Annotated in this window: 184 protein-coding genes, 3 tRNA genes, 2 pseudogenes and 1 riboswitch (1 of these 190 running past the window's edge); of the genes and pseudogenes, 81 read left to right on the top strand and 108 right to left on the bottom strand. The window is 28.8% G+C overall.

Translation table 11 applies throughout. The features are described 5' to 3' along the window. Nucleotides 1–174 precede the first annotated feature (174 nt). Entirely contained in the window at nt 175–1,113 is a 939-nt protein-coding gene (locus LN42_RS11015; RefSeq protein WP_014297563.1) for a GAF domain-containing protein, read from the bottom strand. Nucleotides 1,114–1,242: 129 nt separating this feature from the next. Here LN42_RS11015 and LN42_RS10840 point away from each other — a divergent pair, with 129 nt between their 5' ends. Further along, nucleotides 1,243–2,013, top strand: coding sequence for a Rossmann-like domain-containing protein (locus LN42_RS10840; RefSeq protein ID WP_014297562.1), 771 nt, complete (start codon nt 1,243–1,245; stop codon nt 2,011–2,013). Here LN42_RS10840 and LN42_RS10835 read toward each other — a convergent pair. Further along, the gene (locus tag LN42_RS10835; protein WP_014297561.1) at nt 2,005–2,661 is read right to left on the bottom strand and encodes an HAD family hydrolase; all 657 of its coding nucleotides are present in this window, start codon (nt 2,659–2,661) and stop codon (nt 2,005–2,007) included. The two genes, LN42_RS10840 and LN42_RS10835, sit on opposite strands and share 9 nt — an antisense overlap. Nucleotides 2,662–2,822: 161 nt before the next feature. Here LN42_RS10835 and LN42_RS10830 point away from each other — a divergent pair, with 161 nt between their 5' ends. From LN42_RS10830 to LN42_RS10820, 3 genes are read left to right on the top strand one after another with little or no spacing between them, the layout of a single operon-like run. Next, entirely contained in the window at nt 2,823–4,031 is a 1,209-nt protein-coding gene (locus LN42_RS10830; protein ID WP_041639183.1) for a 2,3-bisphosphoglycerate-independent phosphoglycerate mutase, read from the top strand. After that, the gene (locus tag LN42_RS10825) at nt 4,031–5,329 is read left to right on the top strand and encodes a ComEC/Rec2 family competence protein (protein WP_014297559.1); all 1,299 of its coding nucleotides are present in this window, start codon (nt 4,031–4,033) and stop codon (nt 5,327–5,329) included. Before LN42_RS10830 ends, LN42_RS10825 begins: the two co-directional genes overlap by 1 nt. Beyond that, nucleotides 5,329–5,883, top strand: coding sequence for a thymidine kinase (locus LN42_RS10820; protein ID WP_014297558.1), 555 nt, complete (start codon nt 5,329–5,331; stop codon nt 5,881–5,883). The genes LN42_RS10825 and LN42_RS10820 overlap by 1 nt, the downstream gene beginning before the upstream one ends. Before the next feature lie 348 nt (nt 5,884–6,231). On the opposite strand, the gene LN42_RS10815 is transcribed toward LN42_RS10820, so the two are convergent. The 3 genes from LN42_RS10815 to LN42_RS10805 all read right to left on the bottom strand — a co-directional run bounded on the left by LN42_RS10815 (nt 6,232) and on the right by LN42_RS10805 (nt 8,441). After that, nucleotides 6,232–7,188: an ABC transporter permease gene (locus LN42_RS10815; RefSeq protein ID WP_014297557.1), complete on the bottom strand. Its 957-nt coding sequence runs from the start codon at nt 7,186–7,188 to the stop codon at nt 6,232–6,234. Then, nucleotides 7,160–7,816, bottom strand: a complete 657-nt coding sequence (locus LN42_RS10810; protein ID WP_014297556.1) for an ABC transporter ATP-binding protein — start codon at nt 7,814–7,816, stop codon at nt 7,160–7,162. Before LN42_RS10810 ends, LN42_RS10815 begins: the two co-directional genes overlap by 29 nt. 76 nt (nt 7,817–7,892) lie before the next feature. Next, the gene (locus tag LN42_RS10805) at nt 7,893–8,441 is read right to left on the bottom strand and encodes a hypothetical protein (RefSeq protein WP_014297555.1); all 549 of its coding nucleotides are present in this window, start codon (nt 8,439–8,441) and stop codon (nt 7,893–7,895) included. A gap of 1,497 nt (nt 8,442–9,938) precedes the next feature. Between LN42_RS10805 and LN42_RS10795 the strand changes: the two are divergent. Then, nucleotides 9,939–10,382: pseudogene (locus tag LN42_RS10795) on the top strand (hypothetical protein); the annotation flags it as partial. A 102-nt stretch (nt 10,383–10,484) separates the two neighbouring features. On the opposite strand, the gene LN42_RS10790 reads toward LN42_RS10795, so the two are convergent. The 5 genes from LN42_RS10790 to LN42_RS10770 all read right to left on the bottom strand — a co-directional run bounded on the left by LN42_RS10790 (nt 10,485) and on the right by LN42_RS10770 (nt 14,332). Then, nucleotides 10,485–11,411, bottom strand: a complete 927-nt coding sequence (locus tag LN42_RS10790) for a magnesium transporter CorA family protein (protein ID WP_014297553.1) — start codon at nt 11,409–11,411, stop codon at nt 10,485–10,487. 141 nt (nt 11,412–11,552) lie between these two features. Beyond that, complete coding sequence (locus LN42_RS10785) at nt 11,553–12,377, bottom strand: metal ABC transporter permease (RefSeq protein ID WP_014297552.1); 825 nt, start codon at nt 12,375–12,377, stop codon at nt 11,553–11,555. Then, nucleotides 12,370–13,116, bottom strand: a complete 747-nt coding sequence (locus tag LN42_RS10780; RefSeq protein ID WP_014297551.1) for a metal ABC transporter ATP-binding protein — start codon at nt 13,114–13,116, stop codon at nt 12,370–12,372. The genes LN42_RS10785 and LN42_RS10780 overlap by 8 nt, the downstream gene beginning before the upstream one ends. Continuing rightward, nucleotides 13,113–13,496, bottom strand: coding sequence for a Fur family transcriptional regulator (locus LN42_RS10775; protein ID WP_014297550.1), 384 nt, complete (start codon nt 13,494–13,496; stop codon nt 13,113–13,115). The genes LN42_RS10780 and LN42_RS10775 overlap by 4 nt, the downstream gene beginning before the upstream one ends. Before the next feature lie 5 nt (nt 13,497–13,501). Further along, complete coding sequence (locus tag LN42_RS10770; protein ID WP_014297549.1) at nt 13,502–14,332, bottom strand: metal ABC transporter substrate-binding protein; 831 nt, start codon at nt 14,330–14,332, stop codon at nt 13,502–13,504. A 154-nt stretch (nt 14,333–14,486) separates the two neighbouring features. Between LN42_RS10770 and LN42_RS10765 the strand changes: the two genes are divergently transcribed. Both LN42_RS10765 and LN42_RS10760 read left to right on the top strand, forming a co-directional pair. Then, a complete protein-coding gene (locus LN42_RS10765; protein WP_014297548.1) occupies nt 14,487–15,998 on the top strand; it encodes a YifB family Mg chelatase-like AAA ATPase in 1,512 nt (503 codons plus the stop codon). Then, nucleotides 15,982–17,106, top strand: a complete 1,125-nt coding sequence (locus LN42_RS10760) for a GNAT family N-acetyltransferase (protein WP_014297547.1) — start codon at nt 15,982–15,984, stop codon at nt 17,104–17,106. The genes LN42_RS10765 and LN42_RS10760 overlap by 17 nt, the downstream gene beginning before the upstream one ends. 22 nt (nt 17,107–17,128) lie before the next feature. On the opposite strand, the gene LN42_RS10755 is transcribed toward LN42_RS10760, so the two are convergent. From LN42_RS10755 to LN42_RS10730, 6 genes are read right to left on the bottom strand one after another with little or no spacing between them, the layout of a single operon-like run. Then, nucleotides 17,129–18,109, bottom strand: a complete 981-nt coding sequence (locus tag LN42_RS10755) for a LacI family DNA-binding transcriptional regulator (RefSeq protein WP_014297546.1) — start codon at nt 18,107–18,109, stop codon at nt 17,129–17,131. A 14-nt stretch (nt 18,110–18,123) separates the two neighbouring features. After that, complete coding sequence (gene mggS, locus LN42_RS10750) at nt 18,124–19,422, bottom strand: mannosylglucosylglycerate synthase (RefSeq protein ID WP_014297545.1); 1,299 nt, start codon at nt 19,420–19,422, stop codon at nt 18,124–18,126. A gap of 4 nt (nt 19,423–19,426) precedes the next feature. Then, nucleotides 19,427–20,518: an ABC transporter ATP-binding protein gene (locus LN42_RS10745; protein ID WP_014297544.1), complete on the bottom strand. Its 1,092-nt coding sequence runs from the start codon at nt 20,516–20,518 to the stop codon at nt 19,427–19,429. Nucleotides 20,519–20,544: 26 nt separating this feature from the next. Further along, nucleotides 20,545–21,852: a carbohydrate ABC transporter permease gene (locus LN42_RS10740; RefSeq protein WP_014297543.1), complete on the bottom strand. Its 1,308-nt coding sequence runs from the start codon at nt 21,850–21,852 to the stop codon at nt 20,545–20,547. Then, nucleotides 21,853–22,725, bottom strand: coding sequence for a carbohydrate ABC transporter permease (locus tag LN42_RS10735; protein ID WP_014297542.1), 873 nt, complete (start codon nt 22,723–22,725; stop codon nt 21,853–21,855). It abuts the gene before it with no gap. Nucleotides 22,726–22,785: 60 nt separating this feature from the next. Then, a complete protein-coding gene (locus LN42_RS10730; RefSeq protein ID WP_014297541.1) occupies nt 22,786–23,997 on the bottom strand; it encodes an ABC transporter substrate-binding protein in 1,212 nt (403 codons plus the stop codon). A 219-nt stretch (nt 23,998–24,216) separates the two neighbouring features. On the opposite strand from LN42_RS10730, the gene LN42_RS10725 reads away from it, so the two are divergent. Next, entirely contained in the window at nt 24,217–24,927 is a 711-nt protein-coding gene (locus LN42_RS10725) for a hypothetical protein (RefSeq protein ID WP_014297540.1), read from the top strand. A 26-nt stretch (nt 24,928–24,953) separates the two neighbouring features. Beyond that, nucleotides 24,954–25,928, top strand: a complete 975-nt coding sequence (locus tag LN42_RS10720; protein ID WP_075780782.1) for a dipeptidase — start codon at nt 24,954–24,956, stop codon at nt 25,926–25,928. A 246-nt stretch (nt 25,929–26,174) separates the two neighbouring features. On the opposite strand, the gene LN42_RS10715 is transcribed toward LN42_RS10720, so the two are convergent. The 9 genes from LN42_RS10715 to LN42_RS10675 form a co-directional block, all read right to left on the bottom strand. After that, on the bottom strand, nt 26,175–26,531 hold the full coding sequence (locus LN42_RS10715; RefSeq protein ID WP_014297538.1) for a hypothetical protein: 357 nt from the start codon (nt 26,529–26,531) through the stop codon (nt 26,175–26,177). 94 nt (nt 26,532–26,625) lie between these two features. Next, a complete protein-coding gene (locus LN42_RS10710) occupies nt 26,626–27,120 on the bottom strand; it encodes a hypothetical protein (RefSeq protein ID WP_014297537.1) in 495 nt (164 codons plus the stop codon). Nucleotides 27,121–27,283: 163 nt separating this feature from the next. Further along, a complete protein-coding gene (locus LN42_RS10705) occupies nt 27,284–28,027 on the bottom strand; it encodes an ABC transporter permease (protein WP_014297536.1) in 744 nt (247 codons plus the stop codon). Continuing rightward, entirely contained in the window at nt 28,020–28,865 is an 846-nt protein-coding gene (locus LN42_RS10700; RefSeq protein ID WP_075780781.1) for an ABC transporter ATP-binding protein, read from the bottom strand. The genes LN42_RS10705 and LN42_RS10700 overlap by 8 nt, the downstream gene beginning before the upstream one ends. A 17-nt stretch (nt 28,866–28,882) precedes the next feature. Then, nucleotides 28,883–30,163: a hypothetical protein gene (locus LN42_RS10695; RefSeq protein ID WP_014297534.1), complete on the bottom strand. Its 1,281-nt coding sequence runs from the start codon at nt 30,161–30,163 to the stop codon at nt 28,883–28,885. A gap of 181 nt (nt 30,164–30,344) precedes the next feature. Next, nucleotides 30,345–30,656: a hypothetical protein gene (locus LN42_RS10690; RefSeq protein ID WP_014297533.1), complete on the bottom strand. Its 312-nt coding sequence runs from the start codon at nt 30,654–30,656 to the stop codon at nt 30,345–30,347. A 30-nt stretch (nt 30,657–30,686) separates the two neighbouring features. Further along, the gene (locus LN42_RS10685) at nt 30,687–31,973 is read right to left on the bottom strand and encodes a hypothetical protein (RefSeq protein ID WP_014297532.1); all 1,287 of its coding nucleotides are present in this window, start codon (nt 31,971–31,973) and stop codon (nt 30,687–30,689) included. Nucleotides 31,974–32,312: 339 nt separating this feature from the next. Next, nucleotides 32,313–33,209, bottom strand: a complete 897-nt coding sequence (locus tag LN42_RS10680) for an ABC transporter transmembrane domain-containing protein (RefSeq protein ID WP_075780780.1) — start codon at nt 33,207–33,209, stop codon at nt 32,313–32,315. 24 nt (nt 33,210–33,233) lie between these two features. Next, nucleotides 33,234–34,160: an ABC transporter ATP-binding protein gene (locus tag LN42_RS10675; protein WP_075780779.1), complete on the bottom strand. Its 927-nt coding sequence runs from the start codon at nt 34,158–34,160 to the stop codon at nt 33,234–33,236. Between the two features lie 591 nt (nt 34,161–34,751). Between LN42_RS10675 and LN42_RS10670 the strand changes: the two genes are divergently transcribed. After that, nucleotides 34,752–36,191: a hypothetical protein gene (locus tag LN42_RS10670; protein ID WP_075780778.1), complete on the top strand. Its 1,440-nt coding sequence runs from the start codon at nt 34,752–34,754 to the stop codon at nt 36,189–36,191. A gap of 108 nt (nt 36,192–36,299) precedes the next feature. Here LN42_RS10670 and LN42_RS10665 read toward each other — a convergent pair whose 3' ends face one another. The 6 genes from LN42_RS10665 to aroH form a co-directional block, all read right to left on the bottom strand. Beyond that, on the bottom strand, nt 36,300–37,442 hold the full coding sequence (locus tag LN42_RS10665) for an ATP-binding protein (RefSeq protein WP_014297527.1): 1,143 nt from the start codon (nt 37,440–37,442) through the stop codon (nt 36,300–36,302). Nucleotides 37,443–37,635: 193 nt separating this feature from the next. After that, complete coding sequence (locus LN42_RS10660) at nt 37,636–38,208, bottom strand: TetR/AcrR family transcriptional regulator (protein WP_014297526.1); 573 nt, start codon at nt 38,206–38,208, stop codon at nt 37,636–37,638. Between the two features lies 1 nt (nt 38,209). Next, the gene (locus tag LN42_RS10655; protein WP_014297525.1) at nt 38,210–38,659 is read right to left on the bottom strand and encodes a flavodoxin domain-containing protein; all 450 of its coding nucleotides are present in this window, start codon (nt 38,657–38,659) and stop codon (nt 38,210–38,212) included. 2 nt (nt 38,660–38,661) lie between these two features. Then, complete coding sequence (locus LN42_RS10650) at nt 38,662–41,211, bottom strand: RND family transporter (RefSeq protein ID WP_075780777.1); 2,550 nt, start codon at nt 41,209–41,211, stop codon at nt 38,662–38,664. Nucleotides 41,212–41,337: 126 nt separating this feature from the next. Next, nucleotides 41,338–42,999 (bottom strand): hydroxylamine reductase, encoded by a 1,662-nt coding sequence (gene hcp, locus LN42_RS10645; protein ID WP_075780827.1) that lies wholly within the window; start codon nt 42,997–42,999, stop codon nt 41,338–41,340. Nucleotides 43,000–43,174: 175 nt separating this feature from the next. Continuing rightward, a complete protein-coding gene (gene aroH / locus LN42_RS10640; RefSeq protein ID WP_075780776.1) occupies nt 43,175–43,519 on the bottom strand; it encodes a chorismate mutase in 345 nt (114 codons plus the stop codon). A 44-nt stretch (nt 43,520–43,563) separates the two neighbouring features. On the opposite strand from aroH, the gene LN42_RS10635 reads away from it, so the two are divergent. Next, the gene (locus tag LN42_RS10635) at nt 43,564–44,733 is read left to right on the top strand and encodes a hypothetical protein (protein WP_014297521.1); all 1,170 of its coding nucleotides are present in this window, start codon (nt 43,564–43,566) and stop codon (nt 44,731–44,733) included. Here the strand turns inward: LN42_RS10635 and LN42_RS10630 are convergent. The 4 genes from LN42_RS10630 to LN42_RS11205 form a co-directional block, all read right to left on the bottom strand. Then, complete coding sequence (locus LN42_RS10630; RefSeq protein ID WP_014297520.1) at nt 44,730–45,476, bottom strand: TIGR03915 family putative DNA repair protein; 747 nt, start codon at nt 45,474–45,476, stop codon at nt 44,730–44,732. The two genes, LN42_RS10635 and LN42_RS10630, sit on opposite strands and share 4 nt — an antisense overlap. A 4-nt stretch (nt 45,477–45,480) precedes the next feature. Beyond that, nucleotides 45,481–46,734: a putative DNA modification/repair radical SAM protein gene (locus tag LN42_RS10625; protein ID WP_014297519.1), complete on the bottom strand. Its 1,254-nt coding sequence runs from the start codon at nt 46,732–46,734 to the stop codon at nt 45,481–45,483. Between the two features lie 122 nt (nt 46,735–46,856). Further along, on the bottom strand, nt 46,857–47,513 hold the full coding sequence (locus LN42_RS10620; protein WP_014297518.1) for a DUF2202 domain-containing protein: 657 nt from the start codon (nt 47,511–47,513) through the stop codon (nt 46,857–46,859). 12 nt (nt 47,514–47,525) lie between these two features. After that, on the bottom strand, nt 47,526–47,801 hold the full coding sequence (locus tag LN42_RS11205) for an SHOCT domain-containing protein (protein WP_014297517.1): 276 nt from the start codon (nt 47,799–47,801) through the stop codon (nt 47,526–47,528). A 178-nt stretch (nt 47,802–47,979) separates the two neighbouring features. Between LN42_RS11205 and LN42_RS10610 the strand changes: the two genes are divergently transcribed. The 4 genes from LN42_RS10610 (at nt 47,980) to LN42_RS10595 (ending at nt 51,925) form a co-directional block, all read left to right on the top strand. Next, nucleotides 47,980–49,068: a PfkB family carbohydrate kinase gene (locus LN42_RS10610; protein ID WP_014297516.1), complete on the top strand. Its 1,089-nt coding sequence runs from the start codon at nt 47,980–47,982 to the stop codon at nt 49,066–49,068. Beyond that, the gene (locus LN42_RS10605; protein ID WP_014297515.1) at nt 49,065–49,973 is read left to right on the top strand and encodes a pseudouridine-5'-phosphate glycosidase; all 909 of its coding nucleotides are present in this window, start codon (nt 49,065–49,067) and stop codon (nt 49,971–49,973) included. Before LN42_RS10610 ends, LN42_RS10605 begins: the two co-directional genes overlap by 4 nt. Before the next feature lie 216 nt (nt 49,974–50,189). Beyond that, nucleotides 50,190–51,449 (top strand): MFS transporter, encoded by a 1,260-nt coding sequence (locus LN42_RS10600; protein ID WP_014297514.1) that lies wholly within the window; start codon nt 50,190–50,192, stop codon nt 51,447–51,449. Nucleotides 51,450–51,562: 113 nt separating this feature from the next. Beyond that, nucleotides 51,563–51,925: a NifB/NifX family molybdenum-iron cluster-binding protein gene (locus tag LN42_RS10595; protein WP_014297513.1), complete on the top strand. Its 363-nt coding sequence runs from the start codon at nt 51,563–51,565 to the stop codon at nt 51,923–51,925. Between the two features lie 26 nt (nt 51,926–51,951). Here the strand turns inward: LN42_RS10595 and LN42_RS10590 are convergent, their stop codons facing one another. The 5 genes from LN42_RS10590 to LN42_RS10570 are packed head-to-tail and all read right to left on the bottom strand — an operon-like array spanning nt 51,952 to nt 56,787. Beyond that, nucleotides 51,952–52,836: a glycosidase gene (locus tag LN42_RS10590; RefSeq protein ID WP_014297512.1), complete on the bottom strand. Its 885-nt coding sequence runs from the start codon at nt 52,834–52,836 to the stop codon at nt 51,952–51,954. Nucleotides 52,837–52,846: 10 nt separating this feature from the next. Continuing rightward, nucleotides 52,847–53,665 (bottom strand): carbohydrate ABC transporter permease, encoded by an 819-nt coding sequence (locus LN42_RS10585; protein WP_014297511.1) that lies wholly within the window; start codon nt 53,663–53,665, stop codon nt 52,847–52,849. Continuing rightward, nucleotides 53,662–54,540, bottom strand: a complete 879-nt coding sequence (locus LN42_RS10580; protein ID WP_014297510.1) for a carbohydrate ABC transporter permease — start codon at nt 54,538–54,540, stop codon at nt 53,662–53,664. The genes LN42_RS10585 and LN42_RS10580 overlap by 4 nt, the downstream gene beginning before the upstream one ends. 4 nt (nt 54,541–54,544) lie before the next feature. Next, on the bottom strand, nt 54,545–55,795 hold the full coding sequence (locus tag LN42_RS10575; RefSeq protein ID WP_014297509.1) for an ABC transporter substrate-binding protein: 1,251 nt from the start codon (nt 55,793–55,795) through the stop codon (nt 54,545–54,547). After that, nucleotides 55,795–56,787 carry a LacI family DNA-binding transcriptional regulator gene (locus LN42_RS10570; protein WP_014297508.1) on the bottom strand — a complete coding sequence of 331 codons (993 nt, stop codon included), beginning with the start codon at nt 56,785–56,787 and terminating at the stop codon, nt 55,795–55,797. The genes LN42_RS10575 and LN42_RS10570 overlap by 1 nt, the downstream gene beginning before the upstream one ends. 415 nt (nt 56,788–57,202) lie before the next feature. Between LN42_RS10570 and LN42_RS10565 the strand changes: the two genes are divergently transcribed. Both LN42_RS10565 and LN42_RS10560 read left to right on the top strand, forming a co-directional pair. Further along, complete coding sequence (locus LN42_RS10565; protein ID WP_014297507.1) at nt 57,203–58,549, top strand: hypothetical protein; 1,347 nt, start codon at nt 57,203–57,205, stop codon at nt 58,547–58,549. A 51-nt stretch (nt 58,550–58,600) separates the two neighbouring features. Continuing rightward, nucleotides 58,601–60,793: a hypothetical protein gene (locus LN42_RS10560; protein WP_014297506.1), complete on the top strand. Its 2,193-nt coding sequence runs from the start codon at nt 58,601–58,603 to the stop codon at nt 60,791–60,793. Here LN42_RS10560 and LN42_RS10555 read toward each other — a convergent pair whose 3' ends face one another. Further along, on the bottom strand, nt 60,794–61,099 hold the full coding sequence (locus LN42_RS10555; protein ID WP_014297505.1) for an AzlD domain-containing protein: 306 nt from the start codon (nt 61,097–61,099) through the stop codon (nt 60,794–60,796). After that, entirely contained in the window at nt 61,092–61,760 is a 669-nt protein-coding gene (locus tag LN42_RS10550) for an AzlC family ABC transporter permease (RefSeq protein WP_014297504.1), read from the bottom strand. The genes LN42_RS10555 and LN42_RS10550 overlap by 8 nt, the downstream gene beginning before the upstream one ends. A 257-nt stretch (nt 61,761–62,017) precedes the next feature. Between LN42_RS10550 and LN42_RS10545 the strand changes: the two genes are divergently transcribed. The 15 genes from LN42_RS10545 to LN42_RS10475 all read left to right on the top strand — a co-directional run bounded on the left by LN42_RS10545 (nt 62,018) and on the right by LN42_RS10475 (nt 76,031). After that, nucleotides 62,018–63,022: a LacI family DNA-binding transcriptional regulator gene (locus LN42_RS10545; RefSeq protein WP_014297503.1), complete on the top strand. Its 1,005-nt coding sequence runs from the start codon at nt 62,018–62,020 to the stop codon at nt 63,020–63,022. 37 nt (nt 63,023–63,059) lie between these two features. After that, complete coding sequence (locus LN42_RS10540; RefSeq protein WP_014297502.1) at nt 63,060–64,310, top strand: ABC transporter substrate-binding protein; 1,251 nt, start codon at nt 63,060–63,062, stop codon at nt 64,308–64,310. A gap of 49 nt (nt 64,311–64,359) precedes the next feature. Next, nucleotides 64,360–65,286: a carbohydrate ABC transporter permease gene (locus LN42_RS10535; RefSeq protein ID WP_014297501.1), complete on the top strand. Its 927-nt coding sequence runs from the start codon at nt 64,360–64,362 to the stop codon at nt 65,284–65,286. Between the two features lies 1 nt (nt 65,287). Then, nucleotides 65,288–66,103, top strand: a complete 816-nt coding sequence (locus LN42_RS10530; protein WP_014297500.1) for a carbohydrate ABC transporter permease — start codon at nt 65,288–65,290, stop codon at nt 66,101–66,103. Between the two features lie 14 nt (nt 66,104–66,117). Then, nucleotides 66,118–67,704, top strand: coding sequence for a glycoside hydrolase family 36 protein (locus tag LN42_RS10525; protein ID WP_014297499.1), 1,587 nt, complete (start codon nt 66,118–66,120; stop codon nt 67,702–67,704). Next, nucleotides 67,697–68,659: a galactose-1-phosphate uridylyltransferase gene (galT, locus tag LN42_RS10520; RefSeq protein ID WP_014297498.1), complete on the top strand. Its 963-nt coding sequence runs from the start codon at nt 67,697–67,699 to the stop codon at nt 68,657–68,659. The genes LN42_RS10525 and galT overlap by 8 nt, the downstream gene beginning before the upstream one ends. Beyond that, entirely contained in the window at nt 68,655–69,710 is a 1,056-nt protein-coding gene (locus LN42_RS10515) for a galactokinase (protein WP_041639164.1), read from the top strand. Before galT ends, LN42_RS10515 begins: the two co-directional genes overlap by 5 nt. Continuing rightward, the gene (locus LN42_RS10510; protein WP_014297496.1) at nt 69,710–70,594 is read left to right on the top strand and encodes a hypothetical protein; all 885 of its coding nucleotides are present in this window, start codon (nt 69,710–69,712) and stop codon (nt 70,592–70,594) included. The genes LN42_RS10515 and LN42_RS10510 overlap by 1 nt, the downstream gene beginning before the upstream one ends. 92 nt (nt 70,595–70,686) lie before the next feature. Further along, complete coding sequence (locus LN42_RS10505) at nt 70,687–72,402, top strand: M3 family oligoendopeptidase (protein WP_014297495.1); 1,716 nt, start codon at nt 70,687–70,689, stop codon at nt 72,400–72,402. Nucleotides 72,403–72,460: 58 nt separating this feature from the next. Further along, complete coding sequence (locus tag LN42_RS10500; RefSeq protein ID WP_075780775.1) at nt 72,461–73,609, top strand: sugar MFS transporter; 1,149 nt, start codon at nt 72,461–72,463, stop codon at nt 73,607–73,609. Between the two features lie 95 nt (nt 73,610–73,704). Continuing rightward, the gene (locus tag LN42_RS10495) at nt 73,705–74,406 is read left to right on the top strand and encodes an MBL fold metallo-hydrolase (RefSeq protein ID WP_014297493.1); all 702 of its coding nucleotides are present in this window, start codon (nt 73,705–73,707) and stop codon (nt 74,404–74,406) included. 128 nt (nt 74,407–74,534) lie between these two features. Continuing rightward, nucleotides 74,535–75,062, top strand: a complete 528-nt coding sequence (locus LN42_RS10490) for a hypothetical protein (RefSeq protein ID WP_014297492.1) — start codon at nt 74,535–74,537, stop codon at nt 75,060–75,062. An 11-nt stretch (nt 75,063–75,073) separates the two neighbouring features. Next, a complete protein-coding gene (locus LN42_RS10485) occupies nt 75,074–75,475 on the top strand; it encodes a DUF2089 domain-containing protein (RefSeq protein WP_014297491.1) in 402 nt (133 codons plus the stop codon). Nucleotides 75,476–75,479: 4 nt separating this feature from the next. Next, nucleotides 75,480–75,857: a hypothetical protein gene (locus LN42_RS10480; protein WP_075780774.1), complete on the top strand. Its 378-nt coding sequence runs from the start codon at nt 75,480–75,482 to the stop codon at nt 75,855–75,857. Nucleotides 75,858–75,942: 85 nt separating this feature from the next. Beyond that, nucleotides 75,943–76,031 (top strand) — tRNA-Leu (locus tag LN42_RS10475). 73 nt (nt 76,032–76,104) lie between these two features. On the opposite strand, the gene LN42_RS10470 is transcribed toward LN42_RS10475, so the two are convergent. Next, nucleotides 76,105–77,646 carry an ATP-binding protein gene (locus LN42_RS10470; protein ID WP_014297489.1) on the bottom strand — a complete coding sequence of 514 codons (1,542 nt, stop codon included), beginning with the start codon at nt 77,644–77,646 and terminating at the stop codon, nt 76,105–76,107. Between the two features lie 264 nt (nt 77,647–77,910). Here LN42_RS10470 and LN42_RS10465 point away from each other — a divergent pair, with 264 nt between their 5' ends. Together LN42_RS10465 and LN42_RS10460 are read left to right on the top strand one after the other, a co-directional pair. After that, nucleotides 77,911–78,873 (top strand): D-glycerate dehydrogenase, encoded by a 963-nt coding sequence (locus LN42_RS10465; protein ID WP_014297488.1) that lies wholly within the window; start codon nt 77,911–77,913, stop codon nt 78,871–78,873. Further along, complete coding sequence (locus LN42_RS10460) at nt 78,863–79,516, top strand: endonuclease III domain-containing protein (protein WP_014297487.1); 654 nt, start codon at nt 78,863–78,865, stop codon at nt 79,514–79,516. The genes LN42_RS10465 and LN42_RS10460 overlap by 11 nt, the downstream gene beginning before the upstream one ends. Nucleotides 79,517–79,532: 16 nt before the next feature. Here LN42_RS10460 and LN42_RS10455 read toward each other — a convergent pair whose 3' ends face one another. Further along, nucleotides 79,533–80,351, bottom strand: a complete 819-nt coding sequence (locus LN42_RS10455; protein WP_014297486.1) for a M55 family metallopeptidase — start codon at nt 80,349–80,351, stop codon at nt 79,533–79,535. Between the two features lie 109 nt (nt 80,352–80,460). Between LN42_RS10455 and LN42_RS10450 the strand changes: the two genes are divergently transcribed. Together LN42_RS10450 and LN42_RS10445 are read left to right on the top strand one after the other, a co-directional pair. After that, on the top strand, nt 80,461–81,306 hold the full coding sequence (locus LN42_RS10450) for a DMT family transporter (RefSeq protein WP_014297485.1): 846 nt from the start codon (nt 80,461–80,463) through the stop codon (nt 81,304–81,306). Then, nucleotides 81,303–82,259 (top strand): MJ1477/TM1410 family putative glycoside hydrolase, encoded by a 957-nt coding sequence (locus LN42_RS10445; protein WP_014297484.1) that lies wholly within the window; start codon nt 81,303–81,305, stop codon nt 82,257–82,259. Before LN42_RS10450 ends, LN42_RS10445 begins: the two co-directional genes overlap by 4 nt. A 117-nt stretch (nt 82,260–82,376) precedes the next feature. Here LN42_RS10445 and LN42_RS10440 read toward each other — a convergent pair whose 3' ends face one another. Beyond that, on the bottom strand, nt 82,377–84,605 hold the full coding sequence (locus LN42_RS10440; RefSeq protein WP_014297483.1) for a hypothetical protein: 2,229 nt from the start codon (nt 84,603–84,605) through the stop codon (nt 82,377–82,379). Between the two features lie 301 nt (nt 84,606–84,906). Between LN42_RS10440 and LN42_RS11010 the strand changes: the two genes are divergently transcribed. Genes LN42_RS11010 through LN42_RS10430 form a run of 3 tightly spaced genes read left to right on the top strand, consistent with a single transcriptional unit; the run spans nt 84,907 to nt 87,789 of the window. Continuing rightward, entirely contained in the window at nt 84,907–85,083 is a 177-nt protein-coding gene (locus LN42_RS11010) for a hypothetical protein (protein ID WP_014297482.1), read from the top strand. Nucleotides 85,084–85,130: 47 nt separating this feature from the next. Next, on the top strand, nt 85,131–85,859 hold the full coding sequence (locus LN42_RS10435) for a metallophosphoesterase (RefSeq protein ID WP_014297481.1): 729 nt from the start codon (nt 85,131–85,133) through the stop codon (nt 85,857–85,859). Nucleotides 85,860–85,878: 19 nt separating this feature from the next. Then, entirely contained in the window at nt 85,879–87,789 is a 1,911-nt protein-coding gene (locus tag LN42_RS10430; protein WP_014297480.1) for a BMP family ABC transporter substrate-binding protein, read from the top strand. Nucleotides 87,790–87,843: 54 nt separating this feature from the next. Here LN42_RS10430 and LN42_RS10425 read toward each other — a convergent pair whose 3' ends face one another. Genes LN42_RS10425 through LN42_RS10415 form a run of 3 tightly spaced genes read right to left on the bottom strand, consistent with a single transcriptional unit; the run spans nt 87,844 to nt 92,973 of the window. Beyond that, complete coding sequence (locus LN42_RS10425) at nt 87,844–89,442, bottom strand: hypothetical protein (RefSeq protein ID WP_014297479.1); 1,599 nt, start codon at nt 89,440–89,442, stop codon at nt 87,844–87,846. Between the two features lie 34 nt (nt 89,443–89,476). After that, nucleotides 89,477–90,244, bottom strand: a complete 768-nt coding sequence (locus tag LN42_RS10420; RefSeq protein WP_014297478.1) for an outer membrane lipoprotein-sorting protein — start codon at nt 90,242–90,244, stop codon at nt 89,477–89,479. Continuing rightward, nucleotides 90,241–92,973: an RND family transporter gene (locus LN42_RS10415; protein ID WP_014297477.1), complete on the bottom strand. Its 2,733-nt coding sequence runs from the start codon at nt 92,971–92,973 to the stop codon at nt 90,241–90,243. The genes LN42_RS10420 and LN42_RS10415 overlap by 4 nt, the downstream gene beginning before the upstream one ends. Before the next feature lie 166 nt (nt 92,974–93,139). On the opposite strand from LN42_RS10415, the gene LN42_RS10410 reads away from it, so the two are divergent. Further along, nucleotides 93,140–93,889: a transposase gene (locus LN42_RS10410; RefSeq protein WP_014297476.1), complete on the top strand. Its 750-nt coding sequence runs from the start codon at nt 93,140–93,142 to the stop codon at nt 93,887–93,889. 32 nt (nt 93,890–93,921) lie between these two features. On the opposite strand, the gene LN42_RS10405 is transcribed toward LN42_RS10410, so the two are convergent. Together LN42_RS10405 and LN42_RS11080 are read right to left on the bottom strand one after the other, a co-directional pair. After that, complete coding sequence (locus LN42_RS10405; RefSeq protein WP_014297475.1) at nt 93,922–95,262, bottom strand: NCS2 family permease; 1,341 nt, start codon at nt 95,260–95,262, stop codon at nt 93,922–93,924. A gap of 164 nt (nt 95,263–95,426) precedes the next feature. Continuing rightward, nucleotides 95,427–95,528: riboswitch (purine riboswitch) on the bottom strand. Nucleotides 95,529–95,536: 8 nt separating this feature from the next. Beyond that, nucleotides 95,537–97,246, bottom strand: coding sequence for an HD-GYP domain-containing protein (locus LN42_RS11080; protein ID WP_014297474.1), 1,710 nt, complete (start codon nt 97,244–97,246; stop codon nt 95,537–95,539). Nucleotides 97,247–97,471: 225 nt separating this feature from the next. On the opposite strand from LN42_RS11080, the gene LN42_RS10395 reads away from it, so the two are divergent. The 8 genes from LN42_RS10395 (at nt 97,472) to LN42_RS10360 (ending at nt 106,944) form a co-directional block, all read left to right on the top strand. Further along, on the top strand, nt 97,472–98,566 hold the full coding sequence (locus LN42_RS10395; protein WP_014297473.1) for a CheR family methyltransferase: 1,095 nt from the start codon (nt 97,472–97,474) through the stop codon (nt 98,564–98,566). A 10-nt stretch (nt 98,567–98,576) separates the two neighbouring features. Then, nucleotides 98,577–99,320 (top strand): hypothetical protein, encoded by a 744-nt coding sequence (locus LN42_RS10390; RefSeq protein ID WP_014297472.1) that lies wholly within the window; start codon nt 98,577–98,579, stop codon nt 99,318–99,320. 5 nt (nt 99,321–99,325) lie between these two features. Next, nucleotides 99,326–101,083 carry a response regulator gene (locus tag LN42_RS10385; protein ID WP_014297471.1) on the top strand — a complete coding sequence of 586 codons (1,758 nt, stop codon included), beginning with the start codon at nt 99,326–99,328 and terminating at the stop codon, nt 101,081–101,083. Continuing rightward, nucleotides 101,084–101,629: a chemotaxis protein CheB gene (locus LN42_RS10380; RefSeq protein WP_014297470.1), complete on the top strand. Its 546-nt coding sequence runs from the start codon at nt 101,084–101,086 to the stop codon at nt 101,627–101,629. Nucleotides 101,630–101,633: 4 nt separating this feature from the next. Then, entirely contained in the window at nt 101,634–103,034 is a 1,401-nt protein-coding gene (locus LN42_RS10375; protein WP_014297469.1) for a diguanylate cyclase, read from the top strand. Between the two features lie 2 nt (nt 103,035–103,036). Further along, nucleotides 103,037–104,326: a methyl-accepting chemotaxis protein gene (locus LN42_RS10370; RefSeq protein ID WP_014297468.1), complete on the top strand. Its 1,290-nt coding sequence runs from the start codon at nt 103,037–103,039 to the stop codon at nt 104,324–104,326. 125 nt (nt 104,327–104,451) lie between these two features. Further along, a complete protein-coding gene (locus tag LN42_RS10365) occupies nt 104,452–106,113 on the top strand; it encodes a formate--tetrahydrofolate ligase (protein WP_014297467.1) in 1,662 nt (553 codons plus the stop codon). Between the two features lie 18 nt (nt 106,114–106,131). After that, nucleotides 106,132–106,944, top strand: a complete 813-nt coding sequence (locus tag LN42_RS10360) for a bifunctional 5,10-methylenetetrahydrofolate dehydrogenase/5,10-methenyltetrahydrofolate cyclohydrolase (RefSeq protein WP_014297466.1) — start codon at nt 106,132–106,134, stop codon at nt 106,942–106,944. 30 nt (nt 106,945–106,974) lie between these two features. Here LN42_RS10360 and LN42_RS10355 read toward each other — a convergent pair whose 3' ends face one another. After that, a complete protein-coding gene (locus LN42_RS10355; protein WP_014297465.1) occupies nt 106,975–108,240 on the bottom strand; it encodes a hypothetical protein in 1,266 nt (421 codons plus the stop codon). Between the two features lies 1 nt (nt 108,241). Then, on the bottom strand, nt 108,242–111,379 hold the full coding sequence (locus tag LN42_RS10350) for a hypothetical protein (protein WP_014297464.1): 3,138 nt from the start codon (nt 111,377–111,379) through the stop codon (nt 108,242–108,244). Nucleotides 111,380–111,543: 164 nt separating this feature from the next. Between LN42_RS10350 and LN42_RS10345 the strand changes: the two genes are divergently transcribed. Both LN42_RS10345 and LN42_RS10340 read left to right on the top strand, forming a co-directional pair. Further along, complete coding sequence (locus LN42_RS10345; RefSeq protein WP_014297463.1) at nt 111,544–114,132, top strand: ATP-binding protein; 2,589 nt, start codon at nt 111,544–111,546, stop codon at nt 114,130–114,132. Further along, entirely contained in the window at nt 114,129–114,485 is a 357-nt protein-coding gene (locus LN42_RS10340; protein ID WP_014297462.1) for a response regulator, read from the top strand. The genes LN42_RS10345 and LN42_RS10340 overlap by 4 nt, the downstream gene beginning before the upstream one ends. Before the next feature lie 29 nt (nt 114,486–114,514). On the opposite strand, the gene glmM is transcribed toward LN42_RS10340, so the two are convergent. After that, nucleotides 114,515–115,831, bottom strand: coding sequence for a phosphoglucosamine mutase (gene glmM / locus LN42_RS10335; protein ID WP_014297461.1), 1,317 nt, complete (start codon nt 115,829–115,831; stop codon nt 114,515–114,517). 113 nt (nt 115,832–115,944) lie between these two features. Between glmM and LN42_RS10330 the strand changes: the two genes are divergently transcribed. Beyond that, nucleotides 115,945–117,432, top strand: a complete 1,488-nt coding sequence (locus LN42_RS10330; RefSeq protein ID WP_014297460.1) for a carboxypeptidase M32 — start codon at nt 115,945–115,947, stop codon at nt 117,430–117,432. 39 nt (nt 117,433–117,471) lie between these two features. Here the strand turns inward: LN42_RS10330 and fliD are convergent, their stop codons facing one another. The 9 genes from fliD to rsmH all read right to left on the bottom strand — a co-directional run bounded on the left by fliD (nt 117,472) and on the right by rsmH (nt 129,604). After that, entirely contained in the window at nt 117,472–119,340 is a 1,869-nt protein-coding gene (fliD, locus tag LN42_RS10325; protein ID WP_014297459.1) for a flagellar filament capping protein FliD, read from the bottom strand. Nucleotides 119,341–119,358: 18 nt separating this feature from the next. After that, a complete protein-coding gene (locus LN42_RS10320; RefSeq protein ID WP_014297458.1) occupies nt 119,359–119,751 on the bottom strand; it encodes a flagellar protein FlaG in 393 nt (130 codons plus the stop codon). A gap of 82 nt (nt 119,752–119,833) precedes the next feature. After that, nucleotides 119,834–120,661, bottom strand: a complete 828-nt coding sequence (locus LN42_RS10315; protein WP_014297457.1) for a PHP domain-containing protein — start codon at nt 120,659–120,661, stop codon at nt 119,834–119,836. 2 nt (nt 120,662–120,663) lie between these two features. Continuing rightward, entirely contained in the window at nt 120,664–124,665 is a 4,002-nt protein-coding gene (locus LN42_RS10310) for a diguanylate cyclase (protein ID WP_014297456.1), read from the bottom strand. 20 nt (nt 124,666–124,685) lie between these two features. Continuing rightward, entirely contained in the window at nt 124,686–125,774 is a 1,089-nt protein-coding gene (locus LN42_RS10305; protein WP_014297455.1) for an HD family hydrolase, read from the bottom strand. A 4-nt stretch (nt 125,775–125,778) separates the two neighbouring features. Continuing rightward, the gene (locus LN42_RS10300; RefSeq protein WP_014297454.1) at nt 125,779–126,744 is read right to left on the bottom strand and encodes a DNA polymerase III subunit delta; all 966 of its coding nucleotides are present in this window, start codon (nt 126,742–126,744) and stop codon (nt 125,779–125,781) included. Further along, a complete protein-coding gene (locus LN42_RS10295) occupies nt 126,741–128,420 on the bottom strand; it encodes a penicillin-binding transpeptidase domain-containing protein (RefSeq protein ID WP_014297453.1) in 1,680 nt (559 codons plus the stop codon). Before LN42_RS10295 ends, LN42_RS10300 begins: the two co-directional genes overlap by 4 nt. Before the next feature lie 4 nt (nt 128,421–128,424). Then, the gene (locus LN42_RS10290; protein ID WP_014297452.1) at nt 128,425–128,700 is read right to left on the bottom strand and encodes a hypothetical protein; all 276 of its coding nucleotides are present in this window, start codon (nt 128,698–128,700) and stop codon (nt 128,425–128,427) included. Between the two features lie 16 nt (nt 128,701–128,716). Then, on the bottom strand, nt 128,717–129,604 hold the full coding sequence (gene rsmH / locus LN42_RS10285; RefSeq protein WP_014297451.1) for a 16S rRNA (cytosine(1402)-N(4))-methyltransferase RsmH: 888 nt from the start codon (nt 129,602–129,604) through the stop codon (nt 128,717–128,719). 264 nt (nt 129,605–129,868) lie between these two features. On the opposite strand from rsmH, the gene pulA reads away from it, so the two are divergent. Next, on the top strand, nt 129,869–132,463 hold the full coding sequence (gene pulA / locus LN42_RS10280) for a type I pullulanase (protein ID WP_075780773.1): 2,595 nt from the start codon (nt 129,869–129,871) through the stop codon (nt 132,461–132,463). Nucleotides 132,464–132,504: 41 nt separating this feature from the next. Here pulA and LN42_RS10275 read toward each other — a convergent pair whose 3' ends face one another. The 6 genes from LN42_RS10275 to LN42_RS10250 all read right to left on the bottom strand — a co-directional run bounded on the left by LN42_RS10275 (nt 132,505) and on the right by LN42_RS10250 (nt 138,172). After that, nucleotides 132,505–132,780 (bottom strand): hypothetical protein, encoded by a 276-nt coding sequence (locus LN42_RS10275; RefSeq protein ID WP_014297449.1) that lies wholly within the window; start codon nt 132,778–132,780, stop codon nt 132,505–132,507. Between the two features lie 82 nt (nt 132,781–132,862). Then, nucleotides 132,863–134,014, bottom strand: a complete 1,152-nt coding sequence (rlmD, locus tag LN42_RS10270) for a 23S rRNA (uracil(1939)-C(5))-methyltransferase RlmD (RefSeq protein ID WP_075780772.1) — start codon at nt 134,012–134,014, stop codon at nt 132,863–132,865. 15 nt (nt 134,015–134,029) lie between these two features. Then, the gene (bcp, locus tag LN42_RS10265; RefSeq protein WP_014297447.1) at nt 134,030–134,506 is read right to left on the bottom strand and encodes a thioredoxin-dependent thiol peroxidase; all 477 of its coding nucleotides are present in this window, start codon (nt 134,504–134,506) and stop codon (nt 134,030–134,032) included. A gap of 304 nt (nt 134,507–134,810) precedes the next feature. Next, on the bottom strand, nt 134,811–136,685 hold the full coding sequence (gene mnmG, locus LN42_RS10260; protein ID WP_075780771.1) for a tRNA uridine-5-carboxymethylaminomethyl(34) synthesis enzyme MnmG: 1,875 nt from the start codon (nt 136,683–136,685) through the stop codon (nt 134,811–134,813). A gap of 41 nt (nt 136,686–136,726) precedes the next feature. Next, nucleotides 136,727–137,422 (bottom strand): rhomboid family intramembrane serine protease, encoded by a 696-nt coding sequence (locus LN42_RS10255; RefSeq protein ID WP_014297445.1) that lies wholly within the window; start codon nt 137,420–137,422, stop codon nt 136,727–136,729. A 90-nt stretch (nt 137,423–137,512) separates the two neighbouring features. Further along, nucleotides 137,513–138,172, bottom strand: a complete 660-nt coding sequence (locus LN42_RS10250; protein ID WP_014297444.1) for a PAP2 superfamily protein — start codon at nt 138,170–138,172, stop codon at nt 137,513–137,515. A 252-nt stretch (nt 138,173–138,424) separates the two neighbouring features. Between LN42_RS10250 and LN42_RS10245 the strand changes: the two genes are divergently transcribed. The 6 genes from LN42_RS10245 to LN42_RS10220 all read left to right on the top strand — a co-directional run bounded on the left by LN42_RS10245 (nt 138,425) and on the right by LN42_RS10220 (nt 145,194). Then, the gene (locus LN42_RS10245; protein WP_075780769.1) at nt 138,425–139,273 is read left to right on the top strand and encodes a 50S ribosomal protein L11 methyltransferase; all 849 of its coding nucleotides are present in this window, start codon (nt 138,425–138,427) and stop codon (nt 139,271–139,273) included. Beyond that, nucleotides 139,240–139,761, top strand: coding sequence for a DUF501 domain-containing protein (locus LN42_RS10240; RefSeq protein WP_014297442.1), 522 nt, complete (start codon nt 139,240–139,242; stop codon nt 139,759–139,761). The genes LN42_RS10245 and LN42_RS10240 overlap by 34 nt, the downstream gene beginning before the upstream one ends. Next, nucleotides 139,709–140,530: a GGDEF domain-containing protein gene (locus LN42_RS10235; protein WP_198029615.1), complete on the top strand. Its 822-nt coding sequence runs from the start codon at nt 139,709–139,711 to the stop codon at nt 140,528–140,530. The genes LN42_RS10240 and LN42_RS10235 overlap by 53 nt, the downstream gene beginning before the upstream one ends. Continuing rightward, nucleotides 140,520–142,253 (top strand): excinuclease ABC subunit UvrC, encoded by a 1,734-nt coding sequence (gene uvrC / locus LN42_RS10230; RefSeq protein WP_075780767.1) that lies wholly within the window; start codon nt 140,520–140,522, stop codon nt 142,251–142,253. The genes LN42_RS10235 and uvrC overlap by 11 nt, the downstream gene beginning before the upstream one ends. 15 nt (nt 142,254–142,268) lie before the next feature. Beyond that, nucleotides 142,269–143,735: an ATP-binding cassette domain-containing protein gene (locus LN42_RS10225; protein ID WP_075780766.1), complete on the top strand. Its 1,467-nt coding sequence runs from the start codon at nt 142,269–142,271 to the stop codon at nt 143,733–143,735. Between the two features lie 79 nt (nt 143,736–143,814). Next, the gene (locus LN42_RS10220; RefSeq protein WP_014297438.1) at nt 143,815–145,194 is read left to right on the top strand and encodes a Do family serine endopeptidase; all 1,380 of its coding nucleotides are present in this window, start codon (nt 143,815–143,817) and stop codon (nt 145,192–145,194) included. A 23-nt stretch (nt 145,195–145,217) separates the two neighbouring features. On the opposite strand, the gene LN42_RS10215 is transcribed toward LN42_RS10220, so the two are convergent. Beyond that, nucleotides 145,218–145,928 carry a tetratricopeptide repeat protein gene (locus tag LN42_RS10215; protein ID WP_014297437.1) on the bottom strand — a complete coding sequence of 237 codons (711 nt, stop codon included), beginning with the start codon at nt 145,926–145,928 and terminating at the stop codon, nt 145,218–145,220. A 147-nt stretch (nt 145,929–146,075) separates the two neighbouring features. Between LN42_RS10215 and LN42_RS10210 the strand changes: the two genes are divergently transcribed. The 6 genes from LN42_RS10210 (at nt 146,076) to LN42_RS10185 (ending at nt 151,884) form a co-directional block, all read left to right on the top strand. After that, the gene (locus tag LN42_RS10210; protein WP_014297436.1) at nt 146,076–146,516 is read left to right on the top strand and encodes a Fur family transcriptional regulator; all 441 of its coding nucleotides are present in this window, start codon (nt 146,076–146,078) and stop codon (nt 146,514–146,516) included. A gap of 321 nt (nt 146,517–146,837) precedes the next feature. Next, nucleotides 146,838–147,614, top strand: coding sequence for a transporter substrate-binding domain-containing protein (locus tag LN42_RS10205; protein ID WP_075780765.1), 777 nt, complete (start codon nt 146,838–146,840; stop codon nt 147,612–147,614). A gap of 3 nt (nt 147,615–147,617) precedes the next feature. Further along, a complete protein-coding gene (locus LN42_RS10200) occupies nt 147,618–148,358 on the top strand; it encodes an amino acid ABC transporter permease (RefSeq protein WP_198029613.1) in 741 nt (246 codons plus the stop codon). Next, nucleotides 148,355–149,053 (top strand): amino acid ABC transporter ATP-binding protein, encoded by a 699-nt coding sequence (locus LN42_RS10195; RefSeq protein ID WP_156865435.1) that lies wholly within the window; start codon nt 148,355–148,357, stop codon nt 149,051–149,053. Before LN42_RS10200 ends, LN42_RS10195 begins: the two co-directional genes overlap by 4 nt. An 83-nt stretch (nt 149,054–149,136) precedes the next feature. Continuing rightward, a complete protein-coding gene (locus LN42_RS10190) occupies nt 149,137–150,402 on the top strand; it encodes an AAA family ATPase (RefSeq protein ID WP_075780764.1) in 1,266 nt (421 codons plus the stop codon). A gap of 72 nt (nt 150,403–150,474) precedes the next feature. Next, complete coding sequence (locus LN42_RS10185; RefSeq protein ID WP_014297431.1) at nt 150,475–151,884, top strand: RNA-binding domain-containing protein; 1,410 nt, start codon at nt 150,475–150,477, stop codon at nt 151,882–151,884. A 60-nt stretch (nt 151,885–151,944) separates the two neighbouring features. Here LN42_RS10185 and LN42_RS10180 read toward each other — a convergent pair whose 3' ends face one another. Both LN42_RS10180 and LN42_RS10175 read right to left on the bottom strand, forming a co-directional pair. Further along, on the bottom strand, nt 151,945–152,700 hold the full coding sequence (locus LN42_RS10180) for a hypothetical protein (RefSeq protein ID WP_014297430.1): 756 nt from the start codon (nt 152,698–152,700) through the stop codon (nt 151,945–151,947). 4 nt (nt 152,701–152,704) lie between these two features. Further along, nucleotides 152,705–155,092, bottom strand: a complete 2,388-nt coding sequence (locus LN42_RS10175; RefSeq protein ID WP_075780763.1) for a beta-propeller domain-containing protein — start codon at nt 155,090–155,092, stop codon at nt 152,705–152,707. 264 nt (nt 155,093–155,356) lie between these two features. Here LN42_RS10175 and LN42_RS10170 point away from each other — a divergent pair, with 264 nt between their 5' ends. The 8 genes from LN42_RS10170 to LN42_RS10135 all read left to right on the top strand — a co-directional run bounded on the left by LN42_RS10170 (nt 155,357) and on the right by LN42_RS10135 (nt 165,327). Continuing rightward, nucleotides 155,357–157,114 (top strand): AAA family ATPase, encoded by a 1,758-nt coding sequence (locus tag LN42_RS10170; protein ID WP_075780762.1) that lies wholly within the window; start codon nt 155,357–155,359, stop codon nt 157,112–157,114. 362 nt (nt 157,115–157,476) lie between these two features. Beyond that, nucleotides 157,477–158,601, top strand: a complete 1,125-nt coding sequence (locus LN42_RS10165; protein WP_075780761.1) for a citrate/2-methylcitrate synthase — start codon at nt 157,477–157,479, stop codon at nt 158,599–158,601. After that, the gene (locus LN42_RS10160; protein WP_075780760.1) at nt 158,594–159,841 is read left to right on the top strand and encodes a 3-isopropylmalate dehydratase large subunit; all 1,248 of its coding nucleotides are present in this window, start codon (nt 158,594–158,596) and stop codon (nt 159,839–159,841) included. The genes LN42_RS10165 and LN42_RS10160 overlap by 8 nt, the downstream gene beginning before the upstream one ends. Before the next feature lie 2 nt (nt 159,842–159,843). Beyond that, nucleotides 159,844–160,341 (top strand): 3-isopropylmalate dehydratase small subunit, encoded by a 498-nt coding sequence (locus LN42_RS10155; protein WP_075780825.1) that lies wholly within the window; start codon nt 159,844–159,846, stop codon nt 160,339–160,341. Between the two features lie 6 nt (nt 160,342–160,347). Next, the gene (gene proC, locus LN42_RS10150) at nt 160,348–161,127 is read left to right on the top strand and encodes a pyrroline-5-carboxylate reductase (protein WP_075780759.1); all 780 of its coding nucleotides are present in this window, start codon (nt 160,348–160,350) and stop codon (nt 161,125–161,127) included. Nucleotides 161,128–161,141: 14 nt separating this feature from the next. Next, on the top strand, nt 161,142–162,386 hold the full coding sequence (locus LN42_RS10145; RefSeq protein ID WP_075780758.1) for a glutamate-5-semialdehyde dehydrogenase: 1,245 nt from the start codon (nt 161,142–161,144) through the stop codon (nt 162,384–162,386). A 3-nt stretch (nt 162,387–162,389) separates the two neighbouring features. After that, on the top strand, nt 162,390–163,439 hold the full coding sequence (gene proB, locus LN42_RS10140) for a glutamate 5-kinase (RefSeq protein ID WP_075780757.1): 1,050 nt from the start codon (nt 162,390–162,392) through the stop codon (nt 163,437–163,439). Between the two features lie 775 nt (nt 163,440–164,214). Continuing rightward, a complete protein-coding gene (locus LN42_RS10135) occupies nt 164,215–165,327 on the top strand; it encodes an NADP-dependent isocitrate dehydrogenase (protein WP_014297419.1) in 1,113 nt (370 codons plus the stop codon). A 39-nt stretch (nt 165,328–165,366) separates the two neighbouring features. Here the strand turns inward: LN42_RS10135 and LN42_RS10130 are convergent, their stop codons facing one another. From LN42_RS10130 to LN42_RS10090, 9 genes and pseudogenes are all read right to left on the bottom strand, one after another. Continuing rightward, nucleotides 165,367–166,551 (bottom strand): ABC transporter ATP-binding protein, encoded by a 1,185-nt coding sequence (locus tag LN42_RS10130; RefSeq protein ID WP_014297418.1) that lies wholly within the window; start codon nt 166,549–166,551, stop codon nt 165,367–165,369. Next, the gene (locus tag LN42_RS10125) at nt 166,551–167,558 is read right to left on the bottom strand and encodes an ABC transporter ATP-binding protein (protein WP_014297417.1); all 1,008 of its coding nucleotides are present in this window, start codon (nt 167,556–167,558) and stop codon (nt 166,551–166,553) included. The genes LN42_RS10130 and LN42_RS10125 overlap by 1 nt, the downstream gene beginning before the upstream one ends. Nucleotides 167,559–167,575: 17 nt before the next feature. Next, nucleotides 167,576–168,322 (bottom strand): annotated as a pseudogene (locus tag LN42_RS11230) (ABC transporter permease); the annotation flags it as partial. Between the two features lie 634 nt (nt 168,323–168,956). Beyond that, on the bottom strand, nt 168,957–169,994 hold the full coding sequence (locus tag LN42_RS10115; RefSeq protein WP_014297415.1) for an ABC transporter permease: 1,038 nt from the start codon (nt 169,992–169,994) through the stop codon (nt 168,957–168,959). 141 nt (nt 169,995–170,135) lie between these two features. After that, nucleotides 170,136–171,971: an ABC transporter substrate-binding protein gene (locus LN42_RS10110; RefSeq protein ID WP_014297414.1), complete on the bottom strand. Its 1,836-nt coding sequence runs from the start codon at nt 171,969–171,971 to the stop codon at nt 170,136–170,138. A gap of 235 nt (nt 171,972–172,206) precedes the next feature. Further along, a complete protein-coding gene (locus LN42_RS10105; RefSeq protein ID WP_014297413.1) occupies nt 172,207–174,063 on the bottom strand; it encodes an ABC transporter substrate-binding protein in 1,857 nt (618 codons plus the stop codon). A gap of 28 nt (nt 174,064–174,091) precedes the next feature. After that, nucleotides 174,092–174,895 (bottom strand): L,D-transpeptidase, encoded by an 804-nt coding sequence (locus LN42_RS10100; protein WP_014297412.1) that lies wholly within the window; start codon nt 174,893–174,895, stop codon nt 174,092–174,094. 14 nt (nt 174,896–174,909) lie between these two features. Next, nucleotides 174,910–176,070, bottom strand: a complete 1,161-nt coding sequence (gene lysA / locus LN42_RS10095) for a diaminopimelate decarboxylase (RefSeq protein ID WP_014297411.1) — start codon at nt 176,068–176,070, stop codon at nt 174,910–174,912. A gap of 17 nt (nt 176,071–176,087) precedes the next feature. Then, complete coding sequence (locus LN42_RS10090; RefSeq protein ID WP_075780756.1) at nt 176,088–177,158, bottom strand: D-alanyl-D-alanine carboxypeptidase/D-alanyl-D-alanine-endopeptidase; 1,071 nt, start codon at nt 177,156–177,158, stop codon at nt 176,088–176,090. Between the two features lie 269 nt (nt 177,159–177,427). On the opposite strand from LN42_RS10090, the gene LN42_RS10085 reads away from it, so the two are divergent. Further along, a complete protein-coding gene (locus LN42_RS10085) occupies nt 177,428–178,072 on the top strand; it encodes a class II glutamine amidotransferase (protein WP_232223937.1) in 645 nt (214 codons plus the stop codon). Nucleotides 178,073–178,113: 41 nt separating this feature from the next. On the opposite strand, the gene LN42_RS10080 is transcribed toward LN42_RS10085, so the two are convergent. From LN42_RS10080 to metG, 20 genes are read right to left on the bottom strand one after another with little or no spacing between them, the layout of a single operon-like run. Next, complete coding sequence (locus tag LN42_RS10080; protein WP_014297408.1) at nt 178,114–180,381, bottom strand: outer membrane protein assembly factor; 2,268 nt, start codon at nt 180,379–180,381, stop codon at nt 178,114–178,116. Next, entirely contained in the window at nt 180,382–180,930 is a 549-nt protein-coding gene (locus LN42_RS10075) for an ATP-binding protein (RefSeq protein WP_014297407.1), read from the bottom strand. Further along, entirely contained in the window at nt 180,918–181,643 is a 726-nt protein-coding gene (locus tag LN42_RS10070) for a PHP domain-containing protein (RefSeq protein WP_014297406.1), read from the bottom strand. Before LN42_RS10070 ends, LN42_RS10075 begins: the two co-directional genes overlap by 13 nt. 4 nt (nt 181,644–181,647) lie before the next feature. Continuing rightward, the gene (locus LN42_RS10065) at nt 181,648–181,980 is read right to left on the bottom strand and encodes a hypothetical protein (RefSeq protein ID WP_014297405.1); all 333 of its coding nucleotides are present in this window, start codon (nt 181,978–181,980) and stop codon (nt 181,648–181,650) included. A gap of 10 nt (nt 181,981–181,990) precedes the next feature. After that, the gene (locus tag LN42_RS10060) at nt 181,991–182,926 is read right to left on the bottom strand and encodes a CBS domain-containing protein (RefSeq protein ID WP_014297404.1); all 936 of its coding nucleotides are present in this window, start codon (nt 182,924–182,926) and stop codon (nt 181,991–181,993) included. Beyond that, a complete protein-coding gene (locus LN42_RS10055) occupies nt 182,926–183,294 on the bottom strand; it encodes a DRTGG domain-containing protein (RefSeq protein WP_014297403.1) in 369 nt (122 codons plus the stop codon). The genes LN42_RS10060 and LN42_RS10055 overlap by 1 nt, the downstream gene beginning before the upstream one ends. Beyond that, nucleotides 183,291–183,974 (bottom strand): FAD-dependent thymidylate synthase, encoded by a 684-nt coding sequence (gene thyX, locus LN42_RS10050; RefSeq protein ID WP_014297402.1) that lies wholly within the window; start codon nt 183,972–183,974, stop codon nt 183,291–183,293. Before thyX ends, LN42_RS10055 begins: the two co-directional genes overlap by 4 nt. Then, nucleotides 183,961–185,163: a lipopolysaccharide assembly protein LapB gene (locus LN42_RS10045; RefSeq protein WP_014297401.1), complete on the bottom strand. Its 1,203-nt coding sequence runs from the start codon at nt 185,161–185,163 to the stop codon at nt 183,961–183,963. Before LN42_RS10045 ends, thyX begins: the two co-directional genes overlap by 14 nt. 10 nt (nt 185,164–185,173) lie before the next feature. After that, on the bottom strand, nt 185,174–186,553 hold the full coding sequence (locus LN42_RS10040) for a DUF342 domain-containing protein (RefSeq protein WP_014297400.1): 1,380 nt from the start codon (nt 186,551–186,553) through the stop codon (nt 185,174–185,176). Between the two features lie 3 nt (nt 186,554–186,556). After that, a complete protein-coding gene (locus tag LN42_RS10035; protein WP_014297399.1) occupies nt 186,557–186,967 on the bottom strand; it encodes an ATP-binding protein in 411 nt (136 codons plus the stop codon). Nucleotides 186,968–186,978: 11 nt separating this feature from the next. Next, complete coding sequence (locus LN42_RS10030; RefSeq protein WP_014297398.1) at nt 186,979–187,779, bottom strand: epoxyqueuosine reductase QueH; 801 nt, start codon at nt 187,777–187,779, stop codon at nt 186,979–186,981. Further along, a complete protein-coding gene (locus LN42_RS10025; protein ID WP_050899167.1) occupies nt 187,772–188,293 on the bottom strand; it encodes a ComEA family DNA-binding protein in 522 nt (173 codons plus the stop codon). The genes LN42_RS10030 and LN42_RS10025 overlap by 8 nt, the downstream gene beginning before the upstream one ends. Then, nucleotides 188,280–189,062, bottom strand: coding sequence for a hypothetical protein (locus tag LN42_RS10020; protein WP_014297396.1), 783 nt, complete (start codon nt 189,060–189,062; stop codon nt 188,280–188,282). Before LN42_RS10020 ends, LN42_RS10025 begins: the two co-directional genes overlap by 14 nt. After that, nucleotides 189,059–190,054, bottom strand: a complete 996-nt coding sequence (locus LN42_RS10015) for a hypothetical protein (RefSeq protein WP_041638623.1) — start codon at nt 190,052–190,054, stop codon at nt 189,059–189,061. Before LN42_RS10015 ends, LN42_RS10020 begins: the two co-directional genes overlap by 4 nt. Nucleotides 190,055–190,064: 10 nt before the next feature. After that, on the bottom strand, nt 190,065–191,033 hold the full coding sequence (locus LN42_RS10010) for a histone deacetylase family protein (RefSeq protein ID WP_014297394.1): 969 nt from the start codon (nt 191,031–191,033) through the stop codon (nt 190,065–190,067). Continuing rightward, nucleotides 191,030–191,473: a ribose 5-phosphate isomerase B gene (rpiB, locus tag LN42_RS10005; protein ID WP_014297393.1), complete on the bottom strand. Its 444-nt coding sequence runs from the start codon at nt 191,471–191,473 to the stop codon at nt 191,030–191,032. Before rpiB ends, LN42_RS10010 begins: the two co-directional genes overlap by 4 nt. Next, on the bottom strand, nt 191,451–191,915 hold the full coding sequence (locus LN42_RS10000) for a helix-turn-helix domain-containing protein (protein WP_075780755.1): 465 nt from the start codon (nt 191,913–191,915) through the stop codon (nt 191,451–191,453). Before LN42_RS10000 ends, rpiB begins: the two co-directional genes overlap by 23 nt. A 2-nt stretch (nt 191,916–191,917) precedes the next feature. Beyond that, nucleotides 191,918–192,292 carry an archease gene (locus LN42_RS09995; RefSeq protein ID WP_014297391.1) on the bottom strand — a complete coding sequence of 125 codons (375 nt, stop codon included), beginning with the start codon at nt 192,290–192,292 and terminating at the stop codon, nt 191,918–191,920. Beyond that, on the bottom strand, nt 192,285–194,714 hold the full coding sequence (gene gyrA / locus LN42_RS09990) for a DNA gyrase subunit A (RefSeq protein ID WP_014297390.1): 2,430 nt from the start codon (nt 194,712–194,714) through the stop codon (nt 192,285–192,287). Before gyrA ends, LN42_RS09995 begins: the two co-directional genes overlap by 8 nt. A gap of 21 nt (nt 194,715–194,735) precedes the next feature. Continuing rightward, complete coding sequence (gene metG / locus LN42_RS09985) at nt 194,736–196,700, bottom strand: methionine--tRNA ligase (RefSeq protein ID WP_075780754.1); 1,965 nt, start codon at nt 196,698–196,700, stop codon at nt 194,736–194,738. 187 nt (nt 196,701–196,887) lie between these two features. Between metG and LN42_RS09980 the strand changes: the two genes are divergently transcribed. The 3 genes from LN42_RS09980 to LN42_RS09970 all read left to right on the top strand — a co-directional run bounded on the left by LN42_RS09980 (nt 196,888) and on the right by LN42_RS09970 (nt 198,868). Next, entirely contained in the window at nt 196,888–198,639 is a 1,752-nt protein-coding gene (locus LN42_RS09980) for a proline--tRNA ligase (protein ID WP_041639135.1), read from the top strand. A 29-nt stretch (nt 198,640–198,668) separates the two neighbouring features. Continuing rightward, nucleotides 198,669–198,758: transfer RNA gene (locus LN42_RS09975), tRNA-Ser, on the top strand. Nucleotides 198,759–198,791: 33 nt separating this feature from the next. Then, nucleotides 198,792–198,868: transfer RNA gene (locus LN42_RS09970), tRNA-Arg, on the top strand. Between the two features lie 540 nt (nt 198,869–199,408). Here LN42_RS09970 and LN42_RS09965 read toward each other — a convergent pair. The 8 genes from LN42_RS09965 to LN42_RS09930 are packed head-to-tail and all read right to left on the bottom strand — an operon-like array spanning nt 199,409 to nt 207,152. After that, nucleotides 199,409–200,830, bottom strand: a complete 1,422-nt coding sequence (locus tag LN42_RS09965; RefSeq protein WP_014297387.1) for an HD domain-containing phosphohydrolase — start codon at nt 200,828–200,830, stop codon at nt 199,409–199,411. 11 nt (nt 200,831–200,841) lie between these two features. Next, the gene (locus LN42_RS09960) at nt 200,842–202,161 is read right to left on the bottom strand and encodes a sensor histidine kinase (protein WP_075780753.1); all 1,320 of its coding nucleotides are present in this window, start codon (nt 202,159–202,161) and stop codon (nt 200,842–200,844) included. Nucleotides 202,162–202,171: 10 nt separating this feature from the next. After that, nucleotides 202,172–203,599, bottom strand: coding sequence for an ABC transporter substrate-binding protein (locus LN42_RS09955; RefSeq protein WP_075780752.1), 1,428 nt, complete (start codon nt 203,597–203,599; stop codon nt 202,172–202,174). 45 nt (nt 203,600–203,644) lie between these two features. Further along, entirely contained in the window at nt 203,645–204,430 is a 786-nt protein-coding gene (gene prmC / locus LN42_RS09950) for a peptide chain release factor N(5)-glutamine methyltransferase (protein ID WP_171814215.1), read from the bottom strand. Nucleotides 204,431–204,465: 35 nt separating this feature from the next. Continuing rightward, the gene (locus LN42_RS09945) at nt 204,466–204,771 is read right to left on the bottom strand and encodes a metal-sulfur cluster assembly factor (RefSeq protein ID WP_014297383.1); all 306 of its coding nucleotides are present in this window, start codon (nt 204,769–204,771) and stop codon (nt 204,466–204,468) included. Then, nucleotides 204,755–205,795 (bottom strand): peptidyl-prolyl cis-trans isomerase, encoded by a 1,041-nt coding sequence (locus LN42_RS09940; protein WP_014297382.1) that lies wholly within the window; start codon nt 205,793–205,795, stop codon nt 204,755–204,757. Before LN42_RS09940 ends, LN42_RS09945 begins: the two co-directional genes overlap by 17 nt. Continuing rightward, a complete protein-coding gene (locus LN42_RS09935; protein ID WP_014297381.1) occupies nt 205,792–206,490 on the bottom strand; it encodes a MazG family protein in 699 nt (232 codons plus the stop codon). The genes LN42_RS09940 and LN42_RS09935 overlap by 4 nt, the downstream gene beginning before the upstream one ends. After that, entirely contained in the window at nt 206,490–207,152 is a 663-nt protein-coding gene (locus tag LN42_RS09930) for a ribonuclease HII (RefSeq protein WP_014297380.1), read from the bottom strand. The genes LN42_RS09935 and LN42_RS09930 overlap by 1 nt, the downstream gene beginning before the upstream one ends. Before the next feature lie 154 nt (nt 207,153–207,306). Between LN42_RS09930 and LN42_RS09925 the strand changes: the two genes are divergently transcribed. The 5 genes from LN42_RS09925 to LN42_RS09905 form a co-directional block, all read left to right on the top strand. Continuing rightward, nucleotides 207,307–208,494 carry a pyridoxal phosphate-dependent aminotransferase gene (locus LN42_RS09925; RefSeq protein WP_014297379.1) on the top strand — a complete coding sequence of 396 codons (1,188 nt, stop codon included), beginning with the start codon at nt 207,307–207,309 and terminating at the stop codon, nt 208,492–208,494. A gap of 11 nt (nt 208,495–208,505) precedes the next feature. Further along, nucleotides 208,506–209,138, top strand: coding sequence for a class II aldolase/adducin family protein (locus LN42_RS09920; protein WP_014297378.1), 633 nt, complete (start codon nt 208,506–208,508; stop codon nt 209,136–209,138). Between the two features lie 111 nt (nt 209,139–209,249). Beyond that, on the top strand, nt 209,250–211,235 hold the full coding sequence (locus LN42_RS09915) for a methyl-accepting chemotaxis protein (RefSeq protein ID WP_014297377.1): 1,986 nt from the start codon (nt 209,250–209,252) through the stop codon (nt 211,233–211,235). A gap of 180 nt (nt 211,236–211,415) precedes the next feature. Next, nucleotides 211,416–213,602 (top strand): methyl-accepting chemotaxis protein, encoded by a 2,187-nt coding sequence (locus tag LN42_RS09910; protein ID WP_014297376.1) that lies wholly within the window; start codon nt 211,416–211,418, stop codon nt 213,600–213,602. Between the two features lie 206 nt (nt 213,603–213,808). Beyond that, nucleotides 213,809–215,396, top strand: the 5' portion of a protein-coding gene (locus LN42_RS09905) for a methyl-accepting chemotaxis protein (protein ID WP_014297375.1). Its footprint extends 398 nt past the window's final position; 1,588 of the gene's 1,986 nt are visible here — the first part of the coding sequence; its start codon is at nt 213,809–213,811; its stop codon lies off the right edge, out of view.

Below are 215,396 nucleotides of genomic sequence, written 5' to 3'. Positions count from 1 at the left end.
AAACTTAGTGAACTTAGGAATTATCAAAAAGAAATATGCACCCCATGACAATTAGAAAAAAATCCTAAAAATTTACACTTTAATATTTTTTTACTTTCATTAAGAATTGTATCTATTAAATAAGCTTTTTTTCTCGATTTTGTGAATAGGTTAAAAAACTAAATATTAATTAAATTAAACATATTTTTTAACAAATAAATTAATAATTTCTTCTAAAAATTGGGAATCTTCAATAGTAAATGGTTCCAACTTATGACTGTCTATATCCAGCTCTCCATATACATTTCCGTTATTATCAATAATAGGAATAACTATTTCTGATTTTGTTTTTTCACTACATGAAAGATAATTTTCTGCTTTAGAAACATCCTGAACAACAAAGGTATTTTTTGTTGCAGCAGCCTGACCACAAATTCCTTCACCAAAAGGTATCTTTACATGTTCTGTTGGTTCGCCAAGATATGGACCAAGTTTTAATATATTTTTTTCATTTTTGTCAGTTAAATAAAAACCTACCCAATTATAATAATCCACATTATCATATAATACTTTTACAATTTTTTCCATAGCTTTATTAATGTCTTTTGTATCATATATAATCTTTTCTATTTGTGATAGCAATTTACCAAAAAGCGCTTTTTTAGTATCCACCGGCCTATTATTAATAAATTCTAAAATCGCCTTATCAACAGTTTCTCTAATATCTACGTTATTTAAAAAATGATAAAATGAATCAACCATAATAACAGTTCCATAGTAAGTATCGATATAATAATGAGAATTTAAACCCAACATTCCCATAATAAATACAACAAAATCACCACGTTTTAATTGATAATGTTCAGCGTTTCTCGAAAGTTTTTGAACCATTTCTTTTTTTACACTGAGAAAATTGTTCTCCCAATCCTGCTTAAATAAATCAAAATCTTTTCTTCTAATATCTTGTAATCTTTCTTTTATTTTTTCTTCGTTTAAATCTTCTTTCTTTTCATATTCACTAATTAATCTGGGATGTTTTTGTTTATATTCCTTCCATCCTTCATACCAATATATTTTATCCATATTTAATATTTTCAAAAATTCTGGTGTTAAATCTTGTAAAATACTTCTCATTTTTTCAACCTCCTTCCAGTTTATTTAATTTTACCATTTTTATCTTACAGAATTTTTGAGAAATAACATTTGATATTAAATGTTAAAAATAGTATAATAGTATCACATAAAATGGTAGGGGGGATAAAGTTGAGTATTGCAAAAAAACTTTATAACAAAGCTCTTGAAAATTTAACAGATGATGTTATTATTGAAGATTTTATTATTGGTATTGGAGAAACAGCTGTAAAATTAAGCGATGGTAGAGTAGGTTTTGTTGCTACAAATCGCGAAGATACTTTAGGTAAATGTGAAGAATTTTACAAATGTATGGGATTAGACGGAAAACCAGAGAGTAAAGCTAATATTGGAATGAAAGCAAAAGATTTATTAGAAGTAGGATTATTTTCTGGTGATCCATTATTAAGATCTGTATCTTACGCTGCATTAAATGCTGTCTTTAATAAAAATCCAGAACGATTTGTTGGTGGAGATACTTTAGAATTAATGGAATTTAAGAAAAACGATGTTGTTGGAATGATTGGCGAAATTACGCCCTTTGTTGAAATATTAAAACCCAAAGTCTGGGATGTTCTTGTTTTTGATAGACAAAGGAGAAGTGATGAAGTACTTCCAGATTGGGCAATTATAGAGATGCTCCCAAAATGCAGTGCTGTTATTATCACTGGAACTTCAATTGTGAATGGAACTATAGATTGGATATTAAATTATGTTAACACAGATAGAGTTGCAATAGCCGGACCATCAACTATGATGGTGGAAGATGTATTTCCTGTAAAGATTTTATCAGGTGCATATGTTGAAAATGGCGATTTATTGTTTGATCTGATAAAAAAAGGAGCAGGAACCAGAACGTTATTTAGATCTGGTGCTGCTCGCAAGGTAAATTTATTATTTTAAATATCTATCCAATTCATATAATGATTTTATAGTTTCTGAATATTCATATTGACGATTTAACCTATTTATAAGAATTGATTTTATCCCAAAATTATTGCCGCCGAGAATATCAACATTGTAATTATCTCCAACAAATATCACATCGTCTTTTGATAATCGCATTTCATTTAATGCATATTCAAATATTTTAGGATCCGGTTTATATAACTTCGTGGCATATGAGGTAATAAGATAATCAAATGGAAAAGGATTTTTGTTTAAAGTTGGAATTACAAAATCATCATCAGCATTTGAAAGTATTGCTATTTTCATGCCATTTTCTTTTAAATATTTTAAATAATCGACATCTTCGTATGGTGGCAGGTTAATAAATGTTTTATACATTTCATCTATATAATATTCTGGTGAATTTTTTAATTCAAAAACATCTATTATTTTTTCAAACATTATTTTATAATATTCCCTTTCAGGTTTAAACGGTTTTAAATGATAGTCCTTAAATATCTCTTTATATGTTTCATTAATCTTTTTTTCGATTATCTTTGATGGATAATTACATTCCTTTGAAATAATTTTAGCGATTGGTAAAAATAAGTGATTTGCATTTATAAGCGTTCCGTAGAGATCAAATATTATACCTTTTTTCATTTTAAAAACCTCCTTGTTAAATTTTCAAATTAATTATACCAGTGTATTATTATCAAAAAGATAACGTCTTTAAAATTTTACTCAAATATTATAATTGCCAAAAGAAAATATGCTATAATTTTTATGAAATCAATTATTTGTTGGGGAGGGAGTAACATATGATGGTAGATAGACAGGAATTTTTACAAAAGCTTATTACAAAAACAGATTCAAAAATAGTAATGCTTGTAATGGATGGAATAGGAGACACAGTTATTAATGGAAAAACTCCTTTACAGGCTGCAAAAACTCCAAATCTCGATAAAGTAGCAACAGAATCAGACCTTGGTCAAACAATACCTGTTTTACCAGGAATAACTCCAGGTTCAGGACCTGGACATCTTGGTATTTTCGGATATGATCCTATTAAATACCAAATTGGAAGAGGTATCCTCGAAGCACTTGGTATTAATGTTGAAGTAGGAGAAAAAGACGTTGTTGCAAGAGCTAATTTCGCAACATTAGACGGTGATATTGTTGTTGACAGAAGAGCTGGAAGACCTGCATCAGAAGAATCAGCAAGAGTAGTAAAAATCTTACAAGAACACATAAAAGAAATCGATGGTGTTAAAATCACTTTCTATCCTGGAAAAGAACATAGATTCGTTGTAAAACTAACAGGAGAAGGATTAGATGACAGAATTGAAGATGCTGACCCACAGAAGGAAGGATTGCCAATTAAATGGGCACACGCATATGATCCTGCTGCAGAAAAAACTGCAGAAATAGTTACAAAATTAATGAAGGAAATTAGAGAAGTATTAAAAGACGAACCAAAAATCAATTTTGCATTAATTAGAGGATTTTCAAAATACCCTGCAATTCCAAAATTTCCAGAAGTTTATAAAATGAGAGCAGCTGCTATTGCTGTTTACCCAATGTATAAAGGCTTAGCTAAGTTGGTTGGAATGGATATTTTAGATGTTGACGGAGAAACACCTGCAGATGAATTTGAAACTTTGAAAAAACACTGGGATGAATATGACTTCTTCTATGTACATATTAAGAAAACAGATTCATACGGAGAAGACGGAAACTTTGATGCTAAGGTTCACGTAATCGAAATGGTTGATGAAGCATTACCAAAATTACTTGAATTAAATCCTGATGTTTTAGTGGTAACAGGAGATCATTCAACACCTGTAGCAATGAGCGGACACAGCTGGCATCCAGTTCCATTTATGATAAAATCCCCATATACAAGAGCTGGCTTATCAAAAGCATTTGATGAATTTGAAGCAGCAAGGGGCTCTATGGGAACAATATATGCTGTTGATCTTATGGGATTGCTTCTCGGTAATGCAAGAAAATTAGAAAAATTTGGAGCATAATGCCATTTTTTGTAACACTTTTTTCAGTAGCAATTACAATAATCCTTTTAATAAAAGTAAAAATGATAACTACAGCCATAATATTTATGGCTGTAGTCTTTTTTATTAACAAATATTCCTTAAAAACTAAAGCTCTTTTTTTAATTATAATAGGATTAATCGTATTTAGGACACTTTTTATTACTAATGTTTTACCCGATAATCTTAATAACATTGACCTGGGAATTTTAGGATATATTACAGATAAAAACTATAATCAATTTAAAGTAAAAACAGAAAAAATTTTCTTTGAAAACAAATGGGTTGATTATAATAAAACATTATATTTTAACTATAATAAGTTTTCTGTTGATCCATTTGAAATTGGAAATAAAGTATATATCTATGGGAGTTACCTGAATGGAAGGTTTAATGCGGAGTATATGGCAAATTCAAATGAAGGAAGCATATACTCTATTAGAAATTATTTCAAAAAACGTATTTATAATCATTATGATTATTCAACAAATAATATTTTATTTTCCATTCTTTTTGGTGGCATAAGCCCTACATACTCTAAAATTTACAAGGAAGCTGGACTTTTGCATTTATTTGCTGTTTCTGGTTTTCACGTATATCTTCTTTATTTTGCCATATATTATATATTTTCAAAGACCTTAATTCATATACATTATAGGCGCATTTTTACTATAATAATATTGCTTTTTTATCTTGCAGCTTCAGGTTTTTCTCCTTCAGCAACAAGGGCTGTGCTTTTGCTAATTTTTGTTGAATTATCAAAAATCTTTGGCTTTAATATAGACACATTAAATCTCCTTGGAATAGTTGGAATAATAAATTTATTATATAATCCATATAGTATATTATCACCAGGATTTTTAATGAGTTACTTTGCTTCATTTTCAATATTATTTTCTCTAAAATATACTAAAAACCCGTTTATAATTACATTATCAGCATATCTTGCTGTTGCACCATGGAGTATTATATTTTTTAATGGAATTTCATTACTTGGAATCTTTTTATCGATAATTATTACACCGATAATATATGCAATAATGTTTTTTGGAGTTATAGCAATCTTATTCCCAATACCACATTTTTTAGGGATATGGATTGATTATTCATTAAAAGGATTCAATGAATTTTTGATTTTTCTAAATTCTAAAATCCCATATATTATCTTTAATGATAATTCTGCAAAATTCATTTCATATTTTATCAGTATAATAATACTGTTCTTGTTTCATATGATAAAACCCCAAATTTTCTCAAATAGATTACAGGAGGTAATATAATGTCAGGAAAATTCATTTTAATTGTAGGTCCTATGTATTCAGGAAAAACTTCAGAATTAATTTCATTTATAGAAATCTATACACTTGGAAAGAAAAAAATCAAAGTATTTAAACCTATTATAGATACAAGATATGCTTCAGAATATGTTGTTTCACATACCGGTACAAAAGTAGAAGCAATTCCTATTAAAGAATCAAAAGAAATGTATAATTATCTTGATTATGATGAAAAAGCAGTATTTGTTGATGAAGTTCAATTTTTTGATGAAGGCTTAAAGGATGTTATAAATGATTTATTAAAGAAAGGAATAAATGTTTATTGTTCTGGATTAGACCTTACATATAAAAACAACCCATTTCAGACTACAATTTTGCTTTCAGCATATGCTGATGAAATTATTAAAAAGAAGGCTGTATGTCATGAATGTGGAGAATACAACGGAACTATTTCATTTAAATTAGTTGGAAATGGTGATGAAATAGATGTTGGAGGATTTGAGAAGTATATTGCAGTATGTAGAGACTGTTATGAAAAACTAAATGCAGAGAAATAATTCTCTGCATTTAGTTTTTATGAATTTTATTTACTCAAAAATTTTTTAGTATCCTTATTTTAGAAAATATACAGATTTCATTCTTATAGCAAATAATGGATCTATAAAAAATTGTACAACCAGTAAATTAGTTCTAAATTTATTTCTGACTTACTTTTAGTATGCAATATACCATATCAAAACAAAATGAGGCTTTTGCCTCATTTGATTAATTCCAGCAATTTTTATCAATTTTTATAGGTTTGGAAGTTTTTTATAATATTTTAATAAAACTTTTTACTTCCTTCTTGCTTTTTAGTATAAAATCTTTATTAAAGGATGATGTTGTCATATTATTTACGTCGCTATTCAGTCTATATATTTACTTTGGTTTTTTACTATTATATAAGTAAATAATGTACTTATAATAATATATGTAACTAATAAAATTATAGATACGTTTAACGAAATTTTTTCAGGTTTAAATAATATAAAATTTCCGTAAAAATCAAAGACTTTATGTCCTAATATAGAGATTAAATTTTTTAAATCATATTTTCCAAAAGTGGGGAAAATAAAATTATAAAGAACTAAAATTAATATAGGATAAATAACTCCTCTAAATAATAACCCGAGATAAAATCCAAAAGTTGTAAAAATAAATGAAAGAAATACACTTAATACAAATTGTAAAATAATGTTTGTATCTGAAGGTTGAACTGATAATTTAAATTCATTAACAGGAATATCAAAAAAAAGACTATTATAAAATATAAAGCCTATTATACTTGACAGAAATAATACAATAATAATCATTAAGAATGATAATATATACATTGATAACTGTTTTGATAATAATATATGCATCCAGTTATTCTGAACAGCTTTTATCTTTAAGGTTTTATATTTTATATCATATGTTGCAATATATACACCATATACACCAAAGAAAAATGAATAAAAAATAAAAGATAAATATTTCAAGGTATTAGTTATAACGCGGTTAGGATTTTTTAAATCATAAATTGCCAGGGCTACGTTTTCATAATCAAATTTCAAAGGATTATTTATTTTTTTTACTCCATTTTTTTCTTCTATTTTTAAAGGTTTTTTTAAAATTTCTTCGACATCCATTCCCATTTTTTTTGTTTCGTTTAATGTATGTATAAATAAATTATAATTTTGTATAATTAACTTTTTTTGATTATACAAATTTAGTCCGGAAAATATTAACAGGGTTATAATCATTAAAATAAAGACACCAGAATATATTTGATATTTTACTTCTTTGCCGATATTACTTAATAAGATTTTTATATATTGCACTCAAATCACCACCATATTCATTAATTTTAATAATTGAATGATCTTTTAAAATAAACAACTCATCAATAATACCATCATAAAATTCAAATTGATGCCCCGTCATAATAATTGTCATTTTTTTTGACCATTTTTTTATGAAATTCTTCAATAAAAGTTTTGTATTATAATCCAGGCCATTTGCTATTTCATCCATAAATAAATATTTTGGACTTGTAAGCATTGCGATAATTAAACTTAATTTTTTTCGCTGGCCATGAGAATAATATTTTACTTTTAATTTCAAAATTTCATCTTTCAAAAACATGTATGAGATTTCTTTTATTTGTTGAATACTGATTTTTTTATTCAATAATAACTCGATATTTTTATAACCACTGAGATTATAATATAATGGAGTATCATCATAAATTACATATATAGTGTCTCTTATTTCATTTAAGCATTTACCATCATATAAAATCTTACCTCTATAATCTTCTAAATTTAATAAACATTTAAATAATGTAGTTTTTCCACTTCCATTTGCACCTATAAACAATGTTACTTTATTTTCTGGAATCAACATATTAACATTCTTAAAAATTAAATTATTTTTATAATACTTTGTTAGATTTTCTATTGTTATCAATATTAATCACCCCCTTATATTATTATTAGGAAGGTATTTTCATACCTTCCTAATTTTTAATATTATAAAAATTTCTTCAATACCATTCAGCATCACCATTTGCATAAACGACGACATAATCCGTAACATCCTGACTATAAATTTTTACATCCCCCCAGGGCGTCACTACTCCCGCTCCTATTGTTTTTGTAGCACGATATTTATGAAATGTTGATGTTTTATATATTAATACAATGCCTTTTGCATGAGCTATATTTGGAAATACATATCCAACTTCCTGCCATCCGCTACTAGATATGATTTTTGTTCCATTACTTTGCCATTCAACAACATCTCTTGACCAGAGCATAAAACTTCCTCTATACAAACTTGTGCGATATGTATAAATATTAAAAGAATAATTTGTAAATTTTTTTATATTTTTATTAAAAAGTAAAGAGTCGCTTTCAATTTTATGTGTTTCATAGACTTTTAAAGTTTCCAATTGTTTTTTTGTTGGTTGTTCGAAATTACGAGGTGATATTTTATGCATTTTTTGATTAATAGCTTTTTCGCCTGAAGATGCAAAAACCATAATCATCGAAAAAATTAAAATAAAAAAAACTAAATAAATCCTTTTTTTCATTTTAATTTACCTCCTCGTATAATAAGTTATAGTATCTTTCGAAATTCCTAAAATATATTGTTTACAGAATTTCATCTTATTCTTAAAAGAGGTTTACCTCTCTGTTTTATAATTTAACTGTATTAAATTTTTATTTAATATAGTTAATTAAAACTAAACTTCCTAGCTGAGAGATTAAACCATGAGTAAGAATCCTAAACAAATTTATCTTGATTTTGTTTATTCTGAATGTATGAAATCTCATTCCTCTTTTGCTTATATTCTCTCTCTTTTTGCAAGATTAGAATCTATCCTTTCTCATACCAAATTACGCTTTATCAATTCAGTTTCTCTTGATGCTAATCTTATTAATCTCTTTTTTATCGCCTCTGCTTTCTTAGCTCATTCTATGAAGCGGGATGATTTAATTTTTTCTATTAAACAAACTAAATCTTCTTTTGTTCAGTCTTAATTTTTTTATTCTTTTTTTTTTTCATTTTTTTGTTTCCTTACCTGACTTTTTCTTATTTTTCTTTCCATTTCTTTCTATTTTCTTCTTCATTTTCTTTGGTTTCACTTTTCGTAATATTTTTTACTTCCTTTTTACTTTATTTTTTTCTATTTTTGAAGACACTAATAAATTAATTTTGTTTATTGAACGATTGTACAGGCTTCGTAACAACCACCTGGACCATTACAAGTACACAACCACCAGCAATCTAAAAACATACAGCTCCTTTATACGGACACCAAAATTCATTTTTTTCTCTTCTTCGACTTTCTCTATCCAATTCCTACCACCCATCCTCTCTAAATAAATTATTAAATTTTTTATAAATTCTTGGTACCAGAACAACTCAGCCGGCTGAGAAATGAAAATTTTTTGATTATAGAATTTGCTCAGTTATATTTAAATAATATTTCTAACCATGCACAAGTGTAATTCAAAATTATTTTTGAAATTTATTTAGGCATTATGTGATTTATTTAATAATACTAAAGATAATATTGTGAATTTTATAGCTTAACAATTCAAGATAAAACCCAATAAATGGATAATTTTTATATTATATTATTGTATAATTAAAAGATATTATTTTCACTTATTTAATTCACAATAATTTTAGCAGAAAAAAAAAAAAGATGTCAATATATAATGTAAAATTCCAGTAAAATTTCAATTAATTTTTATTTTGACAAATTCGATAAATTTACATAATTATTATATCATCTGATATATTTTTATTGTTATTTTTTTTGTTTAATTCAAAGGACAATAATCATTAATTTATTTTATGATTTTTATAAAAAATGCCCTGATTATTAGAAAATAAATTTTCTTCCGGGGTTCATTTCAAATTTCATTCTTTCATCTTATTTTTTTATTTTATCCTTTCCAACACGACTTGCAAGTGTTTTTTCAAAAATAAAAATTCGCTATTTATCAATATTTTAGAAGGTTTATTTTATGCAAATAAAGTTATTTCGACAACAACAATGTTAAGAGAATTAGCAAGGGAGGATAAGATTATTAAATTCTTCTCTGCTAATTATGAGAAGATGTATTTTTTTAATGTTATGATGAGTGATTTTGATTTGAAGAAAGCCGAAAGAAGATTATTGAATTCTGAAGATGGAAAAGACATGAATTATAATATTTCACCATTTTATTTAGCAAGAAAAAAACTCATCACTGAGCTTTTTAAGAAAACAAAGAACTTTAAGGAGTTTGTTTTTAATTATTTTAAGCTCAGTGATGAGGAAATGAAAATCTTTGATGTGTTTTTAAGAAATTGTGTTCGATACGATATTAAATGGCCCATTACTCCTTATCCAAAAGGGAAGGTTCGTGATTTTGCAATTAAATATGGTTTCGGGCAAAAGCATGTTGTTTTAGGCTATTACTCTTTTGAAGATGATGAAAGAATTTTGCTTGATGATATTATTGATAGATTTCTCTGAATTTGGTAACTATTTTCCTTAAAATTGTCTTTTACTTTAGAGTTATCTAGAGACTGCTATGAAAAATTAAATGCAGAGAAGTAATTCTCTGCATTTAATTTATTACATCCATTTTTTACTTTTAAATAATAAGGCTGTTAGAATCATTATTATTATAGAAGAAATAATTATATTTACATATGTTAATGGATTTTCCTGAAACGGCAACTTTACATTCATTCCATAAAAACTGGTAATAATAGTTGGTATTTGCATTAATATAGTAACAACAGTTAAGATTTTCATTACTATATTAAGGTTATTGGAAATAACAGAGGCATATGCATCCATCATTCCTGAAAGAATGTTACTATATATATTTGTAACTTCTATAGCCTGTCTGTTTTCAATTAATGTATCTTCAAGCAAATCTTCATCATCTTCATATAATTCCAGAATTTTACCTTTTAACAGTTTTTCCATCATTATTTCATTCGATCTCAAAGAAGTAGTGAAGTACACTAAACTTTTCTCAAGATACATCAGTGTTTCTAATTCGTTGTTTTTCATAGATCTGTGTAGTTCTTCCTCAATTAAATCTATAGTTTTATTTATTTCTTTTAGATAATCCAAAAATAGTTTTGCATTTTTAAAGAATATCTGAAAAATCATTCTGCTTTTTTTGTGTGGATTTAATAAATGTGTTTCTATCATTTTTTCAATAAATGCAATTTCCTGTTTCATTGCAAGCAATGTATAATTTTTTCCAATTATTATGCCTAAAGAAACAGTTTTATATGGTATTTTATCGTCTTCTTCATTTTTCATTGGAACTTTTAAGATAAGCAATATTGTATCTTCATCTATTTCAATACGTGCTCTTTCATCTTCGTCCATTGAATCGGTAATAAAATCAGGATCAAAGTTCAAAAGGCTGGATAACATGTGTATTTCATCCTGTGAAGGATTTACTACCTTAATTAATGCATCTTGAGAAAAGCTTTTTGCCTCCACTAATTTGTGCTCAATTCTTTTGTAAAATTTTACCATTTTTATCTCCTCCTTTTTTTATTTTGTTATGGCGGTCTAGATAAAGGATCTTCGCTACAACTAAGATAATCCATAAAATTCACCCCTTTCGATTTTTAAATTGAAATACATTTAATTATAACATATTTTCTTACTAAAAAACTATTTCTTTTGTATTATAATCCTTTCTGTTAATTTCTTCAATAAATAACTGATTACAAAAATGGTGAATAATGTTACAACTATTGATGGTCCTGGCGGAATATTCAAATAATATGCAATTACTATCCCAAAAAATCCAGAGAATATTCCGATTATAGAAGAAATAATTAACATCTGGTTTAGTGTTTTAGCAAAAAGTTTGGCAATTACGCCAGGTGTTATAAGCAATGAAGTCACAAGGATTATCCCTATAATTTTAACGGTAGTAACAACTACAATTGATACTGTTATTAAAAATATATAACCAATTAAGTCAATAGGCACTCCATATATCTTGGCAATCCTCGGATTAAACGCATAATATTTAAGTTCTTTATTAAACAATATTACAAGGGATAAAATCAATATAGCCACAACGGATAAAATAATTACATCTTTCTGGGTTACCATTAATATGTCTCCAAATAGATAACTGGTAATTTCAGGTGTATATCCTGGTTTTAAATATAAGAATATAACTCCCAATGCCATTGAAAATGAAAGAAGCATACCAATTACACTATTTTCATTTATTTTTCCTTTTTTACCAATAAAAAATATAGTCGTTCCAAAAAGAAGTGCTACAATTATATTCATAATATCAATATTAAATCCAATTAAAATAGCTAAAGCAATTCCTCCAAAGGCTGTATGAGCAGCACCTTCGCCTATAAACTCCATTTTTTTCAAAACAATATAATTCGATAATAATGATGCACTAAAACCTGCCAAAACTGCAGATAAAATTGCATATACCATAAAATCATAACTGAATAATTCAATCATTTTTGCTCACCACTTTCAACGGCTGATTAATATGTACAAGTATTTCCATCTCTTCAGCGTATATATTCTTTAAATCATCAGCAGTTACATCAATTGCATTCTTATGACAATGTAAGGTTCTATTTAAACACATAACTTTATTTGTCTTTTTTACAACCATTGAAATATCATGACTCACAAGTATTATCGTTAAGCCGAGTTCATCATTTAATCGTTCAAGAATATCATAAATCATATTTTGTCCTTTTTTATCTACTCCTGCTTCTGGTTCATCAAGTATTAATATATCTGGATCGCTTACCAGTGCTCTTGCAAGAGATACTTTTTGATATTCACCACCAGATAACTTTCCAACATTTCTATCAAAAAGATACTCTATATTTAACTTTTTCATGGTTTCTCTAACCTTTTCAATATCGCTTTTTTTGTATCTTTTTAATAATCCAACGCTTTTGTACATTCCCATTAATACAACTTCATATGCCTTTATTGGAAAAGTCCTATCAAATTCATCTTTTTGGGGAACATATCCAATTTTTCCATTAATCTCTACTTTACCCTGATAATTTTCAATTTCTCCAATTAAAATTTTTATGAGTGTAGATTTTCCTGCACCATTAGGACCTATAATTCCAACAAAATCTTTTTTATATATATCAAAGGTAATGAATTTTAGTATCTCATTATCTTCAACAGAATAATTAAGGTTATTAACGCTTATAACCTTTTCCTTTTTCATTGCTTACCCTCCCCCTCATGCTGGCAATTAGAACATATGCCTTCAAAATAAAGAATATGATCTGTGATTTTAAATTTCAGTATTTCTTCAATATATTTACTGTATTCTTTTTCAAAACACATATCAAGTTTTTCAAACTTTTTGCATTTTATGCAGTAAATATAGTGAATATGACCATTTGGACGATAATAATAGGTTATTTTATCGGAAAATACTATGGACTTTAAAATATGATTTTTTTCAAAAAAATTAAGGTTTCTATATATTGTTGAAAGATCATATTTTTTGTTGAGTAAATTATAAATTTCTTCTGCATTTAATGGATAATCTATATTTTCATATAATTTAAGTATATCTTTTCTGGGTTTTGTTAGTTTCATAAAAATCACCTAATAGTATTTAAGATATTTAAAAAGTTAATAAGATATAACTCATCTATGCTATTAAAGGAATTTCCCAAAGGATCGAGCATTCCTAAGTTTACTTTAAGTGTCCTGGCAACTTTTTCTGCAATTTTTTGATTTAATTGCGGTTCAGAAAAAACACCTTTTATATTGTTTTTTCTCGCAGAATCGTATAATTTTTTCATATCTGCAATCGATGGCTCTACACCTGGTGATTTTTCAATAACTCCAGCTATTTTTATATTATAATGTCTTGCAAAATATGGAAATGAATTATGGAATGTAATAATACTTCCGTTTATTTCAGAGGATTTAATCTTCAAGTATTCATCCATTAATTCTAATTTTTTTATAAGTTTTTTAGAATTTTCGGAATATAATTCCTTTTTTTCAGGATTTAACAAAATGAGTTTATTGGTAATCTCTGGAATTATATATTTATACATTAATTCTGGATCTAACCATATATGAGGGTTACTACCTATAATCATATCCTCTGGAATAACCTCACCAGCAAAAATATAGCTGATATTCTTCTTTTTGATATTAGTTATAACTTTATTTAAGAACACTTCTGAATTAAGTCCGTTAAAAATTACAAGATCACTTTTATATATCTTTATTAAATCCTTCGAGGAAACAGAATAAGTATGGGGACTTTTACCTGCTGGTACAATGATGTTAATTTGATCCTCATTGGATACAATATCTTTCAAAACAAGATAATATGGATATATTGAAACGGAAATATTTAAAGAATATCCTAAAACACCAATAATTAAAATAACTGCCAAAAATAGGCTTTTTTTCATTACTACACCACCTCCATATTTTGTAATTGCAAACCATTTGCAATTATACATTGAAAATGTTAAGCAAATATAAAAATAGAAGAACTTAATATATAGCAATTGTGAATATCTGGTATAATAATAGAGGCTATTATTTTTAAAAAGGAGGTAAGGGATGAAGTATTCAAGAGTTAAAAGTGCTTTTGTAAGCGGTTTTGAAGTAAAAACTATACTTGTAGAAGTGGATATTAACTCTCGTTCAACACAACAGGTTTTTAAAATAGTTGGAATGCCAAATACTGCCATTCTTGAAAGTCAAAAAAGAGTTTTTAGTGCTATTAGAAATTCCGGTTTTAATTTTCCAAATGGAAACGTAACAGTAAATCTGGCACCAAGTAATTTAAAAAAACAGGGAACGCATTTTGATTTACCTATTTCTGTTGGAATATTATTAGCCTCTAAACAAATTAATTTTGATATAGATGATTATTATATTTTTGGTGAAATCGGATTAAATGGGGAAATAAGAGGAATACCCGGAATTACTTTATTGTTACTTGAATTAGCTCAAAAAGAAAAAAACGCTAAATTCATCATCCCTAAAGAGAATGAAGAGGAAGCTTTATTTTTAGAGGAAAACAATGAAGTTTATGTTATATCTCATTTATCTGAAATAATCTATATTTTCGATAATGAAAAAAAAGAAAAATATAAGGCTGCACCTGGGGAAAAATTTTATGAAGAAAATGAAGAACAAATTGATTTTTCTGATATTAAAGGGCAATATTTTGCCAAAAGGGCTGCTGAAATTGCTGCAGCGGGATTTCACAACCTTTTAATGAAAGGAAGCCCAGGATCCGGAAAAACAATGATTGCAAGAAGAATCCCAACTATACTTCCAGAAATGACACGAGAAGAAATAATTGAATCAACAAAAATATATTCTATATATGGTTATCTCAATAAGATTATCAGGAAACGTCCATTTAGAGCGCCTCATCATTCGGCATCAACAGCCTCAATTATTGGTGGCGGTTCTGATTCCAAACCTGGTGAAATAAGTTTGGCACATAATGGTGTTTTGTTTTTAGATGAATTTCCAGAATTTAGAACAGATGTTATAGAAGCTTTAAGACAACCACTTGAAGATGGCATTGTCACTATCTCTCGTGCAAAGGTTGTCGCAACATATCCAGCGAAGTTTATGCTTGTCGCTGCCCAAAATCCATGCCCTTGTGGTTATTATGGCGATCCTGAACATGAATGTACATGTTCTATAAATCAAATAATAAATTATAATAGAAAGATTTCAGGACCAATTTCAGATAGAATTGACATAAAAATCACTGTTCCTCGTGTAAAAATAGACGAATTATTAAATGACTTTTCAGAAGAATCATCTGAAGCTATTAAAGAACGAGTAGAACGTGCAAGCAAAATCCAGATAAAGAGGCAAAACAAATTAAATGGAAAACTTACACAAAAAGAAGTTAAGAAATATATAAAACTTGATGAAAAAGCTGAAGAATTTTTAAAAGAAGGTGCAAAAGCCTTTAAAATGACTGGCAGAGGAATAAATAGAGTTTTAAAGGTTTCAAGAACTATAGCTGATTTAAATGATTCAAAATATGTAACTGTTGAACATGTATCAGAGGCATTTCAATATAGAGGTGAGGAAAATTTATAGAAATGATTATGGTGATTTTTTCTTCCATGTAAAGGATAATACAGAAATAATAAATATTTTAGAAAATACTATTAATATCCCTAAAAGAAATATCTACTTCTTTTCAGAAGTAAAAAATGACACATTGTATATTAACAATATTGGTAAATTTTCTGTTTTCAAAATGAAAAATAAATATGTTCAAGGTAATACACAGACATTCCTCGATTTTATTATTGAAAATGAAATAATATATTCTATTCTGAAATTACTTAAAAAAATAAATATTCCATTTACAGTATGGGATCTTATAAACTTTTATAAAAGCGGTTATACTTTTAGATTTTTAGGAAATGAAAATGAAATCCTGGCATTTTATATTGTAAAAAATAACAAAGTCGAATTAATGGAATTCTCAGTATATAATCCGTCTCTTATTCTTCAGGCTTTAAATGATATAAAAAATTATACAGCAGATGAATATCTTATAAGCTTATATCCTTCACAGGAAAAACTAAAAAATGCCTTAAAAAAATATGGTGCTATTTTACAAAAGGAATATTATGTTTTTGTAAAAGGTAATCATGGAATTCATATTGATTATCCAAATAAAAATGACTCAAAGAATTTATTGGATTTTTTCAACACAATATTTGAAAATTCTGAAACACTTTTAACAACAGCTGATGAATTTGATCTTTCGGAAAAAGAAATAAAAACCTTAATTGATTTTTCAAATAAAAATTTTGGATTTAGAACATTAATTGCAAGATATAATGAAAATATTATAGCTAATTGTGATATTCAATGGAATTTAAAAAGAAGAAGAATTCAAAAAACGGCAAAACTGGGAGTTTCTGTTTTAGAGCGGTTTAGGGGTATTGGAATTGGCAGATTATTAATAAAAAATCATATTACGTGGTGTTTGGAAAATCCAAAAATACACAGACTTGAATTGGAGGTTTTTTCCAACAATCCAAAAGCATATGAGTTATATAAAAAACTTGGTTTTATAGAAGAGGGAAAACGAAGAGAAGCAGTTTACATAAAAAATAAATATTATGATATTATTATGATGGGAATAATTACAGAACCTAAAAATATTTTTTTAGAAAATAAAAGGGGATAACCTTCTCAGTTATCCCTTTTTATTATCCACTTTTTCTTCTTATAAACTTAGTATAAACGGAAATTCGCGTAGGATGAATATTTTCATTTAACATTAATTCATATAACCTTTTAAATGCTATACTTCCCATCTCCTGTTTAAATACCTTTACTGTTGTAAGAGGGGGATTAAACTTTTTAGCCATAGGAATATCATCAAATCCTATTATTTTAACTTTATCTGGAATCCCTATTTTATATTTTTTTAATTCACTTATTATCCTCATTGCAGTTATATCATTAGAAGCAAAAATAGCTTCTGGTATTTTACCTTTTATGATTTTTTGTATTACAACGTCAATATTATTTTTCACATCATCATATTCATAACATTGACTTTTAAGTTTCGCGTTTTTCATTGCATCAATATATCCATCATGTCTTCGTTTAAAACTATAAGATGTTAATGGTCCATGAATATGTATAATATCTTTATATCCTTTATTAATCAAATAATTCACAGCACAGAAAGCTCCATTATAATTATCTGAAAGTACGCTATCTATTTCTTCACCTGTAATATAATGGTCCAATAACACGATAGGTTTTTCTGTATCCTTAAATTTTTTCAATATTTCCCTCGTTACATCAAGGCCTACAAGAATAAAGCCATCAAATTTTTCATACAAATCATCTTCCAACCATAACTCCTTTACAATTGCTCCATGCATCATTGCCAATGCTTTTATTTCTCTAACAATTATTCCATAAAATTGTCCTCCAAGTTCATCACTTTCATCTCTCAATAGTTGCATTCTTTTCCCAAGTCCTAATCCTATTTTAAATCTTTTTTTGCTTTTTGCCAGAGCCTTCGCAGAAAATTTTGGTTTAAAATTCAATTTTTCTATAGCATATAATACTTTTGCACGAGTTTCTTCACTAACATTAGCAGTATTATTTAATACCCTTGAAACTGTTGCCGTAGAAACACCGGCTAATTTGGCAACATCGTCAATAGTTGCCATATTTTTTGCCCCCCTCATTTAAGTAAATTACGAATAATATTTTCTAACGTATTAAAACTAAAATATTTTTTCCCTACTTCAAAGTTTCTTTCTATTATACCATAATATTTCTCTTTGTTAAATAGAATTTCTATTAATTCATCTGCTGCTTTTTCTAAAATCTCCCTATTTACTGTCACAAAACCATCAATCATTTCATATTCATTTCCAAGATTAATATATTCAAGCCCTGAATTTTTAATATCGCTTAAAAATATTTCATATTCAAAGAGAACAACAGGTTTTTTGGCAACAATTGCTTCTAACAACTGATTCCCCCAACCTTCAAGAATTGATGGATATGTAATTATATCAGAAATATTGTACAAATCCCAAAAGCTCCATATTCCTTTTTCAACTGCATTATACATATCAAGAATCTTTACATTAAGCTCTTTTGCCTTTTTTTTCAATTCGTCAAAATATACATCATCTTCACACATTCCTGAAAATGCAAGAAGTATTTCACCATTAAACCTTTCTCCATTATACAAAATTTCACCTTTTTTATCTTTAACCTTTTTATTGAACACTTCAATTAAATCTATTGCCAATTCAATTGCTTTTCTTCTTGTTACACGAGTTGCTTGCAAAAAGATAATGCTATTCTTTGGAATATCATAATATTCCCTAATTTTTTTATTCAATCCCTCTATAATAAATGATTTTTCTTCAAAATCCATCACATTAGGAACTACAGTTGCTTCAACATTTTTTCTCTTTTTTAATTCTTCTTTTGCAATTGAATTAATTACCATATGTTTGATATTTTTTCCAACGGGAGGGCAATAATATTCCAACAATTTTTCAATTTTTTTAGAGGTTGAATTGAGAAAATACTCTCTTTCCCACCAGAAATCATGATGGTGAGCTATAAATAATTTTTCAGGATGTAAATCTGCATATCTTTTTAAAGCAATTGCTGTTGGAAGGAATGCTCCTAAAGACCATATATTATTTGGAAAAATAACATCATATTTTTCAAGTCCTTTTTCAAAATTTTTTAATAACTTATCACTTTCTAATTCTATAGCTTTTACTAGTTCATCTTCTGTAAAATCTTCTAATTTCTCAAATGCATTTTTATTTATAATTCTATATAATTTATTTTCAAAACCTATATCTTCAATGTAATTATCAACACCTTCCTTTTTATTGCCAGCCACAATATCGGCATTATGCCCAAGTTTTTCCAATACCTTTTTCCATTTATCCATCTCCAAAGATACTCCATCCATTAATCCACCACGATAATGCAACAATGCCATATTCATTTTTTCACTCCCTTATTCTCTTTTCTGTTTCTATATCAAATAACATTACCCTTTCTTCATCAAATGAAATATGTATAGTTTCACCAGAACTATATTTTGGAAACGATGGTGAAACAATTTTTATTATTTGCTCTCCAATTTCAATCGCTATAATTTGATGGGAACCTTGTGGTTCCACAACAAGTATATCCCTGCTAAATATAGCCTCATCTTTTGAAACTATTTTAAAACTTTCTGGTCTTATTCCAAGAATAATTTCATCTTTATTATAATTTTTTAGTAATTGCTTAATCTTATCTGACAAACTAAATTTTAATTCTTCATTATAGAAAACTATTTTATCCCCTTCATTCTTAATATTCATTCTAAAGAAATTTGTAGGCGGAGTCCCTATAAATCCTGCCACAAAAACATTTTCACTATCAAAATAAACTTCATCAGGTGTTCCAACCTGCTCTATATTACCATCTTTCATAATAACTATTCTATCTGCCATTGAAAGAGCTTCTGATTGGTCATGAGTAACGAATATTGTTGTTGCACCGGTTTTATTATGTATAGCCTTTAATTCTGTTCTCATCTTTATTCTAAGTTTAGCATCTAAATTTGATAATGGTTCATCCATAAGGAATATCTTTGGTTTTACCGCCAATGCTCTGGCAAGAGCAACTCTTTGTCTTTGTCCTCCAGAAAGTTGTCTGGGATATCTTTTTAAATATTCCTGTATTTTCACCATTTCTGAAACTTCCTGAACTATATTATCTATCTCCTTTTCAGGCAACTTTCTTAATTTTAAAGGAAAAGCTATATTCTCATATACGGTCATATGAGGCCATACAGCATAACTCTGAAAAACCATACTTACTTCTCGTTTTCTTGGTTCTAAATAAGTTACATCATTATTATCAATTAAAATTGTTCCTTCTGTAACTTCTTCAAGACCTGCTATCATTCTTAAAGTGGTTGTTTTTCCACAACCTGAGGGACCTAAAAATACTATAAATTCACCGTTATCTACTTTTAAACTAATATCTTTTGCACCCCATACACTCTTTCCATAACGTTTTGATAAATTTATAAGTTCAAGTGTAGCCATATTAATCTCTCCTTATATTTAAGATTTTAAACTCTAACGCCACCCCACATTTGAAGTATATATCTTCTTATTATTAAGGTGAATATTATAGCTGGTAATGCTAATGAAACACCTCCTGCAGCACTTAAGTTTATCAATCCCTTAGCTCCTACAAGAGTTTGATAAACAACAACTGGAAATGTAGGGTTAAATTGTGTAAGAACTATAGCCTGTGCAGTTTCTGCCCAACTTCCTATAAAAGCATACATAGCGCTTGCGGCTAATCCAGGTAATGCCAGAGGCAGAGTTACTTTCATAAATGCACCAAATCTCGTAGTACCAAAAATCATAGCTGCTTCTTCCAACTCAACAGATATACCCATAAATATACTTGCGGTAATCCATATTGTCATTCCAATTTGACCAACCGAATATACAAGAGACAATCCAATAGGTTTATCATAAAAACCCATATTTATCAATATAATTACCATTGGCATTGCTATTGAAATACCAGGAAACATTCTAACAAACAATACGCTTAATTTAAGCCAATTTTTACCTTTAAATGTATATCTTGCAAAAGCATATCCTGCCATTCCACCAATAATTAAAGAAATAAAAACCGTTAAAAATGCAACTTCTATACTTCTCAGTAATGCTGGTAATGCATCACTTGTAACTCTAAAAAAGGTTACATAATTATCAAAAAGTTTTTTGGGCACACTAAAATGAACCGTAGCTATTTGATCGTATTTTTCTTCTATTTTAGACAATTCTGATTCTATTTCATTTATTCTAGTATTTTTATTATTTATCTCTTCCTTTATCTGAGATATTAAATCTTCCATACCTCCAATTTTTTCTGCCATCGATATTTTATCCATTAATCTTCCAACATCTACATTCAATTGATTTAATTCCCGTTCTAACAACTTCCTTTGTTGAACAAGACTATCTATTTCACTTTTATTTTTCTCTATAATTTCATTTAATTTAACTATTTGAGCATCAAACTTTTCTTTTTTTATTTCACTATTTGTTTTTCTTCTTATAAACGTTTTTATATCTTCAAACTTACTTTCTTCAATAATTGTAATATATCTTTTTTTTGCCGGACTATATACGCTAATAAGCAATTTATCAGGATTATCCCATGAACGTTCTATTCTAAAATGATTATAAAATGATGGAACCAGTCTTGTTGGCCAATCATAAGCTTCCTGATCTGACATAAGAGAAATAGTAACAAGAAAATAAATTGGAGTAAGTATTACAAGAATTATTCCCGCTACAACAATATAAAATAATGTTGAATAAAGAATTTTTTTATACGTGTATTTAGAGGATTTCATTTAGGATTCCTCCTTTTCAAAGGCACCGGAAACCTTCAAATATATTATTGAAACTATAGAAACTATAACCGAAACTATTACAGAATATGCAAGTGCTACTCTATAAAAACCAAGAATTTGTTCTTTATAAAATACAACCTCTTCCAATAATACTGGTATTCTTCTGTATCCATATATCATAACAACTATCAACCATACCTGAATAGCTGAAATTATTCTCAAAATTAATGCTGTTTGAATACTCGGTTTTAACATGGGAATTGTAATTTTTCTCAAAACAGTAAACTTTGTCCCGCCGAATATATATCCTGCTTCTATTGAATCCTTCGGTATCCCTTGAAGTCCTGCTAATAAAATAACCATCATAAAAGGAATAACCTGCCATGCATCAATTAATATTATTAACATAAGTGATTGAAAATCATTCCCTGCAAGAAATACAATTTTTTGATTTGCATCTATTATACCAAGATGATAAAGAATACTATTCATCCAACCATATGACGCAAATCCACTTGACCACATAGCTCCAACTGCAACAGCAGGTAAAGCCATAGGAATTAAAGCAATAGATAAAAGCACCTGCGAACCTCTAAATTTTTTATTTATTATTAATGCAAGCATTAATGCGATTACAAATTCTAAAGTAACTGACACTATTACAAAAAATGATGTGTTAAAAACTGCCTGTTTAAAATATGGATCTTTAAAAATGGTAATATAATTATTCAAGGTAAATATATTACTTTCATCAAAAAAACTATATATAATAGCGGTTATAACCGGTCTTACCCAGAAGATTAAATAATATATAATTGTTGGAGCAATTAAAATGTAAGGTATCCATCTTTTTTCAAGTCTTTGTGTACTCAAAGGTATCACTCCTTTACTAAAGGGGCGTCCTGAGAACGCCCCATCATCAATAAATAATATTTATTTTCTCATTGCATCAATCTTAAATTGATATAATTCCATTAAATCAGGCTCAAACTTTTTATCTTCAAGAATCATCTTTTTGAATAAATCATCATATACTAATTTTACCTGTCCCCAGTCTTTCCAGATAGGTGCAATGTATGATAATACACCTGTATTCATAACTGTTACAGCATTCTTGATAATTTCATCTTGTGCATCATTCCCAAGATATTTTATAGCTTCGTCAACTGGAGGTATAAATCCACCTGTACCTTTACTTGCTTTAAGCATTATATCTGGTCTTGTCATATATTCTAAGAATTTCAAAGCAAGATTAAAGTGTTTTGTTCCTTTTACAATTGCAAATCCGCTTGTACCTGCTACAGAACCTCTTCCTGCTGGTCCTTTTGGTGCAGGTGCAACTATAAACTGTGTAGGATTGCTGTTATATACCTCTCCAACCCTTGCACAATGTGCAACTGTCATCCATGTTTCTCCTCTTTTCATTGGAGGTCTTGTATCGTCATATGTTTTTATTGCTGGTGAAAATGCATCTTTCATCTTATAAATAAGATACCATGCTGCCATTGAACCTGGATTGTCTAAATTTGGCCAGTCTGCACCATAAGATAATGCAATAGCACCAATTTGATAAATCAATGATTTCATAGGAACACCAGTAACAGCAAATTTTCCTTCACCTTCTGCTTTTGCTACAAGATTAGCCCATTCTGCAAGTTGTTCCCATGTCATATTGTTAATATCAATATTCTCTGGTTTGTACTTTAATGCTTTTTTATTAATAAGTGTAAGATATACATCAGCTCCTACAGGTAAGAAATACCTTCTTCCATTAAACATGGTCATTGAATCAAAACCTTTAGAAAATGTTCTATCTGTCCATTTTTCAACATAAGGAGTTAAATCATATACATATCCTTTATCTACCATTTTAGGCATGTTTGAAGCATATAATATTATTACATCTGTAGTTACCTTATTTGTTCTAACCTGAACATCTACTTGATCCATTATACTCTGGTCATCCATTGTCTGGAATTTAACCTTACAATTATACATATCTTCAAATGGTTTAATAATCTCGTTAATAATAAACTCCTTTTCTGTTGGTGGAGTCCATAATCTTGAAGATACTACTAATGTTTCAATAGCAAAAGAAAAAACAACAATTGAAATAATCAAAGATACCAAAATAATCTTCTTCATGTCTAACCCTCCCCTAAAATTTTTAGGCATAAATGCCCACTATATAAAATAATATCACTTTATGTAAGCGGTTACAAATACCAAAAATAATGATTATATACAATTACAGTTGATAATCCATCTTAAATATTAATTATTCATATAATATTCATATTATCGTGTATAAGGTTTAATGGTTAAATATGATAATATTTAATTAGAGAGAATGGAGGCGATTTTATGGAATATAATGATTATATAAACGAGCTTAATAAGATAAAAAAAGATTCTATAAATGGTTTAAACAAAGATTGGAAAGTATTAGAAAGTGTTTATTTAAAAGTAAATGAAAATGGTGAATATAAAAAGTTTATAGGAAATACAGTTGTTATTCCATTGAATAATGAAGACAAAAAAAAGGTTCAAATTATTCAAAAATTATTATACAGCGAATTAAATGGAATATTGGCTAATGAACTACCTGAAGAAACCTTTCATTTAACCATTCATGATTTGTGTAATTATTTTACTGCTGATAATCTGGAAAAATGCATGAAAAATTCTGAAAATAAGGTAAAGGAAGTCTTCCGAGAATTAAAGGAGATATATGAAAATACAACAATAACATTAAATTCCAATGGATTATTCAATGGTGGTGCTGCAATAGGAATACAATTTTATCCAAAGGATTTCCCAGATTTTAATGCACTCATAAATATGTACAATATTTTTGAAAAGGTATTACCTTTGAAAAAAATACTCATTCCTCATGTTACTCTTGGCTATTATTTGCCCAAAGAATATACCTATGATGAAATTCAAACAATTAAAAAAGTTTTAAATGACATTGAGTTTTCATTTGAAATTACACTCAGTTTAAATGCCTTAACTTTCCAGAGGTTTGAAAATATGATAAAATATATTGATCTCTTTTCACTAAAAGATATTTAATAATTTTTATACAGGGGGATTTATATATGAATACAGACAATTATCTTATTATCGATGCACATTTTGATTTACTTACATATGTAACTGAGAGAAGGAAAGAAGGAAAAAAACAGGTAATAATGAATAGATTTTATGATGATTTTAAAAAAGGAAAGGTTAATATTATAGTGTCTTCATTATTTATTTCAGAAAAATACATTCCAGAAATGGCATTGAGAAACGCTTTGGACCAAATAGCATCTTTACATTATGAAATTGAGGAATCTGAAGGAAAAATAATGCTATGCAGAAATATGAAGGATATTCAATACGCAATTGATAATCAAAAGCTTGGAATATTACTTTCATTCGAAGGTTTAGATCCCATTGGAAATGATTTATATTTATTAAAAGTGTTCTATGAATTAGGAGTAAGATTTGCTGGTTTAGTCTGGAGTCGAAGAAATTACGTTGCAGATGGTGCTTTTTTCTCTGAAGTAGAAACTGGTACAGAAGGAGGATTAAGCAGTTTCGGAGTTAAAATAGTGAAAGAAGCGGAACGATTGGGAATGTTGATTGATGTAAGCCATTTAAACGATAGTGGTTTTTGGGATGTAATTAAATTTGCTACAAAACCTATTATTGCATCACACTCCAATGTCAGAAAACTTTTTAATTCAAAAAGAAATTTAACAGATGAACAAATAAAGGCTATTGCAGATAGCGGTGGAGTAATTGGAATAAATGCAAATGGTATGTTTGTAACAGATAATAACTCTGAAAATAATATTAATGGCTTAATTAAGCATATAGATTACATTGCAAACCTTGTAGGAGTAGAACATGTGGGATTTGGTTTTGATTTATGTGATATGTTTAGAGATGAGCAAGTAGATTCTTTAAACACTCATAAAGAAATACCTGTATTAATTGAGAAATTAAAAGAACATGGATATACTGAAACCGAAATAAAGAAAATAACAGGTGAGAATTTCTTACGTGTATATAAATCTATTTTATAAACTATTCTAAAGGGAGTGATAAAAATTAATTTAAAGCAAATATCCTTACTCTCCGGTATTTTGCTGATATTATTTTCAATTTTGATTTTGGTAAAAGTGTTATTAAATCCAATAAATGGAGGAGCACTTTATCTGAGTTTAATGATAGCTTTTACCTTTCTCGGAGTAGCTTCTTCATTAATATATTATTATATAAAAAAGAAAAATAGATTTTTAACCTAAATTTATTTAATACTATATAATTAATTACTTTGAAAGATTTTTATCATCTTTTATCTTATAACACAGAAATAGATCACTAAAAGCTAAAATAAATGCTATATCAAATCTTACTTTCAAGGAAATGCCTATTATATATCCAAAACCAAAAACTATTATTGTAGTTATTAAAATTTTAAAAAAAGTAGTTTTCCATTGGAAATCAACTCTCCTTCCAATTTCAAAAATTATAATGAACATAAGATAGACCAAAATAAAATTGACAATATTATTGTTATTATTTTCTATTGAATTTTTTATAGAAAAAAACCAAAAAATACTACTTATAATCAATATATATAATAGACTTTCTATTGATTTTAACATTTTTCTCAAGTGTTTCACCTTTATTTCCTCCATAATCTTGAATATATGAAATTCATAAACAATTTTACTTTGTTCATATCTATCCCTTTTCAAAATAATAAAAAATAATCATTTATAATAATATCTTACTTATTTTCTCCACAGCATTTTTTTCTCTACCATATAAAATAACAAGTTTGTTCTTATTTTTGTATATATAAAAATAAAGACCTTTATATTTTTGAGTAATAAAATAATAGTCTATAACTCTTATTTCAAATTTAGTCTTTAATTTTAAAAAATCACCTGAATTTAAAATTGTTTTTATTTTATCAAATTTTATTTTTGCTATTTTATTATTAAAAAATTCATAATATTCTATATATATTTTTTTGTATTCAGAATTTTCATCTATATATAATACCAAATTATTTTTGGTATTTTCATCATTAAACACGTGAATAAAATAACTTTTATTTAATGGATAATATTGAAATCCTTGATTATCCAGATTCCTCTTGAATTCATTAAATTCTCTTATTCTAATTTTTTTTACTCCACCTATAGTAAATATTATAACAATGAATAATATAAAAAAGAAAAATGTAAATTTAAGATTTTTTCCCATTTTTTCACCTCTTTTAAACCAAAATACTTAAATTTAAGATTTTTACGAATGTTTATTTAAATCTTAACAACTAACCAAATGAGGCAAAAGCCTCATTTGGTTAAATACATCCCCATCACAATTAATACTTCCATACACTTCTTTCTGGTTTCGTATAGCCCCCTCAATACTTTGGTTCATATTTCCTGAAGAATCTATATCCTATTGTGAATATTAACATTGTGATTGCCATTGGTATTATTATTCTCCACAATCCCACGTATATTACAAACTCTATCCCTTTTGAGCTTATTAATTTTTTTGTCATTAAATATACGTAGTTTAATGGATGATATATTTTGTTGTATCTTGGCAATAGGAAATATGTGTATATTACAAATAACGATACCATTATTGAGAATAGGTTGTTTTTTACTATTGTATATATCATCATTCCCAGTATTGCTGTAAATAGTATCGCTATTTCATAGTTTATATATATTACTATTGTCATTATTAAATCTTTTATTTCCGGTTTTCCTATTATTGTTATATAATAGTAGCTGAAAATTATCAGGTTATATATACTGTATATTGTTGTTATCCACAGTAACGATATGGCTTTTTTGCTGTAGAATTTTAATCTGCTGTTTTTCATGAATATGTATGTGTATAATCTGCTTTCTGTTGTTTCATGCAATACTTTTATTCCAAATATTATTGTTATTAGCTGTATTAATCCTAAGAAGTTCCACATGCCTCCAAAGTATTTTGCTGCTATATATGACATTTCTGGTTGCCCATAATATGATCTTGCTATTAGATATACTATTCCTTTGGCTTTTATTGTTGAGAAGAAGTAATATATTATTAGCGATGATAGAAAGAATTTGTCTTTTTTTATTTTTTGTAGTTCTGCTTTAATCATTTTTCCCATCTCCCGAGGATATTTTTATGAATGTTTTTTCCAGTATTGATGTGTTTTTTTCTATGTCTTTTATTTTTATCCCTTCCTGTTTTAATTTTTCCAGCGTTTCCATTATGTTGTCGCTTTTTATTATCGCTTTTCCATCTTCTATTCGGTATTCCAGCCATTCTGGATATCTTTTTGCCTCTGCGTCTATTATATATTCATTCTGTTTATCAAAGTCTTCTCTTGACATTATTTTCTGTATTTTTCCATCGTATAATATTCCCACTCTATCAGCCATTTCTTTTGCTTCTGATAATACGTGTGTGCTTATTATTATCCCTTTTCCTCTTTCTTTTAATTCTTCCATTAATTTCATGAAGTTTTTTCTTTCTATTGGATCCAGTCCTTCTGTTGGTTCGTCGAATATGTATATATCCGGATCTATCATTAATAATAACGATACTGCCAGTCTTTTTTTCATTCCCGTGGAATATTTACCTACTTTTTTCTTTGCATGTTGCTGTATTCCTGTTATTTTTAAATATTTATCCATTTCTTCTTTTGTGACTTTCTTATATATGCTCGAGCTAATATATTTCATATTTTCATACGCATTCATGGTTTTTATAAACTGTGGTTCTTCTACGAAGCCCAATAAATATTTCCCTTCTTTTATTTTTATTTCTCCTTCATCGGGATTATATACTTTTGTTAATATATAAAACAGTGTGGATTTCCCTGCTCCATTTTCCCCTAATATTACAAACTTTTCCCCTTCTTTTACCTCAAAATCCACGCCTTTTAATACTTCTTTTTCTTTGAAGCTCTTTTTTATCCCTTTTACTTCTATCATTTTTTCACCACCGTTCTTTACTCAATTTTTAATTCATAAATTTCAAATACTGAATAGTTCTTCCCATCTTTCTTTTCTGTTTCGTTTAATACTCCATAATATTTATCTTTCATTTTGAAAAAGATTATTGGTTTGTCTGTAATTTTTGTAATTTCACCAGTTTCAAAATTAATTTTGTAATTTTTTCCTTTATATAAAACTTCTTCAATTTCTGTCGGTAAATCCGGAATTAATAAAAAAATACTTTTTGTTGTTCGTGGAAAGAATACTCCATTTTTTTCTAATTCTTTTTTCCAGATTACTTTGAATTTATTATTTATTATTTCACCCATTACCAATTTCATAATATCTTCTTCATTTATTTCTATTAATACTTTTTTATTCTTATATGCAAAATATGAATATTCAATCTTTCCCTCCTTTAATAATGGATATATCTCTTCCATGTTTATATCCTCTACTTTTCCATTTTCAAGATTATATCTTTTTATGTTTATCTTCCCTCCATAATTTCCAAAATATGCATATTTCCCATCCTGATATATATAAACATAATATTTCATATCTGAAAATGCCTTTTCATCTTTTTTTAGAAGTTTATATGTCTTTGCATCAAATGTATGTTTTAGTTTTATGTATTTACTATTTGATCCAAAGAATGACGATACGCTTTTTTCCCCTGTGCTCTCAAATATATATAATTTATCCTTATACTCTGCCGTTTCAAGATATCCCGAAAAATCATTTAATGTAATTAAATCTTTATGCCACTCAAGATTTTTATCAACTACCATTATTTTTCTTTCAGACTCATTTACTCCTAAACTTATTATTAATCTATCCTTTAGTTCTTTATCAATCATCACTGCCCATGATTTTATTTTTAAATTCAACTTTTTATTGAATATATATTCATTATCCTTTTTTATATATTCATTTATTTCCATATCTCCATTCTTCTCATTTCCACATATTATCCAGAATTTATCATCAAAATTAAAAATTGTTATTGCTGTCACACTTCTAAGATCGCCTAATTCATATAATGCCGGTGATTCCTTTTTTATTATTTGTTCTGTGTTATCTTTTAATGAATATATGCGTATTTCAAAATATTTTCCACTTGCTACCCATGGCACGAGTACTACTTCATTTTTTGTAAATGCCGTAACTATTTTTGGTGGTTTTTGGACATTTTCTATTTCCAGCTCTATTCTTTTTATCATTTTCAGATTATCAGCGAATAATGAGATTGTTAGTATCATCATTAATAAAACTATTAATCCCCTTCTTTTCATTTTTTTAATCCTCCTATCTTTATTAAATTCCATAAATCTTTAGCTTGTTATTTTTCAACTTTTATTTCATATATTTCTATTTTAGTATCGATTTTATCTTCCTTTTTTTCTGTGAGTTTTATTATTCCGTAATATTTATCATCAACCTTATAAAAGACATATGGTTTGTCTGTTTTATATATTATTTCACCTGAAAACCATAACTAAAAACCAAAACTACTCTTCTATTACCATTTATATCGTATAACGCCGGTATTTTTTCTTTTATTATTTGTTCATTTTTATTTTTTAAGGAATAAATATATATGCTGTACTTTTCACTTGTTGGAACACCTTTTGTAATTATCATTTCATTTGAGGTAAAGTTTATTACTAAATGCTTTGGTATTACATTTTCTATTTTATACTCACCTATTTTATTTATTTTCACAGTTTCTGAATAAATTGTAATTGTTAATAATATAATTAATAAAAAAATTAATATTTTTCGCATAAAACTCCTCCAAATATAAATATTTAACTTCTATTCGAATTTCAATTCATAAATTTCAAATACAGAATAGTTCTTTCCATCTTTCTTTTCCGTTTTGTTTAATGCTCCATAATAATATTTATCTCTCATTTTAAAGAACCATATTGGTTTATCTGTTATTTCTGTTATCTCTCCTGTTTCGAGATTAACTTTGTAATTTTTTCCTTCGTCTATAAATATTTCTGTATTATCCATTAAATCAGAATCCAGTAAAAGTGCATTTTTCACATTTTTTACAAGAAATGCTCCTTCTTTTCTTTCTAATTCTTTTTTCCAGATTATTTTAAAATTATTATCTATTATTTCACCCATTACCAATTTCATAATATCCTCTTCATCTATTTCTATTAATACTTTTTTATTCTTATATACAAAATATGAATATTCAATCTTTCCTTCTTTTAATAATGGATATATTTCTTCCATGTTTATATCCTCTACTTTTCCGCTTTCAAGATCATATCTTTTTATATTTATCTTTCCTCCGTAATTCCCAAAATATGTATATTTTCCATCCTGATATATATAAATATAATATTCCATATCTGAAAATGCCTTTTCATCTTTTTTTAGAAGTTTATATGTCTTTGCATCAAAGGTATGTTTTAGTTTTATGTATTTACTATTTGATCCAAAGAATGACGATACGCTTTTTTCTGGTATGCTTTCAAATATATATAATTTATCCTTATACTCTGCTATTTCAAGATCACCTGAAAAATCCCTTAATGTAATTAACTCCTTATACCATTTAAGATTTTTATCAACCACCATTATTTTTCTTTCAGACTCATTTACTCCTAAACTTATTATTAATCTATCCTTTAGTTCTTTATCAATTATTACTATTCCAGATTTTACTCCTAAATTTAATTTTTTGTTGAATATATATTCATTATCCTTTTTTATATATTCATTTATCTCCATATCTCCATTTTTTCCATTCCCACATATTATCCAGAATTTATCTTCAAAATTAAAGGTTGTTATAAATGTCACACTTGTAAGTTCTCCGATTTCGTATAATGCAGGAGCTTCTTTTTTTATTATTTGTTCTGTATTATCTCTTAATGAATATATTCGTATTTTAAAATCCTTTCCAATTGCTACAAACGGCGTGATTATTACTTCATTTTTTGCAAATGTTGTGAGAAATTTTGATGGTTTTTTGGTATTTTCTATTTCTATCTCTATTTTCTTTATCATTTTTAAACTATCAGAAAACAACGAGATCGTTAGTGTCAATATAAATAAAATGATTAATCCTCTTCTTTTCATTTTCTCATCCCCCTATTTTTAATTTTTCAACTTAAATTTTATCATTTCTAACATGACTTTCAAGGTCTATTTCCAAAATAAAAAGTCGCTATTTATCAGTGTTTCAGAAATCAAAAAATGTTACTGTTTAATTAACTCATGTAACACACGTTTTTTTCACATTCTTTCTTTGTTATTTATAATATGCTTGTATTAAACTTTTTAACCAATTCCAATTATAAATCTTATGTTACAATGTAATGTTAAATTCAATGTTTCCAAGGTTTGGATTTTTACCGGTAAAATTTTGGTTAAAAAATAATTAAATAAATAAAAATCCCCTTTCGGGGATTTTGAATGTCAAATTATATACTTTTTTAATCTATTCCATGAAATTAATGCTTCTCTTAAAGAGTTCCAGATTCCAAATACAGAATTATTCATTATATTTGCTACATCTTTTACATACATGTATAATGCAATTAATGAACCAACATCTTTTAAAAGTAATCCTCTATATATTAGATATGCATATATCGAATATTGAAAAAAATCATTTATTGTAAAAGATAAAAGCCAATCCAATATATTTATTTTTATTGAAAAATCTCTATATTTATTAATGTTATTTTCAAAACGTGATATTTCAGAATTTACAGTATTAAATAAATGTATCTCTTTCAATCCCTCTAATTGGTCCATTGCATCTGATATGTTATTAAGATTTATCTCAATTTGTTTATCATAATTTTCATAAAAATATTTATTTGAAATCCATATGCTAACGAACGATAATATCGTATATATTATTGTTGCAATACCAGATTTTATATCAAGGTTAAATATAAAAATTATGAGAAATATCATCTTAAATATTATAGTGAAATTTTCCATTCCTGAAGAGCTTACTGCTTCCATTATTTTTTCAGGTAATCTTAATAAACTTTCAGAATAATATATTTCATCATATTCCTTGAATTCTAAATAATCGAATTTTAAAATGTTTGATAAACCTTTTATAGTTATTAAATATGATGCTTTCTTCTTATAATATTCTAAAAAGATTTTTACCATGGTTTTTAATAAAAAAGATATTATAATTATCAAAGTCATATTTAATAAAACTTTATAATTAATTATTCCAGATGTCAAAAAATCTATGAAATCCTTTGTATAAAGTGGAATTGTAGTATAGAGATATTCTGAAATAATTGAAATAATAGAAAGAACTATGATAACAAATATTATTTTTTTCATAATATCACCATTTTATATCTTGGTTTATTGAAAATTTTTAGAATATTCCTCAAATACACTTATAATCTCTGGTATTACGTTAGTATAATTGCTTATAAAAATAGAATAAGAAGTGATAATTTCAACTATTTGAATGATCTTAATTCCTTCGCCAAGAGAAATGTTTTTTTCTATAATTGAAATTCCAACAATATGCAAAATTGCTGGAAAAACCAAAAAATTCATAATTTCAAAACCTGAAATAAATAATTCTATTTTCTGTTTTTGTTTTATAATATTCAAAAGCTTCTTGAAATGATTTGAAATTCTATTGACCTCATTTTTTAAAATATTAAATACTCTAATTTCCACAAAACCTCTTAAAATATCCTCAATTTCTTTTATTTTCTTCGCTTCTAATCTGATAATTTCCAAATTTTTTGAAGAAAGATATTTTATTTTTAATCTGGATACTATATATAAAACAATTGTATTAGCAATTAATAGTACGCCCACTATTAGGGATCTTTTCAATATATAAAAAAGCAATATAAAATAAAAAATTATATAAACCACAAAATTGATGTTTGATTCGTAAAATAAAGATGCTATACCCTCTTCAGAAAGATTAAATAGTAAATCTATCTTTTCTGAAAAATTATTTATCTCTTTATTGTTTCTCAATAAAAATTCAAAACCTCGTTTTTTATAATAAGATGAAATCTCGTATATATTTTTTGTATAAAATATTCCAAAAAAAATATTTAAAAGTAATTGAAGAAAATATACAAACAATAATATCTGAAAATATTGAAAGGCTTTTTCGCTACCAAAATTATCAGTCAATCTCTGAAATATAAACGGAACTGATATATTTCCAAATTGAATAAAAATGCTTATTATAAACACAAAAAATGTTTTTAGCTTATTAGATTTTGGTAATTCTTTTAAAATATTAAAAAAAACTTCCATTTTTATCACCTTATAAAAAATTTCGTTTTCTATTATATCATACAGATAGTCTCAAATGAGTTTTTATCTCATTTGAGACTATTTTAATTAATCAAAATGTTGTATATAAATAATTATCAAATTTTATTCTTCATATTCTATACTCATTTTTTCTTCAAAACTATTTAAATAGAAATTTAAGATAAAAATTCTAAAATTTTTCAAATACCTTTGCTATTCATTTTATTTATGAAATTAAGATTTTTTGATATAATATTTTCTGTATCAAAAACATAATATATTTACGATGTATCTTAAATAGTATTTTCTTTTATTTTATCATTTCTAACATGACTTGCAAGTGTTTTTTTTAAAATAAAATTTCGCTTTTTATCAATATTTTAGAAGTTGATTTTTATTACATTTCAATTAACTCATGTAACATCGAAAAATCCGGTATTTTATTTCGTTTTTTAAAATACTTTTATATTCGTTATTTTGTCTTTTTCTTAATTCTTTATTATGTTACAAGAGAATGTTAATTTTAAAGTTTCTTACTTTCAAAAAAGATTAGTAAAAATATTTTTAACTTTTTGTAAGTTGGAGGTTAAAATGGGGATTTGTATAAAAGATATTTTAAATATAGTTGAGTATGGTTATTTTTCAAAACCAATTGTTAATTATATTTATCCAAAGATTAGTGATGTAGCATTGAAATATTATCTTCTGTTATTAAAATCAATATGGAATGAAGATTTAGATAAAGCTTTATTTTATGCAAATAAAGTTATTTCAACAACACCAACAATAATGTTAAGAGAATTAGCAAGATTTGAAAAAATAGATATATTATTAAAACAAAATAAATTTGAAGAATCAAAAAAAGAATTCATAATTCTTAGAAAAAACATTAAAACACTTTCTGAAGATGCACGAAATATTATTTTACCTGGATTAAAACATATCTCTTCGAAATATAAAGATAACTATGATTATATAAAAGTATATGGTAAAAACTACAATGAATGTTATGCTCAAAAATCATTATTGAAATATTCTCAGGCAAGAAAAAACTTAAATGATAAAAATTACAAAAAAGCATTTGAGATTTTTATTGAAGGTTACTTTATTGCAAAAAAATTTCCACATCCAACAATGATGAATGCAGGTTTAAATAGTGCAGCCTGGTGGATTCGAAAGATTGATAAAGAGAAAGCTTTAATCACTGCTAATTTATTGGAATATTATATGGGATATTATTATGATAATTTAAATTATACTTATAACTGGTTTGATACGATTTTTGAGGTATACAAAATAAATAAGTATTTAAATTTATTTGATATTTCGGTTATTGTTTTGGATTATAAAAAAAATGTATCTTTCGAAATAAATCCTGAATTTGAAAATGTTTATAACAATAAAAGTAAATTCAGAAATAGACGTTTTAGAAAAAACACTTCTCTATATTTTAAAAATAATCTATTCAAAATTAAAAAAACTAATATTTCTAAAATCCCTGTATTATTTTTTTCAACATATACAGCATTAATAGAAAAACCATTTTTTACAAAGAATCATATTTTGAAATTGATTTTTGAAGGAGATAAAAATAAAATCATTAAATTCTTCTCTGCTAATTATGAGAAGATGTATTTTTTTAATATTATGATGAGTGATTTTGATTTGAAGAAAGTTGAAAGAAGATTATTGAATTCTGAAGATGTTGAAGATGCGGAATATAATATTTCACCATTTTATTTAGCAAGAAAAAAACTCATCACTGAGCTTTTTAAGAAACCAAAGAACTTTAAGGAGTTTGTTTTTAATTATTTTAAGCTCAGTGATGAGGAAATGAGAATATTTGATGTGTTTTTAAGAAATTGCGTTCGATACGATATTAAATGGCCCATTACTCCTTATCCAAAAGGTAAGGTTCGTGATTTTGCTATTAAATATGGTTTCGGTCAAAAACGTGTTGCTTTGGGATATTACTCTTTTGAAGACGATGAAAGAATTTTGCTTGATGATATTATTGAAAGGTTTTTATAATAGAATAAAAAAATCAAGCTGAAAAAATCCAGCTTGATTTTTTATTGATTATTAACTTCGACTTAGTCGACAACGTCGACAATTTTCGACAACCTTCGACAGGATAATTTAAATATATAAATATTTTACTTTGCCTGAGAGTTTATAAGTTCCGTTTTGCTCTATAATTATTCCCAGTTCTAATAGTCTATCAAAAATTGAATATGCAGTTGATCGAGGTAATTTATTTTTTGAAATAGCTTTTTTTACAATCTCTTCTCTACTTCCAGGATATAAACTTTCATCAATAAATGTTTTTTGCTTTTCTGTTAGTGAAATTTCATTTAAATATTCTTTTACAATGTTTCTCATTAGAGTTCTTACCAATTTTTCGTCAATTCTTATAATCTTTTGAGACAACGCTTCAAAAATAATCTTTTGTGTAATCCAGAATGCATCTCGTGGATTACCATCTGAAAAATCAGCAATTAATTCCAATGATTTATCATCAAAAAAATCAATATGTTCTTTTAACCTTTTAATAAGAATTTCCTTGATTTCAGATGAGGTAAATTCTCTTAAAAAAATTATATCTTTTATTATATTTTCAAGGTTTCCACTTTCATTTCTATGCATTCTATCATTTTTATATTCTCTATATATAGAATACGGCAATGAAACAATTACAATAAGTCCTTCTTTTTGCAATTCCAATTTTAAACTATCCAATACAATTAATACATCACGTTTTTTTTCTTTATCCAATTCATCAATTATTATAATCACTTTATTATATTTTTTTATCAATTCATCAGTTAATTTATTTAAATATTCTTTTGCTTTAAAATAATTAAAACGTGGTGCTTTTTGATTTTGAGAACCAACTGATGCATTTCCAATAAAACTTATTCCTAATGAAAATCCCTTAATATATGAAATTTCTTCAAGAATCCATTCTTTAATTTCCTTTGCAATTTTTATATCTTTTTCAGATACCAAAGATAAATTATAAAGTATATCATAAAGAATTGTATCCTGATTTTCTCTTTGAGTTAATGTTATTTTTATTGTATGAAAAGGTATTTCAATATTATTTATTACAGTTGTTTTTCCAATACCAGTTTCTCCGCAAATACCATAAATTCCATATGGCTGATACTGCGTCAAAAGATTTATTAATTCAAATTCTTTTTCTCTATTCACAAGCAATTTTTTATCTGTTTTATTTAAAGGTTTATCAACTACTTTTTCAATTATCTTCCCTAATTCCATAATCTCACCCCAGATATTATTATATCACATTAGTTCGACTTAGTCGACAACGTCGACAATTTTCGACAACCTTCGACAGGATATTTAATCAAGCCGCTTCCTATTCCAAAAAATTGCTTGACAAAATTATCTATCAAGGAGTTTTTATAACAAAATCCCTAGAATCTAGGGATTTTGTTAATTTTATGATTTTTCATTTTTTATAATACTGCGAAATATAATCATCAATAAAATCATTCCACAATCTTCTTACATCGATATTTTTTATTCCATAGGATATATATAATCCCAATGTGTCCATAGTTACAAAAATTTTTTGAGCTAATAAATTTATATCTACATCTTCTTTTAACTTTCCATTTTCCGATATTTCCTGTAATTTTTCTCCGATTTTATTTAGAACCTTTGTTATATATTCTTCAAGCAATTCCTTTATTTCTTTGTTTTTTAGTGATTGTTGAAATAACACCATAGTAATATTTTGAGATTTTTGATCCTGTTCATATATATCTATAGCCATAAAACCAAATTCTTTTATTTTATCAAGAGAATCAAAGGAATATTGGTCAAAGATTTTTACAAACTCTTCAAAATATGATTTTATTACATGATAAAATAATTCATCCTTACTTTTAAAATAATGATAAATAGCTCCTTTGGAAACTCCTGCAGTTTCCTTAATTTTATTTAAACTCGCATTTTCATAACCATTTTCTGAAAAAACCAGATATGCTGCTTTTAAAATCTTTTCATAAGTATCTTCCATATTAATCACCAAGCTTTTTTACTATTTCATTTACCCATTTCTTTACTTTATCTCTATCTTTCTCATTAATTTTTCTTATCCATCCCCAAAAAACTCCACTCTCAACAACTAAATCTCCAACTTTTTCTTCAAGCGGTCTTAAATAGTGATTTTTTATATATTTCTCTGTAGCTTTCCCAAATAATTGAGCCATACAAACAATAAATACAGCTGTTTTTTTCTCTTTTAAGATAGAACTGTTTTCTTCTAAAAATTTCATAATTCCTTTTAGAGGTTTTTCATAATAAATGGGACTTCCTATTATAAACAAATCATAATCATATTTATTGTTAAATTCATTATATTTAAATATATCCACATCTATATTGTGTTGTTGGATATCTTCTTTAATCCATTCTGAAAAGACCTTTGTTGAATTCTTTTTGGTATCATATATTACACATATTTTCATTATTAATTCGACTCCTTATTATCTTTGCTTTCCATATAACTGATAATAGACGTAATTACATATGCTGTAATTAAAAAACTAAATATAACTCCCATTAACAATAATAGTCCAAATCCTACGAATCCTCTATATTTAGCCAGAACAAATGAACCAAAAGCTGCTCCTGTTGTTAATGTTGTCATTGTAATAGCTTTTCCTGTACTCCTTAACGCCTCTCTTAAATTCTTTTCTCTTCTATATCTATGTATCAAATGAATTCCATCATCTACACCTATACCAATAATTAATGGTAAGGCTATAATATTTACTACATTAAATTTAATATCAAACCAACCCATTATTCCTAACATTAATACAATTGCAAGTAGCATTGGTAATAACGCTAAAATCGAGTATTTCAAACTTCTAAGATCTATTAACAGAACAACAAATATCAAAATTAATGTTAATATCAATAGATTTTTTCCTTCTTCAGCAGAGATTTTCACAACCTTATAGAATAATAAGGAAGTACCAGTAACATTATTAACATTCAAGCCATCTAAAATCTTAAAATATTCTTTTTGAAAGTCTGCATTCCAGATATCTCCTGCTGGATATACTGTAGTTAAAACCTTTCCATCATCACTGACATAATTGGATTTTATTTCTTCTGGAATCTTATCAATAGTAATAAATTCAGAATCATTTAAATCCTTTTTTAGTAAATTTATCTGGCTAATAATAGTTTTTTGAACTGCTAAGTAATCTTCATAATTCTTATCCATTAATTTATTTATAATTCCAGACTTCACAATTTCATTTACTTTTTTTCCTAAATCTTTATATCCAAAAGTGTTTAATGACAATGAGGCTTTTAACATATTGAAGTTTAACCTTCTCAATTCATTTTTTAATTTATTCATATCAAAATTAATAGGCTCTACATATAATGATTTTACTGTTTTTGCATTTTTTAACCTAACAACCTGTTTTTCTGTTTCGGGAATAAATGGGATTATACTATCTACTTCTGAAAACACTTTTACATTTTTGATTTTTTCATAAAGCATTTTTGCTTCTGCTAGATTATTACTTATAAATATTGTATTGTCAGGTGAAAGCTCAAATTCTTCAAGAATTTTGTTATTAATAGCTATACTTTCTAAACCTTTTGCTTCAATTTCAAGCATATTTTTTTCAAATTGCACCTTAGTTATTTTTACGGCAGAAAAAATAATTAATACAACAAGAAGAATTATACTAATCATTCTATATTTTTTTATATCATAATCAATTACAAATGTTTTTCCAGGATCTTTAAAACTCTTACCAAACCATTTTAATAATATAGGCAATATTGTTATTGCAGAAATCAATGTAAAAATAATACCTGCAGATAAAACAATACCAAATTCTCTAAATCCTGGAAATTCACTTATCATAAATATTCCCATTACTATAGCCGTTGTAACAGCACCGGCAACAATACCTCTAACGTTCTTTTCAAAAACACCATATAATGCATCTTTTACATTATTTCCTTTACTTCTCAATTCAAGATATAGGGATATAATGTGAATTGAATAATCAATTCCTAATCCTGCAAGTATTGCACCCATCATTACTGTCATAATATTTAATGAACCTATAGTTATTTTTGCATATCCTAAAGCAAGAATAATGCCTGTTATCAACGGAATAATTGAAAGTATCATAAACTTAAAACTTCTAAATCCAAGATAGAATATTATAAGTATCAATATAACGGACACAGTTGTTGTAATTGCCATATCCCTTTCTGTAGTAACCATTTCATCTCTTTCAATAACAGCCGTTCCTGTTAAACCGGCTTTTACATTATAATTTTTTGCTTCATCCTTTACAACCTTTTCAATTTTATTAACCAATTCAATAGTTCTATTTAAATCATTAAAGGATATACCAGGTCTAACAATAACTATTCCAAACTTTCCGTCATCAGAAATCATATATTCTTTGCCAAATAACATTCCCTGGAAATTTTGTTTAACTGCTTCTATATCATTATTATTTATTGAAACAAGTAAATTATTAAAAGAATCAAGAATATAGTTAAATTGCCTCTTTTCCTGTTCTGAAATATGATAACCGTTATCAGGAGTTTCAAACATCTGGTTTAAAGAATCAAAAAAATCAACAATATTTTCCGAAGAATATAATTTTAAAAGAAATTTTTGTTGTTCGTCTGGTGACAACAAAAATATATTTTTTTTCATAAAATCCATGGGATTCCTGGCATATATTGCATCAACCCCATCCATTGTTTTTAATTTAGATGAAATAGCATCTATATACTTTATGATATCTTCTTTATTTCCTTCAATACCAATCATAATATTATCTATACTTTTAAAGCTCTTAGACGCTTCTTTATAAACCTGAACATATGGATCATCTGCTGGCAATAAATCCAAAAAGCCAGGTTTAATATATAACTTTGTCGTAAAATATAAGGCTACAAGAGTTAAAACCATCATTAAAGCAAATACAACTTTAGAGTGTTCAATGATTATTTTTCCAAGCTTTTTCACAAAATATCCCTCCTTCTAGACCGGCTGGTCGGTATAAAAAATACTACACCTATTTCTTTACAAAAAGATAAACATAAAATAAAAAACAGAGCACTAAAAATTTAGTGCCCTGCATTAATAATTATCTTACTTATTCAAGAAAAATTTTAAATCTTCTTCTACTGTTGTAATTGGATTAATTCCAAAATTATCTACTAATACTTTTAATACATTTGGTGAAATAAATGCTGGAAGTTTTGGACCTAATTTTATTCCTTTTACTCCTAAATAAAGTAATGCAAGTAATACTGCTACTGCCTTTTGTTCATACCATGCAATATTATATTCAATTGGTAATTCGTTTATATCTTCAAGACCAAATGCTTCTTTTAACTTTAATGCTGTTACAACTAATGAGTATGAATCATTACATTGACCTGCATCCAATACTCTTGGAATACCATCTATATCTCCAAGATCAAGTTTGTTATATCTATATTTTGCACAACCTGCTGTTAAGATAACTGTATCTTTTGGCAAGTTAGCTGCAAATTCTGTATAGTATTCCCTTTCCTTATGTCTTCCGTCACAACCAGCCATTACAAAGAATTTCTTAATAGCTCCTGATTTTACGGCATCTATAACCTTATCTGCAACCTTTGCAACCTGTTCATGAGCAAAACCTATAACAATCTTTTTACCTTCTCTTTCTGGAATTGGACCCAATTCTAATGCTTTCTTGATTACTGGTGAGAAATCTTTTGGTTTTCCATCTGTTCTATTTGGAATATGAGTTAATTTATCAAAACCAACAAGTCCTGTTGTGAATACCCTATCTTTATATGATTCTTTTGGAGGTACTAAACAGTTAGTTGTCATTAAAATTGCTCCACCAAATTCAGCAAATTCTTTATCCTGTTGCCACCATGCTCCTCCAAAGTTTCCAGCTAAATGCTCGTATTTCTTTAATTCTGGATATGCATGGGCTGGTAACATTTCACCATGTGTATAAATCTTTATGCCTGTTCCTTCAGTTTGTTTTAATAATTCCTCTAAATCTAATAAGTCATGACCACTAATTAATATAGCTGGTGTATTATATGTTCCTGTATAAACTTCTGTAATTTCAGGATTTCCATATGTTGATGTATTTGCTTTATCGAGTAATGCCATAACTTCAACAGCGTATTTACCAGTTTCAAGTGTTAAATTAATTAATTCATCTGCTGTAATATCTTCTCTTAATGTTTCAGCCATTCCTTTTTGTAAGAAATATAAAATATCATCATTTGTATATTTTAAAACATAAGCATGATCAGCATAAGCTGCAATACCTTTTAATCCATATATTACTAATTGTTTTAAAGATCTGATATCTTCATCTTTATCAGCTAATACTCCTACTTCAAAACCTTTTTGTGCATATAAATTAGCGTCGCCTCTCTTATCCCATTCTGCTGCTTCTGGTACTTTTTCATCAAATGATTTGCCTTCTTTTTTAGCATAAGCTTCAAGAAATTTATGCTTTACTCTGTCTTTTAAATCTAAAGCTTTTTCTATAAATTCAACCATTCTTTCAACAGAAAAGTTTACATTTGTGATTGTAATAAATAATGCTTCTGCTACAAATAAATTAGCTTCATCGTCTTTAATTCCATATTCTTTTGCTTTTAATCCCCAATACGATAAACCTTTAGTTACCCAAAGCAACATATCCTGTAAATTAGCTACTTCTGGTGTCTTACCACAAACACCCATTGCTGTACAACCTACACCTCTTGCAGCTTCTTCACATTGATAACAAAACATTCCCATATTAACACCTCCGTGTTCATTTAAAAAAAATTGATTTAATATATGATTTTGTGAATTTTTTTATTTTATCTACATATTAATTATAACCTTTTTTGTCGGTTTTTGTCCGTAACCTATGTTACACTTTTTGAATCTTAACATTTTTTACACAGAATTAAATTTATAATATTTACTTTATTATATCTTTTCTTAAATCTTTTGCTTTATGCAAGTAAACAAAATTTTGTGTATCGCTCTCACAATGAATTAGTAATCTAATAATTGCTTTTGGAGAATTTTCAAAAACGGCTTCTTGAAGTGTAAATAATGCTACATTATCCAATTTGAAGTTTTCTCTAATAACAGTGATAGGATTATAAGCAGTTATATCAGGGGTTACAGAGCAAAATATACTAATAATTCTCTTTATGTTGTTTTTTTCTACAATTTGGGTGTATAATTCTATTGTACGAGAGATTATTTCTTCTTTGGTATTATTTTCAATTGAAGTTGCACCACGTATTCCTACTATCATTAAAGCTCACCTCCAAATTATTGAAAAATGAAAGAAGGGGTATTATGAATTTTGCCATTGTAATTAATACATATATTCGTACTAATGATAATAAAAGAGATTTTTTTGATCATCCTACACCTTTAAATGATTTTGAAAACAAAAATACATTACATAAAACTATTGATAGCATCAATAAATTAAATGTTGGTAAAAACGACAATATTAGCGTCTATATTTTCGCAGTAGCTGCACATGAAGATGTTTCAAAAGATGGAATTATAATCGAAAAAATTGAAAAAATAATGGAAGGTTTTAAATATAACTTTTATATATATACTAACACAGATATTCAATGTTGTAAAGAAAAATACAATTCCCTTTTTTTCTCTTCAAAAGGATATCCTGAAATTAGAAATCAGGGCTTTATTTTCCCGATTATGAATTGTGAAGATGTGATTATACAAATTGACGATGATGAGCTTTTACGTGAAAATTATATTTTAAAAACAAAAGAATTATTAGAAAAAAATCCTGATAAATATGTTTTTACAGCACCATATGAAAAAAATGGAACTATACGAATTACTGGAGAAGATAAATTGAAAACCTGGAAGAAAACTACCTCTATGGATATGGATATTGTTAGGTTTATGAAAAGTCCCAAACCGCAGGAATCTATTTTTGGATTCGGTGGGAATATGATTATACGAAAGGAATTTGCAGAAAAAATGTATTATCCACTTGATGTTCCACGTGGTGAAGATTTTTCTTTATTACTTGCTTCAAGATTAATATATGAAAATGGGAATGAGTATGCTGAAATTAAAGAAAAAAACCCTATTTTCAAAAGCTATTTTATTTATGATAAGGATATTACTATTATTCATGAACCGCCATATGAAGCTAATGACGATTTTCTATTTTATGTTGAAAAGAATTTAAAGCGATTTATTCTTGAATGGCTTATGATAAAAGGACAAAGTAATTTTAAGTTCAATGATCTAAAAAAATATTCTTATTATCTGTATGAAATGATTGGTTATGATGATTATATTTCTAAAATTTATGAAATTCTGGAAGAATTAAAAGAATTTTATCCAAAAGAATCAATCGAAAATCTCAAAAAAGAATTAATAAGTTTTTATAATAAAAACTACAGTGAAAATAGATTTGAAAAATTTAAAAAACTACAAAAAGAATATATTTCTCTTATTAATCGAATAAAAGTTTAGAATTCCGTTAAATATTTCCAATAGCGTATAGGCATAAATTGTTTTTGAAGTTTAGAATTGTTTCTTTCTGTAATCGCTGCACTATTAAAATATGTTTTCCATAAACTCTGGTATTCAATTTCATCTTTTGATAAATTTTCCAAATCTTTAAAAAAATACTGATTTGAAATATTTATATTAATTAAATCCACCTTGCCCTTTGAATAAACAAGGGCAAGGTTTCTTTTTATATCATGAATAATCCAATTTTGATTTGAAAATCGGTTTATAAAATGCCGGGCAAGTAGAATAATAATATTATGGTCGGGTTCAAACGGTGCATAATAAAGTCCATTTGATAATTCTCTAAAACGTAATAACCCTATAAATTTATGCTTTTCATTTGACACTTTATATATTACCTTTTTTATTTTCAAAATATAGTCCTTTTCTATATAATTTATGGGGTCTTTTTTCAATTTCAAAGCGATATTGACATATTTTATAATATCAACTTCTATGTTTTCATATTCCGAAAGATAGGCTAAAAATATATTTTTCAAAATTCCATTATTTATTTTTCTTTTTATAAAATTACTCACATATTCAGCTTTTTTAAAGTCGGTTTTTATAATATTACCGTTGCCAAAAATCCCTTTATTTCCTTCTTTTAAAATTAAGTCAGGTAATTTCCTTTTTTCAAAACAATAATATGTAATAGTAAGTAATCCCTGAAATGTTCCATCATATGTAAGTATATTCATAATTTCAGCTCCTTGAAACTTCAATTGCCGTTGTGGGAAATAATGGTATTTTCATACTTAAGTTTTCAGTTAATTTTTCCCTTATTGCGTCAGGAGATAAAAAAATATTACTATAATATTTACCGTTACAGGTAATAAAATATTTTGCTCGTTTTAGAACAACACCTATTTTTTTCAAATCATCAAAGGTTATAGGTGAATATTTTCTTGCTTTAATTATAGTCAATGCTGATTTTATTCCTATCCCAGGCACTCTGATTAATTCATCATAAGATGCTCTATTAATTTCTATAGGGAAAAAATGAAAATTTCTTAATGCCCATGACGTTTTGGGATCAAGCTTTTCATCTAAAAATGGATTTTTCTCATTAAGAATTTCAGAAGCTGAAAACTTATAAAATCTCAATAACCAATCTGCCTGATATAATCTATGTTCTCTTTTCAATGGTGGTTTTATATTTATAGGAAGACGCTTATCTTTATTAACAGGTATAAATGCTGAATAATATACTCTTTTCATATTGAATTTTTTATACATACCTTCTGCCAATCTCAAAATTTGATAGTCGCTTTCAGGTGATGCTCCAACAATTAACTGTGTACTATGGCCGGCTGGAACAAATAGAGGAGTTTTTTTATATTTCTTTCTATCTTCAACATTAGCCAGAATATTTGTTCCCAAAAATTTCATGGGTTTAATTATATTTTCTTTTTTCTTTTGTGGGGCCAATAGTTTTAAACTTTTTTCACTTGGCAACTCAATATTAACGCTTAACCTATCCGCATAAAAACCTGCTTCACGTATAAGTTTCAAATCTGCTCCTGGAATAGCCTTCAAATGGATGTAACCATTAAAATTTTCTTCTTTTCTGAGCTTTTTTACTACTTTCAACATTTGCTCCATAGTATAATCAGGACTTTTTATTATTGCGGAACTTAAAAATAAACCTTCTATGTAATTTCTTCTATAAAAATTCATTGTTAACTGAACAACCTCATCAACAGTAAATGTTGCCCTTTTTACATCATTACTTGCTCTATTTATACAATAAGCACAATCGTAAATACAGGCATTTGAGAATAAAATCTTCAAAAGTGAGATGCATCTTCCATCTGATGTCCAGCTATGACATACACCACTGGTTACGGCATTTCCTATACCTTTTTTTTCATTATTTCTATCAGAACCGCTTGAAGCACATGAAACATCATATTTAGCTGATGAAGATAATATCCTCAATTTTTCATTTATATCCATATCATCACCCTATAATATAAACTTGTTTATAATCTTACTACATATAGTATACTACAAAATAGTTGCTGTGTCAAGTTTTTAATTAAAAATAAAAAGGCCCCTCTCGGGACCTTTGATATAAATTATTTTCTACCGCCTCTATAACCATTTCCTGGTTGAGCATTTTCTGAACCGTTTAAAATATCGCTAAGTTCATCTGGTGAAATATATTGTGCTGAATATGTTTCATTATATCTTTCTAATAACCCCACAAATGCTCTCATATGATTTTCAGAACCGAATTTAAGATTTTCATATACCACTTTTATATCTTCATTATCTGTTTCTTTTATTAACTCTTCAAGATCATATATATCTAAGTCTTCTATTGTTGCTCCAACTTTTAAGGCATCTATGATTGAAGTTTTTCCCTGTTCAACAAGTTGATCATATAATTTTTTTAATTCTTCATTTTTAAAAACACCGACTGTATAATCTGTAATTGGATCTTCAATATCATATTTATCTAAAATAGTTTTTACTGCATTCATATGTGTTTGTTCTGATTGAGCAATGTTATAAAACGTTTGAACTCCCCAGATATCATATAATGTTAAATAAACATCTCTTGCTAATTTTTCCTCTTCTCTCATTTGTAATAAACCATCAATTTCACTTGCTGATAATTCTTGAACTGGTAATGCTTCAACAGCTGCTGCTGGATTATTAAAAAAGCCTCCTGCAAATGACATTATTACTAATATTAAAATCATACTTCCTAATAACAAACCTTTTTTCATAATACCGCCTCCTTATTCCTCGATTAATTTTCTTTTTCTTAAAAATTCTTCTTCACTAATTTCGCCTCTCGCAAATTGTTCTTTTAAAATTTCAAGAGCCTTGTTTTTCTGAGTTCCACCTGAAACATAATAAGCATCTCTATAATTATCTTTTCTGGTTAACCCTTTTATTAATAAATAAATGACTGCAAAAATTACAACTCCTACCAGAATCATTTCTATCCAACCATACCATCCATAACCTAATCCAAAAAATCCTGTATGATAACCTGGATAATACCCTCTCATTTTATCAACCTCCTCTTAAAATTTGTTATTTCATCTTCGACATCTTTATAATACTCTATAAACCTTAGAGGAGACTTAGAAAAAACTTAAAGTTACCTTAGAAAAACTTGATTTTCTTTCTTATTTGTGATATTATAAACAATAGACTAATCAAATAAACAAAAGTTTAGGTGATAGAATGACAAATAGAGAAAAGGAAATTTTAGAACTAATAAAAGAAAATCCTTTCATAACCCAGGACGAATTGGCTAAGCAACTAAATATAGCCCGTTCTTCTGTTGCTGTACATATTGCCAATTTAATAAAAAAAGGATATATTTTAGGTAGAGGATATATAATAAATAAACTTGATTATGTAACGGTAATAGGCGGAGCAAATATTGATATCAACGGATTTCCAAATAAAAAACTAAAATTAAAAGATTCAAACCCCGGTAAATTAAAAATCTCACCTGGTGGTGTAGGAAGAAATATCGCAGAAAATCTTTCAAGATTAAATATAAACACTAAATTACTAACAGCTATTGGAAATGACATATATGGCAAAAAAATTATTGAACATTCTAAAAATATAGGAATTGACATTAGTGACTCATTAATACTAAGTGACTTCTCAACATCAACTTATCTTGCTATACTCGATGAAAAAGGAGATATGGCTGTTGGATTATCCGATATGGAGATATGCGAAAAAATAGATATAAATTATATTAAATCCAAAAAAAATATTATTGAAAAGTCTAAAGCTGTTATACTCGATACTAATTTACCTCAAAAAACAATAGAATATATTACAAAAAACATTAACAACACATTTATTGTAGATACAGTTTCTACCGCAAAAACCGTTAAAATATTAAATATACTCAATTATGTCCATTCCATCAAACCTAATATATATGAAGCTGAAATACTTTCTGGCATAAAAATCGAAAACAAAAAAGATGCTGAAAAAGCTGTTAGAAATATTATTAATAAAGGAGTTAAAAGAGTATTTTTAACAATGGGAAAAGATGGAATTTTATGTGCTGACAAAAATAAAACGATATATATAAAAACACCGAAAATTAAAGTAATAAATGCAACTGGTGCCGGAGACGCATTTACAGCAGGAATAGTATTAGGATATTTAAACAACTATTCTTTAGAAAAAACAGCGAAAATTTCCATAGCTGCCTCGGCAATTACATTAGAGTCAGAAGGGGCAAATTCAGAACAATTATCAAAAGAAAACATAGAAAATAAATTAAAGGAGATGAAACTATGATTGAAAAATACCTTGAAATTTCACCAGAAGTAAAAAAAGCTTTAGAAGAAGGAAAACCTGTTGTAGCTCTTGAATCAACAATAATATCCCACGGAATGCCATATCCACAAAATGTTGAAACAGCTTTAAACGTTGAAAAAGTAGTTAGAGACAATGGAGCAATCCCTGCCACTATAGCTATTATTAATGGAAAACTAAAAGCTGGATTATCCGAAGAAGAAATTGAATATTTAGGTAAAAAAGGATATTCAGTAATGAAAGTAAGTAGAAGAGATATTCCATATGTAATTTCCAAAAAAATAGATGGAGCAACAACTGTAGCTGGAACAATGATTATCGCCGAAATGGCTGGAATAAAAGTTTTTGCAACCGGTGGAATCGGAGGAGTTCATAGAAACGCCCAGGAAACCTTTGATATTTCTGCAGACCTTCAGGAATTAGCAAACACAAATGTTGCAGTGGTTTGTGCCGGTGCCAAATCCATACTCGATCTTGGATTAACTTTAGAATATCTTGAAACTTTTGGCGTTCCAGTTATTGGATACCAAACTGAAGAATTACCAGCATTTTATACACGAAAAAGCGGTTTTAATGTCAATTTCAGATTAGACACACCAGAAGAAATTGCAGAATTTTTAAAAGCAAAATGGGCATTAAACTTAAAAGGTGGAGCTGTTATTGCTAATCCTATCCCTGAAGAATATCAAATGGATTATGACACCATAACCAAAGCTATCGAAGATGCTTTAAAAGAAGCAGAAAAACTTGGAATAAAAGGTAAAGAAACTACGCCGTTTCTATTGGCAAAAATAAAAGAAATAACAGGCGGCGAAAGTTTAAAATCAAATATTCAACTTGTATACAATAATGCAAAACTTGCTGCATTAATTGCTAAATCATTATAAATTACCTTATTATATAAATTTTAAAAATAAAAGTGCTTAATTCCTTCTAAATTTTGGAATTAAGCACTTTTTTTATAAATAAATTCAAGTCCATCTTTAAATTTATTAATTAAATTAAATATTTTTAATAAAAATCTTGATTTTATTATAAAAATATGATATACTATTTTATGATTTCTAAAATATGTTTTAGTTTTTTGAAAGGAAGGGATTAAAATGAACGAATCTGAAAAAAGAAATTTTATTCTTTTTGTTGTTGGAAGAATGGTTTCTTTAATAGGAAGTGGTATTCAAATGGTTGCAATGCCGTTATTTATATTAGATTTAACCGGTTCAGGTACAAAAATGGGATTATTTGCAACTATAAATATGGTTCCCGCTCTTATCTTGGCACCTTTTGCTGGAGTAATAGGAGATAGATTCAATAGAAAAAAGATTATGGTACTTATGGATTATTTAAGAGGTTTTATAATTTTATCCCTTGCATATTTGACATATATAAACAAATTGAATTTATTTGTATTATTTTCATTTCAGGTTGTTATTTCTTTACTTGATAGTTTTTTCGGTGCAGCAACCAGCGCTATGATTCCTGATCTTGTCCCCGAAAAAGATTTAATGAAAGCAAATTCAATCACCGAGAGCATTAGTAGCGCTTCAATGATAATAGGTCCTGTATTAGGCGGAGTTATTTATGGATTCTGGGGAATGCAATGGATTTTTATATTAAATGGTATTTCCTTTATCCTTTCAGCCATTAGCGAAATGTTCATCCGATATGAAAAAACAAGCAAATTAAAATCTCACGTAAATGCTAAAATTATTTTAAATGATCTAAAAGAATCCATTCTTTTTATTTTTAATAATGACATTTTAAGAAATCTCATTTTATTGGCAATATCTTTAAATTTTTTATTCAACCCACTTTTTGTTGTTCTTCTTCCATATACATTTAGAGAAATTATTGGTTTTTCTGCACAACAATATGGCTTACTAGAAACATCATGGACTGTTGGAATTTTAGTAGGAAATATCTTTTTAGCTATTTTCTTTTCAAAAAGAAATCCTCAAAAATTATTTAAAAATGGCTTTTATGGTATGATTGTTCTAAATTTTTTAATAGCAATAATGGTATTTCCTGACATATTAGCATATTTTGGTAATATCTGGACAATTTTTATTATAGTTAGTATAATCTTAATCATGATGGGAATTACAAATGCATTTGTCAACACACCTATAAGCGTTTATTTCCAACAAATAATCCCAAACGAAAACAGATCAAAAATTTTCTCTGCACTTGGCGTAATCTTTCAAGCAGCAACACCAGTTGGAATGTTAATTCTTGGCATTTTAATAGATCACGTGGCAGTTCATTGGTTATTTTTAGCAATTGGTATCCTATTGTTTATAGATATATTCTTATTCTCTGGAAAAATTAGTCAAATATCCTTTGTATTACCAGAAGAAGAGTAGCACTCTTCTTCTTTTTTTATAAAGATATTGAAATATATCTGTTATTTTTTTCTCATATAAAATAGTTATAATATACGTGAAATATATATCAAATATATATAGGAGGCGATACAATGAAAATTGTAATTCCAGTATTAGAAGACAATGGGAAATCTTCCCCTATAAGCGAACATTTTGGACACGCACCATATTTTGCTTTTATTACATTAAACGACAATTCTTATGAAGTTGAAGTAATAAAAAATCCTCTTGAAGAACACGGACCTGGAGATATTCCAAATTATCTTAACGACAAAGGAGTTAATATGCTTGTAGTAAGAGGTATAGGCGGAAGAGCAATAGCATTTTTTGAGCAGTTTGGAATTCAGGTAATTAGAGGTGCTGATGGAACCGTCGAAGAAATCATCGAAGCTTTAAAAGAACATAAGCTTATAGATAGAGAATATGAAGTAAAAGAAAAATTCCATAATCATTAATAACACCAGGGATAATCCCTGGTGTTTTATTCTAATATCCATTTAAATACTTCATCTTTAGAAATTGTAGCCAGTGCAATATAGTTATCAGCTGCGCCATAATAAATATAATATTCATCCTTATACTCAACTATTGCATCAGAAAACACAACAGTTGGAACGCCACCAAACTTTTCCCATGTTTCTTCAGGTTCAAGAATTGGTTTTTCAGAACGTTTTAATACTTTCGTTGGATCATCAAGATCAAGCAACATAAATCCTAATCTATATATATTTCTCGAAGCCTCCTCAACCCCATGATATAACATTAACCAACCATATTTAGTTTTAATTGGTGGCCCTCCAAGACCTATTTTTAAATTATCCCAATACCCTTCCCGAGGACTGGCTATTTTTACATAATTTCCCCAATGAATTAAATCGTCAGAATACGCAAACCATATATCAGGTTCTAATCTATGAATCATAATATACTTTCCATTAACCTTTTCAGGAAATATACCTGCATCTTTGTTTGGACTTTCAGGCAAAACAATTCCATATCTTTCCCATATAAAAAAGTTCTTTGTAGAAGCCAAAGCAACACTAATATTATCAGGGGAATATGCAGTATAACACATATAATACTTTCCATTAATAAAGGTTAATCGAGGATCCTCTACACCATATAATTCATTTAATTCCTGGGGCTCAAATACAGGTTTTTCCATTCTATTAAAATGCACACCATCAACACTCACAGCATATCCAAGTCTTGAGACCATATCTTCTCCTTGAGCTCTATATAACATATGGAATAATTCCCCGTCATAAACCACAGCAGGATTAAAAACAAATCTCGATTCCCACAAATGATCGGGATTTGGGCCAAACAAAGGATTTAATGGATGTCTTTTAAGTTTTAGTTCCAATATAAACACCTCACTTTAGTGTAATTGATATACCCTGTAAGAAATATTTTCTAAACAACAGGAACAAAATTACCATTGGTATAGTTTGAATAACTGCACCTGCTAATATCGGACCAATATACGCACCATATTCATGGTTAAAGCTTGCCAGAAGCACTGATAAAGGCATTTTATTATAATCTTTCATAACAATTAAAGGCCACATAAAGTTATCCCAAATTCCAATAAACGTAAATAAAGAAACTATTGAAATTGCGGATTTATTTAACGGGATCATTATTTTAAAGATAATCCATAAATCTGAAGCTCCATCCATCTTTGCAGCCTCAATATAATCACTGGGAGTACTCCTATAGCTTTGTGTAATCATAAATATTCCCCATCCACTCATTAAACTTGGAAGTATTATAGCCGAATATGTGTTTAATAATCCCAAATTTCTAATAAGTATATAAAGCGGAATTGTAAACATAAATCCCGGAAAAACCATTTGAAAAATAAGAAAGTTAAATATTTTCTCTCTTCCCTTAAATTCTAATTTTGCAAGCGCATAAGATATTATAGATGAAGTTAATATAACCGAAAGGGTTACGGTAACAGATATAAAGACGCTATTTAAAAAAGCTCTTATAAATGGGCGTTGCATTTTTTCAGCACTTTCTAAAATAAATTTAAAATGTTCCAATGTAAAATGCGTTGGCCAAAACCTTGTATATATTTCAGATGATGGTTTTAACGAAGACATTAATAACCATATATAGGGATATAACCATAAAACAGCCAGACTAAACATTATAATATGAAAAAATATATTTATAATCTTTTTCATACAATACTCACTTCTCTTTCAAATAATCTTCTTGTTATCCAAATTATGCTAAAACTGAGTATTGCAGTAAATATAGACATTGTTGCTGCATATGTTGGATCCAATTTTTGAAATGCTGATGTATACATTACCATCATCGGCATAAGAGTGCTTCTCATTGGTCCTCCACCAGTAATCATATAAGGTTCTGTAAAAATACCAAAGGAAAGAGAAATGGCAAATACTAAAACCATAATTATTGATGGATTTAATAGAGGCAATGTTATTTTAAAAAACTTTACTAATTTATTAGCACCATCAAGTTCAGCAGCTTCATATATACTCTTTGGAATACTAATTATCCCCGCATATAATATTAAACCATAATAACCTATAAACTTCCATACAACAATTATTGATATTGAAAACATAGCCAATTGAGGGTTAGTAAACCATGGAATTGTAGTATGAAAATATTTATAAATCATCTGGTTTAACGGGCCATTTTCGGCAAATAATTTAGAAAACATTATTGAATATGCTACTCCTGAAGATACATTTGCAACAAGGAACGATAAAGCAACAAATGTCCTTCCATATTTTAATTTACTTAATGCTAATGCGAATAACATAGAAAAAACCAGAACAATAGGAATATAATACATTAAAAAATTCAAAACATTAAAAAATGATTTCCAGAATATTGGATCATACAACACTCTTATGAAATTTCTTAATCCGGCAAATCTTGGCGAACCAACATATCGCCATCTTGAAAACGCAAGAATAAGAAGCCATACAAATGGATATCCCCAAAATATAGCAGCATATATCAAGTATGTTGAGGATATAAGAAGCCCTTTTCGGGCTTCTCTTTTTTTGATTTTTGATGCCATAAAATCACCATATAATTCTATTTATTTTCTTTACAGAATTCTTTATAGCTGTTTCTGCAGATGCTTTACCATACATCAAAGGTTCTATCAAGCTAACAGTCATTTCATCCTGAACATCCACAGTTTTTGAAATTAATGCAGGTGGTACAGCATAGCCAACATATTCAGCATATTTAGCAGCTAATCTATTTTTAGCAAAGAAATCTTTAAATAAAGAATTTGTAAGCAAATCCGCTCTAGCCGGTGGCATTTTTGTCATTTCTAACCATAATTTATCGTTCTCAGGATTTGAAAATACCCATTTTACAAATTCCCATGCTTCCTTTTGATGTTTTGAACTTTTAAATATAACAAGCCCTTTTGTATCAGCAAATGTATAAATAGGCTTATCTTTTGGGTAATTATCAGGAACTATTGGTGGTGTAATAACAATATTTTTTATAACATCTGGAAATTGTTTTTCAGCATATGGTATTTCCCATGGACCTTTCAAGCTTCCTAATATCGCTCCGTGGTATAAAGGTGCATTCCCTAAATCTACAGCTGTCCAACCATTCTTAAACATTGTCTCAAAGAATTTTGCTACAGCTAATCCTGCATCATTGTTATAAACAGCTCTATATTTTTTCAAGTCGATATAAGGCTTTCCTTCACTTGCAGCATAATAATATGTAATATAATCAAACCATCTATCCCACCAGTTTCTTCCTGCAACAACACGCATTGTATATTGTTTTTTAGGAATTACAAATTTTTTTGATAATTCATAAACCTCAGAATATGTTCTTGGAGGTTTTGACCAACCATATTTTTCTAATAAATCAGCTCTCCACCATATTAAAATTGGATTTGAATATATTGGAAAAACATACGTTTTCCCCATGAAATTCCAACCTTTTATGATTTCTTCCATTTTACGCTTAGCAATTAAATCATTAAATCCTGGAAGCTTATTTAATTCCACAAGCTGATCTAATTCAATCAATTGAGCTGCAAAACCCGAAAAGATATTTGTACATATATCCGGTGTTCTTCCAGAAGCTATTGCACTTAAAATAGCTTCTTCAGAGCTTCCTGCAGCCGGAATTGTAGTCCATTCAATATCGATCTCAGGATGAAGCTTTTCATATTCTGCAACTAATTTTTTCCAATAGGCCTCTTGATTTGGATTTGGTGCTGTCCAAAATACTAATTTGGTTTTACCAAAACTCATGATAAAAATAAAAATAAACAAAAATACCATTAATTTCTTCATTATTTCGCCCCCTTTGTTGTTTCTCTCTCTATAAACTCCGTAAATAACGAAGTAACATATGGATGCAAATTTTTACCGTTAACAAGTTCTATAATTCTCTCTATGGCAACATTTCCCATTTCGTATTTAAATACTTTTACAGTTGAAAGTGCTGGTTCAATGGATGAAGAAAAAACAATATCATCAAAACCTATTATTTGTATTTCATCTGGAACTTTTATTTTTTTCTTCTTCAAAATATTTAAAACCATAACAGCAATAGGGTCGTTGGAAGTAAAAATAACTTCTGGATTTTTAGATAAAACAAGATCAATTATGTAATTTACGGATTCCTGAGTTTCTGAAACTTCATATGTAATAGGTAATAAATTATTATTTTTCATAGCTAATTCATAGCCTTCATATCGTCTTCTAAAACCATAGAATTCTAACGAACCATGAATATGAATAATTTTTTTGAAATTTCTTTTTATCATTTTATCTATTACATAGTACGCTCCATCAAAACCGTTAGAAATAATAGCATTTATTTTTTTACCAACGATATAATTATCCACTAAAACTTTAGGAATATCCAAATTAAGTATTTTTTCAGGAATTTCATCGGAGCCTATAATTAATATACCGTCACACCACTTTTCCTGAGGTAAAAATTCCTCAAAAGTCATAATTCTTAATTGTGATTTATTTTCTTTTGCTCCATCACAAATTCCTTTTAATACGGTTGAATAAAAATCCATTTCTCCAAATTCATTCTTTCTTTTTTCCAAAATTTGTTTTATTCTTTGACTGATTAAAACACCTATTTTAAATCCATACTTTGTTTTTGCAAGATGTTTTGCCTGACTTGACGGTTTATAATTTAGTTCTTCAACTGCTTTCAGTACTCTCAATCTTGTTTTTTCAGAAAATTTACCCTTATTATTTAATACTCGTGACACTGTTGCTATAGAAGTTCCTGCAAGTCTAGCTACATCTTCAATATTAGCCATACCATCACCTCTCGAGTAAGCGCTTAACCTATTCAAATAATAACATATTTTTCAAAAAATCTAAAAAGTTAAAAAAGTATATTTACACACTGTTATCTATAAATATTTTAAATTGTTTTACTATTTCTTGTATTTTTATATATTTCATTTAAATATCTTTTATACCATTTCAAGCTAAATTTTATAAAAACCTCTATATTAGCGTATAATCTAAATTCAATACATTATAGACAATTAATAATAGGTTAATATTTATATCAATCAATCGATTTTTAAACCTAATAAAAAATAATCATCTTATTTCTTTCTTAATAATGCAAAAACTCCTTTTTTGCATTTTGAAAGAATCATTATTATATTATATAATTGTTTTGAGTAAGCGCTTAACCTATAAAATAAAAAGGGGGGAATTTCTGTGAAAAAATGGTTTTTAATTAGTTTAGTAATGCTATTGGCTTTTTCTTTATTTGCAGCTGAAAAAACAATCAAGATTGAAACAACACAAATGACATGGGTAGATGTTCCATATTCCATATCATTTTCAAAAATTTTAGACATAATAGGTGATGATTTTGAAGCAAATTGGTATTCTATAAGAGTTATAGATGAAAATGGAAATAATATACCTTACCAAATAGAAGATATGGATAATAATAAAAGAATATCATCAAAAGATATATTGTTATTCACTTTTAAAAAATGTGCCAAAATAGTTATTTCAGATGATTCTAATATGGATTTATTAACTTTCAAACCATACTTCAAGCTTACTAAAAATAATGACGAATATCTTATTACATCAAAAGATTTCGATGTAACTGTAAACAAATACGGTCTTGTAAACTTTGTAAGGTACAAAGATATAAAAGGAAATCTTTATAATGAAATTGGTATTGCAAGAATTGCTGGATGGTCTGGAAGTACATATTATGTAAATGGAAAATTGGGAAAACATGTAGAAATGACATCAAATGGTTTAAGTATCGAAAACGTTCGTGTATTGGAACCTGGACCAGTAGGTGTAACAATTATAGCTGACTTATATTCAAGACTATTACCAGGTTTAAATCAACACATTGTAACTCATATATTTAAAACTGGAGATGTTTTAGTAAAAAATACTTTCACATTTACAAATTATGTTGATATTATGAAATTACAAGTAATGGCAACTGCTCCTATTACAAGTATAGACGATAATGCCTTACATATTTTACCTATGTTCAGAAGAATGGTATGGGCTGAACAATTAAATGAAACACCACTTGATTATTGGATGGAAAGGAATGCTGTTAAATATGTTGACGGAAAACCATATATAGAATTTTCTGCAATTGATTCAATGAAACCACTATGGTGGGGTGCAACATATGCATTTGTTTCACAGGAAAATTGGAGAGCTAATTTCTCACCAAAATACGGTATTGGTGCAGCAGAAATATTGCCTGAAAAACCTGTTTTATATTCTGATTTAAAAGATTTTGTATTCCATGATTTCTGGTTCTATGAGAGTAGAGAATTTAGAGATGGTATTTTTAGATGGTTACCAGGAGAAATGGATAATTATGAAGCAACAAAAGGAATATTCCCGCCATATTCAGAGGAAAATGTTGGAAAATATTGGATGGCAAGATTCAAAGCTGGTGATGTTGTAAAATATACACGATATTATTCTATTTTCCAATCAAGGGATACTGAAGAAGCTATTAATTATCTTGAAAAAAGAGCTAAAGAAATTCAAAGCATCTCAATTTCTGAATAATAATTTAAAATATTTGGGCACGTAAGTGTGCCCATTTTTTTGGAGGTGAATATGAAAAAATCCTTTATTTTACTATTACTAATATCTTCAATAACTGTATTTCCTATTGATATAAACTTATCACATTTAGAATTTCTTAGAGATACCTTTAATATAAATAAAAAAGAAGTTGTTGGATATTGGATTTATGCAGATAAAATTGGAAATAAATATATAAGAAAGTCAGCAAAAGAAGAAGGCGTAACCTGTGTTGATGATGTTGCAAGAGTAGCTGTACTGTATACAGAATTATATAAATTAGAGAAAAAAGAGCTCTATTATGAAAGAGCTAAAGAAGCTTTAGATTTTGTTATATCGATGCAGGATACAGATGGAGACTTTTATAATTTTATATTTGAAAATGGAAAGATTAACAAAATAGGAATTACAAGCAGAAAATCGGCTGGTTGGTGGGCTTCAAGAGCTTTTTGGGCGTTAAGCAATGCTATTAATACTTTTCCCGATGAGTCATTTAATAAAAAAATAATTGAAAGCTCAAAAAAAGCACGAAAAGTATTAATAAAAAATTTGGATAATGAGTATTTACTCAATAAAAGTACAGATCTAACCTCAATATTCTTATTAGGATTAACTAAATATTATAATTTTTCCAAAAGTTCTGAAGATATTGATTATATTACTAAAATCGCTAATTCAATTTTAAATTATCAGATAAAAGATGGTCCTTTTAAAGGTGCTTTTAATGAATCCCAAAACAAAAATAAATTTATATGGCATTCATGGGGTTCAAGACAAGGTGAAGCATTATTAGAAGTTTATAATATCACTAAAGACAAAAAATATTTGGAGTCTGTAAAAAAACTTGTTGATTTTTATGATATGTTACTTTCTATTGGTCCAGTATACGAAATAAATGATTATATAAAAAAATATCCTTATCTTTCATATGGTGTAGAAGTAATTGTATCAACGCTTTCCAAGTTGTATTTACTTACACAAAAGGATATATATGCAATAAAAGCATTTTTATTTGGTTCATTTTATAATGGAAATAATCATCTTAACTTTCCTATGTATGGAAAAAACGGCGAAGGTTATGATGGTATGCATTCGGTATATGTAAATCAAAATGCTGGTGCTGAATCAACTGTTTCAGCATTATTAGCATTAACCAATTTAAATAAATTACCACTTAGATTTCAAATCTATTATAATTCAAAGTTATTGGATAAAGGAAATAGAGCATTACTATTAGAAGCAGAAAAAATGGATACAGGAATTTACTATTATGAATTAGATAATAGAGGAAATATTCAAATAAAAACAAACGAAAAAATATCATTAAAAACACAAATCGATATCGAAGGAAAATATTATATTTATTTAATAGGAAATATACCTCCAGAAACCAAAATAAAAATTTATTCTGGAAATTCTAAAGTTTCAACTTCTCAACAATTTATATTAGCAAATTTATCAAAAGGAAAATTAACTATATCTCTTATTCCTGAAGATGATTACCTATATCTTGATCAAATACTTATTATTCCTGAAAACTATTCATTTCTTTTTTCAATCAATAATAATTTCTATAAAATATCAAATGATGAAATTTATAAAATCAAGAATAATAAACCTATTAATAATGAAAAAAAATATATGCAAAGCGCTGAAATTGCAATACTTGAAAAAGGAAACATAAAAATATTAGAGCTTAATAAAATATTTAATAATAACGGAATAGTTAAATTTTCAGAAAGAAAAGAAGGAAACTTCGATAATCCAGATGGTATATTTGGTGCAAAATATCCTGCTGAAGAAATAGGAAAAGTTTTAAAAAATGGGTATTTGGAATATGAAGATATTTTATTTAAAATTAATATTGATGGAAAAGATAATATCATTTGTTCAGGACAAGAACTAAAATTTGAAAACTTAAAAGGAAACAAAATCTATATATTAGGTTCATCAGAACATGGAAGCTATATTGGAAAAATTGTTATTGAATACAATGATGGTACTACTCAAATAGAAGAATTAAAATTTTCTGATTGGTGTCAACAACCTGTATTTAATGAAAAAATAGTAGTTGATACAATATACAGATATAATAGCCTTGGCATCAAGGAAAATATAAATCCTAAAATATTTTTAAATATATTTACTTTGAAAAATAAAGAAATAAAAAGTATTTATTTACCTAAGATTCCTACAATGCATATTTTTGCTATCACAATAAAATAATTATATTACAAATAAATTTAATACATAAACTATAAGAACAGTGGTTATAACAACCACAATAGAATTAAACCTAAAAAATGACAATATTACTGCAGCAAAAAAACCTATAATTCCTGTAATAACATTACCTGTTGAATAAAAAATATCCGGTATAATCAACATTCCGAGAATAGTATAAGGAATATACTTGAAAAACTTTTTTAACTTTTTATTCTTTCCTAATGTATCCGAAAATATAAATGGCAATATTCTTGGAATCATTGTAACCAGACTCATTACCAATATAATAATTACATATCTACTCATCTTCATCACCTTCTAAAATTGAAAAAACAAAAGAAACTAAAATTGATGTAATTATAATAGAATAGTATTTTGGTATAAAACTTTTTAAAAATATATAAATTATTATTGAAGATAATACACTTAAAGATGGAAGTAAAGACTTTTTCAAATTTGGAATTAATATACTTACAAACATTGCATATAAAGCTATACCAAGACTGTTTTGAAGATCAGTTGAAAATAAAGAATAAAACTCTGTCCCAATGATAGTTCCAATAATCCATCCAAAATAAGATATAAGAATAACACCAGATAAGTATTCAAAAGAAATTCTTTTAGGATTGTTAAAATATGAAACAGAAAAGGTTTCATCGGTGATGCCAAGGGATAATAAGATATTCTTTTTATCCTTTGGCATTTTTGTTGCAATAGTCGATGACATTAATATATGTCTTAAATTAAGAAAAAAAGTAGTTAGTCCTATTTCCAAAATAGAGGCATTTTTTATCATATCAATAGCCACAAATTGGCTTGCTCCCGCAAAAACAAAAATAGACATTAACCATCCAACATAGGATGGTATTTCATTTGATTTTACCAACAATCCAAAAGTAACAGCTATAGTAAAATAACCAAGACAAATTGGTATTCCGTCTTTTATTCCTCTATAAAATTCTTTCATAGTATCTCTCCAATTTTTTATAATTATAACATAAAATTATTCTGATTTTAACGAATTTTCATTAGTAAATATTATGTTAATTTCAAATTAATAAAAATTATGAAAAATTCTTTGATAATTAGATATAACCACATCTATTTTTATTTTATCCGGGTAAATTAACTCAAATACCATTTTGTCAAGAATGTAAAATGTGCTTTAATTAAATCGGTAACGTTACCGATAACGTTACCGAATAAAAATCCGAGGTGGTTTTTATGGGAAAAAGGTATGTAACAATAAAAGATATTGCAAAAGTTGCTAATGTTTCTATAAATACAGTTTCAAGAGCTTTAAATAATAAACCAGATATTAATGAAGAAACAAAAAAGAAGATCTTAAAGATAGCTGATGAATTAGGATATGTAAAAAATGCAACAGCATCATCTTTGAGAAATAGGAAAACAAAAACAATAGGAGTTATTTTCAAAGATATTACAAACCCTTTCTTTGTTGAGGTTTTAAAAGGAATTGAAAAAGCTACTAAAGAAAATGATTACAGTCTTATTTTAATAGATGTTGAAAAAAATTATGAAGTTGAAAAAAAAGCTCTAAAATTAATGTTCGAAAAACGTGTAGATGGAATATTAATTAGTCCTGTTAGAAATCAAAAACAAAAATCTGATAAATTTCAGGCATTGGTAAACCTCAATATTCCATACGTTATAGTTGGTGATCATTTTGAAGGAATGGATGCCGATGAAATATATGCTGATGATTTTAAAGGCGGATATTTGGCTACAAAACATTTAATAGAAAACGGAAAGAAAAAAATTCTTTTTCTGGACGTGTATAATCATAATTTTGTTTCATATTCAAGGTTTTCTGGTTATAAAAAAGCTTTAAAAGAATATAACATAAGATTCAGCAAAAAAATGGTCTATACAATAGAAGAAGATATGATTGCCGCATACGAAAAGATAAATGAATTAATAAAAGAAAAGGTGGATTTTGATGGAATATTCTGTTTTAACGATATTTTAGCTTATGGTGCATTAAAAGCCTTAAGAGAACATAATATTAATGTTCCAGAAAAAGTAGCTGTAGTGGGATATGACGATATTATTTACTCCTCAATTATAGATTTAACGACAATAAAAATACCAAAATTTGAGTTAGGTTTCAAAGCTTTCAATTTATTATTGGAAAAGATTAATAACAAAAGGCATAAACCGGAAAAAATTATATTAGATATTGACTTAATAAAAAGAAAAACCACATAGTGGTTAAATATCAATCCTAAACAGGGGGTGTGAAGGTATGAAGAAGTTTTTAGTAGGTTTCATTGCTGTATTATTATTGGTAAGTAGTGTATTTGCAGCATCTAATGATTTAGAGATTTTTAGTTGGTGGACCGGTGGAGGAGAAGAAGAAGGTTTATTAGCCTTGTTCCACAGATTTAATGAAATATATCCAAACATAAATATCATCAATGCAGCTGTAGCAGGTGGCGCAGGTACTAATGCAAAAGCAGTTTTAAAAACAAGAATGCTCGGTGGTAACCCTCCAGATTCATTCCAGGTACATGCTGGTATGGAATTAACAGATACATATGTAATTCCTGGATTAATGGAACCATTAACACAATATTTAAAAGACTGGGGCGTATATAATAAATTCCCAAAAGATGTTATGAATATTTGTAGCTATCAGGGAGAAGTATATTCTATACCTGTAAATGTTCATAGAGGAAATGTTGTATTCTATAACAAAAAAATATTCAGAAAATTAGGTTTGACAAAAGAACCAACAACATGGTCAGAATTTTTTGCAGCATTAAAAAAGGCTCAAGAAGCAGGATACATTCCTCTTGCCTTAGGAGATAAAAATAAATGGACAACAACACATTTATTTGAAAACATAATGCTTTCAACATTTGGACCTGAAGGATATAAAGGATTATTCACAGGAAAAACATCTTTCGATTCTCCAGAATTAGAAATGTCATTTGTTATCCTTGAAAGATTAATTCCATACTTCAATAGAGACCATTCAGCATTAACATGGCAGGATGCTTCAAGACTTGTATTTGAAGGAAAAGCTTTATTTAACGTAATGGGTGACTGGGCAGAAGGTTATTATAAAACATTAGGTTGGAAACCTGGCGTAGACTTTGGTTGGTTTGCAGTACCAGGTACAGCAGATGCATTTATGTTTATTTCAGATACATTTGGACTACCAAAGAATGCACCACATAGAGAAAATGCTTTAAAATGGTTAAAATTCATCTCAACAAAAGAAGCTCAGGATATCTTCAATCCAATTAAAGGTTCTATCCCTGCAAGAATTGATGCAGATAAATCAAAATATGATGTTTACTTAACATGGTCAATGAATGATTTCTCAAAAGTTGCAGTTGTTCCATCAATTATTCACGGTTCAGCAGCACCAGAAGGATTTGTAACTACATTAAACGATACATTAAACAGATTCCTTGTTAAAAAGAACGTATCTTCTGCTTTAAGAGATATTATGTGGGCTGCAGAAGACCAGGGATATCTCACTGAATAATAGACAAACCCGGCTTCACAGCCGGGTTTTATAAAAAAGAGGTGAAAAGATGAGCATTCAAAAAAGAAAATCGAGGATAGGTTTTTTAATAATTCTTCCATCATTGATTTTAATAGGTATATTTGTATACTATTTTATTTTCTGGACAATAAGGACCTCTTTTTCCAACTGGAATAGCTTCAGCAGTTTATTAAGAGGTGTATATAAATTCGTTGGATTTAGAAATTATCAAAGAATATTTATGGATGCAAGATTCCAGACCGATTTGTGGAATACATTGTTTTTTACAGTATTCTTTATAGCAGGTTCTGTTGGATTAGGCTTATTCTTAGCAAATATGATTGACAAAGGATTAAAAGGATCACGTTTTTTCCAAAATCTCTTTTTATTTCCAATGGCAATTTCATTTGTAGTTACAGGTACTGTATGGAGCTGGATTTTTGCACCTGGAAATATTCCTAATGACCCTCAGGGAATTAATTTGTTATTAAAAAAATTTGGTTTAGAAAATCTTCAATGGATGTGGTACACAAGCACAGAAAGTATAGGTCACTTTAATCTTGCTTTAATAGCAGTTATAATAGCTGCCATATGGCAAATGTCAGGATATATTATGGCAATGTATCTTGCAGGATTAAAAGCTATCCCTGAAGATATTCTCGAAGCTGCAAGAGTTGACGGTGCTGATGAAAGATATATATTCTGGAAGATAAAAATGCCTTTACTAAAACCTATTACTTTAAGTGCCATGATAGTTCTTGGCCATGTTTCATTAAAAATATTTGATTTGATATATGCAATGACTGGAAGCGGACCTAATAATGTTACGGACGTTCCTGCTATATATATGTTTGAACTTACCTTCAGATCAAACAGATATGCAATGGGTTCGGCAATTTCTGTAATAATGTTACTTATGGTTGCAGTAATAATTATACCTTATCTCTACTCTTCCCTGAGAAAGGGGGCTGAATAATATGACATTAAAAAAGATGTGGATATATTCATTGCTTATTCTGATTTCAGCATTTTTTATTTTACCTTTTTATGTAACGATAATTACCAGTTTTAAACCTCTTAGTGAAATTTCAATTGCCACAATGTGGGATTTTCCAAAACATTTTTCACTTGAAGGTTTTAAAGGAGCATTTGAAAAACTTGCTCCAAATATGAAAAATAGCTTTTATTTAACAATTCCTGCAACTATAATCTCAGCATTATTGGGTTCTATAAATGGGTTTGCTTTATCAAAATTAAGATTTAGATTTTCAAATTTAATATTTGCTTTAATATTATTCGGTATGTTTATTCCATATCAAAGTGTTTTATTTCCTTTAATTCAATTTTTTCAAAAAATAGGATTATATGGAACAATTCCGGCTTTAATTATAATTCACGTTATTTACGGTATTCCTATTACAACTTTAATGTTCAAAAATTATTATGAGGAAATTCCTGATGAATTAATTGAGGCTGCGTCGATAGATGGTGCTGGATTTAGAAAGATCTATACACAAATTCTTCTTCCAATATCTATCCCTGGATTTGTAGTTGTGGCAATATGGCAATTTACAAATATATGGAATGAATTTCTATTTGCAGTTACAGTAACAAATAATCCTTCAAAACAACCAATTACCGTTGCTCTTGTAAATCTGGCTGGTAGTCAGGTCGTAGAATGGAATATTCAAATGGCTGGTGCATTAATTGCTGCATTGCCAACATTAATAGTATATATACTCCTCGGAAAATATTTTATTAGAGGTTTATTGGCCGGTTCCGTAAAAGGATGATAGGAGGTCCCTATATGAAAATTTTTAATATGAGTTACGAAAATAATTATTTTGAAATTCAAAAAGATAATTATATGGTTTTATTAAAAATGGAAGAAATTCCTGAAGGATATATTCTCAGAGGAAAAATAAAAGGAAAAATTGACAAAATAAACATCTTTGAGGATATTATAGATGAAAATATTATCGTCAATGATTGGCATAGCTGGGGTGAAACAAAAAGTATAAACATAAAGGATTATCCGGAAATAAATTCAGATTATTTTATTCTTTCTGAAAAAAAATTAATAGGATTTTTATCCTCAAATATTTCTCATAATTACTTTGAGGTAAAAAATACAACTGTCTATGGATACATGAATTTCTTTGAAAAAAAATTAGATGATTATATTGATTTTGACCCTTTAATAATTATTGAAGGAAAAAATCCGGAAGATTTACTTGAAATATATGCTGATTATGTAAAGTTTGAAAATAATATAAAATTGAATAAAAAAAGACCTGTAGGATGGTCTTCATGGTATCAATATTTTGACAAATTAAACTGGGAGGATGTGAAAAAAAATCTTGAATTATCCCAAAAATATGGTTATGAAGTATTTCAAATAGATGATTCATGGCAAAAAGATATTGGCGACTGGGAATCAAAAAATAATTTCCCATCTTTAAAAGAAATGGCAGAAAAAATAAAATCACATAATATGACGCCTGGAATCTGGACCGCGCCATTCAATGTTTCTGAAACATCTCAAATATTTATAAATCACCAGGATTGGCTCATAAAAGATGAAAATGGAAATCCAAAGATAGCTTATAAAAACTGGAATAAAAACATCTATACACTTGATATAACAAATCCTGATGTACAAAAACATCTATATACATTATTTAAAAATATGTATAATGCCGGTTTCGAATACTTCAAAATAGACTTTCTCTATTCAGGTGCAATAGAAGGAAAAAGATTTGATAATAATATAACTCCAATTGAAAGCTACAGAAAAGGACTAGAGATAATAAGATATGCAGTAAAAGATTCTTTCATATTAGGTTGTGGTGCTCCATTATTACCTTCTCTTGGTTATGTAGATGGAATGAGGGTTAGTGAAGATACAGCGCCTATATATACCACAGATGAATCTGTAAAATTAAATGCATATATCGCTTTAAAAAACAGCATTAACAGGTTTTTCATGAATGAAAAATGGTGGTGGAATGATCCAGATTGTTTAATCTTAAGAAAAAAGGATACTCAATTGGATTCAATTGTTCGCCAGATGTATGGTTATGCCACAGGATTATTGAATTATATGATTATACAAAGCGATAATCTCTCTCTGGATATTGAAGAAGATATATACTTTAAAGTATTAGAGCTTCAAGGTGGAATAGTAAAAGTAAAAGGTATTATGGACGGAAATTATATTATAGAGTCAATTCATCCAAAATATGGAAAGATAACACTAAAAATGAACCTTGAAGAAAAAAGATATAATATAACATTTGAAGACAATATTATTTCATTAAACAAGAAAACAATAGTCAATGAGGATAAAAGACTGTTCCATTTTTATACATTAGAAGGTGAAAATAATGCTTGAAAGACGTTATAATCCTATAACAGATGAGTGGGTAATGATATCCTCTTCCAGGCAGAAAAGACCTAACCTTCCAAAAGACAGCTGTCCTATTTGCCCGGGAGTACTGGAATTACCTGAAGAATATGATTTAGTTAGTTTTGAAAATAGATTTCCTGCTTTAAAAAGAGATGCTGAAAGTGTGGAAAACAATAGTGAAATATTAAAAAAAGCGTCTTCACAGGGAATTTGCGAAGTGGTTGTATACACCAAAGAACATAATTCCGAATTATCAAAAATGCCATTAACTCAAATAGAAAAATTAACCTCAATGTGGGCTGATAGAACTTTAGAATTATCTAAATATGAATTCATAAAATACATTTATATATTTGAAAATAAAGGAAAAGAAGTGGGAGCAACATTACCTCATCCTCATGGTCAATTATATGCCTTTCCTTTTTTGCCTCCAAGAATAAAGGTAAAAATAAATGCATTAAAAAAGTGGTATTCCGAAAGGAAAACATGTTCAATATGTGAAATCATAAATGAAGAAAAAAAACTTAACGAAAGAATCATATACGAAAATGAAACAATGATAGCTATAGTCCCATTCTATGCAAGATATCCATATGAAGTCCATTTATATCCCAAAAGGCATATTAGTTCCATATATGAAATGACCGGAAAAGAAAAGAAGGATTTTTCTAAAGCTCTAAAAATCATTACTTCAAAATATAATGGCCTATTTAATATGCCATTTCCATATATGATGATGTTCTTTCAAAAACCCTTTAATCTACCTGAAAATATGCATTATTTCCATTTTCATGTAGAATTTATCTCACCAATGAGAGGACCAAATCTTATAAAATGGATAGCGAGTGTAGAAAGCGGCACCTGGGCTTTTATAAACCCCATTGAACCAGAAAAGGCTGCAGAACAACTGAGAAATATCGAGGTGAATATAAATGATTAAATACAGATCGCCGGGAAGAATTAATATAATTGGAGAACATACTGATTATAATGATGGATACGTATTTCCATTTGCAATAGATAAATACATATATATAAATTTAGAAAAAAGCGAAAAATTTGAATTTTATTCTGAAAGCGAAAATAAAATAATAATTCAGGAAAAACTCGAAAAAACAAATACATGGGCAGATTATATTATAGGTGTAATAAAAGAAATCGAAAAGATTCTTCATATAGGTATACCTCCTTTTAAGATTAACATATCTTCAACGCTTCCAATTGGCGCAGGGCTTTCAAGCTCTGCTGCTTTGGAAGTGGGAATTGCTTATGGAATAAACGACATTCTCAATTTAAATTTATCCCGGGTTGAAATTGCAGAAATTGGTTGGAAAGTTGAAAATGAATTTATTGGTTTAAGGTGTGGAATTATGGATCAATATGCCTGTTCCCTTTCAAAAAAAGACAATGCCATTTTGCTTGATACTTATACAAAACAATTCCAGCATATTCCTCTAAAACTTGGAGAATATAACTTTTTTATCATCAATTCAGGTGTAAAACATGAATTAGGGAATTCCGAATACAACAAAAGAAGGCAGGAATGCGAAGAAGTTTTAAATAAATTAAATAAAAAAACATTTAGAGATGTAAATAAAAATGATCTAGAAAAACTCAACGGAACATTATTTAAACGTGCAAAACACGTCGTTGAAGAAAATGAAAGAGTGTTAAAAACTGTAGAAGCTTTAAAAAACAGCAATATACAAGAGGTGGGGAAATACCTTTTTGAATCACATGAAAGCTTAAAAAATCTATATGAAGTTTCCTGTGAAGAAACGGATTTTATAGTTGATTTTCTAAAAAATAATGTTTTAGGTGCAAGAATGGTTGGAGGAGGATTTGGCGGAAGCATTCTTGTTTTAAGTAAAAAAAATGAATTTTATAATTTAATAGATGAACTAAATAAAAGATACCATGAAAAATTTGGTTTGAATATAGATTATTTTGAAGTTAATTCAGCTAATGGAGTAGAAAAGATAGGTGACTGATGTTGAAATATTTAAATATGGAAGCAATTGAATTGGAAAATGATTTTTTAAAAATTCATATATTGCCAGAATTGGGTGCTAAAATAGCTTCTATATTCTACAAGCCCCAAAACTTCGAGGTTTTATTTCAACCAATAAAGGGGTTTTATGAAAAAACAAAATATGGAGATAATTATGACAAATACGACACCTCAGGCATTGATGAAATGTTTCCAAATATTGATCCCGGAATATATTTAAATGGAAAAGAATTACCGGATCATGGCGAATTATGGTCAATTCCGTGGAAATGTAAAAAAGAGAATAATAAAATTTCCTGTTGCGTAAAAAGTCCTGAATTCAATTATATTTTTTGCAGAGAAATAATACTTTTTAATAATTCAATTAAATTATATTATTCAGTTAAAAATACCGGAAATGATATATTTTATGGTTTTTGGACTTTTCACGGATTACTTGCAATAGATGAAAAAAGTGAAATATTTCTGGAAAATGTGAATCAAGTTCTAAATGTCCATAACAGCAAATTCCTTGGAAAAATTGGAAATATATGTACATATCCAGAATATAATAACTACAAATTAAATAAATTTTTACCGCCATCAAGCCAAAATACAGAAAAGTTTTATATAATAAACAAAATCAATAAAGCAGAGATTACTTTAAACAATAATAAATTAAAATATACAATAGAATTTCCTGACATTCCCTATTTTGGAATCTGGAAAAACGAAGGCGGCTTCAAAAACGAATACAACTGCGCCCTTGAACCTTCAAACGGCTTTTACGATTCATTTGAGATTGCATATAAAAACAAGAAAATTCTAAAAATCCTGCCGAATCAAGTATTAAAATGGGATATAGTTATTAATCTTTCAGAATAAAAACAGATCTTCAAAAATCTGCTTTTATTTTTTAGATTTTATATGCTATAATTAGTATAGCTAACATTTACAAAAAACAAGGAGGCATATAGATGATAGTAACTGATGAAAAAATTACAAAAAAACCCAGAAAATACTTCAAAGAAGAAATAAATTTAAATGATTGGAATGAAGTAAAAAAGGTACTTGAAGATTTATTAAGCACAGAAATCAAATCTAAAGATGAATTAATTGAATTTTTAGAAAAATGGTCAGAACTTGAAAGTATTATATCAGAAGAAATGGCATGGCGATATATAAAAATGACATGTGATACAAAGGAAGAAAATTCAAAAGCTTTTAATGAATTTTATGCAAATATAGTATCACCAGCACAGGAATATGATTTCAAATTAAAAAAGAAATTCTATGACAGCCCATATAGAAATGAACTAACTGGTGAATCATTTGAACATATGAATAGATTAATATCCAGGGATATTGAATTATTTAGAAAAGAAAATCTGCCATTAATGGTAAAAGAACAGGAATTAGGTTCTAAATACGGTGAAATAATCTCAAAGATTACAGTTACATTTGACGGAGAAGAAAAAACATTATCACAGATGGGAGTTTACTTAAAAAATCCAGACAGAAAAGTAAGAGAAGAAGCATGGCGTTTAACAATGAATGCAGTTGCTGAACATCATGAAGAGCTCGAAAAGCTTTTTGATGAATTAAAAGAAATTAGAATTAAAATTGCCAAAAATGCAGGATATGATAATTATAGAGATTATATGCATGATGCTAAAAAACGATTTGATTTCACACCGGAAGATTTATATGAATTCCATAAATCTGTTGAAGAAGTTGTAGTACCAGCCTTAAAAAAATTAAATGAAGAAAGAAAAGAAAAACTCGGTGTTGAAAGCTTAAGACCCTGGGATACAGAAGTAGATGTTGATGGTAAAGTCTTAAAACCTTTTGACAACGTTGAAGAATTCATCGATAATGCAATTAAAATATTATCAAAAGTGGATATTGAATTTGCTAAAAATCTTGAAAAAATGAAAAATACAGGATTTTTGGATCTAGAAAACAGAAAAGGAAAAGCACCAGGTGGTTATAACTATCCTTTATCAGAAACAGGTGCAGCATTTATATTCATGAATGCTGTTGGACTAAGCGGTGATGTTCGAACATTATTACATGAATCAGGACATGCTCAACACACATTCAGGTCAAAAGATATAAGCATCTCCTTCTTAAAAGATTTTCCAAGCGAAATTGCCGAGCTTGCTTCAATGTCTATGGAATTATTAACCCTTGAATATCTTGATGAATATTATAAAAATGAAGAAGATTTAAAAAAAGCTAAAAGAGAACAATTGGAAAGCACGTTAAAGATTTTGCCATGGGTTATGATTGTTGATGCATTCCAGCACTGGATATACACAAACCCAGATCACACCATTGAAGAAAGAGATGAATATTTTGGCAGTTTAATGGATAGATTCAATACAGGAATAGACTGGAGCGGATTGGATAAAGAAAAAAGAATAAGATGGTTAAGACAATTACATATCTTTGAAGTGCCATTCTACTATATTGAATATGCAATGTCACAACTTGGAGCAATAGCGGTATATAAAAATTATAAAGAAAATGGACAAAAGGCTATTGAACAATACAAAGAATTCTTAAGTTCCGGTTATAAGTATCCTGTTAAAAAATTATATGAAATTGCTGGAATTAAATTTGATTTCTCAAAAGAATATATTAAGGAATTAACAGACTTTATAATCTCAGAAATTGAAAAAGTAAAATAATATTGAGGGCCTTTTTAAAGGCCCTCAAATAATAATTACAATCACAGGAGTTGATTTCATGAAAAAAGCGGAAACCTATTTTGGATTCAGCACATTTTACCTATTCGGTTTTTCATTAATTCTTGTCAGTACTTTAATTCCAATAATAGAAAAGAGCTATCATATCGATCATTCATTAATAGGACTTGCATTTTCAGTTGGTTCAATTGCATTTTTCTTCTCTTCTATAATTTTTGGATATATACTTGAAAAGTATAATATGTATTACACCATAATATTTACCTTATTGCTATTTATAATTGGAAATTTCTTTTTGTTTTCCATGACAGGTTATATACATCTTTTACTTGGAATATTTCTAACAAACTTTGCAGGTGGAGGCTTAGAATTATCAATTCCATTTTTAATAGGACTATCTCAAGAAGAAAAAAAGAGCAAAACCCTTAATTTATTACACTCTGCTTTTGCCCTTGGAGCCGTATCAAGTCCTATAGTATCCTCATTAATACTGAGATACACTAATCAATGGAAATTACCATTTTTAATTACAATTATTCTAAACATAGTTCCATTTATACTTTTCTCATTATCAAAACATGATATTTCTAAAAAACATACTGAATATCTGGCAAATCCACACAAAAAAGAATCAAAATTTATTATCACCAAAACGCTTATAATATTAACGCTATCTCTTGGAATTTATGTAGCTTATGAGATGAACTTCACATCATGGCTTGCAACATTCTTATATGAATATAGAGGCTTTAAAGTATCAGATGCGGCCATGTATCCTTCATTTTTATGGATAGGCCTTTTCCTTGGAAGAACATTGCTTTCACACATGCCAGAAAAATATGGTTATAAAAACTGGCTCGTTATAGCTGTACTCATGTCATTAATCTTTTCAACATTTACGGTATTTCTTGGAAAAACACTTTTATTATCTTTAATTGGAACACTTTTAACAGGTATTGGGTATGCAACAACATATCCAACAATTCAGGCATTATTAATTGAAAAATTTAAAAACAATAAAGGTTTTGCTCTAAGTTTTGCTTCTGCTTCAACATCAGTAATTTCGGCTATAGGTTCGTCAAGTGTTGGATATATAGGAAAATTATTTGGTATTTTCTTTGGATTGCTCTTTTTAATCGGATTGAACTTTATTGAATTTCTGCTTATTTTTAGAATAGAAAAACAATAATTAATTTAGGTATTCAAATTATTTAAAAAGAAATATTATTCAAAGACCACTATATAATAAATATATTAGAAAAAGACAGTTAAAGGGGGAATACCATGAAGATAACAGGAATTGTAGATAATTACAAAGTACATCCTTTACTAAAACGCGACTGGGGGCTTTCCATACTCGTTGAAAATAACGGAAGTCTCACATTGTTCGACACAGGAAACGATTATAGAATCTTAGAACACAACATCACACATCTTGGTTTAAGATTCAAAACAATTGATAATCTTTTTTTGAGCCATTACCATGACGACCATACTGGTGGACTGGAATATATAATGGAAAACTATACTGTTAAGAGAAGCTTTATACCTTCGCGATTTCCTGAAAGAATGCTTAAATTACTCAGAGAAAAAAGTGAAGTAATAATTTGTGATTCACCAAAAGAAATTGAACCTAATATATATTCTACAGGAACTTTTGAAGGTGATATTCCAGAACATTCAATGGTTTTAAAAACTCCAAAAGGTCTTGTAGTCATAGTTGGATGTTCTCACCCAAAGGTTGAAAACATTCTTGAATTTGCTAAAAAAGAATTTAAAGATAAACTTCACGCAGTAATTGGCGGATTTCATTTTTATAAACTATACGAAGAAAAATTATTTGTTAGAATTGATAGAATTAAAAAAACAGAAGTAGAATATATTTTACCTTCACACTGTACTGGAACAGATGCATTAAATGTATTAAATGTAGAATTCAAAGGCAGGATTATGAAATTTGGTGCTGGAACAATTTTAGAAATATAATTTTTCAATAAAGGGCTTTTGCCCTTTATTTTTTTTTATAATTTATAATATAAATTTATAAAATTATAAAATATCACTTGACAATTTATAAATTTTGTTTTATAATTATAGTAGAAAGGGGGATGAAAATGTTTGGTGCAATTATTTTAATAATTATTGGATTGTCTCTAATCTTTGGTGGCGCAAAATTTTTCTGGGCTTCACTCTTTATTGGATTGGGTATTTATATAATCTACTCATACTATGAAATTTCAAAAAGAAAAAAAGAAAACAAAAAAATATTAACAAGAAATATTGAAAAGATCATTGAAACACATACACCTCAAGAAGCAGCTAAAATTATCTCTGAAAAAGTTAAAGATCCTGTTGGTTCAAAATTTGTTATTTTAGTGGATACAGAAGATGCTAAAGTTAGATTATTCTTCCCTTTTGGAATCCTTATGTCATTTAAACCCTTACTTATATTTACGAAAAAGATCATAAAAAAGAAAATAGAAGAGGAATTTTCAAAAAAAGACAAGAAAATACCTATTGATGTCGATGAAATAGTAGATTTAATCATGGAATCCATGGATTTGTTATATCAATATTATGGTGATTTTATCGATGTTGAAGCAGATAATGGAAAAACTAAAGTAAAAATATTTATTGCGTAGGAGTGATTAATATGTATAAAGCACCTGTTATATGTCCAGTATGTGGTAACAAATTACACATTGAAAAATTAAAATGTTCAAACTGTAATTCCAAAATAGAAGGTGAATTTGAATTAAATGAATTTGCAACTTTAAGTAATGAAAATATAGATTTTTTAAGGCTTTATCTTTTAAACAGAGGGAATTTATCAAAAGTCTCAGAAATACTCGGGATTTCATATCCAACTGCATTAAACAAATTCAACAAATTACTTAAAGATTTAGGTTATATTCAAAAAGAAACTTTCGAAGAACCAAATGAACAACCTCAAAATACAGAATTAGAAAAAAAGAAAATTATTGAAATGCTTGCTAACGGTGCAATTTCTTCAAAAGAAGCAATTGAAAAACTTAAAAAATTAAAGGGGGAATGAAAAAATGAAAGAAGAATTATTGAAAATCCTTAATATGGTTAAAGACGGTAGCATTGAAGTAGAGGAAGCTGCTGAATTAATAGAGGCATTTTATGATAATCCACAACCAAAAAGCACAAATCAAAATCCAAGAAAAAAACTTGTTATTAAGGTTAATTCATCAGATGGAGACAAAGTAAATGTAAAAATACCTATGGGATTAATAAAAATTGCGAAGGTTATGATACCTTTAGCATTAGCGAAAGAAGGAAAAATGAAGGATGAGGAAATAAACCAGATAATGCAATTTATCAACAATATAGATTTTGACCAATTTGAAGGAGAAGAATTAATAAATGTAGATTCTGCTGATGGTGATGTAGTAAAAATATATATAGAATAATAAATTACTATGGTTTTTAGAATACTTTAATTTTTCCATCTAGTCTTGACTAAATGTAATTTTAATGGTATAATATTTTTGCTGTGCCGAGATGGCGGAATTGGCAGACGCGGTAGACTCAAAATCTACTGAGGGTGAAACCTCGTGTGGGTTCAAGTCCCACTCTCGGCACCATGTAACCGGCTTATGCCGGTTTTTTTTATACCATAATAAAATCCCCATTAAAACGGGGATTTTATTATATCTATTAAATTTTTTCAATTATATAATCCTCAATATTCCTTTTTTCTGAATTTATATTTATTCCTATCAAATAGACTTCTTTTCCTGCATACTTTTCATAATACTTCATTTCTTTTATCTGTTTTAATGCTTCGTCGCTACTTTGATCCAGTTTTATCTCAAATAAATATATCCTATCTTCAAAATCTATTACTAAATCGCTTCTTCCTAAGTTTGTCAATTCTTCTGCTTTTACATCTATTCCTGCTGAGGCTATTATTGTGAACATCAATGAATGATAATACTTTTCTTCTTTTTTGTGTAGATTATACGGCACTGCACTTATTATTTTTTTTATTTCTTCTATTAATCCTTTTATGTCATTTTCTTCTATTTTTAAATATATCTCACTTACCCTGTTTATTTCTTCATCATTAAATCCATAATTGGCTTCTAATATTAGTGTTGAAAAACTGTTTTTTACTTCAAAATTTGGATAGTCCAGTATATATTTTTCTTTAAATCCATATTTTTTTATTCCTTTAAAGGTTAAATATCCTGCCTGCGTAAAGAAGATATTTGCTTTTGCATCTTCTATTTCTCGTGTTGAGAAGTCTTCTGCACTTACTGGTGTTTTTACTAAATCCTCATATTCTATTTTTTTGCCTTTTATGTATTCATACAGAAAACTCGGTGATCCACTTTCAAACCAAAAGTTCTGGAATTTTCCTTCGCTAAAAAATCTCAATATTGAATATGGATTATATACATAATGTTCTCCGTCAAATGAAAAGCCATTATAATATCTCTTCATTTCTTCAAGCAATTCTTTTTCTGTTATACCCATTTCTTCTGATAATTCTTTTATGTAATCTTTGAAATAATATTCCAATTCTTCCTGCGTATATCCAAACATCTGTCCATATTTCCTGTTTAATGATATATCGCTTAAATTGTTTAATGCTGAAAATACTCCTGTTTTGGTAAATTTTGTTATTCCGGTTATGAATACAAATTTTACATATGCATCCTTTGTTTTTATCTTTTTATAGAATTCCCTTAAAAATCCTCTGAATTTTTCAGCTTTTTTCTTATCATTTATATGTTCCAATATTGGTGATTCATATTCATCTATTAAAATGACAACTTTTTCTTGATATTTCTCATTTAACTTTTCTATTAAATTTCCAAACTTTGTTGGTATGTCATCTATATCAGGAATTATCCTATATGCTTTATAAATTTTATCAAGCATATTATCAAGAGATTTTTCAAATGATTCTATATTCCTCAATGTATTATCCGACATATCCAATTTTATTATTGGATACTCTTTAAATTCCCATTTGTCATATATATATGTATCCTTAAATAATTCCTTTTCCCCTTTGAACAAATAATAAAATGTTGATACTGTTAAGCTTTTTCCAAATCTTCGAGGTCTTGACATAAAATAAAACTTTCCACTATTTATTAAATCATATAAATATTTTGTTTTATCCACATATATATAATTTTCTTCTATTATTTCCTTATAATCTTGTATTCCTACTGGTAATTTCTTCATCGTTTCACCTCCATGGCTTTCCACATCTTTTTCTAAAAAATTTCTTCACGCTTTCACAAAGTAAGCTATTTTATATTATTCTTTCTATTTTAATTATATCATATTATATTAAGAGGTAATGTTTGGTAAAGGATAAATATCCATAATCAAAATTAAAAACAAACATAAAGAGTAAAGAAAAAATTATTTCAGTGTATAAGTCTTTTTATTATTATATAGTATAATAATTACGAATACAATTATAATAACTCTGGAGGTGGGAAAATGCCAAAGGTTTCATTTACATATGAAATTCCGGAAATCGCAGAAAAAAAATTAAAGGACGCTGGTTTCGATGTATGGGTTAACAGAGAAGAGAGAACATTAACCCATGAAGAAATAATAAACCTTGCAAAAGAATCAGATGCATTAATAACATTATTAAGCGATAATATTAACAAAGAAGTATTGGAAGCTGGAAAAGGAAAATTAAAAGTTGTTTCCAATTACGCTGTTGGATATAATAACATAGACGTGGAATCAGCTAAAGAATTTAGCATCTACGTTACCAACACACCAGGTGTATTAAGTGATGCTACTGCTGATTTAGCATGGGCTCTTTTATTTGCAGTTGCAAGAAAAATCGTCGAAAGCGATAAATTTGTAAGAGAAGGAAAATTCATAGGCTGGAGACCTCAATTATTTCTTGGCTATGACATAAAAGGAAAAACACTTGGAATAATTGGAATGGGAAGAATCGGAAAAGAAATGGCAAAACGTGCTTTAGGATTTGATATGAAGGTTTTATATTATAAAAGAAATAGATTAAGTGAAGCTGAAGAAAAAGAATTAAATGTCGAATATGCACCTTTAGAAGAATTAATTAAAAAATCAGATTATATATCATTACATACACCTTTAACTCCAGAAACACATCACTTATTAGATGAAAAAGAATTCTCAATGATGAAACCAAATGTTATAATCATAAATACTGCAAGAGGTCCTGTAATCAATGAAAAAGTTCTTATAAAATATTTAAAAGAAGGAAAAATAGCTGGTGCTGGATTAGATGTATATGAAGAAGAACCAAAAATTCCAGAAGAATTATTAAAATTGGATAATGTAGTTTTAACCCCGCATACTGGAAGCGCTACATTTGAAACAAGAGACAAAATGGCAGAAATGGTTGCCGATAATGTTATTGCAGCCTTAAAAGGAGAGGTTCCGCCAAACAATGTTTATTAATCTAATTGAAATATACGAAACTTTAAAAAAAGAATATACAATTCCTGAAGGTTGGTGGCCTGGCGAAAATCAATTTGAAATAATGCTCGGTGCATTATTGACACAAAATACAAATTGGAATAATGTAGTAAAATCCCTGGAAAACATTAAAAACAAAAACCTTTTATATCCAGAAAAATTATATGTTTTAGATATAGAAGAACTACAGAAATTAATAAAACCAAGCGGCTTTTTCAAGGTTAAAGCTAAATACGTGAAAAATCTATTAGAATGGTTCAAAAAATATGATTTTTCATTTGAAAAACTGGAAAAAATAGATAAAATCACCTTAAGAAACGAATTACTTTCTGTAAAAGGTATAGGGAAAGAAACTGCCGATTCTATACTATTATATTCACTCAACAAGCTAAGTTTTGTTATTGACGCATATACAAAAAGAATGTTTTCGAGATTAGGGTTAAATATAAAAAGCGATTATGATGCATACCAAAAATTTTTTGAAGAAAACCTTCCCGAAAATATAATGATATATAAAAATTATCATGGATTAATTGTAGAACATTCGAAAAATATCTGCAAAAAGAAACCTTTATGTGAAAATTGTATATTCAAAGATCTATGTAAATATAATAAAGGCGCTTAATTTAGCGCCTTTATTATTATATATACTTAGCTGCCATTGTTATATATGTCATTGCAAGTAATCCTTCAAAGATCGTACTATAATCTTCACTAACAAGCTTCACCTTTCTTCCGTCTATTCTCTCAACTAAAGGCATAGATTCCACCATATCTGCCCTTAACGTATCAGAAAATTCGACAATCATTTCAACTGGTGACTCAAACTTAAATAATTCAAAATCTTCCTTTTTCATGCTTAGCATCTTCCTCGTTGCATCCTTTATTTCTTCAATCAATTTTTTCATTGGCTTAAATTTTGCAGAAAATCTTCCGAGAGACTCTTTAGTTGAAACATATACAAGTTTATTATAATGCTCTTTTAATTCCTCACCAAGTTTATCATCACCAACAACCATTGCAAGCGGAACATTATACAAACTTCCATATGCAGCATTAATCAAAGTTTCATTCACTCTTACACCATTAATCCAGACATTGTGTATTGAAGAACTGGAATAAGTATGATCCATTGTGGCATATCTTGTTCCAACACCTGCATGATAACCAAAGAATATCATTCTATCAAACGTTGAATCCAATCCAGCCATCATATAATATTTCCTTATTCCTCCGCTAATTAATTCCACATTTGGAAATTCATCAGTAACACTCCATAAAATATTATCCCCCATTGCATGAGAATCTGAAATTACTACTTCATGTTCTTTTAATTCTTCAAGCATAGCTCGTAACTGTATCATTGCATAATTCTGCTTATAATCTCTTCCTTTTGAAACATCGTTCCAGTGATTAACACCAGCCAATCCTTCAAAATCAAATGAAATATAGATTTTCATTATATCCCTCCCAAATTTTATTAATACTACAATTAAATTATACTATATCTTATAACTTTTATGCATATTATCATGCTATAATATCAAAAACAGGTAACGGAGGTTAAAAATGAAAAAATCCATCTTTTATATAATACTTGCCGCATTATTAATGGGAAGCACATTTCCTATTCAAAAGCTTGGATTAAACAATATAAATCCTCTGGCATATACAACATTAAGATTTTTCATTGCTTTTATTTTTTCTTCGATAATATTTAAATTTGGTAATTTCTTTTATTCTTCGATATTGGGAATAGTTTTATCAATTGGTTATATTTCACAAATTGTAGGTATAAAATACACCACAGCAACCAAAGCAGGTTTTATTACCTCACAATATATAATTTTTATTCCTATATTTGCATATTTAATCAACAGAGAAAAAATCAACAAATTTCAAATAATCGGATTAACCTTTTCCATAGTGGGTTCTTACCTGTTATCTGGTGGAATTAATGGATTTAATATAGGAGATATGCTAATGATAATATGTGCTATCAGCTTCGCTTTGCATATAGTACTAATAACAAACTTCAGTCAAAAAGTGGAAGAAAAATCGCTTTTAACATTTCAGTTTTTAACTGTAACTATTATCAGTGGAATTTTCTCTTTAATTTTCAAAGCATCATACAATATAAATGCTATTTCATTATTAACAATATTTTATTCTGCAATAATTGGAAGTATAATCGTTATCTTTCTACAGCTAAAACATCAAAAAAATATAGGAAGTAACCTAACAGCTATTCTATTCCTTACCCAACCTATATTTTCAGCATTACTATCTTTTATTATTTTAAAAGAAACTTTAAATGCTACACAATTTTTAGGAGCTATTATATTGATATTAAGTATACTTACCGCTAATTCAAAATATATTTTTCAAAAAAATAACAAGGGGGAATTTCAATGAAAATAAAGGTTATAATTGTTATTATATCCACTTTAATTATTTTACTAAGTTGCTCTTTTTTAAAACCCAATTATGAAAATAGATACTTCGTATATCAATTACAGAATATAAACATTCAGGAAATAATCACATATCCTGTAAATTTTCTTGTAATGGACTATTCCAGAACTGGATTAGAAGATGGAAAATATACATATGATGAAATAAAAAAATTAAAAGGTGTTGGAATGGCACCAATCTGCTATCTTAGTATTGGTGAAGCTGAAGATTATAGATACTATTGGCATGATGAATGGAAAACTAATCCTCCTTCATGGCTTGGACCTGAAAACCCTGATTGGGAAGGGAATTATAAAGTAAAATACTGGAACGAAGACTGGAAAAAGATAATTTACGATTATCTTGATAAAATAATTGACATGGGCTTTTCAGGTGTATATCTCGATATAATCGATGCATATTATTATTGGTCAAATGAAGGTGAAGCACCACAAGTTGATCAAAGACCTATTGAAGAAACAGCAAAGGACATGATAGATTTTGTTGTGGAAATAGCAAATTATGCCAGAAGTAAAAAAGAAAACTTCTTGATTATACCTCAAAATGGTGAAGATATACTGGATTACGATAATAATGGAATATATTTAAAAACCATTTCTGGAATTGGAATTGAAGATTTATTTTATGATTCAGAACAACTCGACAACGGAAATTACTTAATACAAAAAAGCACTGAAACAGAATATAAGCTAAAATACATAAACAAAATCCTATCTTCTGGAAAAGTGGTATTGAGCGTAGATTATGTGGTCGATGAAGATAATATAAACATCGATATAATAGATGATTATATCAAAAATTGCAGAGATAGAGGAATAATCCCATATCCAGCATATGTTGATAGAGAATTAGACAGACTATCCACAATTATTTATGATATAGAAATACAATAAAAAACATTTATTATCTTTTTCTCATGTTTAGGCTTAAATACGGAAAAATACAAAAACATTCCCTGATAGAATTGTAATATAATTCTATCAGGGAATTAAAGAAATTAAAAATTATTTTTACCAGATTAAAATTGCCCCAAAATCTGACATTGGTATCTTCCAATTAATTCTTACAGAATCTGGCTTTAAAACATTTATCTGCATATATCCCATTGACCCTGCAACATAAACAACATTATTATTTGAATCAAATTTCACATCATAAATATAACCATAATCATAATTTTTAATTTTAACAGGCGATGTTATCTCAGAAATATTTTTTGTATCATAAGCTGCTATTTTTGTTGGATTTGTTTTGTCGCTTATATCTACTATTACAAACTCTGAATTTCCAGCTGCAAGATATGCGTAATTCCCATCTACATATACTTTCTCTACATTATAAAAATAACCTGGACTATACGCCCCCACCTTTACTGGATTTGTCTTATCACTTATATCCACTATTTCTAAGCCTTTATAACTATTTGCAACATATGCATAATCACCATCCACATATATTCCTATAGCAAAACCTAAACCAGTAGTATTATACTCCCCTATTTTTCTTGGATTTGTTTTATCACTTATATCCACTATTACCAGACCTTTATCAAAACCTGCTATATATGCATAATCACCGTCCACATATACTCCGTAAACCTTAGTAAAATTATTATAACTTCCTACCTTTTTGGGTTTTGTTTTATCACTTATATCTACTATTACAAGTCCAGAATCTCCAGCTGCAAGATATGCATAATTTCCTTCCACGTACACTCCCTCTACACTATAAAAATAACCGGGATCATAATCTCCTACTTTTTTAGGATTCGTTTTATCACTTATATCCACTATTTCCAAACCATGATAATAATTTGCTACATATGCATAATTATCATCTACAAAAACATCTCTTGCTGTACCTTCAAGATAAAGAGTATATGTTTTCCTTGTTGTTTCATTATATATAGCAAGTCCACTATCTCCCGCTGCAATAATATCATAATCATCCACATGAACACCGCTATATGCAGAAGGATTTGAATATTTATCTACATATTCATAAATTGGTTTATCAAAACTATATTGATTACTAATATCAACTACCGCATACCCATCCCCTGTTACATAAGCATAATCACCTGAGATCACGCCATGATGTACTGAAAAATCATCAAAATATGAATCAATAAGATACGCTTTGTTTAAATCAGTTATATCAACAGCTTTTAATCCTCCTTCAGTTCCAAGAAATATATTTTTTTGAACACCATATATTTTTATACCAATAATTTCATATGCAGAACCATTTGTTGAAACTGACGTTACCTTTATTGGATTTGTTTTATTTGTTATATCAACTATTACCAACCCATTATCATAATCTGCCACATATGCATAATTTCCATCTATATATACTCCATAAGCTGTCCCTGTATCATAATTTCCCACTTTTTTAGGATTTGCTTTATCGCTTATATCCACTATTTCCAGACCTGAAATACCAGCTGCAAGATATGCATAATTTCCATCTACATATACTCCATAAACATATCCTGTATTATACATCCCTATCTTTTTAGGATTCGTTTTATCGCTTATATCCACTATTTCCAGCTTATCAAAAGTTGCTATATACGCATAACCATTTGTTACTACAATATCTCGAGCATCCGATGGCATATACGCACCATCATGCTTTTCTATTAATTCTGGATTTTTTACATCGCTAAGATCAATTATATCAAGATCTTCGGTATACAAATATACACCGTCAAAACAGAAACTTGTAGATTCATGCGGCAAATCTATTGATGATACAAATACCGGATGTTCCGGATCTGAATTTACATCATATATTGCAAGCATACCATCACCATACACAAACATATAACCATTTTGAATCATTTTCTTTTCTGTTGTAAATGACCATACTTTACTTGATATTTCCTCTCCTTTACGATTTTTCGCAACCACTTTCCAATAGTATGTTTTACTTTTTTCAAGTTCAGGTATATTTACAGAAGTTTCATCTAAATCTTTATAAACTAGTTTCATCGAATTCTGTGATTCTCCAAAATACACATCATAACTTATAATATCTCCTTCTGAACCTATTGATCCTTTCCATTTCAAACATAGGTGATTTATACTTACATTTTTTGCTCCATCTACAGGCTCTGGAGTAGTTGGTGCTATTGTTTGAATATTTTCTTTTGCTTTTTCCGATTGGTGAAAACAGGATACCATAAAAAACAGCATAGTTATTGTCACCATCAAAAATACAATGACTCTTTTCATCATCCTGCCCCCTTATTTTCAATTGAATAAAATATTAAATTACCAACTATAATGTATCATTTTTTTTTTTTTTTTTTTGAATTTTTATTAACTAAATATTTTAATTTAGAAAATTTTTTGTTTTTATGATGATTTCACAAATACTAAATGGTTTCAATAATAATTGAAAGATTTCATTCAAAATTTAGAAGTATCATAATAAATATGGTATAATATTTGCAGAGTAAGTGAAATAACTTTATATTATATTGAAAATAATACTATTTCTATAAAACCACCAATTATACCAGGAGATGATTGTATGGAAAGAATAAAGGTTAAAAATTTTATAGTTCTTAAGGATATAGATATTGAGTTAAAACGGTTAAATGTTTTTATAGGAAAACAGGAAAATAGAATGAAAATATTAAAATATTTAAAATTTAGTAATTTTATAAGCGAAGCCTATTGGCTTCGTTTTTTTATTAGCATGTTATAATTAATTAAGTGGAAAAGTTATAGTTGACAGCAGGGAGACAGATATTGATGATAGAAATTGTAGCAGTTTCTGATGAAGAAAAGGGAAGTATTCATAAAATAATTAAAAAATGCGACATTTTGCTTGGTTGCGGTGATTTATCACCGGGATATTTTGATTTTTTATTGAATACATTAACCCCTAAAATTAGCCTAATGATTTATGGAAATCACGATAAAAAATATTTCAAAAAGTTTGAAGATATAAATTTAAATGATTTTTCTAATATTTATACAGGAATTAAAGTAATCCACAATGAAATTATAAATATCAAATCAGCTCTTAATATTTCTGAAGATGTGTATATCACCGGATTTTCCGGTGCATTATCTTATGGTAAAAAACCATTTCATTTTAAAGAAAAAGATGCAAGGGCTTTTTGCCACAAGTTAAATCGCAGCAAATTTTTAAATAGATTTAAAAAACTGGATGTGATTATCTCCCATTCGCCACCGGGAATTTCAAATATTTTTGATGATATGGATGATTATCACAAAGGTTCAAAACAATTAGCAAAAATTTATTTAAAATATTTTCCAAAAATCTGGTTTTATGGCCATATTCATCCAAGATATACCAGCAAACCTTTAAATTTCAAGATTTATTATAAAGGGAGAATTTCATATTTACTTAATACAGTTCCTTTTAAGTATGTATTATATGATGAAAATTTGCATGATATTGTAAAAATAAAAGGTGAAAATGGAAGGATTAAATTAAAGGAAATTTATTTATGATTTTCGGGGAGAGGATATAATGAATCGATTTGACAGCGCAAAGGAATACAAAAATGCAAAGAAAAAAGGGGAAAGGGAGTTATTATACTGGGAAGGTAGAGGGAAAGACGGATATTTACCTTCTTTAGAACATTTGCTTCAAAAATATGAAATTAGTGGAGAACAATATCTTGGAACAATAGAAATACCGCTAAAAAAGGTTAAAGGCACTTATTACGAATCCCGAAGAAGTGCATTTTCAAAAAACTTTCTTCCATTGTTAGAAGAAACAAGTGAATTTGCAATTAAATGGATGAATCTTTTTGAAGCACAGCAGGAAGAAGGCATAAGGGAACCTATAGTAGCTTATGAATTTTTAAATTATTTTTATGTTGTAGAAGGAAATAAACGAGCAAGTGTTTTAAAATATCTCGAAGCACCTTCAATTGTAGGAAATGTAAGAAGGATAATACCAAAATATGATGAACTGGACCCTAAAATCAGAATTTATTATGAGTTTCTTGATTTTTATGAAAAAACAAAAATAAATATGATATGGTTTAAAAGGGAAGGAAGCTTTAAAGAGCTTGAAGAAATCCTTTTAAAACATATAAAGGAAACCAATCAAAATCCAAATGAATTTTTCAAATATTTTGAAAAATTTATATACTGGAACTTTAGAAAGGTGTATCATTCTCTTGGTGGCGAAAGTCTTCCTTTGACTACCGGCGATGCCTTTCTTGAGTATATAAAAAAATATGGAATTGAAGATAATATTTTAGACAAAGAATTAAAAGCAAGAGTAAAAGAATTAATTAAGGAGCTTGAAACTGTTTATTTAGAAGAAAAAAAAGATTTACTACATGAAATGTTAGCTTCTTTTATTAAATTGTCAGCTGCACAGGAAAAGACTTTAAATATAGCTTTTGTGTATAGAAATACTATTAATGAAAGCACCTGGGTTCAGGCTCATGAAATTGGAAGAAATTATATTGAAGAAAAGTTTAAAGATAAAATTCATACTACATATATTGAGAATGTAAAAAAAGAAGATTCATATGAAGTTATTCAAGAATTGGTGGATAAGAATTATAATTTAATTATTACTACAAGTTTTGATTTTATGGATTCAACTTATAAAGCAGCTGTAAATAATTTGTCTGTAAAGTTCTTAAATTGTGCGGGATATAAGAGTTATAGAAATCTTTCTGTATATTTCGGAAGAATATATCAACCACAATTTTTAACAGGAATGATAGCGGGAATTATGACGAAATCAAATAAGATAGGGTTTATTGCGCCTTATCCATTACCTTTATTTGTAAGGAATTTAAATGCTTTTGCTATAGGAGTTAAAATGGTAAATCCATCAGCTGTTATTGACGTAAAATGGACAAAAGAATGGATAAACTATGAATTAGAAAAGGAATTAACGGTGAAACTTATAGAATCTGGAAATGATATAATAGCTTCTAATCTCGACACTCTTACTCCTCTGGAAATTGCCGATGAGCATAATGTATATAGCATAGGATATAATATAAAAAAAGATGAATTATTTCCAAAAACCAATATAGCAGCTGCAACATGGAATTGGGGACCTTTTTATGAAAAAATTGTAAAAAAACTTTTGAATGATGAGTGGGAAATTACCACTTCAAAACATCTAAAGGACTTAAGAAAGTACTGGTATGGAATGGATAGAAAAATTGTAAGATTATTTAAATCGAAGAATTTGCTTCCCGGACAAAGCGAGAATCTTATTGAATTAATGAAAAACGCAATAAAAAACAGGGAATACGATGTGTTTAGCGGTCCAATTATAGATGCAAATGGTAATATAGTAGCAACAAATGATGAAAGTATTACAGATGAAGAATTATTAAAGATTAATTGGTATCTTGATAATATAAAAGGAGAACTGGAAAAGATTATATTTACTACTGATTAAATTTAATAACAAAGTGCCGGAATTAATCCCGGCACTTTAATTTTATATTATTTATTAGAAATAAATTTTTATATTTAATGAGATTGAATTTAAATCTTCCATTGATTTTAATGAGTGTTGATCTGATTCGGCATATGCATATTTTAACTGTATTGACGGTTCGAAGTTATCAATCCCATTATATGCAATTTTCAATGTTCCCATATATCCAGGTTCATATTTATCATTGATTTTTGAAAACGCTGCTAATCCAAGACCTTCAAAGGATACATTGTTTATCTTTGCTTTTATATACATATCGCTTCCAAATGAAAGATGTCCTTTTAATTCCTCTGTTGGCAAGCCATTAAATCCTTCAATTCCCAATGTAAAGTCTTCTCCGTGTGTATATTCGATACCTCCTACAGCCTTTACATAATACTTTTCAAAAATGTCCACTTCTGTTGAATCTTTTGTCTGAACTGTTGTTGTTGGATTTTCAGGATTTGGAACATAATATGTTGTATCTACTTTTACATATGTTTTTTCTGGCATAATTAATGCTGCTTCGCCATGATAACCTATAGAATCAAAGAAATATGACACACCCTGGAAATCCAATGTTACTACATTTCTATATGGTCTGTATAATGTTGTTTTTGATGTTCCTGTTCCATCTTTTGAATAATTTATTTCTATTGTTTCTGGAACTGTAAAGTGATAATGGTCATGAGTATAGCCTAATTTAATATTGTAATTTGAAATATCCATTGAAACCTTTGCGCTATAATCGCTATTTACAGGCAATAATTCATCTATATCCTTTGTTTCTGTATAGGTATTCTTAACTTCATATGTATCTGGCAATGTCATTAATGTTTGACCTGCATATATTTCGCCAATTTGTTCCTGTGTAAAACCTAAATCAGTTAATGAAGCTGGATTTGATAAATAATATTTAACCTGAGCCTCTGTAAGTCCTTTAGATAATAATAACGCTACTAATTCTTCTGTTGCTTTTTCCACTTCTTCTTTTTTTGTTGTAAATGCATATGTAAGTGTTGCTGCGTTTTCAGAAATTATTGTTTCGTTTATTGTTTTTGGATATAGTATAAATGAAGGTATATCGTCATATGTTTTTGGTGTAAAGGTTAATTCATATGTATAGTCTGCAATGTAACCATTTAAATATATTCCATCTACAGGTAATGTTTTTAATGGTTCAAATGGATTAATTCCATCATGTGCTGGAATTGTTACTGAAGGGCTGTAAAATGTTGAACTGCCGCTATCAGGAATAAACCTTCCGACTCTTAATGTTGCTTCATCAAGATAAATATCTGCAAATGCTTCATTGAGTACATATAATGCCCATGGTAATGATGGAGATATTAAATATACTGATGATGGCATCAATGCTGCATACTGTGTTGTATCAATATCTGAGTTAACATTTAAATCAAAACCGTCTAATTTGAATAAATCTATTGAAAATCTATAATAAAGATTGTCGAGTTCATTTTCAAGTGTAATATTTGTTTTTAATCCACTAAATGTTGTTGATGCATTATTTGAGAAATTATAACCGTATATATAATTTAAATCACCAGAAAAGCCAAATAATGTCAATGATAGCAATGTAAGCAATATTATTGTTACTATGCTTTTTTTCATATTCTCGCCTCCAAAATCTTATTTTTTATTTTTATTATTGATACTTCAAAACAGGTTTTGAGATATTTCTCTTGTTAAAGAATTTCTTTGTAATTGGAATATCAAATTCAACATTTTTAATAATAAGTATTGTTGAGTGATTTTCTTCAATGTTGTTTAATTCTATTCTTGTTGCGAGAATATGACCCGAATAATCTTTTACATCGCTAAATGTCATTACCTTTATTAATTCTCCATTTTTGTTATAAAAATCTATTTTTTTAAAGAGCATGTTTTCTTTTTCTATTAACGCTACTATCTTTCCATAATCACTGTCCTTTTCATGTGGAATTATTTCTACTGTATATGATTTATCATCTTCATTTATAAGATTTGCATCGTAATCGCCGTTTTGTTCGTTGTATAATAATGAAATATCGTTGTATTTAAAGTCTGAACCTACAAATTTTCCATTTTTTGCACCGCCGGAAATCCTCTTTGTTTTTCTATATGCTGGCATATAAAGGTAAATTTCATCGTCTGATAATGTGAGCAATGTAATTCTTTTTACTTCTGATGGCTTATTAAATCTTACAAGCGCAAGTGTGTCGTCGCCATCATGCATAATATACATATCAAATTCCCTTTCCCTGATATTTCCATTAGCGTCTTTTAACTGCATGATCACAAGTGATTTTTCTGTTTTGAAATTATCGTGTGCATCTTTCAATTGATCCAATACTTCCTGCCCTGTAATTGCAAATGCGGAAACAACTGTTAAAATAATTACTGTGAGTAATACCAATCCCTTTTTGTAGTTCATGCTTTCTCCTCCTCCATTTTTAATTTTCTTTTTAGTAATGATTCTTTTGAGAATTTATTTAAAAGATTTTCATTAAGCATTGTCATTAATATAGGGAATATTGTTAAAGTCAATATAGGAGCCACTAACATAGCTGTTGCAGTTAAAATACCAAACTGACTTAACATACCTATTTCTGAGAATATAAATGTTGCAAATCCAAGAATAACTGCAAGAGAGTTAATTAATATAGCCCTTCCAGAGGTTGCTGATGTTCTTATTGCAGCCTTAAACTTATCCTTTGTAAGCCTATATTCTTTCTTAAATCTTGTTAAATAGTGTATTGTGTAATCTATACCTGTACCAATAGTAATTGATGCAATTGTTACTGTTGCTGCATTTAATGAAATACCTGTTAGCCCCATTATTCCAAAGTTGACAATTATAGTAAGAGTAATAGGAATTAATGCGAGTATTCCAAGAACCACAGAATGCATTTGAATTGCAAATAATATAAATACAAGTGCATAGGCAAGCATCATACTTTCTTTTTGATTGTCAAATACCATATCATTAACCTTGTTTGTTAATACCGGAATACCGGTAACCCTTACCAATAACTTCTTATTTCCCCCTGGAATTACAACTTCCTCATCATTTACATATTGTGAAAGTTCTTTTATATAATTTTCTTTTAATCCTGTATTTAATGATTTCAAAGTATTTTCCACATATAATGCCTTTAATGTTGGTTCGTAATCATATACAAAATATTCATAATATTCTGAAATATATTCATCCACTGATTTTGGATCTTTTAAATATGCATTGAATGTATTCATGTCAATTGTTTCTTCACCATATTCAGCAAGATAATTATTAAATAGATTTAATATCATTGTTTTATCCATTCCTGAAATTATCTCGTTTATATCAGCCTTTCTTGCTTTTAACATTGTATTTAAAACTTCTTCTGTATATTTTCCATTTCTTGCTACTATGAATTGTTTAAGTTCGTGTTCAAATGCTTTTATGTGTTCTGGATTTTCAACGTCAAATTCTTCTGTATTGTAATCTGTATAGATATAATCATTAATATATTTTCTTAAGTCATTTTCAAGGATTTTAACCTTGTTAAAACTCTTGGTGTTTACCATCATTTGAGAAATTCCCTCGTTCTTTTCAGCGGATAATATCTTATCTATTCCTTCACTACCTTCAATCATCATATAATCCTGTTCCATTGCTGCGTTTGAACCAGGAATGTACTTTACGCCTGTAAATCCTTCTGTTAGATTTGCAACAACATCACCTATATTTGAAATCTGTGAAATAACATCATAATTCTTTGCAAATAATGAAATATCTCTAATAGATCTATTAAAGTAGAAATCCCTGAATGTATTGTCTCCTTTAGCCACTAAATCAACGAATATATAATCATTTCCACCATAATTATTTCTTAAGAACTTAGAACTTTTAACCATTTGTGTTTTGTCGCTCATGAAATTTTCTATTTGCATATCAGATTTGATTTTTGGAATATAGAATGTTGTAAATAATACAAGAATTGCTATTATGGACAATGTAATGGCTCTATGATGTACAATCTTATCTGTAAAGTTTCTTAAAAACGGACTTTCTCCGTCTTCAGATAATGTTACCTTCGACTTTGGCTTGAAAATTAAAAGCATTGCTGGAACAAATATAGTTGCCATTAGTAATGCTAAAGCTATACCAAGTGAGGTAAATATTCCCAATTGCCACACAGGAGTAAGATCAGCTGTTAACAATGATAAGAATCCTGCGATAGTTGTTAATGCACTTAAAACAACTGCTGTTCCTACATGCTTCAATGTTTCATTTACAGCTTTTTCTGCTGAAATACCCTTATGCAATTCTTCATAATATTTACTGATAATATGAATTGAATATGCTGTTCCTATACCAACAACTGCAATTGGCACTGCTGATGTTGTTATGTTAAAGTCTATTCCCAACAATTCCATTATTCCAACTGTCCATATATCAGCAAGCAAAACTGAAATGATAGGCAATAACACACCTGCTATGTTCTTATAACTAAAATAAAGAACAGCCATAACGAGAATTAAAACAATAGGAATTAACTTTAATAAATTATCTTTTACTATTTCCTCTATTTCTCTATTCGCAATTGCTGTACCAAAGATATAATAATCAACACCTGCATCTTTAAATACATTTTCAACCTTTAAACCTGCTGATTTCTCTTCAACATCCTTTTTTAATCCAATTGCAAATAATACGCTTTTTTCGTTGTCTGATATAAATTTTCCTTTAATCATATCATCGTTTTTTAATTCATTTTTCAATTCTTCTGGACTATACGATTTAATACTTGAAAAATCAAATGTTGATTCAAGGTTTCCAACTGAAATATCTCCATCTTCTGTTGTGCTAATCCTTGGAGCATTAACAGGTGAAATAACATTATCAACTACATCAAGTTTCTTTAATTCTTCCGTGAGTTTATATATCTCTGGAAAGTGTTTATACACATCGTCATACTTTACAGCTGTTAAAATCATGCCGTTTAAACCAAATGTATCTGCCACTTCGTCATAAATCACCTTGTCAGGATCATCTTTTGGAACATAACTTGATATATTATCATGAACACTGACCTTTGCTGCATAGATACCAAACACAATTGTTAAAACCGCTACAAGAATAACTATAAATATAGAATTTTTACGGTTTAACTCCATCTTATCTCCTCCTCCTTTTGGTGGCAATTATTGAATACTTATCTTCACGTTTATAATATATACTCCTCAAATGTTTCAAAATTATTTAAGGATTAAGAATTTTTTGGTGGCAGATAATTAAGACTTAATTAATGTGATAAAATATAAAATGAAAGGAGAGATAAAAATGGATTTGATAAAAAAATTAAAAGATGATAGCAGCGCAGAAAGATTTTTAATAGAAGCTGGAATATTGAATATAAAAAGCGAATGTCCATATTGCGGAAGCAAAGAAGTTTATACAATAAGAAGAAATCATTTTAAATGCAAATCATGCAGGAGAGAATGGTCAAGATACAATGGTACTATTTTCAAGGATATAAGAATTAAACCTTTGAAGTTTGTAAGAATTGTTCATGAATTAGCCGAAGGAAAGATGATAAAAAAAATCTCTGAAGATTTAAATGTTTCCTATAATACCGTTTTAAAAATACGAAAGCTTATTTTAAAACGATTTATAAAAAGGATATTTGGTGTCGAAGATGTAGGAGATTTTTTTGCTGTTGGTATAAAATATAAAGATAATAATATAGATATGAAATATTTCGAGGAATGTAATATTGAAAACTTAAAAAATATTGAAAACGAAAAGCTTGGAAGGTTGTATATTTTTAAAGATATAAATAATTACGATGTTTTCATAATCTTTTCTGAAAAACCCATTAAAATACTCGAAAAAAATTCCAAAAAAATTAATTTACAGGAAGCTCGTAAAGAATTCCATGAGTTTATAAAACATTTCTCAGATAGCGTGGTAAAAGGAAAACTATCCAATGGTAATTCACTGTTGTTTGCACTGGCACAATCTCATGTTGTAAGCACTCATGGTAATGAACGCTTATTCTATATTTTTTTAGAATTATTAAAACAAAAATAAGGGCTGTTTCAAAAGAAACAGCCCTTGATTTATTAATGTTGTAAATATATAAGGTAATATACAAATGCAATTGCAAGTACCCAGTTTAACCAGTGAATTTCCTTACCTTTTCCTGATAATACCTTAACTAATGGATATGCTATTAAACCAAGAGCAATACCATTAGCAATAGAATATGTCAATGGCATCATTATAATTGTTATAAATGCTGGAACAGCTTCTGTTGTATCTTCCCATCTGATTTTTGTTAAGTTTTTCAACATTAAAGAACCAACAAAAATCAATGCTGGAGCTGTTGCTGCAGCTGGAATTGTTAATCCTAAAGGTGAGAAGAATAACATAAGAAGCATTAATACAGCTACAGTTACTGATGTTAAACCTGTTCTTCCACCCTGTGCAATACCTGTTTCACTTTCAATATATGTTGTAACTGTTGAAGTTCCAAATAATGCACCTACAGAAGTACCTATAGCATCAGCCATATATGCTCTATTTGATCTTGGGAAGTCTTCTCCATCTTTTATAAATCCAGCACTTTGAGCTAAACCTGTTAATGTACCAAGTGTATCAAAGAAGTCAACAAAGAAGAAGGTTAATACCACAACCCAGAATGAACCACTTACTAAATCACCCCATGAAAGTTGAAGTTTCATAAATGTTGGTGAAATATCAGGAATCTTTCCGATTATTCCCTGATAATGTGTAACTCCAAAAATTGGGAAAGCACCTATTATTGTTGATATAATAATACCAAGAAGAATCGATCCTGGAACTCTTAACGCAAATAAAACAGCTGTTATAATTAAACCAATTATTGCAACTAATGCATTTGGATCAGTTAAATCTCCCAATCCAACAAATGTTGCAGGATTAGCTACTATAATACTTGCATTTTTCATACCGATAAATGCGATAAATAAACCTATACCTGCACTTGTGGCAAATTTTATATTTTGAGGAATAGCTTTTACAACAAAACTTCTTGCCCCTGAAGCTGTTAATAAAATAAATACAAGACCTTCAACAAAAATTGCACCCAATGCAACCTGCCATGGAATCCCCATTTTCAAAACTACAGTATAGGTAAAATATGCATTTAAACCCATACCTGGAGCAAGAGCAAATGGATAATTAGCATATAATCCCATTACCAATGTTGCAGCTGCTGCACCAAAAATTGTAGCAACCATTACAGCACCAAAATACTGAGTATAAACATCGCTTCCAACTTCTGCACCTGGAGCCATAGCTGTTACCAGAATACTTGGATTAACAAATAAAATATAGGCCATACTTAAAAAAATAGTAATACCAGCAAGGATCTCAGTTGTTACAGTTGTACCGTTTTCTCTTAACTTAAAGAACTTTTCCACCCCATAACACCTCCTGAGTTTTAAAAAATATAATATACCTTTAACATTATTGTATAAGTAATAGTTTACAAAATTATTTCTAATTTATTTAAATTAAATAAAATTTAATATTTTAATCATAAAAAACAAAAGCATCCCCCAGGAAGAGAGATGCTTTATTACAATTATATTATCTCTCTTCCTGTAGTCAGACAGTTTACGGCTGTCTGGTAGAGACTCCCGAGCCATATTCCCGGGATTATACAGGAAGAATCCTTGTTCACCTATTTACTTTTCATACCTTACCATTTTCTGTTTCGCCATGATCTTTTATATCATTATTTTTTTCCTTTTTAACTTCATATTTTTCCTGATATTCTTCAAAAATTTTATTAAATTCTTCATGATACTTTTTAAACACTTCTAATACCTCTGGATCAAATATAGAAGGTTTGGTTTTAAAATCACCGTTAACTATAATATTATAAGCTTCTTCATGAGAGTATCCAGCTTTATACGGTCTATCGCTTCTCAATGCATCATAAATATCAGCAAGCGCAACAATACGAGCTTCAATAGGAATCTCCTCTCCTTTTAACCCAAAAGGATATCCAGAACCATCATATTTTTCGTGATGATATAATGCTATATTTTTAGCCATCTGGAAATATTCATCATTTCCAAATATTTCTTCAGCATATAATGTATGTTTTTTCATTTCCTCGTATTCTTCAGCCGTCAGCCCTCCAGGTTTATTCAATATATCATGATTTATCATCAATTTACCAATATCGTGTAAAGGTGCGTATGTTTCAATATCATTTACAAATTTCGCATCAAAACCCATTTTTTCTGCTATTAACCGCGAATATTTTGCAACCCTATCAATATGAAAACCTGTTATTTCATCATATTTTTCAGCTATTGCAGAAAGATGCGAAGAAAATTTTCTATAAGAAACCCCAAGATCATTATATGCATCTTCCACCTGATTATATAAATCTTCAAGTTCTTTATTTGTAGCTTCTAATTCTTCTGTTGATGCACTAATTTCATCAAATAATTCTATCATTTCTTTTATAGCTAAAAATTCAACTTCTTTTAATTCTTCTAATTCAGTAAAATGGAATTTTTCTTTTTTTATTGGTTCCAGAATATTCACAAAATCATTTTCAGACAAAATCATAAAACTCTGTCTATCCATAATTCTTAATTCTTTTAAGAAACTTTCCATGCTCTTTATTATTTTATTAAATTCCTGTTCAAAGGTTTCCATAAGACTTAAATTTCTTTTTTTGAACCACAGATTCACATAAATCAATAATAATATAATTATCGAAATAAAAATATTGTATATAACATATTTTGTAATATCAATAGAGGTCACAAGAGTTATATTTTTCCATTTCTTCTTTAAGTTAAGATATATCCTGAAGTTATCAGTTGTAATAAAATTAAATTTATTAATATTCAAATCAGATAAAATCAATTCTCCTGATTCATCAATTATCGAAAAATAGTATGTTGAATTATGCAGTAAATTTAAAGCATTTAATTCACCTATTAAATATAAGGAATTATATTTACTTACAATATATATTTTCTCAGGTTCATTTGAAAATAGCTCAGTTTTTAAAATTAATGTATCCATATTCTTCATATTTTGCAGTTTAAAAAGAAGTATCTGATTAATATATTTATCTTCAAACAATTCATCTGGTAGCGTTTTTCTAACCTTTCCTGTTTGTTCAACAGCATAAAATCTTTTAATGTTAATGTCTTTAAGCAACTTTTCATCATCAATAATACTAATATACTTTAAATGATAAAAATAATGATTCATAACATCTGAAAAAGCGTCATAATTATTCTGCGAGTAATTAGAAAGATTGCTATATGACATATAAAACGAAAAAGTCCAGATTAATATAATAATTGCGAAAAATACAACATTCTGGATAATAGATTTTTTAATATAACTATGCAAGATATCTCCAAACTTCATTCTTGAGCCCCTTTGATTTTTATATTAATATATCATTGATATATTAATTCAGTGTAAATTATAACAAAATCCCCCGCAAAAAAAATTACGGCATGGAAACAAAAAATTTAAATCTGTTCCAAAAATAGAAAATATTTTCTTTTTTATCTATTTGCAAAAATAATTTATTATTTTTAATATTCTTGGTATAATAGAAGTGGAGATGAATTTTTAGAGGGGGATAATATGATTGATACTAAATTAAAACATATAATAAATAAATATAGCTTAAGTTTTGATGAAAAAAAATTTCAAAATGTAAAAAAAATTATTCAATATTTAGGAGAATTGGACGAAGAAATACTGGAAAATATAATTCTTGAAAATTATACCATTGGAGAATCCTATTTTTTCAGAGATGAAAATCTATGGAATATATTAAAAAGAAAAATCCAGACAAAAAATAATTGGGATATTTTAAGCCTTGGTTGTTCAAGGGGAGAAGAGGTTTATACAATGTCTTTTATATTAAATGATTCTGGAATAAATTATTCCATAAAAGGTGTTGATTTATCTTATGAACGCATCCAACAGGCAATAAAAGGGGAATACAAATTCTGGAGTGTTAGATTTCTTAAAAAGGATTTAATTGAAAAATATTTTGAAAAAAAAGATAACTTTTTTTATGTAAAAAATAATTATAAAAGGGATATATCCTTTATGCAAAGAAATATAATATTGGAAGCAAAGGATAATTCGAAAACATATGACATTATATTTATTCGTCGAGTTTTAATATATTTTGAAGAATATCAAATTAGCAAAATTTTAAATGATTTAAAGTTACTATTAAAAAAAGATGGTTATTTAATTCTGGGTAAAGGGGAATTTTATCCAGAATTGTTGGAATTATTTGAACCGGAATTTTATGATGATATTGTTCTGTGGAAAAATTCAAAAAATAAAATATTAAAAAAGAATACTAAAACTTCGCTATTTAAAAATAAAATCAACTTAAAATATCCGGAAAAAAAGAATTTACAACCTTCAAAAAATAATATTGAAAAAAACATTTTAAAAGACAAAATATTAAAAACATATACTCATGTTACTTTAGAAGAAGAGCTTGAAATAATTGAAGAAATGCTTAATAAAGAAAATTTCATTATGGCCTATGAAAGAATCTCACATGCTATTGAAAAATATCCTTTAAATTATCTTTTATGGAAATACAAAGGTTTTGTAGAATTAAGGCTTGGAAAAAATTTTAAAGATTCAATATCAAAAGCTATATATTTAAATCCTGACGATCCAGAATTATGGCATTTAAAAAATAGTTGAGGTGTTATAGATGGAATATTATATATGTGAAATAAAGGATATTGAAAACAGAACACGAAAAATAGCTATCGAAAATAATATCATAGGGATTTCAACATCTTTTATCCCTGAGGATACAGGAAAACAGTTTATAGGTTTTTCAGAATTTAACGGGAATTTATACCCTGTTGTAACCCTTCCGCTGGAAGAAAAGCTCGTTTTAAAAATCTTTCTAATATATGAAAAAATGGCTTTTGGCGTAACCTCAATAATAAAAAAAACAAAAATCGACAAAGTGCACATTATTTCTGAAAAAATGCTTGAATTATTCCCTGAAATGAAAATATATTCCGGATATTTTGAAGACGAAGGGGAAGATATACTTGTATTTAATATTGAAAATGCATTAAAACAGGATATGCCAGACGTAATAGTAAAAAACAGAAAAATTAAAAGAGGGACACATCAAAAATTATTACAGGATTTCTTTATTATAGATGGCAAATATGCTGTTGAAAGATACAAAATACTTAATATTTCCGGTATTGAAAAATTTGCCCCTTTTTCATTTAAAGAATTTGACGGATTTGTTGAATATAAAAATGAAATTTTCCCTGTATTGAAAACTGACGAAGAATTTAAATGGCTCGTTATAAAAAAAGGTTTTAGCCTTTTATGTAAAAATATCCAGACAACAAATGGTGAAGTTATATCAGATGAAAAGAATAAAAAGTACTTAAAAGTTGGCAAAAATATATATGAAATTCTGGAGTGATATAAATGGAAATGGATTTTTCTCAGATATATTTTGATGAAATGGAAGAACGATTAAACGAAGCTATTGAATTATTGAAAAAATATCTTGAAACTCATGATCCCATTATAATAAAGGATTTACATAGAATCTTTCATACACTAAAAGGTTCTGCTGGGCTGGTGGGATTAAATAATATACAGAGCTTTATGCATGTTCTCGAAAGTGAATTTAAAAAACGTTTAGACAATGAATTGGAAGAAGATTTTGTTGCCAGGATAATGAAGATTTCAGCTGAGATTGTAAATAAAAAAAAGGATTTAACTCCAGATGAAGTTAAATATTTTTCTTCAATTCTTGAGGGTAAAGAAGATATTGATAGTTCATCTGGAAGAGTTTCCATTGACTCAGTTCACATAGATTACTTTGAAAAAATCTTCGAAGAAATACTTAAAGCAGAAAATCTATTAATTCAGGGAAATAAAAATAGCGCTTTAAAAAATTTAAAACAACTTAGAAAATCCATACAAAAAATTATAGAAGATTCGAAGTTCATTTCTTTAAACAAAGTACTTGAAGATTTTGAAAATCTTGTTTATCAGGAAGCAGTTTTTAATAAAAAGAAAGTCCGTTTAGAACTTTTTGTGGAAGATGAAAAAATAGGAAAAAAAGACGCAAAATTTTTAAGAAATATTCTTGTACATCTTGTAAAAAACGCAATTGCACATGGCATTGAATTACCCGAGGAAAGAATTAAAAATAATAAAAAAGAATACGGAAAAATAACCATAAAAAGCTATTCAAAAGGCGAATTTTTATATATAGAGGTCACAGATGATGGTAAAGGTATAGATATAGAAAAAGTCAAAGAAAAAGCAAAAGAAAAAGGAATTACTTATGAAGATCCATACGAAATAATTTTTGAATCTGGATTTTCAACAAAAGAAACTGCTGATTTGTCTTCTGGAAGAGGTGTTGGTCTTGATTCTGTAAAAGCTTTTGTAGAATCAAGAGAAGGATTTATAAAGGTAAAAAGCACTCCTCAAAAAGGAACAACATTTATAGTTTCATTTAAAACAGAATTAACTTCAAAAAAAGTTTTAATTGTAAAAAGGCAACATGAAATCTTTGCAATTTTTTCAAATGAAATCCAGGAAGTCCTTAAAGATGCCGAAATTATTAATGACGAAAAAATAAATTACAAAGGAAAAATTATGGATTTAATAGACTTTAAAGAAGGTGATTTTAAATTTATAATCGCCGGAAGAAATAAAGCTATTGCTGTAGATGAAATAATAGGTTATTTTGAAACATTTGTACTACCATATGAAAAAGATTACATTGTTGGGTTTGCCAAAAATATATTTTCTTATCCCGTTCCAATAATTTCAATTGAAGAAGTAAACATCAATAAAAAACGCATTTCAAACAAAGAAAAAACTATTCTTGTTTTAGACGACTCCACATTAACCAGATTTGTTATTTCAAAACTAATAAGAAACGCTGGATTCAGAGTAATTGAAGCAAAATCAGGGGAAGAAGCAATAGAGAAAAAAGGATATGATGCCGCAATATTAGATGTTGAACTTCCTGGAATTTCAGGTTATGAAGTTGCCAGAATATTGAGAAATAGAAATAAAGATTTACCAATTATTATGTTAAGTACAAAAGACTCACCAGAAGATATCAAAAAAGGTCTTGATTTAGGAATAAATGCATATCTATCAAAAAGCGATGATCCAGAAAAAATCGTAATATTATTAAAAAAATTTCTGGAGGTGTAAATTATAAAAAAAATTGTAATAGGTGCATCTGCAGGCGGACCAAATACATTAAAAAAGATATTTGATATAAAAGAAGAATTAAAAATACCTGTTGTACTTGCAATGCATAATCTTTCAAGTCAGGTGGAAAACTTTAAGGACTTTATTGAAGATTTCACCAAACAAAAAGTATATATTATAAATAACATAACCTCCTTAAATGCTGGAATATACATTCCAGAAGGCGGGAAAGACATTATTTTTGTAAATGAAAATACAATTTCCGCAGTTGATTCACAGGATATCATTGCACCTTCAATAAACCATCTATTCAAGAGTTGCGAAAGCTTTGTAAATGATGACTTTTATTTTATACTCCTTGGTGGATTGGGGCAGGATGGAACAAATGGCTTAAAAGTATTGGAAAAGAAAAATGCAAATATATATATTCAAAAGCGTGCGAAATTTCCATATATGACAAATGCCGCAATGAGAAGTCTCAAAAGATACAACAAATTAGATATAGAGGGTATTAAAAATCTTATTTTAAAAATAAACAGGGGTTGATTGTATGAAAAAAGTACTGGTTCTTGACGATAGTATTTCATGGCGTATTTTCTTAAAAAAAAGTCTGGAACAATATGGGTATGATGTTGAAGTAGCTGAAAATGGACTTGAAGGAATTAATAAATTTTTTGATTTTCTTCCTGATATTATAATTTCGGATTATGTAATGCCGCAAATGAACGGAGTTCATCTTTGTAGATTTATAAGAAGCTATGCTGCATTTTCCAATGTTGGAATTATAATTCTAACAGGAGCAAATGAATCAATTAATGAATTTTGGGCAAAAAAAAGCGGCGCAAACATGTTCTTAAGAAAAGACGCTGACCCAGAAGAACTTATGAATAAAATCAAAGAGTTCATTGAAGATGGGAATTATTCAATTGAGTGGACAAGAGAATTTCATAAATTTAGAATGGAACCGTTTAGAGAGTTAGTTGATATTCTTGAAGAATCCTTAAAAATGGAAGTAATAAAATCATCGATATTAAATTTAGTAGAAAAAATGGACGATGAAGAACATATAATGAGAGAGATTTATTTAATTCTTGAAGAATTTTTTAATTTTGAAAATGCCTTTTTTATGCTAATTTCTACAAGTTTTGGAAGAATGTATTCCTTTTCAAAAGATAAAAACTACTCATGCAGTGTTTTAAAAGATTTTCTATTTTCGAATTTTAAAAAACCTACCACACCATCTGAATGGATAATAAAAGGAATGTATGATGATGCCGTTTCAAAAGTGCCTGACAATTATTCAGTTTTTAACATTGAATACAACAAAATAGAACAGGGATTAATTCTCTTTGAAAATGTAAAAAATGAACATAATATGGTATATGTTATGAATATGATATCAGAAACGCTTGGTATATTATTCAAAACATTAAACAATTTCTATGATTACAAAACAGCAGCTGAAAATGATGGTTTAACAGGATTACTCAACAAAAAGAACATACTTGACAAATTAAAAGAATTTCTCATTACATTTAGAAGAAAGAATTATCCACTATCAATAGCAATGATCGACATTGATGATTTCAAAAAAATAAATGACACTTATGGGCATGTAACAGGAGATAAAGTTCTCAAAAATATTGCAACAATAATAAATTCAGAAATGAGGGAAAATGATTTTGCCGGTAGATTTGGCGGAGAAGAATTTTTAATACTAATGCCGGGAACCTCCTGCATCGAAGCCAAAAAAGCTCTGGAACGTATATTAGAATCTGTAAGAAATTATAATTGGAAAGATTTAGGTATAAATCTTCCTGTTACATTTAGTGCAGGTGTTGCCTGTAACTATCAAAATAAAAGTGCAACAATATTTATCAATACTGCCGATAAATTATTATACAGAGCCAAGAAAAAGGGTAAAAACAGAATAATTATTGAGGAGGAATAAATATGAAACTTGAACTAAAGTATTCTTTAGCCATTTTAGGGATTTTCGCCATATTCTTTGTTGCTTTTTTCATAATTAGCTGGGATTTATTCTCAAACAACTTAAGAACAGAAATTCTGGATTCGTTTTTGTATTCATTGAAAATTGAAAGATATTCAATAAAAGACATTTCAAAAATTACAGAAGATTATTTTATAGAAGAATTCACAAAAGAAAACTCCGGATATTATTATGTAATAGATGAAAAAGGATATGCAATACTACATACCGACCCGACAAAAGTAGGAATTCATATTGTCAAAGACGCAAAACTTGATGATTTATGGAAATATATGAGAGAAAATGATGCAGGAACATATGAATATATCTTTGAAGGTGAAAAAAGATATGTATCCTTTGTAAAAATCACCTCAGAAGGAAAAACATATTATCTTGCCCATGCAATAACATATGGCGAATTATTTGCTGACTTAATAAAAACCAGATATTATATACTAAACATATTTATAATCTTCATGGTAATATTCTTTATTATTTCATATTATCTTGGAAAATGGCTAACACTGGCAATAAAAAAACAGGTAAAGAGTATAGAAGAATTCTCTGCAAATGTTGCTTCATTTATAGCTGAAAACAGTGCAGCTGCAGCTGAAATGGAATCTGTTACTAAAAACACGCAAAAAAATATAAATGAACTTGACGAATTAATTCAAAACTTTGCATCTGCAATAGAAGAAGGAAGAAGCGAATTAAATTCTATTTTGAACAATGTAAAATCATTCTTCCTGAATATTCAGGACATGACTCAAATGACAATGAAAATAGCAGATTTCATAAATAATCTTTCAGATTTAAACTATAAAATCAAAGATATATCAGAAACAGTTTCAATACTTTCAATAAACTCATCAATCGAAACAAGTAAAGAAGAAATAGACAGAGAGGGTATTTCGAGAATCGCTGATATGATAAACGAACTTGCATATGACGCTAAAAAAACATCAAGAGAATCAGAAAAAGTTTTAAAAAACATTGAGAGCAGCATAACCTCAAGCGTATTGCTTTCAGAAAAAACATTAAAAGAATTATCAAACGTTGAAAATTCCTTAGATTCTATTGATCAGGTTGTCGAAAGCTTTGTAAACAACATCGATACATTATCTTCTTTCTCAAATTCAACAAAAACATTAATAAAAGGTGTTCTTGATGGAATAAAACAAACATTTGAAGCACTCGAAGAAATAAAAAATAACATTGATGAACTTGTTAATATGGCTAAAAAAATCGAATGAAGTGGATTTCCACTTCATTCTTTTTTTTAAATAAAAAACCGATAAAAATTATCTTTTTTAAAAAATTATGGTATAATAATATTAGAATGTGAAAAATTCACAAACTAACAGAAGGAGGCGGGAATATGTTAAGTGATATTGAAATCGCAAGAAAAGCAAAATTAAAAAAAATAACTGAAATTGCTAAAGACATCAATATTAAAGAGGATTATGTTCATCAATGTGGAAATTATATTGCAAAAATTTCTCATCACTACTTAAGGGAATTAAAAGACAAAAAAGATGGAAAATTAATACTTGTTACAGCAATTAACCCAACACCTGCCGGTGAAGGGAAAACCACAACAAGTATTGGATTATCAATGGCTATAAACAAATTAGGAAAAAAGTCAATAGTAACCTTAAGAGAACCTTCATTAGGGCCTGTAATGGGAGTAAAAGGCGGTGCAGCAGGTGGAGGATATTCTCAGGTATTACCTATGGAAGATATAAATTTACATTTTACAGGAGACATCCATGCAGTAACAACTGCTCATAATCTTGTTTCTGCTGTAATTGACGCTCATATAAAATATGGAAACGATCTCGATATAGATGAAACAAGAGTATTCTGGAAAAGAGCAATGGACATGAACGATAGAGCTTTAAGGCAAATAGTTATAGCCCTTGGCGGCCATGCAAACGGAAATCCAAGAGAAGACGGATTTATAATCACTGCAGCATCAGAAATAATGGCTGTATTATGTCTTGCTGAAGATATACCAGATTTAAAAAGAAGACTTCAAAATATTGTAGTTGCAAGAACAAGAAAAGGAAAACCTGTAACAATTGGCGATTTAAAAATTGAAGGTGCTTTGGCTGCGGTATTAAAAAATGCTATAGATCCAAACCTTGTTCAAACAATTGAAAATACGCCTGCATTTATTCATGGAGGTCCATTTGCAAATATTGCACACGGAACCAATTCATTAATAGCAACAAAAATGGCTTTAAAATTAACTGATTACGTTGTTACAGAAAGTGGTTTTGGAGCAGATTTAGGTGCAGAAAAATTCCTTGACTTTGTATCTCCAACCGCAGGATTTAAACCAGACGTTATTGTTTTAGTTGCTACAGTAAGAGCATTAAAATACAACGGAGGAACAAAGGATTTCGAACAGGAAAATATGGAAGCATTAAGAAACGGAATAGAAAATCTAAGAGTTCATATAGAAAACTTAAGAAAATTTGGTATTCCTGTTGTTGTTGCATTAAACAGATTCAGCACAGATACTGATAAAGAACTGGAATTTGTTATAAAATTCGTAGAAAATCTTGGAGTGAAAATCGCATTAAATGAAGCATTTGCAAAAGGTTCTGAAGGTGCCCTTGATTTAGCAAAAAAAGTTTTAGAAGAGTCAGAAAAAGAAAGCGAATTAAAACCTATATATAACTGGCATGACCCACTTGAAGTAAAAATCATGAAACTTGCAAAAGAAATATACAGAGCTTCACATGTAGATTATGAAATGGCAGCAAGAAATAAAATTAAATTCTTCAAAAAATATGGATATGATCATTTACCTGTTATAGTCGCAAAAACACAATATTCAATTTCAGATGACCCTAAAAAACTCGGAGCTCCTTCAAATTACAACTTTACAATCCGTGATTTTGAACTCTCAGCTGGAGCAGGATTTATCGTTGCACTTGCTGGAGAAATTATGAGAATGCCCGGATTACCAAAAGTCTCAAATGCAGTAAATCTTGATGTTGACGCAGATGGAAACATAACAGGATTATTCTAATAAAAGAGGTGATTAATTATGATAATAGATATTGAACCTCTTGCTGAATCCATAAGAAATAAAATATCTGAATTTACAAAAAATCATGAAGTAACTCTGGCAAGTATTTCATGTAATCCAGATCCTGCAACAAAAGCTTATTTAAAATCACAAAAACGTCTATCAAAAAAATTCCGTATTAATTACATATCAATTGAAACAAAAAATAAAGAGGAAATGATTAAATCTTTAAAAAATCTTTCTCAGGATAATAATATTGATGGTATATTTATTGCGCAACCTTTACCATTTGATATTAAGGAAATTATAGAATATCTCAATCCTCAAAAAGATGTGGAAGGAATACACCCATATAATCTTGGTAATTTAATATATGGCAATGCTTATTTCAAACCATGTACCGCTGACTCTGTTGTAAGGATAATAAATCATTTTACCAATCCTGATGGTAAAAAAATCACAGTAATAGGACGTAGTGTAATAGTTGGAACACCAGTTTCCATTATGTTGTCTGGTCATGAAAACAACGCCACTGTTTCTATATGCCATAGTCATACAAAAAATATTGAAGAATACACAAAAAAATCTGATATCATAGTTTCCGCAGTGGGAAAACCGGCATTTATAACAAAAGACCTGGTAAACGAAAAAAGCGTTGTAATAGATGTTGGAATAAATGTTGTTAATGATGAGATCGTTGGAGATGTTGATAAAAACTTATATGATTATATTTACGTTACCGAAGTGCCTGGTGGTGTTGGCGAAATAACCTCCTTAATACTCTTAGAAAATACAATAAAAGCTTATAAATTAAAAAGAAGAGATAGCTAAAAAGCTATCTCTTCTTTTTAATTAAACCCATTAAATTCCAGCTGCTACATTAACTTTAACTGTAAACCCTTCAAACTTCCACATTCCACCAAAAGTATCTGAAGCTGATCCTATTGTAAAATTAACATCTGCAAGATGAATATTTAGCCCAAATCCTGTATTTAACGACCATACATTCTGATTCTTGCTTATATCCATCCAGAATGGAATTATCCAGAGATTTCCATCAATTGAAACTCCATAATCAAGTCCTTTTCCCATATAATACTGAAAATGTGGTGTAAAATCAAATAACATATGCGTTGTAAAGAAATAACTAATGCTCATAGGCATATCTTCTGGTGAATTTGGATATTCCATAACCAATGCATCTTCATCCTCTTTAAGCATTGTACTTCCTTCTTCTGTTTCTATATTCATATTTTCTATTGTTATAGAAGATGTTGAAGAAAGGGTATATGCATAATCTGCCTGAGCTGGTTTTAAAACAATATCATTTATTGCTATTCCCCATTTTGCCTTTCTATTATAACCATTAACATATCCTATACTCATTTTAAATCCTGCGCTTTCACTCTTAAATGTTTCCATTAAATCCTCATTTAAATCTGGGCCATAATAATCTTCAGAATCTCCTAATAGTGAAGATAAAGATTGCAAAGAACTATTTACATTTCCAACAACAGCATAATCTATCTTCATAATTCCCTTATCTGCATCTGCAGTCTGCGAAAAATCTATACTGCTTCTCATAATCATAACTGGATAAAATTTAGATAACATTATTCCGTATGAATAATTCTTATTACCAAATGAATAATAATTACTTGACTGAGCTATAATATCAACATTAAATATTCCATCTTTACCTTCTAAATCCTTAAATTCTCCATCCTCAACATTTCCCTCTGCAAGAAATTCCACTATTGCATTTGGAATAGACACATCTATATTTCCATCAATTGAATATTCTTTGGCATATGAAAAAGACCATAAATGCAACTTTAAATACAATCCTGTATCAAGATCAAGGGTTATAGGCAATGGATTTCCATCTAAATTATCATATATTTCATTTAAATCTATAACTATCTCTTCTTTAAACAAATCACCCATGGAAATAACAGGATTTGCCAAATCAAGATTTGCGTTTACTCCTATATCTATAAAGTTTCTCGTGCCAAAATCCAATAAAGCTGGATTAAATTTATAATTCCATGGTTTATTTATATTGGGATTTGCAAACAATGAAATGGAAAATATAAAAATCAAAAGTAATATATATAATTTCTTCATATTATTCACCACCTTCCATAAGGTCCATATCTACATCTGTTTTTACTTCTAACCATATTTTTATATCTACTTTTCCATTATCAAGAAAACTCTGTAAATCACCTGGATTAATTTGAACTTTCGTATCGAGATAATACGGAATTGTATTCATAATAGTTTTTATATCTTCCGATTTAATTTCAATAACATCTTCATGAGAACCGTCCTTTAATGTAAATGTTTTTTTCATTAGCTGTTTATCAAATTTATTTCTTCCTATTAAAATAACTTCCGGTGAAAGACCTGATGTATTATTATATTTTATATGTATCTTAATTGATCCATCATCTCCTAATATAGAATTAATTAAAGTATCATCGCTTTCAGAATTTTCATCTCTGCCCAAAACATCATTTTCGCCTTTTATTTCCAAAAGTGTTAATGGCTCATTTCCTAAAATAGTAAAACTCAAAGGTACTGTCATATCAATTTTAAATGAGAATTTAAAATTATTCAGAGATGTAATATTTGCAGTAATATCATTTGATTTCATTGACATTACAACATCTTTTCCTTTTAAAACTTCCAGCAAGAAATCAGTAATATCTTTTTCTATATTAGTTTTATCCAATACAACATCAACTGATTTAACCTTTTTAACATTATCAACTGTGTATGTTGCTGTTAAGGTTATTTTATTATTTGCACTAACCAGATCCTGAGGAATATTTCCAAGTATCTTTGCTGAAAAACCATCTAATTCTATATCATTTAATGTGAGTGTAGTCTCTTCAGAAATTGGAATTTCAAAATTCAAAGGATTATCCTCTGTAATTATATTTGTATTAATTGGTTTTACACTTGCATTAAGATTATAATCAAGGGAAACTGTTGCTTCAAGTGTATATTTAGATCCCATTTCCAAATAATCATCTTCATTTGAAATATCTATTGTAAGAACTTCGCCATCGTAATTTTGCGGCGATGCTTCAAAGGTAAAGTTTAATCCGTTATCAAGATTTACTTCTCCACTAAAATTAATAACTTTACTTGATTCACCACTAATTACAAATTGATCGTTAACATTTAATTCAGGAATAGCTATTTTTGAATTAATATCAACTGGTAATTTATTATCCCATTCAATTAAAATTGTTGATGGATCCGTAAAGGTTATGGAATTTAAAACCTCTTTTAATCCTGCAAAATCTACAAATTGAGACTCTGAAATATCCATACTATCAGATGATTTTATTTCCACATGTTTTATTTTTGGTTCTTTTAATTCTACGTTTGCAGTAATGTTATCTCCAAGAGATATACCTGCATCTGACTCAATAGCAATTGAAGTAATGTTTATTTCGGCACTTGGTGCTCCTAATTCCAGATCTGTCATATCTATCGTTGCAGATCCTTCTGATGTAAGTTGAAGAGGTGTGCTATTAGTCTGATATATTAAATTACCACTAATACCTGTAAATTTAGCATTTAATAATGTTATTTCTATTGTACCAGAACCAAAAATAACGCTTTTAATATCCTCTGGAATTGGGATATCCTGTTTTATTTCTTTATTTACTGTTACTCTGGAAATTTTTGGCTCTGAAAAGTTTACCTCTGCATTTAATGTGTCTGAATTGCCTGAATCAAAATCAAGTGAAATTTTATCGATTAAAACTGTTGCATCAACTGATAAATTTCCAGACATGGTAATACCTGCTAAATTTAAAGTTGCTTCTCCAGTGTCTTCCACATTAAAATATACTTTATCTGTTGTTCCATCTCCTTTGTTGTATTCAAAGGAGGCTACTATAGAAGCAATCTTTGTATCAGTAATTTTCAATTCAAAACTTCCACTCATAAATGTAACAGATTCTATTTCATCTGGCAAATCCATAGTTTGTGTATTTTCAACCTCAAAGCCTTCTATTGAATTAATTGTTATATCTGGAGTAATTGTAAATGTTGGCGAATCTTCAAAATTTACATTGGCTTTTTGACCTGATTCATTTGTATATGTTGAATCTACTGTAAATTTAAAAACTCCATTTGCATCATATGGTATAGAAACATTATCAAAATTAAGAGGTCCATTTTCTGAAACATCTTTATGCGCAATTAAAATTTCCTTTGTATCATTTGAATATGAATATACTATTGTTGCTTCATATTCTGTTGAAATATTTTGCCATGTTGAAGGGAATTGAATTCCAACGTCAAAGCTACCGCTTATTGTAACTGTGGAAAATTTTGTACTTCCAAAACCGGGATTAATTTCCTGGGTTATTGATTTTCCAGTTTCAAACTCAATACCTTCTGCTGCTTTGATTTTAGTGTCTGGAGAAAAACCATTTAAAGTTACATCTAAAGTTTTAGTACCATCGTCATTTCCATCACCATAGGTTACACTAAGAGTAAGAGTTATACTTGAAGTAAGCATTTTATCAGTTAAGTCTATATCTATCTCCTGATCAGTTGTATTTGCAGCTACCTGAACCGATCCTGTTCTGAGTTTTGTTCCATCGCTATTTTCAACTATAATTTCTATTGTTGCATCAGTAGTAATTGAATTATTTGTAGCATGAAATACCAGATTACCCTGAGAAAAATAAAGCTTCGAAAATGTATCTGAAGTTAATGTAGTATTTGCTTCTCTACTTTCATTAGAAACCACCGGAACATATAACGTAGTTGATGGCAATGATACACCTTCTGGAATAGAAATAGCTCCAATATTTGCCTGGGTAGATTCAGGAGTTGAACCAAGATCGGGAAGATTCATAGTAATTGATTGAGGATCAAAATCCATGGAAGGAACTTCAATATTTATTGGATCTATATCATCAATAGAAGGAATGGAGATTTCCTGTATTATTGAAGTACTGAAAGAATCTATTTCTTTAAACGATTCTCCTCCATCTACAACCAATCCAGTTGCATAACGTATTGCCTTTGTTCCATCTACAGTAATTATTTCAGCACCTGGAAGAACGGATTTTATTCCATCTTCAATACCAACTGTAAAATCACTAACTGCTATACTTGTAGCCGAAACTGGAACACCTAAATCCGGTTTGGCTTTTACTTTTACATTTTGCACACATGACGCTAATAGTACCAGCATTAAAATCATAATTCCAATGATAATACTCTTTTTCATAAAATCACCTCTCTTTAAAATTTCTTTTTTTATATTATATCACATTTTCATTAAGTGTTCGCTTTATAACTTTAGACTTATTATATTTTACTAAGTTCTTAATATAGCCATATTTTATGGTATAATATTATATACAGATATAATATAGTAGTTAGGGGGATAATATGTTAAAAAAATATTCCTTATTTTTCTTTTTGTTTTTATTATTTTTCACTTCAGCTTTCTCATATATTAAGTTATATGATGGCTGGGAATATAAATGGGAATCCGAAAAAGAATGGCACAAATATGAAAATCCCGGTATCCCCATTGAAAATAAGGGCGAAGAACTTTTGCTTCGTTATAAGCTTCCAGATGTGACCTTCGAGGAACCTGCTATTTATATACGCGGAATCCTGAATTTTTTTACCCTTTATATTGGTGATAAGGTAATATATAGCAATATTTCTGAAGAAAGTTATTTTAGCCCTAAAAGCATTTTTAAAATCCCTGATAACTTCCAGAACAAATATCTTCTTTTAAAGATAACTTCTAAAAAAAGGGATGTTGGTTTTTTCGGAGAATTTTTACTTGGCAACGAAAAAGAATTATTAACTCATCAAATAGTTTATGAATCGGATAGATTGATTTTAATAGCATTTAATATCTTTATTGGATTTTTGGCTTTTATTTTTGCCATTTATTTCTGGACAATGAATAAAAGCTTAAATGAAGGAAAATTATTTTTATATCTTGGAATCTTTTCTATTTCTCTTTCAACATTTATTATGGGACAAAATCAAACCTTTAAATACTTTTATGATAATCCTGTTTTCTGGGCATATTTAATGGATATTGGAAAGTATTTATCTCCAATTGGCATTCTGGGATTTTTTTATAATATATTTGACTATTCATCAAAAAAATATATTCGAATTCTCATAAAGGCTCATCTTATTATTTTTGCAGGAATTACATTAATTCAGATTTTTACAGGAATAGAACCAAATTATTATGTAAAATATGTATTATTGCTATATTTATTGATGATTATTGATATAATGCTGATGATGTACTATATGTATATTGGAATTTCCAGATTTAAAGATAGAAAAGCTTATATTTTTTCTTTTTCAATTGTTACTGTTTCTATTTTTACCATTTATGAAATTTTAGGGGATTTTAGAATAATAAAATGGGAAAGGCCTTTAATACAGTGGTCCATTTTTATATTAATAAATTCAATGATTATTATGTCCTTGAAAAATATAAAGGATTTAAACCTTGAACTTTCTGTAAAAAACAAAATTCTTGAAATATGGAACGAAGAACTTGACAAAGAAGTATCAAAACGCACAAAAGAGATTAAGATGTTACTTGATAATTCTGGTGAAGGATTTCTGGCTTTTGACGAGAATTTTATAATTGATGATACATATAGTAAAGAGTGCCTTAAGATTTTTGATGGAGATATAGGAAAGAAAAATATTCTGGATTTATTGTTTTCTGAAGATAAGGATTTTGTAAAACGTATTTTTGAAGATATTTTTGCTGAAAATGATTCTTTAAGAAAAGAAGTTTATTTTTCATTTCTTCCTGAAGAAATATTATTTAAAGAAAAGTATTATAATCTAAGATTTAAAGAAATAGATTTTGATGATAAGAAAAAGATAATGCTTGTATTAAAAGATATTACAAACGAAAAAGCACTTGAACAGGCAATTCAAACAGAACGAGAAAATTTAAATAAAATTATAACTGTTATTCAAAATTACGATGCTTTTATGTATAACTTAAAGGATTTCAAATATTTTATATCACATGGTTATATTGAGATTTTTGAATCTAAAGATTCAAAAAATGAAAAGAATTTTGAAATACACAGAGCCATTCATACATATAAAGGAGTTTTTGCTCAATTTTATCTAACTCAAATCTCATATACTCTTCATTTAATCGAAAATGAGATTATAAAGGCTATTGAAAAGAAAACATTTTCTCAAAAATACTTTGAAAAACTATTATTTGAAAAATTCAACATTTATGAAAAGTTATCCTCTGAATTAGATATTTTGAAAGAGGCTCTGGGTGAGGAATTTTTAAATGACGAGGAAAAACTTAAAATACCAAAAAGCAAGATTATAGAATTAGAAAATAAAGTATTAAAATACTTTGAAAATGAAAAGGCTAAAAAAATATTAAAGGATATACGAAAATTAAGATACAAAAAAATCGATGATTTATTAAAACCTTATTTGCAATATTCTAAAGAATTAGCAACTCGCTTAGGTAAAGTTATAAACTATCCTCAAATTATACAGGATGAAGATGTATATATCGATCCGGATAAGTATTTTGAATTTATAAAATCACTTGTTCATGTTTTTAGAAATATTATAGATCATGGTATTGAAATACCCGAATTACGTATTGAAAAAGGGAAAACTGAATATGGAAATATTACAATACGTATTTTTAAAGAAGACGGACTATTGAAAATTGATATTGAAGATGATGGAAGCGGTATTGACAAAAACCAATTAATTGCTGTTGCCAATCGAAAAAATATCCCCTATGACAAAGAGAAAATTTTTGATATAATATTCCATGAAGGTTTTTCTACAAAGGTTGAAGTTACTGAAATCTCTGGAAGAGGTATTGGGTTAAATGTTGTAAAAAAAGAGGTTGAAAAACTCAACGGAAAGGTATATGTCGAAAGTGAAATAGACAAAGGAACAATATTCCATTTTGAAATACCGGAGGAAGATATATGAGAATACTTATTGTAGATGATGCACCATTTATAAGAAATCAATTAAAAATGATATTAGAACCTTTAAACTTTGAAATTATAGAAGCTTCTGATGGTGAAGAAGCTGTTGAAAAATATAAGCAATTCAGGCCAAATATAGTTACAATGGATATTACAATGCCTAAAGAAAACGGTTTAAAGGCTCTACAAAATATTTTAGCTTTTGATCCAAAAGCTAAAGTAATTATGGTGACCTCTTTGGGGCATAGAACAAGAGTTTTAGAAGCTATTGAAAAAGGTGCAAAATATTATATTGTAAAACCTTTTTCTCCAGATAAGGTTAGAGATGCAATTTTAAAGGTATTAAATTCGTAAGCCCCGAATTATCGGGGCTTACGTTTATTTTAATATTTTTCTATTTCTTCTATCATGGCATATAATTCATTAACAACATCATGCACTAATTTTTTATCTTCACCTTCAGCCATTATCCTAATTTTATGTTCTGTTCCAGATGGTCTTACTACAAGTCTGAAATTATCAAGTTTTGAAAATTTCTCTATTGCTTCTATTAAGTTTTTATTCCTCATAACAGCTTTCTTATCTTTCACAGAAACATTTTTTAATAATTGAGGATATTCTGGAATATCTTTAATAAGTTCATCGATATTTTTGTTATAATGAAGCATTGTTTCCAGAGTTTCAAGCGCTGTTATTATCCCATCTCCTGTTGTAGCTTTATCGAGGAAAATAATATGTCCCGATTGTTCCCCACCAAGATTCGCCTTTGAAGCCAACATTTCTTCCAATACATATTTATCCCCAACTGCTGTTCTCATTAATGAAATATCATGTTTTTCAAGAAACTTTTCTAAACCTAAATTACTCATTATTGTTGCAACAACGAGATTACCTGATAATCTTCCTTTTTCTTTTAATTTTAAAGCATTTATTGCCATTAATTTATCTCCATCAATTAATTTACCATTTTTATCAATGAATAAACATCTGTCACCATCACCATCAAATAATATTCCAAGATCATATTCTTTTTCTTTTACTATTCCTGCAAGAACTTCTGGATGCGTAGAACCACATTTTTCATTGATATTTAAACCGTCAGGTTCATTAAAATACAAATCATAATCAATATTAAATGCACCAAAAATCTTATCTATTACCGCACCTGTTGCACCATTTCCAACATCAACAGCAATTTTATAATTTAAATTATTTATTTCAAATAAAGATACTATATATCCTGTATATTTGTCCTTTAAATGCGATGACGTCATCTTCCCTATTTCGCCATATGGAACATAGTCAGGATGTTTTTCAAGAATAATATTTTCTATATCCACTTCATCTTCATCTGATATTTTAAATCCTTCTGCAAGAACCTTTATTCCATTATAATTTGCAGGATTATGTGACGCTGAAATCATAACTCCCAGACTTTTCTCGCTTTTGGTTAAATATGCCAAAGCCGGTGTTGTTATAACACCACAAAATTCAACATTTAAACCGGCAGATAATGCTCCAGCGGCTAAAGCTGCTTCAAACATTTCTCCTGAATTTCGTGTATCTCTTCCAATTAATAATTTTTCATATTTACCTGCATACATTCTTCCCAATGCATTTCCCACTTTATATGTTAAATCTACAGTTAACTCTTCATTTACCAAACCTCTAATACCATCAGTTCCAAATAATCTTTTCATAATCCACCTCCACATAATTTATATATATAATTATATCATATATTTATATTGACAAAGAAAATTTAATGTAGTAATATAATATTATATGAAATTTTTTTCAAGGGGGTATTTTAATGAGCGCATTAGAAGATTTAAAAAAACGATTAAGATTAATATCGAGGTATAACACAGCCGCTGCATTGCTTGAATGGGATTTTGAAACTATGATGCCAGAAAAAGCTGCTGAAGAAAGAGCTGAGGTAATTGGTGAAATTTCAGGTCATGCTTTTGAAATGTCTGTTTCTGATGAAACATGGAATCTTGTTTTAAATGCAGAGAAAGAACTTTTAGAAAGCGAAGTTGATAAAGCTATAGTCAGAGTTGCAAAAAAGGAACTTGAAAAGTCTAAAAAAATTCCTCCAGAACTATACAAAGAATTAAGTATTGAAACCTCAAAAGCTCAGGCTGCATGGGAAAAGGCAAAAACAAATAATGATTTCTCTATTTTCCAACCACATCTGGAAAAAATTGTTGAATTGACAAAACAAATTGCCGATAAATTAGGATATGAAGAAAATAGATACGATGCCTTATTGGATATGTATGAACCAGGACTTAAAACATCAGAACTTAAAAAGATTATTGAACCTTTAAGGGATTTTCTGGTAAATTATCTCGCTAAACTCGAAAAAGGCGAAAAACCAGATAATGAAATTTTAAAGCAATTTTTTCCTGTTGAAAAACAGAAAGAACTATCTATACGTGCTTTAAACTTAATGAATTATGACTTTAAAGCAGGAAGAATGGACGTGGCAATGCACCCATTTACAACAACAATAGGATTAAATGATGTAAGAATCACAACAAGATACAACGAACACGATTTAAATGATTCATTATATAGTACAATTCATGAAGGAGGACACGCATTATACGAACAGGGAATCCCTGCAGAATTTTCAGGATTACCTATTGGTGATGGTGCTTCAATGGGAATTCATGAAAGTCAATCAAGATTCTGGGAAAATATTGTAGGAAGAAGCCCGGAATTCTGGGAATATTTTTATAACGATCTTGTTGATGTATTTCCAGAATTAAAGAAATATACACCTGAAGATATTTTCAGAGCAACAAATTACGTTGAAAGATCATTAATAAGAACAGAAGCCGATGAAGTTACATATAATCTTCACATTATGTTGCGTTTTGAAATTGAGGAAGCTTTAATAAATGATAAGATTAAAGTAGCGGATTTACCAAAAATATGGAATGAAAAAATGGAAAAATATCTTGGCGTTGTTCCTGAAAAGGATAGCGAAGGGGTTTTACAGGATGTTCATTGGGCACATGGCTCTTTTGGATACTTCCCTTCATATATGTTAGGAAACCTTTATTCAGCACAATTATTATATACAATGAAAAAAGATATTCCAGATTATAATGAAGCTATTAGAAAAGGAGATTTTAAACCTCTTCTTAAATGGTTAAGAGATAAAATACATTCAAAAGGAAAGATGTATGAACCAGGAGAATTAATAAAAATGGCAACTGGGGAAGAATTAAATCCAGAATATTTCATGAAATATATAGAAGAAAAATTTAATAAAGTTTATAAAATCTAAAATAAAAAGGGCTGTTAAATTTAACAGCCCTTAATTTTATTATTTTGCAAATGCTCCTAATATCCATGAACCCTGTGATTGCATTTGAGATACAGATTGCTCCATAGCTGAGAATTTCTGCCAGTAATATGCTTCTTTTCTTTGAAGTTGATCTACAAGCGAAACCATTCTTTTTGCTATATCTCTCATTTCAAGTCCAATAGTGCCTGTGGTTCCAGAAATTTGATCTATAGTTCCACCAAACTTTGTTGTATCCCATACATAATCCTTAAACTGTATTGCTATCCCTTTATTATTATCATCTTCATATGCAAACAATTTCCATACTTCTTCTGCATTATCCTGTATAGCAGCCTTTAATTTATCCTCATCAATTGAAAGAACACCTTTCATTGTATTTTCATACGTCCCACCAGCATCACCAGAAGATATTCCTATATCATATAAAGAACTATATTTTCCTTTTACATCAGAAGTCCAATCAACAACTCCATATGCAATATCTCTTAATTTATAAAAGATATCTCTTAGATTTTGATCATCTTTTAAAACACCTTTCATTTTATCTTCTTCGCTTAATTCTTTCCCTCTTTCTGGTTTTACTGGCTCTTCATTTAATTTTTCATATACATAACCAATTACTTCATTGTATTTATCTACAAATTCTTTTATTTTATCATATGTAGCATCTGCATCCTGTGTAACCTGAACATTTACCCAATCTGTAGATGTTGATTTCAAATCAATGGTAACATTATTATATTCAACTGTATTACCCCATGTTGTTTTTGTAAGATCAGCTACACCATCGCCATCTATATCTATTTCAACATTTGCAGCAGTACCAGGAGTTACTTTTCCCATATAATTTCCTGTTGCATCTACCCAGGACAAATCATCTAAAACATTAGTTTTATTATTTCCATCTGCATCTCCATCCTCTATTGTAATAGACTGTGGACCGCCTTCTTTATTTCTTATCATTAATTTATCTTCATTCTCATCATACCATGCAATAACCCCTGCATTTGAAGCATTTATTCTTGAAATTAAACTTCCTATTGTATCATCTGCACTTACTGTAATTTCTGTTCCGTTTATTCTGATTATTCCAGAAGTTACATCAGAACTTATATCTGACAATGTTGTTCCGGTATTTACTGCACCTGCATGTACAGTACTTTCAATATAACCAGCACTTCCACCACTGCCAGCAACATAATCAGCACCCTCAAGATTGAATACTTCTGTAAAATTACTTGTATCAGAAGCATCGCCCAATAAAATATTTGCAACGGAACCTTCCTGTCCGGCCTTTTCATGTATTTTTAATTTCCCATCAACTAATTCAGCTGTAAAATATGTGGAATTTGAATCGATTTTATTTATTATATCCTGTATTGTATCTGTACCTGCAAAATCAATATTTACTGTTTCAAGTGTATTACCATTTGAATCTAAAGCTTTTAATGTAAATGTCCCTGCTACCGGTGTTGTCCTTCCAGTTAATTTATAATATTGCGTATTTAAATCAGGTACATCACCTAAAGTATTATCCGGAGTTAAAATTGTTGATGAGGATAATGAATTAACCTTAACTTTGAAACTTGAATTTGTGGCTGAAGTTGCAGCTGTGGCACTTAATACATTTTCATCACTTACACTTACACTTTTTGGAATAAGTTTGCTCTTTAATTTAAAAGTTGCAAGGAAATCCCAGAAGTCACTTAATTTTTCATCTAATTCCTTCCACGCCTTTTGCTTTAATTTTAAATTTTCATAATCATTTTGAAGCCTTTCTAACGGCTTTCTTTCAACTTCCATTAATTTATCTATCATACTTGCTGTATCAAGACCACTGGCAACACCGCCAAATTGAAATGATCCAAGATAACTATTTTCACTCATTTAAATCACCTCCGCGCTTTAAGCACGTTCATCTAATAATATTCCCTCCAACTTATCAAGCATTTCTGCAATTTTTACTGCAGTTTCCGGAGGAATCTGTCTTATAACCTTTTTGGAATCTTTATCTATTATTTTAACTATAACCATATCAACATCATTGTTTACTTCAAATTTTACTTCACCTTTAAAGATTTCTCTTAATTTATTTAACTTTTCTTCTATCATTTTTGATAAAACTTCCGGATCCTTAATTTCATTGTTCTTCTGTTGATTCTGATTACTCTGTACTCTTTGATGCTCTTCACCAATGTTATTATTGTTTTTCGATAATCTTCTGCTATTTTCGGCATCTCTTGTTATTGAATCTATAAAACTTCCAAAGTCCCCACTTATTCTGTTTAAGTCTCCCATAAAAACACCCCCACAGAGATTGAATATTTCTTCCCTACCATTTCTATTATCGGCTATTTTTATAATAACATAAGTTATTTTATTAATATTTTGTAATAAAATAGTTAATTGTATCTTGCAGAATAAAATCTTCAACAAAAACTCCAAGGGATACAAATGGTTTGTTAGTACCGTGAAAATCACTTCCAGCAGTTATTAAAAGCCCCAATTTTCTTGCTAAATCAATTAGAAAATTAGTATATTCTGGATCACTGGAATAATGAAATGCCTCTACTCCATCCAATCCATAATCTTTTAATTCATTTAAAAGCGTCTCAACCTGTATTTTTGATAATCTAAGTTTTCTTGGATGAGCTAAAACTGCAATTCCACCTGCTTTTTTTATAGCCTTTATGGTTTTTTTGGGAGAAAATTTAAATCGTTCAACATAGCATTTTTTTCCTCTTGTGAGATATGTATTAATTATCTGACTTACCGATGTTCCATAGCCTTTTTTTAATAGCATGCGTGCAATATGGGGACGACCTATTGTATGAAGAGAAACTCCTTCAAGATCTTCAATATCAATATTAAAACCTTCTTCTTTCAGCAGTTCTATCATTAACCTGTTTCTTTCTATTCTTTTTTCAAATATTGTGTTTAGTATATTTAACAAATAATCATTATTTATATCTATATTGTATCCAAGAATATCCATTAATGTAGGAAATTCTGCATTTATTTCAACACCTGGTATATAATTGAGATTGAGTTGCTTTGAATACTCAATTGCTTCCGGTTGAGCGTTTATTGTATCGTGATCAGTAATGGAAAAATATTTTAATCCAAGATTTTTGGCTTTTTTTATTAAAGATTTTGGAGAACATGTACCATCAGAATATGTGCTATGACAGTGTAGATCCAGTAACATCGCTAATCTCCTCTCGATATAACAACTTTATTTTTTCCAGTATTCTTAGCCTTATACAATGCATCATCTGCATTTTTTATAAGATGTTTTGCTTTTGGTTCTTTCATTATGTTTTCTATAGATGAAACTCCAAAACTGCATGTAATATCAAGACCTGTTACATCTAATAAATCTCTATTTACCTCTATTCTTAATCTTTCTGCTATTTTTCCGGCTGCATTTAAACTGGTATTTGGAAGAATAACTATAAACTCTTCTCCACCATATCTACATACTATATCAAAGTCCCTTAAATTATTTTTCAGACTTCTTACAAGTTCTATTAATACTTCATCACCTTTTTGATGCCCGTATGTATCGTTTATTCTTTTGAAATTATCAATATCAAGCATTATGATGGAGAATGTAAATTTGTATCTTTCATTTAATCCTATTAATTCATTTAATTTATTTTCAAGATATCTTCTTGAAAATGCAGATGTTAATGGATCAACTATACTGTTTTCATAATGTACTATTTTATCAAGTATAGAAGTTAACAATTGCTCAATTATAATTAATGAATCAAGTATATAATTAGCTTCACTTTTTTCTAATTCTATATTTTTATTGGCAAAATATATATAATAGGTAAAATCTTTATATTCAGCTTTAAATGAGACAGTCAATGGATTTAATAAAAATATATCGTTTTTATACATAACAGGTTCTCTTGCATTAAATGCATATTCAACGTCATATAAATCTGTTTTTAATTTTAAAAATACAGTATCTACAGGAAAATTATTCTTTAAAAAGTTCCCTATTTTATTTATTACGTATTTCGGAGAATTTGATTTTAACAGATTTAAAGAGAGTTCATTTATTTTTTCATAGAAGTTAATTTTATTCTGTAATTTTTCAAATATTTTTCTGTTAGTTTCATCTTCAATTTCAATATCTGAAAAATCAAAGGCAAAACTTGGCATATTAAATTTATTCGTTAAATAATCATTTATTTTATCAAACTTGTTTTTCATAAAGAACATTTCATAGTTCATTTGAGCTGTTCTTAAATATTTCAATGACTTGAGTTTTTTTCTTTTTATATCGTAAAAATATCCCAGACCTTCATAAATTAATGTTAAGGATAATTTTTTCTCTTTTAACTCTTCTTCAAGAGATAATGCCCATTTTTCAAATTCATCTGCAAATGAATAATGCGCAATCTTAGGAGCAAGTATATTTATTAATTCTTCTTTTAAATACAAAAATGGATTATTTTTGAAGAATAGCCAGTGTTTATATACTTTTTCTTCTTCATCTTCTTTTAGAAGATAATAAAAATGCCTATAAAAATCATCTTTTTCAATAAACTCCATTAATTTCTCATCTTTTAATGTATCAAAATCATGTTCATAAAAAGCCTTTAAGATTATTATATTATTAATAACGTTTTCTATTCTTTCTTTTAAATAATAATTTTTATTTAAAACATTCAATGATTTAATAAGTGTATTTAAATTTGAAAAATCTATTCCATATAAATAATATATATTTTTTAATTCATATATTGAAATAAGATTTTCATAATCATTGTTTATTCTTGAATATTCTTCCGCTTTATTAATTAAATAAAAGAAGTCTTTTACATTTCCTTTGTATAATTCGGTATTTGCAATACTTACCAATGTTCTATTATAACTTGAAAAATCCCCTATACTTTTTGAGATTTCAAGCACCTTTTTAAAATAATATTCATTTAAAGGTGAATTTAATACTTCATATAACGAAGCCATATTGCTATATAAAACCTGCAATAATCTATTATATTTAATTTCCTTAGCTATTCTCAATGCATCGTTGAAATAATTTAACGCCAGATCAGGTAAATCTTTCTGCATTTTTAACGCAAGTATATTTAATAATAATCCTTTTAATGTCTGAAATTTCCTTAAATTATGATGTTTTGAAAACACATAGCTTTCAAGATATAAATAATAATCATAAATTTCTTCTCTTTTTAGCTCATCAAATTTAAAATAAAAATAGAAATAAGTATATAGCGCTTTTTTATAATCCGCTATACCTTTTTTGTTAATTAAAAATTCAAAGTGTTCCTTTGCAACATCAGGATTTTTAAACTTAAAGAATATTATATATATATAATTATAAACCTTCGAATTTTTTAATTTGTCAAGATAAACTTCGAGTTCTTGAGAATACTCATTTAAAAAGAATTTCTTTGTTAAATAAAGGGCTATAGCTGAATTTGGTATATCTTCCACTAAATCTTTTAAGCGTTCAAACCATATCTCTATTAAATTTAAATCTTCCCAGTTAAAAATCTTCTTTTTCATTTCTTTTATTATAAGAGCTGCTGCATTCTTATTTTTTCCCATACTAACAAGATGGAATATCTTCTTATCTATGTCCTTTGTTTTACACAACAAATATCCATGTACATTCTCTATTTCTTCCTGAGAAAGCATTTGATGCAATCGTTCTTGATATACCAGATTAAAGAATTTATAATTTTTCCCTTCTACGAGAATAATTCCTTTTTCTATTGCAAAATCTATTACTTCTTTAAAATCTTTGTTCAGAAAATCAGAAAGAGTTTTTAATTCTTCGCTATTAAACATAAATCCCAGAGTAGAAATATATTTTAAGCAATTTATATATTTTTCGGGAATATGTTTTATCTGTTCGAGAATAAAATCATATATCTTCCTGTTTTTTATCTTTTCTATATTAAATACCCATTTTTCATTTTTATATTCCAGAATATTCTGTTCATAAAAGTTTTTTATTATATGGAACATATTCCCCGGTAATCCACGAGAATATGAATATACAATTTCCACAAAATCAGGATTTTCTTTTATAAATTCACTTGATAATATTGTTTTCAAAAATATAGTTGCAATTTCCTTTGAAAACGGTTTAATTTCTAAATATTTTATCTTGTCGTTATCAAAATCAAACTTTTCATGAGAAATTATAAATATAGAAAATGGGAAATCAAATTCTTTTAATATCAAGGTTTTTATAAAATTTTTAAATGTTGTGGATGTACTCTGATAATCATCTATTAATATTATCAGTTTAAAGTCTTCATTCTTACCTTTTAAAGCCTTAAGAAACTCTATAAAATGAAATATATTCATAGAATTTGTCATTGTTTCCGGTAAACCAGGAACAATATCCTTAAAGTTTTTAGCATATATAACTTCATACCCCAATTCTTTGAATTTTGGGGTCAGAAAATTTATAAGTTGTGTTTTTCCAACACGCTGTTTTCCATAGATATAAAAATGTGTATTTCCTTTTAAATTTTCAAGGATAAAATTTCTTTCTTCAACTCTATCCAGAAAATGTGGTATCTTTAATGGATGTATTTTTTTTGAAATATAATAATTAGATAATATAATATAAAAATCATGAACACATTCAAATTTATATTCTTTTATTTCCTTGATAAAGTCTTTAACTGTTTTATTTTTAGATTCCAGAAGATTATATATCTCAAGTGTAGCTTTTTTTAAAATGTCAATTACACCTGCTTCTGCATCTAATTCACTTGTTATAATATATTCATTTTCTTCTTCTGTTTCAAAAAAAGGTAAAATTATTGAGACATTTCCCAATTCATCTATAAATATATCTTCCAGATATATATAATCAACATACCATTTTGTTGCATGAGTAATTCGATCAAATAAATCGTATAATGTATATAAAACCTCAAAAAATTCATTTTCTGTTAGTTTTTTTCTTGTTATTGAAACTTCATTCCAGTAATTAAAATAAATCTCATATGTTCCATTTGTATTTTCTATTTTAACAGGCAGGTCAACACCAAAGTCTTTTAAGGAATATATATCATTATATATCTGATAATATAAAGTATTATCAAAATTATCGCTACTTGTTTTTCTAACGCGATATGTCTTATTTTCTATTATTTTTAAATAATCAATTCCAAAAGCATTTTTATTCAAATAAGTGGTAAGTTCATCCATAATATAATCACCTCAAAAGGTTAAAAAAAGGTTATTTTTTCTATTTCATCTATTAAGTCATACATAAAATCAAAATTAAATCTTTTTAATTCCTTTTTAATACTGAAAAATGCTTCTCTAAATAGATTCTGTGAGTTTCCTGTTTTTATTTCTATTGCACTTTCAAGAAATGCATTAAATAGATCTGCAGCTCTAACATATCTTCCATATTCCTTTTCAAATGGCATAATCATATAATCTTTTAGATTTTTAAATAACTCTTCTGTATCCTTTTCTTTCTTTAACCATTCTTCTATCATTTCATTTTCCACATCTGTAATTATTTCTTCAAGACCTTCTACTTTTTTCTTTGTAGGAGTTATAACATCTCCTGTAAACGCTTCTGGAAAATCATGCAAAATAGATGCAATTATTATTTCATTAAGCAGATTTTCATCTTTCTGATTATCAAGATAATAAAATACAATCGCAGTGGAAACAACCATAAATGTATGCGCAGAAACAGAACTTCTTACATTTCTATGATTTTTGTTCCATCTATACATAGTTGTCATTCGAGTTGATGTCGTTAAAACATAACTGAGTATATTTTCAAGTTCATCAATATATTCAAGGTTTCTTAATTCTTTTATTTTGTTTTCTGTTTCCGTTTTGGGTTCACTAAAATATTCAGGAAACACTCTATAATTCACTTCAATTTCTTTCAATGCAACCATTAAATCTATAAAACTTGAATACTTTTCAAATTTTTCATCATATTCTGATTTAAAAATATCAACCACAATGCCTTCTTTTAGTTCTTTATAACTTTTATCGAGTACTTTATCCCAGATACTTTTATCTTTTTTTAATATTCTTTTCTTTGTATCCAGCGAAACATCGGAGAGTATTATCTTCGGCAATTCCTTATAAAGTTTTGCCTTGATATTTTTTGATATGGATAATTTATACCCATGATTTTGATTTAAGTATTCAAGAGCAATTAATTCAAGCAACAAACTGTGAAAAACATTATCTGCCTCTGTAAATCTCACCAATGCCGGTCTATTATTCCACCTATATATAGTGAATAAATTAGTTAAATCAAATAAACTTTTACCTATTCCCATACTATCACCCACATATATAAGATATTAAATCAAATATTAATATTTCCTGTTTTTCCCCAAGCTTTGCTTTTCTATCCATCTCTTCAAGTTTTATAATGATATCCATAATATCTTTTTTTGTATACAATACGCTATGATTGGCATAAAACTGTGTTTCATTCTTAAACTTTACTCCTAAAAACTTTTTTACGCGCATTTTATTTACACCGGAAATTTGTGATATTTTTTGCACTTCAGGCCAGCTAAATCTTTTTTTAGGCTCTATATTTATTATAACACGATAAAGGTCAAAAAAGTATCTAAAAATATAACTTATAAAAGAAACTATATTAAAATCATGCATCTGTGAAAAATTTTTAGCCATATTTATAACTTCATCACATCTTTTTGTGGATAACATATAAGCAAACTCTTCAAAATTAACATTTACAGCTGCAAATCCTATTTCATTTATAGCTTCTTTCGTTATTATACCTTCAGAATAAATAGATATTTTTTTCATTTCTTCATATAAAATAGTATCTGTATATCCATAAATATCCAGAATGTATTTTATTGTTTCATCATTTTCAAATTTACACTTTAAGTCTTCTGCAAGTTCTTTTATAAATTCAATCCATTTATCTTCTTCCCAGGGTTTTGGTAAATTGCATTCCTTTTTTTCTTCAACTTCCACCTTAACTTTTGATGATGCTGTAATAATAATATTTTCTATACTTTCAGAAGATACCTGAGATAATAATTTTGTAATTTCAGTAAATTCTTTTTTCTTAAATTTATCTATATTATTTATAATTAATACTTTTTTTCCACCGAAAAGGGAATTTGAAAATAAATTATGTTTTAAAATTTCTACTGCATCCTGCACAGAATTATCTATTTTTACCACTTCTGCATCTTCTATCAAATAATTTTTTATCTCAATACTCTTTTTTATTTCCGAATCTCCATATATTAAAATTCTTCTCATTGTTTTTCATCTCCTAAATATAAAATTACTATATCTGTATCTTCAATTTTTTTTGCTTCTTTTGGATATTGCGAAATAATATATCTACCATTACCTTTTATAACTATCTTCCTACTGTCAACACCTATTGTTTCCAATTCAAATAAAGCTTCATAAAGAGACTTATTAACAAGGTTTGGAATATACCCTTCAACAATCTCAGGTTTATTATTATATTTGAAATTTTCAAGCCTATAAAAAATATTTGTAGCAATAGGAGCTGCAACTTCACCACCATAATACTCGTGTTTTGGATCATCAACAATAGAAACAATTGTATATTTGGGTTTTGATGCTGGATAAAACCCTACAAATAATGAATAATATTTTTCCGAGTATCCTTTTCCCGCTTCAGCTTTCTGTGCGGTTCCTGTCTTTCCGGCGATTAAAACTCCGGGTTTATATGCTTTTCTTGCAGTTCCTTTTACCATTGTATATCTCAACCAATCTTTCATCAAATCCGCCGTTTCAGGTGAAAATATTTGTATATCTTTTCCTTTTTTATTTTCAAGAAAGGTTGGCTTAATATATTTTCCTTCATTGGCAAGTATATTAAATATAGAAACAAGCTGTATTGGAGTTACACCTATTCCCTGCCCAATAGCTATCTGATATGGTGTAATTTTATACCATTTATCCGGCGGCATAAAAACCCCGGAAATCTCTTTTGAAAATTCAACCCCTGTTTTTTCACCCAATCCCATTCTTTTGAGTTTATCATATAACCATTCTTCTGAATAATTCTCAAGTATTTTCTTCATTACCATTGTAACTGCTACATTGGAAGAATAAGCAATTGCATCCTTTACATCAACGCTATTAAAATAATGACCTTCAACTTCAGAAATAGTAAAATTTACATCAGGAACAGGTTTTATTCTCGGCTTTAAATTAAATTTTTGATATGGAGATATAATATTTTCTTCAAGAGCTATTGAATAAATTATTGGTTTCATTGTAGAACCGGGTTCAACATAACCCATAAATGCCATATTATAAGGATAATTAGAAGCAACCGCTCTTATTTTCCCTGTTTTAGTCTCCATTATAATTACAGTTCCACCAACTGCATCCTGTTCTTTTATTGTTTTGGATAATTCTTCATAGGCTATCCTTTGCATTTTTAAATCTATTGTCAATTTAATTTCAGATTTATTTATCATATTATTATTTTTCAAATATGGCTCTATTCCATATTCTGTTTTATTTATTTCACCAATATTCTTTCTCATGCCATATGAAGTATTATATATTCGCTGATACGTCTTATAAATCCTTGAATATTTTAATATTTCAGCTGGAATATATGTTTTTACTTCCAGCATGTCTTCATATTGTCCAAGATCAACAAAATCTCGCTGTAAATCCTTTTCAGAAACATATCTTGAAAGAAGCATCTTCATTTTATCCATTTTTCCTCTTTTTCTAATAGTTTTTAAATCAAGCCACACTTCATAAATAGGTTTATCAATAGCAATAATGCGACCTTTACTATCCAGTAAGGTCGCTGTTTTTTTATTTTTTTCATTAATTACATATGAGCTTTTTGAATTTTCAACATTTAAAAACAAAACATAGGAAATTATAAAAACATACAGAATTATTATAACGAGAAAGGTTAATCGTATACGTGCCACAAGGTTATTCATCCTCCATTACAACAAGAGCCTGTTTATATATTTCTAACTCTGTAGAAACAGTTTGTATCTTGTTTTGATAATCAAGAATCCTTTGATTTAACGCATAAACGTTATTTTTAAGATTTTGAATTTTATTTCCAAAATTCAATGTAGTTGATACAAATAATACAGCCACAATTAATAAAGCTGAAAATGTAACAAAAGCTATAGATATATCCTTTGCCTGCTGTAACGTTCTTTCATTAACAGTTGAAAGATATTTAATTCTCTTTTCCATAAGCTATGGCCCCCTTTCAAATCCTTTCGGCCACCCTCAGTCGAGCACTCCTTGCTCTTGGGTTTTCATTCACCTCTTCTTCAGAAGGTAATATCGGCTTTTTTGTGACTAACTTTAATTTTTCATTATTTCTAAAGAAATTTTTTATTATTTTATCTTCCAATGAATGGAATGATATAACGCAAATTCGACCACCTGGATTAAGAAAATCAGGAAATTTTTCAAGTGCTGTTCTGATATTATCAAATTCCTTATTTGTTTCAATTCTGATTGCCTGAAATGTTTTAGTTGCAAAATGCCTTCTTTTATTATAAACAATCTTTGCTGGCAAAGCCTTTCTAATTGCTTCTACAAGCTCAAAAGTTGTGTTTATTGGTCTCGAATTAACAATGCTTCTGGCAATTCTTCGTGCAAACTTAAATTCTTCCCCATACTCAAAAATTATTTTCGAAAGCTGTTCTTCAGGATATTCATTTACAACATTCCATGCATTAAAATCAGAGTCAGGATCCATTCTCATATCAAGCGGTTCATCTTTTCTAAATGTAAAACCCCGATTTTCACCTTTTAACTGAAACGTTGAAACGCCTAAATCCATTAAAAAACCATCAACCTTTGGAATTCCCAATCCATGAAGAACAATATCAATATCTCTATAAGAAGCTTTAAAAAATTCTATATCATCAGTAATTTCTTTGAGGCGAGTTTCAGCTATTTCAAGAACTTCATAATCCACATCAACACCTATTATTTTTGCTTTTCCATTAGTTTTTTCATAAATAGCTTTAATATGTCCTCCTTCACCTGCTGTACAGTCTACATATATACCATCGTCTTTAGTTACTAAAAACTTTAGTACTTCTTCCACCATTACACTTTTATGATAATCTTCATATTTTCTCATCTCTTCTCTCCCTTTCAAATCCTTTTATGCTCAAAAAGCTATAGTATACTTGATTATAACGTAAAATCGAAATAAAGTCAATTATATAACATCGAAAAATTAAAATTTGTTTTCATTATAATAAAAGTCAATTATTTGCGTTTATTTCAGAATTATCATTAATTATCTCATTATTTCTTTATGTAATAACAGATATTACCGCTTTTTTCATTTATATTAATTGATATAATTTTTATATAAAAATTTAATTATAGGAGGGTTTTTATGAGAAAAAAAGCATTTTTAATCATTTCATTACTTATCTCTGTTTTTATTTTTGCTACATTTCCTTCTTATTCTCAGGGAAAAAGTGCTGAAGATTTCAATGCAAAAACAGTATTAATTATCCATTATCATCGTTTTGACAATAATTACAACGGATGGAATTTATGGATATGGCCACATAAACCACAATCACTTGAGGGACACGCCTATCAATTTACAGGAAAAGATGATTTTGGTCCATATGCAATTATAACTTTTGATGAAAAATATACAGAACTTGGATATATCATAAGATTAAATGAATGGCAGGCAAAAGATGTTGCAAAAGACAGATTTGTTAAAATTCCAGAATCTGGAATTGCCGAAATCTGGGTTGTTACCAGTGTAGAAGAACCGTATTTGAAAGCTTCTGACGTTGATATACGCCCAAGAGTATTAAGCGCAATAATGGATTCTTCAACTGAAATCAAAAGTGTATTAACCACTCCTTTTGATATAAAAGATTGGAAAGGGAAAATAAATGTAATTTCAAATGGAAAATCACTTGAAATAAAAAATGTTGAAAAATTGGATCCTACTGATATTTCAAAAACCAATAAAATAAAGATTATTTTGAAAAATCCTTTTAAAGAAGTAGATTCAAATATAGAAGTAAATATAAATGGATACGTTGGGAAAAATGTAATAATGAGAAATATATTAAATGATTTTTATTATGATGGAAATGATTTAGGAGTTACCTATACTCATGAAAAATCTGTATTTAAAGTCTGGTCTCCAGTTTCAAAAAGCGCTGAATTATTATTATATAAAAAGTATAATTCAAATACTCCTGATGAAAGATATAAAATGAAGAAAGACAAAAACGGAGTATGGAGCATCTCAATTAATAAAGATTTACAAGGCTGGTTCTATAAATATAGATTCTATTCATACGGAAAATATAGAGAAACTGTAGATCCTTATTCAAAAGCTGTTTCAATTAATTCTGAAAAGTCAGCAATAATCGATTTAAATGAAACTAATCCAGATAATTGGAATAAAGACATTAAACCTCCATTCGTAAACCCTGAAGATGCAATAGTATACGAAATACATGTAAAAGATTTTACAATCAATGAAAATTCAGGTGTCTCCGAAAAGCTAAGAGGCAAATACCTTGGACTTGTAGAAGAAAATACTAAAGGTCCCGATGGAGTAAAAACAGGTTTATCTCATTTAAAAGAATTGGGAATAACTCATGTCCATATTATGCCAATTCAGGATATATACTTTATCGATGAAACGAAATTCAGCGAACAATACGGTTGGGGATATGATCCAAAATTATATAACGTTCCTGACGGCTTTTATTCAGTAAATCCATTTGATCCAAAATCAAGAATATATGAAGTAAAGGAAATGGTTAAAAAATTCCATGAAAACGGTATAAGGGTTGTTCTTGATGTTGTATATAATCACACAGCAGTTGTAGGAGAAGGTTCTGCATTTGATCAAACTGTTCCTTACTATTATTATAGAACAGATGACATGGGACATTATACAAATGGATCAGGTGTTGGAAATGAAATTGCAACAGAAAGACCTATGGTCAGAAAATTCATTGTAGACTCAGTAAAATACTGGGCAAAAGAGTATCATATTGACGGTTTCAGATTTGATTTAATGGGATTAATAGATAAAAAAACCATGGCTAAAATTTCTGAAGAATTACATAAAATAGATCCTGATATTTTATTATATGGTGAACCATGGACAGGAGGAGGAAAATTATTATTTGGAAAAGGAGATCAAAAAAATCTTCATATAGCAGTATTCAACGATGACATAAGAAATGCTATTAGGGGTAGTGTTTTTGATGCAAAGAAAAAAGGTTTTGGATTAGGTTCTCTTGGAAAGGAAACAAAAATCAAAAGAGGTGTTGTAGGCTCTATAACTTATGATTCAAGAATTAGATTATGGGCTGCAGATCCAGAAGAAACAATAAATTATGTTTCAAACCATGATAATCACACATTATGGGATAAAAATGCAATTGCACTTGGATATGAGCCATGGAAGGAAAAAGTTCCTGAAAACATTGAAGAAAAACTTAAAAAATCACAGAAATTTTCAAATGCGATAATCTTAACTTCACAGGGAATTGCATTTTTACATGGCGGTGTTGATTTTGCAAGAACAAAAATGGGCGAACACAATCCTTATAACAAACAATTACCAAATGAATTTGACTGGTCACGCAAAGCAAAATATTATGATATTTTTGAATATTACAAAGGATTAATTCAATTGAGAAAAGAACATCCCGCATTTAGAATGACCAATGCAGAAATGATTAAACAACACCTTGAATTTTTAAAAACTCCAAAAAAGAGAATGGTTGCATTTATCTTAAAAAACAATGCAAATGGAGATAAATGGAAAAATATACTCGTAATCTACAACGCTAATTCTTCAAAGGTATCTTTTAATTTACCTGAAGGAAAATGGAATATAGTTGTAAACGGAGAAAAGGCTGGAACAGAAATAATCAATACCTCAGAAACCAAAATCACCTTAGAACCTTTATCAACATATGTTTTATATCAACAATAAAAAAATGGCAGGTCTAAAAACCTGCCATTTTTATTTATTATTTAATATATGTATTTTAATCTATAATAATTTTCACCACTTACGACATATAAGGTATCGTCTTTATTTAATTTATATGGATTCTCATTTACTTTAACTTCTGTTTCTAATAGTTCACTAATTTTTTTTGCACATTCTGCATCTCTTACGTGACTTTCAAAACCTTCTTTTATCCCGTGTTTTAATTCTTCAAGAGAAATTCTTTCAACCCTTAAATCTTCCACGGGCTTTACTAATATCAAATCTAAATCAACCCTATCAGCAACGTATTTAGCCATATATATCCCTCCCTGATTAATTTTGACATATATATTATACCACATTTTAATGAAAATGAAAAATTAAATTAAAAAAAGATTTCTAAGCTTTTTTCTTCAGGAGCGCTACTGATTCAAGATGTTTAGTGTGAGGGAACATATCTACAAAAACAAAATTTTCAATTTCATACAATTCTTTAAGCATAATCATATCCCTTACAAAGTTTTTGGGATTACATGAAACATATACGATATTTTCAAATTTATTGTCTAAAAGGAATTTAATAACATTTTTATGCAATCCTGCCCTTGGCGGGTCAACAACTATACTATCAAATTTAATATCCAATTCCTTTACTACATCCTTTGCATCTCCAAGATAAAATTCAACATTTTCAACATTATTATTTTTCGCATTTTCCCATGCTGCATCAACAGCCTCTTTTATTATTTCCACGCCAACAACCTTTTTTAATGTTTTTGCCATTAACAATGTAATTGTTCCTGCACCACAATAAAGGTCTAATCCTGTTTCTGCAGTTTTGTTTAAATATTCCAGAACTTTTGAATATAACACTTCAGATCCCAATGTATTTGTTTGCAAGAAAGAAAAAGGACCTATTTTAAAGGTTAAATCAAGTACTTTTTCCTCAAAATAATCCTTTCCATAAAGTTTTCTTACTTCATCAGGTCTGACTACCGTTGATTTTGCATCTGTAATGGTATGATATATACTTACTATATTTCCTTCAAGTTCTATTTTTCTTACTTCTTCAGTCCATTTTTCAACATATGAATGAAAATCTTCTGAAGATGTTGCAATATTTAAAAGAATCTCATTGGTTTTAAATCCTTTTCTCATAACAAGATGTCTTAAATAACCAGTATGTTTTCTATAATTTCTAAATGGTATATCCTTAAAAAACTCTTCTGAAAATTCTATTATTTTCCCAAAGTCTTTTGGGGCTATTTTACAGTCTTTAGCAGAATAAACATCATAAAATCTCCCTTTACCTCTTAAACCTATTGTAAGGGGACCGTCTTTATATTCATTACCAAATGAATATTCCATTTTGTTTCTGTAATGATATTTAATAGGTGAAGTAATTACACCTTCATAATTTTTTATTTCCATTTTGCTTTCATTGAAAAGTTCTAAAATCTCTTCTGTTTTTTTCTTCAATTGCTCATTATAATCTATATCTAAATAAGTACATCCTCCACATTTACCAAATGCATTACATATATTTTCCATCAATAAACCTCCACTTTATTTTTGTAATTCTTTTAATTTGTTTAAAACATCTTCCACATGCCCTTTTACTCTAACCTTTTCCCAGACATGTGCAATTTTTCCTTCAGGATCTACTAAAACTGTTGTTCTTACAACACCATAATATTCCCTGCCATACATCTTTTTCAATTGCCACACACCAAAATCTTCTAAAACCTTTTTTTCTTCATCACTTAATAACTTAACCTTTAGATTATGCTTTGTTTTGAATTTTTGATGTTTATCTATACCATCAGGACTTATACCAACAATTTCGGCATTTAATTTCTTGAATTCATCAAGCATTTCTGTAAAATCTATTGCTTCTGTTGTACAGCCTTTTGTATTGTCTTTTGGGTAAAAATACACAACAACCCATTTTCCTCTGTAATCGTTTAATTTAAATTCCTTTCCTTCATCATCTAATAATGTAAAATCAACAACATCACCTACATTGTATTTTAAATATTTCATGAAATCCCCCCTTTAAATTTTTACATGTTGATTTTTTTGAAAATGTGCAATTAAGTTATATATATCAGAAAACCTCATAAAAAGATTCACTCATGCAGCTTGATTGCTAATCCTCAAAAATTACTCGTTCTTGGGGGTCGTTGCAGACTCACATCCATGTTCGTCTTCACTCAAAATCACATCCATGTGATTTTGACCCCCGCCACTCGCAATTTTTTCGGGCAATCTTCGAGCATTCGTTCATCTTTTTATTCGGTTTTCTTCTCTGAATTAATAATTTTTTTGTTTACAGATATTTTTAATTTTATTTTGTCTTTAAGTACATGGTTAGGTTCATGATGTCTGATGGTGTGATGCCCGGTATCCTCATTGCCTGGCCTACAGATTTAGGCCTTACCCTGGATAATTTCTCAACAGCTTCATATGCAAGGTTTGGCACCTTTGAAAAGTCTATATTCTCAGGTATTTTTTCCTTTTCCAACCTCTTCATTTTTTCCACATCTTCCATCATTCTCTTTATATATCCACCATATTTTATTGCAATCTCAACCTGTTCAAGTAATTCTTTGTCTTTTATTGGCTGTGGATCAAATTCCATAATGTCTGTATATAATACCTGCGGTCTTTTGAGAATATCGTATAAACTCATTCCCATTTTTATAGCCGATGTTCCTTTTGAAACAAGAATATCGTTTATTGTATTATTTGGTTTTACTTTTATATTTTTCAATCTTTCAATTTCTTCATCAATATTCCTTTCTAATTTCAATACCTTTTCATAGAATTCCTTTGGAATAAGACCGTACTTATATCCATACTTCGCCAATCTCAAATGTGCATTGTCATGTCTTAATAAAAGCCTGTATTCAGCACGTGAAGTAAGTAATCTATATGGCTCATTTGTTCCTTTGATTATCAAATCATCAATTAAAACTCCTATATAGGATTCGGCACGTGAAATAATAAACGGTTCTTCACCTCTTAATTTAAGCGCAGCATTTATACCTGCAATTAAGCCCTGCCCTGCAGCTTCTTCATATCCACTGGTTCCGTTAATCTGCCCGGCAAAATATAACCCTTCAATAATCTTTGATTCAAGCGTATGTTGAAGTTGATCTGGATATGCAAAATCATATTCAACAGCATATGCAGGTCTTACAATTATTGCATTTTCCAAACCAGGTACACTTCTCACCATTTGTATCTGAGCTTCATAAGGTAAAGAGGTACTTAAACCATTTATATAATATTCCTGTGTATTTCTTCCTTCCGGTTCTACAAATAATTGATGTGAATCCTTATTAAATTTTACAACCTTATCTTCAATTGATGGACAATAACGTGGCCCTATACTTTCAATTAATTTTACTTCACCATATAATGGAGAGAACATCAGATATTTTTTTATGATATCATGTGTTTCTTTTGTAGTTCTTGTAAGCCAGCATGGAAAATCTTTTTCAAGAACCTTCGGTTCACTGAAATATGAAAATGCCAATGGTTCGTCAGCAGTATCCTGTCTTTCCATTTTTTCAAAATTAATACTTTCTTTTAAAACTCTTGCTGGAGTTCCTGTTTTAAACCTACCGAGTTTTATGCCATGCTTTTTCAATGATTCGCTTAATCCATTAGCAGGAAAATCTCCCATTCTTCCTGATTCAAAAACACTTCTTCCAACAAAGATTTTCCCTCTTAAAAATGTCCCTGTTGTTAAAATTACAGCTTTTGCTTCGTACTTTGCGCCGAGTTCAGTTACAACACCTTTTATCTTTCCATTTTCCACAACCAATTCTTTTACAAGACCATATCTTAATAATAGATTAGGTGTTGTGTGAAGTATATTTTTCATTCTCTGTGAATAGTCATATTTATCTATCTGCGCTCTTAATGCTCTTACAGCAGGTCCTTTTTTGGTATTTAACATTCTGATATTAATCATACTCTGGTCAGTTACCTGCGCCTGTAATCCACCAAGCACATCTATTTCTCTTGTAACTATACCTTTAGCTGGACCACCAATTGCTGGATTACATGGTGCCCAACCAACATTATCAAGATTTATTGTTAGCAATAACGTTTTCATTCCCATTTTAGCGGAAATATATGCAGCCTCTATTCCAGCATGTCCGCCACCAACAACAATAACATCATAAATCAGGTCATCTTCAAACTTTCTCACAAAAGGTCCCTCCACTCTATAATTTTATTTTTAATCAATACCTATAAATTATCGTCAAAATAAATCTTCCATTTATATTTTTTAGCCAGATGTGCTCCATATACAAATCCACCTATATGAGCCCACCATGCTACTCCCGAACCATAATAAGGCCCTATTAGCGATAATACACCATTAAATATCTGGGACATAAACCAAATTCCAATAAATATAAATGCAGGAATATCTATAAAAAACGGAAATACAATTATTATGAATAACGTCTGTATTTTTGCAAATGGGAATAATACAAAATACAATCCTATTATTCCTGCAATTGCACCTGATGCACCTATGGTAACCACAGGAGAAGTTATATTAAAAATATAATGTGTAAATGCTGCTATATAACCACTTATAATATATACCATTAGAAATTTAAAATGTCCCAATGTATCTTCCACATTATCCCCAAATAACCACAACGACCACATATTTCCCAAAATATGCAAAAAACTTCCATGCAAAAACATACTTGTGAAAATCGAAAATAGGTTTAATATTATATATTGAATATTTCCTGTTACTATTCCTTTTGTTAATTCCCCAGGAATAAAACCATAATAGTTTATGAAATGCTCTCTTATTCCAGAAGGTAATGATAACTCTACAAAAAACACTATGGTATTTATGATAATCAAAGTTATAGTAACTACCGGGATTCTTTTACTGGGATTTATATCTCTTAGTGGAAACATTTTATTCTCCTTTCGTCATATCAGATTAATTTATTTTATTTCATTTACTTAATGATGTTTATTATAGGAAAAAGACTAATGCAAAAAGCATTAGTCTATATATTCTGAAGCGTATTTTTTACTTTTAATAATGCCAATAATATCAATCTCGTAGATTACAAAATATAATATAAAACTCAACGCTATTCCATAAATTATATCTATAATTGAATGCTGTTTAATCATAACCGTTGAAGCAATTATTAAAGACATTATTATAAAAGAAACGCTTCTCATTATCTTATTATCTTTAAATTCATTGCTTTTTATTATACTAAAATGCACTGCCAATGAATCCAGAACATGGATGCTTGGAGCTGTATTAGTTGGTGTATCATTTAGATAAATATTCTTTATTAAATTTGAAAAAAAATCATTTGATTGAATTACAGGTCTTAAATTTTGACCATTGGGATATATCATATAGATAAAATAACATGCTGTCATTCCCACAAACATAAAAGAAATCAATCTATAATAATCTTCTTTTGATTTAAAACCAAAATAAATTATTGCCATAAGTATATAGATATACCAGAATAAATAAGGAACTACCATTTCTTTAACAAAAGGAATATAATAATCTATTTTAGAGGATATTACATACTTTGGAACAGCATTTATTGTTTCTGTATATTTATACAAATGATAAATAACTATATAATATAATAAAAATAAGAAATGACCATATTTTCTTAGTTTATCTAGCAATGTGGTAATCCCTCCCATAACAGAAATTATAAAAATTTATTCATATATAAAAAAACTGCAATTTTTATTATACAACATTTTCTTTTCATTTCGTAATAATGTTTGTGAAAATTTATTTTTCACATATATTTAAACAAGCTTCTCAATAGAAATTCCATTAATAACAACAAATTTCATCTTATCTTCTGAAAAATTTTAAAAGATAATGATATACTATAATTGAAGAGATTTTAAAAATAGGGAGTTGATAATATGAATTTTATAGAATATATTTTCATTTTACCAGAAAATCAGGAGGAAGATGTAGAAACTTTCCTTGCAATTAATGAATTTCAAAATTACTATATAGACAAACCAACAAAAGGTCAGGAAGCTATAAAACTATATATAAATCCCAATTATCAAGAACAAGAAGTTTTAAACTTTTTTGAAGATAGATTTGAGCTCATTTCCAAAAAAGAAATTTCAGAGCAGGAATGGCTTAAACCCTGGGTTGAATCCTTAAAACCATTTGAATTTTTGGAAAATATCTGGATTTTACCTGATCCGGAAAAATCTGAAGGTGTTCCCAAAAATGCAAAAATAATAAAAATTATTCCCGGAACAGCTTTTGGAACCGGATTGCATCCTACAACAAAGCTAGCTGCAAAAAATTTACTAAAGGTTATAGGTGAAGGTGCAGAAGTATTGGATGTTGGCACAGGAACTGGAATATTGTCTATCATCGCATATTTATTTAACGCAAAAAACATTGTAGCAATTGATTACGATATTCTTGCTGTAGAAAAGGCTATAGAAACATTTAATTTAAACGGAATAGAAAATATAACAGTTAAGCAATCTGATTTACTTTCAAATATAGACAATTCCGAAAAATTCGATATTATAATTGCCAATATAGTTGTTCCAATTTTATTGAGATTATTAGATGACGAAAAGCTCGACAATATTTTAAATGACAATGGTTATTTAATTCTTTCTGGAATTAATGCAGAACGCGAGAATGAAATTCTTTCAAAAATAACAGAACACGAATATAATATAATTTCAAGAGAGGAAGATGCTGGATGGATATCAATTCTCCTACAGAAAAGGATTTAAATATAATAGAAAAACAGATAAACAGGAAACCTCATAAGGTTATTGACATACCTAAACGCTGTTCTTATGGTTATCCTATAGTTATAAAAAGTTATCCTGTTAAGGATAATGAACCATTTCCAACATTATACTGGCTTACATGTCCTCATTTAATTAAAGCTGTAGGAAAACTTGAATCGCTTGGTAAAATCAAAAAATGGGAAGAAGAATTAAAAAATAACGAAGAATTATTAAATTCTTATCTTAATGCCCATAAAGAAGAACAGGAAGAAAGACTCAAAATCCTGGATAATAGCACAGAAGAATGGATTAAAAATGCTTTAAAAAAGGTAGGAATAGGTGGCATTAGAAATTTTGAAACGATAAAATGTTTACATCTGCATCTTGCATCGTATTTAGGAGGAACACCAAATCCAATTGGCGAAAGGGTGTGGCGTGAAATTGAAAAAGAGGCGGAATGTCCGAACTGCATCTGTTGTTTATTATAGGGATTTTAGAACACATTTTGTAATCTTCATATTGATTTTATTTGGAATATTATCTATAGTTAGAAATATTCTATTAAATGACTATACAGCTGCTATGAATATTGGCATGAAATTCTTTGCCTTATTAGTAGCAAGATTTGGTTTGTATATAACTTCACCTATGACAGATTTTTCCATTTATACCTTTAGTATATTAAATCTATTTAATATCAACACATTATATCTTGGAGATATATCCTTTTTTATGGCTTTTGCATTTACACTTCATGACATGCTAAGGGCAAGAAGATATATATTCACAGATTCATTGACTGGACTTCTTAATAGGCGTTATTTTGTTGAAATTGTTCCAAAGGTTGTTAAATTAAAGGAATATATTGGAAAAGACTTTGGAATTATTGTTATTGACGTCAATAATTTTAAACCTGTAAACGATAAGTTTGGCCATAAAACAGGAGATTATGTCCTGAAAAAAATTGGTGAAATAATCGCTTCTTCTGTGAGAAAAAGCGATTTACCAATTAGATACGGCGGCGATGAATTTTTAATACTAGTATCTTCAGATAAAGAAGAAGTTCTTGATGAAATTATTGAAAGAATCAACAAAAAAATAAAAGATACTTTAAAAGCTTCCTTTAATGTATCAGTTGCCGCTGGAAAATACATAAAAACCAAAGACGATAATATTACTTTAGAAGAGATGTTTGAAACTGCTGATAAAAACATGTATATAGACAAAAGAAGGAGCAAAAGAGAAGATGCTCGATAGAAAGGTTTTGAAAGATATACCAAATGAACCTGGAGTATACATATTCAAAAACAAGGATTCAAAACCTATTTATATCGGAAAAGCAAAAAAATTAAAAAACAGGGTTTCATCATATTTCAATCCTTCAAATCAGGTAAAAAATGAAAAGATAAAATTAATTGTTGAAGAAGCCGAATTTCTCGATTATATTGTAGCCAGAAATGAAGATGAAGCCTTGATTTTAGAATCAAATTTAATATTCAACCATAAACCTAAATATAATATCTTATTAAAGGATACACGTGTTTATCCTTATATTGCTATTACAAAAGAGGATTTTCCCCTTATAAAACTGGTTCGTACCAAAAAAGGGGAAAATGCTTTTTTTTATGGACCATATTCAAATGTATCAATGGTCAGGGGGATAATTGAAATAATTCAATGGGTATATAAGGTAAGAACCTGCGAAAGAAATTTAAACAAAAAGTCCAAACCATGCTTTTTATATCATCTTGGAAAATGTTTTGCACCATGTTATGTTGACGTAGATAAAAAAGAGTATAATAAAGCCGTTAGGAAAGTTAAGAAATTCTTAAACGGAGACGTAAAATCAATAAGAAAATATATTGAAGATTCAATGAAACAATATGCCAAAATACTCAATTTTGAAAGAGCTGCCCAATTGCGAGATTTATTATTTAAACTCGATAAGCTTTTCATGCCTATAGGCGTTGAAATAGCCCATAACAAAGATGTTGATATAATAGCCATTGATAATGAATACCCTATTGCCGTTTTAATAATAATAAGGCATGGATATGTGATATCAAAACTGACCTTTACAATAGAAGGAAACATTAACGATTTTCTTCATCAGTATTATATCGTAAGAAAAAATATATTACCCGAAGAAATATGGATTAAAGACCTCAACATAGAAAAAATAGATGAGGACATAAAACATTTCTTTATTTCCAATGGAATTAAAGAACTTTCCAATCTTTCCGAAAAAAGCTCTGAATTACTTGAAATAATTAATAGAAACTTAGAGGAAGAAGTAAAAAAACAAACGGATTTAGGCAATACGTTAAAACAGGCAAAGGAAATTTTATCCCTTAAAAAAATCCCATATAGAATGGAAGGCATTGATATTTCACATTTACAGGGATTATATACCGTTGCGTCATTAATTACATTTGAAAACGGAAAGCCTAAAAAAGATGATTATAGAAGATACAGATTAGACGAATTCAAAGAACCAAACGATTTTGAGTCAATAAGAACAGTAATTAAAAGAAGATACACAAAACATCCTTTACCTGACTTATTATTTATAGACGGCGGAAAAGGCCAGGTAAATTCCGCAGTTGAAGCGTTAAAAGAAATTGGTTATACACTTGATGACGTTGATGTCGTTGGTATTGCAAAAGAAGATGAAAGAATAGTCTTTCCAGGAGACATTGAAGATTTACATTTGCCCTTAGACCATCCTGTACTAAGAATGCTTATATTCATGAGAGATGAAACACATAGATTTGCCATAACCTTTAATAGAAAACTCAGGGCAAAAAGATTTGAACGTTCAAAATTAGACGATATTCCAGGTATTGGTCCAAAAAGAAAGAAGGCTTTAATAAACCACTTTGGAAGTATTGAAAATATTTCCAAAGCTTCCTGGCAGGAAATAAACAAGGTTATAAACAATGAAAAGGTCGCAAAAAAAATAAAGGAATTCTTCGATTGAGGTTGGGGGGATATAATGAAAAAATATTCTATTTTAGGATTCTTAATTATTTATCTTGTCTGGCACATGGCTGCATATTATTTGCATAATGAATTACTCGTTCCATATCCTCATAATGTCTTTTTAAGATTATTATCTTTTTTCAAAACAAAAGATTTTTATATTGACTTATTCAGTACAATTTCAAAAATTATCCTTGGATTTATAATCTCAACAATAATAGGCATTCCATTTGGAATATTATCTGGTTTAAGTGAAAAATTCTTTAAAATCTTTCGACCAACGTTAATGATTATCCAAAGCTCTCCTGTTGTTTCATATATTGCCATAGCCATGTTATGGTTTGGAATAGGATTTTACACACCTGTTTTCGTTTCATTTATGGTAGTCTTCCCTATTGTAGTTTTAAACATATCAGAAGGCATAAAATCTACAGACAAAAAATTGCTCGAAATGGCAAAAGTTTTTGAAATTCCAGACAAAAAAATACTTACAAAAATCTACATTCCATCTCTCGTTCCTTTTCTAAAATCCACGTTAAACCTTATTTCGGGAAACCTCTGGAAAGCTGTTGTTATTGGTGAATTTTTAGCTGGTGAAAGAGGCATAGGTGTTGGTCTTTCTTTCAGTAAAATAGCCCTCGATACAGAAGGTGTCTTTGCCTATTCTGTATTACTCGCTATTTTAGGATTATCTTCAGAAAAACTACTTAAAAATCTCTCTCATCTTAAACGTAAAGATAGAGGGAAAATACCTCATATTAAGAATTCTATTAACATAAAAAAAGAAAGAAATTTACAAAATATTATCATAGAAGATTTGAACAAACAGTTTGATGACAACGTCATATTGCAGGGATTCAACATTACTTTCTATCATAACAAAATAAACATAATGCTTGGTGAATCAGGAATTGGAAAAACAACTATTTTGAATCTCATAGCGGAACTTTTAAAACCCGATAAAGGAGTTATTATAAAAAAAGGAAAAATTGGATATATATTTCAGGACGATCGTCTAATTCCATGGCTTACAGTATATGAAAACCTTGAGTTGGTAAATGAAAAAATCGACACAGAAGAGCTGGAAAAACTGCTGGAATTTCTAAATCTATCAAAAGATGTATTGTTAATGTATCCCGATGAATTATCTGGAGGGATGAAAAAACGAATAAACATATTACGCGCTATAGTATATGAACCGGATATTATATTAATGGACGAGGCATTTTCTTCACTTGATATTTCAACAAAATACAAAGTAATGAATGAATTATTAAATATACAAAAAGAAAGATTATATACCATAGTAATGGTTACCCATGATCCATTTGAGGTTTCTGTTTTAGGTGAAATTGTATATATCTTAAAAGAAAAACCCATAAAAATACACAAAAAATTCGAATTCAGAGAAAGTTATAAAAGAAATTCCGAAGAAAATCATCACATTCTTTATGAAATCAACAAAATTTTGTTAGCGTAACTTAATCTGATTCTAAGTTTTTTTTAAGGAAACTGCGCAAAAATAATTATGGTAATGATTGCAACAGGAGGTGGTAGTGATGAAGAAATTAGTAATGGCATTGATGATGGTAGTTCTAACAGTATCAACTTTTGCTTTTGTTAATCCAGATTATGTTTCACCAGTAGTAAAAGTTGTTAATGAAGCTGCACCTGCAGTGGTTAATATTGAGGCAGTTGGGCATAAAAAGGCTTCAATAGACCCTTTCTTTGAAGATTTTTATAAAAGATTCTTTGGAGAAACACCATGGACACAGGATAGGGAATTTAAAGCTTTGGGAACAGGTTTTATCTTTGACAAAAGAGGATATATATTAACAAATTTTCATGTTGTAGAAGATGCTGACGAAATCACAATTACAACACTTGAAGGAAAAAAATACAAAGCAAAATATGTTGGTGGAGACAAAGACCTTGATATCGCAGTATTACAGGTAAAAACAAATGATAAGCTTCCTGTAATTGAATTAGGTGATTCAGATAATATTCAAATTGGCGAATGGGCAATAGCAATTGGTAATCCTTTAGGATTTAAACATACAGTAACCTTAGGCGTTGTAAGTGCTGTTCATAGAAAATTGCCTAAACCAGATGGACAGGGCGCATATGCTGATTTAATCCAGACAGACGCAGCAATAAATCCTGGAAATAGTGGCGGACCATTATTAAATATTCACGCACAGGTAATTGGTATTAATACAGCTATAGTTAATCCACAGGAAGGACAAAACCTTGGTTTTGCAATCCCAATTAATTTTGCAAAAAGATTCGCTGAAGCTTTAATTAACAATGGTAAAGTTTCAAAAGCATATTTAGGCGTATATGTTCAGGACGTAACAGAATCACTTGCCAAAACATTTGGATTAAATACAACAAAAGGTGCTTTTGTTAGCGATGTTGTAAAGGACTCACCTGCTGAAAAGGCTGGTATAAAACCAGGAGATGTTATCTTAAAAATCGACAACAAAGAAATTGACAGTGCTGATGAATTGGTATATATTGTAAAAACATATCCAGCTGGAGAACATATCAAAGTTGTTGTAAACAGAAAAGGTAGAGAAATTGAATATGAGGTAATACTTGCTGAAAGAGAAGAATTTGCAAAGACAACAGATAAATACTATCTCGGTATAAAAGTAAGAGACTTAACACCAGAAGATATAAATGAATTAAACCTTCCAAAAGAAATGTACGGTGTAATGGTTGAAGATGTAGCAGACAACTCAGAAGCTCAATATATCAATATCAAAAAAGGCGATATTATCATGGAACTTTATATAAACGGAAAAGGTATAAAATTAAAATCAGTAAAAGACTTCCAGAAATATGCAGCAAAAATCAAAAAAGGCGATTATATTGGGTTCATCTTATATAGAGATGGATATAGAAGATCAATATACTTCAAATATATGGGCAAATAATAAAAGGGGCGTTCTGCCCCTTCTTATTTTAAAGAATCCAATTCTTTTTTAGCATCTATTTTTGCCTGTTTTCCCTGTTCAATCCAATCAGGATGTAATGGCATTTCAATAACCTTTTCAAACATTTCTCTTGCCCTGTCATATTTCTTCCATACCTTATACAATACACCTAATTCATAATAGGCATTTACATATCCTGGTTCTATTTCAGCAGCCTTTTTCAAATAATATTCCGACTTTTTATAATTATTCATTGGCCATGGAACATCTCTATATCTCATTCCCATTGCAATATATGCTGTATATAGAGATGGATCAAGTTCAATAGCTTTTGAAATATGTTTATCAAAATCCCCAAGCATAAATAAACTTTGAACTATTCCTTTAAACTGTGCCAACCTTCCAATAGCTGCTCCTAAAACATAATGCGCATAACCATTATCAGGATCAATTTCTACTGCCTTTTTACCAACTTCAACTGCCTGAGAATAAATTTTTTCCTTTTCTTCCTCTTTCACACCCCAATTGGCATATTCTGTTAAAGCATTACAGTAAACTGCTAAAACAGATGCATCAGATGTTTCTTTGCTTAATTCATCAATTAATATTTTTATCTTCTCTACATCATGCAAACTATTTGCATTTTTAAAATCAGTATAATATTCTGTAAAACTTTTACCAAAAAGGCTTGAAAAAAGAAAAAGTAGTAGTAAAATAAAAGTAGCTCTCTTCATAGTCCCCCTCCTTTTCAAAATATTTTATTAATACAATTATATCATAAATTTTAAGTTTTGATGACAGGACTTGATTTTTTAACGAAAATGGTATAAAATTAATATTGAAATAAAAACAAAATAAAAATCAAAAAAGGAAGTGGTTTTATGAGTGAACAGGAAAAAATTGAATATATCAGTGAAGTGTTAAGAAGCCACAAAATATCCCCTTCATTACAGAGAATTCAGGTTTATAAATTCTTAATGGAAAATCATATACACCCCAATGTTGACACTATTTATAAAGAACTTGTTGTGAAAATCCCAACATTATCAAAAACAACCGTTTATAACACATTAAAACTTTTCCAGAGCAAAGGGATTGTCTCTGCTATCACAATTGATGAAAATGAAGTTAGATATGATATTAACACACATCTTCATGGTCATTTTAAATGTATTAAATGTGGTAAAATTTTTGATTTTGATATCCACGAAATTAAAATTGACTCCAATTTGGAAAAAGAAAACAAAATCCTTGATCAACAATTGTACATTAAAGGCATTTGTAAAGAATGTCTTGCAAAAGAAGAAAATACAGATGAATAATATTATTAAGGCTCCCATTGGAGCCTTATTTTATTTAAGAAATTTATATTTCATTTTAATTACTATTATCTTAGTGTTGACAAACAGGAAAAATTATGTTATACTTACAAAAAATTCTGAAGGAGGATATTAACATGATGAATTTAATAAATACATTAAATATAAATTCAATAATATTAAGACATCACTCAAGGTGTGGCCTGAGGCTAACACCTTGAGTTGTCGTATTAACTCAAGGAATCCAGAGGGCCACACTTTAAAAAGTGTGGCCCTTTTTTATTATCAAAAATTCTAAATTTTTATATATGGGAGGGAGAGATTATGAAAAAGGTATTTGTTATGATGGTTGTTGGAATTTTAAGTATGGTGATATTCGGAGGAAAAATTGAGGAAATTCAAAAACGCGGTGTGTTACTAATTGGTCAGGATCCTGCTTATGCTCCATTTTACGGTGTAAACACAAAAGGCGAAAGAATTGGTTATGAAGTTGAACTGGCAAAAATGATGGCTGATGTTTTAGGTGTAAAAGTAAAATTTGTAATTACTAATTGGGACGGTATTATTCCTGCATTATTAGCAGATAAATTTGATTTCATTTTAGCTGGAATGACAATAACACCTGAAAGGGCTTTAAAGGTTAATTTCACAACTTCTTATTATGAAACAGGTCAGATTATATTCTACAATAGCGATAAATATCCCAATGGTTTAACTGAAAACGATCTTAAGAAAATGGGAAACAAAGCAAAAATAGCTGTCCAGCTCGGTACAACAGGGGAATTTGCAGCAAGAAAGTTTTTCCCGGAAGCTAAAATTCTTACATTTGAAACTGTTGATGCTGCAGCATATCAAATAATCACCAAAAAAGCTGATGCTATGGTCTTTGATGAATTATACTACGGCTCTATATCAAAAAAATATCCTGCTATAAAAACAACAGAAAATCTTTTAAACAAAGAAAAATTAGGAATTGCTGTAAAAAAGGAAAATATTGATCTATTATTATGGTTAAACACATTTATAGAATGCGTAAAAACAGACGGAACATTAGATCAATTAAAACAAAAATGGATGATTGAATACGATTGGGGTGAATAAACTTTGGACAGAAGATATATGAAAAAAATATTCGCATATTTTATTATAATAATGATTTTCGCACTTTTCTATTTTCAGATGTCAAAAACCTATCCTTTTAATTGGAGCAAGGTGCCTTTTAAATATATGAATCTTTATTTAGACGGATTCTATATGACTTTAAAAATTTCAGTTTTCTCAATCTTTTTTGCATTGATAATAGGTGTAGTAGTGGGAATAATGAAAACATCAAAATTTGAACTCTTAGAAGATTTTGCGAATACATATACAACCATATTTAGAAATATTCCATTACTTGTAATAATCTTAATAACCTATTATGGCGTTGGTTCAATAATTGATATAAGTGCATACGTTGGAGCAATAGTATCTCTCGCATTATTTGAAGGTGCCTATATTTCCGAAATAATCCGTGGAGGTATAGAAGCCGTTCCAAAAGGACAGATAGAAGCAGCAAAAAGTATAGGACTAAACACATTCTTCTTATACATTGACGTATTATTGCCTCAGGCATTTCGAACAACATTACCTGCATTAACAGGACAATTTATCAGTCTTGTAAAAGACAGTTCTTTAGCATCTGTAATTGCTTTACAGGAATTAACGATGGTTGGTAGGCAAATTGCCACCTCCTCGTTTGCTTCCTTTGAATCATATATCACAATAGCCGCATTTTATTTCACGGTCACAGCCTTATTACAACTACTTGGAAAATATTTTGAAAGGAGGTTCGCAATTCCATGATAATAAAAATTAAAAAACTTGTCAAAAGCTTTGGAGATTTAGAAGTATTAAAAGGAGTGGATTTAACGGTATTAAAAGGTGAAGTTCTTGTAGTTATGGGACCTTCTGGCTCTGGAAAATCAACATTATTAAGATGTATTGCCGGTCTTGAACCATATCAAGATGGAATAATAACCCTGGAGGAAAAAAATATATTAAATTACGATAGAAAAAACCTTGTTCAAAAAATAGGTTTTGTATTTCAGCAACACAACCTATTTCCTCATTTAAAAATTATAGACAATATCTCATTGGGATTAATAAGAACAAAAAAAATGACAAAAAAAGACGCTTATGATATAGCTTTGAAAGTGTTGGAAGAAGTTCATTTAAAAGATAAAGCATATAATTTTCCTTCACAATTATCTGGCGGACAACAACAACGTGCAGGAATAGCAAGGGCTTTAGCAATGGATCCGGAAATTATATTATTTGATGAACCCACATCAGCACTTGACCCAAGTCTGGTATATGAAGTAAAAGAAACAATGGTAGAATTGGCAAAAATGGGAAAAACCATGATAGTTGTAACCCACGAAGTAGATTTTGCAAAAAAAGCAGGAAACAGAATTATATTTATGAAAGACGGAAAAATCCTTGAAAATATGGATCCTGAAACTTTTTTTAAAACAGAAATGAAATATGAAATTGCATAATACATAATCAATATCCCCTATATAAAGCAATTATGATATAATATAGATAAGTTATAATGTTCTTATTTTTGGAGGGGATTAAAATGAAGAAGAAAATACCATACGGAGAACAGAATTTTGAAAGATTAAGAAAAGATAATTATTATTATATAGACAGGACACAATATATAGAAAAATTAGAAAACTTAGATGAAAAATATATAGTATTTTTAAGACCAAGAAAGTTTGGAAAAACATTATTTTTAGATACACTTGGAAAATATTATGATATCAATTATAAAAATAAATTTGAAGAATTATTTGGAGATTTATATATTGGCAAAAATCCAACACCATTAAAAAATGAATATTATATTTTAAAAATGAACTTTTCTGGAGTTCAGACAGAAAATAAAGATATATTAGTAGAAAGCTTTAAAAATAAAGTTATAAGAGCGCTTAAAAATTTCAAAAATGATTATAATTTAAAAATAAAAATAGAAAAAGAGTTAACAGAACCGGCAGATATAATAGGTTCATTTTTAGATGATGTAAAGGAAGAAATAAACAACCCAATATACTTATTAATAGATGAATACGACCATTTTGCAAATGAGTTATTGAGTTTTAATCTCGATTTATTCAGAGATAGCGTAACAAAGCATGGATTTGTAAGGAAGTTCTACGAAGAAATAAAAAAAGGAACGCAAACAATAATAGAAAGAATATTTATGACAGGAGTAAGTCCAATAATGCTGGATTCATTAACCAGTGGGTTTAATATAACAATGAATATTACAATAGAAAAAGATTTCAATAGAATGTTGGGATTTACAAAAGAAGAAGTAATTCAATTACTTGAATATTATGAGATATATTCAGAAAAACTTTTTAAAATAATAAAAGAATATTATGGTGGATATAAATTCAGCTGGGATGCAACTGAAACAGTATATCATCCAAACATGATATTTTATTCTATTAAGGAGTATTTATCTAAAGGAAAAATACCAGAAAAAATAATTGATGATGATACAGAAAAATATTATGAAAGAATTAAAAATCTTTTTGAATTTGCAATATATTCAGATGATGAAGAAGAAAAATCTAATATTCCATTAAAAGAATATGGATTGAGAAGAATAATAGGAGATAAGTTAAAGGAAATATGTGAAAAAGAAGAAATTTTTATAAACGAGCTTGCAACAAAAATTTATTCTGATTATATGCCGAATGCAAAAGAAATAAAATCATTGTTGTTTTATGAAGGATTCCTGACTCTTGAAAAAGAGGGAATAAAAACGTATTTAAAAATACCAAATCATTCAATGAAAAATGTATTTTTAAAATTTAGTGAAAAATATTATTGAAAATTTAATCTTTGTTGGAAAAGAGGCTAAATTTGTTGAGGAAGTGAAATAAAATTACAGTGGGTGAGTCAAATGCTTTTAGATGAAATAAAAAAAGGTGAAAATAAGAGACTTGAACTGAAAGAAAAGCTTCCTTCAAACGAAGCTATCGCCAAAACTGTTGTTGCATTTAGCAATACCAGTGGCGGAAAATTAATTATTGGAGTAAATGATAACAGAGAAATAGTAGGGATTGAAGAAGACAAAATTTTTGAATATGAAGAAAAAATTTCATCTATCATTAATGATTTATGCTATCCGACTATTTTACCAGAAATTTACGCTCAAAATATTAATGGCAAAGTAGTTCTGGTTATAGAAGTTTTTCGCGGTTCATTATTGCCATATTATCTTAAAAATAAAGGAAAATTAAAAGGAACATATATAAGAATTGGCTCAACAAACAGAATCGCAGATGAAAATATGATAGCAGAACTCCAAAGACAAAGACTTAATAAAAGTTTTGATGAAGAAATAAATTTTGAATTTGAAATCAAAGATATTGATTTAAATATCATTTATAACGAATTCAAAAAAATAAATAAAAAATGTGATTATGACAAATTAAAAAATTTAAAACTCATAAAAAATATAAACGGTAAAGATATGCCCACAAATGCACTTTTAATAACTCTTGGAAAATTTGATAATACAATGATAAAATGTGCGAGATTTAAAGGGATCACAAAAGAAATATTTATAGATAAAAAAGAATTCGATGGAAATTTATTTTATAATCTGGAAAACACCATTAAATTTTTACAGAACCATCTTAATTTAAATGCAGAAGTTGAAGGATTACAATTAAAGGAAGAGCTTGAAATTCCACTTTTGGCTCTTAGAGAAGTGCTAATAAACGCAATAATTCATAGAGATTATTTAAGAAACAGTGATATTAAAGTAGCTATTTATGATGATATTGTGGAAATTGTTTCACCTGGAGGATTTCCAAATGGATTAACTTTAGAAGAAGTAATGAATGGAAGAAGTGAAATAAGAAATAAAGTTTTGGCTAATCTTTTTAGAGAATTAAATTATGTAGAAACCTGGGGAAGTGGAATTGGAAAGGTTAAAAAAATTTGCGAAGAAAAAAACATCAAATTTGAAATAAATGAAACAGGGAATTTTGTGAGTATTGTTTTTTACAGACCAAAAATAAATACCGTTGAAAAACCAGCGAATAACCAGCGAAAAACCGACGGAAAACCGACAGAAAACCGACGGAAAACCGGCGGAAAACCGACGGATTTAACAATTCAAGAAGAAATAATTTATGATTTTGTAATTAAAAACAAAAAAATTAATGTAAAAAATGCTGAAAATATATTAAATATAAAATCAACAAGAGCAAAGGAAATTCTTAAGAATTTAACTAAAAAAGGTATTTTAGAAAAAATCGGCAAAACAAAAGGTAGTTATTATATCTTAAAAAATCAACATTAAAAAATAAAATCCTCCTCTTCCTGGATAATAGAAACAACTCAGGAAGAGGAGGATTGTTTTTTAGTTTATACCAAAGAAATATTCAAGAATTAGGCTATATACCTTTTCTGCAGCATCTTCTCCAATTTTTCCTAAAATCTTTTTTCCACCCAATTTCAAAAGATCTTCCAGATATTCTTTTGGTTCCTTCTTTTCTAAAACCTTTTCTGCTTTAAACTTTGAATATATTTCCTTAAATTCAGAGTTTATATTCATCAAAGCTTTTTCAAAATCTTTTATTTTTATTTCTTCACCTTTAGAAAAGATTACTGTTAAATGATATAAGTCGATAACCATTAAGTCCCTATTAAATGAATAATCAGCATATATTCCATTTTCATAGAACAATTGTTCAAGTTGCTCCTTCAATAATTTATTATCTACAACAATTGTTATTTTTCCGCTTTCCAGAACCCTTTTCACATTATGTTTTGAATTTTTCAAACTATCAATCAATATTTCTTTTAATTCTTTTCTTCCGCTTTCTTCACCTGAATACCACATATTATATGACTTTTTTAAAAGGTTTTGCGCCGTGTTTTTATCTACTTTTAAATGCCTGGAAATCTCGCTTGCAAGAGCTCTTCCATCTCTTAAATATGCTCTTAAAACTTTTTCTTTATCTTCACTTTCAACTTTTCTTTTTACTATTTCATCTATTAGTATGAGATTTATTGTATTTTTTACAACACCGCTATAACCATATTGATTATATACTGCAAAAACCCTTTCTCCTATGTTTTTATAAAATTCACTATCCCGAGATCGATTGTTCATTCAATCATCTCCCAGTTACCGCATAAGAAATTGGAAGAGGCATAACTCCATTCACTTTATCATTATCTGTATCAAAATCTATTATTATATATGAATATTTTAAATAAATATATATTCCTGAATCTTCTTTTTCAAAAATACTGAAAAATGGTCTTATATATTTAGCTAATTCTATTTCTTTAATCTTTTTTATTTGAGTTATATCTGATATATCATAAATATCTATAAAAATATCAGCATAATCTCTATTAATAGATTTCATTAATTTTAATACATAAAATTTACTATCATTCATAAAATATTCATTGTCATCAGAACTGTATAAATTTTCTTCTCTTGTAAAAGTAAACTCTGATTCTTTTATATTATTTATATCACTAAAATCAATAAAATATTTTCTATTATTATTATATTTAAAATATACCATTTTATTTTCACTTATCTCCCAGTTTGAAAAGTCTCCTTTTAATTCTATTGTGTTTGCTATCTCAGGATTATTTTTATCTGATATATCTATAAATACTAATTTATCTGTAAGAGAAAATCTTCTTCCGCTTGAATCCTTTTTTCCTTCCTGAACTATTAAATAATTTCCGCCTTTTCCAAGAATATACCCAGGTGTATTAATTTTTCCTACAATAGATGGATTTTCTGATAATTCCACTATATATAAATTATCTGTTGTTGAAAGATATAAATATTTACCATCTGTGCACCTATTCCATTCACCATCTCTTATACCACCTTTTACATTTAAATCTCTAACCATAGGCCAATCATATCCATAAAATTTTTCATTTTCTATTTTCAATTCACCTACTACTTCTGGAAAATCTTTATCGCTAATATCAAGAACCTTTATCATAACAGGTTCTCTAAAAATTATATATACATAATCTTTATTCCTGTCCACCAAAACTCTATTTGTTTTCCCTGAATTTTTTAATTCGGGAATTTCAGAAAATTTAATAACAGTTCTTTTTATATTATTTTCATCTTTCATTTCATTAATAACAACTCTATCTTTACCAACATATATTATTTCATTATTTTTTCTTACAAAATATTTATAAAAAGCATAATTAGTTGGCCTAAGAATTTGGGGTATTGATGATAAACTTTTATTTTTCAAATCAACACGAGTACCTGTACTATAATCATCATTTTTATAAAAAACATACAAATTATTTTTATATATTTCAAAATTAAAATATTCAAAAGAAAAGGTTTTATATTCCAATTTATCAACATTTATGTTACTTATATTAAATATCTTCAGGAAACCAGAATTATCAACTAAATATAAACTATATAGATAATCTCCTATAATTATTTTCCTATTAGAATAAACAGTAAATGCTTTAATAATTTTCTTTTTATTTAAATCTATGAAAAAGAGATATTTAAAATCCCCTGCTACAATATAATTCTTATATTCATCAACAAATGCTTTTCCACTTTTTAGACTGCTATCATAAAAAGATCCACTATAACCACCTACATCAATATTCTTTACTGATCTTATATTGCTTTTACTGCTTATATCAACAATTTCTATTTTATCTGGTTCTAATATTATTGCATAATTATCTTTTATATATATATTATACCCCACTTGATCATAATCATGCTCTTCATGCTTATTCCTATATTTCCCAATTATTTTAGGATTTGTTTTGTCTTTAATGTCAACAATTAATAATAGGTATGCCTTATCATCAATTTCAAATTTTCCACTTATATACATATATCTATCTTTTATAAAATAGTTATAAATACCTTTTATATTAAATTTTCCCAATTTTTCAGGCTTATTTTTATTGCTTATGTCATATATTAAAATGCCTTTATCTTTGTGATATATATACGCATAATTTTTATCGATTTTTATTTTTGAAAATCCTGCAATATTATATCCTTTGTATGTAATTTCAGGTTTTTCGATATTATTCCAGTCAATAATTGTCAAATTAGGTGTATATGTGTATCTTCCATCATAAACTATATCTTCTGGCTGAAAACTGATTGGCAATTTTACAGATTGAATAAATTTAAGAGAATATTTTTCTGATATATCATATGCGCCTATATAATTTCCTTTTGCTACAAAAAAATATTTACCTTCATTTAATTTTTTTACATTTAAATTTTCTGTCTCTATTTTTTCATTTTCTGTTGTCTCTTCTTCATATGTTTCTTCATCAGTTTCCTCTTCTTCATAATTCAAATCTGTTTGTTCATCATTTGAAGTATCGTATGTTTCCTCCTGTGTAGAACTGCTTGTTGAACTAATTGAAGATTGTGTTGTTTCTTCATCATCGCCCGGAAGAATTGCAACAATAACCGCAAGTGCAATTACCACAAGTAAAAAAACTTTTAGCGCCTTCTTCATCACTCTGCCTCCTTTGTTTTTTGTTTAATAAAATATTAAATTACCAAATATAATGTATCATTTTTATTTTTTTTTTTTTGAATTTTCGTTAACTAAATATTGCAATTTAGAAAACTTTTTGTTTTTATGAAGCTTTAAGGAAGGATAAATAGTTTCAACAATAATCGAAAGGTTTCATTTAAAACTCAGATGTATTATAATAGATATGGTATAATATCTGTATAAGAAATGAAAATAGGATTAATTACATATGAGGTGATTGAAATGAAAAAGAAAATACCATATGGAGAACAGGAATTTGAATTATTAATAAAAGATAATTATTATTATGTAGACAGAACAGAATATATAGAAAAATTAGAAAACTTAAATGAAAAATATATAGTTTTTTTAAGACCGAGGAAATTTGGAAAAACCCTTTTTATCAATACACTAATGGCATATTATGATGTAAATAATAAAGAAAAATTTGAAAATTTATTTGGAAAATTATACATAGGAAAAAATCTAACTCCATTGAAAAATAATTATTACATACTAAAAATGAATTTTTCCGGAATTCAAACAGAAAATAAAGACATATTAATAAAGAGCTTTAAAAATAATGTAATAGCCTCACTTGTAGATTTTAATAATAGATATAAATTAGAACTATCAATAAAAGAAGAATATAGCGAACCAGCAGATATAATAAGAGCGTTTTTAACTGATGCAAAAGATATTTTAAACAAACCAATATACCTATTAATAGACGAATACGATCATTTTGCAAATGAGTTATTGAGTTTTAATCTCGATTTATTTAGAGATAGCATAACAAAGCATGGATTTGTAAGAAAATTCTATGAAGAAATCAAAAAAGGAACAGAAACAATAATAAAAAGGATATTCATGACAGGAGTAAGTCCAATAATGCTTGACTCATTAACCAGTGGGTTTAATATAACAATGAATATTACAATAGAAAAAGATTTCAATAGAATGTTGGGATTTACAAAAGAAGAAGTAATTCAATTACTTGAATATTATGAGATATATTCTGATAAATTATTAAAGGAAATGGAAGAAAATTACAATGGATATAAATTCAATGAAAATGCTTCAAAAACAGTATATAATCCCGACATGGTATTTTATTTTATAATAAAATATCAAAAAGAGAAAAGACCTCCACAAAAAATAATAGACGACAATATATTAAGCGATTACAAAAAGGTTCAGAATCTATTTAATTTAGGAGAATTACTCGGAGTGTCAATAGAAAAAGAGAACGGAAAGGAGTTAACAAAAGAAGAAAAAGAAAAAGAAAGCTCAAAAAGGATAATAGGGAATCTATTAAATGAAATACTATTAACAGGAAGAACGGAATTAACAGAATTAACCACCATATTCAATCCTGGAAAAAGGATAGACATAAAAGACATAAAATCATTATTATTCTATCTTGGATTTATGACATTTGAAAAAGAAGGGATAATAACATATTTAAAAATACCCAATTATTCAATGAGAAAGATATTCTCAGATTATTTCACAGAATATATAGAAGAAAAATTAACAGAATATATCGATTCAGAACCAATAGAAATAGCAGTAAGAAAAATACTAACAGATGGAGAAATAAATACATTTGCAAAAGAAATAGAAAATCTATTAAGCAAACTGGATAATAGAATGTTCATGGGATTTGATGAAAAATATATAAAAATACTGATGTATAGCTACTTAATATTAACACCATTTGCAATGGTAAAGATGGAGTATCCAGTAGAAGGCGGATATGTGGATATAGCAATGTTCAAAAGATATGAAGAAGTGCCATATGAAGCGATAATAGAAGTAAAATACATAAAACAAAATGAATATACCGAAAGTAAATTCAAAGAAAAAATCGCTCAGGCAAGGGAACAGATAGAAAGATACAAAAAATCATATGAATTAAATTCAAAAAATGAGAGAATGAAAAAATTCATAATAATCTTTGTTGGAAAAGAAGCTAAGTTTGTTGAGGAAGTGAAATAAAATCCTCCTCTTCCTGGATAATAGAAACAACTCAGGAAGAGGAGTTTTTTATAATACTTCTTTACAACATTATTGATTTTTATATACAGAAATATTATTGTAAAAAATCACTTGACAATTCATAATTTATATGTTAGAATTTATTCAAATAATAGTATGGAGGAGTTTAGTATGTTTTTGAGATCGCTATTAAACACAATAAATAACAATAAAACATTAAATAATCAGCCCGAACCCAAAGGTGTGGTCTTTACACAACACCTTAAGTTCGGTGTATAATGCTATTTGTATAACTTAAGGGATTAATGTAAAGGCCACACTATAAAAAGTGTGGCCTTTTTTCTATATCAGGAGGTGATTTGATGAAAAAAGAAGATTTAAAGCACGGTCTTGAGGGTGTTGCTGTTGCAATAAGTTCCATATCTTATATAGACGGTGAAAAAGGTAAGCTCGTGTATAGAGGATTTGAAATAGAAGATCTCGTTGAAAACTCATATTTTGAAGAGGTAGCATATTTAATCTGGTTTGGCTCTTTGCCAAATGAAAATGAAGAGGATTTTATAAAATCAATGTTATCAAAAAAGAGAAATCTTCCAGAAAACATTGTGGAAATGATGAGGTTATTCCCGGAAAACGCTCATCCCATGGCTGTTTTACGAAGTGTTGTTTCAATGCTTGGAATGTATTCAAAAGAAGATAATTCAACGCTTGAAAATGCTATTAATTTAACGGCAAAGATTCCAACAATTATTGCATATTGGTATAGGATAAAAAATAATTTACCTATTATTTATCCTGAGGAACATCTCAATCATTCTGAGAATTTCCTGTATATGATGTTTGGTGAATTACCTGAATATTCAAAATGTTTTGATAAGGCTTTAATACTGCATATGGAACAGGGAATGAACGCATCAACCTTTGCTTCAACGGTGACCTCATCAACATTGTCTGATATCTATTCTGTTATTACAACTGCAATAGGCACATTAAAAGGACCATTACACGGCGGAGCAAATGAAAAGGTGCTTGAAATGCTGGAAGAAATAGGGGATATAGAGAATGTTCCTGAATATATTGATAATCTTATTAGAAACAAGAAAAAGATAATGGGATTTGGACATAGAATTTATAAAACATATGATCCAAGGGCAAGAATTCTAAAAAAATGGGTTCAGGAAATTTCTGCTCATGAGAAGGTTGATTTTTTTGATATTGCCGTAAAGGTTGAAGATGTTGTGGTAAAAAGGTTTAAGGATAAGAATATTTATCCAAATGTGGATTTTTATTCTGGTATTCTCTATAACCACTTTGGCATTCCAAAGGAATTTTTCACAACGATTTTTGCCATGGCAAGAATTGTAGGTTGGACTGCACATGCAATGGAATACAGAAAGAATAACAGAATTTTCAGACCGCGCTCTATTTATAATGGACCAAAAGATTTGAAATATAAGGATATGAAGGGAGTTGAAATAAATGGGTAAAACACTTGCAGAGAAAATACTCAGCATGCATGCAGGCAAAGATGTAATACCCGGCGAAATTATAATTGCCAATGTTGATCTTGCTTTTGTTCAGGATGGAACCGGGCCTTTAACTGTTGATCAATTTGAAAATATGAATTTTAAAAATGTAAGCACTAAATCTCTCGTTTTTATAGATCATGCTTCACCAAGTCCAAGAAAAGAACTTTCAAATACGCAGAAAAAATTAAGAAATTTTTGTAAAAAAACAGATGCGGAAATATATGATATTGGCGAAGGAATATCACATCAAATTGTAGCTGAGGAATATGCAAAACCAGGAGATTTAATTGTCGGTGCCGATTCACATTCATGTACCGCTGGGGCATTTGCTGCTTTTGCAACAGGAATGGGTTCAACAGATATTTCTCTTGCATATGGTCTTGGAAAGGTATGGCTAAAGGTTCCTGAAACATATAAGATTGTATTAAAGAATAAATTAAACAAAGGTGTATATGCCAAGGATATAATCCTTTATCTTATAGGCATGATAGGTGCTGACGGCGCCACTTATAAGGCTTTAGAGTTCTCAGGCGATGGTATAAAAACATTATCAATGGAATCAAGACTAACCATTTCAAATATGGCAGTTGAAGCAGGTGCAAAGGTTGGATTGTTCCCTGCTGATGAAATTACAAAGGAATATATGAAAAATCAGGGGAGGGAAGATGAATTTAAGGAATTATTCCCCGATGAAGATGCAAGTTACGAAAAGGTTATTGAAATTGATTTGTCTGAAATAGAACCTCAGGTTTCATTCCCTCATACTGTAGATAATACAAGAAATATAAACGACGCAAAAGGTGTTAAAATTGATCAAATATATATTGGAACGTGTACAAATGGAAGGATGGAGGATTTGAGAATTGTTGCTTCAATATTAAAAGGAAAGAAAAAGGCTGAGGATATTAGATTAATAATAGCCCCTGCCTCAAAAAAGATTTATTTACAGGCATTACAAGAAGGCTTAATTTCCACATTTATTGAAGCAGGAGCTACTATATTGCCTCCAGGTTGTGGCCCATGTGTTGGCGTTCATGCTGGCGTCCCGGCTGACGGTGAGAAAGTACTATCAACACAAAATAGAAATTTCCACGGAAGAGCAGGAAATCCTGATTCTGAAATATATCTCTGTTCTCCTGCAACAGCTGCTGCCAGCGCATTAACAGGATATATTACAGATCCAAGGGAGGTAATATAATGATTTTTAAAGGAAGAGTATGGAAATTCGGCGATAATATTTCAACTGATCATATAGCACCGGGAAGATATTTCCATTTAAGATCAAATCTTCCGGAATTGGCAAAACATGTTTTAGAGGATGCAAGAGAAGACTTTGCAAAAAGTGTTGAAAAAGGAGACATTATTATTGGTGGAAATAATTTCGGGCTTGGTTCTTCAAGGGAACATGCACCAAGGATTATAAAGGTTGCAGGTGTTTCATGCGTTATTGCAAAATCATTTGCAAGGATTTTTTACAGAAATTCAATTAATATTGGACTGCCTGTTATTGAATTAAAGGAAGTCGATGAATTTAACGAAGGGGATATTATCAAGGTTGATACAAAGCTTGGAGTTATTGAAAATATTACTCAGGATAAAAAGTATCATTTTATTCCTTTTCCTGAATTTGTTAATAAAATACTCGAAATTGGTGGAATTGATGAATATATAAAAAAATATGGAGATTATGGAGTGTGATATGATATGAAGATTGGAATTATAGGCATTGGGAATATTGGAAGTATGCTTGTAAAAAGATTTTCAATTAATAAAGAATATGAATTGTATATCTATGATGTGAACAAAGATAGAATTAAAAAATATGAAGACGAAAATATCCATATAGAAGATGAAATTTCAAAGGTATACGAAAAGGCGATATTTACTTTTGTTTCTGTAAAGCCTAATCATCTAAATGACGTGTTTGATAAAATCAAGGATTTATCAGAAGAGAACAGATATATTATCAGCACCGCTGCTGGAAAGACTTTAGCTGATTTATATGAATTATCGGGCAAAAAGAATATTTTCAGAATAATGCCAACTGTTATTTCAAATTCCGGATTGGGCACTACTGCAATTGCATATAATCCTGCAATATCGGAAAATATAGTTAGCGATGTAAAATCAATACTTTCAAACCTCGGAGAAGTGCTTGAAATTGAGGAAAAGAAGTTTGATGCATTTACTGTTTTAAATAGTAGCGGTCCTGCTTTTGTTGCATATATAATAGAAAGTTTTCTTGAAAGCGGTATAAATATTGGATTGTCCCACGATGATTCATTAAAGATTGTAGCAAATACTTTTATGGGAACATTGGAATATTTAAAAAATGAAGAGTTAAAACTCTCGGAGTTGAAATATATGGTTTCTTCACCAGGTGGGGTAACCATAAAAGGATTATATGAAATGGATAAAGCGACAGTAAAAGGTTCAATAATGAAGGCAATTGAAGAGGCATATTTAAAAAACAAAAAATTGTAAGCGAGGTGATTATAATGAATGAATTAATAGAAAAAGCAAAGAATTTAAAATCTGCTTCTGATTTTTTAAAGAAAACAAAGGCCAAAGAAAAAAATGAAGCTATTCAACAAATTGCTATAGCTCTTGAAAAAAATATGGATTATATATTGTCTGAAAATAAAAAAGATGTTGACATTGCAAGAAAAAATGGCGTTAAAGAAGCATTGGTTGACAGGCTTGCCTTAAATGAAAAAAGGATAAAGGGCATGATTGACTCATGCAACACGGTTATTAATCTTAAGGATCCTGTTGGTGAAATATTTGATTCATTTTTAAGAGAAGATGGAATTAGAATAAGCAAAATGAGAGTTCCACTTGGAGTAATTGGAATAATATACGAGTCAAGACCTAATGTTACTGTAGATGCCACAATTCTTGCTTTAAAATCAGGAAATACAGTTTTGTTGCGTGGGGGTTCCGATGCAATTAATTCAAACAAGGCACTTGTTAAGGTTATTAAAGAAGGGTTGAAAAATTCCGGCATTCCTGAAAATTCTGTTGAATTAATAGAAAATACCGACAGAGCATTGGTAAATGAAATGCTTAAATTAAATGAGTATCTTGACCTTGTTATTCCAAGAGGTGGAAAGGGGCTTATTGACTTTGTTGTAAAAAATTCAACAGTTCCTGTTCTGGAAACCGGCGTTGGAATATGCCATATTTTTGTTGATGAAAGTGCTGATGTTATGAAATCCATTGATATTATAGACAATGCAAAGACACAAAGACCTGGAACATGCAATACAGTTGAAACTGTGCTAATTCATAAAGATATTGCTTCAAAGATATTGCCTGATTTGAAGAAAAGGCTTGAAGAGAAGAATGTTGAAATAAGAGGATGTGAAGAGGTATTAAAACATATTGATGTAAAATCTGCAACAGAAGAAGATTGGGCTACGGAATATCTCGATTTGATTCTGTCAATTAAGGTTGTAAATGATTTAGATGAAGCTATATCGCATATCAAAACCTATTCAACTGGACATTCTGAGTCAATTCTTACAGAAGATTATTTAAATGCTATGAAATTTGTGGAAGAAATAGATTCTGCAGCTGTTTATATAAATGCTTCAACGAGATTTACAGATGGCGGTGAGTTCGGAATGGGTGCAGAAATGGGAATTAGCACTCAAAAAATGCATGCAAGAGGTCCTGTTGGATTAAAGGAACTTACAACATATAAGTTTGTTATACAGGGCAATTATGATGTGAGGGGTTAATATATGGAAAAGATTGTAATAAAGGTTGGAAGTAATTTATTAATAAAGAACAATGATATAAACAAAAAGTATATAATAAAACTCAGTTATATTATCTCAGAACTAATAGAAGAAGGCAAAAAGGTTGTGCTTGTTTCTTCAGGAGCCAATGCGGCGGGATTGCAGTATTTAAAGTTGCATCCTTTAAAAAGCCTTGCGCAAAAACAGGCTTTATGTGCTGTGGGCCAGGTACAATTAATGAAGATATATGAAAATGCTTTTGATTTTCATAATAAAAAAATTGCACAGATTTTATTGACTGCAGATGATTTTTATAATAGAAAAAGGTTTATAAACCTGAAAAATACACTCATTGGATTAAATCAATTTGGAATTATTCCTATAATAAATGAAAATGATACTATTTCAACTGATGAGATTAAATTTGGCGATAATGACAGGCTTTCTTCACAATTTGCAATTGGCTGGGGTGCAGATGGATTAATGCTTTTAACCTCTGTTGATGGCGTATTGGATGAAAATGGAGATGTAATTAAGGTTTATGATAAAAATATTCAGATAAAAGAGTTTAAAAAGACATCTTTGGGAACAGGAGGAATTTCAACAAAAATCGATGCAGGTTTATCTGCAGCAGCTTCTGGAATAAAGACATGTATTTGCAATGGAAATAAGCTGGAGAATATAAAGGAGTTTGTTTCAGGTAAAAATGTTGGTACTGTTTTTATACCTGATAAAAAATTGAAAGGAAAAAAAGCATGGATTGCTTTTTTGTCAAAAAGCAGAGGAAAGGTGTTTATTAATAAGGGAGCAAGGGATGCGTTGATGAATAAGAAGAGTTTATTGCCTGTTGGAATTGAAAAGATAGAAGGGAATTTTGAAAAGGGTGAGCCGGTGAATATTTATTTTAATAATAAGCTTATTGGGAAAGGGATTCCTAATTATTCTGCTGAGGATGCTGTTGTGATTTGTGGAAAAAAAAGCGGGGATATTGCTAAAATTGGAAATTTTGATTATGATGAGTTTATTCATGTTGATAATATGGTGATTTTTTGAAATTGTCCATGTTCGTTCTTTTGTGTTTTATTTAGAAAAATAAAAGCTTGTTCAGGCTACTTGAGTGCTAATCTTCGAAAATTCTCTTTGAAAGTAGAAAAATAATATTCACTCAGACGGCAAGAATTTCTAATCCTCGCTCCATTTGAAGTCTTTTATGTTGAAAAAAATAAAAGTTCATTCATACGACTTGAGTGTTGATCTTTGAAAATATTTTTGAAAAAAGAAAAATAATGTTCATTCAAACGGCAAGAATTTCTGATCCTTGCTCCATTTGAAAATTCGGGCACGCTTAGACACTTCGTCCATGAAGTGCTTCGCTTTCCAAAACGTCCTGTTTTTCCAACCCGAATTTTCTGCATTCCGCTTCGAGAAATTCTTAGTCTTCGTTCATATTATTTTTCTACTTTCTTTTATACAATCAGGTACTCTGCGAGCCTTCACTCATATTATTATTTCTATTTTATTTATTAGATTTTATTATATTAGAATAAGTAAAACATAAAAGAAAACTGAATAAAAAGATGAACGAATGCTCGAAGATTGCCCGAAAAAAACTGCGAATGGAGAGGGACAAAAAAACAGGATGTTTTTTTGAGCGAAGCTTCCCCAGGGATGGGGAATCTGAGCGCCCCCACGTATATGAGCAGTTTTTGAGGATTAGCAATCGAGCCGCATGAGTGAATCTTTTTATGAAGTTTTCTATAATAAATATTTTCAAAGAGCATCACAACTTTTTTTGGAAAAAATTTCCAATTTTAGGGAGGGAGAAATCATGGAGATAATTGATATTGTTTATATAGAAGGAGACGGTATTGGGCCGTTTGTTATGGAAGCGGCTATGAAGGTATGGAATGCCGCTGTTGGATATGTTTATAATGGTTCTAAAAAGATTAACTGGATAGAGGCTTATGCCGGAAAAAAGTCTTTAGAAAAAAATGGTTCTTTGTTGCCAGATGAAACGCTTAAAAAATTAAAAGAGGTTAAGGTTGGAATAAAAGGACCGCTTGAAACACCTGTTGGAAGCGGTTATAGAAGTTTAAATGTGGCTTTAAGGCAAAAACTCGATTTATATGCATGTATTAGACCTGTGAAATATATTCCCGGTATAAAAGCTCCTGTTAAATCTCCAGAAAATGTGGATATTGTAATTTTCAGGGAGAACACAGAGGACGTTTATGCTGGAATAGAATGGGAAGAAAACAGCAAGGAGGCAATTGAGGTTATAGAATTTCTTAATGAAAAATTTAAGATTAATCTGCATAATGCCTCAATTGGAATAAAGCCAATAAGTGAGTTTAGAACAAAAAGACTTATGAAAATGGCAATTGATTATGCAGTAAAAAATAACAGAAAAAAAATAACTATTGTTCATAAAGGAAATATAATGAAATATACAGAAGGTAATTTCAGAAAATGGTGTTATGAGATTGCTGAAGAACATAAGGATTTAATAGATAAAAATTCAATTGAGATAAATGATGTAATTGCCGACAATATGTTCCAGCAATTATTGTTAAAACCCGAAAAATACGATATTTTAGTTACTCCAAACTTAAATGGTGATTATCTTTCTGATGCGGCAGCTGCTCAGGTAGGTGGAATTGGTATTGTTCCGGGAGGAAATATTGGCGATGAAATTGCCCTTTTTGAACCAACCCACGGCACTGCACCGGCAATTAAAGATCCAAAAATGGCTAATCCAACTTCATTAATATTATCAGGGGTTATGATGTTTGAATATCTTGAAATGAAAGAAGTTTCGAGTTTAATTGAAAATTCGTTGAAAAAATGTATAAAATCAGGTATTGCAACAAAGGATATTATGCCTGATAATCCTGTGTCTGCAGTTAAATTTGCTGCGAAGATTATAGAAAATTTTAATTAAAAAAATAACTCCCGATTTTTTCGGGAGTTATTTCTATTATTATCCTTTAAATTGTCCTGCGAAGTGACATGCAACCTGATGTCCATTTTCAAGTGTAACAAGTGGTGGTTCCTTTTTAGCACAGATATCCTTTGCAATTGGACATCTTGGATGGAATCTACAACCACTTGGTGGATTAATAGGACTTGGAACGTCCCCTTTAAGTATAATTCTCTTTTTCTTGTATTCAGGATCTGGAATTGGAATTGCTGACATAAGTGAAACTGTATATGGATGCATTGGATTGTCAAATAATTCCTTTTTATCAGCAAGTTCAACGATTTTACCGAGATACATAACTGCAATTCTGTCACTGATGTGTTTAACAACTGCTAAGTCGTGAGCAATAAATACATATGTTAATTTAAATTCTTTTTGTAAATCTTCTAATAGGTTTATAACCTGTGACTGAATTGAAACGTCAAGAGCTGAAACAGCTTCGTCAGCTACAATAAGTTTTGGATTTAATGCAAGTGCCCTTGCAATACCAATTCTCTGTCTTTGACCTCCTGAGAATTCGTGTGGGAATCTGTAAAGGTATTCTGAGGATAATCCAACCTTTTCAAGAAGGTCTTTTACTATTTCTGTTGCTTCTGCATTGCTGCTTACAAGACCGTGTGTGTGCAATCCTTCAGCAATTATATTTTTAATTCTCATTCTTGGGTTTAACGATGAATATGGATCCTGGAAGATGATTTGCATATTTCTTCTGAACCATTTTCTTTTATCTCCTAAATCTGAGAGCATTTCATGTCTTAACCCATGTGCTCCTTTATCAAAGTAAATCTTTGCATATTTTCTATCAAGTTCATCATCTAATGATTTAATTACTTCATCTTCTGTTTTCTTTTCGTGTAATAATTTATTGAATCTATCTACATACCATTCTTTGATGTATTTGTTTGCCCTTGATCTTGGTAAGAATAATGGTGTGGTATCAAGGCCATCAACTATTATTCTACCTGCTGTTGGGTTTAATAATCTTAAAATTGTCATACCAGTTGTACTTTTACCACAACCTGATTCACCAACGAGACCTATTGTTTCTCCTTCATATACTTTAAATGTAATATCATCAACAGCTTGAACATGTGCAACTACTCTTTTAAAAACACCTGCTCTTACAGGGAAGTATTTTTTTAGATTATCAACCTGTAATAATACTTTTTTATTTTCCTGAGACATTAATTTTCACCTGCCCTTGCTTTTTCCACTTCTTTAACCAATTCATCGATGTAGAAACATCTTGAATAATGGCCTGGTTCTACTTCTACTAATTCAGGCATTTCATCCTTACATCTTTCTTTAGCAAGGAAACATCTGTTTGAAAATCCACATCCTTTAGGGAATCTTCTTGGATTTGGAACTGTTCCCGGAATTGAAACCAATCTATCTACTTCTTCATTGATTTTTGGTATTGATCTCATTAATCCCCATGTGTATGGATTTCTTGGCTTTTTGAATATGGATACAATATCACCATATTCAACTATTTTACCTGCATACATAACTGCTGCTTTATCTGACATTTCAGCAACAACACCAAGGTCATGTGTGATGAAGATAATAGCCATTCCATATTCTTTCTGTAATTCCTTCATTAATTCAAGAATTTGAGCCTGAATTGTAACGTCAAGCGCTGTTGTAGGTTCATCGGCAATTAATACCTTTGGATTACATGAAAGAGCCATAGCAATCATTGCCCTTTGTCTCATACCACCAGAAAGTTCATGTGGATATTGGTCAACACGTTTTTCTGGTTCAGGAATACCAACCTTTCTTAAAAGGTCAATTGCTCTTTCCCTTGCAGCCTTTTCGTCAAGGCCTAAATGCAACATAACCATTTCTATTATCTGATCACCAATTGTAAATACAGGGTTTAAAGCTGTCATTGGTTCCTGGAAGATCATTGCAATTTCTTTACCTCTAATATGTCTCATTTCTTCGTCTGAAAGCTTTGTTAAATCTGTACCTTTATATAATATCTGACCATCTGCAATTCTTCCATTTTCATCTAATAATCTCATTATACTCAATGAAGTTACAGATTTACCGGAACCTGATTCACCAACTATAGAAATTGTTTCTCCTTCATATACTTCAAAAGAAACGCCTCTTACTGCTCTTACTTCTCCGTCTTCTGTATCGAAATATGTATGTAAATTATCGACCTTTAAAATTGGGTCTTTCATTGTTTGCCTCCTTTCAATTATCCGCGTAATTTCGGATCAAAGATATCCCTTAATGCGTCACCAACAAGGTTCCATGCCAAAACGAATAATACCATTGCTGTACCTGGATATGTAACAGTATACCAGTACTGCAATGCACTATCAGAACCACCTAATATCCAGTTTCTTGCATAGTTAAGTATTGATCCCCAGTCAGCATATCCCTGTGGAGCACCAACACCCAAGAAACTCAATACAGCAGCTGTGATAACCATAGAACCAATTCTCATTGATGCCTGAATTACAACAGGGAATATTGTATTTGGAAGAATGTGTTTTATGATTATTTTCCAGTCAGGTACACCAAGTGCTTTTGCAGCTAAAACATATTGATCATTTTTAGCCTGAAGGATATTACCCCTTATAAGCCTTGCTGAACCCATCCATCCAAATACAATCATGGCAATCATAACTTTATCAAGACCTGTTCCAAGTATTGTTGTCAAAACCATAGCTGATAGCATAAATGGAACTGACATAAAAATATCTGTAATTCTCATTAATATTTCATCAACCCATCCACCGAAATATGCGGATACTGAACCTATAAACAAACCTATTATTGTTGCAATGGTAACAACTGTCAAACCAATTTTAAATCCTGTTCTTGTACCCCAAACAACACCATAATATATGTCCCTTCCATTACTTATACCAAATGGATGTTCTTTTGATGGTGGCACTGGAGCACTTTCATATGTAATAATAGGCATAATATATGGATCGTAATTAAGACTTTTTATATAGTCCTTTTTGAGTTTTTTAAAGTATGACTTAACTGCTGGAAGGAATTTATCAACTGATGATTTTTTTGTTTTTAATTCATCTAATTCTTCACTCATTTTTATTGCAATATCATATTTTTTCTCAAATGAAGTTATAGCTTTTTCAAGATCCTTTATTGCTGCATTTAATTCTTTTGGTTTATCAACATTTTTTTCAATATTTTCAATATATGATGTATCGAGAATATAATCTTCTGTTAAAGGTGTGAGTTGTTCTATAAGTTTATTATAATTCTTTTCGCTTTTTGTACTTTGATATGCTTTTAATGTTGATTTTAAGTTTTTAATATCATCTATATAATCTCTATAAAATCCATATGTAAATTCATAATAATCATCAAATGATGCAATTAAATCATCTATAATTGCAGGATCCTTTTTCTCTTCAAGCTGAGAAATCATGCTTTCCATATTTTCTATTTCAGGATCTATTGGTATTTGTGGTGGAGCCAATAATGGTGCAAATGCTGCAACAAGAATAAAGAATATTAATAATATTAATCCCAACATCGCTGAAGGGTTTCTATAGAACTTCCTTAACGATCTCTTGATTTCTTCATTCACTTCAATCACCTCACTCGTATCTAATTCTTGGATCGATTAATGCGTATGATATGTCGATTATCAAATTACCAAGAATCAAAATCAATGATGAGAATAACAACATACCCATTATAGATGCATAGTCAAGCTGTCCTGCTGCTTTTGCAGCAAAACTTCCTATACCAGGTCTTACAAAAATTGTTTCAACGATAATAACCCCCATTATAAGACCGATAATCATTGAACCTGCAACGGTTGCAACAGGGATTAATGCATTTCTTTTAGCATGTTTGTGAATAACAACCTTTTCTGGTAATCCTTTTGCCCTTGCAGTTCTTACATAATCTTTTCTTAATACTTCCATCATTGATGAACGAGTGATTCTAATAAGATATGCCCACCATAAATATGATAATGTGAGGATTGGGCCTATTAAATGTCTTAAGCCATCCCAGAATATATCAAATCTTCCATTTAATAATGCATCAATAGTTACAAGCTTTGTATATTGATGAAAGTCCGGGGAGTTAATAACTCTTTCTGCCCACAGACTAATTTTTCCAGGGGGGAACCATCCAAGAACACTATAAAATACGAGAATTATAAGCAAACCAAATACAAAGTCTGGAAATGACCACCCTACAATTGAGAAAATTCTTATAACGTGATCCTGCCATTTATTATGATGCAGTGCCGCCTGAACACCAAGCCATATACCAACTCCAATTATTGGGAATATTGCGTATAATGCTAATTCAACTGTAGATGGTAATCTGTGTAAAATAGCGTCTTTAACTGGTTCTTTACCAACTATTGACCAGCCAAGATCACCTTTTGCTACACTTTCCATCCATTTTAAATATCTTGTTACTGGATCCTGATCAAGCCCATATTTGTGTTTGATCAATTCCATTTCTTCAACAGACATTTTATCCAATGTATTTGGATCAACATATGCAGCAAGTAATTGGTCTTCACCAAGAAGCTGCATCATTCCGAAAACTATTAATGTTACCCCAAATACTATAAGAGGCAACAATAATAATCTCCTTATAATATACGCCGTCATAACTACACCTCCATCTTAATAAATTAAAAACCATTTTATTATATCATATAAACATAACATTAAAAATTCAAAAAAATAAGGAGAGGGTTCAACCCCTCCCCTTTATACGAATTTAATTATAAATAATGAAATATTTTTCAATTATTCGTCTGATTTGTAATATCTGTAATAATCGTCACCTGGTCTAATTGCGTTTGGATACCAACCTTTTAACCATTTTCTGTGTACCCTTACACCAATTGGCTGATAAAGAGGTACGCCTAATCCTTCTCTAATTACAAATTCCTGAATCTTAATGTATTTTTCTTCCCTAACTTTTGGATCTGTTGCAGATGCAGCATCGATAATCATCTGGTTCAATGATTTACCGCCAAAGAATGCCTGTGGTTTGTTTGCAAATTCTGCATATTTATCTCCAAAGTAGTAACCATAGTCACCATCACTGTGGTAGAATGTGTAAATAAAGTTGTTTGGATCTGGATAGTCAGCTAACCAACCAAGGATGTATAATGGCATTTTACCGTTCTTTCTTGCATCTAAGAATGTTGGCCACTGAACACCTCTTGCTTCAACCTGGAATTTAGGATTGATTTTCTTTAATGAGTCTGCTAATAATTCTGCTGATTTCTGTCTTGCTTCGTTACCTGTATTGTAAAGAATTGTCATTTTGAATCCTTTTCTCCAGAGTTGTCCTCTGAATGCTCTCTTGAAGTATCTTGTTGCTGCTGTTAAGTCATATTTTGGTTTTGGTAAGTTATCATCGTAACCCAAGAATCCTTTTGGTAATGCTGTAGGTACTAATTCACCAAATCCGTTTAATACTTCATCAATCATCTTCTGGTAATCAAATGAAGCAATGAAACCTAATCTTACGTTTTTGTCTGCAAAGAAGTCTACAGGAATACCCTGTCCGTCTAATTTTCCGCTTCCGATATATGGTGAATCTGGTTTTACCTGCCAGTTGAAGTTAAGTGTTGTAACTGATACGCTTGGTAATCCTTCAATAACTTCTAAATCAGGATTTCCTCTTACCTGATCTAAGTATTGTGTTGGAACTGCTGCGATATCTGCTTCACCTTTTTCTAACATAGCTTTTCTTGTTGACCATTCGTCAACACCCCAGATAACTACATTCTTTATCTTAGCTGGACCTCTCCAGTATTCATCGAATGCTTTTAAGATAACTTTCTGTTCTGCTCTGTTCCATTCAACTAATTCATATGGACCTGAACCGATTTCTTTTGCGTATAATGGTGAAGATTCTTTTTTCCAGTCGTGGAATTTCCACCATCCATCTGCTTTACCGTCCCATAATCCTAAGTCCTTAGCAGCTTTGCTGTCTAAAATTGCTCCCCATGATGAACCCTGAGCAATAACGTTTAAGAAGTAAGCTTTTGGTGCTGCTAAATGGAAAATTACATAATCTCCCTGAACTTCAACTTTTGAATCGATGTATTTTTTGTAGAAGTCTAATAAGATCTGTTTTGCTTCATCGTTAACAGGTTCTTTTGTTTCTGGATTTACTAATTCATTCCATGAGTGACCTGTTAAACCTTTAACTGCTGATTTTAAACTGAAGTAATCTCCAAAGAATACTTCGTAGAACATCCAGATAGGTCCTCCACCAGGATTTCCTATTAATGCTCTTTCGAATGTGTATTCAACATCGTATGGTGTTAATTCGTTTCCGCTGTGGAATTTAACACCTTTTCTAATTTTAAATTTAACTGTGTTTCCGTTTACTTCCCATGATTCAGCTATTCTTGGAGCAAATTCGCTCAAGCTTGAACCAACATATTCAATAAGGTTGTCATAAACGTTAAAAATAACTTCTCCACTAGCTGTATCATAAGCCTGATGTGGATCTAATGTACTTGGTTCCCCGATTGTTAAGTCAACGATTGTATCGGGGTTCATAACTGTAGCAAATGCAAACACTGAAACTACCACTAAAAGTGCCACTAAAAGTTTCTTCATACAGTCCCCTCCTTGTATAAAATTTATTCCGGATATATTTTACCACAAAAATTCAAAAATTACAAATACTTTATCAAAGTTTCTTATAGATTAAGAAGGGACAACATTATTTTCGTTCGTATTTCATTATAATAAATCTAAATAAATTAAAAAAACTTATTATAATGAAATTTCTTTCATATTCTCCTTATTTTATAAAAAGAGGCGGATTTTCCCGCCTCTTTTGCGTTAAAAATTATTTATCTGATTTCCACATTTTGTAATAATCGTCACCTGGTCTTATAGGATTTGGCACCCAACCTTTAACCCAAGATCTCTGAACTCTTACTCCTATTGTCTGGAATAATGGTGCTCCTATACCTTCTCTTATAACAAATTGCTGAATTTTTACATACATTTCCTGTCTTTTAGCCGGATTTGTTTCTGCAACTGCATCTTCTATCATTTGATTTAATGATTTTCCGCCAAAGAATGCCTGTGGTTTATTTGCAAATACCTTATATTTTTCTCCAAAGAAACTTCCATATGTTCCATTACTGTGATAGAATGTGTAAATAAAGTTGTTTGGATCTGGATAGTCTGCAACCCAACCACCTATATAAATAGGTATTTTACTGTTCTTTCTTGCATCAAGATATGTTGGCCATTGAACTCCTCTTGTCTCTATCTGGAATTTTGGATTTATCTGTTTTAATGTATCTGCTAATAATTCTGCTGTTTTCTGTCTTGTTTCGTTTCCTGTGTTATACAATACTATCATTTTAAATCCTTTTCTCCATAACTGACCTCTAAATGCTCTCTTGAAGTATTTTGTTGCTTCTTCAATGCTAAATCTTGGTTTTGGTAATGAATCATCATATCCCAAGAATCCTTTAGGCAATATTGCAGGTACAATCATACCATATCCATCCATAACATCATCTATTATCTTCTGATAATTTATTGACCTTAAGAATGCCAATCTTACATTTTTATCTGAGAAGAAATCAAGTGGTATACCTTTACCGTCAAGTTTTCCACTTCCTGCATATGGTGAACCTGCTTTTACCTGCCAGATAAAACTTATTGTATTCACTGTTGCTCTTGGTAAGTTATCTATTATTTCTATATCCGGATTATCCCTTAATTGTGACAAATACTGGGTTGGAGCTATAACAACATCTGCATCACCTTTTTCAAGCATTGCTTTTCTTGTTGACCATTCAGATACAACCCATATTACTATATTCTTTAATTTTGCTGGTCCTCTCCAGTAGTCTTCAAATGCTTTTAATATAACTTTACCTTCTGTTCTATCCCATCTGTCAAGAATATATGGTCCTGAACCTATTTCTGTTAAATGTAACGGTGAATCTTCTTTTTTCCAGTCATGATATTTCCACCATCCGTCTACCTTTCCATCCCATAATCCAATTTCTTTAGCCTTTTTACTATCTAAAATTGCACCCCAGGAAGAACCTGTAATAATGTTTAAAAAGTATGCTTTTGGTTCTGCTAAATGAAATACTACATAATCTCCATCAACTTCTACTACAGGATCGATATATTTTTTGTAGAAATCTTCAAGAATCTTTTTTGCTTCAGGACTTGTTGGTTCTCCGGTATCAATATTAACTAATTCTGACCAAGCATGACCTGTTAATCCCTTTACAGCATCTTTTAATCCAAAGTATTTACCAAAGAATACTTCATAGAACATCCAGATAGGTCCTCCCCCTGGATCACCTATTAATGCTCTTTCAAAGGTGTATTCAACATCATATGGTGTTAATTCGTTTCCACTGTGGAATTTAACACCTTTTCTAATTTTGAATTTGTATGTTTTTCCATCTGGTGAAATTAATCCATTTTCAACTGTTGGCACTTCTTCTGCTAATCTTGGCAAAAATTTGCTTAAACTGGATCCATCATATTCAAGAAGCATATCATAAACATTGTATATAACCTCTCCACTTGCAAGGTCATATGCCCTATGTGGGTCCAATGTACTTGGATCACCAATGGCTAAGCTTACTAATGTTTCTGGATCCTTTACTGCAGCAAAAGACAAAATAGCAATAATCAAAACCCCTACCAATAAAAACTTTCTCACTTTTACCCCTCCCTTTTTAATATGGCACTCAAGGTATCCTTCTTTTTATGAATACAATACCTGTATAAAACTCCACATATTTTGTTGGCATTATATATGGATGTTTTATTTTTTCTATCATTATTTTTTGCACTTTTAGTACATTATCGTTATGCATTACAACGCAACCATGAGATCTTCTTAAATCCTCATTTGTAGTTCCAGAATGTATTAATATCCCATCTCTATTTACTTTATAAATATCATAAGCATAGCCATATAATGGATACCATAATCTAAAAAGCCCTCCTGGACCATAATCTTTCACATTATTTTTTAATATCCCTGATTCATATGAAGCGATATATATACCTATTGGAGTGTCTCCATCTTCCATAGCCTGACTTTTCTGTGTTTCAACGTCATGTTGTCCATGCCCCCTAACCTTACATGAAAACAACATATTGCCTGTATTATCATATAATTTAAATATTCCTGGATTTTCTCTGTTATCAGGAAGTTCAACTTCAACGAAGAAATAAAATTCTTCGTTAACATTATCAAGGAGTTTTTTTATTGCCTCTCTGTTTATAATTTCTGAATTTATATTATTTTCTTTCATAAAATTTTTAAAACTACTAAAGAAATTTTCATCAAGCTCATTGTTTATAATGTAATCTGTCCCTTTTCCTTTATAGAATAGATATCGTGAATATAAATATTTTAACCTCCATACATCTGATCCTTTATCTTTTAAGTTTAGCTCACGATAGAAAGGTTCATATATATTAAATCCCGCTATTTCCTTTTTAAAACCAAATGTTTCTTTTTTATCATAAAAATATTCATTCATTGTAATCCCCTCTTTTAAAGTATTATATTTTTGTATAAATCTTCATAGCTTTCTCTTTTTCTTATTAATTTTATTTCTTCATTTTCGGTAATAAGAACTTCTGCAGGTTTTAAGGTTGAATTGTAGTTATTAGACATTGAAAAGCCATATGCACCTGCGTTTTTAAAGTAAACAAGAGAATTTTCTTCTGGTATTGGCAGCTCTTTATCCCATAATAACTTATCTCCACTTTCGCATAATGGTCCAACTATGTCTATTTTAGCTTTTTTGCCTGTTGGATTTAAGAATACCGGTTCATGATATGCATTGTATAACACCGGTCTTATTAATAGATTCATTCCACCGTTAGTTACAACAAATACCTTATCAATTCCCTGTTTCACGCGTGTAATATTGAGCAATAATATTCCTGATGGCCCCATTATATATCTTCCCAATTCCAGTATTACTTCATCATAATATTTTAAGATCGGAATAACTTTTTCTTTGTATTCATTTAAATTAATTTCTTTTCCATCATAATTTATTCCCCAGCCTCCGCCTATGTTTATTTTTTTGAAATTATATTTTTTTGAAATTTCCAATCCGATTTTAAACGCATCTATAAATGGTGAAATTTCAGTAATTTGAGATCCTATATGAAAATGTATTCCTTTTATTCTATTATCGTTATATTTGTTCATAAATTCTTCCAGTTTAACAGCTGGAATACCAAATTTATTTTTCTTTAAACCTGTAGAAATATGCGGATGTGTTTTTGCGTCAACATCTGGATTAACTCTTAAAAAGAATTCAATATTTTCTGTTTTAATGTTTTTCCATAATTCCATTTCTTCAAAGGAATCTATATTTACATACTTTATCTTATCTTTTAGAAATTTCATATCTTCTTTGCTTTTACCATTTCCATTCCATACTATTTTTTCTTTTGGAACTCCTGCTATTTCTGCTCCTTTGTATTCACCAACTGTAACTATATCTGCCCCAAAACCAGATTCGTACATAATTTTAATTAAAGCAGGATTATTGTTTGCTTTTAATGCAAATGTTGGTATAAGGTTTATTCCTTCAAAGATTTCCTTAACATTTTTAATGCGATTTTTTATTTCCTTTTCAAAATATACATAAACAGGCGTTCCATATTCACTTTCAATCTTTTTTAATATTTCTTCCATGTTAGCCCTCCCGAAATTTAAAAAGTATTATATAAATAGTTAATTATGTCATTCTCAAAAGTTTTTCCATAAGTTTTTTCATAAACATAATTATTTTCAAATAATGAAAAAATAAATTTTCTCCCTTTTTTGGTAATCAGTAATCCAGTTAATCCTGAAACACCTGTTAAGGTCCCGGTTTTTCCCCATACATCAAAATTAAATCTATTTTCCAGTGTTCCATAACTTTTGGTATATGCAAGAATGTTTAAAAATCTATCCCCGTATCTTTCCAGCATATATTCAAATACTTTTACTGCTGTTAATGGTGAAATCAGATTGTATCTTGATAATCCTGCTCCATCTGTAATTACATAATCTTCTTCATATTCGAGACCAAGATTCTTATATAATTCTTCTTTTAAAACTTCTATACTTTTTTCAATTTCGCCCTTGCCATATTTTTTTACAGATAACATTCTAAAGAACATTTCTGCAATATAATTATCACTGTTTTTCATCATAATTTCTGTGATTTTATCTATTTCAGCAGATTTATGAATATAAAAAGGAGTTTCTTTTTCTTCTACATTACCACTGTTAATACACTCAATTGGAAATCTATGTTTTATAAACAACGGTTTTAATAATTCCAGTAATTCTGCATAATAGTTATTTTCCGGAACAAAGTCTTTTATATTAAATGGCTTTATATAAGGATTTTCTTCATCGTTATACATCCATCCATATCCAAAAAATTCATTGTTATTAAATAGTGAATCATCTATTACTAAGGTGTCAAAAAAAACCTTTCCTGATCTTTCTTTTATTTTGTTTAAAATCATATCAAATGTCTTTAAATCAATAGTTGGATCTCCACACCCCTTTACTATAAGATCGCCATTTGTGAAATAAAATTTTGTGCTAAATATATATTCTTTTTTAAAAATTTCAAATACCGCAAATGTGGTAAATAACTTTGTCACAGAAGCAGGTGTAAAGAATTTATTCTCATTATAAGAATAAATTATTTCATTCTTTTTTAAATCTTTTACTAAAATACCACAAAATCCCTTGAATTCTTTTATCTTCTTTTCAATATAAGTCATTTGAAACCCCCAAATAATATTAATAGTTATATGATAATTTTAATTTTTATTTAAAAGAAGGTTAATTAAATCTCCCTAAGATGATAATATCCTTATTTTATTTTTAATTCAACCTCAAAAATCTCTGAAATTTATCCAATATTTCCAATAAAAATTAAAATACTCTTACTTTCTTAAATTTTCGTATAATTTATTATTTTTTTACATTTTGTAAAGAGAAGATAAAGTTGTATAATTCAAAACTAAAAGGGGGGATTTTTTTGTGTAGAATGATTGGTTATTCATTTAAAAAAAATGAAAATATAAATTTTTTGTTTAATCATTTGAAGACTATGGCGAAGGATGGAATTAAAGCTCCTCATGATGATGGCTGGGGGATTGCAGCTTTTGTTTCTGATAAGGAAGTGGTTTTTCATAAATCCATGCAACCGGTTTTTAATGAAGATGATTTAAATATAGAATCATACCTTGGTATGATTCATGCAAGGAAAGCTTCTGATAATCTTGAAAAAACTTTTTTACAGTTGCATCCATATTTTATAAAAGATACCTTTTTTTCACATAACGGGACAATATATCTCGATAAGATAGATAATGTTTTTGGTACAGATAGCTTTGAATATTTTAAGGCTTTGTATGATTTTAACAATTTCAATGATTTAAAGGAAAAGATTAAGGAGTTTATTTCTAAAAATTCTTATTCGGGTATAAATTTCTTAATGATTAGAAATAATGAATTATATGTATTTTGTAATTATACACGCACAGAAGATTATTTTACTCTGTGGTATACAGAAAATGATACAGGGTTTATTGTTGCTTCTGAAAAAATGGATAATTCATTTATCCCTTTTGAAAATGGTATGCTGGCAAAAATAGTTAATGGAAAAATGGAAAATATTCTTTATATTTAATTAAAAAGGGTTGTTCTTTCGAACAACCCTTTTTCTTTTTATTAAAATACAGGACCAAATCCAAATGCCCATTTAAATTTATTTTCTTTATCAAATACACCTTCAAATCTAACTGGACCTATCATTGGTAAAGTAATTTTTATACCAGCGCCATATGCCCATAGAGGATCATAATTTAGATTGTCCCCAGCATTTCCTATATCAAAGAATATATATGCATCTACTGGAACTGCCTCTTTCTGTATTTGATATTGAATTTCAGCATTGTTTAAATACATGATATTTCCTTTTCTTTCTGAGAAATTATATCCTCTTACTGTATACATTCCGCCTATATAAAAATCGTATAGGTTAAAGTCATCTTTTACATATCCTGCTTTTAATCTGTCAGCAAATGTAAATTTGTATAATGTATAGAATTCTTTAAATTCTGTATATCCACCATAATAATATTCTTCTGTGTTTGATATATTTAAACCACCAAATGATTGTAATGTATAATATGTTCCATTATATGGTCTAAATGGATAGTCGAGACGTGAATATGTGTATCCCAGACCACCTGAAATCTCTTCTTTTTTGTCTATTATTAGTGAATTGTATTCTGTTTTACTATAACTTAAATTCATATTTAAATTATTAAAGCTATTAAAGCTATATGATGGAGAAAAGCCTATTGAAAATTTATTTGTTACTGTAGCTAATCCGCTTATATTCTCTTCGGGAATACCTGCATTTTCATCATATAAACCATAATTGAAGTTAACTTTCATGGATAAAGGTGTATTATTTATTTTGGTAATACCATAACCCAAATTGAATAAATATGTTTTTGAAAGAGGATTTATATTTGTTGTTATATTGTAAGATTGTCCATATCCAAGAGGATTTTTCCATTGTAATTCTAATTGACCAAAGAATCCCATATACCATGGTGCATTTTCAGGCATGGTATATGTAATACCACCTACAAATTTTCCAGGTTTGTTTTTTTCTGTAATATCAATTTTAAAGTCTATTTTGTCTTCGTGTTGAGCATACGGATATACATTTACTTTATCAAAAAACCCTGTTCCTGATAAAGCATAATATGTATCCTGAATTGCTTTTGTAGTAATAACTTTACCTGTTTTGAGTTTTATTCCTGAATTTATTAAATAGTCTTTTGTTTTCTTTTCTGGAGATACATTTATATCGATATTTCCAACTTTGTATTCCAATATTTTAATAATAAGCTCTCCATTTTCAAATGATGTATTTATATTAACAAATGGATATCCAGAATTTGTATAATATTCTTTTAATCTTTTTATTCCATTTAAAACTGTTATATTATCTACTGTTGCATTATTACTAATTCCAACTTTATTCAATTGTTCTAATAATTCAAATGTTTTTAAACTTTCATTATTTATAATTTTTATTTGTTTTATCTTTTCCGGTTTTTCTATGATTTTTTTTAATTCACCACCAATTACCAGTACAAGATCTCCTCCTGGAGTTTTTGAAATATTTGTGGCATTCATGGTTATTTGTGTTTTTTCAGAAAAGTATGGTAATTCTCTTAATTTCTGGAATATTTTTTGCATATCTTCCATTGAAGGATATGTTTCTTTTGAATCTTCCCTGAATAAGAAAAACTTATTTTCCCAATCTTTTCTAAATTCAAAACCAAATTCTTTTTTTAATTCTTTTTTATCAAGTTGAGAAATTTCATCCTTTAATTCTATATCCCAGAGATCATATTCTTTTATTACATATACCAATGTATTTTTATCTGTTTCTTTTTTGTCTATCATCGTTGATTCCAATGTCAACGAATCTGAGGAGATTTTTATATTACTTGATATCTCAATGTATGGATATCCCTGTTCATTATAATATTTCTGTATTTCTCCAAGCCCTTTTTTATATTCATTTAAATTTAAAGGTAATTCTTTTTCAGTATAAACTTTTGTGGCAATTTTGCTTAAATCCAATAATTTATCTCCAAGAACCTTAAATTCCACTTTTTTTACAACAGGATTTGTTTTGAAAGTAAAGGTTAATTCACCACTTTCTTCATCATATTTATAATTTATATATGAAAAATATGGATATTTTTTTTGAATACTTTCAATGGCCAATTTTAAGTCTATATCTCCCACTATAGAACCATCTTTAATATCATAATCACTTAATACTTTTTCAATATCTTTTTTGAGGAAATCAACATTTCCATCATATACAACTTTCTTTACATTCATAAGAGCAAAAACGTTTAAAGCTCCTATAAGAAACACAAGAATCAACAATAAGCTTTTCTTCATCTAAATACCTCCCTTTATTTCTTTTTCCAGTTCAATTATATATTTTTTTAATGTCATTATTTCTTGCGGTTTTGTTAAATCAAAGTTATCATTTATTATTTGAGAATTTAAATAATATCCTTTTTTTTCATAATATCTATAAATCTCCCAATTAAATTCATATGACATGGTTAATACATTAATCAGCATTGATGGGATATCACCTATTGGCTGGCAATCTATATTTTCGAGATTAAAATCCGCTATTACAGTTGTCCCAACGTCTTTTTTTGAGTTTATTATAAAAGTTCCATCTGTTTGTTCCAATGATTGTTTTAAAAATGCAAGTCCTAATCCAAATTTTTTCTTCCTCTGTTTTTTAGTAGTATAAAATGGATCAAGAGCCTTTTTTAATGTCTCCTGATCCATCCCTCTTCCATTATCTGAAATTGTAAATCGAAAATGATTTTTTGTTTCAATGATTATTAAATATCCTTTATTTCCTCCAGATTTAACTGCATTTTCACCAATATCCATAATATGATCTGCTATTGTTCTTAAGGTTGCCAAAGTGGTTCCACCTTTCCATTTAATAATGCTTTTTTAAATTCTTCATATGTTCTTCTTTCCGATTCTATTATACACGAAGGTATAAGCTGTTCTGGAAAATGTGCATCGGTGTTATGTATAAATCTATTAAATCCCAATTGTTTTGCCATCTGTTTTTCTTTTTCAGATTTTACTTCTACGATTTTTATATTTATATTCTCAGGAGGTAACCCAAGATTTGTTATCAAACCTGCATATCTAAATATATGCGCAGGAATAAACATACTTTCATATTTTTTAGATAGATTATAAACCTCTTCTATTGTTAAATCTGTTGAACTGCCTAAATACGGCGTCTTAATTATTTCTATTAACTCACCTTTTTCATTTGCCAATACCTGATACCCAAGTTTTTCAGGGTCATATTCTTTTATAATAAGTTTAGATTCTATTATTTTACCAAATTCTTCTGCATCATCAATTTTTTTAAAATAAACAAGTATGTGTATTTCTTCCCTGGTTGTAACTTCAATCCCGGGAATAACCTTAACATCTATTTTAGATAAAACGTTTTTATATGTTTTTATGTGTTTTGTTGTATTATGATCAGTAATTGCTATCCAGTTTAAGGTTGTTTCAGAAATTTTTTCAAGAAAAATGTCTGGAGTCATTGTAATATCAGCACATGGTGATAAAACTGTATGTATATGAAAGTTCCCATAAAATTTTGCCACTTTATCACCTGTTAATTAAGTTATATATTTCACCAGTTGTTTCGAAAATATTCTTTTTGCTTTTTAAAAGGGTTATTTGATTTTCTTTTGCCTTTTCAATTGTTTCTTCAGCAAAGTTAAATCCTTCTGGAATTATAATAACTTTTGCTCCAACAATAGAAGCAACAGCTATTATATTAGGATGTGTTTGATGGGTAAGCCATATGCTTTCTTCTGGCGCATTTCTCATTATTTCGCTTAATAAGTCACCTATATATCCATTCTTCACTTCTGTTTCTTCATCATGAACATATATTTTTTCTATATATTCTCTTTTTAATATATCTTTTATTTTCATAAAATCACCCCTATTTAAAGAATAACATTTCTATTATTACCCCTTTTCCACTTTCTGATATTATTGTCATTTTATCAGAAAATCTTTTCATGTTTGGAAGACCCATTCCTGCACCAAATCCCTGCGCTCTTACTTCTTCTGTTGCTGTTGAATATCCTTCTTGCATTGCCAGTTCAACATTTTCTATTCCTTTTCCATAATCTTTTATAAGCAATCTTATACTATCTTCAAGCTCCCAACAATATATTTCACCATATGATTCAGAATGTATTACAACATTTGCCTCTGCTTCATATGTAGCTATGGAAATTTTTCTCACTAATTTTTCATCTATTCCTTTTTTCTTTAAAAATGATTTAAGTCTTGTTGCTCCTATTCCTATTTTTGTGATATCATTATAATCTATTTTAAATTCAAAAGACGCCGTTTTATTCTGTAATATATCTCCTGTAAGTTTGGATATATATTCTTCCCTGTTAAGAACCTTTTCACGTCTCTGATCATGTACGTATATACTTCCTAACTTACCAAATAACCATGTTATTACATCATATTTGGTAATTATCCCAACAACCTTCCCTTCATTGTTTAAAACAGGATATCGACCATATTTATGGCTTTGTGATAATTCAACAAATTTTGATAATGTATCCTCTTCATTTATTGTTACTACACTTTTTGTCATCCATTTTAATACAAAATCTGATAAGTTTCCTTTTTCAAGAACTTTTATTATATCTTCAATGCTAATTATCCCAACAAGTTTTAACCCTTTTTTTACAACAGGTAATCCGGATATTTTCTTTATTTTCATAATATCCTTTACCTGTCTTATTGATGTTTCAGGAGTTACTACTATAGCCGGTGATGTCATTATTTCACCTATTTTGGTGTTTGAAAATATTTGCAATAATTTTTCAACTAATTCCGTTGGTTCGCCGGGCATTATAAACTCTCCTCATCTGTTTTCATTGCATCTTTTATTCCCAATTTGTATAATTTTACACAAGCATAAAACATTGAATAATCTGTTGTTAAGAGAGGTATTTCACAATCTTCTATATTTTCTAAAAATGTTTTAGGTATTGTTTTACCTCTTACAAATAATATAGCTCCTGCCTCTATTACAGAGGCAGTGGTTAATGTTTGTGGTGTTGTTAAACCAGTAACAAGCAGCATTCCCGGTGTTGAGAATGCTAAAAAGTCACTCATTAAATCTGATGCTCCTGCAAATTTTATATCTATATCTTTATAATTTTCAGGTATATGTATAAACTTTGCTTTTAGTTCTTTTGCAAGTTCTTTTAGTTTCATTTTAACAAATCCCCTCTATATTCAAATTTCATAAATGCCTCATATGTCCATGGAAGTTTTTCTTTAAATATTTTTGCAACAGCTATTGCGTATTGTTGTATTTCCCATTGTGCATGAGAGTCTGCCCTTAAATTTAAGAAATTCATTAAACTTCTTGTATTTACTGTCCAGTAAAACTGCGTGTATTGTCCAACAGGCAAAACCATTCTTGCCATTTCCCTTGCAACACCTAATTCCATTAATTTATTATATGCATTATATGTTTCTTCATATATTTTTTGTATTATATCCAGAGCTTCTCTGGTTAAATTTTCATCTTCAATTTTATTTGAACCCTGTTTATTTTTCGTATCCTGAACTCTGATATGGTCAGGAATATAAAATTCTTCTGCATATTTTGTGGTATATCTTCTTGAGATTTCATTATAACTGCCTATTCTATGTCTCATCCATTGTCTTGCAATAAATATTGGTGTTTTTATATGAAATGTAAATACCTGATGTTCAAATGGACTGTGATGTTTGTGTTCCATTAAATAGAAAATAAGCTTTTTATCTCTTTCATCTGTAGATAACTCTTTTCCGTATGAAACACGTGCTGCTCTTACTGCAGCTCTATCGCTACCAAGCATATCAACAAGTTTTACCAATCCTTTATCTAAAATCTTAATTTCTTCCATCTTCGTTTTCCCCTTCTATTTCATTTTGAAGTTTTTCCATTTCTTTTTTTTCTTTCCATTTTTCATAGAATATTATTATCCCCAATGCCACTACAACAAAAAGAACAAGTGGCAGAACATAATTTAACATAACATGTATTTTAATTTCATTTCTCAAATCTTCTAACGCTTTTTCTGCTTCATCTGATAGTTTTCCATCTATTGTTAATGCTTTATTTAACGATATTCTTGCAAGTGTTTTGTATTTTTCTCTATCAACTTTTAACATTGCAAGAGCCCATTTTGACAATACCCTTCCATTATCAGGTATTATTTGAAGGGCTTTTTTATAATAATTCATTTTTTGTGTATATGTTTCTGATATATCACCCAGTAATTCATAACTTAAAGCAAGTATTTTGGAATTACGTGTATTTGGAATAATTATTTCTTTTAAGGTTTTTTCAGCTTTTTGTGTATCATTAAGGTAAATATAGTAATTAACTATTATAAGCATTAAATCCATTGAAGGTTCTGGCATGTCTATATATGTATGAGCTATTTCTCCAAATAATTCTTTATCTTCTTTATATTTTTCAAGATATCCAGCTATTTTTATATAAGTTTCTATTATTTTTCTATTATCCGGATATGTTTTTACACCGTTTTTTATAAGATTATATGCATCTTCTTTGTTTCCATATATTCTGGATTTAAATAAAAAATTCGATTTATAATAAATCGAAAATGGTGTGTTACCATATTTTTTTTCAATATATTCTATTTTATTTAATATTTCTTTTGCTAATTTTGGATCCCCTGTTATTTTCCATTGTTTATATTCAAATTCCAATAATAATATGTTTATAAGTGGATCATCTGGATATTTTTTTAATAATTCTTTAAATCGTTCTATTGGCTTTAATGTTGTTATTGGATTTACACCGGACATTATATCGAATATTTCTTTTTCTCTGTAGGTTAGAAGATTGTTGTATTTTGCTCTTAATTCATTTGCAGCTTTTAAATACCCGCTATAATTTTTTTCGTAATAGAGTTCAAAATATGCAAATGTTTTTACCGCTACATTTTCAGAATCCATTAATTTTGTTATATCAAATGTTTTTAAATATGTTTCAGCAATGTTTTCAGCATTTATCCCTATAACCACATACACCGTTATTAATAATAATAAGAACGCTTTTTTCATACCATCCCCCTTAACTCTCGCTGTATCCATACATTTGAATTTTATTGTCTATATTCATAAGTTTAACCTTACTAATAGGTTTTTCTGTTGTAAATTTCTTATTATTAATAGTAACTTCTACCCCAGGATATAACATCTTCCTTGCAATTACAACACCTGCATTTTTTGATTCCTCTATCGCCTTTTTTAATTCAAGAATTCTCTTTTTATTTCCTTCTATTTTTGCTTTTAATAATGTTGCTCTATCTATCATTTTTTTAGCATACATTATATTTTCATTTTTTACTTTCATCTTTTTTATTTTTGACATTATGCTGTTTAGTTGTGGAGTTATTGCTTTAAGTTCTTCAGCGTTTTTCTTTGTAATCTCAATAAGTTGTTTATATTCATTATATAATTTAGGATCAATCCCAACTTCTATTACTGTTCCAACACCCATAGGACTTCCTAGATAATATGCATCAACCATATTTAAAGCTTTTATTTCACCACCAACTATTTTGCTGTTGTAACCATCGAGTATAACCTCTTTTGCAGAAGTTACCTGACAATTTATAAGTGATTTATCTATTTCTATTTTTTCTTCAGCTTCTAAAATAGCATTTTCCGCAAATTTCGCTGTAATATTTTTTGCTTTTATAAAACCTTTATTTCCACCTTTTATTCCATTTATTTTTACATTTTTCTTAGATACAACTTTTGCAGCTTCTACTTCTCCATATATTTCTATATCTCCTTCAGCTTCAACAATAAACCCCGGTTTTACTGAGCCTCTGATTACAACTTTACCCGGGAAATTGATATTTCCTGTACTAAAATCAACATCACCATTAACTTCATATACTTCTTCTATTTCAATATGAACTGTTCCATCCATATCTTTGCTTATTCTTAATTCTCCTGATGCCATTGCTATAATATTTCCATCTTCATCTTTATCCACATTTTTTTCAAGAACGACTTTTGCTTTAGGTCCTGGTAATCCCGGTATTTCTTCGCCGGTTACATCTTTCCCGGGTTCTCCTAGCGTAGGTGGATGAATTACCCCTATCTTATCCCCTAATTTTACTGTAATTATATTTTTTGCAAATTCCCTAAAGTCTATTTTTTTATTATGGGTTAAATCCTGTTTTTCCTCTGAGAGATCAAAGATTTCAACATATCCAGGTTTACCTTTTTTTGGGGGTATTGCTTCAGCAACAACTATGCTCTCGTTATAGGTTGGTTTGAGAGCCAGTTCTCTTAGAACATCATATTTAATACCATGCTTTATGCCTGCCTGTTGTAAAGCACGCAATAATTCGCCGTCTGATGAAATTCTTCCATCGTATATTAGAGTAAGATATGCTTTTAATCTGTCATCTGATATTTTTATTTTAGTTATAGCCATTTGTTAATCCCCCAGACTTTTTTCTAAAATTAGCAAATTCCCTTCCTCATTTATATCTTTCCACATCATATGGTCAAAAACCTGAGAAATTATGTGTACTCCCAATCCATGTTCCTTAATATCGTCTAAATCCCTTGATTTAACCTCTTCCAGATTTATTTTTTCTCCATAATCTCTAATATATACTTTAAAATTCTTATTTTCAATTTCAAATATTATATCGACTGTTTTTGTATTATCATAATTATAAGTATGTTCTATTACATTGGCTACAGCTTCATTTAAAGCCAATTCCATAAAGAATATCTGTTCTTCATCTTCATAATCATTAAACTTTAAAAAATACTTCATGGCTTCTCTTAAAATTTTTATATACTTCACATCGCTGTTTATAGTTATTTTCAATCTTTCCATACCTATCACCTTTAAATTACTATAAATTTTGATTTCCAATTTCCTATTTTATTTCTACCATTTTTGATCTTTAAATCTCTCGCTATATCCTTTTTTATAATGATTATTCTTGGTTTTAAATCCTTTATTATTTCAAGACCGTTTTCATATAAATATTTAGGATATAGTTCTTCAGGGATTTTCAGAAGTTCTTTGTTCATTAGATGCTCAAAATCAAAATCAAGCACTTTTTTGAGTCTTTCCTTTCTTTGTTCGTAAGACTTTTTTCTCAATTGTTCTGCTTCAATTAATGAAAATTCACATCCACAATATTGTTGCCTGTATATATTATTAGCCTTACAAAATTTTGCTCCCTCTGAAATAGCATTGTTTGATCTGAAATTATTGTAATAGAACATTATATTATACTTGTTGGCCAGTTCATTACCTATTCTTTTTATTTCATCATGGCTTTTTCGGGGGCTTGACAGCAATGTTGTGGAAAATATTTTATATCCTTTTTCTTTTGCAAGTTGAGCTGTTTTTTCCATCCTTTGATACATGCATTTATAGCATCTTTCTTTTTCATTTTTTACATCAACATTTTTCATTAATTCTAAAAATTCTTCATGATTATATTCGCTTTTTAATTCTTTAAATTTCCACATTTTTTTTAATTGTTTAAATGCTTCATATCTTTTTATGTATTCTTTTTCAGGATATATATTGGGATTATAAAAAAAAGTATCGTATTCGATATTTTCTTCTTTTAATCTTTTATGCGCAAGAACAAGATCCGGGGCACAACATACATGTAATAGAATTTTATTCAAACTCTACAACCCCCTTTAATTTGTTTATCTGGCTATTTGTAAGTCCTATATTTTTTAAGTCTTCTTCATTTCTTATTTTTGTGTATTTTCTGTATTCTATAATTTTTCCGGCACTTACCGGTCCTATTCCCGGTATTTCAATTAATTCTTCATATGTAATATTATTTATATTTTTTTTCTCTTTTTTCTTTAAAATGATTTTGCTTTTTGAAAGATATACGTATTTCCTTATTTTTTCATATGTTTTTTCACCTATTCCTTTTATTTTCATTAAATCTTTTACTGATGAAAAACCATATTTTTCTCTGTATTGAATTATTTTTTTTGCTGTTTTAGGACCTATTCCTGGAATTTTTGTTAATTGTGTTTCACTCGCTGTATATAAATCTATTTTTATTTCACCGTTTAATTCTTCTGTTCTTTTATTCCCAGTTTGAATATAAAATATTCCCCCAAATATTGTTAAAAAGAATATAAGACTTATGATAAAAATTGTTTTGCTATTCCTGAACACCATTCTCACCTATTAATGTAAAACTCTTTAAAAATCTATCTTTTACACTTATACCTGTTAATTGTTTTATTTTTTCATCATCTATGCTTTCAAGATAATTTTTGGCAAGGGTTATATCAGGAAATAATCCTGCACAAATTGCAAAATAACTTTTCCCACTGTTTTTAAAATGCCCTTTGTAAACAAAAACAGGAATTCCAGCATTCCTTAATGTTAATGTCGTGAAAAATGCATCTTCTTCTTTTAAATATAATCTCATTTGAACTGTAAATACTTTTTGAATATTATCGTTATTTTTGTTTTTTATGCTAAAATCTTCCGAATATACTGAATATAGGTTTGTTGCTATATTGGTGATAAAATATTCTTTATTGAATTCAAGGTTAGATACACTTTTTCTGAAAGCTTCTTCATAATTCATTAATTTTAATCCACCAAATGTATTATCTTCGAAACTACTTTTTGCTTTTTTTACAAGATAAAAATAATCTATTTTCTGATTTTCATAGATTCCTTTTGGTTTTATATTTAAAAATTTTTCTATTTCTTCTATATTTAATTCGTAGTTCATATTATTTTCTATTTTTTTATTTCTTCCATTACTGGAAATTATATCTTTATCTTTTAATTCATAAATTTTTAATTCGAGATTTTTTATTTTGTATTTTAGATATATTGTATACGAAGTAAGCAATGCGACAAATGTTGGTAATAATATAACCATTATTGTTATAAATATAAGAGCATAATTTTTTTGTTTTTTTATCACAAAAATCCACCTCTAAAATGGTTCTTGATTTCTTTTAAAACTATATTAAGTTCATCATATGTGGTTTTATAATTTATTATTCTTCCTGAGGATGTAAATAAAACAAACTCATTGTTGAAATTTGCTTCGTCAAAATTAAGATATTCTATATTTTTGTATTGTATATCAAAATTCTCTATTAATTCCTTTTTTATTTCTTCAAATAATTCATATTCTAAAAATCCAAAATACCATGACATGTATAACTCTATTAAAAAGCTCAATCCAAAAATATCAAGAAAATTTCTATTAATACCTGTTTTTTTATTATAAAATAATTTAATTATATTTTCCCCCGGAAAAACTTTTGACTCATTTTCTATATAATATACCCATTGTTTCAGAGAATAATATATAAACTCCTCCAGATCTATATCGGAAAAGTTTAATTTTGAATAATTTAGAGCTATTTTAGATATTCTGGAATTTAAAACCCTTCCCAATAGATAAGGAATAACAAATCCTTTTTTTAGTTCCTGCGGAGATAAGCTTTCAAAAAAGGTTGTATCTATTATTATTGCATCAGGATATCCTTTCTGCACTAAAAAATCCTTTTTCCAGTTAAAATTTAAATAATATTTTCCTCTTAACGGTGGCATTATTGCTGATTGTAATGTTGAAGGAAAATATATATATTCATTTCTTCTTTCAAAGCTTTCCATGGTATATCCAAGTAAATCTATTACGCTATATCCTCCTACTATCACAACATTTTTTATATTTTTATCAGATAATTTCATTATTAAAGACAGATATTTATCAAAACTCTTCAAATTTTCATTACCTATTACAGAAATGCTGTTAGAAAGATTTAATTCATCTATGAGTTTTATTTTTTTATCATATATAATGATATTACTTTTCTTGACGTTTATATATTCTTTGTATTTCCCCTTTTTTATTATTATTGGAATACTTTTTCCTGTGCCAGGGTTATAATAAATACTTTTCAACATTTCCACCTCATGTTTTTAATCCGTCCATAAATCTGGTTATAACTTTTTCATTTATATTTATATTAAAACCACCTTCGTGTACAATTAATTTTGGTACATTTAAATACGAGAGCATATTTCCCATTTCTTTATAATCCTCTTCTTTTAAGTTAAATGTGGTATCTGGATCTTCATAATGTGTATTTGTTCCAAAAGAGATTATAAGAAAATCTGGATCAAAATCATCTATTTCCAGCAATGCTTTTTCAAGCACTCTTAAATATACTCTTCCATTTATTTCATCTTTTAATGGAAAATTTATATTATATCCTTTTCCTTCACCTTCACCAATTTCCCATTCATAACCCGAAGTATACGGATAATGGTTTGAAGGATTTCCATGTATACTTATTGTTAATACAGTATTGTCTTCATAGAAGATTTCCTGAGTTCCATTGCCATGATAGAAATCCAGATCAAGTATTGCCACGTATATATCTCCGTTTTTTTGAAGATATCTTGCTGCCAATGCTGCATTATTGAAGTATGAATATCTTCCACAATGGGCAATACCTGCATGATGCCCCATTGGCCTTGAAAGTGTATATACAAGTTCTTCGTCTTCTAAAAGATAAGATGCGCCTGTTAGTGCACATTTTGCACTAATCCAGGCCATCTCAAATGTATTTTTGCTTATTGGTGTAATTGAATCCATACACATGTCATATCCAACTACTGTTGAAAAATATTCCTGATTTTCATTTAAAGTATATTGTTTTTCTTTAAGCCAGCTTACATAATCCGAAGAATGCACAAAGTATAAATAGGATCTTGAAAAATCCCTTGTACTTTTAATGATGTTGCCATATTTTAATTGAATTACTTCTTTTATTACTTCAACTCTTCCTGGTTTATCTTTATTATCTACTATTTCAAATCCATTAAATTCATTTTTGGGAGAATAAAATACATGACGGGGATCATAGATTACTTTCATAAGTTTTCCTCCATTTCGGATATAAGGTTTATCCTTCTTTCGTGTCTCCCTCCTTCAAAATCTGTTGATAAGAATGTATCTACTGTCCATTCTGCCAGTTCAAAACCCATTGTTCTTCCACCAAGAACCAATACGTTTGCATTATTATGTTGTCTTGCTAGTTCTGCCATTTTTGGATAGTATGCAAGTGTAGCTCTAATCCCTTTTACTTTGTTAGCTGCTATAGACATTCCTAAACCTGTTCCACACATTAGTATACCATAATCAACTTCATTATTTACAACCTTATCACAAACTTTTTTTGCATATACAGGATAATCCACTCTTTCTTCTGTTTCCGGTCCCATATCAATTACTTCAATACCTTTTTTTGATAAATATTCTTTTAAATGTTCTTTCATTTTAAATGCTGCATGATCAGAACCTATAGCTATTTTCATCTAAAATCACCTCACTAATTTTTATTGTTCCTATTATTTCAAGATTTTCATTTACAATTAGAATAAAATCGCTACTAAAATCTTTATATTTTTCAACTACAAAAACATTATAAAAATTATTGATTTTTCTTATTGTTAAACTACTTATAGTTTTAAGGTAAAATGGTGTGGAATAAAGTTTTAATTTATTTTCAGCAATTTCTCCATGAACTTCTATAAATCCACTTTTTTCGTTCTTTAATATATTTATTCCTCTTGATTTTCCTGATAATTCTATATATCCTTTTTTTTCAAGGGATTTTAATTGAGAATATACCGTCGATACGCTTTTTAAATTTAAATATTCCGCTATTTCCCTCATCGACGGTGGATATCCCTTTACATTAATATAAAAATTGATATATTCATATATTCTCTTCTGTTTCTCCGTTAATCCTTTCATAATCACACGTCAAATATTACCCTGATTTTTTTGCTTTCTTCATCAATTATTTTTGGATATGCTACAGCTTTAATTTCAATGTCAGAATTTATTTTATATATTTTTGAATATGAAATTTTTATAATTTCATTATCAGTTTCTATTTTTGAGGGAAATTCCCCTTCCATTATCGCTCTTAAAAATTCATTCCCAAGGTCAAATAATATATCATCTATTTCTTTTTCGCTGATAGTATATTCATTTTCTCTATTTATTCCTTCGACAACTGGACTATAGATTTTATTTAATACTTCAACGAAATCTTCTAATATTTCTTTTATATCTTCACCAGAAATTTCATACATAATATCTGCTGGATGTTCTAATTCTTTATTCATCTTCTATCACCACTGCTGCATCTGCTACTATATCTTCTTTGTCAAGCCTTATTGCTCTTACACCTATGGCATATCTACTTAATGAGGAAATTGTTGACACCTCTTCTCTTATAGCCTTTCCAAGCTTGGTAAATACTATTACATGACTTTCATCTGTAACTGCAAGTGCTTTTACTATATCACCTATTCTACTTGTTTCTTTCACACATTTTAATCCTACACCACCACGATTTTGAAGCCTGAAATCTTTAAAATCTACTCGTTTGGCAAATCCATATTTTGTAATTAGAAGAAGACTTTTTTCATTATCAACCATTACTGCATTTACCACTTCATCATTTTCCCTTAATTTTATGGATCTTACACCTGCAGCACTTCTTCCCATAGGTCTTACATCACTAACCCTGAATCTTAAACTCATCCCTTTTGCACTTATTACAAGAACTTCATCCTTTTCTTCTACAATAAGCGCATCTACCACTGTATCATCTTCTTTTATTGTAATTGCTTTTAATCCATTTCTTCTTATATTAGAAAATTCTTCAAGCGCTGTTCTTTTTACCGTTCCTTTTTTTGTAAAGAGCATTATATATTTATTTTCTATATCTTTTTTGTTTTCAATTGGAATTATTGTTTTTATCTTTTCATCATTTTCAAGATATAGATATGTGCTTATATGCTTTCCTTTTGTATCTTTGCTGCTTTTTTCTATTTTATATGCATTTAACTCAAAAGCCTTTCCTTTTGAGGTGATAAATAACAATTTTGAGAGACTATTTGTCTGTAATACCTGAATAATAAAATCATTATCTGATTTTTTTATAGCCTTAGCACCTTTTCCGCCACGATTTTGAACTTTATATTCACTGCTTTTCATTGCTTTTATGTATCCCCATTGGGTTAAGACAATTACAAGATCTTCTTCTTCAATGTTGTCTGATTCTTCTATTTTGGCCCCAGAATTTGTTATTACCGTTCTTCTTTCATCACCAAATTTTAGTTTTATTTCCTCTGTTTCTTCTTTTATTATTTCCATTAATTTTTCTCTGTTGTTTAATATTTCAAGTGCGATTTTTATTTTTTCTGTTAATTCAGCATATTCTTTTTCCAATTTCTGTCCTTCTAACTTAGAAAGGCTTATTAATCGCATATCAACAATAGCATTTGCCTGTTCTTTTGTTACATTAATTATTTCCATTAAGCTATTTATTGCTTCTTCTCTTCCTTCGGACTGTCTGATTATTTCAATTACCGCTTCAATTCCTTCTGAAGCTTTCATTAAACCTTCTACAATGTGTGATCTTTTTCTTGCTTTATCAAGTTCAAATTGAGTTCTTCTTGTAATTACATCTACCCTGTGATTAATAAATGCCTGAAGTATTTCCTTTAAATTCATTACCCTTGGTTTTCTGTTATCTATAACAGTCATCTGAACAGGGAATGAAATCTGCATTTGTGTATGCTTTAATAACTGATTTACAACTCTCTGTGGATTTACATTTTTCTTTAACTCTATTACAACTCTTATTCCTTCTTTATCTGATTCATCTCTAATATTTCTTATTCCTACATCTTTTTTATTTTCCTTTTGCTTTGTAACATAATTTGCTATTTGAGTTATAAGATCGGCTTTTGAAACACCATATGGTATTTCTTTTATAACTATGCTCATTCCATTTTTGTTTTCTTCAAATTCGTACTTTGATCTTATATGGAATGTTCCTCTTCCTGTTTCATATATATCTTTTAATTTATCTCCATCAACAATAATACCACCAGTAGGAAGATCAGGTCCTTTAATAAATTTCATAAGTTCTTCAACTGATGCATCTGGATTATCTATAAGATATTTAATTCCTTCTGCAAGCTCTGTAAGGTTATGTGAAGGGATATTAGTTGCCATTCCAACAGCAATACCGTTTACACCATTCATTAGCAAGTTTGGTAATCTTGTTGGCAATACCCATGGTTCCTTTAATGAACCATCAAAGTTGTCCATCATTTCAACGGTATTTTTATCTATATCCATTAACATATATTCTGCAAGTTCATGCATTTTAGCTTCGGTATACCTCATTGCTGCAGCAGGGTCTTTATCTATTGACCCAAAGTTTCCCTGCCCTATTACAAGCGGATATCTAAGGCTAAATGGCTGCGCCATTCTTACAAGAGCATCATATATTGCAGCATCACCATGTGGATGATATTTACCCATAACTTCTCCAACAATACGGGCACATTTTTTATATGCTGCATTATGTTTTAAATTCAATTCATCCATAGAATATAATATTCTTCTTTGAACAGGTTTAAGGCCATCCCTGACATCCGGGATAGCCCTGCTTGTAATAACACTGAGAGAGTATAACAAATATGACTCTTTTAACTCTTCTTCAAAGGATTTATTTAAAATTTCGCTCATTTATTGCTTACCTCCTGGTTTTTACGATATTTTTGCTCCCGGTTCTATATCTTCATCTGTTGTTAAGAGGGTTAATTTATCCCCTATTTTTGCTGCCAATAACATTCCATTTGATTCAATTCCCATTAATTTTGCTGGTTTTAAATTAGCAACAACTATTATTTTCTTTCCTACAAGATTTTCAGGTTCATAATAATTTGCAATACCTGCTACAATCTGCCTTTTACCTAATTCTCCAAGATCAAGCTGTAATTTTACAAGCTTTCTTGATTTTTTTACTTTTTCTGCTTCTAAAATTTTAGCTACCCTTAAATCAACCTGCGCAAAATGATTTATATCAATTAAAACATTTTCTGTTTTTTCTTCTTCTTTCTTTACTTCTTTTACTTCTGTTTTCTTTTCTTCCATTTTCTTCTCCTCCTTCATTTTTATAACTTTTTCCCATTTTTTTACATCTATTCTTTTGAATACTGGTTCTCCAATATTTACCTTTACACCGCTTTTTAATAATCCAATTTTTATATTTTCATCTTTTATGTATTCTTCTACATTTTCAATACCTAATTTACCAAGTATTTTCAATGCTGTATCTGGCATTACAGGTGAAATTAATAATGCAATTATTCTAATTGAATCCATGAGGTTATACATTACAGTACCAAGCCTTGATTTTTTGCTTTCGTCTTTTCCAAGTAACCATGGTTCTGTAAGATCTATGTATTTATTTGTAAATCTTACCAATTCCCATAAACTTTCAAGCGCATTGGTGAATAAGTATTTATCCATGTAATTTTCGTATTTTTCCACTGTTGAGTTAATGAGATCTTTAAGTTGATTGTCAACTTCCTCCGTTTCACCGATTTCCGGTATAACTCCATCAAAGTATTTATTAACCATGGATAATGTTCTATGAACAAGATTACTTAAATCATTTACAAGATCAGAATTGTATCTTGTAATTAAATTATCTTCTGAAAAATCTCCATCTTTTCCAAATACAATGTCTCTTAATAAATAGTATCTTATTACATCATTTCCATATGCTTCAACAAGAATTCTTGGATCAATTGCATTTCCAAGAGATTTTGATATTTTCTGTCCATTTACAGTAAGCCAGCCATGAGCAAATATTTTTTTAGGTAGAGGCAATCCTACTGACATTAACATTGCCGGCCAGATTAATGAATGGAATCTATTGATTTCTTTTCCAATTAAATGTAAATCAGCAGGCCAATATTTTTCAAATTTTTCCATATTTTCCGGATAGCCCAATGCACTTACATAATTAATTAATGCATCTACCCATACATAAATTACATGTTTTGGATCATCTGGCATTGGAACGCCCCAATCAAATGTGGTTCTTGTGATACTTAAATCTTTAAGACCGCTTTCAAGTATTTTAAGCATTTCATTTTTTCTAAATTCAGGTTCAAGAAAATCTGGATTCTCTTCAAAATGCTTTTTTAACGGTTCATTGTATTTTGATAATTTAAAGAAATAATTTTCTTCTTCAACCCAATTTACTTCTCTTCCACATGAAGGACATACTTTTTTGCCGTCTTTTTCTTCAATTTCATCTTCTGTCCAGTATGTTTCACATGGAACACAATACCAACCTTCGTATTTTCCTTTGTATATGTCACCATTTTCAAGCATTTTTTTCACAAAAAATTGAACTGTTTTCATATGTTGCTCGTCTGTTGTTCTTACAAAGTAATCATTGGTGATTTTTAAATCTTTCCATAATGTTTTAAATTTTCCCGATAATTCATCACATAATTCCTGTGGTGAAATCCCTTTAGCTCTTGCTGCCTGAAGGATTTTTTGACCGTGTTCATCTGTTCCTGTTAAATAAAATACATCGAATCCTCTCATTCTTTTATATCTTGAAATTATATCTCCTACTATTGTGGTATAACTTGATCCTATATGCGGTTCTGCATTTACATAATATATAGGCGTTGTTACATAGAATTTTTTCAATTTAATCCCTCCTAAAAAAGTTTTTTGTCAGTTATACGTATTATATCACTTTATAATTAAGAAGATTTTAAATTTTTCAGCAAATTATTTTTCGAATTTTCGTAATATAAACGTTATCTTTTTATTCAAGATTATATGTTAAAATTAAGGAAAATCAAAAATAATCGATTTAAGGAGGTTATACATGATGCGAATGTCAAAATATTACGCACCAACATTAAAAGAAGTTCCAAATGACGTTGAAATAAAAAGTCATGAATTGTTAATTAGAGGAGGTTTTATAAGAAAAACAGCTTCTGGGGTATATACATACTTACCTTTAGGAACAAAGGTATTGAAAAAGATAGAAAATATTGTAAGGGAAGAAATGGAAAAAATCGGCTCTCAGGAAATATTAATGCCTATAATACAACCTGCTGAAATATGGCAGCAAAGCGGAAGATGGGATGACTATGGACCAGAAATGATGAAGTTAAAAGATAGACATAATAGGGATTTTACATTAGGTCCTACACATGAAGAGATGATAACTACAATAGTAAAAAATGAATTGAGATCATATAAACAATTGCCAATTTCATTATTCCAGATTGCTAACAAATACAGAGATGAAATAAGACCACGTTTTGGAGTTTTAAGAGCAAGGGAATTTATAATGAAAGATGCATATTCTTTCCATAATTCAGAAGAATCACTCGATGAAACATACGAAGATTTTTACAGGGCCTATGAAAATATTTTAAAAAGACTTGGTGTGGATTATAGAGTAGTTGAAGCAGATACAGGTGCAATTGGTGGAAATAAATCCCACGAATTCCAGGTATTGGCAGAATACGGAGAAAGCACTATATATTATTGTGATTGCGGATATTACGCAACAGATGAAAAAGCAGAATCAAAACTTACATTTGAAGTAGAAAATGAAGAAGAAAAAGAAATTAAAAAGGTTTCAACACCTGATGTAAAAACAATTGATGATGTTGCAAACTTCCTTAACTCTTCAAAAGAAAAGATTATAAAATCCCTTTTATTTAAAGGAAGAGATGGTTGGGTACTCGCTTTGATTCGCGGCGATTATGATCTTAACATTGCAAAATTAAGAGGATTATTAAAGGATCAAACACTTGAAATGGGAGCACCTGAAGAAATAAAAGCGGAATTTGGTGTGGAAACTGGATTTATTGGTCCTGTTGGAATTAAAAAAGATAATTTGAAAATTGTTGGCGATTTAAGCATTAAAGGTATAAAAAATGGTATCACAGGTGGCATGGAAAAGGATACACATTATGTTAATGTGAATCTCAATAGAGATTTTAATGTGGACATTTTTGCTGATATTAGAATGGTTAAAAAAGGAGAACCTTGTCCAAAGTGCGGAAAACCTTTAAAAGAAGCAAAGGGAATTGAAGTTGGACAGGTATTTAAATTGGGAACAAAATATTCTGAAAAACTTAACGCCTATTATACAGATGAAGACGGTAGATCAAAACCATTTATTATGGGTTGTTACGGTTGGGGTGTTTCAAGAACTTTAGGTGCTATTGTTGAACAATTACACGACGATTATGGCATGTTATGGCCAAGAAGTATTGCTCCATTTGAAATTGTTATTATACCTGTTTCAATGAAAAAACCAGAGCTTGTAGAGAAAGCGGAAGAAATTTATAATCTTTTAAAGGATAAATACGATGTATTATACGACGATAGAGATGCATCACCAGGATTTAAATTTAAAGATGCAGACTTAATAGGTATTCCAATGAAGGTTGTATTGGGTAAAAAGATGAAAGACGGTAAGGTTGAAGTGAAGTTAAGATATGAAAAGAATGCTGAAGAGGTTGAAATTACAGAATCTTTCGATAAATTATTAGAAATCATTGATAAAAAATTAAAGGAATACGACCCAAAAATTTACCTTAACAGTATTGACAAAGAATAATCTTCATGTTATAATAATGATTGTGCGTCGGAGAGGTGGCCGAGCGGCCGAAGGCGCTTGCCTGCTAAGCAAGTGTGGGGGTAACTCCACCGTGGGTTCGAATCCCACCCTCTCCGCCATTTTTTTTACCAATTTTTATAGTTTTTACAAATGTGCCCGTAGCTCAATTGGATAGAGCATTGGACTGCGGATCCAAAGGTTGCTGGTTCAAATCCAGTCGGGCACGCCAAAACTCCCTCATTTTTGAGGGAGTTTTTATCTTTTATGATGAAAAAAAGTTTTCTCGAATACTTCGAACGTTTCTCTACAAAAGTCTTTTCGAAAAATAGAAATAATAACATTTGCTCAGGAAAGTGAAATTTTTTATAATTGAGAAAAATAATGTGAATGAAAACTAAGAATTTCCCGCAGCGGGGATTACAGGATAGTTGGAAAAAATAAAAGCGAGTGAAGGCTCGCAGAGTGTCCAAGGTAAAATTACAAACGATTGAAAAAATAAAAGTGAATGAATACTCGCAGAGCACCCGAAAAAAACTGCTAATGAAGAGATGTAAAAGAAAATAGAAATAATAATATGAGCGAAAACTTGAAAATTCCCGAAAAAATTCGAAGTGGAGCCGGACAAAATCACACGGATGTGATTTTGAGTGAAGACGAACATGGACGTGAGTCTGCAACGACCCCTGAGAACGAACAATTTTCGAAGATTAGCACTCAAGTCGTATGAATGAACTTTCTATAAAAAAAGACTCACCTAAGTGTGAGTCTTTTAAAATTTATCAACAATTTTACTTAAGAAAATATCCAGCAATTCGGGATCAAATTTTTTACCTTTCATATCCTTCATATACTTTATAACCTTTTCTTTTGGCCAGCCAGGTCTATATACCCTATCAGATACAAGCGCATCATAAACATCTGCTATAGCTGTAATTCTTGCTTCTATTGGTATTTCTTTTCCTTTTAATCCTTCAGGATAACCACTTCCGTCCCAATTTTCATGATGATATTTTGCAATTGATGCAGCTATTTTAAATATATCTTTATTTGAAGATGCAAGTATTCTATAACCTATAACTGTGTGTTCTTTCATTATTTCAAATTCAGAGTCTGTAAGCTTCCCTGGTTTATTTAGTATATAATCAGGTATTCCAATCTTTCCAATATCGTGTAACATAGAAGCTATTTTAAATTCAAATGCCTTATGTTCTTCTATTCCTGCAGCCTGTGCAATATCATATACAATATTTGAAACTCTTAAAACATGTTCTCCTGTTTCTTCAGAACGTGATTCAAGTAATTCACCAAGGGTAAATATTATTTCATATAGCGTTTCATTTAATTCATTCGAAATTCTCATTTTTTCAACAGTAGTAATTATATGCAACAAGAAAAGGTTTAGCAGGTTTTTTAAATTTTCAGGAATTGGTTTTTCCGAACTTACACAAAATACTTTTTGCCTTTCTGTATCAGAATTAAATATAACAAAGAACTCCTTCTCATTTTCCCAGTGTATAAAATTCTTTTTATTACTATGAAACTCCGGATAATCTTCACATATTTTTGTATTTAATATAATATCATAGTTTTCTGCCATATTTCTTACCACTTTACATGAACTCTCTAAAAATATATCTTCATTGGTTTCACTGGTTGATTCTGTAGCAAATCCAAATATTGTTTTCAAAGATTCGGCTTCTTTTTCCAGATTTACTATATCTCTATATGACCTTAATCCGGAAAGGATTACTGTAATTAGTCGTTCTGATGTTAATTCTGTTTTTTCTCTATAATCGTTTATATCATAATTTAAAACAACTTCTTTGTTAGGGGCATATCCCGGCTGTCCTGTCCTGATTACAAGACGTGTTTTATGATTTTTTAAATTTTCACGAATATATTTTACAAGATCAAGACCTGCATGTTTATCTTCCATTACTACATCAATTATTGCAAGTGCAATATCTTTATCTTTCCTTAAAATTTCAAGCGCTTCTTCTTTAGAATATGCACTGATTAACTTTATAGGTCTTCCTTCAAAGGTTAGTCCTTTTAATACTATTCTTGTTACTCTATGAACATCTTTTTCATCATCAACAATAAGTATTTTCCATGGTTTTGATTCTATGACATTTTCAGCAGTTTCAGCATCATTATCTACGAATTTTATAAACTCTTCATTGAAGTCCATTGTATCACCCCCTATTTCGACTCAGAGACAACCTTTGGAAGAATAACTGTAAATTTCACACCTTTTCCCGGAGCGCTTTCTACATATATTTGGCCCTGCAACACAGTGTTTACAAGGTTATATACGACATTCATACCTATACCACTGCTTTCACCGGAATTGTCAGTGGTAAAGAATGGTTCAAATATGGCACTTTTAGTTTTTTCATCCATACCCTTACCATTATCTGAATATATAATTTTCACACTATCTTTTTCATTAAATACCTCTATATTTATTCTACCATTTTCTTTATAATTTTTAAAACCATGCTTTAAAGAATTATCAATAAAATTGGTTATTATTTGAGCAATAGCTCCAGGATATGTAACCATTTCTATATCATCAGGACATTTTAAACTTATTTTATGTGATGTTTTTCTGATAACAGGGTTTAATGATTTTAATATTGCTTCTAATTCCTCTTTTAGATTTACTTTTAATTTTATGTTGGAAACTTCCTGCGCTGATACTTTTTTAAGACTTTTTATTAAATCAGACATTCTCATTAAATTGGCAAGTATAATATCCAATAATTCGTTTCCTGAATTTAAATAATCTTCAAACAGTTTTTTAGATACCTGCCCGGATATATATCCTTCTTCAAGTTTTTTGAAATCTTTTATTAATTGTGTAACCGATGTATATGCAATTCCAAGAGGTGTATTTAAATCATGAGAAATATTCGCCACAAGTCTACCCAATGACGCCATTTTTTCTGAGTTTATAAGCAATTCCTGCGTTCTATTTAGATTTTCTATGGTATTTTCCAGTTCTTCAAGCGTATCTTCAAGCTCTCTATTGGATTTTTCAAGCTTTCTTTTTGTTTCATTTATAACAACCATCTGATTATATAAAAAGGCTAATAATACATAAATTAAAAACCCCAACAATTTTACATAAAAACTTCTATTGACCATTTTTACATACATTTCACCTATATATATTCCATTGTTGTCCAGTGATTTAGATAATGAAACTTCATGAATAAAATTCATTTTTTCAAAAAAAAGATCTATTTTATTTAATTTTTTGGGATTTTCCATTTTAAAGAATAAATTTCCTGACTCATCATAAACAGCTATTTCTCTATATTCAACATTCTTAAAAATTATATTAGATATATCTTCCATAGCCTTATCATTATATTCCCACAGATAATTTTTAAATAACAGGCTTATATAATTATAAAAATCATTTATATAACTTTCTGTTCTCTGGGTATAATAAAGCATAAATATAATATATAGTAAAAATATCAGAAGATTTATAAATATTGTTTTTAACTTCATTAAATCACCTCTATTGCCATAAATCTTCATATGTAATGTTATATTTTTTCAATATTTCCCTGTATTCTTCTGTTTTCTTAAATCTTTTTAATTCTTCATTAAACATTTTTATTATTTCTTCAGAGAATTCATTCTTTCTGGAAAGCCCTATATAATACATATTTTTTTTACTAATTGGATAAAAATAAACCTGACCTTTATAATTAAATTTTTTCAAATAATATAAAGCCACATTTTTATCTATTACATATATATCAAATCGATCATTAATAAACCCCTTTATTCCAATTATATCATCTGATACAGCATAATATTGTAGATTAAAATCTTTTAATCTGTTATTATAATTAAATCCCTTTACATATCCACATTTATAATTGCTTATATCATCTTCAAAGTTTATATTTTTATTTTTATATATAAATACATCTGCACCTGTACTTAATGGTTCTTCTGAAAATAACATATACTTTCTTCTCTCATCTGTAACAGAAAGAGAAAAAGTTCCATCTATCATACCTTTTTTTATATAATCCAATACTCGCAACCAGTTTAAATAAATAATATCCACCTTAAATCCCATGTTTTCAAAAACTCTTTTTAAAACCTCGGTGTCTATTCCTTTCCATTCACCATTTTCATACCATTCATATGGTGGCCAATCAACATTGGCTAATTTAAGATAATTCCCGGGTTTTGCAAATTCCTTTAAACCATATTTTTCCAGTATTTTTTCAACAGTTCCATTAATTACTATTTCTTTTATTTCCTTATCTACAATATTTTTTATATCTTCGGAAACTTTCCTGGAAAATCCTATATAATGATAATATTTAGGCATCGGCATATTAACAATTTTCGAGATTTTTTTTAAAGATTTATTGTAATAATATCCAAGCGTAAGAGAGTTATAAAATACACCCTCTATTTTATTTTTCAAATACGGATTAATTGCTTCTTCTATATTTTCAAATTCAATAGCTTTATTTTTGTTTTTGGTTACCTCAAAAAACAGCTGTTCTGTCTTAGTTCCTTTAATTACACCAAGTTTTAATTCGTTTAGCGATTTATTAAAATCCTTATTTGTAAGAATCATATAGGTTACAGAATATAATGGAAAATCTGAAAAATTCATTATATTTTCCCTATAATCATTTTTTGCTATTCCAATAAAAATATCAATAAATCCTTTTGATAATTCTTCTGTGATATATGTCATGTTTTTAAATTTTCCATCCCATTGAATCTCTATATTATATTTTTCAAGTCTTTTATTAAGCTCTTCATATATTTCATAGCATATACCTTTTACTTCATTATCTTCAATATAATATTTTGGCGGGGCAATTTGAAAGGTGGTCTTTAAAATTATTTTATCTGAAAAAACCATTATTACAGCTAAAAAAAATACAATTAATACATACACCTTTTTTTTCATATTGCCACCCCCAATATTTATATTGATAACATTATTTAAATTATATCACTTTTTTAATTTTTCAACAAATCTATTAATTTCAAATGAATCTCTGTAAATTTTTATAATTCCAAATTCAGACAAAATCTCTTTTGTTTTTTCTATATTAAATTCAGTTGTTTCAAATAAATAATGCTTTTCAAACAATAAATCTGGAAACTCATTTGATAATCGCAGAAAGAAATCCTGACCATCTTTACCTGCAACCAATGCATTTTCAGGTTCATACTTTAATGAATTTGAGTTTATATAAAATTTTTCCTCTACATACGGGGGATTGGAAACTATAAAATCTACTTTTTTTAAAACTTCTTCTGGAATGTTATAAAAAATATCACTTTCAAAAAATTCTATTTTCACATTAATTTTATCAGCATTTTTTTTAGCAACTTTTAAAGCCTTTTCAGAAATATCAGATGCATAAATATTAATTTCCGGAAAGCTTTTTTTTAATGCTATTGCAATTGCTCCACTACCGGTTCCAAGATCAAGTATATTTTTATATTTATTTTTTTCTATTATTTTCATTGCAATTTTAACAAGATCTTCTGTTTCTATCCTCGGAATTAATACATTTTCATCAACATATAATTCAAAATCCATAAATTCTGCAGATTTGGTGATATATTCCACAGGATAATCTTCAATAATTATCTTATTCAGGAGTAATAGCAATTTATCATCTATTTCAAAATCACGATCGAGGATAATCTTTGAAAATTCTATTTTTTTTATTTTTGAAATTAATTTTGCAACAAAAGAAAGGGGATTAAATATCCCCTTTTTTAACATTATTTCCCTATTATTTTTTATATATTCATTTAATCTCATATTCCAAGTATTGTTCTTACTTCATCTGAAGCTTTTGAAGGATCCCATGGAGGATCAAAGGTTAATTCTACTTTTACGCTTTTTACACCTTCAATTGATCCAACTTTATTTTTCGCATCTTCTGTAATCATCCCTGCGAGAGGACACATTGGTGTTGTTAATGTCATTAATACATGAACGTTATTTTCCTCATCAACATTTACGTCATATATAAGCCCTAATGAGACTACATCAAAACCTATTTCCATATCATATACATTTTTTAAAGCATTCATTACATCTTCTTTAGTTATTTTTGCCATTGCTTTCATCTCCTTTGAAATATTTTGAATTAATTATTACCGTTGAATTTGATTTAAATTTTTCAAATTCTTCAGCGACCAATTTATCAAATAATTTCTTTGCTTTTTCATCTTTTAATTTGTTTATTATTCTTTCCTTTGCCTCATCAATAGTTAAAGATCTTTTAGGATATTTCTTTTCAATCTTTATAAGAGAATAAATAGAGCCACTGTATTTCATTGGTTTTAATATTGCGCCTGGAAAGGAAGATTTTATTTGATTAACCAGATCATTTGTATTATCTTCAAGAGAAATAGTCAAAGACGTTGCTTCTGAACTTTCCAATTTTGTTTTATATACATCATCATATGTATAATACCCATCTATTATTTTCTGATATACAAGAGAAGCCTCTTCACTTGTTTTAAAAAGAATCAAATCCAATGTTGCTCGTTGAGGACTATAATATGAATCTTTATTAGCTTCATACTCCGCTTTTATTTCCTCATCTGATACTTCTACATTTTCAAGAAGATATTGATAAATCGCTGATATTGCTTTTTTATATAATTTTTCATGATATATACTATAAATATATTGCTCTTTATTTTCGAAACCCTTTGATAATAAATAAAGCTTTATTTTATCTTCTGACAATCCTGAACTTTTAAATACATTATTTATATCATTTGAAATGCTATTAAAAAGTTCTTCTTTTTCAAGATTTATCCCTTTTTCTTTTTCTGTAAATTGAATAAATAATATTTCACCACTTAATTTATCCAATTTCATTTTTTCATATTTTTGAATTGTTTGGTTTCCTTCTTTGCTTCCAACGAGCACTTTGTAAAATTCACCATTTAAATTGTTTATTCCTCTTAATAATTCAAGCGTCTTTGCCTGTGATTGGAAATAATCGTAATTTACAGCTTCACCATTGATTTTCACAATGGTTTTATCCTCTAATTCCTGATAACTAACTACACCAAAAACAGATACAATAGCAAATACAATCATCATCAAAATCAACAAACCTTTTTTCATTCCTTATCCTCCCCGTTTTCAAATTTCTTATATTTTTCAAAATATTCCTTTGCAGCCTTTGATAACAGTGAATCTATATTTCTTTCTTTTTTTACAAAATAATAGATTAAATGCGTTAATAATTCTATTTCATTATTTTCGTTACCTTCATTTTCAAGACTTTCCAAATCTCTCTTTAATAATTCAAATATATTTTTTTCTTTATATGGGTCATAATCCACTGCAAATGAATTTTCTATTAATCTTCTTAAATTCATTAATGGTGGAAGTCCTTTATTTATCTCACCTATTTTTGAATATTGCTTTTTCCCTTTTTCTTTAGCCTTTATTTTTTCCCATTGTTCATATGAATATTCCCCTTCATTTTTAAAAACATGTGGATGACGACGTATCATTTTTGAATTAATTCTTTCAAGCACATCAACAATTGTAAATTCATTATTTTCTCTTGCAATTTGTGAATGAAATACAACCTGCAACATTACATCTCCTAATTCTTCAATTAATTCATCCATATTATTTTCGTCTATTGCATGCACCACTTCATATGCTTCTTCAATCATATATGGTTTTAAGCTTTCGTGAGTCTGTTTTCTATCCCACGGACAACCATGTTCAGAACGTAACTCTTCCATTATTTCAAGCAATTGTTCAAACTTTTCTCTGGCTTTATCCCTCATATTATCCCCTTTCATTAAAGTACTCCTATTCTCATTAAACGCATGGTGGAAAATTCTTTTTTATTAATTGAAACGTTTTTTTCAATAATCATTCTTTTTATTGGATTAAAGGTTATTCTATGAAATTCTTTTATTCCATTTTCTTCTATTAGTTTTATATGTTCTTTTGTTGGATATCCTTTATGTTTTTTCATGTTATACTCCGGATATTGTTTATCAAGTTCTACCATTAATCTATCCCTATAAACCTTGGCAAGTATTGAAGCAGCTCCTATTGTTTTAGACTTTGCATCTCCTTTAACAATACATTCATAATTTTCAATACTTAATTTGAAATTCTTGCCATCTATTATAACATAAGCATTTGAAAGATTATATTTTTTTAAATTCCTTTCAATTGCCAGTGTCGTTGCTGAAAATATGTTATAAATATCTATTTCTTCAGGTGTAGCAATTTCTATTGAATAATTAAAGTTTTTTATTAATATTTCATAAATCTCTTCTCTTTTCTTTTCTGATAATTTTTTTGAATCATTTGAAATCTCTTCAAGTATTTTAAGTTGATTCTCATTTTCCACTTCAATTGCAGCAGCAACAACAGGTCCTGCCAGCGGCCCTCGCCCGGCTTCATCAACCCCTATTATTTTACCATATTTTTTTAAATACTCAATATCCATTGCTCTCACTCTTTCATTCTTATATTATTATGTTTTAAGATTTAATAAATGCTACACTTAATTATTACAAATTTATATGAAAAAAAGCTTAACATTTATGGTAAAATTAGTTATGAAAAAAATATCAAAATTTTTAATACCGGGAGGGAAAAAAATGAATTTCTCACAAAGGGTTTTAAACATGCAGGCATCACCTATTAGAAAGCTTGTTCCATATGCAGAAGAAGCAAAAAAAGCTGGAAAAACTGTTTTGCATTTAAATATAGGACAACCAGATCTTGAAACTCCAAAAGCATTTTTTGATTACATTGAAAATTATAAACCTGAAGTTATTGCCTATACTCATTCAGCAGGATTAATGGAATTAAGGGAAGCATTTTCAAAATATTATAATAAGCATGACATTCCATTTACACCAGAAGAAATTATCGTTACTAATGGCGGAAGTGAAGCTATTGTATTTGCATTGGCTGCTATTGCTGATCCAGGAGATGAAGTAATTGTAATTGAACCATTTTATGCAAATTACAGAGGATTTGCCGAAATGATTAACGTAAAACTCGTTCCTGTAAGAGCTTTACCTGAAACAGGATATGCAGTTCCTTCCACAGAAGAATTTGAAAAAGCTTTATCTTCAAAAACAAGAGGCATTATTTTCTCAAATCCTTCAAACCCAACAGGAGCTGTATACTCAGAAGAAGAATTAAAAAGAATTGTAGATTTTGCTAAAAAACACGATTTGTTTATTATTTCTGATGAAGTTTATAGGGAATTTACATTTGACGGAACAAAACATATTTCTACAATGGCCTTTGAAGAATACGATAGAACAATTGTTGTAGACAGTATTTCAAAAAGATATAGCGCATGTGGTGCAAGAGTAGGTGTTTTCGCTACCAAAAACAAAGAATTATACAACCAGGTAATGAAAATGGCTCAATCAAGGCTCTGTCCTCCAATGACAGCTCAATTAGGAACTATAGGACTTCTTGAAATGGATGATTCATACATAAAAGAAGTTTACGAAGAATATGATAAAAGGAGATTAGCTGTTTATGAAGAGTTGTCAAAAATAGAAGGTGCTGTATTTAAAAAACCAAAAGGTGCATTTTATGTTTCTGTAAAGTTACCTATTGACGATAGCGAAGAATTTGTAAAATGGATGCTTACAGATTTTGCTATTGACAATACTACTGTAATGGTTGCACCACTTACAGGTTTTTATGCTACAGAAGGTTCTGGAAAACAGGAAATAAGAATTGCTTATGTTCTTGAAAGTGAAAAATTGAAAAAGGCAACATATATACTCGCTGAAGCTGTTAAGGCTTACAATAATAGGTAGGTGAAAATATATTGAAAAAAGAAATTATTTATGCAATTGAGTATCTGGAAAAAAAAGGGTTAATTAAAGGAACATGGGGAAATGTTAGTATTAGAGACGGAAACAGGATATATATTACTCCATCAGGTGTTCCATATGATGTTTTAAATGTGGATGATATATCTGTTCTTGATTTTGAAACAGAAAAACATATAGACGGTTTAAAACCATCAAGCGAAAAAGCTTTACATCTTGAAATCTATAAGAATTTTCCTGAAATAACAGCAGTAGTTCATACACACAGTCTTTATGCTTCAATTTTTTCAGCTTTGAGAAAACCTGTTCCATGTTATATTGAAGACCAGGCACAAATTATTGGCGGGGAAATACCAGTGGCTGAATATAAGCTTCCCGGAACAAAGGATCTTGCTATAGAAGCAGTTAAAAAGTTTAAGTTAGGAGTTTATGGAATTTTATTAGCAAATCACGGAATTGTGGCAATAGGAAGAACTTTAAAAGAAGCTTTAATAGCAGCTGAAATAACAGAAAAAAGCGCTAATATAGCTTTTAATGTTGAATTAATGGGCGGAGGACATAAATTATCAGAAGAAGATATTAAATGGATGAGAAATTTATACATTGCTTCTTATAGTAAGAACTTGTAAGGATAATTTTTATTATTTATCTTAGATATCCCAAAAAGCTTTTGCTTTTTGGGTAATTTTTTGGGATTAACTTAATTAAAAAAATAACAATCTAACAAAAGGAGGTTAAATATGAAATCATTAAAAGCTCAAATGATAGGTATTATTATCTTAATCTCTATTCTTCCAATGGCTATATTTACCGGAATTAGCACATATAACAACTATAACAAGAGCTTTGAAAATTATAAAAAACATCTTCGTTCAGTTACCGATACCAATGCAAAGTTATTAGAAACATATTTTGACCCAATTATAAACCTTTTAAATACATTATCCAATGACATTAATGTAAAGTCGGCATACAGCAATCAACATGATGAAAGAACCAATATACTTAAAATATTTAAAAATATTGTTGATAATTACCACTATGCAGCAGTATATATGGGATTAAAGGACAAAACTATGTTATCCATCCCAAGTGATGATTTGCCTGCTGATTATGATCCAACATCAAGGCCATGGTATAAGGCTTCAATGAAAACGCCGGGAAAAATCATAATTTCTGAACCATATGTTGATGCAGGAAATAATGACGTATTAATTACTGTATCAAAAACAGTTACAGATCCACAAACAAATGAGATTATTGGAGTAATTGCAATTGATTTATCAATAAAAGAACTGGTTGATACATTCTTTGGTGACGATAAAGTATTTAAGGAAGAATATTCTTACCTTGTAAACAGCGAAGGTATTACTTTAATGCACACAGATCCTGAAAAATGGGGAGTTAATGTTAAAGATTCGGAATTTTTCAGAAAATCCACAAACAATAGCGGTTTAATTGAGTATACTCAAAACGGAAAAAGAATATATACATTTTATTCGAAGGTTAAAGGTATAAACTGGATAATCTACACAGCAATACCTAAAAAAGCAATTACAGACGCAGTATGGAAGGAAACTTCAGTATTAATTGTTGTATTCCTTGTAATAATGATTGGTGCTTTTGTAATTGGTATTGTATTTGTTAATAAAGCAATTACAAAACCTATTTTAATTATGACAAAAGAAATGGAAGAGGTTGGAAAGGGTAATCTTAACGTTAAAGTTCATGTTGATGCAAATAATGAATTGGGTGTTCTTGCTAAAATTATGAACCAAACAATTGCTTCATTAAGAACACTTGTTGAAAAGGTTCAGGAATCTTCAAAAACATTAATTGAAACATCTTCAGAAGTTTCTAATTCTATTGATAAGAATTATGAATTAAACTTGAGAATATACGATGAAATTGAAGAAATTAACTCCAAGGTTCAGGACGCTTCTTCTTCACTTGAAGAAACAACTGCCGGTGTTGAAGAAATTGCTGCTGCAGCACAAAACGTTTCAAGATCAACTCAGGAAATAATGGAAAGATCAACTCAGGTTTCAGGACTTGCTAAAGAAGGTTCAAAGAACGTTGAAGAAGTTAAAACAAAAATGATTGACGTTAATGAAAAGGCAAAGGAAAACGCAAAAACAGTTAAGGTACTTGCAAGTGAAACTGCTAATATTCAGGAAATTGTTGAAACAATTAACTCAATTACAGAACAGACAAACCTCCTTGCATTAAATGCAGCTATTGAAGCAGCAAGAGCTGGAGAAGCAGGAAAAGGATTTGCTGTTGTTGCTGATGAAATTAGAAAACTTGCAGAAGAAAGTAAAAAAGCCACAGAAGAAATTGCAAATATACTTGGAAAAATACAAAACAGCGCTTCAGAAGTTGATAAAGAAACAGAAAATGTTGTTGAAAGTATAAATGAAGCAAACAAGATGGTATTTGAAATTGCAGAACAATTTGAAAGTATCACACAGGAAATTGAAGGTATTTCAATGATGATTGACAGCACTGCATCATCAGCAGAAGAGCAAACAGCATCAACAGAGGAAATTGCAGCTGCTGTAGATACTGCAAATAAAGCTGTTACAAGCGTTGCTGAAGATGTAATTAACTTCAAGAATGAAATAAAAGCACAGAACGAAGACTTTGCAAAGATTACAAAGGTTGCTAATAGACTTGAAGATTTAAGTGAAGAACTTAATACTCTTATTAAACAATTTAAAATCTAAAATTTAAAATTTAAAGCACTTCGGATTTCAATACCGAAGTGCTTTTTTTATTTAACTCAAAATCAAAAATATTTTTCGTTACGCAAATTTAAAGTTTTTCCATTGTATTTTTTTTAAAATTTAATGATATAATATTTACAAATATCTCTATATTAAAAAAAATTCAAAGGGGTGTGGAATATGAAAAAGGTAAATTTTCATCAAACGCTGGGGTTTAAGGTTATTTTATCTGTTTCAATTGTTATCATTGTCGGATTTTTGATAAACGGTATTGCAATGTATAAAAACCTTAAAAACTTGACAGATCAATATGTAAAAAACGGCGTATTAAAGCAAAGCGTGGAAAACATTGCTACAACAATGGAAACATATCGTACAGGAACAGAACAATTAAAAGAAGAGATGATGGATGCCTCTATTTTAAGGTTAAAAACCTTAAATGCTGTTGTGAAAGATATAATTAACAGCTATGTAGAAAAAGCAAAAAAAGGTGAAATGTCCTTTGAAGAAGCTCAAAATCTTGCAAAAGAAGCTGTTCGAAAAATAAGATATGACAATGGAACTGGATATTATTATATATACGATGAACACGGAGTAAATATTATGCATGCTGCTAAACCTTCTCTTGAAGGTAAAAATTTATATGATTTAAAAGATAAAACCGGAATATATATCCTTAGAGAATTAATAAACAGAGCCAAAGAGGCTTATAAAAATAATGATGATGGAATTTTGCTTTTCCACTGGTCAAAACCTGGAGAACCAGAAGATAAATTATTTCCAAAATTAGGTGTTGCTTTCTGGATTCCTGAATTTAAATGGATGGTTGGAACTGGAATTTATATTGATGATATAGATAAAAAATTAGATGAAAGAAAGAAAAAATTCCTTGATTCATTATATGAAAAATTATACTCAACATCATATATTGGAGATAATACATATCCTATAGTATATACAAAAGATGGAAAATATTTTATATATAAGGACAAATCTAAAATCGGAAAGGAAGCTACTGCTGTTGATCCAAAAAGTGGTAAAAAAATTGTTGATCTTGCCATTGAAAAGGAAAATGGTTTTTATGAATATTATTTTCCAAAATCTACAAATTCTGATAAATTATACAAAAAAATCGCTTATGTGAAAAAAATGAGCGGCGACTTATATGTTGTAATAACAGCCTATGAAGATGAGATTTATGAATCATTATATAACTCCACTATACAAAATATTCTTATTCTATTATTAATTCTTGTTATTATTGTATTTGTTATATTCTACATAATGAAAGTACTGGTTACAAAATCCATAAATAGACTTGTTGATAACATCAAAAAAATTGAAAACGGCATATTAAACGAAGAAATAAAAATTACATCAAAATCTGAAATTGGACATCTTGAACATTCACTTGAAAATATGAGAAAATCCTTAAGATTATTAATAAAATCAATAATCTCAGAAAATTCCAACTTGATTAAAGAAAAAAATAATCTTTTAAATGCCTCAAATAAACTAAAGGACGTTACACAAAAGGTCGAAGAAACCTTAAATATCGCTCTTACAGAATCTGATAACGCTGCATCATCAATTGAAGAAACAACATCTGGTGTTGAAGAAGTTGCTTCTGCGGCTCAAATGGTAAGTTCAGCAGCACAGGATTTAAGCGAAAAGAGTACAGATGTTGAAAATTCTGTAAAATCAGGAGAAAAGAGTATTGGAGAAATATTAGAAATAGCCACTGAAGCCAGAAATGCGGCAGTAGAAAATACAAAAAGCGTTAAAAATTTACAGGAAAAATCTGCAAATATCGGAGAAATAGTTGATACTATTATAAGTATCGCTGAACAAACAAATCTTCTTGCTTTAAACGCTGCAATAGAAGCAGCAAGAGCTGGAGAAGCAGGAAAAGGATTTGCCGTTGTTGCCGATGAAATTAGAAAACTTGCAGAAGAAACAAGAAACGCCACAGAGAATATTTCTGACTTATTAAAAGGCATAAAAGACGAAGCAGATGCTGTTAGCCAGAAATCATTAAATGTTTCAAAAATTATAGAAAGGGTTTCAGAAAAGAGTTCAGAGGTTTCAAAAGAATTTGAGGCAATTAAGAATTCTGTTGTAAATATTGTAAGTATGGTTGATAGCCTTGCTTCAAGTTCAGAAGAACAGAGCGCTTCTTCAGAAGAAATGGCAGCAGCTATGGATCAGGCGTCAAAAAATGTTCTTCATGTGAACGAGTATGTTAGAGAATCAAAAGACGAATTTGTTTATATAGAAAAAAGCAGCGAAGAACTGCTAAAAACATCTCAAATCTTAGAAGAATCTGTAAGGAAATTGGAAGATTTAATAAAAAAATTCAAGATATAAATGTACTGATATATATTTATATGTTAATACTTTTGCAAAACTCCCCTGTTTTTTTAAAAAAATAGGGGAGTTTTTTAAATTTATATTATTTCTTTTGATTTTTATTTTACCGGAAAATGTGATAAAATATTAATACATACACTCATATAAAGGCATCAATATTAATAATAAAAATCAATAAAAAATTTTTTAAAGGGGGAATCTTTATGAAGTCATTAAAAGCGCAGATGATTGCTATTATTATCCTAATTTCTGTTCTTCCAATGTTATTATTTACAGGTATCAGTACATATAATAATTACAACAAAAGTTTTGAAAATTACAAAAAACATCTTCGCTCGGTTACTGATACCAATGCAAAATTACTCGAAACATATTTTAAACCCATTATAAATCTTACCAACATGCTTTCAAACGATGCAAATGTAAGAGGTTCTTACAGCAATAAATATGACGAACGAAACTGGATGCTCAAAATGTTTGATAACATTGTTAATAATTATCATTATGCAGCGGTATATATTGGATTAAGGGATAAAACAATGCTTATGAAGCCAGACGCAGAATTGCCAGATGATTATGATCCAACATCAAGACCATGGTACAAAGCTGCAATGAAAACTCCCGGTAAAGTTGCTATTTCCGATCCATATGCAGATGCTTCAAGTGGAGATATATTAATTACCGTATCAAAAACAGTTACAGATCCACAAACAAACGAAATTATTGGTGTAATTGCAATTGATTTATCAATAAAAGAACTGGTTGATACATTCTTTGGCGATGATAAAGTATTTAAAGACGAATATTCATATCTTGTAAACAGCGAAGGTATTACTCTAATGCACACAGATCCTAAAAAATGGGGTGTAAGCGTTAAAGACATGGAATTTTTCAAGAAAGCAACGGATAAGAAAGGATTGGTTGAATATACTTATAATGGAAAAACTGTTTATGCATTTTATTCTAAAATTGCTGACACTGACTGGATGATTTACACAGCAATACCTAAAAAAGCAATTACAGACGCAGTATGGAAGGAAACTTCAGTATTAATTGTTGTATTCCTTGTAATAATGATTGGTGCTTTTGTAATTGGTATTGTATTTGTTAATAAAGCAATTACAAAACCTATTTTAATTATGACAAAAGAAATGGAAGAGGTTGGAAAGGGTAATCTTAACGTTAAAGTTCATGTTGATGCAAATAATGAATTGGGTGTTCTTGCTAAAATTATGAACCAAACAATTGCTTCATTAAGAACACTTGTTGAAAAGGTTCAGGAATCTTCAAAAACATTAATTGAAACATCTTCAGAAGTTTCTAATTCTATTGATAAGAATTATGAATTAAACTTGAGAATATACGATGAAATTGAAGAAATTAACTCCAAGGTTCAGGACGCTTCTTCTTCACTTGAAGAAACAACTGCCGGTGTTGAAGAAATTGCTGCTGCAGCACAAAACGTTTCAAGATCAACTCAGGAAATAATGGAAAGATCAACTCAGGTTTCAGGACTTGCTAAAGAAGGTTCAAAGAACGTTGAAGAAGTTAAAACAAAAATGATTGACGTTAATGAAAAGGCAAAGGAAAACGCAAAAACAGTTAAGGTACTTGCAAGTGAAACTGCTAATATTCAGGAAATTGTTGAAACAATTAACTCAATTACAGAACAGACAAACCTCCTTGCATTAAATGCAGCTATTGAAGCAGCAAGAGCTGGAGAAGCAGGAAAAGGATTTGCTGTTGTTGCTGATGAAATTAGAAAACTTGCAGAAGAAAGTAAAAAAGCCA

The sequence above is a fragment of the Marinitoga sp. 1137 genome, assembly GCF_001941525.1.
Classification (GTDB): domain Bacteria; phylum Thermotogota; class Thermotogae; order Petrotogales; family Petrotogaceae; genus Marinitoga; species Marinitoga piezophila.
This window is presented reverse-complemented; position numbering and strand designations above follow the sequence as displayed.

Bases quoted from the DNA above. Each gene is read 5' to 3' on its own strand.
- LN42_RS11015 (WP_014297563.1), bottom strand. From the start codon at position 1,113: ATGAGAAGTATTTTACAAGATTTAACACCAGAATTTTTGAAAATATTA.
- LN42_RS10835 (WP_014297561.1), bottom strand. From the start codon at position 2,661: ATGAAAAAAGGTATAATATTTGATCTCTACGGAACGCTTATAAATGCA.
- LN42_RS10830 (WP_041639183.1), top strand. From the start codon at position 2,823: ATGGTAGATAGACAGGAATTTTTACAAAAGCTTATTACAAAAACAGAT.
- LN42_RS10825 (WP_014297559.1), top strand. From the start codon at position 4,031: ATGCCATTTTTTGTAACACTTTTTTCAGTAGCAATTACAATAATCCTT.
- LN42_RS10820 (WP_014297558.1), top strand. From the start codon at position 5,329: ATGTCAGGAAAATTCATTTTAATTGTAGGTCCTATGTATTCAGGAAAA.
- LN42_RS10805 (WP_014297555.1), bottom strand. From the start codon at position 8,441: ATGAAAAAAAGGATTTATTTAGTTTTTTTTATTTTAATTTTTTCGATG.
- LN42_RS10790 (WP_014297553.1), bottom strand. From the start codon at position 11,411: ATGGTAAAATTTTACAAAAGAATTGAGCACAAATTAGTGGAGGCAAAA.
- LN42_RS10785 (WP_014297552.1), bottom strand. From the start codon at position 12,377: ATGATTGAATTATTCAGTTATGATTTTATGGTATATGCAATTTTATCT.
- LN42_RS10780 (WP_014297551.1), bottom strand. From the start codon at position 13,116: ATGAAAAAGGAAAAGGTTATAAGCGTTAATAACCTTAATTATTCTGTT.
- LN42_RS10775 (WP_014297550.1), bottom strand. From the start codon at position 13,496: ATGAAACTAACAAAACCCAGAAAAGATATACTTAAATTATATGAAAAT.
- LN42_RS10770 (WP_014297549.1), bottom strand. From the start codon at position 14,332: ATGAAAAAAAGCCTATTTTTGGCAGTTATTTTAATTATTGGTGTTTTA.
- LN42_RS10765 (WP_014297548.1), top strand. From the start codon at position 14,487: ATGAAGTATTCAAGAGTTAAAAGTGCTTTTGTAAGCGGTTTTGAAGTA.
- LN42_RS10755 (WP_014297546.1), bottom strand. From the start codon at position 18,109: ATGGCAACTATTGACGATGTTGCCAAATTAGCCGGTGTTTCTACGGCA.
- mggS (WP_014297545.1), bottom strand. From the start codon at position 19,422: ATGAATATGGCATTGTTGCATTATCGTGGTGGATTAATGGATGGAGTA.
- LN42_RS10745 (WP_014297544.1), bottom strand. From the start codon at position 20,518: ATGGCTACACTTGAACTTATAAATTTATCAAAACGTTATGGAAAGAGT.
- LN42_RS10740 (WP_014297543.1), bottom strand. From the start codon at position 21,852: ATGAAATCCTCTAAATACACGTATAAAAAAATTCTTTATTCAACATTA.
- LN42_RS10730 (WP_014297541.1), bottom strand. From the start codon at position 23,997: ATGAAGAAGATTATTTTGGTATCTTTGATTATTTCAATTGTTGTTTTT.
- LN42_RS10725 (WP_014297540.1), top strand. From the start codon at position 24,217: ATGGAATATAATGATTATATAAACGAGCTTAATAAGATAAAAAAAGAT.
- LN42_RS10720 (WP_075780782.1), top strand. From the start codon at position 24,954: ATGAATACAGACAATTATCTTATTATCGATGCACATTTTGATTTACTT.
- LN42_RS10710 (WP_014297537.1), bottom strand. From the start codon at position 27,120: ATGGGAAAAAATCTTAAATTTACATTTTTCTTTTTTATATTATTCATT.
- LN42_RS10705 (WP_014297536.1), bottom strand. From the start codon at position 28,027: ATGATTAAAGCAGAACTACAAAAAATAAAAAAAGACAAATTCTTTCTA.
- LN42_RS10700 (WP_075780781.1), bottom strand. From the start codon at position 28,865: ATGATAGAAGTAAAAGGGATAAAAAAGAGCTTCAAAGAAAAAGAAGTA.
- LN42_RS10695 (WP_014297534.1), bottom strand. From the start codon at position 30,163: ATGAAAAGAAGGGGATTAATAGTTTTATTAATGATGATACTAACAATC.
- LN42_RS10690 (WP_014297533.1), bottom strand. From the start codon at position 30,656: ATGCGAAAAATATTAATTTTTTTATTAATTATATTATTAACAATTACA.
- LN42_RS10685 (WP_014297532.1), bottom strand. From the start codon at position 31,973: ATGAAAAGAAGAGGATTAATCATTTTATTTATATTGACACTAACGATC.
- LN42_RS10680 (WP_075780780.1), bottom strand. From the start codon at position 33,209: ATGAAAAAAATAATATTTGTTATCATAGTTCTTTCTATTATTTCAATT.
- LN42_RS10675 (WP_075780779.1), bottom strand. From the start codon at position 34,160: ATGGAAGTTTTTTTTAATATTTTAAAAGAATTACCAAAATCTAATAAG.
- LN42_RS10670 (WP_075780778.1), top strand. From the start codon at position 34,752: ATGGGGATTTGTATAAAAGATATTTTAAATATAGTTGAGTATGGTTAT.
- LN42_RS10665 (WP_014297527.1), bottom strand. From the start codon at position 37,442: ATGGAATTAGGGAAGATAATTGAAAAAGTAGTTGATAAACCTTTAAAT.
- LN42_RS10660 (WP_014297526.1), bottom strand. From the start codon at position 38,208: ATGGAAGATACTTATGAAAAGATTTTAAAAGCAGCATATCTGGTTTTT.
- LN42_RS10655 (WP_014297525.1), bottom strand. From the start codon at position 38,659: ATGAAAATATGTGTAATATATGATACCAAAAAGAATTCAACAAAGGTC.
- hcp (WP_075780827.1), bottom strand. From the start codon at position 42,999: ATGTTTTGTTATCAATGTGAAGAAGCTGCAAGAGGTGTAGGTTGTACA.
- aroH (WP_075780776.1), bottom strand. From the start codon at position 43,519: ATGATAGTAGGAATACGTGGTGCAACTTCAATTGAAAATAATACCAAA.
- LN42_RS10635 (WP_014297521.1), top strand. From the start codon at position 43,564: ATGAATTTTGCCATTGTAATTAATACATATATTCGTACTAATGATAAT.
- LN42_RS10630 (WP_014297520.1), bottom strand. From the start codon at position 45,476: ATGAATATACTTACATATGATGGAACATTTCAGGGATTACTTACTATT.
- LN42_RS10625 (WP_014297519.1), bottom strand. From the start codon at position 46,734: ATGGATATAAATGAAAAATTGAGGATATTATCTTCATCAGCTAAATAT.
- LN42_RS10620 (WP_014297518.1), bottom strand. From the start codon at position 47,513: ATGAAAAAAGGTTTGTTATTAGGAAGTATGATTTTAATATTAGTAATA.
- LN42_RS11205 (WP_014297517.1), bottom strand. From the start codon at position 47,801: ATGAGAGGGTATTATCCAGGTTATCATACAGGATTTTTTGGATTAGGT.
- LN42_RS10610 (WP_014297516.1), top strand. From the start codon at position 47,980: ATGACAAATAGAGAAAAGGAAATTTTAGAACTAATAAAAGAAAATCCT.
- LN42_RS10605 (WP_014297515.1), top strand. From the start codon at position 49,065: ATGATTGAAAAATACCTTGAAATTTCACCAGAAGTAAAAAAAGCTTTA.
- LN42_RS10600 (WP_014297514.1), top strand. From the start codon at position 50,190: ATGAACGAATCTGAAAAAAGAAATTTTATTCTTTTTGTTGTTGGAAGA.
- LN42_RS10595 (WP_014297513.1), top strand. From the start codon at position 51,563: ATGAAAATTGTAATTCCAGTATTAGAAGACAATGGGAAATCTTCCCCT.
- LN42_RS10585 (WP_014297511.1), bottom strand. From the start codon at position 53,665: ATGAAAAAGATTATAAATATATTTTTTCATATTATAATGTTTAGTCTG.
- LN42_RS10580 (WP_014297510.1), bottom strand. From the start codon at position 54,540: ATGGCATCAAAAATCAAAAAAAGAGAAGCCCGAAAAGGGCTTCTTATA.
- LN42_RS10575 (WP_014297509.1), bottom strand. From the start codon at position 55,795: ATGAAGAAATTAATGGTATTTTTGTTTATTTTTATTTTTATCATGAGT.
- LN42_RS10570 (WP_014297508.1), bottom strand. From the start codon at position 56,787: ATGGCTAATATTGAAGATGTAGCTAGACTTGCAGGAACTTCTATAGCA.
- LN42_RS10560 (WP_014297506.1), top strand. From the start codon at position 58,601: ATGAAAAAATCCTTTATTTTACTATTACTAATATCTTCAATAACTGTA.
- LN42_RS10555 (WP_014297505.1), bottom strand. From the start codon at position 61,099: ATGAGTAGATATGTAATTATTATATTGGTAATGAGTCTGGTTACAATG.
- LN42_RS10550 (WP_014297504.1), bottom strand. From the start codon at position 61,760: ATGAAAGAATTTTATAGAGGAATAAAAGACGGAATACCAATTTGTCTT.
- LN42_RS10545 (WP_014297503.1), top strand. From the start codon at position 62,018: ATGGGAAAAAGGTATGTAACAATAAAAGATATTGCAAAAGTTGCTAAT.
- LN42_RS10540 (WP_014297502.1), top strand. From the start codon at position 63,060: ATGAAGAAGTTTTTAGTAGGTTTCATTGCTGTATTATTATTGGTAAGT.
- LN42_RS10535 (WP_014297501.1), top strand. From the start codon at position 64,360: ATGAGCATTCAAAAAAGAAAATCGAGGATAGGTTTTTTAATAATTCTT.
- LN42_RS10530 (WP_014297500.1), top strand. From the start codon at position 65,288: ATGACATTAAAAAAGATGTGGATATATTCATTGCTTATTCTGATTTCA.
- LN42_RS10525 (WP_014297499.1), top strand. From the start codon at position 66,118: ATGAAAATTTTTAATATGAGTTACGAAAATAATTATTTTGAAATTCAA.
- galT (WP_014297498.1), top strand. From the start codon at position 67,697: ATGCTTGAAAGACGTTATAATCCTATAACAGATGAGTGGGTAATGATA.
- LN42_RS10510 (WP_014297496.1), top strand. From the start codon at position 69,710: ATGTTGAAATATTTAAATATGGAAGCAATTGAATTGGAAAATGATTTT.
- LN42_RS10505 (WP_014297495.1), top strand. From the start codon at position 70,687: ATGATAGTAACTGATGAAAAAATTACAAAAAAACCCAGAAAATACTTC.
- LN42_RS10500 (WP_075780775.1), top strand. From the start codon at position 72,461: ATGAAAAAAGCGGAAACCTATTTTGGATTCAGCACATTTTACCTATTC.
- LN42_RS10495 (WP_014297493.1), top strand. From the start codon at position 73,705: ATGAAGATAACAGGAATTGTAGATAATTACAAAGTACATCCTTTACTA.
- LN42_RS10490 (WP_014297492.1), top strand. From the start codon at position 74,535: ATGTTTGGTGCAATTATTTTAATAATTATTGGATTGTCTCTAATCTTT.
- LN42_RS10485 (WP_014297491.1), top strand. From the start codon at position 75,074: ATGTATAAAGCACCTGTTATATGTCCAGTATGTGGTAACAAATTACAC.
- LN42_RS10480 (WP_075780774.1), top strand. From the start codon at position 75,480: ATGAAAGAAGAATTATTGAAAATCCTTAATATGGTTAAAGACGGTAGC.
- LN42_RS10470 (WP_014297489.1), bottom strand. From the start codon at position 77,646: ATGAAGAAATTACCAGTAGGAATACAAGATTATAAGGAAATAATAGAA.
- LN42_RS10465 (WP_014297488.1), top strand. From the start codon at position 77,911: ATGCCAAAGGTTTCATTTACATATGAAATTCCGGAAATCGCAGAAAAA.
- LN42_RS10460 (WP_014297487.1), top strand. From the start codon at position 78,863: ATGTTTATTAATCTAATTGAAATATACGAAACTTTAAAAAAAGAATAT.
- LN42_RS10455 (WP_014297486.1), bottom strand. From the start codon at position 80,351: ATGAAAATCTATATTTCATTTGATTTTGAAGGATTGGCTGGTGTTAAT.
- LN42_RS10450 (WP_014297485.1), top strand. From the start codon at position 80,461: ATGAAAAAATCCATCTTTTATATAATACTTGCCGCATTATTAATGGGA.
- LN42_RS10445 (WP_014297484.1), top strand. From the start codon at position 81,303: ATGAAAATAAAGGTTATAATTGTTATTATATCCACTTTAATTATTTTA.
- LN42_RS10440 (WP_014297483.1), bottom strand. From the start codon at position 84,605: ATGAAAAGAGTCATTGTATTTTTGATGGTGACAATAACTATGCTGTTT.
- LN42_RS11010 (WP_014297482.1), top strand. From the start codon at position 84,907: ATGGAAAGAATAAAGGTTAAAAATTTTATAGTTCTTAAGGATATAGAT.
- LN42_RS10435 (WP_014297481.1), top strand. From the start codon at position 85,131: ATGATAGAAATTGTAGCAGTTTCTGATGAAGAAAAGGGAAGTATTCAT.
- LN42_RS10430 (WP_014297480.1), top strand. From the start codon at position 85,879: ATGAATCGATTTGACAGCGCAAAGGAATACAAAAATGCAAAGAAAAAA.
- LN42_RS10425 (WP_014297479.1), bottom strand. From the start codon at position 89,442: ATGAAAAAAAGCATAGTAACAATAATATTGCTTACATTGCTATCATTG.
- LN42_RS10420 (WP_014297478.1), bottom strand. From the start codon at position 90,244: ATGAACTACAAAAAGGGATTGGTATTACTCACAGTAATTATTTTAACA.
- LN42_RS10415 (WP_014297477.1), bottom strand. From the start codon at position 92,973: ATGGAGTTAAACCGTAAAAATTCTATATTTATAGTTATTCTTGTAGCG.
- LN42_RS10410 (WP_014297476.1), top strand. From the start codon at position 93,140: ATGGATTTGATAAAAAAATTAAAAGATGATAGCAGCGCAGAAAGATTT.
- LN42_RS11080 (WP_014297474.1), bottom strand. From the start codon at position 97,246: ATGAAGTTTGGAGATATCTTGCATAGTTATATTAAAAAATCTATTATC.
- LN42_RS10395 (WP_014297473.1), top strand. From the start codon at position 97,472: ATGATTGATACTAAATTAAAACATATAATAAATAAATATAGCTTAAGT.
- LN42_RS10390 (WP_014297472.1), top strand. From the start codon at position 98,577: ATGGAATATTATATATGTGAAATAAAGGATATTGAAAACAGAACACGA.
- LN42_RS10385 (WP_014297471.1), top strand. From the start codon at position 99,326: ATGGAAATGGATTTTTCTCAGATATATTTTGATGAAATGGAAGAACGA.
- LN42_RS10375 (WP_014297469.1), top strand. From the start codon at position 101,634: ATGAAAAAAGTACTGGTTCTTGACGATAGTATTTCATGGCGTATTTTC.
- LN42_RS10370 (WP_014297468.1), top strand. From the start codon at position 103,037: ATGAAACTTGAACTAAAGTATTCTTTAGCCATTTTAGGGATTTTCGCC.
- LN42_RS10365 (WP_014297467.1), top strand. From the start codon at position 104,452: ATGTTAAGTGATATTGAAATCGCAAGAAAAGCAAAATTAAAAAAAATA.
- LN42_RS10360 (WP_014297466.1), top strand. From the start codon at position 106,132: ATGATAATAGATATTGAACCTCTTGCTGAATCCATAAGAAATAAAATA.
- LN42_RS10355 (WP_014297465.1), bottom strand. From the start codon at position 108,240: ATGAAGAAATTATATATATTACTTTTGATTTTTATATTTTCCATTTCA.
- LN42_RS10350 (WP_014297464.1), bottom strand. From the start codon at position 111,379: ATGAAAAAGAGTATTATCATTGGAATTATGATTTTAATGCTGGTACTA.
- LN42_RS10345 (WP_014297463.1), top strand. From the start codon at position 111,544: ATGTTAAAAAAATATTCCTTATTTTTCTTTTTGTTTTTATTATTTTTC.
- LN42_RS10340 (WP_014297462.1), top strand. From the start codon at position 114,129: ATGAGAATACTTATTGTAGATGATGCACCATTTATAAGAAATCAATTA.
- glmM (WP_014297461.1), bottom strand. From the start codon at position 115,831: ATGAAAAGATTATTTGGAACTGATGGTATTAGAGGTTTGGTAAATGAA.
- LN42_RS10330 (WP_014297460.1), top strand. From the start codon at position 115,945: ATGAGCGCATTAGAAGATTTAAAAAAACGATTAAGATTAATATCGAGG.
- fliD (WP_014297459.1), bottom strand. From the start codon at position 119,340: ATGAGTGAAAATAGTTATCTTGGATCATTTCAATTTGGCGGTGTTGCC.
- LN42_RS10320 (WP_014297458.1), bottom strand. From the start codon at position 119,751: ATGGGAGACTTAAACAGAATAAGTGGGGACTTTGGAAGTTTTATAGAT.
- LN42_RS10315 (WP_014297457.1), bottom strand. From the start codon at position 120,661: ATGTTACTGGATCTACACTGTCATAGCACATATTCTGATGGTACATGT.
- LN42_RS10310 (WP_014297456.1), bottom strand. From the start codon at position 124,665: ATGGATGAACTTACCACTTATTTGAATAAAAATGCTTTTGGAATTGAT.
- LN42_RS10305 (WP_014297455.1), bottom strand. From the start codon at position 125,774: ATGGGAATAGGTAAAAGTTTATTTGATTTAACTAATTTATTCACTATA.
- LN42_RS10300 (WP_014297454.1), bottom strand. From the start codon at position 126,744: ATGAGAAGAATTTTAATATATGGAGATTCGGAAATAAAAAAGAGTATT.
- LN42_RS10290 (WP_014297452.1), bottom strand. From the start codon at position 128,700: ATGGAAAAGAGAATTAAATATCTTTCAACTGTTAATGAAAGAACGTTA.
- rsmH (WP_014297451.1), bottom strand. From the start codon at position 129,604: ATGAGAAAATATGAAGATTATCATAAAAGTGTAATGGTGGAAGAAGTA.
- pulA (WP_075780773.1), top strand. From the start codon at position 129,869: ATGAGAAAAAAAGCATTTTTAATCATTTCATTACTTATCTCTGTTTTT.
- LN42_RS10275 (WP_014297449.1), bottom strand. From the start codon at position 132,780: ATGGCTAAATACGTTGCTGATAGGGTTGATTTAGATTTGATATTAGTA.
- rlmD (WP_075780772.1), bottom strand. From the start codon at position 134,014: ATGGAAAATATATGTAATGCATTTGGTAAATGTGGAGGATGTACTTAT.
- bcp (WP_014297447.1), bottom strand. From the start codon at position 134,506: ATGAAATATTTAAAATACAATGTAGGTGATGTTGTTGATTTTACATTA.
- LN42_RS10255 (WP_014297445.1), bottom strand. From the start codon at position 137,422: ATGTTTCCACTAAGAGATATAAATCCCAGTAAAAGAATCCCGGTAGTT.
- LN42_RS10245 (WP_075780769.1), top strand. From the start codon at position 138,425: ATGAATTTTATAGAATATATTTTCATTTTACCAGAAAATCAGGAGGAA.
- LN42_RS10240 (WP_014297442.1), top strand. From the start codon at position 139,240: ATGGATATCAATTCTCCTACAGAAAAGGATTTAAATATAATAGAAAAA.
- uvrC (WP_075780767.1), top strand. From the start codon at position 140,520: ATGCTCGATAGAAAGGTTTTGAAAGATATACCAAATGAACCTGGAGTA.
- LN42_RS10225 (WP_075780766.1), top strand. From the start codon at position 142,269: ATGAAAAAATATTCTATTTTAGGATTCTTAATTATTTATCTTGTCTGG.
- LN42_RS10220 (WP_014297438.1), top strand. From the start codon at position 143,815: ATGAAGAAATTAGTAATGGCATTGATGATGGTAGTTCTAACAGTATCA.
- LN42_RS10215 (WP_014297437.1), bottom strand. From the start codon at position 145,928: ATGAAGAGAGCTACTTTTATTTTACTACTACTTTTTCTTTTTTCAAGC.
- LN42_RS10210 (WP_014297436.1), top strand. From the start codon at position 146,076: ATGAGTGAACAGGAAAAAATTGAATATATCAGTGAAGTGTTAAGAAGC.
- LN42_RS10205 (WP_075780765.1), top strand. From the start codon at position 146,838: ATGAAAAAGGTATTTGTTATGATGGTTGTTGGAATTTTAAGTATGGTG.
- LN42_RS10195 (WP_156865435.1), top strand. From the start codon at position 148,355: ATGATAATAAAAATTAAAAAACTTGTCAAAAGCTTTGGAGATTTAGAA.
- LN42_RS10190 (WP_075780764.1), top strand. From the start codon at position 149,137: ATGAAGAAGAAAATACCATACGGAGAACAGAATTTTGAAAGATTAAGA.
- LN42_RS10185 (WP_014297431.1), top strand. From the start codon at position 150,475: ATGCTTTTAGATGAAATAAAAAAAGGTGAAAATAAGAGACTTGAACTG.
- LN42_RS10180 (WP_014297430.1), bottom strand. From the start codon at position 152,700: ATGAACAATCGATCTCGGGATAGTGAATTTTATAAAAACATAGGAGAA.
- LN42_RS10175 (WP_075780763.1), bottom strand. From the start codon at position 155,092: ATGAAGAAGGCGCTAAAAGTTTTTTTACTTGTGGTAATTGCACTTGCG.
- LN42_RS10170 (WP_075780762.1), top strand. From the start codon at position 155,357: ATGAAAAAGAAAATACCATATGGAGAACAGGAATTTGAATTATTAATA.
- LN42_RS10165 (WP_075780761.1), top strand. From the start codon at position 157,477: ATGAAAAAAGAAGATTTAAAGCACGGTCTTGAGGGTGTTGCTGTTGCA.
- LN42_RS10160 (WP_075780760.1), top strand. From the start codon at position 158,594: ATGGGTAAAACACTTGCAGAGAAAATACTCAGCATGCATGCAGGCAAA.
- proC (WP_075780759.1), top strand. From the start codon at position 160,348: ATGAAGATTGGAATTATAGGCATTGGGAATATTGGAAGTATGCTTGTA.
- LN42_RS10145 (WP_075780758.1), top strand. From the start codon at position 161,142: ATGAATGAATTAATAGAAAAAGCAAAGAATTTAAAATCTGCTTCTGAT.
- proB (WP_075780757.1), top strand. From the start codon at position 162,390: ATGGAAAAGATTGTAATAAAGGTTGGAAGTAATTTATTAATAAAGAAC.
- LN42_RS10135 (WP_014297419.1), top strand. From the start codon at position 164,215: ATGGAGATAATTGATATTGTTTATATAGAAGGAGACGGTATTGGGCCG.
- LN42_RS10130 (WP_014297418.1), bottom strand. From the start codon at position 166,551: ATGTCTCAGGAAAATAAAAAAGTATTATTACAGGTTGATAATCTAAAA.
- LN42_RS10125 (WP_014297417.1), bottom strand. From the start codon at position 167,558: ATGAAAGACCCAATTTTAAAGGTCGATAATTTACATACATATTTCGAT.
- LN42_RS10115 (WP_014297415.1), bottom strand. From the start codon at position 169,994: ATGACGGCGTATATTATAAGGAGATTATTATTGTTGCCTCTTATAGTA.
- LN42_RS10110 (WP_014297414.1), bottom strand. From the start codon at position 171,971: ATGAAGAAACTTTTAGTGGCACTTTTAGTGGTAGTTTCAGTGTTTGCA.
- LN42_RS10100 (WP_014297412.1), bottom strand. From the start codon at position 174,895: ATGAATGAATATTTTTATGATAAAAAAGAAACATTTGGTTTTAAAAAG.
- lysA (WP_014297411.1), bottom strand. From the start codon at position 176,070: ATGGAAGAAATATTAAAAAAGATTGAAAGTGAATATGGAACGCCTGTT.
- LN42_RS10090 (WP_075780756.1), bottom strand. From the start codon at position 177,158: ATGACTTATATTGAAAAGAAGATAAAAGAATTCAAGGGATTTTGTGGT.
- LN42_RS10085 (WP_232223937.1), top strand. From the start codon at position 177,428: ATGATTGGTTATTCATTTAAAAAAAATGAAAATATAAATTTTTTGTTT.
- LN42_RS10080 (WP_014297408.1), bottom strand. From the start codon at position 180,381: ATGAAGAAAAGCTTATTGTTGATTCTTGTGTTTCTTATAGGAGCTTTA.
- LN42_RS10065 (WP_014297405.1), bottom strand. From the start codon at position 181,980: ATGAAAATAAAAGATATATTAAAAAGAGAATATATAGAAAAAATATAT.
- LN42_RS10060 (WP_014297404.1), bottom strand. From the start codon at position 182,926: ATGCCCGGCGAACCAACGGAATTAGTTGAAAAATTATTGCAAATATTT.
- LN42_RS10055 (WP_014297403.1), bottom strand. From the start codon at position 183,294: ATGAAACTAAAAGAACTTGCAAAAGAACTAAAAGCAAAGTTTATACAT.
- thyX (WP_014297402.1), bottom strand. From the start codon at position 183,974: ATGGAAGAAATTAAGATTTTAGATAAAGGATTGGTAAAACTTGTTGAT.
- LN42_RS10045 (WP_014297401.1), bottom strand. From the start codon at position 185,163: ATGAAAAAAGCGTTCTTATTATTATTAATAACGGTGTATGTGGTTATA.
- LN42_RS10040 (WP_014297400.1), bottom strand. From the start codon at position 186,553: ATGGCTATAACTAAAATAAAAATATCAGATGACAGATTAAAAGCATAT.
- LN42_RS10035 (WP_014297399.1), bottom strand. From the start codon at position 186,967: ATGGAAAGATTGAAAATAACTATAAACAGCGATGTGAAGTATATAAAA.
- LN42_RS10010 (WP_014297394.1), bottom strand. From the start codon at position 191,033: ATGAAAGTAATCTATGATCCCCGTCATGTATTTTATTCTCCCAAAAAT.
- rpiB (WP_014297393.1), bottom strand. From the start codon at position 191,473: ATGAAAATAGCTATAGGTTCTGATCATGCAGCATTTAAAATGAAAGAA.
- LN42_RS10000 (WP_075780755.1), bottom strand. From the start codon at position 191,915: ATGAAAGGATTAACGGAGAAACAGAAGAGAATATATGAATATATCAAT.
- LN42_RS09995 (WP_014297391.1), bottom strand. From the start codon at position 192,292: ATGAATAAAGAATTAGAACATCCAGCAGATATTATGTATGAAATTTCT.
- gyrA (WP_014297390.1), bottom strand. From the start codon at position 194,714: ATGAGCGAAATTTTAAATAAATCCTTTGAAGAAGAGTTAAAAGAGTCA.
- LN42_RS09980 (WP_041639135.1), top strand. From the start codon at position 196,888: ATGCGAATGTCAAAATATTACGCACCAACATTAAAAGAAGTTCCAAAT.
- LN42_RS09965 (WP_014297387.1), bottom strand. From the start codon at position 200,830: ATGGACTTCAATGAAGAGTTTATAAAATTCGTAGATAATGATGCTGAA.
- LN42_RS09960 (WP_075780753.1), bottom strand. From the start codon at position 202,161: ATGAAGTTAAAAACAATATTTATAAATCTTCTGATATTTTTACTATAT.
- LN42_RS09955 (WP_075780752.1), bottom strand. From the start codon at position 203,599: ATGAAAAAAAAGGTGTATGTATTAATTGTATTTTTTTTAGCTGTAATA.
- prmC (WP_171814215.1), bottom strand. From the start codon at position 204,430: ATGTTAAAAAAGGGGATATTTAATCCCCTTTCTTTTGTTGCAAAATTA.
- LN42_RS09945 (WP_014297383.1), bottom strand. From the start codon at position 204,771: ATGGCAAAAATAACTAAAGAAGATGTAATGAATGCTTTAAAAAATGTA.
- LN42_RS09940 (WP_014297382.1), bottom strand. From the start codon at position 205,795: ATGAAAAAAGGTTTGTTGATTTTGATGATGATTGTATTTGCTATTGTA.
- LN42_RS09935 (WP_014297381.1), bottom strand. From the start codon at position 206,490: ATGAAAGGGGATAATATGAGGGATAAAGCCAGAGAAAAGTTTGAACAA.
- LN42_RS09930 (WP_014297380.1), bottom strand. From the start codon at position 207,152: ATGGATATTGAGTATTTAAAAAAATATGGTAAAATAATAGGGGTTGAT.
- LN42_RS09925 (WP_014297379.1), top strand. From the start codon at position 207,307: ATGAATTTCTCACAAAGGGTTTTAAACATGCAGGCATCACCTATTAGA.
- LN42_RS09915 (WP_014297377.1), top strand. From the start codon at position 209,250: ATGAAATCATTAAAAGCTCAAATGATAGGTATTATTATCTTAATCTCT.
- LN42_RS09910 (WP_014297376.1), top strand. From the start codon at position 211,416: ATGAAAAAGGTAAATTTTCATCAAACGCTGGGGTTTAAGGTTATTTTA.